This window comes from Marinobacter sediminum (genome assembly GCF_016820575.1).
GTDB classification, from domain to species: Bacteria; Pseudomonadota; Gammaproteobacteria; order Pseudomonadales; family Oleiphilaceae; genus Marinobacter; species Marinobacter sediminum.
This window is the reverse complement of record NZ_JAEMQH010000003.1, coordinates 113958-341055: the sequence shown is the minus strand read 5'-3', so window position 1 is coordinate 341055 and position 227098 is coordinate 113958. Positions and strand designations below refer to the sequence as shown.

The following is a 227098-nucleotide window of genomic DNA, read 5'->3' as shown; positions in this document are numbered from 1 at the left end:
TCGCCGTTTGGCCGTCGCAACAGCTGGCGCCTGAACTCCGAATACGCCCAGCCACTGCAACTGCAGGTCGGTGAAGAGATCCACGATCTCAAGATTCTGGAACGGGACGATCGCTATCAGGTGTATGTGGGCGACAGCGTCTACAACCTGACCGCACGCCTGGACGACGACTTCCTCCAGGCGGTGGTAAACGGCCACCGGATCAGCATCCACGGCAACCTGCACAACGACCAGCTGGTGCTGTTCTACGAGGGCGATACCTTCCAGTGCAATGTCTACCGGGAAACCTACGGCTTTGAAGACATGGCCGGCGAAGGCAGCCTGGAAGCGCCGATGAACGGTGCCATTGTGGCGGTGCAGGCCAAGGTGGGCGACAAGGTAACTGCTGGCCAGACTCTGGTGATCATGGAAGCCATGAAAATGGAACATGCCATCAAGGCTCCGGCCGATGGTGTGGTGAGCGAGATTTTCTTTGCCGAAGGCGACCAGGTTGCCGAAGGCGCTGAACTGATCGCCATTGATGTGGTGGAAGAAGGAGCAGAGTAATGGCCTTTCCAACGCAGGTTCGGATGGTGGAAATGAGCCCGCGGGACGGGCTGCAGAACGAACCCGGCCCGGTCATCGCCACTCGCATCAAGACTGGTTTGATTGATCGGTTGGCCGACTGTGGCTTAACCCACATCGAGTCCGCCAGCTTTGTATCGCCCAAATGGGTGCCCCAGATGGGCGACGCTGACAAGGTCATGGCCGGCATCAAGCGCAAACCCGGTGTGCGCTACTCCGTGCTCACCCCCAACCTGCGTGGTTTCGAAAACGCGCTGGCAGCGGGTGTCGACGAAGTCGCCGTGTTCGGTGCCGCCTCCGAGTCGTTCAGTCAGAAGAATATCAACTGCTCCATCGCCGAAAGCCTGGAGCGCTTCCTGCCAGTGATGGAAGCGGCCAAGCAGCACAACATTCCGGTACGCGGTTATGTCTCCACCGTATTGGGTTGTCCGTACGAAGGCGACATCGCCCCCGAGCAGGTGGCCAAGGTTGCCAAAGCGCTGGCCAATATGGGCTGCTACGAGATTTCACTGGGCGACACCATTGGGGTGGGCACCCCCCAGAAAGCGAAACGCATGCTGGAGGCCGTGACCGCTCACGTTCCGGTGGAGAAACTGGCCGCCCACTTCCACGACACCTACGGCCAGGCCCTGGCCAACCTGTATGCGGTGCTGGAAGAAGGCGTGGCGGTGATCGATGCCTCGGTCGCCGGCCTCGGCGGCTGCCCTTACGCCAAGGGCGCCTCTGGCAACGTCGCCACCGAGGACGTGCTGTATCTGCTGCAAGGACTCGGCATTGAGACGGGTGTAGACCTGAACAAACTGGTCACCACCGGCAACTGGATCAGCGGCCAGCTTCGCCGCCACAACGGCTCCAAAGTGGGCCAGGCCCTCGGCGGCCAGTGCTAATACGACAAAGGATGTGACATGAACCAGAACAAGAACGTGGTAGCCCTGGATCTCCCGATCCCTGATGTTGCGGACATGCCTGAGGACACCCAGAAGTACTTCGAGATCTGCCAGGAAAAGCTCGGCATGATTCCGAACGTGCTGACCGCCTACAGCCAGAACCTCAAGCAGCTTGAAGGCTTCACCCGCCTGTACAACGAGCTGATGCTGGGCGAAGGCGAGCTCAGCAAGCTGGAACGGGAAATGATCGCGGTGGTGGTCTCGTCCGAGAACAAGTGCTTCTACTGCCTGGTGGCCCACGGGGCGGCCGTGCGCGTGCTCAGTGGCGATCCGATGCTGGGAGAGCACCTGGTGATGAACTATCGCAGTGCTCGCCTGGATAACCGCCAGCGGGCCATGCTGGATTTCGCCTCGCACCTGACCCGCTCCCCGGCAACGGTCACTGAAGAGCACACTCAGGCCCTGCGTGATGCCGGTTTCAGCGACCGCGCGATCTGGGACATCAGCAATCTGATCGGCTTCTACAACATGTCCAATCGCGTCGCCATTGCCAGCGATATGCAACCCAACACTGAATATCACAGCCAGAGTCGCTAGCAGGATCACCGCCCTGCTCGCCCTCGACTACAAAAACAACGGAGGCAGAGACAATGAGCAAGACTCTTCCAAGTTATACCAGTGGCACCTCTGAAACGCCGCTGCTGGGCATGACCATCGGCGAAATGCTGGACCGCACCGCCGAGAAGTACCCCGACACCGAAGCCCTGGTGTGCCTGCACCAGGACATCCGCTGGACCTACAAAGAGTTCGTCGGAAAAGTGAACGAAGCCGCCCGCGCCTTCATGGCCATTGGCGTAAAGCGTGGCGATCGGGTCGGCATCTGGTCCCCCAACCGTTACGAATGGACGGTTACCCAGTTTGCCACTGCCAAAGTCGGTGCCATCCTGGTGAACATCAACCCGGCCTACGGCATGCATGAGCTGGAGTACGCCATGAACCTGGCCGGCATCAGCGTGCTGGTCACCGCCGACCGCTTCAAGGCCTCCGATTACCGCAAGACCCTGTACGACCTGGCGCCCGAACTGAAAACCTGCCAGCCTGGCGAGACCAAGGCCCGTCGCCTGCAGGACCTACGCGCCGTAATCAATCTGGACACCGAAAAGCACGACGGCATGTGGACCTGGAACGAGTTCGTGCAGCTCTCCAGCAAGGTCAGCCAGGAGGAGCTGAACAAGGCTCAGGGTCAGCTGCAGTTCGACGACCCGATCAATATCCAGTTCACCTCCGGCACCACCGGCAACCCCAAGGGCGCTACCCTCACCCACCACAACATCCTGAACAACGGGTACTTTGTGGCCGAGAGCCAGCGCTTTACCGAGAAAGACCGACTGGTGATTCCAGTACCTCTGTACCACTGCTTTGGCATGGTCATGGGCAACCTGGGCTGCATTACCCACGGCTCCACCATGATTTACGCCGATGAAGGCTTCGAACCCAAGTCTGTGCTGAAGGCGGTGCACCAGGAGAAAGCCACGGCCCTCTACGGCGTGCCCACCATGTTCATTGCCGAGCTGGCCGATCCGGAGTTCGAGACCTACGACCTCTCAACCCTGCGCACTGGCATCATGGCGGGCTCCATCTGCCCAGCCGAGGTCATGAAAAAGGTCAACGGCCAGATGAACATGAAAGAGGTTCAGATTGCCTACGGCATGACCGAGACCAGCCCGGTCTCCACCCAGACCAGCTCCCTCGATCCATTCGAGAAGCAGGTCACCACCGTGGGCCGCACTCAGCCCCACCTGGAAACCAAGATTGTCGATCCGGGCACCGGCAACGTGGTGCCACGGGGCGAGATTGGCGAGTTGTGCACCCGGGGCTACAGCGTGATGCTGAAGTACTGGAACAACGACGAGAAAACCCAGGAAGCCATCGATAACGCCGGCTGGATGCACACAGGCGATCTGGCCACCATGGACGAAGACGGCTATATCCAGATCGTGGGCCGGATCAAAGACATGGTTATCCGCGGCGGTGAAAACATCTACCCGAAAGAGATCGAGGAATTCCTGTACACCCACCCATCCATTGAGGAAGTCCAGGTCACCGGCATTCCCGATGAAAAGTACGGTGAGGAACTGATCGCCTGGGTGAAACTGCGCCCGGAAGCTGATCCCGTGGACGCGGACGGCCTGATCGAGTTCTGCAAGGGCCAGATCGCCCACTTCAAGATCCCGAAGAACTACAAGTTCGTGGACGAGTTCCCGATGACGGTCACGGGCAAGATCCAGAAGTTCAAGATGCGGGAAATCTCCATCGAAGAGCTCGGACTGAAGAAGTGATAGCGCCTGCGCCGGTCCAGCACCGGCGCAGGTACTCTGTTGGCGTCGACGCCGCATTACCCTACCCAAAGTAAACCTGACCGTGATCAATGAACAGGTTACAGATACCGGGCTATTATAGAGTTATCAGGCCTGCCACCGCGGGTCGCCTGGATTATGGCACCTGCCATGTCAAAATTACTGTTTTGCCTGATTATGCTTTTCACCAGCACTCTTCTCCCAGCGGACGAGAGCAACAGCCGTGCTCCCCTGCATTTCTGCAACAGCCATTGGCCACCCTACAGTTACGGTGACGAGCGCGCCCAGCCCATTGGTGGCTATGCCATCGATTTCATGCGCGAGATTTCCAGGCGTATCGATCACCCTGTCCGCCTGAGTATTTTGCCCTGGCTACGCTGCCTCGCCATGAACAAGACCGGGGAACTGGACGGCATCATGCTACTCACTGCCAACAAAGATCGACGCCGCTTCCTGCACCTGACTGAGCCACTGCTGCACGACGCCAACCTGCTCTGGTACCTGAAGGACAACCAACACGTAGCCGACCGCACGTCCTTTGAGGAGCTCCAGGGACTGAAAATCGGCATCGTGAAGGGCTTCAACTATGGCGAGGCCTTTGCCGAGGCAACGAACAAACTGGGGCTCAATGTCGAAGCCGTGCCTACTGTCTACAGCAACTTCCTGCGGCTGGAGCGCGGCTGGATTGACGTCTTCCTGGTTAACCGGGTGGTGGCAGATTTCACTTTGTTGAGCCGCTCCGATCTCAAGGCTCGCCTCACCATAAGAAAAGGGCCGTTTGAGCCAGTGGGCTTTCGAGTCGGGCTATCCAAGGCGGGCAAGGCAGCGCCCCTGTTGGAGCAGTTCAATGCTGCCATTGCAGACATGACCCGGGAGGGCACGGTTACCAACATCCTTAAATACCCGCCCCTGGTACAACAGGTTAAGACCCCAGACTAGCTCGTCGGTACTAATGCTGCATCAAAGCCGTTACGTGCCAACCGCTGCGCCTGGTCATCTCTCATCCCCAGCTGTGCTCGCAGCGCTTCGAAGTTCTCTGTCATGTAGCCTCCGAAATAGGCCGGATCATCGGAATTGACCGTGACTTTCAGGCCATCTTCCAATAAATCCAGAATCGGATGCTGTTTCAGGCTGTCGTAGACCTTCAGGCGAATGTTGGACAACGGGCAGACCGTCAGCGGAATCTGATCCCGGCGCAAACGCTCGATGAGTGCCGGGTCTTCCGTTGCCCGTACCCCATGGTCCACCCGCACGACACCGAGTTCGTCGAGCGCTTCCCAAATATAACTGGGCGGCCCTTCCTCACCGGCGTGGGCCACGGGTAGCAGCCCCATGTCACGACCGCGTGCAAACACATGCTTGAACTTGGACGGGGGATGCCCTTGTTCGCTGCTATCGAGACCTATGCCAACAAAGTGCTCCCGAAACGGCAGTGCCGCATCCAGGGTGCCTTGCGCTGCGTCTTCGCTGAGATGGCGCAGGAAACACAGGATCAGGCCGTAACTTAGCCCCCACTCAGCCTTGGCTTCTTTCAGGGCACGGGTGATGCCGCCAATCACCGTCGCCATCTCAACGCCTCTGTCAGTATGGGTCTGGGGATCGAAGAAGGGCTCGACATGGGTCACGTTCTGAGCCCGGCAGCGGTCCAGGTAAGCGCGGGTCAGATCATAAAAATCCTCTTCCCGCAAAAGGACTTGGGCGCCCCGGTAGTAAAGATCGAGAAAGTCCTGAAGATTGTTGAAGTCATACGCAGCCCGCAAACTTTCCACGTTAGCGTAGGGCAGCTCGATCCGGTTGCGCTGCGCCAACCGGAACATCAGTTCCGGCTCCAGACTGCCTTCGAGATGAATGTGCAGCTCTGCCTTTGCAAGCGAGTTCAGGTCGAGGGGCATGTGGGTATCACTCCTTTCATTAGCGACGAGTTCCTTTCTAAGCTAACACAATCTCCTTGGGTCTCTGCACCGCTAACAACCCGTATTGAACGTGGCAGGAATTCATTGACACCGGCTGATCCGATGTGATGTTATCACCGTTAACAATGTTACCACCGTTAACTTAATCACCGGACACCCATGACACGAACCGCTTCCTACCACCACGGTGATCTAAGGCAAGAGGCCCATCAGCTTGCGCTGGATACGATCCGTGACCAGGGCGACACTGCCATCAGCCTACGAGCCTTGGCCAAGCAGCTCGGCGTAAGCGCCCCAGCCTTGTACCGGCATTTTGCTGATCGGGAGAGCCTGCTTGCAGCGCTCGCCGTCTCTGGCTTCGAGGAACTCAGAGAACGACTGTTGGCGGTGGATCAACGGGTGCCCCGCCGGGCGCTGATCGATATTGGCCTGGTCTATGTGGGCTTCGCACAAGATGAGCCCAACCTTTACCGCCTGATGTTCGGTGGTCGAGTCCTACCGAAGGGTGTCCACCCCAAACTTGATGAAGCTGGTCACGGCGCCTTCAAAGTGCTCGAAAACACCATTGCCCGTGCCCAGCAGGTCGGTTACCTGAAACCCATGCCCGTGGCACTGATGACGGCCGCCGCCTGGTCTCTGGTACACGGTCTGGCGCAGCTCAGTATTGACGGACACCTGCCTGGCGCCAAGGCGGAACCACTCATGGCGGAAGGAGTTCTCAGCCTCCTGTTGGATGGTTCCCTGTCAGACTCCGAATCAACCTCACATAAGGAAATAGAGCAATGAGCAGCCCCAAACCCAGTACCATCCGCGTCGGCCGACGTTATCGCGCCAACCGCCTGAACGGCCCCTACGACGCCATTGTCATCGGCTCCGGTATTGGCGGCCTGACCACCGCTGCCTGCATGAGCAAGCTGGGGAAGAAGGTGGTGGTGTTCGAACAGCATTACACCGCCGGCGGTTTCACCCACAGCTACGACCGCAATGGCTACGAATGGGACGTGGGTGTGCACTACATTGGCGACATGGGTGCCGACCACACCCTGAGCAAGCGGCTGTTCGATCACATTACCGATGGTGAACTGAAATGGGCGCCGCTGGATGACCGCTACGACCGCATTTTCCTGGGTGACCGACACGTAGATCTTGTGGCGGGCCCGAAAGCGTTCAAAGCCGAACTCAAGCAGGCCTTCCCCGGCGAAGAAAAAGCCATCGATACCTATTTGAAGTACCTGCGCCAGGTTGCCAAGGCCATGCCGGGCCTGGTGGCTGGCAAGGTACTGCCGGATCTGGCCGCCGGCCCGCTGCGTAAGATCGTCAGCCGCGCCGCGCCGGATTTTCTGAACAAACCTACCCGGGAAGTTTTGGAAAGCCTGACCAGCAATCAGGAACTGATTGCGGTACTGGCCGGCCAATGGGGCGACAACGGCCTGCCACCGGCGGAATCCAGCTTCATCATCCACGCGCTGATTGCCCGGCATTATCTGTACGGCGGTTACTACCCCATCGGTGGTGCTTCCGAGATGGCCAAGACCATCATTCCGGTGGTGCAGCAAAGTGGCGGGGAGGTGTTCACCTACGCCGACGTGAAAGAGATTCTGATCGAGAAAGGTAAGGCCGTGGGCGTGCGCATGGCCGATGGCGAGGAAGTGCGGGCACCGCTGGTGATCAGCAACGCTGGCGTATTCAACACCTTTGGTACCCTGCTGCCGGACTCAGCCCCGGAGAAGGATTTCTACCAGCAGAAACTGCAGACCGTAGAACGCTCCATGGCCAGCAACTGCTTGTACATCGGCCTGCAGGACACCGCCGAGAACCTGGGGCTGCCGAAAACCAACTACTGGATCTACCCCGGCCCCAACTACGAAAAGAACCTTGAAGAGTTCATGGCCGCGCCGGACAAAGCCGACATCCCGCTGACCTACATCTCCTTCCCGTCCGCCAAGGACCCAAGCTTTGCGGATCGCTACCCTGGCCGCGCCACCATCGAAATCGTGGCTCCCGGCCCCTATGAGTGGTACGCCGAGTGGGCGGACAAAACCTGGGGCAAACGGGGTGAGGATTACGAGGCAGAGAAAGAAGCCTACGCCCAGCGCTTGCTGGCCAAGCTGTACGAGAAGTTTCCGCACCTGGAAGGCAAGGTGGATTACTACGAGCTGTCCACGCCGCTCTCCACCGATTACTTCTGCCGTTACAGCAAAGGCGAGATCTATGGCCTGAACCACACCCCGGACCGCTTCGAGCAGGACTGGCTCAAACCCAAGACCCGAATCCCGGGCCTGTACCTGACCGGCCAGGACGTGATGACCTGCGGCGTGGTAGGCGCCATGATCGGTGGCCTGCTGACGACCATTGCCGTCAGTGGCCTGAAAGGTCTGCCCCTGGCCAAGAAGATGTTCGTCGGTTAAGAGGGTGTTGGTCGATTTAAAGGTGCTCTCAGTGCACCCCCACACCTCATAGATTCAGCGCGGCAGACCCGATCCACTGGGGTCGGGACTGCCCCTTTCCCATAAGCACATCCCCTTAATCGGATTCCAATCCCCGCACGCAATCCTCCCGTACAATCCAGTGATTGAGATAACCAACTAACCTTGCAAACGAGGTGTACTATGCGATTGAAGCTCAAACAAGCACTGGCTGCACTGGCGATTACTGCTTTCTCCAGCGGCGTATTCGCAGCAGAGCACGTTGTCGAAATGAAGAACGCAGGCGCTGATGGCGCGATGGTCTTCGAGCCAGGCTTCGTAAAAGCCGAGCCGGGTGACACAGTGAAGTTTGTACTGGTCGGCCAGGCGCACAATTCCGCCACCGTAGCAGTACCGGAAGGCGCCAGCGGCTGGCAGGGTGGTATCAATGAAGAGATCACCGTGACCCTGGACGAGGAAGGCGTGTACGTCTACAAGTGCACCCCGCACGCTGCGCTGAACATGGCAGGTGTCATCCAGGTAGGTGAAGCCACCAACTACGACAGCGCCAAGGCTGCCGTGGCTGAGCTGACCGCCGCTGCGGCCACCAACAAAGATCGTCTCGAGAAGTACTTCGCGAACGTTACTCAGTAATCGCAACGTGAACGAAGCAAGGCCGCACCTCCGGGTGCGGCTTTTTTTTGGATCAGCTATGCTGATGGCGTTATTTGCTCGAGCCTTATCTAGATGTCCTTCAAAGCCACCTTACCTGCTTTTTGCACCGAACGGGACGACCGCCTGCCCTGGCCGCGTCCACTGCCACACCTCCCTCTGGTCGCGGTGGACTTCAATTCAGACGGGCTTCAGGATCAGGACTTCGAACACTGTGGCATTGCGATGCCCTCCAACCTTCATCGTGCAGTCGCCAAGCGCAAAGCCGAATACCTGGCCGGGCGTTTGTGTGCCCGCGAAGCGCTTCGGAAGGCAATCGGGGTTGGCGCTGTGCCGGGTACAGGTGAAGATCGAGCGCCGCAGTGGCCGGTTGGTAGCGTGGGCTCAATTACCCACAGTCATGGCAAGGCGGCGGCCATTGTAGGAGCCGCGCCCCACTACGCCAGTGTGGGCCTGGATATGGAACACGTGATGCCGGATGAGAGGGCCCTGAAGCTGGCCGATCAGATTCTGACCACGGCCGAGCAGGACCGCTTTGCGACCACTTTGACGGATACACCCGGGGAATTTCTTACGCTTGCGTTTTCTCTGAAGGAAACGCTGTTCAAGGCGCTCTATCCGCTAACCCTGAAACGTTTCTACTTTGAACACGCTGAACTGCTTGGGTGGCAGGCCGATGGCACCGCGCGGCTGCGCCTGCTCACCGACCTGTCGGAGCACTGGTGCCGCGACCGGGAGCTGGACGCCCAGTTCGTAAACCGGGACGGCCAGATCCTCAGCCTTATCGCTATCTCAAGAGAGACTTAACCCAGATTCTTTTTGAAGAACTTCTGGAGCTCACCAACGAAGCCGCTGCGGAACGCCAGTACGACCAGAATGAAGATACCACCGAGGATCGGGTCCACCCAGTCGCGCAAGGCGCCCTGAGACAGGTGATACTCAACGTTCACCACGAAGGTGGCACCAACCACGGGACCAAGCAAGGTACCCATGCCGCCAACCAGAGTCATAAGGATGACCTCACCCGACATGTGCCAGTGGGCATCGTTCAGTGACGCCAGCTGGAACACCACCGACTTCATCGACCCGGCCAAACCAGCCAGCGCAGCGGAAATCACGAACGCCAGTACCTTGTAGCGGTTTACGTTGTAACCCAGCGAAACTGCCCGGGGCTCGTTCTGTTTGATGGACTTGAGTACCTGCCCGTACGGGCTGGAGACAATACGCTGAACCAGCAGGTAGCACCCCAGGAACACCGCCAACACGAAGTAATACATGTTGAAGTTGTTGCTGAGATCGATCATTCCCAGCAGGTGGCCACGGGGAATCCCGTGCATGCCGTCCTCACCGCCGGTGAACTCCGACTGGACGAAGAAGAAGAACACCAACTGTGCCAAAGCCAGGGTCACCATGGCGAAATAGATCCCCTGCCGCCGAATCGACAGCAGCGCAAAGGCAAGGCCCAGCAGGGTTGCCACGCCGGTGCCCGCCATAATGCCCAGCTCCGTGCTCAACCAGGATAAGTTGGTGAGCAGGTAACCGGTGGTGTAGCCACCCGTTGCCAGGAACGCGGCATGGCCGAATGACAGCAGGCCGGTGAAGCCGAACAGCAGGTTAAAGGCCACCGCGAACAGCGCGAAACACAGGATCTTCATCAGGAAGACCGGGTACAGCACAAACGGGGCTGCTACCAAAAGCAGGACCAGCACAGCGTTGAGCAGCATCTTCTTGCGGCCATCGGCTTTCTGCTGTTCCAGGATGGCTTGATGAATCGCCGTCGAATCGAATGACTGGCTCATGATTACGCCTCCTTACCAAACAGACCCGCAGGCCGGAACATCAGAACTACCACCATGACCAGGAAGATCACTGCGGACGAGGCAGGCGGGTAGAAGGTTTTGGTGAGGCCCTCCACAACGCCCATCAGGATGCCGGTGATAATCGCACCACCAATGGACCCCATGCCGCCAATCACCACCACGGCGAACACGGTAATGAGAATGTGCGACCCCATCACCGGTGTCACCGAGTAGATGGGCGCCGCCAGCACACCGGCGAACGCCGCCAATGCTACACCAAAGCCATAAGTCAGGCTTATCAGCAGCGGCACGTTGATACCGAAGCCCTGCATCAGCTGGGCATCTTCGGTACCGGCACGCAGGTAGGCACCGAGCTTGGTTTTCTCGATCATGAACCAGGTACCGAAGCACACCACCAGGGCGATGCCGATAACCCAGGCCCGATAGTACGGGAGGAACATAAACCCGAGGTTGATTCCGCCCTTGAACAGATCCGGCATAGAGTAACGCATGCCGGACACGCCATAGATATTGGTCAGTACACCCTGCATCAAGAGGGCAATTCCGAAGGTCAGCAACAGGCTGTAGATGTGGTCCTGGCCGGCAATGCGGCGAAGCAGGAAGTACTCGATCAAAACCCCGACCGCGCCCACCAGCAGCGGTGCCATAAACAGGGCGACCCAGTAGTTGACACCCATTACGTCGAACATAATGACGGTGACCATTGCACCGAGCATGTACATTGCCCCGTGGGCAAAGTTGATGATCTTGAGCAGGCCGAATATGACGGCAAGCCCGAGACTCAACAGTGCGTAGAACGCACCGTTAATGACCCCGATCAGAAGCTGACCAGACAGCACAGCAAGGGGGACACCGAAAATCATGGACATGTTGCTAACTCCAGAAGCTGCGCAGACGGACGCACCAAGGCGACCGCTGCGGATTCCGGGGACGCTCCGGCTCAATTCGCCGGAGGGTCCCCTGGGTTACGCTCTTACTTATTAACCAGAGGGCACTTGCTCTCGGAGAGCGGACGGTAAGCTTCTTCAGCCGGGATGGTGCGCAGGATCTTGTACAGGTCCCACTCGTTCTTGGACTCGGCCGGAGTTTTTACTTCCGCCAGGTACATGTCGTGCACCATGCGGCCGTCTTCACGAATCACACCGTTCTTGGTGAACATGTCGTTGATCGGCGTGTTCATCATCTGCTTGCGAACCGTTTGGGCATCGTCAGAGCCAGTGGCTTCAACGGCCTTCAGGTACTGCATGGTGCTGGAGTAAACACCGGCATGAATCATGGTCGGGCGGGCACCGGTTTCTTCCATGAAGCGGTCAGACCAGGCACGGGTCTCGTCGTTCATGTCCCAGTACCAGCCAGTGGTCAGCTGGATACCCTGGGCGGCTTCAACACCCAGTGCTTTCACGTCGTTCAGGAACAGCAGCAACGCGGCAAGGGTCTGGCCAGACTGGGTCAGGCCGAACTCACTGGCGGTGTTGATGGCGTTGGTGGTGTCGGCACCGGCGTTCGCCAGGGCAACAACGTCTGCACCTGAGGCCTGGGCCTGCAGGATGAACGATGAGAAATCAGGCGTTGGGAACGGGTGACGCAGGGTTCCGATGATTTCACCGCCGTTGGCCTCAACCACACGGGTAACGTCGCCTTCCAGCGCGTGGCCGAAGGCATAGTCGGCGGTCAGGATGAACCAGGTTTTACCACCCTCTTTCACCACGGCACTGGCGGTACCGTTGGCCAGCGGGTAGGTGTCGTACACATAGTGAATGTGGTTCGGGGTGCAGTGCTCGTTGGTGATGCTGGAGGCGGCAGAACCGGAAACGATACCCAGGCGGTCGTTCTCTTCCAGAATGTCACTGACCGCGATGGACACGGAGGAAGCGACCAGGCCAGCAACCAGATCCACGTTTTCGTTCTCAACCCAGCGACGCACGGTGCTGGAGGCAACATCGGCACTGTTACGGTCGTCGGCGCTGACCACTTCAATCTTGGCGCCATTCACTTCACCGCCAAAATCGGCGATGGCCATTTCCATGGCTTTCAGGCCATTCGGGCCGGCCAGGTCACGATAGGTACCAGACATGTCAGCCAGGTAGCCGATCTTTACGGTGTCGTTGGAAATTGCAGCCTGGGCACCAGTGGCCATCATGGCTGAGGCAACGGCTGAGGTCAGAAGCTTTTTCATCATTGTCATTGTTGTATCTCCGCTACTGTGTTGCGTTGTTTCAGGTTTATTTTTGCTTTTTAACGCTCGTTCTTTCCTGTTCCTGGGTCATACCCCCAGATAACCATCCAGCACCGACTGCTTGGCACTCAGTTCATTGGCACTGATTTCTTCCACTATCTGCCCGTGCTCAACGACATAATGCCGGTCAGCCAGGGTCGCTGCGAAGTGGAAATTCTGCTCCACGAGTACAATCGTCAGGCCCTTTTCCTTGAGCTTGGTAAGGACATGGCCGAGTTTCTCAACGATGACCGGAGCCAGACCCTCGGTGATCTCATCCAGCAACAGCATATTGGCGCCGGTGCGCAGGATGCGGGCCAGGGCCAGCATCTGCTGCTCACCACCAGACAGCTTGGTGCCCTGGCTGAAGCGACGCTCGTACAAGTTGGGGAACATGGTGTAGATTTCTTCCAGGCTCATACCTCCACTGCGCACCACGGGCGGCAGGGTGAGGTTTTCCTGGACACTGAGGGCCGAAAAAATGCCCCGATGTTCGGGGCAGTAGCCGACACCTAACCGCGCAATATGGTGCGGGGCGCAAGACATCGTCTCCTCCCCGTTGATCATGATGGAACCAGTGCGGCGGCCCACCATGTTCATGATCGATTTCAAGGTAGTACTGCGGCCCGCGCCGTTTCGGCCGAGCAGCGTAACCAGCTCACCCCGGTTAACCACCAGATCAATGCCGTGGAGGATGTGGGATTCACCGTAAAAAGAGTGCAGACCGGAGACCCGCAACTGTTCGTATTCTTTCTGCTGGGTCTGGCTCATTCTGCCGCCTCCGCTGCACTGGCTTCAGACGATGAGCCACGCTCACCACTGGAATCTGTCCCCATATAGACTTCCCGAACCCGTGGGTCGGCGGAAACCGTGTCGTAGTCGCCCTCGGTGAGCACCGCGCCCTGGGCCAGCACAGTAATCCGGTCACACAGCTTGCTGACCACGCTCAGGTTGTGTTCCACCATCAGTACGGTACGGCCCTTGGCCGCCTTGCGTACCAACTCCACTACCCGGTCAACATCTTCGGCGCCCATACCCTGGGTGGGCTCGTCCAGCAACAACAGCTCCGGCTCCATGGCCAGTGTGGTGGCCAGTTCCAGAGCCCGCTTACGGCCGTAGGCCAGCTCAACGGTCGTGGTGTTGGCGTATTCCGCCAGACCAACCTCTTCCAGCAATTCCATGCAACGCGCATTCAGCCGGTTCAGGCTGGCTCCGGATTTCCAGAAGCTGTAGGAATTGCCTTCAAAGCTCTGCAGAGCCACCCGGATGTTCTCCAGGGCGGTCATGTGCGGGAAAACCGCCGAGATCTGGAACGAACGCACCACGCCCTTGCGGGCAATGGGCGCGGATTTCAGGGCGGTGATGTCGTTGCCGTTAAACAGGATCTGGCCGCGGGTGGGGATTAGAAACTTGGTAAGAAGATTGAAGACGGTGGTCTTGCCGGCGCCATTCGGACCGATAAGGGCATGGATGTGGCCTTTCTGAATCTTCAGATTCACGTCGTCGACCGCAACAAAGCCCTTGAACTCTTTGACAAGGTTGCGGGTCTCCAGAACGTACTGTTCACTCATGAGCCAGTCTACCTTTGTTATTGTTGTACATTTGAACTAGTTGACAGAGTAGATTGACGTATACGTAAACGTCAATAGCTATTTCGGCTTTTCGGAGGTTTTGTACCTAGCAAAAAGTCGCAGACCGCCTCGAGAAGCTGGTCTGGTTTTTCGAGGTGCGGAGAGTGCCCCGTGTCTGGCAAAAAGAGAGGCTGCGCAGACGCACCAATGCCTTCGACGATATCGGTGACCTGCTCAGGCACCCCATACTCATCGCTTTCCCCTTGAATGATCATAGACGGACATTGGATGCCCGCCAGCCAATCAGTGAAATCCAGCGAAGCGTCAAAGCCTTCATCCAGCCACACCGTATGCCAGGCCCGGAACAAATCGTCCGTCCTTGCACCATGGTAACGCTGGAGTTTCTCGCGCAGATCGGTGGTCTGATAGCGATCCATCATCTCGGTGATGCCATCAATCGTTAGCTGGTCCGCGTAAGTGTGTGCCGCCATGGTAATCAGGGCGTGGGCACGCTCGCCCAGCGCACCGGCCGCAATCAGGGCTATGGAGCCGCCGTCGCTGTGGCCGATCAGCACCACCTTGTCCAGGCCCAGCTCACCCAGCAGGCGCGGCAGTATCACCGCCCCTTCCCGCTCCTGATAATCGTAGGGCCGTGGCAATTCCTCATCGGAGGAGCTGCCATAGCCCAGGCGGTTATAAATGACGGCGTCGTAGCCCGTGGCCTTGGCCAGGCGTTCAGGAAACTTGCGCCAGAGGGCGATGCTACCCAAGGACTCGTGCAGGAATACCAGCGTGGGCCGCGGGGACTGGAGCGGCGAACCGGGGTCCGGATGAGTGATGCGACGCACTTCCACATGGATGCCGTCACCCAGAGATACTATAGAGTCTCGGATCTGCATGGCATTACCGTTCAGGCGGGATGGAATACGTCATGGTGGAATGGGCAACCGGCTCTTCTGCACCTTCGGAATAGACGAACACCTCGCCCACCCCCATGGTTCGACCAACTTTCAGCATGGTCGCCCGGGCCCATATTGGTTTATGGGCAGCGGGTTTGCGCAGAAAATTGATATTAAGGTTGGTGGTGACCGCCAGCGGCACCAGGCCGATCTTGCTCAACAGCGCCGCGTACAGGGTCACATCCGCCAACCCCATCATGGCAGGACCGGAGACAGTGCCTCCGGGCCTCAGGTGTTCCTCATCCACGTGCAGCTTCATTTCCGCCCAGCCATCGCCAAGCTTCTGCAAGGTGCCAAAGGCGGCACCCTGCGGAAACTGTTCATCGAGAAACGCCTGCAGTTCCTCAAAGGTAATGATCATGCGCCGTGCTCGTCCTTGGCGCGATTGCGCAGTACGAAACGCTGGATCTTACCGCTGGGGGTCTTCGGCAGCTCGTCCACAAACTCGATCTCACGCGGGAAGGCGTGGGTAGACAACCGGCGACGCACCAGCTCCTGAAGCTCATCTTTCAGGGCCTGATCGTCTGCCGGCGCCTGATCGCTCTTCACGACCACGTACGCCTTGATGATGGAGCCACGCTTCTCGTCGGGCTTGCCCACCACACCGGATTCAGCCACGGCCGCGTGCTCAAGCAAGGTGCTCTCCACATCGGCGGGGCCGACCCGGTAGCCGGCGGTGGTGATGATGTCGTCGTCCCGGCCACTGAAGGAGTAGCAGCCGTTGCCGTTGTTGATCACCATGTCACCGGTGAGGTAGTAGCCTTTCACGAACGGATCTTTCTCGCCCCAGGTGTAACCGTCGAAGTGGAACAGCGGTGATGCCGCCACATCCACGGCCAGCTGGCCAACCTCGCCCTCGCCTACTTCCTCGTTCTTTTCGTTCAACGCCACCACCCGGTGTCCGGGCGATGCAAAGCCCATGGAGCCTTCCTTAACCGGGTGCTCCAGGCCGTGAAAGTTGCAGCAGGTCATACCGGTTTCGGTCTGGCCGTAGTGATCTTTCACCGGGCAGAAATGACGGTTCTTGATCCAGTTCACCACTTCGGGGTTCAGCGGCTCGCCGGCACTGCTGGCCACCCGCAGGCCCAGGTTCTCGCCTTCCGGCAGCACATGGTCATTGGCCTTGAGCAGACGGTAGGCCGTGGGCGCCGCTGCCAGGTTGGTGATCTTGTACTTGCGGATCATGTCGTAGGTGGATTCCGGAGTGAAACCGCCCGGATTAAAATGGGTCGCGTGGCCCATCAGCAGCGGGCCTACTACGGCGTAATAAAGGCCATAAGCCCAGCCTGGGTCAGCCACGTTCCAGAACACGTCGTCGTCGCGCAGATCAATGGCGTACTTCATATACACGTAGAAGGCCAGCAGGGCCTTGGCAGGAACCGCCACACCCTTGGACTTGCCCACGGTACCGGAGGTAAACATCTGCAGGAACGGATCATCACCGGTCACCATCACCGGCTCGAAATCGCTGGACTGAGCCGCCAGGGTTTCCTCGAAATCGGGAAGATCGGCATCAATATCCTTGGCGTTCACACCCACCACCGGCGGGCAACCTTTCACGTCCAGGAGCTTCGGATAGTTCTCAGGGTTGGTCACCACCAGCTTGGTGCTGGCCCGCTCGAAGCGGTATTCGATGGCGCCGGAGCCAAAGGCAGTAAACAGGGGCTGGTAAACGGCACCTGCGCGCAGGGTGCCGGCAATCACAATCAGCAGCTCAGGAGTACGCGGCAGGAGCGCAGCTACCCGGTCACCCTTACCGATACCCTGGGCCTTCAGATAGTTGGCGAAACGGGCAGAGGCTTCTTTCAGCTCGGCAAAAGTCAAAACGCCGTCGCCACCACCTTCTTTCTCGTAGTAAAGCGCCACCTTCTGGGGATCTTTCGCCCACTTATCGACAATCTCGTGGCAAACGTTCAGACCGCTTTTCAGGCGGCCGTCCAGAACCTCCGCTTCCAGTGCGGCAGGATCAAAATTGTTGTAGACGGCAGTGTATTCCGGGAGGCTCATTTTCAACTCCTGTTGTTGTTGTCGTTAAGTCCACGAGTTTCAGGTTTATCACAGGGTTCACTTTACGTAAAGGTAAACTTTAGACCAAAACGACCCAAAATCCAGCCATTTTATGAGCGAGTATTGGAGGGTAAATCAGGGGTAACAAACGCCCGGCCCGGCCATGCCGCCGGGCCTGGCGAATTCAGCACCGGAGCTCAGGACTCCGGATCAATCGGATGGGAATGACGGCCAGAGAGAATGTGATGAAGGCTGGAGCAATCCACCATCGGATCGTCACAGTTAATGACGATATCCGAGTGGGCGATGACATAACCTTTACCGGTAATGTGATTTTTCACCACCTCCAATTCGCCTTCTCGCTCCACACCCGCGAATTGACCAATAAAGCCAGTTTCACGCAGGGACACCGTTTCCAGCCGATCGCCGGGCTGAATACTGCCCTCGTAGTTCATCAAAGCCAGCCGGGCCGACGTTCCGGTACCGGTGGTGCTGCGGCAAATCACGCCCGGGTGCACATAAGTCGCCGACCGGGACCGGTAATAGCCCTCAGCCACATGCTCCACCGGCCCCATGAAGTGCAAGAACGGCAAGGGCCCGACATCACCCAAGGTGTAATGGGAGAAGCCGCGCTCGGCCTTAATCGCCTCAACAATGGCGTGGGCGGTTTCCGCCAGCGCCCGTTCCTCATCCAGAGTGAGATGGAAACCCAGTTGCTGGGCGTCCACCAGCGCATAAAAACCGCCGCTGTAGGCCACGCTGTAGGTCACCGTGCCCAGTGAAGGCACCTCAATGGTGGCGCGATAGGTGTCGATGTAACTGGGCAGCCCCTCACAGGTGATTGATTCCACCACGCCATCGCGAACCGTGGCATCAATCTGCACCAGGCCCGCCGGCGACTCCAGCAGGAACTGCTGGCGCCCTTCCTTTTTCGGCACAATGCCGGCTTCCAGAACCGCCGTGGCGGTGCAGATTGTGTTGGAACCGGAATAGATCGGGTACCCCATCACTTCCATGATGATGTAGCCGGCCGCGGCCCGGGGATCAGTCGGTGGCACCAGCAGGTCCACCGACATCTCCGGAATGCCGTGAGGCTCTTCCAGCAGCAGCCGGCGCAGGCCATCGGCGTCATCCCGCAGATACTCCATCTGGGCCCGCACGGTATCGCCCGGCAGCGGATCGATGCCACCGGTCACAATCCGGCTTACGTCGCCACCGGCGTGGGTATCCATCAGCTGAATCGTTAGTTCCGGTTTCATCAGAGCGTCTCCAGTGACCAGGGTTGGCCGTGCTCATCCCACTGCGAATCGGGCACGATCACGATCTTGCCGAGGTAATTGCTGCCCCGGTTCACAAAGTAGTTTTCCGCATGGCGCAGGTTCGACAGCCGGAAAGCCCCATGCAGCACCGGCTTGAGCTGACCGCTTTGAATCCACGCCATCAGCTGATCGGCCTCGTCGCGGGTGCCGTGGGACACACCGAAAATCTGCACCTGGTACAGGTAAATCCGGGTCCACAGAATTTCGCTGATGTTGCCGCCGCTGGCGCCGGCAATGCTCAGGCGCGGGTAGGAAGTACGGGCGTTCATGTCGAAGATCATGGCATCGATGAACACATCGGTCATTTCACCGCCCACCAGATCCATCACCGCATCAATAGGCTTGCCATCGGTGACGGCCTTTACCCGGTCAACAAAACTGCTCATATCAGAGCGGTCCAGCACCGCCTCAGCGCCCAGCTTCATCAGGGCGTCGGCCTTGTCGGGCTTGCTCAGGGCGTAGGGAATGGCGCCGATGGTCCGGCACAACTGAATCAGCGCCGTACCCACACCACCACTGGCGCCAGTCACCAGCACCCGTTCGCCGGCCTGTATATTAGCGGAGGTGACCATATGATAGGCGGTCTGATAGGAACACATGCCCATGGAGGCCAGTTCGGCGTCGGTCAATTCGGGATTAGGAATATGGTGAAACTGGTCCGAAGGCAACGCCACGTACTCGGCAAAACCACCATCGGCACCGTGACCGAAGTAATCCGGGGTGAGGTTGATGTCCCGACGGTCATTGGCGTAGATGTTGAAGTCCAGCAGGCCGCGCTCGCCGATGCGGCTGTCATCCACACCCTCACCGACGGCAACCACCCGGCCGGCGATGTCTGCGCCCTGGATGCGGGGAAACAACAAGGTGGGCTTGCCCCCCATCTGGAAGGACGTCATCTCCCCTTTCTTGGTGGGGTACAACCCTTCCCGGGCTTTCCGGTCAGTGTTGTTCTTGGCCGTGGCAGTCACCTGAACCAGCACCTCGCCGGGTGCAGGTTTTGGCGTAGCCACCTCCTGATATTCAAGCTTGTCGACGCCGCCGTGTCCGGTAAGCACCATGGCCTTCATCGTAGACGGAATCATGCGCTTAGGATCCTCCCTACTGACTGATTGTTGCTATTCAGATCAGCATAGGTCAGATCCCAGGGAGTGTCAGTGAGTGTTGCGGGTATCCATTATTCGGCTAGCGCGCGATTACCTTGTACACCGGCCGGAGTTTGGGGATCTGCTTCAGCACCACCTGAATCACCGTCATCAGGGGCACCGCCAGCAGCACGCCAACCGGCCCCCACAACCAGCCCCAGAAGAAGATCGACACAAAGATCACAACCGGGTTGATGGCCATGCGAAACCCATGCACCCAGGGCTCGATGAAGAAACCCACCAGCGTGGTCAGCACCAGGTAACCCAGGGGCGCAAACGCCATCATCCAGACCACATCCAGGCTAACGGCCGACACCACCGCCAACAGCGAAATGGTGAGAATCACCCCCAGGTAGGGAATAAAACGGGCCAGCCCGGCAATCAGGCCCCACACGGCCGGATCGGGCAAGCCAATAGCCCAGCACATCAGCCCGGTTGCCACGCCGACGGCGGTGTTACTCAGCGCCAGAACCCCCAGGTACTGAGCGATCTGATGCTGGGAATCCCGAGTGATGCGGAGTGCCGTTTTTTGTTGCACCCTCGGCAGCTGACGCACAAAATTCTTGATAATCCGATCGCCTCCGACCAGCAGAAAGTAGGTCAGTGCCAGCGCCAGCAGAAGGCCTGCCACGCCGTCCCGGGCCTTGCTCATCAACTGGCTGCGCCAGGATTCGGTCTGCAGCACGACCGTGGTTGGCTTAGCCTGGCTGCTGTCGGACAACTCCGACATGGACTTCTCAACCTTCTCCGCCGATTCCGTCACCTTGCTGATCTGGCGTTTGATTTCGCTCTGCCCAACCAGCAACCGGGAAATGCCCTGCGGCGCTTCTTCCGCCCACTTCAGCACTGGTGTTGCCACCGCATAGGTCACTCCCGCGATGCCACCCAGTACCATCACCACCAGCAGTAATGCACTGACCATCCGGGGCACCTTGAAGGCCACGTAGAGTTTCTTGACCACCGGCGACAGCAGCAGGCTGGTCAGAATTGCGAGAACGATGGGCAGCACAATCTGGTGTGCCACATACAGGGTATAGAGAATGCCCAGCGTAAACAGACCGTAGATAGGCGTGGATAGCTCAGATGAGATTAACGGGCGAGGCCCGGCATCCGCCGGGTTGGTGTCAGTGTTATGGTCGTCCACGATGCGCGACAAGTCCCTGTGTTAAAGCGGTTGAAAAGATACACTTTACGCTTCCTGACAACCCTTCGCATCAACTGGACGTTACTGTCGGGTCACGTCAGCACCGTTTGCGGACCTTCGGGTGCCTGCGCGGCGGCGGCCGCCCCTTTCCCGGGTGCCCCGCCTGAGTTCATCCGCACCAGGGGGCCGGAGACTGTTACGCCACTTGGGTCCACCTTCACAAAACTGCCACCGGCCTGCAGGGTGACCTCTGCCCCAACCTCAATAACAATCTTCACGCCCGACTTGTGATGAATTTCGCGGCCCGCCTCAATGAGCTGAGCCCGGCCCTGATAGCCGTGGTAACTGCCGCCAACGATGTGGCTGTAATCACCACCGATACGCTCCCTGCCCTCACCTTCCACTGTATGATGGCTGTCTCCGCCCACCCGCTCGAAGCGGTTATTGGCCACGGTGAGGCAACTGTCGTTCTGGATCACTTCGGTGCGGTTGTGTTCGGTGAGCAGGTCCAGGTCTTTCTGGGCGTGCACGTAGATCTGTTCCTGACCAGCCTCGTCTTCAAAGCGCAGCTCGTTGCTGCCCTCGCCCTTGTGAGTCTGGGTTTTCAGGGTGGTGCGGGTTTTATGCTCAGGTAATGCATACGGTGGTTGGTTGGTCGCGTGGTAGGTGCGCCCGGTGATGATCGGCTGGTCCGGATCGCCATCCAGAAAGGACACAATCACTTCATGGCCGATGCGGGGTAAGGCCATAAAGCCATACTGGCCGCCGGCCCAGCCCTGGCTGACCCGCAGCCAGGCACTGCTGTGTTCATCGTTCTGGCTGTAGCGATCCCACGGGAAGCGCACTTTCACCCGACCGTGTTCGTCGCAGTGAATCTCTTCACCTTCGGGGCCGGTGACCATGGCGATCTGCGGGCCGTCCATGATGGGGCGATGAACACACTGCGGCCGCCAGGTGAGGTTCGCGGGCATGGCGCTGAAACAGTTGTGGTAAGTGGTCGGTTCCGATCCGCCCTCCTCTTCTACTGCCTGGGGTTGCCGGCCCTGATGGATAACGGCCGTGAGTAGCCAGTCCCGATTCAGGTTCGGTTTATCGTGGTCGGTGAGCTCTACCCTAGCCCCCGGTGCGAAGTCCGGGCGATTGCTTTCGCCCTGGGCGGTGCTGGCGTCGTTTCGAAGGGCATCCAGTCTCGCCTGAGTGAACGGCTGGCCACTGGCGTCGGCCTTGAATCGGCCCGGGTAGTCGAAGTGCTGGTAGTCGTCGCGATGATTAGGCGTGCTGGCGCCCTGCTCGTGCATCAGGGCATAGGCGGGATTCTTAAAGGTGTAGTCTTTCAACGCAACGGAAGCAGCCCGAACCCGCTCCTGGTAGCGGAACTTGAACACCGACATCTGCCGGTGACTGCCACCCGCAGAGGCGTTATATCCGACCGGCGCCAGAACCGGTGCATCGCCGTGATGGTCGGAAAAAATCAGCCCGGCCGATGCACTGCCGTCGACCGCGCCATGCTGATAGCGGTAATGCCAGCCTTCCTCCGCCGCCAGCCGTTCCAGAAACGCCAGATCGCTCTCCCGGTGCTGAACGCAATACTCCCGCTCCATCGGCGCCCGCTTCAGCTCGAACACCGAGTCCACAATGCCCCGCTCTTCCAGCAGCGTGCGCACAATGGCATCGGGCCGCTGTTTCTGGAACATCCGGCTGTTATGCATCAACCCCAACCGCCACACCGGCGGCTGGATGACCAGTTCATAGCGAGTCCGGCGGTGGCCGGAGTCGCCGCGGACAAACTCACTGACCACACCGGTGAAGCGACGCAGCGGTTCGCCATCCTGCCAGATCATCAGTTCAACAGGCTGTTCGAGCACGGCTTCAGCACCAATCGACGGATCGATACTGGCCAGTTGCAGGCGGCCATGAAACAACTCGGAAAGGGCTTCGGTCAGCGCGAAGCCAACCACAGAAAAAACGTCTGAGGGGAACTCACCAACACGGGCGGTGAACTGCAATCCATTGGCCTGAGGCATGCCTTCAATCCTTTGAAGCACTAATGATGTGTGTACCGGGCATCACGCAACACCAAATCCTTGCCTACCCTACCCGGTGAAACTGGGCTGAAAATTACCAGCACGGCACCCCTTAATCAACGCGCGAACGCTGAAGTTGGGCACTCGCAAGCATTGCAGACCGGAGTTATACGAACCGGTTCGCAAAAGTCCGCGGAAAAGGCGGGTAACGGCGCTAAGCATTTGATAGGGTTGAAACTAAATTACTAACTCGCGGAGTTATACGCCTCTGCTCACTCGAAACTTCAGCCTGGGGTGGGCGCATAATTCCAAACCTTGGTTGCTCAGGGACTTGCAGGGTATTGATTCAAAGGTCGATATCGCTTCAAGGAGAGCCACTGAAATTGAATTTATACGAACGGGTGCTATACGGCTGCGTTCGTTGAATACGCTGTTAATTGCCAAGGAAAGGTATGACCATCGAATTCAAAGTGAACCCTCCCATCACAACCGACCAGTTCATTGGCCTGCTTGAAAACTCGACGCTTGGAGAGCGCAGACCGATACAGGATCGGTCGTGTATGGAGGGAATGGTAGCAAATTCCAACCTCATCATTAGCGCCTGGGATGGTTCGCTGCTTGTTGGTATTGCCCGCAGCGTCACCGACTTTCACTATGCCTGCTATTTATCCGATCTTGCAGTACATCAGGGTTACCAGAGATCAGGCATAGGTAAGCGGTTGCAGTCCCTGACTCAGTTACAGCTTGGTCCCCATTGCAAGGTGATACTACTCGCAGCTCCAGCTGCCAGTTCCTACTATGGTCAACTGGGATACACGCACAATGCTCGCTGCTGGGTTCTGGATGCGGGGGCGACCATTGGCAATTAACAAGGCCATTAAGGTTGTTCCAGGCCGATGGCCCTCCACCGGACGCCCTTGTCTGGGCACCGCTTATGGCTGGCGTTAGGCAATCGTCACGATGAAATGGATCGCTATTATGTTGCTGGTTACCCCCAGCGTTGTGGTGGCAGAAGCTGGGCCAGACTTTCACCTTTGTTCGGCCTACGTGCAGCAGTCGGCAACAGGAGCACAGACCGAAAATGGGTGGCCGGTCCACGTAAAACTGACGGAAGTTGGAGCCACGAGTTTTGAGAGGTTCACTGAATCAAACATCGGCAGCATGAGCCGTCTTCTTGTCGGTGATCGGGAGTTCTTGAGGGCGACAATATGGGTGTCAATTTCTAGTGGGCACTTACATAGAGCATTCAGTTCCCAAGAGGTTGCCACTGCCTGGCAGCGAACTCTGGCAGGCAAACTGCCGGAAGCTCCGTGCGGGGCGGGAGACTGAGAAATGCCTAACCAGTCATTCCAGTTCGTTCTGCACTTCCCCCCACACCTGCCCAGCGAGGAGCCTTCTCAGGGCGCCGCGAGGATTCCTGCCTTGATGGACTTTCTAACGGAAGCTATTCGAAGTCGAAAGGAGCGGTTGGCAGGGCCTCAACTGTGTTAGTTTGATGGGCTATTCGTGATCGCTGAACACCCGATTAGTACCGCCACTCTGTCATACTTTTGAATAAGGACTCCGCCATCAAATCCATAGCACTTGCGACCCTTATCGTAATCTTACTCTCGGGCATCGTCTTCCAGTACTACATTACCGCCCTGCCCGATCTGGAGCAGCCAATCACCCTCGGCTCAGCGTCCGTCTCGTCAGATGGCGGCTCAATCTCTGCCGCCTTTGTGGACAAGGACGGCTACGAGTTCCATTTTGGTGTTCAGGGTGATGCGGACAGTGATCGGGCATCTTTCACTCTGTTCTACATCAGGAACCCCAAGCTGGTGCCCTACCTCTACTGGCCCTCGACCGGCGGGCCGGATGAAAGAAAGTTTTTACGATTACTGGGAGGCTGGATTCAAAGGAATTTGGCGCCCGAATTACGAGAGAAGCTGGAGCAGAACGACCTTGAGAGTTTCAGTGGCCCGGAAATGGAAGTGGCAGCGGTGTATGAAATCTATGAGATTCTGATGAGCCGACATCGGCTTTGACCGAGGCTTCGGCCGACAGGTTTTCTACTTCCGCTTTTACGTCCGTTAGAACTCGGGGGTTGCCAGCAGGTCAAAAGCCTAACCATGGCTACGCTCAGGTTTTGAATCTATGCTCATGGAACAGGGGATCGTACGTCGACGGCATGGCCAGGAGGGCTTATGGGTGTTACCAACCGTGAATCGGGCACCAATGTTCACGAGATTTCCGATGGCATTTATCGAATCAACACACCGGTGTCGATTCCCGGCAGCGGCTTCTCGTTCAATCAGTACCTGATCCTGGATGAGGAACCCTTGCTGTTCCACACCGGGCCAAGAAAGTTGTTTCCGCTTGTTCGGGAAGCAGTAGCCAGCATCCTGCCGGTTGAGAAGCTCCGGTACATCGGCTTTTCCCATGTGGAAGCAGATGAATGCGGGTCGCTGAACGAGTGGCTTGCGGTGGCACCGCACTCAGTCCCTTTGTGCGGGCGCGTCGCGGCGATGGTGTCCATCGAAGACCTGGCCGATCGCAGCCCGCGCGCCCTCGCCGATGGAGAGCTGATCTCCCTGGGCACGCATGCGGTTCGCTGGTTCGATGCCCCTCACCTGCCCCATGCCTGGGAGTGCGGCTTTCTGACCGAGGAAACCACGCGCACCCTACTCTGCGGGGATTTGTTTACGCAGGGAGGCAGCAAGCTCCCGCCCATCACCGAAGCCGACATTCTGGGGCCCAGCGAAGCCTTCCGGCACAAGATGGATTACTTCTCCCACACCAGGAATGCTGACGCGATGCTTGAACGCCTGGCGGCGACCGATCCGACCACGCTGGCGTGCATGCATGGCAGCGCGTGGCGCGGGGATGGCGGGAAGTTGCTGCGTAGCCTGGCTGAATCCCTGTCCACGTGAATGCGAAAAAATCATGAAACCCGGATTCGCTAACGGAAATAACAGGATATGAAGTTTTCCCCCCACATCGAGTGCGATAAGGAAGAGATCCAGACCCTGTTTACCCAAACCTTCTCCGCCTCAGATGGCGCAGCAGAAGGGGAACAGGTGGGACGTCTGGCGCGGCGACTGATGGACGACACCGAAGCCGAGAAGGTCTTCGGTTTTGTTGCCACCGAACGAGGCAACATCATTGGCTGTATATTCTTCACGCCCTTAACGTTCGATTCACCCATTAACGCGTGCCTGCTGTCACCCGTCGCCGTGTCTACGAAACACCAGAGCCAGGGCATCGGCCAACAGCTCATTCGGTTTGGCATCGAGCAAATGGGCCAGCAAGGCGTGGAACTAATCTTCACCTACGGCGATCCGAACTATTATTCAAAGGTGGGGTTCAAACCTGTCTCCCAGCAGGTAGCGAGAGCGCCGTTTGAATTGTCGTATCCGGAGGGCTGGCTGGGCCTGTCTCTGGCGGGCGCTGCAATGAACCGCCTGCCAGGACGCGCTGGCTGCGTTGAAGCGTTCGACGACCCGGCACTTTGGTGAACCCAGCGATTGGACCTCACCTCACCAACCAATCACGCAAGGTAGAAGTCCCTGCGGTGCCATTGCCTTCCGCGTGTTCACGCCAAGGAGAGCCAACCATGGACTACGTAGAAGGATTTGTCGCGGCCGTACCAACCAATAACAAAGACGCTTACATCCGCCACGCCAGCGAAGCTGCCCGCGTTTTTAAAGAGCATGGAGCCCTTCGTTTGGTTGAGTGCTGGGGCGACGATGTACCCACGGGCGAAAAGACTTCTTTTCCACAAGCCGTGCAGTGCGGTGAGGATGAGACGGTGGTGTTTTCATGGGTGCTGTGGCCCTCACGGGAAGCCCGGAATGCCGGAATGACCAAGATCATGAATGACCCGCGCATGCGGGATAACCCGATGCCGTTCGATGGTGGCCGGTTGATCTACGGCGGGTTTCAGATGATTTTGGACGAATAGTCGGCGCTGGAATTTTCCAGCCATCACCTGCCCCGAAACCCGATTTTCCGGAGGCCTCCATGAAAATGGCCATCTTCAACACCAAGTCCTACGAACGGGACTTCTTCGTGCGCCATAACCAGTCGGGCCAACACGAGCTGGATTTCCTGGAGCCACACCTGGACAGTCAGACGGCGGCTCTGGCCGCCGGCTACCCGGCGGTCTGCGTGTTTGTGAACGATGATCTCTCGGCGCCGGTGCTGAATCAGTTGGCGGCCAACGGCACCCAGTTGATTGCTCTGCGCAGCGCCGGCTTCAACCACGTGGATCTGCCGGAGGCGCAGCGACTCGGACTGACGGTTGTGCGGGTTCCGGCTTATTCTCCCCATGCGGTGGCGGAACACACCGTGGCGCTGATGCTCTCTCTCAACCGCAGGATCCATCGGGCCTACAATCGGGTCCGGGAAGGCAACTTCACCCTGAACGGCCTTATGGGTTTTGACCTGTATGGCCGCACCGCCGGCATCATCGGTACCGGCAGGATCGGCCGAGTGCTGGCGCAGATCCTGATCGGTTTCGGCATGCGGGTGATCGCCCACGACCCGATAGAGAATGACCGCTGCAAAGCACTGGGCCTGCATTACGTGAGTCTGGATGCGCTGTTCGAGCAGGCGGATGTAGTCTCGCTGAATTGCCCCCTCACGCCGGACACCCATCACCTGATCAACCACGCCTCCATTGCGCGCATGAAACCCGGCGTGATGCTGATCAACACCAGCCGGGGTGCCATTGTGGACAGCCGGGCGGTTCTCGACGGATTAAAAACCCGAAAAATCGGGCACTTGGGGTTGGATGTTTACGAAGAGGAAGCGGACCTGTTCTTTGAGGACCTGTCTAACCAGGTCATTCAGGACGATGTGTTCATGCGCCTTCTGACCTTTCCCAATGTGCTGATCACCGCACATCAGGCGTTCTTCACGGAGGATGCACTCAACAACATTGTCTCCATCACACTCAACAACGTCCGCACGTTTGAGCTTACCGGCCGTTGCGACAACGAGGTCAGCTCCGATCTTATGGCCTGACAGCAGCTCGCGTGCCCACACCTCATAGTCAGGCGGAATTCCGGCGCTCTCGTTATCTTGCGTAGAACCTTCGCTGGAACGAGGCTAACCACCTAGACTTGAGAGAGGCGACAGTCGGGCATCTGCCCGGATCAGGAGGTCCCCATGCACACCCACCGGTTTACCCTCGCGCTTCTTATAGGTTCCATGCCCGCTTTCGCCGCAGATCCCGTCACCACGGATGGCGATAAGTACACAGTCCTGCTGGAAAACAGCTGTGTGCGAGTGCTTGAGTACCGCGACCAGCCGGGAGACATCACTCACGAGCACCAGCACCCGGCTTTTGTGCTCTACGCCCTCACACCGTTCGATCGAGTGATCCATTTGCCCGACGGCAAGGTCATCAATCGAAGTTTTAAGGCGGGCGATGTCATCTGGTCACCTGCGCAGACACACACCGGCGCAAACACTGGCAGCAGCCCAAGCCATGCAATCATTGTCGAATCGAAGGCGTCTGGCAGCCGATTATCCGAGTGCAGCGAAGAATAAGGTGACTGGCTGATTCAGGGCCGTGATCACAGGCCTTTCTTATTTGGGGCAGGAAAGAAAACCATGGGCACAATCTTCCGTGCCCATGGAGCCGCTTTGCCAGCGGTTTTACTCGGGCTTGTACAGACGCTGGATGCTGGAGAAGTCCAGCGTGCCGTTGCCCTGCCCGGCGTGGAGTGAGAACAGGTTGCGAGCCAGTGAGCCCATGGGGATGGACGCCTGATTCTTCACTGCATTGTCGAACGCCAAACCCAGGTCCTTGGTCATCAGATTGACCAGGAAGCCGCCCTCGTAATTGCGCGAGGCAGGCGCGTTTTCCATCACACCCGGCCAGGGGTTGTACACGTTCAGTGCCCAGTTACCGCCGGAGCTCTGCTTCATGATTTCCGACAGCACGGCTGGATCCAGGCCGTTCTTCACACCCAGCGCCAGTGCTTCACTGGTACCGGCCATCAGGATCGCCAGCAGCATGTTGTTGCAGATTTTAGCGACCTGACCAGAACCGTGCTCGCCGGCGTGGAAGATGTTCTTGCCCATGGCATCAAGAATCGGCTTGGCCTTGGCGAAGGTATCCTCGGCACCGCCACAGATGAAGGTCAGGGTACCAGCTTTAGCACCGCCAACACCGCCGGAGACCGGCGCATCCAGGAACGGAATGTTGCGGGCCTTGGCTGCTTCCGCCACGCCGCGCGCCGTTTCCGGTGCAATGGTGGAGGAATCGATCACCAGGGTGCCTTCAGGCAGCTTCGCTAATAGACCGTCATCGCCCAGATACACTGCTTCCACGTGCTGACCCGCGGGCAGCATGGTGATCACACATTCCGCACCTTTAGCCGCTTCGTGGGCGGTGTCGGCGGTCTTGGCGCCTTCTGAGACCAGTGTTTGAACCGCTTCTTTGGACAAATCGAACACAGTGACGTCGTGCCCGGCTTTCACCAGGTTGCCGGCCATGGGGCCACCCATGTTACCGAGGCCGATAAAGGTAATCGTTGCCATATCCCTTCTCCTTATTGTTCTAGTCGGTTATGTGGGCCACCGCTGCCGGTGGCCATTTGGCTATGCGTTAAAAAAGTCGTCCATCCAGGCGCTGTCCATCTCCGCCAGCGACGCGTAGCGCCACCGTGGTTGCTGATCCTTATCGATCAACAGTGCCCGGATGCCTTCGGCGAATTCGCCTTTGCTCAGGCACTTCTTCGACAGCACCAGTTCCTTATCAAGAACTTCCTTCAGGCTGTTGTGCTTGCAGCCGTTCAGGTGGCCCCACACCAGAGCCAGGGACGTGGGCGACGCGGACGCCAGGGACTTGGTCGCCTTGGCCAACCAGCTGTCACCGCTGGACAGCTCGCTGAGCTGACTGACCACCGCCTCCAGGGAATCGGCATCGGTTACCCGGTTGATCTCGTCAAATTGACTGCGAATCGGCGATTCCGGCATCGCATCGGAACTTTGCTGCTCAAACTGGCGCAGAACACTGCCAACCACGGCGTGGGGATCTTCGCCCTGCCAGGTCTTTTTGCAAAGCTCAGCAACGACATCGGCTTTCAGCTCGTGCTTGATAAAGCGATCGGCCAGGCCGGTAAAGACAGCGTCGGCGCCGTTCATGCGCGCGCCGGTCAGGCCCAGGAACATCCCGGTTCGGCCAGGCGTGCGGTTCAGGAACCAGCCAGCGGCAACATCGGGGTACAGGCCAATGGTGATTTCCGGCATGGCGAGCTTGGACTTTTCAGTCACCACACGGTGCGAGGCGCCTTCCAGGATGCCCATGCCGCCGCCCATGACGATGCCATGGCCCCAGCACACAATCGGCTTGGGGAAGGTGTGGAGCAGGTAATTCAGTTCGTACTCTTCGGTGAAGAAGGCTTCGCCTTCGCTGGCGCCCTGAGGCTCGGTCATGCTGCGATACAGGGCCACGATGTCGCCACCGGCACAGAATGCCTTGTCGCCTTCCGATTCCAGCCAGACCGCGCCAATGCGCGGATCTTCCGCCCAGCGCTTGAGCTGTGGCGTGAGCAGGCGGATCATTTCCAGCGAGAGCGAATTGAGCGCTTTCGGGGTATTCAGGCGAGCCACGGCGATTAGTGCGTCATCACCGGTGGTCCACTCTTCAAAAATAATGGGTTGGTCACTCATAGCGTTTCCTTCAGCCGCTGCCCGGCAGCGGCTCTCCAGCAATTTGTTAGCGGTTTTTCCAGTCCGGTGTGCGCTTTTCCAGGAAGGCATTCACGCCTTCTTTCTGGTCTTCCGTGGAGAACAGCTCCACGAACAGTTCACGCTCCATGCGCCAGCCGTCGTCGTGGCTGCGGCCATCACGGGCGCTCATCACCAGGGTCTTGCAACGGGCTGTGGAGGACGGGCTTTGCTTGCAGGCCATTTCCGCCAGTTCCAGTGCCTTATCCAGACTGGTGCCGGAGGGAACCACTTCTTCCACCAGGCCAATCTGCAGGGCCTTGTCGGCTTTGACCCGCTCGCCGCACAGAATCATGCGCTTGGCCCAGCCTTCACCCACCAGCCAGGGCAGGTTCTGGGTGCCACCGGCACACGGCAGCAAGCCAACGCCGGCTTCCGGCAGGGCCATCTGGGCGTGTTCCTCGGCAATGCGGATATCACAGGCCATGGCACATTCCAGACCGCCGCCCATGGCGTACCCGTTCACCGCCGCGATAGACACGCCACGGAACTTGCTGAGCTCGGCAAAAGCCTCACCAAAGAGCTGGGCCATCTGGTTAGCGCGGGCCTTGTCGCCGTCGGCGAAGGTTTTCAGGTCGGCACCGGCCGAGAAGAATTTTTCGCCCTGGCCGGTCACCACGAGTGCGAAAATGTTCCGGTCGGCGTTCAGCTCACGGATGGTTTCCTTGAGGGCCGGCAGGGACTCCGCCGTCCAGGTGTTGGCCGGCGGATTATTGATGGTTAGTACCGCAATGTGTCCGCGTTTTTCGAGCTGAATCAGATCGCTCATTGTCTGTCTCCCCTTTCCTTGCGGTGTTCTTGGTTCTTTTGGCTGCGCTTCATTGGATCGCTTCGGCCACGCCGTCTTCGAGCAGGCGACGGGCGACAATCAGACGCATGATTTCATTGGTGCCCTCGAGAATCTGGTGCACCCGCAAATCCCGCAGATAACGCTCAATGGGGTACTCGCGGATGTAGCCATAGCCGCCGTGCAACTGCAGGGCTTCGTTGACTATCTCGAAACAGGCATCGGTGGCGAATCGCTTGGCCATGGCACAGTGCAGCGTGGCTTCGGTGTCGCCGCTATCAAGCTTGAACGCACCTAACCGCACCATCTGGCGGGCCGCTACCAGGTTGGTTGCCATGTCGGCGAGCTTAAACTGCAGAGCCTGGAAGGCCGCCAGCGGTTTACCGAACTGCTCACGCTCGTGCATGTAGTTGCGGGCCCGCAGCAGTGCCGCCTGGGCGCCACCGAGGGAACAGGTGGCGATGTTCAGGCGGCCACCGTCGAGGCCTTTCATGGCAATGGCAAAGCCTTCGCCTTCCTCGCCCACGCGATTGGAGGCCGGGATACGCACGTTTTCCAGGCTGACCATACGAGTCGGCTGACTGCGCCAGCCCATCTTCTCTTCATTCTTGCCGTAGGTGATGCCGCCGGCGTCGGCCGGGATCACAAAGGTGGAAATGCCTTTGGAGCCGCTGTCCGGCGCTCCCGTTCGGGCCATCAACACCAGGATGTCGGTACTGCCGGCACCGGAAATAAACACCTTGCTGCCGGTGATCAGATAATCGTCACCGTCGCGAACCGCCTTGGTGCGCAGGCTGGCCGCATCGGACCCAGCTCCGGGTTCGGTCAGGCAGTAGGACGCCAGCCACTCGCCACTGGCGAGTTTGGGCACCACTTCCTGTTTCAGGTCGTCAGAAGCAAAACTGGCCACCATCCAGGTCGCCATGTTGTGAATCGTGATGAAGGCCGCGGTGGAGGGGCAGGCTGCGGCCAATTCCTCGACAATCACCGAGGTATCAAGCCGAGACAGCCCCATGCCACCCAGGGCTTCCGGTGTGTACAGGCCCATAAAGCCCATTTCACCAGCTTCCTTCATCACATCCACGGGGAAAATATGCTCGTCGTCCCACTTGGCCGCGTGCGGCGCCATGGATTTCTCCGCGAACGCACGTGCCGCTTCCCGGAACGCGAGCTGGTCTTCTGTCAGGTTAAAGTCCATCGAATCACTCCAGATCTAAGTAGGCTGGTCATGATGGGAAAAAAGGGGGCCGGAAACAGGTTCCGGCCCAAGTTACCCCACCTTCAACACACTCAACGCAACTGGATAGAGAAATTCGCTTCAGTGCTGGCCTCGCTGGAGAACCAGCGTGAAGTGACGGTTTTGGTCTCGGTGTAGAAGCGCACAGCCTGCTTACCATAGGCGTGCTGGTCACCGTAGAAGGAGCCCTTCCAACCGGTGAAGGAGAAGAACGGCAGGGGCACCGGGATGGGGATGTTCACACCCACCTGGCCCACATCAATCTCGTGCTGGAAGCGACGGGCACAACCACCGGAAGAGGTGAAGATGGACGTACCGTTACCGTACGGGCTGTTGTTGATCAGCTCGATGGCCTCACCCAGGCTGTCGGTTTCCATGCAAGACAGAACCGGGCCGAAGATTTCTTCGTTGTAGATGTCCATCTCGGTGGTCACACCTGAGAACAGGGTTGGTCCCACCCAGTTGCCGTCTGGCAGGCCATCCACGGTGCAACCGCGGCCGTCCAGCAGCAGGTTAGCGCCCTGGGCTTCACCGGTGGCAATCAGGGACTCAACACGGTCCTTGGCTTTGGCGCTGATGATCGGGCCATAGCTGGCGCCGGAATCGTTCCAGGCACCCGGACGCACCTTGGCCATGGCTTCTTTCAGCTCCGGAATCCACTGCTGGGCTTCGCCCACGAACACGGCAACCGAGATCGCCATGCAGCGCTGACCGGCGGCACCAACGGAGGCACCGACCAGAGCGTTGATAACCTGCTGCTTGTCGGCATCCGGCATGATAACCATGTGGTTCTTGGCACCGGCGAAGCTCTGTACACGCTTCATGTTGCGGGTACCGGTTTCATAGATGTAACGGCCAACAGGCACGGAGCCAACGAAGGACACGGCACGGATAGCCGGATCGGTCAGCAGTACGTCTACCTGCTCTTTGCCACCGTGAACAACCTGCAGAACACCCTTGGGTGCACCAGCCTGTTCAAACAGCTCAGCCAGACGCATCGGGGTCAGCGGGTCCTGCTCGGACGGCTTCAGAATGAAGGTGTTACCGCAGGCGATTGCCATCGGGAACATCCACAGGGGAATCATGGCCGGGAAGTTAAACGGGGTAATACCGGCACAGACGCCCAGTGGCTGGATCCAGGAGTGGGTGTCCACTTCCCGGGCTACGTTTTCAACGGTCTCACCCATCATCAGGGAGGCCACGTTGCCGGCGTGCTCAACCACTTCGATACCGCGCCAAACATCGCCCTTGGCGTCTTCAAAGGTTTTACCGGTCTCTTGCGACAGGATTTCGGCAATTTCGTCGTGGTGCTCTTTCAACAGAGCCTGGTAGCGCATCATGACACGTGCGCGCTCGGATACCGGGGTTTCTTTCCAGGTCTTGAAGACTTCACCGGCGTATTTGATGGCCTGCTCCATTTCCGCGTGGGTAGTACACGGAGCCTTGGCGATCACTTCGTTAGTGGCCGGATCGGTAACTTCAATCCAATCCTTGGTCTGGCTTTGTACAAATTCACCAGCGAGGTACAGAGGTACGTTTTTCATGTTGAAGGCCCTGTTTGTTGTTATGAGGGAAGCAAGCCAAAACCCGCGGGTTTCGACCACGATGTAATGAAGACTAGCATGGTGCTCACGCAAGGGTGATTGACTAAATTTCGCTCTTGATGGACTATCTTTCGATCTCGCATTCGACTTATGGCGACTACGATGCCCCAGACTTCACAGTGGCCGGTACCCCAGGACAGCGTTCGTTACGTGGTACCGGACCCAATTATTCGACTGCTTTCCAGTCACCCGCTCACCCAGGACCTGTACCCCCTGGCGTTTGGCCACTACCGGCGCGCGGTTGGGCACCACATGCATCGGGAACACCACAGCGACTATCTTTTGATCTACTGCACCGAAGGCAAGGCGTTCCTGAACGTGCTGGGCGAACCCTACACCGTGGGCCCGGGGGATTTGCTGTTACTGCCAGCCGGCGCCCACCACCGTTACACTTCGGACCCGGACAACCCATGGACAATCCATTGGGTGCACTACACCGGGCCTCTGGCTGAGGAATTCCGTCATTACATGGGGTTTGGCAACACCCGCATCCGACACCTGGGCCGACAGCCCCGGCTGCTGGTGGATTTCAACGGGCTGCTGTCGGTGCGCCAGACCGGTTTCCGCGCCCGGGGCCTGATCCACGCCGCCAACCGCCTGCGGCAGCTCATGGCAGCGGTACCCCTGAGCGCCGATGAAACCAGCCATGAACAACAGGCAGAGCTGGATACCATCCACAACTACATGCGCGAGCATCTGGACGAACGGATCTCGCTGGATCAGCTGGCCGATCTGGCAGGGCTGTCACCGGCGCACTTTGCCACCCGCTATCGGGAACAGACCGGCAGCTCGCCGATCCAGCATTTCCTGCACCTGAAAGTGGAGCGCGCGTGCCAGATGCTGGATACCAGTGACCTCAGCTTCGCCGACATCAGCCGGCGCCTGGGCTACGACGATGCCTACTATTTCTCCCGGCTGTTCAAGAAGGTGATGGGCCAATCGCCCCGGGATTACCGGCACACGGCGAGGCACTGAGCGCCTGGCGCTGAGTACTGCGATTCGGGCCAACGTCACATCTGGCCATTTCGGCGACTTTTGTTCCAAAAATTAAACGGATACCCTTGAGTCAAAGAACGTCTAACAAAACATCACGAACAAAAAGAGTGAATCCATGGCCTCGTATACCATCGAAATCAACGAAACCTTTGATGTGCCTCGCAGCCGGGTGTTCGCCCTGTTTGCCGACCACAAGCGCTTTGGCCAGTTGCTGGGCGCGCCGGTCAAGCGCATTAAGGACAGCGATCAGGCAGATCCCAACGGCATCGGCTCGGTCCGAAAGATCGGTATCGGTCCCATTGGCCTGAAAGAAACCATCCTGAGTTTCGAGCCGGATTCGCTGATTGAGTACACCATCAGTAGCCTGAGCCCAATCAAGAATCACTTCGGCCGAATCCGCTTCGACGACACGCCAGAAGGCCATACCCAGGTAAGCTACACCATCCGTTTCGAGGACATCGTGCCGTACACCGGCAAGGTGGTAAGCAGCGCCCTTGAACAAGGCATTCGCCGGGGCATTAAACGGGTGCCCGAACTGGCTTAAATCGATTGGGAAATAATGCGAAAGGAACGGCCCCGGACGGCTGTTCCTTAGTCGTTAAGGGGAGTTTTCAATAACCTCCATCAACCTCCCCACGGTGTCCTGAACGCTTCTTGTACTGCCGTTTCTCGTCCATCGAGCCCTCTTCCTGGCCTGCAGCCGTCGGGGGCATGTTTTCCAGATCCTCAATGCTTCGGCGACTCCCCTGCTCTAGCCTCGTATCACGATCCATTCCGGTGCGGCTATGGCGCCGCATCATGGTGTCGTCTGAGTGCATGCCAGGTTGGCCGTCCATCATCATTTGCTGACGTTCCTTTTGCTGCTCCCACTGGTCGGCGGTTGCCGAGGTGTAAGGCAGCAACACTGCCAGAGCCAAAGATCCAATAAGCAGTTTTTTCATCGAGTTACCCTCCCTTTTTAGGCCGACGATCCCCGGCCCCGGGAACTACTCTGTGAGGACCACTGTTAACTTCGCACGTCCCCACTACAGAGACACTCTGAACGCGCCTTTGTTACCGAGCGAAAGATTAAACCTCCATCTCCTTACAGCAATTTCATCTACGGCTTACACGGCACTGGACTATTCTTTCAAGATCGGCGTCGGAAAATCCGCAGTGCGCCGTCTCTCAAGCTGTTCCTTATGCCAGGGATATTGGCATCCATAAGGAGCTTTCTATTATGACTAAAATAAAGCTGTATGCTGCGTCCCTCGCGGTCGCCTGTTCTTTGCCGCTTGCCGGCGTTTGGGCCAGCGATAGCGGAATGGAAAAGGACAAAGTCGCCGACGCTCAAACCGAAGCCGGAGCGATGGACCAAGATGGCCAACCCATTGCCGGTTACAAGCTGATGACGCCAGAAGAGAGGCAGGAGTTCAAGGACCGTATGCAGGGTCTGGATTCTGCCGAACAGCGTCAGGCTTACCGATCATTGCATCGCGACCGGATGACCCAGCGCGCAAAAGCCCAGGGTATGGATCTGGAAGACATCGAAGATTTGCCAGCCACAGCCGCTGGTCAGGAATCGCCGGCGTCGGACGATATGGAGTCCGATAAGAGTAGAGAAGATCCACTGTCGGAGGGGGAAGGCGAAGTTCAATAACCCGCCGCAGTTCATCGTTAAGAGAAGGTTGGGCCGTTGGCTTCTATGGTCGGCGGCCCGCCTGCTGCTAAGCGCTCCGGCAAGCGGATCGAACTCCTTGCCAAATAAGCCTGTTCCCTACCGGATTTGTTCAGTAAAATCCCGCCCTTTCACAAGAAACGAGAGGCAGCGCAGATGGGCAGAGCCTACCAGAACCGCAAAGAATCCATGGCCAAAACGGCCGCGGCAAAAACCAAGGTCTACAGCAAGTACGGTCGTGAGATTTACATGGCTGCTAAATCTGGCGGCACAGATCCTGACGGCAACCTGTCCCTGCGAGGACTGATTGACCGCGCCAAAAAAGACCAGGTTCCGTCTCACGTCATCGAGAAGGCCATCGATAAAGCCAAGGGCGGTGCCGGCGAAGATTATTCCGCGGCTCGGTACGAAGGCTATGGCCCCGGCAACTGCATGGTGATTGTGGACTGCCTGACCGACAACCCGAACCGCACCTTCGGTGATGTTCGCCTGGCCTTTACCAAGACCAAGTGCAAGATCGGCACCCCCGGCACCGTGTCACACATGTTTGATCACTGTGCCATTTTCGCCTTCAAGGGCGAGGATGAAGAGGCGGTACTGGAAGCCCTGATGGAAGCCGACGTCGACGTGACCGACATCGAGAACGAAGATGGCCTGATCACGGTATTCACCCCGAACACCGAGTACGCCAAGGCCCGTCAAGCGCTGACCGATGCGTTCGAAGGTATCGACTTTGACGCCGACGAAATCCAGTTCCTGCCAAAAACCACCACACCGGTCGAAGGCGACGACATTCCGCTGTTCGAGAAGTTCTATGACATGCTGAACGACTTGGACGACGTGCAGAACATCTTCCACAACGCCGAACTGCCGGAACAGGCCGAGTAAGCCACCGGCCCAACAGGAAGCCCAACATGAGCGAACCACGCCCACAGAGCCAGCCGGCCCGGGTTGTCATCCTCAAAACCGGAACCACCTACCCCAGCATTCGGGAGGTGCATGGCGATTTCGAGGACTGGTTCGTTCGTGGCCTGTCGCCGGACCTGGCGCTCACGGTCATCAATGTCGAACAGGGCGAGCTGCCCGGTGCTCCCGAGCAGTGGGATGGCATTGTGGTCACCGGCTCGCCGGCCATGGTCAGCGATCGCGCTGAATGGAGCGAGAGCACGGCACGCTGGTTAGCCGATGCAGTTGAACAGCAGATTCCGGTCTTCGGGGTGTGTTACGGGCATCAGCTCCTGGCCCATGCCCTGGGTGGCGAGGTTGGCTACCATCCCGAAGGTCGGGAAACCGGCACCCGCACCATTGAGCTGACCCCGGAGGCCACCGCTGACCCACTGTTCGCACCCCTTCCGAGCTCATTCAAGGCCCAGCTGACTCATAAGCAGTCAGTTCTCAGCCTGCCCGCAGGCGCAGTTCTGCTGGGCCGAAGCGACTTCGAGCCACATCAGGCGTTTCGAGTTGGCGAGTGTGCCTGGGGCGTACAATTCCACCCGGAATTCTCTGACACAGTCATGAAAGGCTACCTGAATGTCCAAGCCCCGGAGCTGATTGCCGAGAACCTGGACCCACACGCGTTGTTGGCGGCCGCCGAGCCTGCACCGGTGGCCTCAAGCCTGCTGCAGCGTTTCTCGAACCTGGTCATGAACCGCCAGCGCTGAGCCCTGGTCCTGGTCTTGGGCGCGGGTCTCAGTCCAGGATGTAAGCGGTTTTCTCCAGGGAATTTTCTTCTTCGTCGACAAACCGGAATTCGTTCCAGCCCACCCGAACCATATCGTTGCTGTTCAGGCGCTGACGGCTCTCCAGGCGGATGTCGTTCACGAAGGTACCATTGGTGCTGTCACTGTCGGTGATGTAGTAATCGATGGTGTTATCCAGGTAGGCGTTGGGCACCGCCTCGATCACCGCATGCTGACCACTCACCGAGATCTCATCAATCTGGATATCATTCTCGGCACGACGTCCGATCCGGGTTTCCGGTTGGTCCAGCTCAAACGTGTTTACCACCACGTTATCCACCAGCTGTGAAATGGTTGCCATCTCAGGTTCCTCTGCTTAGTTCAGGGTCAACAACACTACGGACACGTTGTCCGATGCCAGGTTGTCCAGGGCTGTCTCAATCAATGCTTCAACCGCAGACTCGCCACTGTCAGCCTGCTGCAAGATGTTTTCCCATTCCGGCTGTGACACCGAATTGGTTAATCCGTCGGAACACAGCATCAGGCTGTCGCCGGGCTCAAGCGTCTGCCGGGCGTAGCTGATTTTCAGCGGCTCCATAGCACCAACGGCCCGGGTGAGTACGTTCTTGAAGGGTACGTTCGGCACATCGGCCTCGGTAATGCTGCCGTCGTCGAGCATGTTCTGAACCACGGTGTCATCCCGGGTCAGGCAGGTGCCCTTCCCTTTTCGAATCAGGTAGCACCGGGAATCACCCACGTGGGCGATGTGGGCTTTGGCGCCATCCAGCCACGCCGCCACCAGGGTGGTTCCCATCTTGTCGAGCTGGCTGTCTTCGGCCCGGCGATCTTGAATGCGCTGGTTAGCGAGCGCGAACGCTGCCATCAGGTTGTCGTGGGCACTCATTTCCTGCTGATCCAGATCCCCCGAAAACAATCGCGGTGTGAGCGATTCCATGACCGCTTCAGCGGCCAGCCGACTGGCAATTTCACCACCCTGGTAGCCACCCATGCCGTCAGCCACCAATAACAGGGCCGCGCAGGCGTCCTCGCGAACCTGCCACACCGCCACGTCCTGATTGTGTTCCCGCACGGCTCCGGTGTGACTGCGCCCTGCAACCGTTATGCTCATTACGACACCTCCCTGGCTTCTCTGACTGCCAGACGGCGTACCGCCTCGGCCATGGTGGCGGCGGACGCAAAACGCTTATCCGGCTCGCGCTGAATCGCCTTGTTGATAAGCCGCACCACGCCATTGGGAATGTCGACATTGAATTCGCGCACACTGCGCGGACGCTTGTTGAGGATCTGATAAGTCAGGTTGGCCAGGGTATCACCCTGGTAGGGCGTTGCCCCGCTCACCAGTTTGTAGAGCGTGACCCCAAGGCTGTAGATATCCGAGGCACCGGTCACTTTCTGCCCTTTAAGCTGCTCCGGGGACATGTACAACGGGCTGCCCATGACACTGCCAGTTTTGGTACGGGAATCGTCAGAGATCTTGGCAATCCCGAAATCGGTGATCTTGATAGCCCCATCGTTAGGGTTGTAGATAATATTGCCCGGCTTGATATCCCGGTGGACCACTTTCTGGCTGTGGGCATAGGCCAGCGCATCGGCCACCCGGGCAATGATTTCCAGCACCGTCGGCAAGGGCAACAGCCGGCCCTGCTTGCCAAATTCGCTGAGCGGGCGGCCCTGGGCATAATCCATGGCAATGTAGGCAAGGTCAGCCTCTTCGCCGACGTCGTACACGGTCACGATGGAGGGATGATCAAGCCGGCCGGCAGCCTCGGCCTCTCGGAAAAAGCGTTCTTTCAGTTCCGGCAGATGGCCGTCGTCGAAAGCCTGGTAGCTCAGGGTCTTGATGGCTACGGTGCGGGCAATTTTCGGGTCCTTGCCCAAGAACACGACGCCCATGGCGCCCCGCCCCAGCTCCCGCTCAATTTCGTAGCGGCCCAAGGTTGGGCGGCTCAGAGACTGTTCTGGCATCAGCAGAGTGCGGGTATTGTCGAAGCCGCTGGTCTGAATCGAGGTAGACTCGTTCGACAGTTTTTCCAATGCCGACAGGCGCTCGCCAGCATCCCGAAAATTCTTCCGGTGCTCCAGAATATGACCGTAACTGGCGACGGCTTTCTCGTACTGACGTTTGCGTTCCTGCTGGATCGCAATGTCGTATCGCAGCTCCAGCGCACCATCGCAGACCGGACAATCCTGCAGCGCGTTGACCGCTTCGTCTGTGTGGCCCTGTTGCAGCAACAGCCGGGACAGCCGTATCCGGGCCTCCTGCACGTTCGCCTTCAGCGACAATATGTCACGATTGGGCTGGAGCCAGAACAGCATCACGACAAAACCCGCCACCAACAGGGTGATCACTTCGCCCAGGGGTAGCCACTCATTCCGATAGAAAATCAGCGCGGCCTGCGCAACCACCAGGCAACCACCCAGCAGCAGCGTGACCGGCACGGCGACCGCCACGCCCATTCTGGGAATGGCAAACACCAGGTAAAACGAAGACACCACCAGGCCGATTCCAATGGCCAGCTCGGACCACAGAGGCTCAGAGAGCGCGCGTGCCGCCAAGATGTCTGACACCGCACCGGGCGGGATGGGCACCGGCCCATTGCCGGTGTCGGGAGCACCCATCAGGCCCAGGAAAACCCGATCGGCCCAGCTGAGAAATTCCAGCTGCCCGCCCGCCAGGGCAAGCACTACCGCCGCCATAACCAGCAACAACCTCAGGCTAAACAGGTGCGAGCACAGAGAAAATAGAGCGTTCACGAGTCACTTATCTGTAAATGGTTGATCTGGCTAGTTTAGAAACAGTCGAGGCCGGGTGATAGCGCCAAAGAAGTGTTTTTTGTAAGGGTTTGTTCGCTTGCGAGGCGGCTCTAATTTTACGAAATGGTTCAGTCAATTTACTTTTTTCGCAGCCAGCAGATCCGGTTGATGACCAAACCGTATGTTGAACAACAACCTATGTCTGGTCTATCGTCATATCACACCAATCAGAAACAGGAGCCAAAGATGTCCGGTATTAGAAAGCACCTGAGGTACGTTTCGTTTTTCATGGCCTTGATGCTGAGCCTCGGTTCAGTTTGGTCCTCCACAGCCACCGCCGCCATGGTCGGCACTGGAGAAATGATTACCGGACAGGAAGTCCAGCTCGATCGCCAGCAGCTGATGGATATGCTGGACAAACAGGAGGTGAAGGATAAGCTGGCCGATATGGGCGTTAGTGAAGATCAGGTTCGGGACCGCATCCAGAACCTCACGCCGCAGGAACTGGCGGACTTTGAGCAGCAACTGGCAGAAGCGCCTGCCGGCCAGGGTGTCGTTGGCATCATCGTGCTGTTCCTGCTGGTGTTCATCGTTACGGACATGCTCTGCGCAACCAATATCTTCCCGTTCGTTAACTGCATACGGTAAGTGTCCTTTCCCTTCACATCCAAGCCAGCCGGCGGCCTGATCAGTCTTTTTCTGATCCTGCTGCTGGCCGGCTGCAGCACAACCCCCAAGTGGCCTGCCACTGCCGACAGCAACGTGTCGCTGCAAACGCGCACGGTGCTGGACACGGTGCCTTTCTACCCTCAGGAGCTTTATCAGTGCGGCCCCGCCGCCCTGGCAATGATGCTCAACAGTCAGGGTTTGAACACCAACCCGGAGATACTGCGTGAGCTGGTGTACATACCCGGCCGGGAAGGTTCTCTGCAGGTGGAGATGGTGGCCGCGGCACGGTCCCACAACATGTTGGTCTATACCCTGGATGGCAAGCTCGAGAGCCTGCTGCGTGAGGTGGAGGCCGGCAACCCGGTGCTGGTCATGCAGAACCTGTTCTACAACTGGTGGCCGCAGTGGCACTTTGCGGTGGTAATGGGGTTTGATCCGGAAAAGCAGACCATCATCCTGCACACAGGCACCCGCGAGCGTCACGAATCCAGCGTGGAAGTGTTCGCCAATACCTGGGCCAGGTCCGATCACTGGGCCGCGGTGATCCTGCCGCCAGACCAGATCCCGGCGACGGCGACGGCACTGAAGTACCTGAGCGCCGCCAACGATCTGGAAACCACCGGGCGCACCAATGCCGCCATGACCGCCTACCGCACCGCTGAACGCCGCTGGCAGGATCAGCCCGCGACCATTCTGGGCCAGGGCAACATCGCCTACACCCGCCAGCATGTGCAACAGGCCCGCGAACACTTTGACCGCCTGGTCACAAAGTTTCCGAATGAAGCGGTGGGCTGGAACAATCTTGCCCACACATTGGGGGAGCTGGGCTGCCATGAGCAGGCCACCAAAGCGCAACAATGCGCCGCTGCGCTGGCACCCGAACGGTTCGATTCGTACGTAGAGCTTGGCCCTGTCACCGGGCCAGCGCACCACTGTTCCGTGCCGGCATGCCCCACCCTGCCTCACAACAAGGATTGAGGACCTAGCGAGGCTTTCGGAACAAAGCCACATCCTTTCTCGGCACCACCAACTCCCACCCAAGCTGATCAGCGATGACCGCCAGCGTGTGCTCCCGGTAGAACACCACATGGGTGGGGTCGCGCCGGTAATGCCAGTTGGCAAAGCGGGCGTCGTCGGTCTGGAAGCAGGTCATAACACCCAGCCAGCCACCGGGCTTTAGCAGGCCATTTATCTGACGGAAAACCTGCGCCGGCTGATGCAGATGCTCTACCACCTCCGTGCAGGTCAGGAAATCGTACTGACGCTCCAGCGCCTCGGCCGCGTTATGAAAGAAAGGATCGTACAGACTCATTGCCATGCCCGCTTCGGTGAGCATTCCGGCCAGCGCAGGCCCCGGCCCGCAACCGAAATCCAGACCGGCCATTCCCGGCTCCAGACGTTCCAGCAGCGGTTCGGTCAGTTTGCTCAGGAATTTCCGATAGCCCGGATCCTCGGCCTCATTTTCGTGGAAATCGTAGATCGCCCGTTCCTCAGAGGCTGACAACCGACAGGCTGGCGCCAGCACAGTAGCCTCGCAGACCTGACAACGCAGGTATTGCTGGGCCTTGACCACCTGGAAGTCTTCCAGCAGGCCCCGCTCGCACACCGGGCATTCCGTCATGGTGCGGCAACACCCTCATCGGCTAGGCCGGCCGCCGCCTTCATAGCCTGATCCAGCTCGGCGTCCGTCAGTGCCTCTGGGCTGATGGCTTCCAGCCGGGATAGCTCGCGGGCATCGCTGTCTGACACCGACAACGAACCGTCAACCATGTTCAGGGTCCGCCAGCCCTCAATGCAATGAACCACGGCCTTGAACCGTTCGAAGCGGCTGTCCATCGCCAGTGCCATGAGCGATTGCTCGTCGAACCGGATCTCGGGATGAACGCGCCAGCCCAGACTGACATAGCCCTGCCCCTCGTTTCTGGCCAGCTGCCACGGCTGCTCCGTAATATCCGGCGCAGGCGCCACCGTCTTTGCATGATGGTGATCGTGGGCATGGGGTGTGCTGACGGCAGACAGGCTGGTTTCGCCATCCAACCACTCCGGGCGGAGCCGGCCATGCTGGGTCTTGAAGATAGCCTTCTTGGCCGGGGCCAGCTCAGCGGCCCAGCGATCAAAGCCTTCGATTTGATCCGGCGAGGCCACATCCGTTTTATTGGCCACCAGAATATCCGCAGCCGCCACCTGGTCACGGAACTGAACATTCTCCAGCACCCGGGCGTCTTCCAGCTTACGCGGATCCACCAGGGTGATGACCGGGCCCAGCGCTAACACGTCGGCGTAATGCTCGGCCGTCAGGGTTTCCAGGATTTTCGCCGGGTGACCAAGCCCGGTGGGCTCGATAATCAGGCGATCCGGCTTGGCCTTTTGGATCAACATATTCAGACCAATCTGCATAGGCAGACCGGCGACACAGCACATGCAGCCACCGGGCACTTCACGGATGAAGGCGCCCTCGGTCTGCAGCATGGCACCGTCTATGCCGACTTCACCAAACTCGTTCACGAGCACGGCCCAGACTTCACCCTCTGGTTTGGTTTTCAGCAAATCCAGTATGGCGGTGGTCTTGCCAACACCGAGGAAACCGAGAATCAGGTTGGTAGGAATCGGTTGTTTCATGGAAGGGTTTCTAACCTCATTGGTTCTTTTGGTGCACCAGACGATCCAGCCGCAGCCGCTCGCGATCATCAAACAGTCGGCGGCTACCCCATGATACCGCCATCAGGGTGCCGAACCCGGTGCCGACAGTGATCGTGAGCATCACCAGGATCTGGTATTTCACCGCAACGGCGGGTGGGCTGCCAGCGAGGATCTGGCCCGTCATCATGCCGGGCAGGCTGACAATGCCTGCTGCGGCCATGGCGTTGATGGAGGGCATCATACCGCTGCGCATGGCGTGTCGGCGAATATCTTCCAGAGCCTGGTTCCAGGGCTCCCCGAGCATCAGCCGGTTTTCGATGATGGAGCGCTGGCTCCAGACCGATTCATTGAGCCGATCGAGGCTCAGGGCAACGCCGGTCATGGTGTTGCCCAGCATCATGCCCAGCAGCGGGATGGCGTACTGTGGCGCGTACCAGGGCTGTGGCCCGATCACCACCACCAGGGCTAGCACCGTTACGGTGAACGAGGACACAAACATGGCACCGGTGCCAATACCGAACGCCCAAACGCCGCGCAGGCGTCGCTGCTGTCGCGCCATCACTTCGCGGCCGGCTACCAGCAGCATGACCAGCGCCAGCAAGGCAATCCAATAAAATTCCGAAGAGGCAAACAGGGCTTCCAGCACCAGCCCGATAAGCGCCAGCTGGATAACGGTCCGGCTGGCAGCGACCAGCAGGCTGCGGCCAATACCCAACCGGGTCGCCAGGCTTACGCCGGCCAATGCCAGAACCAGCAGGGCCGTCAGCGCCAGTTTCCACCAGGCGAGATCAATGACTTCCATGCACGGGCTCCAGTGTGTTGCCCTGGATGCGGTAATGCCGACTAGCGACCCGCTCGATCTGGCCGATGTCGTGGCCGATCCAGATCACGATCAGATCCCGGGTTCGGATTTCCTCCAGCAGCCAGTTTTCGACCTGACGGGTCATGTCCTCATCCAGATTTGCCGTTGGCTCATCCAGCAGCAGAACCCGTGGCTGACGTGCCAGCGCGCGCACAAGGGCGAGCCGCTGACGCTCGCCCGATGATAACCGGCTGACGGTCCAGTCCATTGTCTCCGGGGGCAATCCTAATGCACTGGGCAGCTTACGCTGCTCGGGCTCAAAGTGGGCGCCCACGTCTTCGTGCCACCACTGGCTGTCGGAGGGGACCATCATCACCTGTCGGCGCCAGCGATGGCCGGGTACCGATCCCTGCTGCATCGCGTCCAGCACCACAGTGCCCTGATGAGGGTCGAGATCGGCGACGGCCCGCAATAAACGACTCTTGCCGGAACCGGATGGTCCGGAGACACAGACAATCTCGCCGCCGTGGAGGGACAGGTTCACGCCTTCCAGCGCACCTACCGCAATGTTGTCGAGTGTTAATGTTGTCACTGCTATCCCGTCAGAGCCCGCTTGATGGCAGTTCGGTAATAAGGTTGGCCTGCTTGTAACGCTCCAAGGCTTTGGAGAACTCAATAACAAAAGCCTCCGACACATCCAAACTGAACGCCAGATAAACAGGGCCACTGCTTATTGGAACATCAGACACAACGATATCCTCGCTCATGCCCAGCCTCTTCGCTTCAGCCATCACCACATAGTGATTCGACAACATGGCATCAATGCGCCCGAGCATGAGCATTTGCAGCCCGGAATCAATACCAGGCATGGCGACTCGCTCAAAATTTTTGGCATCTTGAATAGCGCCGTAATAGCTGTAGCCGGGCGAAATGCCGACCTGCAACCCGGTCAGTGACTCCGGGCCGGTGTATACCACGTAACGGTTTTTTCGGGACACCACCACAGTCTCACTGAGCAGAAGAGCTTCTTTGGGATAGCGGAGCTGGGCGGCCCGCTCTTCAGTGAAGCCGATACCCACGATGCCGTCCCGCTCACCGGTAAGCACCATACGCAGAGCCCGCTTCCAGGGAACGAACTCCAGTGTCACCTCATAGCCCAGACTGGTCAGCACATCCCGGGAGATTTCCCATAGGATGCCCTTCGGGCCAGCATCGGTGTTGTCGATGAGCGACGGCCACTCTTCCGTGACCAGGCGCAGACGTTCAGCGGACGCAAAAGACGTCGCTGTCAGCGCGATCAACAGCAGAATGAAGAGCGGCAGACGCCGAAGGCTAGCGGAGAAAAGTACAAAAATACGTTCGACAAACACGGACTGTGCTCACCCGCCGGTTGGTATAGTTCGGAGCCCAAATCATCGCAGACCCAGGCAAGAACTGCCAGCACGGAGGCTGTCAGCCCGCTATCCCCCTGTTATTATGGGCGCACTCATTCACCAAACGGACCCCTGATGACCAACACCGCCTCCACCCGTCTGAATAAATACATCAGCGAAAGCGGACTCTGCTCGCGTCGGGAGGCCGACCGTTACATTGAACAGGGCAACGTGTTCATCAACGGCAAACGGGCCACCGTGGGCGATCAGGTATCGCCAACCGATACGGTGAAGGTGAACGGCCAGGTGATTGAACCCCGGGCTGAAGAAGATCTGGTGTTTATCGCGGTGAACAAACCTGTGGGCGTGGTGAGCACCACCGACGACGCCGAACGACACAACATCCAGCGCTTTGTCGGCCACAGCGCACGCATCTTCCCCATTGGGCGGCTGGACAAGGATTCCCAGGGCCTGATCTTCATGACCAGCAACGGCGACCTGGTGAACAAAATCCTGCGTGCCGGCAACAACCATGAAAAGGAATATCTGGTTACCGTCGACCGCCCGATCAACCGGGAGTTTGTGGAGGGCATGGCCAATGGCGTGCCGATTCTCGGAACGGTTACCAAGAAATGTAAGGTGCAGCAGGAATCCCGTTTCGTCTTCCGCATTACTCTGGTGCAGGGGCTGAACCGGCAGATTCGCAGGATGTGTGAACACTTCGGTTACGAGGTCACCAAGCTGGAGCGCGTGCGCATCATGAACGTCAGCCTGGGCGGCCTGCCCGTGGGCCAGTGGCGCGACCTCACCGACAAGGAACTGGCGGTGCTGTTCGATGCCATCAAGAATTCCTCGTCCGAAGCACCGGCCGGTGCCCGGAAACAGACCCGAAGCCAGCCTGGCAAACATGCTGGCAAGAACAAGCCCGCCGGTTCGGCGCCCGGCAAACGCCCGGGTGGCAAGCCTCGCAAACCTGGCGCAGGCCCCAAGACCTCCGGCAAACCGCCCGGAAAACCATCAGGGAAACCCGGTGGCAAACCGACCGGCAAGCCGCCTGGCAAGCCTTCGGGCAAACCAGCTGGCCGTCCCGGAGCTTCAGCCCCCGGGCGGAACAAACCGAAAAAACAGCGCCAGCGCAGCACCAAACGCTAGCCGCACCGGCCCGAGCTATTCACCCCGCCAGTTCACACTGTAGAGATCGTGCCGGCGATCCTGCAGATTCTTCACCGTGCCGCTGTTGCGCGCAGTGAGCAGCACTTCCGGCCTCAGATCGGCGAACGCCACGGTTTCCACATTCGGCTCGGTATCGGCGGCAATGCCGTCCCGGGCAAATGGGAAATCACAGGGTGTAAGAATACAGCTCTGGCCATACTGTATTTCCATATTTGGCACATTGGGCAGGTTGCCAACGTTGCCCGACAGCACCACATAGACCTGGTTTTCCACCGCCCGCGCCTGGCAGCAATACCGGACCCGCAGATAGCTTTGGCGCTCGTCCGTGCAGAAGGGTACGAACACAATCTGGACGCCTTGATCCACCAGGTGACGGGTCAGCTCCGGGAACTCTGCGTCGTAACAGATGAGCACGCCAATGGGGCCGCAGTCGGTCTCGATGGCGCTCACCCGATTGCCACCTCGCACATTCCACCAATAGGCCTCGTTCGGGGTCGGGTGAATCTTGGGCTGGGTAAAGACCTGGCCATCCCGCAGGCACACGAACGCGGTGTTATGCACGGTGCCGTCTTCTTCCCGCACAGGCGTGGAGCCGGCAATGATGTTTATGTTGTATCTGAGCGCCAGATCCCGCATCAGGTCGCGGAACCGGCCAGCATAGTGAGTCACCGCTGCAAACGCGTCGGCCGCGCTGCCCTCCCTCCGCTCTATCGAGAGCAACTGTAGCGTGAACAGCTCCGGAAACACCACGAAGTCGCCTTTGTAAGTGGACACTACATCGACAAAATAGCGGACGATGTCGCTGAATTCATCGAACGACGCCACCGGGCGCTGCTGATACTGCACGGTACCCACGCGCACCGTGTCCGGCATGCGCTTGCCATAACGCTTGGCTTTTGCTTCTGGTCCCGCCTGGGGCACTTTGGGGTTGCGCCAGATCAGATGAACGCCGTAGCCCATAGAATCGTGATCGGTATCCAGATAATTAGGAATGACACCGTGGACCTCGAAGCCGTTATGGAGCTGGAACGAGAGCACGGGATCCGACTGCTCCTTGGACTTCACGGCCTCAATATAGGCTTGCACCGATTCGTACTTTTTCAGCCGCTTGCGCAAGGTCGGCAGGCGCCCGGCAAACACCACGCCCTGCAAGCCAAGCCGCTGGCAAAGCTGCTTGCGCTCGTTGTAAAGGCGCTCACCGATCCGGTAGCCGCGACATTCCGGGTCCACGCACACTTCCATCCCGTAGAGCCAGTCGCCCTCCGGATCGTGGCGGGAGGCGTAGCCATTGCCGGTGATGGAGGTCCAGTCGTGGGGTGCCAGGGCAATGTCACCGGCAATCCGGAAGGTGGCGCAATAGCCCACCACCGTGTCCCCAAGCATGGCCACGAACTGACCATCGGGGAAGGTATTGATCTGGCCGGTCAGTGGCCCCCTGGAGTAGCCGTACATGTCAGTGCCTGCGTAGACACGGCGGCTCAAGGCGATAATGCCCGAAAGGTCAGACAGAGACGCATTGCGCACGAACAGGCGCTGATTGGGATCCGAAAACGGAGGACACATAAACACCTCGAAGAAGGCGCAGAAGTACCTTCATCTTTGGTGAGGCCAGTCAGTTTCGTCAAGGAGATTCGGTGAGGGGGAAACGTTCGACTACAGTGTAATCCGAGCCCCTGGCGCCCTGGGTGCTTCGCAGCAGGACAAAGTCCCGCACGGGAACGGCGCCAAAATCGTCCTGACCATGCTCGGCCAGCAGCGACTGCACCGAACCTGGCTTTTTTTTGAAGCGTGCCAAGGTGATGTGCGGCCTGAACGGTCGCTTTTCGAACGAGAACCCGAGATGAGCCAGGCACTGTTTAAGCGTTGCCTGCAAGGCTATCAGGGGTGCCTCGGGAGTCACTCCCGCCCAGAGGTTTCGAGGTGTTTCCGGTTGGCCAAAACAACCCAATCCGCGCACGTCCAGATCAAACCTCGGCAACGACAGATCCCGCAGAGCCAGACTGATGTCTGGCACCGTCTCTAGCGACACATTGCCAAGGAATAGCAGCGTCAGGTGCAGCTGCGAATCGCTCTGCCAGCGGGCACCGACCACCGGCGCCTTGATGCGCAGTAGCGCCTGCCGCACCGGCTCTGACATCTCCAGGGCAAAAAACAGACGCTGCATGCGCGCTAATCCTCGTAGATCATTTTGCGAACCATGCCGCCGTCGGCCACAACGTTCTGCCCCGTAATGAAGCCGGCTTTGGGCGAGATCAGGTAGTCCACGAGTGCTGCAATATCGTTGGGCATACCCACACGACCGGCCGGGTGCTGGCTATGGTCATCCTGAGTCAGCGGTGGTACGCCCTCGGAGCTGCCCTGGTGTGCGCGGGTGTCGATCCAGCCCGGGCTGACACAATTCACCCGGATTTCCGGGCCAAGGCTGATAGCCAGCGCGTGGGTCAGCGCGACAATGCCGCCTTTAGTGGCGGCGTAGGCTTCGGTGTCCGGTTCGGATTGCTGGGCGCGGGTCGAGGCCATGTTGACGATGGCACCGCGGCTCTTTCTGAGATGGGGTACGGCGTGTTTGGTGACCAGAAAGGGGCCGGTCAGGTTTACATCGAGGCGGCGCTGCCAGTCTTCCAGGCTCAGGTTTTCGATGGGCCCAGTCTCCGGGTTGGCAATCCCGGCATTGTTGATGACGGCGTCCAGCCGACCACCCCACTCTAGGGTTGCTTGCAGCAGGCGTTCAACATCAGATTCTTCGGCAACATCGGCCGGGACAAACTTCAGTTGGCCGGGAGCGTCTTTCGCCAGTTGCTCGCCAACCTGGGTGTCGGTGTCGCAAAACACCACACGCCAACCGTGCTGGGCCAGGTATTGGACAATGCCGCGACCTATGCCTTTAGCGCCACCGGTTACCAGCGCAACTTGCTCAGATTCGTTCATGTGGCCTCCTGAAACGCGGACTGCCGGGGTTTCCCGGCAGCCACAGACACTCATTCAATTTAGTCGACGCGCTTGAGCGTAACGTCGATGTTGCCACGGGTAGCGTTGGAGTACGGGCACACTTTATGAGCTTCATCAATCAGCTGCTTGGCCTGGGCGTCGTCCATGCCCGGCAGGCTGATGCGCAGTTCGACTTCAATGCCAAAACCGCCGGGAATCTGGCCGATGCCTACAACACCCTCGATGGAGGCATCGTCCGGCATTGCCAACTTGTCGCGGCCCGCCACAAACTTCATGGCACCGATAAAGCAGGCCGAATACCCAGCGGCGAACAGCTGCTCCGGGTTGGTGCCCTTGCCGCCAGCTCCGCCCAATTCCTTCGGGGTGGTCAGCTCTACGTCCAGCACGCCGTCGGAGGAGATGGCGCGGCCATCACGGCCACCAGTGGCTTCTGCCGAGGCGCGATACACTACTTCTTCAATGGACATAACACTCTCCTTGCTCTTCGTTGATGGTAATGGTTATTTCTCAGCCGGAGTCGGCCGCACCAGAATTTCGTTCACATCCACATGGGCCGGCTGCGAGACCGCGTACATCACCGCGTTGGCCACATCTTCAGGCTTCAGGGCATGTTCCGGTTGCTCGTCGAAGAATGGCGTATCAACCATGCCGGGCTCAATCAGCGTAACCCGAATCCCCGAGCCTCGAAGTTCCTCGCGCACACCGTAGCCGATGGCGGACACCGCCCACTTGGTGGCGCTGTACATGGATCCGGGAATGGTCACCCTGCCAGCCGCCGAACCGGTCAGCAACAGCTGGCCCTTACTTTCCCGGAGCGCTGGCAGGCAATGCTGCACCGTGAGGCCCACACCGTAGATATTGGTCAGGATCATATCTTTCCAGACTTCGGGATCGGCCTTGCTGAAGCCTCCAGGCTCACCACCGCGACCGGCATTGGCAAACACCGCATCGATCTGGCCGAACGTCGCCAGCGCCGCATCCACCATGGCTTTCTGATCGTCGCTACTCTGGACATCGCACTGGACCGTCAGCACCTGATCGGCGCCGCCCAAGTCCTTGCCCAATTCCTCAGCCAGTGAACTGAGCTTCGCTTCAGACCGCGCCGCCAGCACCAGCCGATAACCCTGCTTGGCAGCGGCCCGTGCCGTGGCGGCACCAATACCCGAGGACGCGCCTGTAATGAGCATAACTGGCTGATGGGCCATAAACTTTTCTCCTTTTGATGAACGTGTTGAAGAGACTACGGCCGCATGGGCGCGACCGATCAGTGCTGCAGCAAAGACAGGGCGGGATCAGTAGGCGTTGATCAGAAAAACCGCAACGACGGCGAGCGCCAGCAGAAACCAGCGGGCGTAGAAATCCGGTTTGTCGTCACCGTCATCGGACGCCACGGCGGCGTGCCCGCCCGATTCGTATTCCCGCACCAGCTCCCGGGCGCGATACAGGTCATCGTCATCGACATGAACATTGCTGAAGCCAGCAGCGCCGATTTCACCCATGGCTCCCTGCAGGTAATGTCCGCCCACATGAGCCTCAATACCGTTAGCATTGAGGTATCCCGCAACAATATGGGCTTCGGTGATGTCTCTGGCCCGGTAAGCTATTTGCATCGCCCTGCTCCTTCTGTGATCTTTGAGGGCAGCACCCGCCCTGAACAGCGGGTATTATTTGAAGGATAGTTCGCCCCCGCGCACGGGGCCAATCTGAGACGGACCGCCCATGCTCTGGTTTTTCCTGGCCATCATAGTTCTCTTCATCATCACGACCCTGATTCTGTTCAGGGTTGAAGACCTGTCGCACCTCGACTTGCACGATCACCCGATTCGGGAGGGCTCTCCAAGCGATGCCCACCATGAGGTCCTTGGCAGGATCCGTGAACTTGGACAAAGTTCCCGGGGACTTAGAGGCAAGGCCCGCCTGGCCGCCTTGCGCAAACATATGGATGGGCTCAGTGAAGGGCTGGACCTCAAGGCCGAATTCCGGGCTAATGAGGAACCTAGGGGCGAATGGGTAATGGCATCCGGCGCCGATCCCCGTCGCCGGATCCTGTACATTCATGGCGGCGCGTGGGCAGCGGGTAGCCCGAAAAGCCACCGGGGCATAACCGACCGATTGTCTCACCTGGCCAACGCAGCCGTGTTCGCGGTGGATTATCGGCTGATGCCAGAAAACCGCTACATGGATGGCGTGCGCGATTGCCGGAAAGCCTACACCTGGCTGCTAGAACATGGACCGGACGGCCCCGAAGACGCCTCATTCATGGTGGTGGCCGGGGATTCCGCCGGCGGCAGTCATACCCTCGGTTTGCTGGCCTGGATTCGCGACAACGGACTGCCCCAGGCCGATGCGGCCGTGGCGCTGTCGCCGTCCACCGACCTGACCCTTACCGCGCCCAGCAATCGTGACAACATTGGCACCGACCCACTGCTGGGGCCGGCCTTTGGTGGCCTGTCACGGATTCCGCTGCCCGTGATCTGGTGGGCTACCCTGGCGGCATTCCGGGTGTCTCCAGCCAGCGCGGTAGCGTCTCCGGTACGGGGGGATCTGCGCAACCTGCCGCCGACACTGATTCACGCCAGCGACAGCGAAATGCTACTGGACAATGCCCGGCGCTACACCGCCAAGGCCCAGGCCGAAGGCTCACCGGTGGAACTGCATACCTGGCCCGGCATGGTCCACGTCTGGCACATCTTTATATCCTTGCTGCCAGAAGCGGACGAAGCCTTCGAGGACATCGCGGAATTTTTACAGAAGGTAGAGGCCGGTCGAACCGCCGCCCAAACCACTCAGACGGCTCAAACCTGAACTTTGCCGCGCAAAGACTTGGTTTTGCCTTTCTGGGTTTTGCGGTCGACCCGTTTGCGCTGCGCTGAACGGGAAGGCTTGGTAGGACGACGCGCCTTGACCGGTTTCACCGCCTCGAGGATCAGGTCTTTTAGCCTTTTCAGGGCGTCTTCCTTGTTGAGCTCGAGAGTTCGGAAGGACTGTGCTTTGATAATGAGGATACCGTCCTTGCTGATGCGCTGGTCATTCAGCGACATCAGCCGTTCCTTGTAGAACGGCGGCAGGCTGGAGTGCAGAATATCAAACCTCAGGTGAACGGCAGACGCGACTTTATTCACGTTCTGACCGCCGGCCCCCTGGGCACGGATCTGGGTGATATCGATCTCCCAGTCAGCAATTTCAACAGCATTAGACAGTTTCAGCATGGGCCAAGGATAACAAATCCCGAACCATAAGGCCCCGCCCGTAAATCGGCCTCGAACAGGGTAATTCCCATATGTGCGGACGATTCACCTACTACACACCACCCAACATTCTTGCGCAACGGTACTTCCCAGCGGGGCTGGAGGTGTATGGCCAGTTCGAGCCCAGCTACAACATTACCCCAGGGGTCGGCATTCCCATGATCCGCTCAAGCCTCAATGGTACACAGATGCTAGCCCACTCTCACTGGGGCTTCCGCCCGGCCTGGGCCGGCGAAAAAGCCCCCGTACCGATCAATGCCCGAGCGGAGACTGTGGCCACATCCAGTTTCTTTCGAGAGGCCTTCGAACATCGTCGCTGCCTGATCCCTGCCAACGGCTGGTACGAGTGGGTGCCCACCATTGACGGCAAGGAACCCCACTACATGACAGCCATCGACCCGGAACAAACTCCTGTGCTGTTTTTCGCGGGCATCTGGACACCGATGGAAGGCGATGAAACCACAGCCTGCGCCATCATTACTGAACCGGCTAGTGAATCACTTAAGCATATTCACGATAGGCAACCGGTAGTGCTTGATCCCGTCTGCCTTCAGGACTGGCTAGATCCGTCGCTACGCAGCCCGGCTGACATTCGGAGCGTCACCAAGCGATTGCCAATGGTACAGCTCGAAGAATACCGGGTGGCGGCCACGGTCAATTCGCCGCGAAACAACACCCCCGACCTCATCCGCAGAGTGTAAGGTGATCATTTTTCAGTATCCCCCTTCCCCTCGTATGCTAAATTGAATCCTCTGCTCTGAAGTTGTCGGTGTTGCCAAGGCAGGGAGCGCGCTTACGATTGGCTAGGTCTCCACCGGGATTGTTATGACCAATGCACCTGACCCACTTCATAACCGGCTGCTCGCAGCTTTACCGGACAGCGCCAAGAAACGTATTTTTCCCCATCTCACGCTGGAGAAACTGTCCCTTGGCAAGGTTATCTATGAGTCCGGGCGCCCAGTCGATTACGTGTACTTCCCCACCGACTGCATCGTATCGCTGCTCTATGTGATGCTGAGCGGCGCCTCCGCAGAGATCTCCGTGGTCGGCAATGACGGCATCGTTGGGGTGATGGTATTTATGGGTGGGGAAACCACCCCGAGCCGCGCTGTCGTGCAGAGCGAGGGGTTTTGCTATCTGATGCCGGCCGCCCAGCTCAAGGAAGAGTTCAATGCCCATGCGGAGGTGCGCATCTTGATGTTGCGGTACACCCAGGCCCTGATTACCCAGATGTCGCAAACCGCCGTATGCAACCGGCACCATACGATCGATCAGCAACTGTGCCGCTGGCTATTGTTGTCGATGGACCGGCTGCCCGGAAATGAGCTCTGTATGACCCAGGAATTGATTGCCAACATGCTTGGTGTCCGACGCGAGGGGGTCACCGAAGCCGCTGGCAAACTGCAGAGGCTGGGCGTGATCAACTACCATCGCGGCCACATCACCGTTGTTGATCGCCCCAATCTGGAGCAACTCTGTTGCGAATGTTATGGCGTAGTGAAACGCGAGACCGACCGCCTGGAATCGGTTAATTTCTAATCATAACTCGGATCAGGAGCGAATCGTCGATTCCGGTGAGAGCGGCAGGAAAAGCCTTTTATTATAAGCCTTGCACTCATACATCGCCGTATCCGCGCAATGCAATAACGCATCTACCGTATCGCCATCCTCCGGATAAATGCTAACCCCGGTACTGATCCGCAGATGAATATTCTCGCCCTTCACGTCCATGGGTTTAACCGCAGCTTCTCGCAGCTTATCCGCCACCTCAAAAGCATCACCTGCTTCCGCGATTTCACTCAACAAAACAACGAACTCATCGCCACCGTAGCGACAGAGCGTGTCCGCTGCTCGCAAACACCCCAGCAGCTTAACGGCGAGTGCCGCAAGAATAATGTCGCCGCATTCGTGGCCCAGCGCATCGTTGATGTCCTTAAAATTGTCCACATCGATGAACAGAATCGCCATTTGAGTTCGGTGCCTGCGCGCCAGCGCCAGCGACTGCTCAAAGTGTTCAGCAAACGCATGTCGATTGACCAGACCAGTCAGAGGATCATGCTGCGCCAAATGAGCCATTTTTGCAGTCGTCTCACGAGAGAGCCGGGCATCGTGAAACACGATCACCGCCCCGATAACAGCCCCACTCCGGTCATGAATGGGCGCCGCGGAATCTTCAATGGCCAGCTCCTCCCCGTCACGGGATATCAGCAAGGAATTAATTTCCAGGGCCACCGTGCTGTCCGATTCGATGGCTCTTTGCGCAGGGTCCACAACGGGTTTTCGGGTTACCGCATCGACCACCTGAAAAACGTCGGATAGTGGTTGGCCAATGGCCTCCTGCCGCCCCAAACCGGTGAGCGTTTCTGCCACCACATTCATGTAGGTGACTCGACCATCAATACCGGTACTCAGTACGGCATCACCAATCGAATCCAGGGTCACCTGGGCACGCTGCTGGTCTGCATAAAACCTATCTTCGGCAGCTTTTCGGACGGCTTCCTCTGCCTTGAACACACTGATGTCCTCAACGGAATGCACATAGCCCTGCCATTCATGGCCTTCACCCAGCGCTGCAACATTTCGTCTGATCCAGACCGAATCGCTGTTGACACCCTGAATTCGCGACTCACACAAATACGGCTGATGCGCCTGCAAAGCCGCCTCCCAGTGCTCAAGCACAGATTGGCGATCGTCGGGGTGAACCTGCGCACTCCAATGGGAACCAAGTAACGCTTCACCAGCCCAGCCTGATAGCTTCTGATAGGCCGCATTGCTGTACAGACATTTTCCGTCCAGATCGGTCACCAGAATCCCCATGGGCAAAGCGTCATTCACCGAGAAATCTGTCCGGTAACTTCCTTTGCGGAGCCAAGCCGTAGCCAGCGAGAAAAAATCGCGATAACCCAACATAGCGTTTACCTTTCTTGCCAGTGCACCCTGTCCACCCTCGCCAAGGGACCCCGTCTCTTTGGCAGACTAAGACAATCGATTGAGACAATCTGTACGCTAACGCACAGTGGGCGGGTTCGACGCTTGCCCTGCTATCCCTGTTTCACTACCTGGAGTACTATAAAGGAACTAAGGGATAACGATTGTCGGCGGAGGCCACATGCCACACCCCCAGGGTCATCACAAAGCCAAAATTCACGCCCGGTTGCGCCTCAGTGCCGAAACACTTCTCAAAGAAAATGCCCCCCCGTTGCACGGCGGTGGCGCACTTGGCATTGAGGCTCTGACAACGCTTTACCAAAAAGCGACAGACCCGGAAACCGCCGCTGATGCCCTCAAACTTCTCCACGAACTACAGACTCACCAGGTAGAGCTCGATATTCTTTACGACCAACTCATGGCGAACGAATATGAAGCCCGTGAAGAACTGGCTTATTATCGAATGCTGTTCGACTCAGCGCCCGTCGCGTATTTAATTGTTGCCAACGATGGCGAAATCATTGAGGGCAACCAGGCCGTCGGTGACTTATTTGCTCAGCCAGTGTCTGCCCTTACTGGCAAACTCGTACAGAACTTTTTAACAACCAGAAGCAGCAATCTTTTGATGAATCTGATTCACGGCCTACGGCAAGCAGAAACCAGCGAGAGCTGTCAGGCAGAATTGAAGAGCACCGGAAAGGACAGTTACCCGCTTGTGATCAAAGCCCGGCTTTCGGCTTCCGGAGACAGCGTCCAGCTGGTGTTGGTGCAAGATACACCATTTGAACGCCTGTAATGCGCATTGTAGGAATCGGGGCCTCCGCCGGAGGCCTGATCGCTCTGGAAGAGTTCTTTCGTAATACCCCTTCAGATTCTGGCGCCGCCTTCGTAGTTGTCCAGCACCTGAACCCCACCCAAAAAGCCTTGCTACCCGAACTCCTGCAGCGCAGCACGGATATGCCGGTCCAGGAAGCGCAACAGCGCATGATTATCCAGCCGGACTGCGTTTACGTAATTCCGCCAAACCGGGAGCTCCGAGTCGCAGATGGTGTTTTACAACTGTCCGAACCGACCAAACCCAGAGGGCTACGACTGCCGATCAACGTCTTGTTTTCGTCGCTGGCCAGCGCATACAACGACCAAGCCATTGCGGTTGTTCTCTCCGGCATGGGAACCGATGGCACTCTGGGCCTGCAGGCGATCAAAACCACGGGCGGACTGACCGCAGCGCAGGAGCCGGAAAGCGCTCAGTTCGACGCCATGCCAAAGAGTGCCATCGCAGCAGGGTGCGTCGATATTGTCACCTCGGCTAAAGCATTGCCCAGCCGCATACTGGATTATATCCATCGTATTGTTACGCCACAGACCGGGCGCGGGGGAGATTTGACCAAATCGATGAAATCGATCGAACCCATCATCCGCCTGCTCCAACAGGGCACACGGCATGACTTTTCACTCTATAAGCCCAGCACACTCCACCGTCGTATTGACCGCCGAATGGCCATTCACGGTCTTACGGAGCTGGCCGAGTACACCCACTATCTGGAGCAGAACAGCCAGGAAGTTCAGTTTTTGTTCAGAGAGCTGTTGATTGGTGTTACCCAGTTTTTCCGGGACACGAATGTGTGGACGTACCTGGCAGAGCATGCTGTACCAGACCTCCTAAAGCGCACCCCCGACGGCACCCAATTGCGCGCCTGGGTAGTAGGCTGCTCGACCGGGGAAGAGGCGTATTCTCTGGCCATGGTGTTTGCCGAGGCCACGCAGCACCTAAAACCCGGCCGGGATATCAGCCTGCAGATTTTTGCCTCAGACCTGAGCCCGGAAGCGATTGAGACGGCGCGGCGTGGCTGCTACCCGCTGACCATCGCTGGAGGCGTGTCCAAACGACGCCTGAGTCGTTTTTTCACCAAGCACAACAACCATTACCAGGTGACACAAGCAGTCCGGAACATGGTGTTGTTTGCCCAGCACAACGTCACCCTGGATCCTCCCTTCACCAAGCTGGACCTGATTGCATGCAGAAATTTGCTGATCTACTTCGACCCGATGCTTCAGCGCCGGCTGTTGCCGCTATTCCATTACAGCCTTCGCCCCAAGGGGCTCATGGTTCTGGGAAGTTCGGAAACTGTCGGCAGAATGAATCACCTGTTCACGACACTGAAAGCCAATCTGCGTATCTATCAGAAACAGGAACACGAAACCGCGAGCGGCTCGGGTATCCTGTTAGAGTCCTTTCCACCACTATCCACTCTTTCTAAGGAGGAGCCAGTGCCCGCCCCACATGTTCCACCTCAGGTAACCGACAATTTGCAGTCGGCGGCTGACCACCTTCTTCTGCAGGTGTATTCCCCAGCCGCCGTCGTCCTCAACAGCGACGCTGACATCCTCTACATCAGCGGCCGTACCGGTAAGTACCTGGAACCGGCTGCAGGCAAGGCTAACTGGAACATCCATGCGATGGCCCGGGAAGGCCTACGAGTTCCTCTGTTTGCCGCACTCAAGCAGGCTAGCGCTCAGCAGGAGCCGGTAGAACTGGCTGATCTTGAGGTGCAAACGGAAGCCGGCGTGCAGCATGTTGACGTAACCGTGCAGGCGTTTCAGGAGCCAGTCGCATTGAAAGACATGATTATGGTGGTTTTTCGCGACCGGCCAGCAGGCGATCAACTCCGTCATAAAGACAAGCGCCCATCAGCCAAGGTCAGTCGCGACGACGACACCCGTCAATATCAGTTGGAAATCAACCGGTTGACCGAAGAGGCTCGACTTTCACGAGAGGGGCTGCAGGCGACTAACGAGGAGTTGCAGTCGACGAATGAAGAGCTGCAGTCGGCAAATGAGGAATTAACAACCTCGAAAGAAGAAATGCAGTCGATGAACGAAGAACTGCAAACCATCAATGCCGAATTACAAACCAAGCTGGATGATCTGGCGTTGGCTCAGAGCGATATGCAAAATGTTCTCAACAGCATCGAAATTGCGGTTCTGTTTCTTGACCAACAGCTCAATGTTCGCCGCTACACAGCTCGTGCATCACGTATCTTCAGCCTACGCGACAGCGATATAGGCCGCCCACTCAGCGACCTGACCACCAGCCTCGACTATCCTCACCTCCAGGACGATGCCCGGGAAACCCTTTCAACGCTGAACGTCTCGGAGAAGCAGATCACAGCAGCGGATGACCATTGGTTTTCTGTGAGGATCATTCCCTATCGACGGCTGGACAATGTCATTGATGGCGTCGTCATAACCCTGGTTGATATCACTGAAACCAAAAAACTGGAATCCTCCCTACGATCGGAGACCCTTAAATAACCAAGCGCTCTGCGTACCAGCGCATTAAGAATGAATCGTAACCTGACATCCGCCGCTTTCAGTAATAAGGTTGGGCCAGATTCAATTGCCCGGAGTCAGTGAATGCCCCTCAAGCTCACACAAGCCCTCATTCTGCTGGTAATGGCATTCGTGCTGGGCGGCTGTGCCAGCAACCAGAATCTGCGCACCGAGCCCGCCGATACCCGGCCAATTCAGGTTGAGGCCGGTCCGGCGTCCGACAAGACTGACAAGCTATGGCAGGTCTATGAGCGCTATGTGGGGGTGCCTTACGAGTACGGCGGCACTTCAGCCGAGGGCTTCGATTGCTCCGGTTTTATCACCACGGCTTTTCGGGAAGGGCTGGACAAGCAACTGCCGCGAACAACCTCGCAGATGCTTCGGCATGGCAAGGTGGTTGCCCCCAGCGAGATTCAACCGGGCGATCTGGTGTTTTTCCGGATTGGTGGCAAGGAGCAGCACGCGGGCATCTATATGGGCGGCAATCACTTCATGCACGCCTCGACATCTATCGGCGTGACACTGTCAGAACTCAACGGCTATTACTGGAAAGACCGGTTTACCCAGGCCCGTCGGTTCGACTGAAGCCGACGCGCCCCGGGTTTTGGCACGGCTATTCTCTTCCCTATCGCTTCTTGCGGACGTACAACACCTTGTGAACCCGGGCGACCAGCTCTCCGCTTTCATCCAGAATGTCGATGTCCCATTCGGGGAGGTACTTGTCGCCACCTGCGGTCATGCGTCGGATCTCTTCAACCCGCTCGACGGTGAGCTCAAAATGGGCACGGACGGTGCCCTTGCCGGGCCGGATGAAATCGATACTCGCTGACTTGTCCCACACGATATAGCCCTTGCCGAGCCGGCGCATGAGCAACAGCATGTAGTGGGGATCAACCATGCTGTAAAGCGAACCGCCAAAGTGCGTGCCCACGTAGTTGGTGTTGTACCAGTGCTGACGCAGCTCCACCGTTGCCGCGCTGAAATCCTCTGCAATTTTGGTGACCTTGATGCCGGCACCCAGGTAGGGCGCAAAGGTCGAGAGCATTCCGCGCAAAGCGCTTGCGCTGGCGAACCACTGGCGGATTTTTCTGTTCATAAACGTGCCTCTGCAGAGTGTTCAGGTTTACGTAGCAGGCTATCCTCTACAAGGACATGGACGTATGCAACAGAATTTCTTACGGTGGATTGGTCTTCAGCGTCTTGGGCAGCCGGTAGTTACAGTCCGCCGAAGGCCAGCTGCAGGGCAATGCCTGCCATCATCAAGCCGATAAAGCCGTCAATGATTCGCCAGGCCAACGGTCGCGACAGCACCGGCGCCATCGCAGAGCCGCCCCAGGCGATCAGACCAAACCACATCACGGACGCGCTGCTGGCGCCGGCGACAAAGGTGGTGGCGTTTTCCTGCTGAGCGCCAATGGCGGGAATCAGCAACAGGGTATCGAGGTACACCTGAGGGTTCAGCAGAGTGACGGCCAGGGTAGTAAACAACACCCCTTTCAGGCTGCGCCGCTTGATCTCACCGGCCTCCAGGGCGACCCGACCCCGGCTTGCCCGGTAGAACGCCTGAACCGCCAGCCAGCCAAGGAAAGCAACGCCCAACCAGCGCAGAACCTGCAGGGCTTCCGGCATCGCCATCAGCGCGGCGCTGACACCAAACATACCGAGGGTAAACAGGCTGATGTCGGCCAGCATGCATAACCCGGCCGACCACCAATGGTGCTCACGGCGGATCGCCTGGCCCAGAATGTAGGCATTCTGGGCACCAATCGCCACAATGATGCCACCGCAAACCACCAGACCTGTCAGATAACTCTCCAGCACAGCTTATCTCCAGAAGGGCAAACTCGTTTATTGATGGCGCAAGGATAGCCATTCGTCGCTATACTTGAAATTCATACTGATAATGCTGCATAAGTTTTTCTAATGATCGACTACAAACTGCTGGAAGCACTGGCTACGGTGATGGAATGTGGCGGCTTCGAAAAAGCCGGAACGGCCCTGGGACTGAGTCAGTCGGCTGTATCCCAGCGCATCCGAACCCTGGAGATCCGCCTGGGCCAGCCGGTACTGGTGCGCAGCCCGACACTGAAGGCCACGCCGGCCGGCCAGAGGCTATTGAACCACGTCCAGCAAGTGCAACTACTGGAGCGAGACCTTGCCCGCTCGATCCCCGCCATCTCCGAGCCCTCTGCCCGGCTGAGAATCGCGCTCAATGCCGATACCCTGGCCACCTGGTGGGCCAGTGCCATCGGCAAGTTCTGCAGCGAAGAAAGCCTGCTGCTGGACATGGTCATTGAGGACCAGGACATCGGACTGCGCCGCATGCGTGAGGGCGACGTGGCTGCTTGCCTGTGCAGCAGCCCGCAGCCGGTCGCCGGTGCCCGCAGCGTTCCGCTGGGAAGCATGACCTATCTGCCGCTGGCCACACCGGAGTATTTTCGCCGGCACTTCAGTGAGGGCATTAACGAGCAGAGCCTTGAGACCGCCCCGGCCATTGTTTTTGGCCCCAACGATCAACTCCAACACCGGTTCCTGGCCGAGTGTGGTTTTCATGGCAGCGTTCCACACCATCTGTGCCCCTCCTCGGAAGGGTTTGTAAAACTGGCACTGGCGGGCATGGGCTACGGCATGATTCCGGAAATGCAGGCGCGGGAAGAGCTCAATGCCGGGAAATTGGTTAGTATTGCTCCCGGTAAGTCCTTGCAGGTACAGCTATACTGGCACTTTTGGCGCCATGGCGGCGGTATCATGGATCGACTGACCCAATCGCTGACATCCGCCAACACGTTTACCCAATAGAGGAGTTGTGGGAATGGCTACACTGATCGCCGGCCTGGTTCTGTTTCTCGGCATTCACTCGCTGTCCATCGTTAACGAACCGCTGCGCAATCGCTTGCAGACGTCCCTCGGTGAAGGGCCTTTCAAAGGTCTCTACGCGGTGATTGCGCTGATCGGCCTGGTGCTGATCGTTGTCGGCTACGGCGCCGCCCGACTGGAACCGACAGTACTGTACACACCGCCCGGAGGGCTGCGGCATCTGGCCCTACTGCTCCTGATTCCGGTTTTCCCGCTGCTGTTTGCTGCGTACCTGCCGGGCCGCATCAAAACCACGCTCAAGCATCCGATGCTGGTGGCGGTGAAGCTCTGGGCGCTGGCGCACCTGCTGGCTAACGGCATGCTGCACGATGTGCTTCTGTTCGGCACCTTCCTGGCCTGGGCGGTGGTGGATCGCATCTCCCTGAAGCGGCGTCCCCAGCGCGCAACGCCTACCCTGCCCGCAGGTAAAGCCAACGACATCATTGCGGTCGGTGCCGGATTGGCGGTTTACGTGGTTACTGTGGTTTGGGCCCACCAGTGGCTGATCGGTGTGTCCCCTGTGTCGATGGGTTGAGGTTACGGGCGTGATTCAACGGGTCGCAGTCTACGGCACGCTGAAACGAGGCGGCAGCAACAGCGAATTGCTCAAGGACGCTATTGTTCTCGGAGAGGACTGGCTGACCGGACTGACACTGTACGACCTCGGACCTTACCCCGGCGCACTTGCTGAGCCTTCGACAGGTGTGATGGTCGAAGTGTTCGAGGTTAACGATTACACCCTGCAACAGCTCGACCGGCTTGAAGACTTCTTCCCCCAGGCGCCCGAGGAGAGCCTGTACCTGCGTCGGGAAATGTCCACCCAGTTTGGATTGGCGTGGGTCTATATTTACAACAGGCCGGTGGCGAACCACCGGCGCATCGCTTCAGGCAACTGGTAGCGCCTGTCTCACCTCTACCCCGGAAAACAAGGACTCCGCTTTGGATCTGACAACGCCCGCATTGCTATTTCCAGCCATTTCGCTCTTGTTGCTGGCCTACACCAACCGCTTTATGGTGCTCGCCCAGCTGATTCGGCAATTGAAACAGATGGATTCCGAGGAGGACCACTCTCTCATTGCCCGACAAATCGGCATGCTGCGGAAACGCATCACTTTGACCAAGCGCATGCAGGCCTTTGGGGTGCTGAGTTTTTTCTTGTGCACCGTGTCCATGTTTCTGCTGTTTCTGGGCGCCGAGCTCCAGGGCGTTGTGGCCTTTGGCATCAGCCTGGTGCTGTTGTCCTTGTCGCTACTTTACTCGCTCTACGAGATACAGATATCCACCAACGCCATTAACGTTGAACTGGCCAATTTTGAAGCGCGCAAGGGCGCTTCAACGCAAGAAAACAATTAATGATGGGGGCGGGGTTTGACGCCAAACCAATGTGGGAACCGAAGCAGGCAGAACAGCGCAATCACGTCGTAGATTGCGTGCCAGATCATCACCAGCGCCAGGCTGTCTGATAGGGCGTAGGCGACGCCCAGCAGCAGCCCAAGCCCGGTCGCGACCAGGAAATAGGTAAATGAGACATAGTGCACCAGGCCAAAAAGCACCGAAGCCACGGCGATAGCCACGACACCTCCCAGGCTCTGTGTCAGCCAGCCCTGCACTGCCCCCCGGAACAGCAGCTCTTCCCCTACGCCAGCGACAATCGATAGCGCAACCAGGACTGGCCAGCCAAAACTGGCCGCAAAGTCATGAAGATTGCGCATTTGGCGCTCAAGGTTGTCCGGAAAAAAACCGGGCACGCGGGTCAGCAGGATCAGTAATCCATAGGAGCCAAACGCACCGAGACAGCCCCAGCCCAAGCTCTGCGCCCAAGACAGGCCGCTGTTCTGCACCGGAATGTCGAACAGCACAATGGCTATCAAGCCCAGCACGCCGATACCGCCCTGAAACAACAGAGCGGTCCGGGCAGACATTTTGGAACCGGAACCTTTAGCCATTCAGGACTCGAACAAGCCCTTAACCGGAAGCAGGTTATCGTATTCCGGCGCCTGCTTCTGGGCCTTGGCCTGGAAGGTTTTCATCATATCGCCCGGGCGGAACATCCCCGCCTGCCAGGTTGCCATGTAACGAAGGCTGTCCTCCACAGAGTGGTCACGGCTGTAGTTGAGCATCTCTTTGCAGCCGGTAACCGCCAGCGGCGAGTTGGCGGCAATCTGGCCGGCGATCGCCATGACCGCATCCAGCATGGCGTCCTGGTTCTCGTAGGTGGCATTCACAAAACCGAGGCTCTGCGCTTCCTGAGCCGAAAACTTACGACCGGTGTAAGCCAGCTCACGCACCACACCCTCGGGCATCAGCTTCGGCAGGCGCTGCAAGGTACCGACATCGGCCGTCATGCCCAGCTCGGTTTCCTTGATGGTGAAATACGCGTCCTCGGTGCAGTAACGACTGTCGGCGGCACAGACCAGGTCCAGGGCTCCGCCAATGCAGCCACCGTGGATGGCCGCCAACACGGGCAGCCTGATCTTCTCCAGCGATGTCAGGGTGTCCTGCAACTGCAGCACGACCCTACGCAGGTTCTCTGCCATACGGCCGGGGTCACCGCTCATCGGGACCGCCTTCGGGTCACTGAACACGCCCAGATCCATACCGGCGGAGAAGTGTTTGCCAGTGCTGGAAATCACGATGACCCGCGCGTCGGAATTCGCCTCGATGTCCTGCATGCACTTCGGCAGTTCCAGCCAGAATGCCTTGTTCATGGAGTTCAGTGCCTCCGGGCGACTGAACTGAACATGAGCAATATGATCCTTTACTTCAACGTTGAAACTTTCATAAGTGGCGAGGTCAGACAAAAGAGGACTCCTTCATTGAAATTGTTTTAGACGCCTGGGCGTACCCACCAGACTCACGGCTTATCATAATTACCCAGCTAACCATGAGCCGACAACCCAGCACCGAAATTTTCTGAAACGTTCAGTGGGATTGCCTCTGATCAGGCACTTGCCGTTTCAACCCGGCAGGACCATGCTGAAGCTACAGTGAACGAGGCAGAGCTTATGACACAGCGTTTTCAGGCCCGAACCGGGGAAGTTGGCGGCATACCGGTTGCCCGGAATCTTCCCACTCGCGGGCGCCGTCAAATAGGCGCCTGGTGTTTCCTGGACCACATCGGCCCGGTCACGTTTGATGAGAGCGAAAAGGGTTTACGGGTTGGCCCCCACCCCCACATCGGCTTGCAGACCTTTACCTGGATGATTGAAGGCGAGCTGCTGCACCGGGACAGCCTGGGCAACAGCCAGCCCATCCGCCCGGGTGAAGTTAATTTGATGACCGCCGGTCACGGCATCAGCCACACGGAAGAATCCGTATTCGGCGAGCGCTCGCTGCACGCGGCGCAATTGTGGATTGCGCTCCCGGAAGCAGATCGCGACACCACGCCACGTTTTGATCATTACCCCGCCCTGCCCCGCTGGCAGAACCAGGGCGCGACCTGGACCCTGCTGACCGGGCAGTACGAATCCCGAACCGCCGACACGCTTCAGTACTCCCCCATCATAGCCCTGGACATTGACTGTGAGCTGCCCCAGAGCGTCAGCCTGACCCTGGAGCCCGGTTTCGAATACGGCATTCTGCCCTTGACCGGAACCTGCGACATCGAGGGTGAGCGCTTTGCAGCCGATGAACTGGCCTACCTCGGCGCCAACCTCAGCACCCTGATCATCGACTGCACGGCGGGCACGCGCTTGCTGTTGATCGGCGGTGAGCCGTTAGGGAGGGACGTAGTCATGTGGTGGAATTACGTGGGTTACCACCAGCAGGAAATCGTTCAGGCCGAGCAGGATTGGGAAGCCCGCAGCTCCCGCTTCGGCGAGATTCCCCAGTGGCAGGGCGAACGCCTGGAAGGACCACGTTCACCGTGGCGGCGGTGACAACTCCCCGGGCAGCTCAGGATCCAGCATCCGCGCCCGAATCCTGGGCAGGTATTCGGGGTAGTGTTCCTGCATGAAGGTAATCAGTCCCTCACGCACAGCACAGCGCAAGTCCCAGGTTTGACTGGAGTCCGGGGCACTCATAAGAAACCGGATCTGGATAGTTGTGTCGTCGGAATCTGTCACCTGAACGGTTTCAGTCTTGCCATCCCACTGGGGTGCTTGCCGCAACAGGCGGGCAAACTCCTCCCGCAACGGAAACAATGGCATGGTGTAATCGACCCGAAGGAACACGGTGCCCAGCAGATCGGTGGTGTTTCTTGACCAGTTCTGGAACGGGTTTTCGATGAACCACTGCAACGGCACGATCAACCGTCGCAGATCCCAGACCCTCAACACCACATAGGTTGCAGTCACTTCCTCAACCCAGCACCACTCGCCCTGAACGTTCAGAACGTCATCAATCCGGAAGGGTTGGGTCAGCGCAATCTGCATCCCCGCCAACAGGTTGCCCAGCACCGGGCGGGCAGCAAACCCCAAAATAATGCCGCCGACACCGGCTGACGCCAGCAGACTGCCGCCTACGTGCCGCACCGACTCAAAGGTCATCAGGGCGGCACCCAACCCGAGAATCACGATCAGGATATTCAGGCCCCGAACCAGGAATCGGGTTTGGGTCTCTACCTTCCGGGCCCGCTTCCATTCATTTTCGAGGACCGGGTTGAGGGTAACGATCACCTCGCCAATCGCCGAGGTGCTGCGCACCAGGGCCCAGGTGACCGACAGGATCAAAAGCAGAGTTGCGAGGTGCTGAAGCTCGGGCAGGAAACGCAGGTCCGAGGGTGCCGCTTCAAGGACACCATTGAGGACCAACAGACAGACCACGAAACCCAGGGCCCGGGCCGAAGCATCAAGAAAGAGCCGGGGAACCGCTTTGCGCCGGGTGAGCCGATGGACCACCCCAAGCGCAAGGCGAAAACCAATGTAAGCCAGCAGCACGGAGATCACAGCGGACAGCGCAGGATATAACCAGGCACTCACTCCTGCTTCGACGGAATCCCACATTACTCAGTCCCCTGCTTTGTGTTCCAGTCTCTCAAGATAGCAGGCATTTTCAGCCAGACCTCCTTGGTGGAAGCACAACCCACTCAGGCTCCTCAAACTCCCCCAGCGGCGTGATTTCCACGAACGGTGCAACGCTGCGGATAATCTCGGCTACGCTGGGGTTATGTTTCGACTCCATGGCATCTCTGGCTTCTTTGCTGTCCCAGCGAGCGATCGCGATCAGAGTGTTGGGATCGCCGATCTTGCGATGCAGCTCAGTGCCTCGGGCACCGGACGCCTGCTGAATGATTTCGCTGGCTCGTACCCAGGCATCGGCATATTCCTCCGCCGTGTGCCCTTCTTTAATACGGACCTCGAAAATAAACTTCATGGCATTCTCCAGAATTTTCGTCATCGGCATTTATGCTTTGCATTCTGCGACTATGCCATTAATCTGAAAACAAGTTCACACGCACATATTCCGATGTATCGCTGCTCAGGAAGGCGGTAATGACCTCAGCCCGAAGGAACAAAAGCACGAAGCTCCTGCAGGATGCCCTCTTAGTTTGCCCGGCACTTAATCCCTGTGGCTGTGTTGTCTCCCGCATTGAGGTGCAGGATGACAGGGCCCTACTCTCGCTCAGCCAGCTGACTTCCCCCGCAGTGACCAGCCGTTTCGCCTCGGGCGAGCCTGGCAAGGTGGATCTGCACATCCTCGGAGGCGGCAACGGCCAGGACTCCAGACTGCATTTAAGGGGCACACTCCGCGCCAGCGAGGGCGAAACGCTTGTTCTGACTGCTAAACCCTCTGCCGACGTGCTTGCCAAACTTGGCGCGGCGCAAGAGGCCCCCGGCCGGCGAGCCGTGCTTGCAGACAAAGCCGCAATGGATGGTCTGAAGCGTCTTTATCAGCAACACGCCATACGGCTGCTGGAGCGGCTGCTACCGGACTTCCTCGATACCGCCGGAAGAATGATCGAACAAGAACTCGAGAATGCCGCGGAAATGCGGGAAATAACCCGGCTGAAGGACATGCGGTTCATTTTTGCCAGTCGCCAGCCTCAAATCTGCCAGGATTTCGAGGTCAGGTTCACCGCCAACAACACGAAAATAACCGACAACCGAGTTGAGCAGGAACACGGAGCGGAACTGCATGTTCTTCAACAGCAGGTATTTGAGGACTGGCTGGATCTGCAGACTGTTGCCGCACGATTGGCCGGCGAACAATCCGACATTCTGTTTGCCCTGCACCAGTTACTGAATCAGGTCTTCCGTAAGGACATCACCGATTCCAACAATCCCCTGTCTCCCGGCGCGCTATGCACGTGCCTACAATACGCAACCGATCGTCTGGGCATCGCCAACGAACACCGCCACACCATCTATTCCGCATTCGAATCGTCGCTGCGGGAGGTGTGGGCGCCGGCCATGAAAGCGCTTATTGATGACTGCGCCCGCGCCGGACTGAACACCATCGGCTTTGCCCAACTGCCGCCAAACTGGTCGGCCCGGGGAGCCACCAGCCCGGAGGCCAAACTGACGGCGGCTACGGCCGAAGACGAAATCGAAACCGAGATCGATACCGACGACCACTTTGCCTCTTCCCAACCCGGTCATCACGAGGCCCACACCCCGGACCAGTCGCTGTTTCGCCTGATGGGACTTGCACACGGAGGCGATGCCGATCTGGTCGGCTGGCAGCAATCGAGCCCTCAGTTCTGCGCCGACCTGAAACCAAGACGGTCTGACTTGCTTGAGAAACTGCAAACCTCACAACCAGAACTTAGCGAGGCCCTGCGCGAACTGGCAGAGGCCGATCCGGATTTTGGCAGCTCGGTTGATGAACCGACGCTGGCAAAAGCCAGCCTTGTGGATCAACTTTTCGCGCCACTGCAAACCCAGCAGCGAATTTCAGGCGGTTTGAGAGACAAGCTGGAGCAATTGAAACTCCCGGTCTTCGAGGCATTGCTCGATACCCCCGAGTTCCTCAACGACCAGGACCATCCCGCGCGAGAAATCGTGAACGACCTCATGCGCTTGTGTCTGGCCGAGCGCGCGTCCACCAAGAACCTGGAGTCCACGGTTTCCGGGATCATCGAAGACCTCATCCACGCTGACAACCTGGATTCCGAACAGCTCCAGCTTCTCAACGGCAAGCTCAAAACTCTGGTCGAGCGTCAGGACCAGTCCTTCGTCAGGAATTCCGAGCGCCTCGCCAAGACACTGGAAGGGAAGGAACGACTCAAGAAGACCAGAAAACTGGTACAGCAAGAACTTAATACCATTGTCGGCGGCCAGGAAATTCCCACGGTACTCCTGACACTTCTTGCCGCCGGCTGGGAACAGCTGATGGTACTCGCACTCCTGCGGGAGGGCCCGGACAGCCATTACTACGGTGAACTGCTTGAAGTGGTCAAGCTGCTGAAAAGCTGGCTTACACCAAGCACATCAGATGCAGCAAATGACGAGTTGGCTTTTGAGCGGGAACTGGAGAGCGGCAATGTTCTGAGGTTCATTGATCGTGAGCTTCGCACCGTTGGCGACATCGCACGTTTCCGCTCCCTGATGACTGAACTCACCGGACAACTGCAGCAACAACACGACGTCACCACCGTTTACCTGGAAGTTTATGGCGAGAAGCCAAAACCCGAGCCGGAGCCGTCTGAAGCCGAGACTGACCGCTGGGCCACCCGGGCTCGTGAGCTGACCGTGGGCGACTGGGTCGAGATCACGCTGGAGACCGGCGAAACGCGCAAGCTGCGCCTGGTCTGGGGCGGTGAGGAGGTGCTGCGCTTTGTGTTCCTCTCGCCCACGGGCATGAGCGAAATCAGCTTCAATTTCCGGGAGTTTGTGCAAAAGCTGCGCATGGGAACCGCAGCACTGGTGGAGGAAGGCGATATCCCCTTTGTCGACCAGAGCTTGTTCAACATGGTTCAGGACGTTTATCGCCGGCTCAATTTTGAGGCAACGCACGACGCCCTGACCAAATGCATGCATCGCCATGACTTCGAAAAACTGGTATCCGCGGTGCTGGCCCGGGGCGCGATCGCAGATGGCACCGGGTCGCTGGTGGTTCTCGACATCGACGAGTTCAGCGTCATTAACTCCACCTACGGCGCCAAGGCCGGCGACAAACTGCTTGAGGCCACCGGGGCACTCATCCAGAAACACTGCGCATCGCATCACCCGGAACCTCATGCTGGCCGAATCAGCGGCAACGAATTTGCCGTTCTGATTGATGGCACGGCCATTGAGGAGAGCCTGGATTTTGCCGAGCACCTGCGCCAGGCGTTCGAGGATCAGGAGTTTACTCACGACGACACGTCCTATCGGGCAACCCTGAGCGTCAGCGTGTGCCCTATTACCGATGCTGCGGAGTCGGCTGGCGATCTGCTGAACTCCGCCAGTCTGTCACTGAAATCAGTGAAACGGTTGGGGGGCAACCGAGTGGAACTGGTAAAGAATTCCAGTCCGCTGGCCAAACCGGAGACGCCGCAATGGGTATCCGAAATCGATCGCAGCATCAGCGACGGCAGCTTGTTCATTCGTGCCCAGCCGATTGTGCCGTTGATCGATACCGACACGGGTGGCAAATCCTACGAGCTTCTCCTCGGGCTGACAGATGCAGCCGGCAACCAGATCTCACCGCAGGCTTATATCGAGGCGGCGGAGAAATTCCGACGCAGCACCCGGGTGGATCTGTGGGTGGTGCAGGAAGTACTCGCTTGGATGAACAGCAACCCGGACATCCTGGAGGGAATTGATACGCTCAACGTTAACCTGTCTGGCGCGTCGCTCAGTGACGACCGGTTCATGCTGGACCTGGAATCGTTACTGCGAGCCAATCGAAACCTGACACCGAAAATCTGTTTTGAAGTGACGGAGACCTCTGCTGTCGCCAACCTGCACTACGCCGCCGATTTCATGCGTGAACTGAAGCGCCTGGACTGTCGGTTTGCATTGGATGATTTTGGCACCGGCCTGTCGTCCTACGCCTACCTGCAGAAACTGCCGGTTGATTACGTAAAGATCGACGGAATTTTCGTGAAGGACATGGCCACCAACCTCACCAACTACGCCATGGTGCGGTCGATCAACGAGCTTTGCCATTTTCTCGACCTGAAAACCATCGCCGAATACGTGGAAAACATGGAAATCATGGAAACCCTGCGGGAGATACAGGTGGATTACGCCCAGGGCTTTGGCATCGCCAAACCCTGCCGGCTGGACAGCCTGACCGCAGAGATTCGTACATCCACGGGTTTGTGCTTATGAAAAAGTCCTTTGCATTTTAATGCTGGTGAGGTACTGTGGATGCCGTTGGAAAGATTTAGCAAAGCATTTCATCAATAAGACGCATTGTAGCTGTAACAAGTCGTACGTCCTGTTTTTGATCCCGCAAGTTTTTTGTTTCCCGCACAATGCTGATCGGATATCACAACGATAGTCTGACGGCGCATTTAAAAGATCAATTTCAGGAAAGTTAAATATGTCTACAGTTACCGGCAACGTTAAGTTCTTCAACGAAGCGAAAGGTTTTGGTTTCATCACTCGTGAAGGCGGCCCGGACGTATTCGTTCACTACAGCGCTATTCAAGGCGGTGGTTTCAAGACTCTGGCCGAAGGCCAAGAAGTTGAGTTCACCGTGACTCAGGGCCAGAAAGGTCCTCAGGCGGAGAACGTTGTTGCTCTTTAATCCTTAACGGATTAAGCAATAACCGCGAAAAAAGGCAGCTTCGGCTGCCTTTTTTTATGCCTTTTTTTGCAGATCCCCAAGCCCGTGCCATGCTTAGAGTAAGCTCGTGACATGAATGATTGCACGATACGCAACTCAGGGAGGGGTCATGTACAGCAAAATTCTGGTGCCCGTTGATCTGGCACATACCGAGAAGCTGTCGAAAGCGTTGAGCACGGCCGTCGATATTGCCAAGCACTACAATGCCGCCGTCTGCTACGTCACCGTAACCAACACTACCCCCGGTGCCGCGGCGCACAATCCCAAGGAACTCGCCGAGAAACTCCAGGTTTTTGCCGAAGAACAGGGCAAATCCCATGGCCTGCGCACCAGCAGTGAAGTGCTGGCGACACCCGATACCGCAGTTGAGCTCGATCACAAACTCCTTGATGCCATCAAGGACACCGGCGCCGACCTGATCGTGATGGCCTCACACCCCCCTGGCATGGGAGACCGCCTGCATATTCTCCACTCCAATGCCGGCAACATCGTGAAGCACAGCGATATTTCAGTGTTTGTGGTGCGCTGACTCAAGTAAGCTATGCTTCAGACCAGTCATTCCCCCTGCCTTCTCTTGCCCCTGCCCCAGGGCCAAGCGTGTGGTCGGCCTGCATACTGTTAATCAGAAAGGCGTTATGAAAGTACCGAAGAGATTACAGCCCCTTGTCGACGATGGCATGGTGGACGAAGTGATGTACCAGTTAATGAGCGGCAAGGAAGCACAGGTGTACGTGGTGCGCTGTGACGACCAGTTGCGGTGCGCCAAGGTATTCAAGGAAGCCCAGAAGCGCAGTTTCAAACAGGCGGTGGAATACCAGGAAGGCCGCAAAGTTCGTAACAGCCGTCGCGCCCGGGCCATGAATAAGAAAACCCGTTATGGCCAGAAAGAGCAAGAAGACGCCTGGCTTAACGCCGAAGTGGACGCGCTCTACCGCCTTGCATCTGCCGGGGTGCGGGTTCCGCAACCATTTGGGTTCGTGGATGGCGTGTTACTGATGGAAATGATTGCCGATGAAGACGGTCAAGCCGCGCCGCGGCTGGACGATGTCACCCTGACGCCAGAGGTAGCCCGGGACTATCACGGGCAGGTGATTGCGGAGATTGTCCGCATGCTCGCCGCCGGCCTGATCCACGGCGACCTGTCCGAGTTCAATGTGCTGGTGGATACCGATGGCCCGGTCATCATTGACCTGCCCCAGGCCGTCAATGCCGCAGGCAACAACAATGCCGAACGCATGCTGGAGCGGGATGTCGATAACATGCGCCGGTATTTTGGCCGCTATGCACCCGACCTCCTCCTGACCGATTACGCCAAGGAAATCTGGGCCCTTTACGAGAGCGGCGACCTGCACCCGGACAGCAAACTGACCGGCTGCTTCGAACACGACACACACAGTGCCGATGTCGACGAGTTGATGGCCGTGATCGATGCGGCAAAGCTGGAAGAGCAGGAACGACTGGAACGCCTGCAGATGGAAGACGAGGACAACTGACCGGCCTTACCAGGCCAGCCAGATAACGTGCTTCGCCCCTTTGCCGGGGCGATGTGCCCGCACCGTAATCGGTTCAACCGACAACCCTGCCCGCTTAAGACGCTCCGTAAACGCCGGATCCTGCCCCGCAGACCAATACGCCAGAACGCCATCCGGCCTCAATGCTGCTTGGGCGGCGGCAATTCCTGCCGTGGTGTAGAGCCAGTCGTTTTCCTTGCGGGTGAGACCTTCGGGGCCGTTATCGATATCCAGAAGAATGGCGTCGTAACTGGCTGGCGACTCTTTAATCAACTGCACGACGTCGCCAATATGAACCTTGGCCCTGGGGTCTTTCAGCGGGTAACCGGCCGCCCCACCAAGAGGCCCCAGGTTCCAATCTTTCACTTCGGGCACCAACTCGGCTACGGTCACCTCCGCAGTCTCACCCAGGGATTGCAGCGCCGCCGCCAGTGTATACCCCATGCCCAACCCGCCAATCAGCACCCGCGGTGCCGGGTGGTCAGCAATGCGTTCGCACGGCAACGTTGCCAGCGCATCCTCGGAACCATGTAGACGGCTGTTCATCAACTCGCCGGTGCTGCCCGCAATCTTGATGGAAAACTCATCGTTACGCTGCAGCAGGCGCAGCTGGGTTCCCTTACCGGGAATGGTTGCTGTGCCTAGCAGCTCAAAACGGGCCATAAAAACCTCAGTGGCGGTTGGGTTGGGAAAAAGTGTCGCGACACTTTACCACGGCAGTGCTTCGCCGTTGCTGTGCCAGAACGATCCCGTGTTCTCCAGAGTCAGTCCTTCGATACGCGCCGCCAGGCCCTTGGCCGATTGCTCAGGCGAAATCAGCCCGCCAAAGTTCACCATCCGGGTCTGCACATAGCCAGGGTGAAGTTGAGCAACGGCGATTCCCTTGGGCTTCAGATCTACAGCCAGTGATTTGCCAAAGGCATTGAGCGCGGCCTTTGAGGCCCGGTAGCCATAGCGCCCACCGGAATCGTTATCGGCGATCGACCCCATACGACTGGTGATGTTGGCAATCTTGCCGCCGGACGGAATCTGCGACAACAGGGCCTCGGTCACGCGCAGCGGTGCGTAGGCGTTGATCTCCATCTGGATGCGAATCGAGTCGAAATCGATGCTGCCGAGCTTTTCATCCTGCAGCAGGCCGGCGTTGTTGATCAGCAGATCAATGCGTTCGCCAGCCAGGGCATCGGTGAGTTGGTCCACACCGGCATCTTTAGTTACATCAATGCCCTCGATTACGCGCGCAGCCACATCGGTCAACTCAGCCGACGCCTCGCGGCACACACCGATCACATCACAACCTTCACCGGCATAATGCCGGGCCAGTTCAAGGCCAATGCCGCGATTGGCGCCGGTAATCACAACGGTTCGTTTCTCAGACATAGCAACCTCCTGAGGTTTGTATAAGGTAAGATGGCGCAACGCCCACCCGGACTGGAATCATACGGAATGTCAGCCCTGTTTGTATTTGCGCTGTTTGCAGTAACGTTCATTTCACTGTCCGTTTTTTACCTGTTCCTCTACCGTGGCTGGCGCCGGCAGCGGGAGCTGGAGCAGCCCTTCCCCGCTCCCTGGCGCGCGCTGCTGCAGGCCAACGTACCCCTTTACCGGCGTCTGGCGGCGGCGCAACAACAGCGCCTCGAACAACATGTTCAGCTGTTTCTGGCTGAAAAGGAATTTTACGGCTGCGACGGATTTGAGGTGGACGACAAGGTTCGGGTCACTATTGCCGGGCATGCCTGCCTGCTGATACTCGCCCGTTCATTCAGTGACTACGATGAGGTGCGCAGCATTCTGGTCTACCCGGACGTGTACCGGGTGCAGGCTACGGAAAGCGACGGTATGGTGGTGAGTGAAGACGAACAGATCCGGGCTGGTGAAGCATCTTCCCGGGGCCAGGTCGTGCTGGCGTGGTCAGAATGCGAGGACGATGCCCGGCACCCGGACGAGCCCCACAACGTTGTTTTGCACGAGTTTGCGCATCAGCTCGACTACCTTGACGGAACTGCCGATGGAGCACCACCGCTCAGTGGCCAGCAGGCAGAGCAATGGCTCTACACCATGACCGAAGCCTATGAGCACCTGCGCCGCTCCCTCCGGCATCACCACCAGAGCTGGCTTGACCCGTACGGCGCGACCCAGCCCGCGGAGTTTTTTGCGGTGCTGACCGAGGCCTTTTTCCAACAGCCCACACACCTCAAGAACACACAGCCGGCAGTGTATGCCGTGCTCTGCGATTTCTACCGGATGGACCCGATGATTGAGTTTCGGTCGGAACCAGACTAGCGGGGTCGGATAATGAACCAGCTGAGTAAGACCAGACCACCGAACACACTGTAACTGAGGATGAACACCCATTCTGGCGCACTGAAATACAAAATGGCGTGAAGCCAGTGTTGGATGAACGAACCCTCATAACTGGCATCCCCGGCCCGGCTGCGAAGCGCCATCTCCCAGGTGGTTAACGGACAAATGACGCCGAGCCAGGACTGGACAACAACGATACCAATGGCAATCAAGTGGGTGGTCCGAAACCAGACATTACGCACCCAGGACCAATTCAGGAAGTGGCCCAGATAAATCGCCAGTAGACCAAGCACCACGTAGGCGACGAAGGCCACATGCAAGACCAGCAACGAGTCCGCGAGAACAACGTACACTGCTCCTGGAAACATATTGATTTACCCTTCCCAGCTCCCAGTGGTTTGCCATTAGAACCAACAAAGCCTTCTCGAAAATCTTCTACACGCTAGTCCCTCACTCCGTGTGATGACCGGAATGATCCATCTCGCCTTTCATCGAACCACCATCGAGGGGCTCTACCATCAGCTGGACATCCAGCGCGGCGGCTCCATCGAACTCCAGGGTCAGCGGAACACTCTCACCCTCCTGAAGTGGCCCATTCAGTTTTTCCAGCATCAAATGATAACCGTGCGGCTTCAACTCTACGGTTTCGCCAGCGGGAATGGTCAGACCATTTTTGAGCGGCTGCATTTTCATCATGCCATCATGCATCATCGATTCGTGGATCGAGACGCTTGCCGCACGCGGAGTGTGCGCACCGATCAATGTGATATCGGCATCGCTGGTGTTCCTAATGACCAGGTATCCCACCCCCATTGGTGTACCCGGCGGCGTCGGACGGCTCCACGGATGATCAATGTGCACCGCCTCAGTGACGAATTCATGAGCTGTGGCCCAAGTGGGTGTCAGAGTGATCAGCGCAGCAGCAAGCAGGGCTTTTACTTTCATTATTCGGCGAATCCTTGTCCAAAGGTTGATTGGGTATAGAGCTTAACGAAGGCATCCAACGGCACAAGTATTTTCTATGCGGTTCATTGCAGGGGGAATTTCGAAACTTCAGCTTACGGAGGCCGCAACCTGCTCCCGAACCCGCTCAATTGGCACGGGCCGGCTGAAGTAGAAGCCCTGGAAACGCCGGCAGCCCATGGCTATCAGCGCATCGGCCTGGGATTTATGCTCCACGCCTTCAGCCACCAGCTCCATACCATGATTGCTTGCAATGGCGACAATGCTCTCCACCATATTCCGGGACTTCTGATCCGCGCTGACATGATCGATAAAGGATTTATCGATCTTCAGCTCGTCGATGGGCAAGGTACGCAACAAGCTCAGGGACGAATAGCCGGTACCAAAGTCGTCCATCGACAGCCGAATGCCGGCAGTACGGAGCTGGTCCAGCACCGGCAGGATTTTGGTGTGCCCAGACATGAACAGGGTTTCGGTAATTTCCAGGGTCAACTGGCTGGGTGCCACCTGATGGTAATTCAGCTTGTCGAGGACCGATTCAGCAAAGCCTGGCTGCATGATCTGCAGCACCGAGATGTTGACCGAAAGCTCAAGCGGCGCTTCTTCGGAACGAGGGAGCAAACTGAAATCAGCCAGGCTGTGGTCGAGCACATAATCACCCAGCTGGACCATGAGGCCGGAGGCCTCGGCCACCGACACAAATTCGTTGGGTGGCACGTAACCCAGTTCCTTGTCGTACCAACGGGCCAGAGCTTCCATACCGATCACCTGTCCGTTGGCATCCACCTGGGTTTGGTAGGCCATGGTAATCAGGTTTGGTTCCAGCGCCCCCCGGAGTCGCTGTTCGATGTGCACCCGGCGCAGATAGCCGGTTTCGATATCATTGCGGAACAGACACACATCGTTTCGATTGCGTTTGGCCTTATGCAGGGCGAGGTGGGCGCTGCGCACAATGCTGCTGAACGAGTGTCCATTCTCGGGAAAAATGGCAGCGCCAATGCTGGCGCCCAGCTGAAGTTCAAGCGAACCGTTTTGAATGCAGTAGCTGGTATCAGTCAGTAGTCGCCAGCAATAATTGGACACCTGCTCCGGCTCGCACAGAGGACTAACAACGGCAAATTCATCGCCACCCAGGCTCGCCACAACGGCCTCCTCGCCGGCGTTCTTCCTTAAGCAGCGCGACCATTCCGCCAACACCCGGTCACCATAGTCCTGTCCAAAACGGTCGTTGATGCCGCGGAAATTATCAATATCCACCAGCGCCATACTGAACGGTTGATGACTGTTAATACGAGTGTGAATCTGGTCGATCAATCCGGCCCGGTTGAGCAGACCTGTCAGGTCATCGTGCCGGGACTTATGAAACAGTTCCTCCAGGCGCTTCCTCTCGATTTTATCGATGCGGCTGAAAAGCAAATAGAGCAGCGCCGAGACAACAAAAAACAGCCCCAGGTAGATTGCCAGCTCTGCAAAGAAGTCCCGGAGAATGCCCGCCATATCCGATTCGGAAATAATCCACAGCTCGAACCGGGAATCGTAAACTGCGGCCCCCATGTAGTTGCCACTGTCCCGTTCCGAATAAAAGACTACGGCGTCATCATCAGCTTTGATGGACTCGATGGTTCGACCGGTTTGCTCTTCCAGCCGCGCCGCTTCCTCGCGTACCTGCTCGTCTGTGCGACGAACCATCGCATAGTCCTCCGGGCCGACACCTTCGCGGTCGAGGTACTGGAGGTAACCGTCGCGTTCGCGGAACAACATCAAACTGTCGGCGACACGACTGTGGTGATCCTTTCGAAAGATCCCCCGGTCGCTCTCAATTTCGAGACCGGCGGTCATCACCAGTAAAACCTTACCACTGTCGTCCCTCAAGGCTTTGCGAACCGGAATAATCCACTTCCCGAGAGGCTCGAAATAGTAGGTTCGCCCCAGGATCAGCTTGTCTTCCTTCAGTGCCAGGTTAAAACTGGGGGCCGTTATTTCCGAGCCCTTAAGGTTGGGTAACTGCTCTAAACTGACGTTGGAGCTCAACGCGAAGAATTGTCCGTCGGGTCGCACCAGCCCGATGCCCCCAATAGAGGGGTTGGAGGCCAGAATGCTGTCGAGCAGTGGCAGGGCCTGTGGGGGGTCGGGGAACTCCCCGCGGCGCAGCAGCTCGCGGCCAACAACGTCCAGCACCAATTCCTGAGTACTGAGAATGCTGTAGACGGATTGGGCGAAGAACTCGGCGCGGGACTGGTGATGACGCTCATACCGATCAACGGTGTCATTCCAGGATGACGACACCAGGGCTGCAAGCAATACTAGGCCCCCGGCATACACCAGCCAGAATAGCGTCCAGATATTTCGCTTGCGTGTCGTCAAACGTCCCCCCGGGCATGCCCATGTAAGTGCACGGACAACATGCCAAGCCCATTATAGGCCGAGTCCACCTCCATCGAATTTACGATTAATTAATCGGTCAGTCGTTACAGCGCCAAGCCAAATCGCACGCGCCTAGGATAATTACGCTGTGCGAAACCAGGACTACTGATTAAAAATTAGTCGACTCAGAAGGAATGATCAACGCCGCGCGCCCGAAACAACGGTCAGCCTAATCGTCCCAACGCGCGGACTGCTGTCCCTGCCGAAGCAGCCAATAAGTACCCCCAGAGCCAGGGTGGTAGCGGCTACCCCAATCAGGTACGTTCACGAATTACGGCCCCGGCGACACCCGGGCCAGAATCTCCGGTGCATCCGACAACGGCAGCGCAATGATCACGCCCTCATTCGAGGCCGGATAAACTCCAGTCAATGCCGTGGTATTCACCTGGTGGGACACCAGAATAATCGGCGCGCCCTCGCCCATTTTGTTCACGCCCGCGATAAGCTCCCGGGTTTGCCGTAGACCTTCACTGCGATTCTGGAAAAACGAGTTCAAAGGCGGCCAATCAGTCACGTCTCCAACATTCATCTCCGTCGCCGTGTCCATGCAGCGACACCACTGGCTGGAATACACCCGGGCCTCATCTATGCCATGTTCGGCGAGAAAGGGTTTCCAGGAACGTGCTTGCGCCCGCCCTTCTTCATTCAGGTTGCGCTGAGTGCTACAGTCACCCAGTTCGAAGCGAGCTGGGTCGCCCATCCCCGGTGCAAGGGCATGGCGCATCATCAAGACCGCCCGCCCTTCCCGAAGCGCTGCCCACGCCGCGGCATGCCCATTGGCATCGGCCGCCAGCACTGGTAGCGAAATCACCAAAGCGAATAACGCTGAAAAAAAAATTCTTAAAGCCATGACATCGCTCCACAATTTAGCCGTAGTACAAATTTTATTCAGTGGGGAGCTAACTGCGACGTCAGATCGAGGTATTGCGAGAGGTTTTCCAAAAATGTCGTAGGCCATGGATGGCCGGAGACAAGCGCACATGGATGTGCTCGTAGCGGTTTTTGGAAAACCTCTCGCAATACCTCAGCCGCCGAAGTTAACGCCCACAGCAAACAATACGCTCCTGTCGACTACCAAGCCCACACCAACACCCGTTAAACTCCCCAAAAGACACCAAACCAACGAAGGACCAAACCATGCCAATCTGGGTCGACGCCGACGCCTGCCCTGTCCCCATTCGGGAAATCCTCTGCCGGGCCGCCACCCGCTGGCAGATCCAGACCACCTTCATTGCCAACCACGCCATCAACCTGCCACCGAGCCCCTACATCCAACGCAAGCAGGTAGCCCACGGCTTCGACGTGGCCGACAACGAAATCATGGACCAGATGACCCAGGGCGACCTGGTGATCACTCAGGATATCCCGCTGGCGGCAGAGGCCATCGAAAAAGGCGCAGACGTGTTCAACCCGAGAGGCCAGGCCTTTACCAAAGAGAATATTCGCCAGCGCCTCGCCATGCGCAACTTCATGGAAGAAATGCGCAACGCCGGCCAGGTTACCGGTGGCCCGGCTCCCTTCAGCCAGACCGATCGCAAAGAATTTGCTGACAAACTGGACCGCTGGCTGCAGCGGAATCGCCAGGGTTAACGATGCTCTGATCGAGAGCATAAGCATTTGTTGATAATGATTCTCTTTAATTTTTAGGAGTTACCCGCTACCCTTCCCGTTTTCCAATTGCCCATGGAGTGAAGACATGTCCGGCCGTTCCAGCGCCTCTGGCCCCTCGACCAGCAGTTTTTCTGCCCTTGCCCGCCTGCTGAGATACGCCCGGGGCTACCGGCGCCAAATCATCACGGCCAGCATCTGCTCCATGATCAACAAGCTGTTCGACATTGCTCCCGAGATCCTGATCGGCGTCGCCATCGATGTGGTGGTCAACCAGGAAGAGAGCTTTGTCGCGGGCCTCGGCTTCGAAACCGCTCAGGAGCAGATTACTATCCTGGCGGTGCTGACCTTCTTCATCTGGGCCGGTGAATCCCTGTTCGAGTACCTGTACCAGATCCTGTGGCGCAATCTGGCCCAGCGCCTCCAATCCGACCTCAGGCAGGACGCTTACGAGCATGCCCAGCGCCTGGACATGAGCTTCTTTGAGGCTCGCAGCTCCGGCCAGCTGGTGGCTACGATGAACGACGACGTCAACCAGCTGGAACGCTTCCTGGACGGCGGTGCCAATGCCATGATCCAGGTGCTGGTGACCGTGGTGGCGGTCGGTGCGGTGTTCTTCGTTCTCTCCCCATTGATTGCCCTGCTGGCTTTCACCCCCATCCCGCTAATCATCTGGGGCGCCTTCTACTTCCAGCGCAAGGCCGGACCGCTGTACGCCGACGTGCGGGAAAAAGTTGGCGATCTTTCCAGCCGGCTGGCCAACAATCTCGGCGGCATCGCCACGATAAAGAGCTTCACCGCAGAGCAGCGTGAAGCCGAACGCCTGAAGGCCAGCAGCGAAGCCTATGTGGAAGCCAATCGCCGGGCCATTCGCATCAGCTCGGCTTTCATTCCGGTGATCCGCATGGCGATTCTGGCCGGGTTCCTCGCCACCTTTACCGTGGGCGGCATGATGGCGCTGGAGGGCTCGCTCAATGTCGGCGCCTACGGCGTGCTGGTGTTCCTGACCCAGCGCCTGCTCTGGCCGCTAACCGGCCTTGCCGAAGTCATCGATCTGTTCGAGCGGGCCATGGCCAGTACCCGTCGCATTCTGGACCTGCTGGCCGAACCGGTAAACGTGCACGACCAGGCTGGCCAGCCTTTGGCCGAACCGGTTAAAGGCCATGTTCACTTCGAGCAAGTAAGCTTTCACTATCCTTCTAGTGGCGCGGGTATAAGGGACATCGATCTGACCGTGCCTGCTGGCAACACCCTCGCCCTGGTCGGCGCTACTGGGTCTGGCAAATCCACCCTGATCAAACTGCTGCTGCGGTTTTACGACCCCAGCCACGGTCGCATCCTGATCGACGATCAGCCGATCCAGAGTGTCAGCCTGAAATCCCTGCGCAGCGCTATTGGCCTGGTGAGCCAGGACGTCTATCTGTTCGAGGGCAGCATTCGGGATAACCTGGCCTACGGTAAACCCGACGCCACCGAGGCCGATATCATCGACGCCGCAAAAACGGCGGAGGCCTGGTCCTTCATTGAAGCCCTGCCCGATGGCCTGGACACGGCGGTTGGTGAGCGTGGCATACGGTTGTCCGGCGGCCAGCGCCAGCGACTGTCCCTGGCCCGTGCCCTACTGAAGGACCCGCCAATTCTGGTGCTGGATGAAGCCACCAGTGCGGTGGACAACGAGACCGAAGCGGCCATTCAGCGCTCCCTCAAGCGCATTGGCCACAACCGGACAGTGATCATGATTGCCCATCGCCTGTCGACTATTGTCGATGCTGACACCATCGCCGTGGTTGAAGCGGGCAAGGTGGTGGAAGCCGGCACCCATGATGAACTGCTTGAACAGCGGGGCGCCTACCACGCTCAGTGGCAAGTGCAGACCGGGCAAGCGGCCCCGACCGTGCCTGCCTGAGAGAGCCCCGGCCTGAGACTGCGCTTGGCCCGGATCAGCCAGGCGCAGTCAATAACCTTATTGATAGTGATTCGCGTTTAGATTATGCTGCAGAGCTTCTGATTGCCGGGAGTTCGCATGTCTGCGTTTTTCGAAGTATCCAGCCTCGGTGTTCGCATCGGCGACACCACCATCGTTAATGACATCAACCTCGACTTCCGGGAGGGCGAAGTAACCGCCCTGCTCGGCCACAATGGCTCCGGCAAATCCACCCTGCTCAAGGTGCTGGCCCGGCAACTTTCGCCAGCCAAGGGCGACGTTCGCCTTGTGGGCAACCGCAACCACCGCACCGATGCCCGTGAATTCGCCCGTACCGTGGGTTACCTGCCCCAGCATCCGCCCGGCACCGACGGCCTGACCGTCAGCGAGCTGGTGGCGCTGGGTCGCTATCCCTGGCGCGGGCCTCTGGGCCGCTACACACCCGACGACTACGCGTGCATTGACCAGGCCATTGCCGACACCGGTTTGACCCCGTTCCGTCATCGCTCGGTGGACACCCTATCCGGTGGCGAACGCCAACGGGCCTGGATTGCCATGCTGCTGGCCCAACAAACCCAGTGCCTATTACTGGATGAGCCGATTTCGGCTTTGGATGTAAAACATCAGGTGGAGACCCTGCGCCTTGTGCATCGCCTGGCCGAGGAACGGGATCTGACCGTGGTCGTGGTTCTGCACGATGTCGACCTGGCAGCCCGGTTCTGTGATCGCCTGGTCGCACTTCGCGGCGGCCGACTGATTGCCGATGGCACCCCGCAGGAGATCATGAACAGCGGCACCCTGGAATCCATTTACGGTGTGCCAATGGGAGTTATGGAGCGCGCCCCGGGCCAGTGGGTGTCCTATGTCCACTAGCTCGCCTTTCACAACCCCCCGTTTCACCAACCTCCTGGCACGGATAGCGGCCGGCCTTTGCCTGTTGCTGTTGTCAGCGATGGCAGCAGCTCAAACCTGGCAACACGAACAGGGCCGCGTGAGTCTGGATAAACCGCCGCAACGGATTGTCGCCCTGAACTGGGCCGCCACCGAAGCGCTGCTGCTGTTAGGAGTCACCCCAGTGGGAGTAGCGGACAAATCCGGCTACGCCACCTGGGTCCGTGAACCGATGCTGCCGGACCACGTGCCCAACATTGGTACCCGTGTAGCCCCCAGTCTTGAAGCCATTGCCGAACTGGAGCCAGACCTGATCGTCACCAGTTCGGAAATGGCACCGGCGGCGGTTCTGCTGCACCAGATCGCGCCTACTTACGTCAGCAGCGTCTACAAAAAAGGCGCCCGGCCATTCGCCAAGGCCCGGCAGATGCTGATCACCTTGGCAGAGATGCTCGATCGGGCAGATCGGGCCCGGGAGATTCTGGCCGATATCGACACTACCCTGGCCAACCAACGCCGTCGCCTGGAAGCGTACGGCGTCCATAAACGTTCCGTTGCCCTGGTCAGTTTCCTGGATGACCGACACGTTCGCATCTTTGCGCCCAACGGTCTGTACCAGACCACCCTCGACGGACTTGGACTGGACAATGTCTGGCCCCACGAGGGCAACTACTGGGGTTTCTCGACGGTCGGCCTGGAAGCCATTGCGCCCTACCCGAACGGCCGGATTGTGGTGATAGAACCAACCCGCCCGGGGCTGTCTGACAAGCTCGCCCAGAGTCCGTTCTGGACCTACCTGCCCGCCGTGCAGCGCAACCAGGTTTATCAGATTGAACCAGTGTGGCCCTTTGGCGCTGTGTTTCCGGTCAAGCGATTGGCCATTCAGCTGACGGACGCGCTGATCCAGGGAGGTGCGGATAATGTACGCTGAGTCTCAAGTTGCCAGCGCTGCGCCACGGCTGCCGGGCAAGCTGCCGCTGACTGCCACGCTGCTCTTGCTGGGCGCACTGGCGGCCAGCGCTGCGCCCTGGTTCCTGGAGCGGGACCCAGTCTCAGTCGTATCCGCGTTCTGGTCTTACGACGGCGGTGATTACACCTCGGTACTGGCCCACTTCAGCTGGGCTCCCCGGGTTTCCATCGCCCTGCTCATTGGCTGCGGCCTTGGCCTGGCCGGCGCCGTAACCCAGCAGGTTCTGGGCAACCCCCTGGCCTCGCCGACCACTCTGGGCGTGGAAGCCGGCGGTCAGTTTGGCGTTACCCTTGCCACCCTGTTCGCGCCGGCCTTGCTGGCGTTTAGCCAGGACCTGGTTGCGGTTGCCGGCGGCCTGCTGGCGATCGGCATGGTTATCGCACTGACCTGGCGACTGGGATTCTCGCCGGTGACCGTCATTCTTGCCGGTCTGGTGATCACGTTTTTCATGGGCGCCCTGAACATGGCGTTCATGCTGATCAAGGGCGAATGGCTGGGCAATCTGTTCATTTGGGGCGCCGGCTCCCTGGTCCAGAACAGCTGGCAGCCGTTCATGGATCTTTGGCCGCGGGTTTTGATTCTGGGCGCCGCCCTGGTGTTGCTGATGCGTCCCTTGCAACTGCTGCAAATCGGGCAGGCTTCCGCCAGCTCCCTCGGGGCCCGGGTTGGCCTGCTACGAATGCTGGCGCTGTTCCTGGTGGTGTTGATGAGCGCCACCGTGGTCAGCCGGGTGGGGGTTGTCGCCTTCGTCGGACTGGCGGCACCGGTTCTGGCCCGCCTGCTAGGCGCTAGAACCCTGCAGGAACGTCTGATCTGGAGCATGCTGCTCGGTGGCGGGCTACTGCTGTTGGCGGACACTTTGGCGCACTGGGCGTCTTCCTGGGGTGATGGCTCTCTGGTGCCCACCGGCACTACAACGGCCCTGATCGGCGGCCCCATTATTCTGCTGGCACTGCAGGGCTTCAAGAACACTCACCACATGCCCGGGCAGGAATCCAACCCCGGTGCTTTCCTGCCGAAACGACGCTCGGTTCTGGTCACTGGCGCCGTTTTACTGTGCCTGCTGCTGGCCACCTTTTTCGTCTCCATGGGCTGGTCACCGGGCTTGCAGGAATGGAGCTGGACACCCATCGCCGACTGGGGCGAGGCCTGGGTCTGGCGTGGCCCACGGCTGCTCGCCGCCATTCTCGCAGGCGTCTGCCTGGGCCTGGCGGGCAGCCTGATCCAACGCATGACCGGCAACGTGATGGCCAGTCCGGAATTGCTCGGCATCAGCGGCGGTGCTGCCCTGGTCATGGTGCTGATTGTGCTCACCGGCACCGAGATCGGCCGCGCCGGCCAGCTTGGTGCGGCCACCTTGGGCGCCGCCGGCGCCCTTGGCCTGCTGATCCTGCTGGCCAGGCGCCATCGCTTTGCCGGCAACCAGCTGTTGCTGGGCGGCCTGGCGCTGTATGTCTTCATGGATTCCGGGCTGCGCCTGGTGATGGCGTCCGGCGGTACCGTTGCCGCCAAGCTGCTGAACTGGATGTACGGGGCCACCTGGCTGATTTCGGAAACCGAGGCTTTGAGTCTTCTTGGCTTGACTCTGGTGATTTGCCTGACTCTGTTTGTAGCGATCCGACCGCTGACGCTACTGGCGCTGGGCGACACCTCGGCCTCGTCGCTGGGGCTGCCGGTCACCCGGGCCCGCCTGGGGCTGCTCATTCTTGCGGCCATTCTGACCGCTGCGGCCACGGTGGTCATTGGCCCGCTCAGTTTCGTCGGTCTGATTGCACCCCACCTTGCACGGGTACTCGGGCAACAGACTGTGGGCCGGCAGATGATTGGCTCCGCCCTGGCCGGGGGCTTGCTATTGGCGCTGGCAGATTATTTGTCCCGGATCGTGATCTTCCCGTCGCAGTTGCCGGCAGGCCTTCTGGCCGCGCTGGTCGGCGGCATTTACTTCCTGTGGGGACTGAGCCGTCATGGCCGTGCCTGAGTGCCATCGCACAGACTGGCGTGACCGCTATCGCCAGTTGCTGGCCAGCTCAGACCTCAACGCCGATACGGTGTTGAGCCAGGCTCTGGCCCTGACGGATTCTTCAAAGCAGGCTCAGTCGCCATCAGCCCCCGGACAAACGCTTCCTTTGTCTCTGGCCCAGTGCCTGGCTCAGCCGGAACGCCTGCGACACCAACTCAGAATGGATCATCCGGAAACTTCTGACGCCCGCCTGATGCGGGCGCATGTGTCTGTCGTGCAACAGGATCTGGCGCTGTCGGTGATTGCACCGCTGACGCTGAGACTGTTTCGGGACGGCAAGGCTCCGCTGCCGAATGAGCACGAGGTATTTCTGGGGCCAGCCACCGGAGCCATGGCCAGTTCGCGCTGGCTTCATAGGCCGACCGGGCCATCGCTCGGTGTCGCAGACTTCGTGAATAAACTGGCTGGCCAGGTTAACGCCTGGTACCCGGTATTTCGGCAGGCTTTCGGTGTCAGCCCCGGCGCTTTCTGGAGCAGTATCGGGCTTGGTCTGGGCGCGCCGTTTTCGGCGGTGTGGAATCAAGCTGAAGCGCAGTCGGTGTGCGCATTGGCTCAGGCATGGCTGGACAACTTTGACTGCGACAGCAGCCGGTTTGTGGGCTGGATTCCGGCGACGCTCAATGGACAGACCCGCGCCATTCCCCAGCGCAAGGGCTGCTGCCTGAAGTATCTGTTGCCGGAGGGTGGTTACTGCGGTACCTGTGGCGTGCATCGCAAAGCGCGCCTGGCAGAGCTCAACCGCCCAGCCCAGCACCCATCAACAGGCCAGTGGCAGCCAGGACAATAAACAGCCCTGCGCCTGCGGCGATTTTCAATCCTTCGATCATTTCCTGCTCCGGTGTCATCGCTTTTACTCCCTGCATCCAGTGCTTGGAGGAGACTACCGGAGTGAACTATGTCCACTCCGGTTCCTGGCCCCTTCTGTTTCAAACCCATCCTGAGCTCTAGAACACCCGGGAGACGGTCACGCTGGCATTGGCCGGCTCGCCATAGAAGCCCTGGGCGGCATCGCCAAACTTTTTCAGGCTTTCGATGTACTTTTCATCGGTCACGTTGTTCACATTCAGTGTCGCGCTCCAATGGCGGGCGAAGTCGTAACTGGCCATCAGATCAACCACCGCATAGCTTTCCTGCTTGGTTTCGTAGGAAATCGCGGTGCTGGCATCCGGACGATAGATCTGGTCCTGAGTAATCTCTGACTGCCAGCGAATTGCACTGCCCAGCTTCAGGCCTTCAACACCGGGCACTTGCCAGGTTCCGCGCAGTTGCGCCAGGTGCTCCGGCACGAAGGACTTTTCCGGGTTTCCGTCTGCATCCTCAATGTCGACATAGGTGTAGCCGGCAAACAGTTGAATGCGGTCCGTCACATCACCGACAAACTCCAGCTCGACACCCTGGCTCTCAAGTCCGTCCTGGCCCTGATAGTAGGGATCCTGAGTCCCCGGGTAAGTACCAGCCGCTTCCGCGACATTCTCCTGCCTGGTCTGGAACAGTGCCACGGTAGTGTTCACACGGTCGTCCGCAAATTCGCTCTTCAGGCCAATCTCGTAGTTAACGCCATCAATAGGATCAAGACGGTCCCGGTTGATGTCCTCCTCGGTCTGCGGCGTGAAGATTTCCGTGTAACTGGCATAAACCGAGTGGTTATCAGTAAGGTCGTAAATCAGACCCGCGTAGGGTGTCTCCACCGCATCGTAGCTGGTGGACTTGCTGCTGCCGTAGCTATCACCGTCGCTGTCGAGCCAGGTAAGGCGCAGGCCGGTGATGGCGGTCAGCCGGTCGGTCAGCGACCAGCGCGCAGCGGCGTAGGTCGCTACTTCTTTGTCGGTCCAGTCGGAACCGCCAACGCCGTTATCAAAGGTGGGTCTGGGGTAATTGCCCTGCCACTCCTCGAGCGGCGGCAACGGGTCACCAATACCCTGGCCATAGCGGGATTCGTCTACGGTTTCCGAGCGTGACCAGGTGGCGCCCAACACCAGTTCGTGGGTGCGGTTGGCCAGCTCGAACGGGCCGGTGGCGTAGGCATCCACGACCCACTGCTCCACGTCCAAATCGTATTGGCTGGGATAGGCGGCCAGCCCTTCGCCCGTGTCGGGATCTGGCGTACCGTATTGATAGAACAGCTCGGACTCACTTTCGCTCTTCAGCCTGAGCACCGAGCCCTGGGCGCGCCAGCCATCGCCCAACTGCTGCTGGAGTTCTACAAAGCTGTTGTGCAGGGTGTTGTCCCAGTACGACCAGTCTGAGGACGTGCTGGTGGAGCGAGCGTAATCGGTGGCGGTGCCATCGGTATTGAACAACGGCAAGGCACCCCACATCGGGCTGTCGGTATCGGAGGTCTGGATGGAATGCCCCAGCGTCAGCAGGGTGGTATCGGTAAGGTCTGCCTCAATCACCCCGTAGAACATCTGCTTCTCGTTGCTGTAACGGTCGAGGTAAGAATCCTTGTCTTCGTAACCCGCCACGACCCGGCCCCGCACCGCGCCGGATTCCGATACCGCACCGGACACATCACCAACAATACGTTTCTTGTCCCAGGACCCACCGGTAACAGCAATCGAGCCCTGAGTGTCCGCTGTCGGGCGCTTGCGGATGAAGTTAACCGTTGCAGAGGGGTTGCCAGATCCCGTCATCAGGCCATTGGCGCCACGCACCACTTCCACCCGGTCAAAGAATGCGGTGTCCAGCTCGCCCTGCACGTTGTCGTAGACTGCCGGCAGGCCGACGCCGTCGTACTGAAAGTTGTTGATGTCGAAACCACGGGCGGTGTAATAGGTGCGGTCCGTTTCCGCCGATTCCACAGTGACGCCGGTGGTGCCTTCCAGGACATCGTTGATGTCGTTCTGTGCAAAATCGTCCATCTGCTCGCGGGTAACCACGGTCACCGCTTGCGGGGTTTCCCGATGGGCCAGGCCCATTTTCATCGTGGTGGTTGTGGTTTCAGCCACGTAGCTGCGGGTTTGCTCAGAACTTGCGGCTTCTCGCGTCGCGGACACTTCAAGCGGCTGCAGAGCCACCGGCTGCTGGCCCTGCGCCACCGTCAGACCTGGCATAGAAGCCGCCATGATCGCAGTGAACAGCGCCTTGCGGCGAAAGCCGGTTTCGGACATTCGGGACATCGTTTTCTCCGTTTTTTGAGTCACTCAGGCTTAATTTGCACATCTTAATGCGAATCATTCTGATTTAAAATAATTAATTTGAGATGCACGGATTTATAACCCTGAAAACGGATGCGAGAACGGCAGTGGCGTGTGACAAGTGCTATCCTCAGAGCTCCGCGGCACCGCATTTTGATGCCCCAACCTCAACGTCCAACGGAGGTCCCGATGCCCTCAATAAAATCTCTGGCAGCGGCCTGCTGCGTCTACCTTGCGGCCCTGCCCTGTGCCTTTGGCCAGACCTTTTCATCGAGTGATGTAAGCTTCCGACTGGACACCGTTGCCACCGGTCTGGAGCACCCCTGGAGCCTGGCTTTTCTTCCCGACGGCTCACTGCTGGTGACCGAGCGTGCCGGCAGGCTTCGGATGATCCGCAATGGCAAACTGGTTCCGGAGCCAATTACCGGCGTACCTGATCTGGTGGTGTCTGGCCAGGGTGGCCTTCTGGACGTGTTGCTTCATCCCGAGTTTGCCAATAACCGCACGCTGTTCCTGAGTTACTCGCACCGCGATCGTGACGGCATGACGACCCGGGTTGCCCGGGCAACGCTGGAAGAAAAGCGTTTGTACAACGTTGAGGTGATCTTCGAGGCCACGCCCCGGTCTGGGAAGAACCGCCACTTCGCAGGGCGCATGGCGTTCGATGAAAGCGGAAATCTCTACATTGCGGTCGGGGATCGGGGGGAAATGGATCGCGCCCAGGATACATCGGACGACGCCGGTGGCGTGCACCGGATCACCATTGATGGCGAACCCGCGCCGGACAACCCCGAGCTCGACAACCCTCGCATCAACGACTCGTTTTTCACCTGGGGCAACCGCAACATTCAGGGCATGACGGTACACCCGGACACCGGAGCCGTATGGACCCACGAGCATGGCCCGAGGGGCGGCGACGAGATCAACATTCTGAGTGCCGGCACAAACTATGGCTGGCCAGAGATCACCTACGGTATCGACTATTCCGGGCTGCCTATCACCATGGATACGCAAAAGGAGGGTATGGCCCAGCCCCTGCACTACTGGGACCCATCCATTGCGCCCTCAGGTATGGCGTTTTACACCGGCTCGCAGATCCCGGAGTGGCGCGGCGACTTGTTTGTTGGCGCACTGAAGATGCGGAAACTGGTACGGCTGAGAATAAAAGAGGGCGAAGTCGTTGAAGAGCAGGATTTGCTAACAGACCTGGGCGCGCGCATCCGGGATGTTCGGATGGGACCGGAAGGCGCGCTTTGGCTACTCACCGATGCGCCCGAAGGCAAAGTTTACCGTCTGGTTCCCGCTCAGTGAGGATCGTTCGTGCGCTCTGTTTTCTCGAACTGGGGCAAATCGTCAGTTATGTCGAACCAGTCTGACTTGGAACCGACGTAAATGTGTCGGGACGGACCTTTTTCCAGCGGTTCGTTGATGACGCCAATCCGCAGGCGCAGGATTCCAGGGATTGCATCAAGGCGGCTGTACAGGTGACTGCCACAGCGATTGCAGAAAGCCCGGTATTTGCCAGGGCGGGATTCAAATTCGGTGACCCGCTCTTCACCGGTCAGGTACTGGAAGTGGACTTTCCGGACCGGTGAACTGGCCGAAAAAGCGCTGCCGTGGGCCCGTCGACACTGACTGCAGTGACACAAAGAAATCGGTCCGAGCGGGCCGTCGTATTCAAAGGTAATGTCGCCGCACAGGCATTGGCCGGTAAACATGGGAATCTCTCTCGGTTCAGCGGGTCGAATCAATTCAGCGCCGATGATACCCGGCGGCCACTTGAAGAACCAGCGCGCCGGCACCATCTTAAGATCACACAGAACGAACAGGAGGAACGTATGTCATTCAGCACACTTCCGAACATCGGCATGGGAACTTTCCGGCTGAAAGGCAATGATGCGCGAGATGCCGTTAAAAGTGCCCTGTCTCTGGGTTATCGACACATCGATACCGCCCAGATGTACGAGAACGAGGCGGAAGTTGGCGATGGCATTACCTCCAGTGGCATTCCCCGTCGTGAAATCTTTCTGACCACCAAGATCTGGCACGACCAGCTTCGCGCCAGCGACCTGATCAACAGTCTGCATGACAGCCTGGCTCGCCTGAAGACTGACCACGTCGATCTGACGCTGATCCACTGGCCTTCTCCGGATGACGAAGTCCCCATGGCGGAGTATCTCAATGCCCTGCGGGACGCTCAGCGAGAAGGCCTGACCACGCACATTGGCATTTCAAACTTCACCTGCGCCCAAATGGATGAAGCTGTTGAGATTCTGGGAGAAGGCGCGCTCTTGACCAACCAAGTGGAGGTGCACCCGTTCCTCGCCAACCGCAAGGTGGTTGAACATGCCCAGAAACTCGGCATTACCGTGACCGGTTACATGCCGCTGGCCGTCGGTAAGGTAATAGAGGATGAAACGCTCCAGCGCATCGGCCAGGCACACAACGCAACGCCGGCTCAGATTGCCATCGCCTGGGTTGCGTCCAGAGGCATAGTGCCGATTCCGTCATCCACTCGCCCCGCGCACCAGAAAGCCAACCTCGATGCGTTGAACATCACGCTGAGCGAGGAAGAGATTCGCGCTATCGACGAACTGGATCGCGGTGAACGGATTGCCGATCCCGGCTTCGCGCCGAACTGGGACTGAGCCAGAAGCACAGGGCGAAAACAATGAGCGTGGCCGCCGGTAGCAGCAGGAGCCAAACCATCTGTAACGCCCAATAGGTGGCCGCGCTGAACAGCACCCAAAACAGCGGGATTGGCAGCAACGACCAGAGCAACACCCTGGGCATCATCGCCAATACCAGCGAACTGGCGGCAAGGGTGACGTCCGGCGTTAGCCCAAACACCGCCAGTGCCGCCAGCTCTCCGGACTGCAACACCGGCACCCAGGGCAGCACCACCACGCTGGTCAGCCAGAGCCCTGAAAACGCCCCGGCTCGGCCCTTCGGAATCGCCTTCAGGCGACAGAAGGTGCCCAGACCTGCCATTAATAATCCTTGAGCCACGAAAGCCCAGCCAAACCAGACCGCCGGCCAGTTTATTTCGCCAAAATAGCGGACCAGGAAGCCGGCCCCACTGCCAATCCAGGCCGCGGCAACCAACCACACTGCCAAGCGACGCAATGCGGGCGCTGGCCGGCACATCCACCAGGGCACCACCAACGCCAGCGGCACGATGAGCAGTTGCCAGGGCCAGATATCCTGATTAAGCCGGATGAACAGGCGAGGAAATACCTGCGGCCCGAACATCAGAAAATCCTGCAAGGAATAGCTCAGCCAGTCGACATCCGTCACAGCGATCTCACAAATGTCGCCATCCGCTGCCGGAGCGATTCGCTGGGCAGCTCCCCGTACATCGCTGCCATATTCTGCTGCATGTGAGCCACCTGCGAGGTAGCCGGAATGGCACACGTGACCGCCGGGTGGGAAATCACGAACTTCAGGAAAAACTCTGCCCAGCTGCTGATCCCAGCCTCCGCCGACCAGGGTGGCAAAGTCTCCGACTGCACCCGCCGAAACAACGCGCTCCCCTGGAACGGCCGGTTCACCATCACGGCAATCCCCCGCTCACGGGCCAGCCCCAGTAGCTTCGATTCCGCCTCCCGATCCAAGACGTTGTAGGTTAGCTGCACGAAATCCAGTGGTTCAGTAGCCATAATCCGAGCGAGTTCATCGTGACGCCGGCCATGGGAGGTAGTGATTCCAAGGTAACGGAATTCGCCACGGGCCTTCATTTCCTTGAGGGTTTCAAGATGCCCCCGCCAACCCAACAGGTTGTGTACCTGTAACAGGTCAAAACGGGCTACCCCCCATCTATTACGGGACGATTCAGCCTGCGCCCGGGTAGCCGATTCATCAGCCGTCCAGATCTTTGTTGCGGCAAAAACCTGATCATGCGCCTGTAGCGCGTTCAACGCCTTACCCAGATTATCAGCTGACGTCCCGTACATGGGCGAACAGTCGACCACGCTGCCACCGCGATCCAGGAACGTTTTTAGTACCTCTGTTCGGCTCTCAATGAGATCGGCGTCGCTGCCAACGTTGAAGGTAATCCAGGTGCCCATGCCTATAGCGGGCACGGATTCGCTGGTTGAAGGGATGGTGCGTGAGATCGGAGAAGCGGCAGTGCCGTCCGCCAGATCCGCAAACAAACCCGGGGATTTCAGTGCGACCGCGGAGATACCCGCGCCAATCAGGAGCTGCCTTCGTGTTAGACGCACCGCCATATCTGGCCCTCCTCCCGCGCCCTTGCGCACAGTACCCACCTGTTGGACGGGCGTCAGGCCCCGTAGTGGGTCTCCAGATACTTCAGAATCCGTGCTGACTCGAACAATCCTTCATTCGTATTCGGATCTTCCAGATAGGGAACCTGTACCCGCCTGTGTTGCTGGAAGAAGACGTCCCGTTTGCCGCCTGGAATCGGTGTATAGGGCCCCGGCTTCAGGCGCTGCGCTGCTGGCCCGATTTCGGTCCAGTGCTCCTTGCCCAGGTTATGCAACGTGTAAGGGATCTCGAGCTCGCACAGCCGCTCCCTAACCAGACGCGAAAAAGGGCTGCCCTCAAAACTCCACAGGTGCAACGGTTGCGCTGGCTGGCTACTGGCCCTGGCTCTGAAACCCCGCAAGGCACTGACAGCCGATGCCACTGAACCCACCGCCGGCTGCCAGGGCTTGCCCCGGTAAAACTTCGGGACTGAACGCCCTGCGTATTCCCGGAATAGATAGGCCACGATGTCGTTAGATTCATACATCACGGTGTCGGTGTTTTTGTCCACCAACAGCGGGAATTGCTGCTTGCCTCCGATTTCGGCGGCCTCAGCCCGGAAACGCTGGCCACCCTTCGGGCACGGACGGATCTCCACGTCCAGATGCAGCGCCGTGAAGGCCTCGCGGACACGCCGACAAAACGGGCAGGCCTCCATGTCGTACAGAACGATAGGCAGCTCGGGCTGTACGCACTTCTGGACAACCATGCAGCCCCGCCAGGCTGACAGAGACGAGGTTGTCACGGATCCAAGCACGTTGACGTTATGGGCGAGTATGTTGGGCATAGCTTAAAACCTTCAGTTAGTGTTTCTATTAAATATCATGCCATCGGCCGGTTTTCCATTGGCCCGCCAGCGCTTATCGCAGTCAGCAAGTTCATGATTCAAAAGGCCACTTACAGGAAGTCACAAAAAATCAATACAAACAATGACTCTACTGCCATTTTTTAACGTCATGTATAGGTTTTCTGCATAGTACGCGCAGCAAAGATGGGCTATTGTTGAGGAATAAGAATCCAACCATCTTCATCAGGGTAATCCGGGTATGCCGCGCGCTCACAAGGCAAGAGACAAGAGCTCGTTTTTCAAACGTTCGGTCATCGCCGCAGGTTCTGCGCTTGCATTGGCCGCCAGCCCTGCCCTGTTGGCCCTCGACAAGGACGATGGCGGTTTTTCGTCGGCCCGAGTCTGGAGCAACCAGGTTCGTGACTACGCTGCCAAGTCCCTGGACGCCGAGAACGCCCTGAGTGTTGCCGCTATTCCCCTCAACGGACCGGGCATCGAGCAGTACATCAATGCCGACGAGCTGATGAGCCCTGGCTCCATTATGAAGCTGGTCACCACCTACGCCGCCCTGGAAATCCTCGGCCCCAGCCACCATTGGGATACCGATTTTCTGACTGACGGCGATATGGTCGGCGATACCCTTAACGGCAACCTGTACGTGCGCTTTGGTGGTGACCCCAAGCTCACCATCGAACGCCTGTGGAGCACCCTGCGGGAGCTGCGCAGCATGGGGATTACCACCGTTAAAGGCGATCTGATTCTGGACGGCAGCTATTTCAGAATTGACGGCGGTTTCCCCCAATTCGAAGACAATGGCGACAACCCTTACGCGCCATTTCTGGTGGAACCGTCACCCTACCTGACCAACCTGAACTTGCTGCATTTCCAGGTGCGTGCCGACGAACGCGGCACTCAGGCCTGGAGTGTGCCGGAACTGACCGATGTAGTGATCGATAACCGCGTCACTGCAATCGCAGAAGGTGCCTGCCCCAGCCGCCGAAGCTTCGAGTGGGACCCCATCTTCCACGATGACAACAAGGTGACCGTTCGAGTGACCGGTTCCCTGCCCCAGGGCTGTCGAACTACCCGTTACCTGTCGTTGATGCCCCATGACCAATACAGCGCCGCCCTGATCCGGTCGATGCTTGCGGAAACCGGCGTTGCAGTCATGGGCGCTAACGGCACCGGCGAAACTCCTGAAGAAGCTCGCCTGATCATGAAGACCACCTCTCCTGATCTGGTCGCCATGGTGCGCGACATCAACAAATGGAGCAGCAACGTGATGGCGCGCCAGATGTTGCTGAATATCGGGGCCGAGAACCGGCTGGACGATGAGGATGATGACCGGGTTGCCGGCATTCGGGTGATTTACGACTGGCTCGAGAAGAAAGGCATCAACACCGCTGGCATGGTGATCGATAACGGCGCTGGCCTCACTCGCCATGGCCGCATTACCGCGCGTCAGGGTGCTCAACTGCTGCAACACGCCTGGAACAGCCCGTTTTCCGCCGACCTGATGGCCTCCATGCCCATCATCGCGATGGATGGCACCATGGCGCGCCGGTTGCGAAACACCGGCATGGACGGCAGTGGCCGGATCAAGACCGGTTACCTGGAAGATGTTCGCTCCATAGCGGGCTTCACCCGGGATGAACACAACACCACCTGGGCGGTAGTTGGCATGGTTAACAATGACCCTGCCTGGAACGGCCAGGCGGTTCTGGACCGGGTTCTGTACTCGCTGCACTACCGGCCACCGACTGGCACTGCCTTCTCGCGGGCCGACTCCGGTTCCAGTAAGCCGGAAACCTCAATTCAATAAAAAAGCCCCGGTCAAACCGGGGCTTTTCGTTTATGGCGGGATCGCCCCGCTTGTCAGCACCAGGGTGTTACGAAATCATCCAGTAGCGTGACTGTAGCAACACTGGCCATGCTCTCTTCCAGCCTCGGCATCAGGCGACAGATGGGCAACACGGAGCCTGACGGACGTCGAAGAACTCCGACTGCCATCCCGGCCAGCACCAGAGGCGAAATGCTGCTGTCGCCGACTTTGCCCACGGCAATCACGTCGTAGTGGGTATCAAACCGGAGGGAGGCATCAGTTTCTATGACTGTGGTGGTGAAGTCGATGGCAATGGTGGAAGACCCCGCCCTTGGAGTCAGTTCCGCGGCCTGTTTGTAGTCAGCGCCGGACAAAACCGTGGTGTTGTTGACGCGCACATTTACTGCAGGTGCGTCCGATGATGCGTGAACTATCCGGACGCTGGCGTCCTTTGAACTATCGCCGTCAAAACAGCCGGAAAAGAGCACAGAGCCGGCCGTTGCTAGAAGTAAGGTAAATTTGGTGTTCATTGCCACTGTGCCTCGATTGCTGAGGTAGTTACCCGAAAAGGTTGTTCGCATCTGCAGTGGTTGAAAACCTGAACTATGAATCACTGCGATTCACGGACACCCAAACAAAACGGTTTAACAGTTTTTAACAATTGAACAGATAGGCAGTGGTGGAACCTCAGGGCTCAAAGCGCCGGAGGGTGAACTCGGTTAATTTTGCCGCCAGCGGCGCAATGAAGGTTACCAGAGGAAACGCCACCGCCCAGGCGACCAGCCATGCCGCAGTCCAGCGAGCGGGATACCCGGAATCAATACCGGTGTTGAGCCAGGTGATAACACCAGACATCAGAAACGACATAATGCCGGACATATAGATACCGAAAACCAGCTGTCGGACCCGCGCAGGCTTGAACTTGCTCATACTATCTCCCGTTGGGCCCCAACCTGGTCTGGAGCCGCATCTGAATTACACTAAATACCGTACACTGACAGGATAGGAACAGCGCATGCTAGTAAGCCTGCGAACTTTTTGCGAGCACTCGTTTCAAGCAGCCCGCTCCGCTGGCCACAGGGTGAATTATGAACAGGCATTCCGCCGCACCGACTAAAACCCTCGTCTGGAGCACATTGCTGCTCGTCGCAATTGTCGCTTTGTCCGGCTGCAGCTCAACGCGTATGGCCTACCGCTACGCGGACTGGGGCGTTGTCTGGTGGGTCGAGGATTACGTCACCCTGACTGATGCCCAGAAAACACAATTGTACGACGACCTGGACGACCTCCGGGGTTGGCACTGCGCCACCGAACTGCCCAAATATCAGGTGTGGCTGGACACACTGGAAACCGATGTCCGCCAGCAAAACATCACACCTGAGGTTCTCTCAGAACATCAGGATGAGCTCCTGGGCTTCTTCCCGCCATTACTCTCCAGGGCCACGCCGATCGCGAGCAGGCTGCTTGCCAGCTTGAATGATGCCCAGGTGCGCGAGCTGACCGACAACATGGCAGAACGTCAGCGCGAACTGGAGCAAGAGTATCTAGGAGAGGATCCCACCGCCACCGCGGCAGCCCGCGCTGAACGCACCTCGGAAAGACTGGAACGCTGGCTGGGCGATTTGAACGACAACCAGCAAGCCATCGTTACCCGCTGGTCAGAGCAACGCGATCGCCAGACCGAAATCTGGCTGCAAGGCCGTCGCAACTGGCAGCTAGCCTTCCTTGATGCGCTGGAACGGCGCCAGGAACCGGGATTTGAACAGGAGGTTGCACGCCTGCTGAACGAGTCAACATCGATACGGGGAGAGGAATACGAGACCATGATGGAGCGCAGCAGAGTCGCCCTGAACACCCTGATCCATGATGTGGTAGCAGCAGGCGACACGGTCCAGCTGGCCCATCTGGAAAACCGGACCGCTGAACTCAACCGCGATTTCGAGGCTCTGACCTGCTCGCCCGGGCCCGAAATCGCTGAGAGCTAACCGTTTAGATGGTCAGGTAACCACCGTCAGCGTTGATGCAGGCGCCCGTGGTGTAGCTTGATGCGCCAGACACCAGATACAGCACCGTGCCAGCCATTTCGTCAGGATCGGCCACCCGCTTCATGGGAATGTGAGCCATGGCCTGCTTCTTGATGGCTTCGTTGGTGGTCAGGGCACTGGCAAACTTGGTGTCGGTCAGGCCTGGCAGCAGTGCGTTCACCCGGATGTTCTGCTGGCCCAGCTCCATGGCGAACGACTTGGTCATGGAGATAACCGCCGCCTTGGTGACCGAGTAGATGCCCTGGTAATGACCGGGGTTCACCCCGTTCACTGACGCCACATTCACAATCGCGCCACCACCGGCTTTCTTCATCATTTGTGCGCCTCGGGCACACATGAAGAAATAACCCCGGATGTTCACATCCACGGTTTTATTGAACGCACCCAGATCCGTATCTTCAATCGGCCCGAAGTAAGGGTTGGCGGCCGCGTTGTTGACCAGAATGTCCAGCTTGCCGTGGGTTTTCTCGATGTGCGCCCAGATACCCTCAATCTGATCCATCTCACCAATGTGGCAGGCATGTGCTTCGGCGCTGCCACCGGCTTCGCGGATGCTGCCCGCTACGGCTTCACAACCATCAATCTTGCGACTGCTGACAATCACATGGGCGCCATAGTTGGCCAGGGTGCGGGCAATGCTTTCACCAATGCCCCGGCTGGCACCGGTAATCAGCGCCACCTTGCCGGTCAGATCAAACAGGTCTTTGCTGCTCATTCGTTTACCTCAATTGTTATCGGAACGTCACCAGGGCGGGATCCTCCGCTTCCAGGTGACTGTAGTTGTTAAACACAGACAGGCTGCGACGGGGGCCGGAATAAAGCACACGGGTAACGCTGGTGTTGGCAATCACCTCGTTCAGCCCCAGTGCACGGGCATCATCCAACCCAAGGAGCTCCTGGCAGATCACCGAGATAGGACCACCGGAGGTGGCCACCAGAACGTCACTGCCATCGGCATACTCGACCATCTCCTCGAACGCCTGCAGCACCCTGGCCTTAAACCCGGGCCAGGTTTCCGAATAATCGCTATCGTGCTGCCCCGAGGCCCAGCGCCGAACCGCCTGAACAAAGGCTTCCTGGAAGGCCTTGGCAGGTTTCGGAAACGCCCTGAGGTCACGGGTCATGATCTCGCGATCTTCCCACTCTGGCCGATAGCGGTTAACCACCTCGTTGTGGTCGAACTCGTTAAAGCCCGGGGTTACCTGCATATCAGGCAGCTGACTGCCAAAGCCGGTGGTGATGGCTTCGACCGTCTCCCGGTGGCGCTCAAGATTGCCGCCGAAGACCGCACCCAGGGTCAACCGATTGGCCAGCCAGCGCCCCAGTACCCGGCCCTGCTCCCACCCGGTGGGCGAGAGCTGATCGTAGTTGGCCTTGCCAAAACTGGCCTGGCCATGGCGCACCAGATAGACCGTCGCCATTACAGGGAACTCTCTGAAATCAGACGCTGACAACGCTTCTCCAGGTAATTGGCCGCGTGGCCAAAGGCGGCAAAGCGCTTGTCCTTGGTCTGGCCGTGGTAGAAGCGGTAGTAAATCTGCTGGACGATAACCGCCAGCCGGAACAGCCCGTAGATCTCATAGAAATCGAAGTTATCGACCCGGAAACCGGACTTCTCCATGTAGTACTCCACCACTTCCTTGCGGCTCAGCATGCCCGGACGATGAGTAGGCTGGCGCCGCAGCATCTGGAACGGGCCTTCGTCGTCAGCTTCAATCCAGTACGCCAGACTGTTGCCCAGGTCCATGAGCGGATCGCCGATGGTCGCCATTTCCCAATCGAGAACGCCCACCACCTCAAACGGGTTGTCTGGGTTAAGCACTACGTTGTCGAACCGGTAGTCGTTGTGAATCACCACCTGGGCAATGTCGTCCGGCATCTTGTCGTTGAGCCATGCCATGACTTCTTCAAAATCGCCGACATCCTCAGTGCGCGCCTTGCGGAACCGATCACTCCAGCCGCCGATCTGGCGCTGCACGTAGCCGGCGCCCTTGCCTAGCTTGTCCAGGCCAGCTGCCTGGGCATCCACCCGGTGCAGGTCCACCAGCTTGTCGATCACATTCACGCACAGCTTGCGGGTGTCCGCTTCGCTCAGGTCAAAACCTTCCGGGAAATCCTGACGCAGAATGATGCCCTTCAAGCGCTCCATCACGTAAAAATCACAACCGAGGACATCGTGGTCGTCACAAATGGCAATGATGTTGGGCACATAAGGATAAACTGGCTTCAATGCCTGCATTACCTTGGCTTCGCGCAGCATGTCGTGTGCGGACTTGGCGATCTTGCCGAAGGGCGGCCGGCGCAGCACGAACGAGCGCTCGCCATAATCCACCTGGTAGGTCAGGTTGGAGGCACCGCCCGGGTACTGCCGGATTTCAGGTTCACCGCTGAGATCGGGAATTGCCTGCTTCATGAAGCGATCAACGACCGCCACATCCAGCTCTTCACCTTCGCGGACATCCTTTGCCTGATCAATCTGGGTCATTCAGGACTCTCCTCTCGTCTTTCCAATCGTTCAGGCTTTGGCCTTACCGCCCATCTTGTTCATCCAGCGCTTGCTTTCCTGATGCATCAACCAGTCAAACGCCTTGGGCGCATGCCGTTTAACCATCCACATGCGGCGCTCTTTGGCGTGGGGCAGCACCCAGAAGCTCTTGTCTTGTACCGACCGCATGATGTCTTCAGCGACATCTTCAGCAGTAATGCTGGAGCGCTTCATCAGCTTGTTCACGTTCTGCTGAATACCCGGCAGGTCGGAACGCATGCTGCTGGCCAGATTGGTCTGGAAAAACGCCGGGCAGACACAGCTAACGTGGATACCGTCATCCCGCAGCTCCTGGCTTAGGGTTTCGGACAGAGCGATAACACCCGCCTTGGAGACATTGTAGCTATCCATCAGCGGTGCCAGCATTAGACCAGCCATGGAGGCGATATTCACAAACGCACCTGAACCCTGCTTCTTGAACTGCGGCGTAAAGGCCTTGCAGCCACGAACCACGCCCAGCACGTTGATATCCAGAATCCATTCCCAGTCCGCCATGGTGGTGTCTTCAATCGACCCGGCGGAAGCCACCCCGGCATTGTTAACCACTACATCGACACCGCCCCACTTGGCAGTCAGGTCGTCACAAATCTTCTCAAGATCCGTCAGGCGGCGAACATCGCACTCCACGAAGTAACCTTCGCCACCGGCGTTGTTAATCTCCTGCTCAACAGCGGCACCCTGCTCCGGATTAATATCACCGATGCAAACCTTGGCACCCTCTTTGGCATAGCGCAGTGCAATCGCACGACCAAGCCCACTAGCACCGCCTGTAATAAAGATTCTTTGAGTCATAGTTTATCCGTCACGTGTTATTTAAAACGAAGCCAACTCCAAAACATGAAGGAGCTGGCGGGTGGCTATTTCTGAAACTGTGCGGAGCCATGGATGGCGGAGCTCAAGCGTCACATGGACGTGCTTGAGCGGGTTTCAGAAATAGCCACCCGCCAGTTCCACCCCTCAGGCTCAGGAATTTCTGTTCTTATATTTGGCCAACTCAAGACGAGCCACCATAGCCCGATGCACCTCATCGGGCCCATCCGCCAACCTCAGAACCCGAGCATAGGCAAACAACTGAGTCAGCGGGAAGTCGTCATCGCTGACACCTGCGCCACCGTGAATCTGAATAGCCTGATCAACAATGGTCTGCAGCATCGCCGGAATGACCGCCTTGATCATCGAAACCTCCTGCAGCGCACCAGCAATGCCCTTGGTATCCAGCGCCCAGGCGCATTTCAGAGTCAGCAGGCGCGCCTGCTCAATAGACATGCGGGCATTGGCGATGATGTCCGGGTTACCGCCCAGCTTGGCAATCGGCCGGCCAAACGCCTCACGGCTGGTGGCACGTTTGATCAGCAACTCCAGCGTACGCTCCGCAGCACCGATGGCACGCATGCAGTGGTGCACCCGGCCTGGCCCCAAACGCCCTTGGGCAATCTCAAAACCGCGACCCGGCCCGGCAATAAAGGCACTCTTGGGCAGGCGGACATTGTCGAAAACCACCTCGCCATGGCCATAAGGTTCATCATACTCGCCAAAAACCGGAAGCATACGCTCAATGCGAACGCCCGGCGTATCCAGCGGCACCAGAACCATCGAATGACGACGATGCTTTTGGGCATCCGGATCGGTCATGCCCATGAAGATGGCGACCTTGCAGTCCGGGTGACCGATACCCGTGCTCCACCACTTACGGCCGTTTAGCACCACCTCATCACCCTCAACCACGGCGGTGGCTTCCATATTGGTGGCATCGGAAGAGGCCACGCCCGGCTCGGTCATGCAGAATGCCGACCGGATCTCGCCGCTCATCAGGCGCGGCAGCCATTCGGCTTTCTGTTCCTCGGAACCGTAGTGGATCAGCACCTCCATGTTGCCGGTATCCGGCGCATTGCAGTTAAAGATCTCCGGGGCGATGAAACTGCGGCCAGTTTCCTCGGCAATCAGGGCATAATCGGAATTGAGCAGGCCACAGCCGTGTTTCTCATCCGGGAAGAACATGTTCCACAGACCCTGGGCCTTGGCCTTCTCCTTCAGCTCCTTGATGATCGGGAGAACCACCCAGCGGTTGTCCTGGGACGCCAGTTCCTTGTGATACTGCGCCTCAATCGGAAAAATCTCGTCGACCATAAACGCCTTTACGCGTTTGAGATAATCCTGGCCCCGTTCGGAAATATTGAAATCCATCGCCCTATCCTCGCTAAAATCCTGACGGCTGGTGCATTGAATTGATCACAATGGAGCCAGTCTAGGACCCGCCAAACTATTACGCGACTGAATTATTCTTATCCTTTATCATTACCCATGCTTATTCACTGACACGGATTTCAACATGGCTCTGAATCGCCTCGACCTGAACCTGCTGCACGTCTTCGACACCATCTATCGCGAAGGCAGCCTCACCCGCGCTGCCCGGGCCCTGCACCTGACTCAGCCTGCGGTCAGCCACTCCCTGTCGCGGCTTCGAGACCATTTTGATGACCCCCTGTTCACCCGGCAGGGTAACCAGATGGTGCCCACGCCACTGGCCCGCCGGTTCCTGGAGTCCATGCGGCCCGGCCTTAATCAGATACAGGGTGCGGTAAACCAGTTTCACGCCTTTGACCCGGCCAGCCAACGCAAAACCTACTCACTGGGGCTGCGGGATATTCTCGAGTCCACCTTCCTGCCGCAGTTGATGAAACGACTGGTGCCCTACCCCGAGCTGGAGATTGTCAGTCAGCGGATTCCCCGACGGGATATGGAAACCCAGCTGGCAGCCGGAAAACTGGACTTTGCGGTGGATGTACTACTGCCGGTCAGCAACCAGACATCGCACCAGCTGTTGCGGCGGGACCGGTTGGTGTTGATTGCCCGCAACGACCACCCTCTGACCAAGGGCAAGTTGACGATGGAAGAATATCTGAAGGCAAAGCACGTTCTGGTGTCGTCGAGGACGGAAGGGCCTGGTATCGAGGATTTTGAGCTTTCACGCCTGGGGGTGCAGCGGGATATCCGATTGCGCTGCCAGCACTATTTCGCGGCCTGCCGGGTAGTTGAGGAAACCGACCTGCTCCTGACCATGCCCGAAACCTACGCCCGGATCATCGCCGAGCGGGCCAGCCTGACCCTGATGGATCCGCCGGCGGAGTTGCCGTCCATTGATGTGCACCTGTACTGGCACCGGGCCTATGAAAAAGAACCGGCACTGATCTGGTTCCGGGAGCAGCTGAGAGAAATCGCTTAAGATGCGGCTCAGTAGGCGCCCACGGCCATCAAGAAGCCAAAGAAGCCGGCTCCGGTGATTGCCATGGCGGCCAGGACAATACCAAAACCCCACCAGATGGCAGCCCCGTCAGAGATATTTACGTCGTGCCCGCGAAGGGTCCGGTAAAACGCCCAAGGCCCCAGCACGAAGGCGCCGACCACGGCAAAAATCAGCCCGACACTGATACCGGCAAAGGTCCAGGTAGCCAACGCCGTGGCGCGGTCCGACACCTGATCGGTCACCCCATGACGTTCAAGGAATTTCTTGCAGAAAAACCAGAGCAGTGCGAAAAGTGCGACGACGAATATGAGCCCGCCGATGAAAGTAATGATGCGGTAGAGCAAAAGAAGACCCTTTTAGTTTGGCCCGCCTCAGGCCGGAAAATCCGGTTGCGGCAGACATTCGAATCCCGGTTTGGCGAACAGAAAACCCTGATACAGGTGGATACCCTGGGACCGCAGCCAGAAATATTCCTGTTTGGTTTCCACGCCCTCGGCCACGATGCGCCCGCCCAGCTGCTTCATCATGGCAATAATACCAGACACCACCGCCTGCTTATTCGGCTGGTCGTGAATGTTCCGAACCAGGCCCATATCCAGTTTGAGAATATCAGGCGGGCTTGCCATCATAATATTGTACCGCGAATAGCCTGCACCGAAATCATCGATGGCGGTGGCAAAGCCCATTTCCTTATAAGCCTCAATGATCGACACCAGGTGATCAACCGATGCCAGGTGCTCGTTTTCGGTGAGCTCGAAAATGATTTTTCGGGTGTCGAAGTTGTAGGTTTTCGCGGCAGCAAGCGTGGTTCGGATACAGTGCTCAGGCTGGTACACGGCATTAGGCATGAAATTAATGCTCAACCGCGTTTCCATCCCGAGCCGGGATGCCAGTTTCACTGCTTTCACCCGACACACTTGGTCGAAGGTATAACGATTCCGCTCACTCACCCTTTCCAGGACGCTCAATGCCCCTTCACCCTCCGTCCCCCGAACGAGCGCTTCGTAAGCATAGACGGACTGATTCACAACATCGACAATAGGTTGAAAGGCAAATGAGAAGGAAAAGTCCAAACCTTCGCCACACTCACATTGACCACAGTGGCTCTCATCAAAAAGTACAGCGGACTGTTTCACTTATCCTCCTCAGTTGTAGGGTCAGGATTCTTCTTTAAAAGTGTATTGATTTCAGGGCACTAAAGACCCCATCACACTGCAGATAAAAGTTTTGCCTGCCGATTTGAGGCCGGCGCTGGCGGCTCCCCCCTATCCGACTAAACTGGGGGACAAAATCTTGTACGCGCAAAAACCAGAAAAGGAGTACTCCGAATGGCAGAAACAACTCGCATCGCAGTCACCCCCGGTGACGGCATTGGGCCGGAAGTGGTGGGTGAAGCCGTCCGTTGCCTGGAAACCCTGCGCGCAAAACACGGCCTGGCGGTGGAGTGGACCCGATTCCCCTGGCCTTCCCATGCCTGGCACGAGGAACACGGCGAATCCATGCCTGAAGACGCCCTCGCGCAACTCCAGGCTTACGATGCAATTCTCCTGGGCGCCCTGGGTGATCCGGGCCCAATCGACGATGCCGAGCGCTATCTGCTCTCGGACAGCGTCTCACTGGCCCCCCTGCTGGAGATGCGCAAAGGTTTTGATCAATGGGTGTGCGAGCGCCCTGCCCGCCTGCTGCCGGGCGCACGACAATATCTGGCCGATGAGCGGGCCAAAGACATCGACATGCTGGTAATCCGGGAGAACTCCGAAGGCGAGTACGTCAGCCAAGGCGGACGCCTGCGCAAAGGAACGGCGGACGAAGTGGCCACCCAGATGGAGGTTTTTACCCGTAAAGCCACCGACCGGATCATCCGCTATGGTTTCGAGCAGGCAAGGAAGCGGGCCGCTGAACGACTTAAACAGGGGCGTACACGCAGTTTCCGCACGCTCAATGGGCGAACCTGCGAAAGTCAGGTGTGTCTGGTGACCAAGCGCAATGCGCTTAGGCATTGGGGTGACATGTACACTGAGGCGTTCGAGGCAATCAGCGAAGAGTACCCGGATGTGGCAACCCACCATGAACTGGTGGATGCCGCCTGCATGAAGTTTGTGCAAAGCCCTTGGGCTTTTGATGTGGTGGTTGCCAGCAACCTTCAGGGCGATATCCTGACCGACCTCGCCGCGGTATTGTCCGGGGGAATGGGGGTTGCACCCTCGTGTAACCTGAACCCGACCGATCCGGACATGCCTTCCATGTTCGAACCCACTCACGGCAGCGCGCCGGACATCGCGGGTCAGGGACTTGCGGACCCAACGGCCATGCTATTCACCACGGCGCGCATGCTGGAATGGCTGGGCCGGAAAGACCCTAACCTGGCTGCGGCAGGCCAGGAACTGTTCGAGGCGGTGGCTGCTGATTTGGCCGAGAACGCTGGCAGCCAACGTGGCACCCATGAGATTGGTGCCGCCATCTGCAAACGGCTGACAAACTAAACCCGATTACGGCGGCGCACCTGCACAGCGCCGCCGTTGTTGCCAGCCGCCCCTTTTTCTACTGATCTGCCATCACGAATTCCAGTCGGCCCGGGGCCACCCGCACATCCACTGGCATGGCGCCAAACATACGCTGGGCAAAGTTGGTTTCATCCAGGCGGTAAACCGGCATGGTTTCCAGCATCTGGGCCACAGCCCGCATCACATGTTCGGTTATCGGTTTCAGGTCACCCCGGAAAAATGGGGAATCGATACTGCTATCCAGTAACTGCAGCCGCCGGATGAAGATGGCCTTCTCTGTGCTGTCGTAGACCGGTGCGCCTTCCACCTTGAGCGCAATATCCACTGGCAACCGGGCCAGCATCGCATTAACCGCCACCTGCCCTTTGACGTCGATCACCGCCACATCCCGGCCATCCGGCCCCAGAGTAATATTGGCATCGCTCAAACTGAGACTCAGTGGCGAACCACTTTTGAGTTGCTGTCGATCAAAATCGCTCACAACATCCTGAAGGTGCCGTTCGAGCTCGCCCTCGGAAATCGAATAGGGCGACAGACTGGCGCAGCCGCCAGTCAATGCCAACGTCAGTAAAACCAGGGCCCAAAGACCAGACTTAGAAACAGTGCGCATGTTGGGATTGCCTCCGTGAGTTTGGCTTCTATCCTGAGGCACGGCGCCAAGCAGGAGCAAGGCAGCAAGATTAAGGATCGGTCAGAATTGCCCGGCGCAGCTACTCGTTCTCTGCGCGGGCATCAACATGGGGGGTGAGATCGTCGTCAAACGTCACGTGGATGACGATGGGCCGACAACAGACCTGGCAGTCTTCCACATACTCCTGCTCAAGCACTGACGGGTCAACGCTTACATCCAGCGTCTCCCAGCAGTAAGGGCATTGTATGAGGACAGACTCCAGGGCTGACATTATGGCTCCTCAGAATTGTTGCTTCGCCATCCAGGGAATGACGCGATCAAAGGCTTCCTCCAGCTTCTCACAGGTTGTCGAGAAACTGATCCGCACCGCGTTGGTAGATGCCTCACCGAACGCATCGCCCGGCACCATACAGACACCGGTTTCCTTCAACATACGAAGCGCGAGGTCGGAGCCATCCACATGGGGTGGCAAGCCCGGGAACGCGAAGAAGGCACCGCCAGGCTTGTAGCCGGTCATGTAAGGCGTCTGGTCAATCAGCTCCACCACCTTGTCACGGCGCTCCTTATAGATGCTAACCATGTCCTGCACGCACTGTTGATCGCCGGTAAGCGCCGCCACACCAGCAAACTGGGACGGCGTGTTGGCCACCGACGTGGTGAACATGTGGTACCGGCGCAGGGATTTGATCGCCGCCTGACTCGCGATCACCCAGCCAACCCGCAACCCAGCCATGCTGTAGGTCTTGGAAAAACTGCTGATACACATGATGTTGTCCAGGTCCATGGAGCAGTTCAGGACGCTGGCGAAATCGTCATCGTCGAAGATCAGGTGGTCATAGACTTCGTCGGCGTAGACCTGGATTCCCCGGTACGCGCACTCCTCCAGTATGGTCTCCACCGTGCTGCGCGGATACACCGCACCGGTCGGGTTATTGGGGTTGTTCAGAATCAACGCGAAGGTGCGCGGACCCATGGCGCGGATGACTTCGTCCGGATCGAGCTGGTGATCGTTCTCAGCATGGGTTGGTACAAACTTGACCTCACCACCGTTCATCCGAATCAGGGGTGCGTAAAGCAGGAACGATGGATCCGTCACGATGAACTGACGGCCCGGCGCCGATGTGGCCGAGATCGCCAGGTACATGGCCTCGGTGGCACCACTGGTGATCAGAATGTTGTCGCGGGTCAACTTGCGGTTGTAGCGCTTGCCGTAGTAATCCCTGAGCGCAACCAGCAGCTCTGGCAGGCCGGCATCCATGGTGTAGCCGGTTTGCCCAGCATTCAGCGCCTCAATGTAGGCGTCAATAATATGCTTGGGTGTCGGCAAATCAGGCTGACCGATCGAAAGATGAATAACATCCTTCATCGACGCCGCCATGTTTACCATGCGGCGGATGCCCGGCACAGGAATCGCCTGCATGGCAGGATTCCAGCTGGCCTTGTTCTTCCGGTACTTCACTTTACGTGGTCTGGACTGGCCAGTCTCGTAGTTGGCAGAGTCTGCCATAAAACACCTCCTGCGAGCGGGGCAAAAATAACCTACCCCTGCAGGTTAGCCAGTAAGAACAGGCCATACAAGACAAAAAAGCAGAAAGATACTGTCGGTAAAATCACCTTGCCCATACTCACACAAACCCGCTTTTACCAACCACAAGTTGACCGCACCGCACGGGGATACCAGACTGTCGTGAGACCCGGCGTGAGGGTCGCCATTAAGCTCACAACGCGGAGGTTCAATGACACAGCCAATCACACCCGTGGTAACCGTTCTTACTGCACCCGGCGAGCCGGAGCCACCGGGCATGGACGCACTCAGGGCGCGGGCGGAGGTGCGATTCGCCTGCGACGAGCAGACGCTGAGAGACACCTTGCCGGGCACCGACGTCATGATGGTCACCGACTTCCGCACCGAGGCCCTTGAAGCGGCTTGGGAGTCCGCGGACAAGCTCCAGTGGATTCATGCCACCAGTGCCGGGGTTGACGCACTGATGTTTCCAGCTCTGATTCACAGCGACGTGGTGGTCACCAATGCCCGGGGCATTTTCGACCGCACCATTGCCGAGTACGTGCTCTGCACCATCCTGATGTTCGCCAAGGATTTTCCGGGCTCCATCCGCTTGCAAATGAAGCATCAGTGGAAGCACCGGGATACCGAGCGCGCCGAAGGCAAACAGGTGCTGGTGGTGGGTGCCGGCTCCATCGGTCGTCAGATCGGCCGCCTGGTGAGTGCCGCCGGACTGAATGCCCACGGAATTGCCCGCACACCCCGCCACGACGACCCGGATTTTGTTGCCGTGCACGGCAACGACGAACTGTTCGAACAGCTAGGGCACGCAGACTACGTGGTAATTGCCGCACCGCTAACGCCGCAGACCGAGGGCCTGTTCGATGAGAAGGCGTTCAAGGCCATGAAATCATCGGCCAGACTGATCAACATTGGCCGCGGCCCCATCGTCAAAACCAACGATCTGATTGCCGCGCTGCGGGATGGCGAAATTGCCGGGGCAGGCCTGGACGTATTTGAAGAAGAGCCCCTGCCGGAAAATCACCCTCTGTGGGACATGGAGAACGTCACCATGACCGCCCACATGGCCGGTGACTTTATCGGCTGGAAGCGGGCGCTCACCGATCAATTTCTGGAGAACTTCGACCACTGGCACGCCAGCGGCGAGCTGTTCAACCTCGTCAATAAAGAGCTGGGATACGCCGGCAGCAAATAACCTGCCGGCGCGGGTGCCGTCAGCCTCGATTGCTGGCGGCGTACTGTTGCTGCAAAGGCAGCAGATCCACCACCCGCTCCGGCCGGTTCGGATCCACCAGTTCAGTGGACGACTTGTAGACCCGGGGCGTGGTGTACAACAGCTTCAGTGCTGTGCTGTGGGGCATCGCCACGTAACGCTCACCATGGTGTTGTTCCAACCATGCCCGAACCCGGGGCGCCTTGTTAGAGGCCATCTTCGGGAAGAAATGATGCTCCACATGGTGACTGAAACGGAAGTGCAGCCGGTCAAGAATCGGATGGCTACGCAGGCTCATGGAGTTGTCCAACGGGTTATTGGTGGCGGTCTGAGGCCGCAGGAAGTGGTTGGTCAGGATATACCCCTGCCCCAGAACGTTCGCCACCATGAACGGAATCAGCACGGTGAACACCGCCAGCGGGCCCGACAGCACCGCCAACCCCGCCCAGGCCACCACACAGACCACCGATTGCCGGATCGCCCGGGCCCGATCAAAGCCCTTGAACTGTTTACGCTTGCGGGCCTGGAACCACAGCACCAGCTGGGCGTGAAAGGTGAATGAATAAGTCAGGAACAAATAGCTGTACCAGGTGCCAGACCCCGGAGCGAGCTTGGTGAATTTCTTTTGCTTGGGATCGGCACGGTATCGGCGCAGGGTGCCAAAGCTGTCCGGATCGGTATCACCGGCGTTGGTGTTGCCATGGTGAATCACGTTATGCCACTTGCGCCAGAACTCCGGCGGTACCACAAATGGCCCGAACCCGAGCCAGCCCAGAAAGTTCTGCCAGCGCCGGCTCATCCCCAAAGCACCGTGCAACACCTCATGGGCCAGCAAGGCCTGGCACCCGATGCTGTGACCAACCACCAGCCCCAGCATCAGATTGGCATACCAGGGCAACCCCGCCAGCAGAATCGTCGCGATCCCACCCCAGATCATCAACTGCAGCGGCACGAACCAAATCACCCGCCAGGTTTGTGGCTTGAAGGTATCGGCCGGCAGGTCCTTCTTCATTCGGTCTCTGAGCTCACGTTCATCAGGCCTTCCATACACGGCTTGGCCCAGCGCATCAGGCTTCACGGCTGCGTTCATTTGTCACCTTTACTCTTTCAAGAAATCAGACCGGCGCACTCTAAATCATTTTGAGAGTACATGTGTGCGCCGAATTTACAGAAGGAACGTAATGCCATCAATACCATTTCGATTAATTCTTTGTGAAACGTATAAAAATGCGTACACGCGTACCACTTCAAAAAAGGGCAAAGAAGAGACCAAAAGTCAAAATGATGGGAAACAAATTCAAGGCATAAAAAAACGGGAGCCCAAGGGCTCCCGTTTCACATTCACGCTGATTAGCGGCGCTATCAACTGCCAGACAGGGACTGATCCGAAGGATCGATCTCCATCTGCTGGATCGCAATGACCGCTTGAGTCCGGTTACGAACCCCCAGCTTCCGGAATACGGCGGTGATGTGAGCCTTGATGGTGGCCTCGGACACATCCAGATCGTAGGCGATCTGCTTGTTCAGAAGCCCTTCGGCCAACATGCCCAACACCCGGAATTGCTGAGGTGTCAGCGACGCCAACTTCTCGGAAAAATCCGTGGCGTCTGAGTGCATGCGCTCAATCTTGTCCGCTACTCCATCCGGCAGCCAGACATCCCCTTCCAGAACGTCCTGAATGGCTTCGGTGATGGTGGGCAGGGGCGCAGATTTGGGAATGAAGCCGGACGCACCGTAGTCGATCGAGCGGCGCATGACCTGCATTTCCTCCGAACCCGACACAACCACCACCGGCAATCCTGGGTACTGTCCACGCATGAACACCAGTCCGGAGAAGCCATGGGCGCCCGGCATGTTCAGATCCAGCAAAACCAGATCCGCATCCGGATGCGACTCTACCGCCGCCTGCAGAGCCTTGATGCTATCGACTTCAACCGTCTGAGCATCGGGCACCGCCTGACTGACCGCCTGCTTCAATGCTGCGCGAAACAACGGGTGATCATCAGCGACGATAATTGTTTGTGCCATTCAACAGATTCCTTAACAGGGTTGCGGTCTTGGATGCGACCTTATTTAAATTCACGACTGCTGATCAGCTCATCAACCACACCCGGGTCTGCCAGGGTGGACGTATCGCCAAGCTGATCGTGCTCATTGGCAGCGATTTTACGCAAAATCCGCCGCATAATCTTGCCCGAACGAGTCTTGGGCAGTCCAGGTGCCCATTGAATCACATCCGGCGACGCGATCGGACCAATCTCCTTGCGCACCCACTGCACCAGTTCTTTCTTCAGCTCATCGGATGGCTCTTCGCCCTGCACCAGAGTGACATAGACATAGATGCCCTGCCCCTTGATGTCGTGAGGGAAACCAACCACGGCGGCCTCGGCAACCTTGCTATGGGCGACCAGCGCACTTTCGACTTCCGCCGTACCCAAGCGATGACCGGACACGTTCAGGACGTCGTCGACACGGCCGGTAATCCAGTAATACCCGTCTTCATCACGGCGCGCGCCATCACCGGTGAAATACCGACCCTTGTACGTGCTGAAGTAAGTCTGCTTGAAGCGCTCATGATCACCGTAAATGGTGCGCATCTGCCCCGGCCAGCTGTCCATGATCACCAGGTTGCCCTCGGTAGCGCCTTCCAGGACGTTGCCATCGTTATCGACCAGGGCCGGCTGAACACCGAAGAACGGTACGGTCGCCGAACCCGGCTTGAGATCGGTAGCGCCCGGCAATGGCGAAATCAGGATGCCACCGGTTTCGGTCTGCCACCAGGTATCCACAATCGGGCATTTGCTGTTGCCAATGACCCGGTGATACCACTCCCACGCCTCCGGATTGATCGGCTCACCGACCGAACCCAGCAGCTTCAGGCTGTCGCGCTTGGTACCGTCCATGCACGACTCACCTTCGGCCATCAGGGCCCGGATGGCGGTGGGCGCCGTGTACAGGATATTGACCTGGTGCTTATCGACCACCTGTCCCATACGGGAGCTGTTCGGGTAGTTGGGCACACCTTCGAACAGCACGGTGATGGCACCATTGGCCAGTGGGCCGTACAAAATGTAGCTATGACCGGTCACCCAGCCAAAGTCGGCGGTGCACCAATAAACGTCGCCTTCGTGATAGTCGAAGACGTACTCGTGCGTCATCGACGCATACACCATGTAGCCGCCGGTAGTGTGCAACACACCCTTAGGCGCGCCGGTGGAGCCCGAGGTATACAGCATGAACAGCGGGTCTTCCGCATTCATGGGTTCGGGCGGGCAATCTGCCGAGGCAGACTGCATGAGATCTTCGTACTTCACATCGCGGCTGTCGTCCCAGGGCACTTCGGAATTACCGGTGCGGGTAACCACCACCACTTTTTCCACCGCATCAGTGCCGTCGATCTTCAGGGCCGCGTTGACGTTTTTCTTCAGCGGAATCTTGCGGCCGCCACGAACACCTTCATCGGCCGTGACCACGAACCGGGATTTGCCGTTAACAATGCGGGCACCCAGGGCCTCGGGCGAGAAGCCGCCAAAAACTACGGAGTGAATCGCGCCGATGCGAGCGCAAGCCAGCATGGCGACCGCGGTTTCAACGATCATCGGCATATAGATGGTGACAACATCGCCCTTCTTTACACCCAACCCCTTGAGTACATTCGCAAACTTGCTGGTTTCCTCGTGCAGCTCACGGTAGGTCACGTGGCGAGAATCCGCCGGGTCGTCACCCTCAAAGATAATGGCGGTCTGGTCACCCTTTTTCTCAAGGTGACGATCAAGACAGTTGGCGGAGGCGTTCAGTTCGCCATCCTCAAACCACTTGATGGACAGGTTGTCGAAATCGTAGGTGGTGTTCTTGACCTTGGTGTAGGGCTTGATCCACTCAAGTCGCTTGCCGTGCTCTGACCAGAACGCATCGGGATTCTCGATCGATTCACGATACATCGCGTTGTACTGATCCCGATTAACCAGAGCCCGCTGGGCTACTTCCGGCGCTACTGGAAAGACGTGTTTCTCAGTCATGGTGCTCCCCTTTTTCAGAGTCTTTTGTCATTGTCGAAATGGAAAAAAGAGCGGTGCGGCCAGCTCGGGCCTAAAGTACGACGAATGTCTGTAGTACAACACGGGTTCGACTGAACAATTAATTAGACTAACGTCCTAACGTGCCTGAACTTTTGAAGCAGATGCCTATTAACTGTCGCGAGCCATGACAGACACGCAGCGAACTGCGCCGCTGGACGAGAAACACCTTTAAGAATAGACAGAACGAGACTGTTCGCAACCTCGGCTGACGCCGACGAACAATGAGGATAGGTGCGGGAGAAATACGTGGGCCGACCCAGCCGGGCCGGCCCACGATTGGTTTGGTATTACGCCGCTTTCTTGCGGGTTTTAGCAGAGCGTAGACTGTACAGCTTGCGCTCTTTCAACGCGTAGCGGTTCAGGCCGGCTAGATGAATCTTGCGCAGGTAGACACTCCAGTCGATCTGACGGGCATCAACCGGGAACAACACGCGATCCAGTCCGCCCATCCTGGACGACAGGGCCAACAGACCATCGTTCTGGAAGACGTAATCCGGCGCCGTGTAGAAGCCAAAAATTGTGGCCAGCGAGCGCGTGGTATCCAGATTCCTTAGCGCCTTCAACTCCCGATTGTGGCCCAGCAACTTGAGCATCCGACTGGTGAAACTCAGCGGAATACGTACACCACCAACCACGGTATCAAACAGTTTCCGATTCACGGCAACGAACGGCTTGCTGGGCCGACGGTAAAACAGCTGGTCATAATCGGAGTAATTTGCCTTGGCCTCGACCATCAGATGATCAATGAATTCACCGAGCGAAATCGGGTTGCTGCTACCGCTGCAACATTGGTAAATGCGTTGATCAGCCGGCTCTGACAGGGCCTCGGCCAGTGACAGAATTATGCTATTGGCCACCAGATCCACTGGAATGACATCAATTACACCGGAGCGTTTGCCGGGGAACAGGGTCACCTTCTCCCGCGCGTAAGCGAGGATAATGGCATCGGCCACTTTCACCCCTTCAATCCAGCCAGGCGCGGGCTCTTCCAGGGCGCTTTCGATAATGGAGGGGCGGACAATGGTCAGGGACCGACCAGCCAGCGCTTTCATCAGCAGCTGTTCGCCCAACCATTTGGTGAATGTATAGGTGTCGCTCCAGCCGTAGCGGTTGGCCTCCCGGATACCAAGATCCACCAGCTTTTTTTCCAGGGCCTTACCAGAGTAACGCGAGCGTACGTCGGCGATCTTGTCGTCCAGCAGACGCACCAGTTCGTCAATCTCGTAGTAGCCATCGACACTGCGCGGCACGGCCTCGCCCGCCGGCTTGACCACCTCTTCAGACACCTGCCCGGAGTTCATGCCATTAACGTAGCAGGTCGAGACCTGAAGAACTGCCAGCCGACTGTTCTGACGAGCCAGCTCGGCAATGTTATCGAGACAGCGGGTGTTGATCGCCAGGGCCTTATCCAGCTCCTCCCGGAAGTTAACGCTGGCGGCGGAGTTGATCACGGCATCAATGCCCTTGGCCAGGGCCTGGAATTGTTTAGCGGGCAGCCCGAACATCGGCTCCGTCACTTCCCCGGTTACGCAGTGCACGCGCTCTTCCACAAAGGCCTCGAAAGCCTCGTTGTCGTCGGAGCGCAATCGCTCAAACACCGACGAAGTCGCAATTTCGTCGAGGAATCGTGCCCTCGCTTCGGGGTGTCGCTTGTTTCCCCGGACCAGCAGATGAATGCCGCCGATATCCGGAACCGTCCGAATCAGTTTTTCGAGTACAACCTTGCCCAGGAACCCGGTTGTGCCGGTAATCAGGACATGCTTCCCGCGGAGCTGTTCAAGAACTTTGGACGACGACTCTCCGGTATTCAATTGCGATGTTGCCATTAGAAGAACTCCTTCTCTATTACCTATATCTACAGCCGCTCTAACAGCCTGTCGGCGGGAAATCTGTTGATGAAATGCGCAGGAAATATCCACTGCATATTGCGGGCCACGATCGTCTACGGTGATTGATTTTTACACAACCAGGATTACAGTGCGGTGACACACTGCAAAGTTACTCCACAAAAAGTGCGAATAAAATTACAAATAAAATAGGGAAGGTATCTCGCTGATTTCAGTGCTGGTTGCGACCGCTTGCCGCCAAAGAACGCAGTAACTCATCGAGGGAAATTTCGGCTGGCTGTTCCCGCAGCGCGCGCACCAGACGCTCCTGTTCACCGAAACTGACCCGGTCATAAACCGGATCCGTCTGCTCGTTTTTTTCCGGCGCGGGAAGCACCTGAGGTGCGGCTGGCACGATCTGGTCGGCCAGATGTCGGAGATGGGTGGCCAGGTGCTTCCTATGTTCTTCGCTCAGCTTCTCCCATTCGAGTGAGCCGAGCCCCGTCTGAATAATTTCGATGGTGTCACTGTCCGGGGCGCTCCCCAGCAGTGCAAAAAGGCGGGTAAATGCTTCATAACGAAGCAGGGCGTTATCGGGCGTTTGAACCAGTACAGACTCCAGTTCACTCACTGCCTGCAGGCAACGTTCCTTCGGACTGGCCGGAGCAGCCGATCCCGCGGATGCCTGCCGGGCTTCCGACTGCTGGCGCGAAACCCGATGCCAATAGGCGGCTATGCCGGCCTTTCTTGGCGTCAGCTGGGCCAAACGAACATTGAGCATGTCAGCCAGGGTATGGAACTGGCGGCAGGATGGATCGGCTACCGGCAGCAAGGCCACCGGCTTCTGATTCAGCACCGATTGCCTGAGAGTTTCGTCCCGCCAGATGCCACCCATATAGTGAAGAGACAAGCCGAGGTGACGTTGGGCCGCACTATCTAACCGCTGGAATACGGAGCGGGCCTGGCTGGCGCCCTGGGCCATATTCACTAACACGCTGGGCACCCGCTTGTAGCCACGACGCCGGATAACCTTGATCAGCGAGAAAGCATCGGTCAAGGACGCGGGATCCGGGGTAACGACAATACAAGCAAGCTCAGCGGACGCGATCATGTGCAAACTGGGCGCCTGCAGGCCGGCCGCAGTATCCGTGATGACGTAATCGTACTGGCTTTCAAGCTGGGACAAGGCCCGCAGAATCCGCAAGCTGTCAGTCGGCCCCATGTCCATGCATTCCTGGACACCTGAGGCCCCCGGCACGATATGCAGGCCATAATCCGTTTCCAGCAATGTGTCCTGCAACCGACACTCACCGGCAATCACGTTCGCCAGGGTTTGCTTGGGGTACATCCCCACCATGATGCTGACGTTGGCCAGGTCTGTATCGCCGTCCAGCAGGAGAACGCGTTTATCCTGGCGCGCCAGGGTCAACGCCAGATTGAGCGCAACTGACGTTTTACCCACGCCACCTTTGCCGCCAGTAATCGCGATTGTTCTGTGTTGGTTCGGCATCTGCTTCGCTGGCCCTTTTTTTGCTGGCTCTTTTACAGGCATGACCAGAAATTTGCTCGCCTACATGTTAGCATTCGCGCGCTGAAACCTGTAAAAAGTCTACACACATCACGCAACAGAAAACATTTTGTTCAAAAAAGCAACAATGAGTATTTAATAACGACGGATAATTGTCTAAGCTCCAAAACCAAAACAAGAACGAAGAATACCGTCGACAACCTATTGAATAACCAAAAACTAATTATGAATGGGGCGGATAGGCTTCATGGATTTAGCTCCTGATCTTCAGTTACCGAGTATTCCGGAGGTTACCCTTCGAGCGCTCGAAGCCTGCCAGCGAGAAGAAAGCTACCGCACTATCAGCGAAATTGTATCTGTCGACACTGCACTGGTTGCGCGGGTCCTGGCCTTGGTCAATTCCGCTCTTTACCGACCCGAAGCCCCCATCAAGTCTGTCGAGCAGGCCCTACTCCGACTCGGCATCCGCCGCTTCCATACCCTGCTACTGACTACCGCGCTGCGCCAGCTGCTGTTCGAACTGGGCGGAGACGAGTGGCAGCAGCTCCGCGACTTCTGGCGACACTCGCTGACCACAGCACTGACGGCTCGGGCGCTGGCCACCCTGACCCGATACCAGGAGCCGGACGAAGCCTTCATGCTCGGCATGCTGCATAATATCGGCGAACTGATCGCACTGAAAACGCCGGCCCCGGAAGCGCAGGAATACTACGTCAGTCACCAACCCGAGGTAGCCGCTGAATTAGTGACCACCTGGGGACTGGGCGCCATGGCCGCCGATGCCATGCGCTACCAGCAGGCACTTCCAAACGAACTCCGGGATGCCAGCCACCTGGTCAAACTGATCAGCCTTGCCACACGCCTTGCCCTTTCTGATGCCGCCGGCATTGCTGCGGCAACAACGGTTTTTGGCCTGAACGAAGAACTCACCCGGGAAATCAACCGCCGGATCGCCAACGAAGTATCCAGCATGGCGGCCTCCATGGGCATCCCTCTGGATGACGACTATGACGGCGACAGTGCCACCCGGAAACTGAAGCAGACCATTCTACAGCAGGCCATTGCCAGCCAGGCTCTGGGGCTGGCCGATCTGCAGGGCCCAAGGCACCAGGTGCTGTCGGAAACGGTGAACAGCCTGACGCTTATCACCGGGCTTCCAGCTCTCTGCTTCGGCCACACCGAGGACAGCCTGGTGCTGCTGTCGGGCACCGCCGGTGACACCCCGCAGTTTGCCCTGTCTGCGCAATCCGGCGGCAGCGTCCTTACCGAAGCTTTCACGACGGGCCAGCCGGTCAGTCTGGGCACTCGCACTCCCACCGTACTGGATCGACAGCTGCTTTCGCTGCTGCGCACGCCTTCTCTACTCGCTGTGCCGGTAGTTACGGGTAATGAATGCCCCGGAGTGTTTGCGTTGGGTACCGATAACGCAAATCTTCAGCCCACCACCGAGCTGGCACTGCTGTTCACCCGGCAACTTTCAGCGAGCCTGGCTGAGCAAGCACCCGAACCCCAGGACCCCACCCAGCCAGACGAGATTCAACAAGAGCTGGCGCGACAGCACCTGCGCTCGCAGATTCACGAAGTCAGCAACCCGCTGACCATCATCCGGCAATACATCTACCAGCTTCGAAACCGACTTGACGACACCGAGGTTCAGCAGGAGCTCGACATCATTCGTGACGAACTGGATCGCGCTGGCGACCTGTTGCTGAACATGAGCCGCAACGACAATGCACCAGAGGACACCGGCAGCATCGAGCTCAATGCCGAGCTCAAGGATTTGTCACGCATTCTTGAAGACAGTCTGTTTTCCGACGGGCGCAGCTCGCTCAACGTGCTACTTTGTGACCATCCAACCACGTTGGCCTCTGACGCTGCGCCGCTTCGCCAGATTGTCATAAACCTGGTTCGTAATGCGGCCGAAAGCCTGCCCGAACAGGGGGGCGAGGTGCTAATACGCACTGCTGCTCCGGTCTGGCAGAACAATCGCGCCTGGGTGGAACTGGAGATTACCGACACCGGCGAAGGAATACCGGACCAGGTTCGGAACTCCCTGTTTTCACCGGTAGCAACAACGAAAGGGAACGGCCACAGTGGATTGGGCCTGAGTATTGTAAAGCAGCTGACTGATGACATGGAGGGCATCATAGCTTGTCGCACGGGGCACGAAGGCACCACCTTCAGGATATTGCTACCGGCGGCCAGCGATATAAAAAACCAGACCGACTGACGTAGAGATAACGGACACAGACCGATGGCACCTGAAGTCACTGCACAGCATTTCAGTAACGGGTTGGCAGCCCGCATTCTGGTGGTGGATGACGAACCGCGCCTGCTTGATACCCTCGCAAAGCTGCTGCGATCTCGCGGCTACGAGGTCACTGAGGCCCACGGTGGCAAAAGGGCCTGTGCTCTTATTGATGCCCAAAGGTTTGATCTGGCACTGCTCGATTTGCGGATGCCCGAGGTGGACGGATTCGATGTCATGGTTCACCTGACCAATGTGCAGCCGGAATGTGGCGCCATTGTGGTCAGTGGTGAAAGCTCATTCAGCGCAGTCAGTCGCGCACTCCGGCGTGGTGCGCTGGACTACATCCGAAAGCCCTTTGATCCCGATGAACTGCTGGCTACGGTTGCCAGTGTCGCCAGTAAGCAAAGCCTGCTCAAGGCGCACGAGCATGTCCAGCTGCGACTGGAAAAATCCGAAGCCCTGCACCGATACATCGTCAACAGCTCACCCGACATCGTGTTCATGCTTGATGATAACGGCCGCTTCTGCTTTGTGAACAGCAAGGTTGAGAGCCTGCTGGGCTATCAGCCCGGGGAGCTGTGTGACCGGCACTTCCGGCATATTCTGGATGACCGGGATATTGCCCGGGGCATGTACGCCCTGAACGGCCCCAACATCTCTGCCGACAATCCCAGGACCCTTGAAGTTCGGCTGAAGACCCGGGGCAGCCGACGCGCGACCCGACACTTCGAAATCACCGCGTTCCCGATCGACCCACAAACCTGGCCGCACTCAGATGCCACCCGCGGCGGCGGAAGCGGCAAATCGGCGCGTTACTACGGCACCGCGCGGGATGTCACCGAGCGTAAGGAAGCCGAGGCCTTCATCAATTTCCAGGCCTACCACGACCTGCTGACCCGCCTGCCCAACCGGGCCCTGTTCAAGGACCGGCTGGAGCTGGCAATAACCCAGGCCCGACGCAGCGGCCAGAAGTTGGCCGTCATGTTCCTCGATCTTGATCGCTTCAAGGTTGTGAACGATACCCTCGGCCACGCCATGGGCGACCGTCTGCTCCAGGCTGTGACCCATCGGCTGGAAGACTGTTTGCGCAAGGGCGACACCCTGTCACGTTTTGGCGGCGACGAATTTACCCTGCTGCTGCCTTCGATCCGCACCCATGAGGATGCCCGGCTTATTGCCAAGAAACTGATCAAAGCCCTGCGGGCACCGTTTCAGCTTGGCGAGCACGAAGTGTTCGTGGGCGTGAGTATCGGCATTGCGATTTTCCCGGACGCGGGCGAAAGCATGGATCAACTGATCCAGAATTCTGACATCGCCATGTACCACGTAAAAGCCAAAGGCAAAGACGGCTACCGCTTCTTCTCGGAGTCCATGAGCATCGATTCCGCGAATCGCCTCAACCTGGAGCGGGACCTGCGACTGGCCCTGGAACGAGACGAATTGCGGGTGTTCTATCAGCCCCAGGTCTGTTCAACCACCAACCGGATTGTTGGCCTGGAGGCGCTGGTGCGTTGGCAGCACCCCGAGCGGGGACTGCTCTACCCCCGGGATTTTCTCCCGCTGGCCGAGGAAACCCGACTGATTGGCCAACTCAGCGAGCGGGTGCTCGATCAGGCCTGCCAGGACGTAGGAGCCTGGATTCGCTCCGGCTATCCGGATCTGCGCCTGGCCGTGAACCTCTCGCCGGTGCAGGTTGAACACCCCAAGTTTGTCGAGACGCTGATGGAGCGGGTGCAGGCCCACCAGTTCCCGGCCGGGAATCTGGAGATTGAGATCACCGAAAACGTGATCATGCACGACCTTGAACAGATCAGTCAGAAATTACGGGAACTGGCTGCCCTTGGTGTCCGGATCGCCATTGACGACTTCGGCACCGGTTATTCTTCCCTGAATTACCTGCATCGACTCCCCATCCACACCCTCAAGGTGGATCAATCCTTTGTTAAGGCCATTCGCAGTGGCGACGACGGCGCCTGCATCGTCAACGCCATCGTGGCCATGGCGCACGGACTGAAACTGGAAATCGTAGCCGAGGGTGTGGAAACCGACGAACAGCTGTCATACCTGCGCAGCCTGGGCTGTCATCAGGTTCAGGGCTTCTTCTACGGCCCTGCACGGCCTGCCGTGCATATTTCCCGAACCCTGGGGCAGCCCACGATCAAAGCCGCCACCACTCAGCCCGCCTTCTGATTGTCCGACACTCCTAGCTGAAACCATGAAGCGGTTTGCAGAGTGTTGCATTGCGTTATCTTTTGTATCCAGAAATGCGCAGTGCTGCACATAAATCCGCCAACCTGTTCCCTAAGCTCCTTATGACAGGCGTTGATCACCGAACTCCCGACAGGCTGTCAGGCCAATAACGACAACAACGGTGACAACATTTTAAGGAACAAGAACAGGCGGCAGTCATCATGCGCGACAAGTACAAGTACATTGGTCCGGTCTACGATTTCCTGAGCAACCTTTACAGCGGAAAGAACATTCACCGGTGCAAAACCGCGATGCTGGATGTCGAAACCGTTAAACCGGGCGATCGCATCCTGTTCGCCGGCGTCGGTCATGGCCGCGACGCCATCCGAGCTGCCGAGCTGGGCGCCGACGTCACCGTCGTCGATCTGTCGGAAACCATGCTGCGAAAGTTTGCTGAAGCCCAGCAGAAGGAAGCTCCTCAGCTTGCCATTCGCCGCATTCACAGCGACATCATGAAGGTGGATGAGTTTGAGCAGTATGACCTGGTCGTCGCCAACTTCTTCCTGAACGTATTCGACGAGACCATGATGGTGCGTGTGCTTGAGCACCTGATTCGGCTCGGCAAAGCCGATGCCGGCGTGGTGGTCGGCGATTTCTGTTACCCCACCGGCAATCTGGTGGCCCGCCTGTTCAAGAAACTCTATTGGTACATGGCGGTCTTCATCTTCTGGCTGTTTGCCAACAACGCCTTCCACAAGATCTACAACTACCCCGAGCACATGCAGCGCCTGGGCCTTCAGGTCACCGAGAAGAAGCACTTCAAGCTTCTGAACATGAACTGCTACTGGTCCATTCTCGGGCGCAAACAGGCCTGATTGATCCGGTCTTCCATCATCTCAACTCACGGGGAGCAATGACATGTCGGATCAGATCCTGGCACTGGACGGACTGCGTGAACTGGCGGACAACACGTTCACCTTCACCGAGCGGGTGGGTTACCTGCAAAAGCACGGGGTTCACTCCCAATCCTTCTCCACCCTGCAGCCCGGCATGCAATACTTCGACGTGCCCGGCGTCGGCTACATCGCCTACATGCGCAAATGGGGTGGCACCTTTGTGCTGTCTGACCCGGTCTGTGCCCCGGAGCACTTTGCCGTCATTCTTGAGCACTTTCACAAACGCTTCCCGAACGCCAGCTATATCCAGGTGTCCAAGCCGGTGGTCGATGTTCTGCACCTTCGGTTTGGGCTGTACGGCACCCAGTTTGGCAGCGAATCCCGTATCGATCTTGCGACCTGGTCCCTGTCCGGCAAGAAGAAACAGATCCTGCGTACCGCCCTGAACCAGGCCAAAAAAAACAACATCACGGTGAAAGAGCGATTCAGCGACGATCACACCCGGGAAATCTCCGAGGCCTGGATTCGCACCCGCAAGTGCAAGAGCAATGAAATCCGGTTTCTGATCCGGCCCATGGAGATGGCGTATCGGGAGAACGAGCGTCACTTCTATGCCTACCAGGACGGCAAGGCGGTGGGATTCATCTACTTTGATCCGATTTACCAGAACAACGAAATCATCAGTTACGTGCCCAATATTTCCCGCGCCAACGCCGATTTCCGCCAGGGCATTTTCTACACCTTGATGGCGCATGCCATGGAAGTGTTCAAAGCTGAGGGCGTTCCTTTTCTGGATCTGGGGCTGATCCCCTTGTCACTCGATGCGGCCACCGAGCATCAGGAAAGTCGACTGCTGAAACGCCTCCTGCATCTGGTCTATGACAAAGGTACGTTTCTGTACAACTTCAAGGGGCTGGAATTCACCAAATCACGGTTCCGGGGTGAGAGCTTTAAGACCTACTGCTGTCACCGGCGCGCGATTCCGGCCCTGGAATTCCTGGCGATGTTCAAACTGACGCGTTTGATCTGACCCGCTCGTTGCACTCGGGCCAGTTATCGAGCACCGTCTGAGGACTCAGGTTCAGGCCGTTCATGAAGTTGGCCAGACCGGTCGGAGCAGGCCCGGAAAAGAGCGCCGCACGCACTGGCGAGCCACTGAAAGCCCCCGCATTGGCCGCGCTGCCGTGCTTGCCATTTTCTGCCAACAGGTGGCTGACACGGCGGGCAATGGCCTCACCCGAATCAACCCAGAACCGAACCTCAGGCAGAACCTCCCTAAGGGCGCTCAGCAGCAAGGGATAGTGAGTACACCCCAGCACCACGGTATCCACTCCAGCCTCGCGGAAGCCGGCCACCGCCGACGCCAACGCGGCTCGCGACACCTCGACACCGCTGACCGACTCCTCCACCCAGCGAACCAACTCGGGATGGCCAATACGCTCCACCTGACAGTGGCTGGCGAATTCTGACACCAGCTGATCCAGATACGGCCGTCGAACAGTTGCCGGCGTAGCCAGCACTCCGATACGGCGGTTTTCGGTTTTGGCGGCCGCCGGCTTAATGGCGGGCACTACACCGACCACTGGCGTTGCGGTCATGGCCCGGAGATGAGGCAGAACAACGGTACTGGCAGTGTTACAGGCAACCACAATGACGTCCGTGGAGTACTGCTCGATCGCCTTGCCTATCAGCCGGCAACAGCGCTCGACGACCACGGATTCAGGCTGGTCGCCGTAGGGAAATCCGGCGTTGTCAGCCAGATAAAGCAGTTCCGTGCCCGGAAGATGCTGGCGCACACAGGCGGCGACACTGAGGCCACCAACCCCGGAATCAAAAACCAGGACGCGGGCTTTGGAAACCGTAGTCAAAGAGCTATGCCTCCCCGGGTAATCTCGCTTTCCATGGCGCGGATCAAGCGCCCAGCAATGGTGGTTTGCGGCGGCACCGGCGGGGTATCTCCGGGCAGAAACCAGTCGGCATGCGCCAACTCATCTTCCTGCAGTATCAGTTCGCCGCCGGCATAGTCGGCGAAGAATCCCACCATCAGCTGGTGCGGAAACGGCCAGGGCTGAGACGACTGATAGCGGACATTAGCCACATCCAGGCCGGTTTCTTCCTTGACCTCGCGGGCAACCGCGCCTTCCAGACTTTCGCCTGGCTCGACGAAGCCCGCAATCAGACTGTAGAAATGGTGCCGCGCACGTGCGTTCTTGGCCAGTAGCAACCTGTCGTCCCGCCTGATCACCACAATCACGCAGGGGGCCAGTCTCGGGTACCAGGGAATGCCACAGGGCTCACACCACTTGGCGCGCTCACGGGGATGAAAGCCGGTTTCCAAGCCGCACCGGCCGCAAAAGCGATGGTCACGCCACCACTGCCAAACCTGAAACCCGGTACTCAACAGCTCTGCCGGTGCTTGCTCCATCGTCAGCAGGGCGTCCCGAAGGCTCACTGACTCCAGTCCTGCCTCGCCCGCGCCTTCGAGCTCGGTCACGTATACCGGCACGCCGTCCAGGGTTCCTACCGAAACCGCTACGCTGGCCCGGCCTCCGAGCCTGGCGTCATCCACGGCCAGCAACCAGCCCTGCTCAGGCTTGAGGATGTCTGATCCTGAAATGGCCAGAATCCGGTCTCCAGGACGCGGCGCATTCGTGGTCCAACCCGGGGACCAGTCTGAATTTGAGCTCGCCATTGTCTGTTTTCACCTGCCTGAGGAATGGACCAAGCTGAAATGTACCACACTGGGCAACAAGGCAAGTAAGATCAACGGCTTTCCGCACCGAACGCAACCAAGTAAACTTGGCGACTGTCTGATTCACCGGAGCAACACTTTATGCGACTTTACCAGGGCATTCGCAGCCTGATCCTGACCATTTTCCGCAAGATACTCTTTCTGTGGGTCAGGACCGACGTTAGCGGCAACACCCTGGAAGCTCTGGGGATCGACCCCGACAAGCCGGTTTGCTACGTGCTGCAATACAGCTCGCTGTCGAGCCGACTGGTGTTGGAACAGGAAGTGATCCGCGCCGGCCTGCCCGGGGCCACCGAGGCCCTGCCGGTCAAGAATGGCCCTTCCCACTCGTTCTTCTTCCTGTACAGGCGCACCGGAGGGCTGTTTCGTCGGCGCCAGACACCGGTACCGACCAATGAATTCGAAGCCCTGATTCACTATGGCGTGGAACACACCGAGCAGGATGTTCAGATTGTGCCGGTATCCATGTTCTGGGGTCGCTCACCGGACAAGGAAAAATCACTGGTGAAGCTGCTGCTGTCCGACACCTGGTCGGTGGCGGGCCGGCTCCAGAAGCTACTGATCATCATGGTCCATGGCCGCAACACCTACGTGCAGTTCAACCAGCCACTGTCCCTGAAACTGGTGGTCGACGAATACCGCCACTCGGAGGAACGGGCCAAACGCAAACTCGCACGCATCCTGCGCACTCACTTCCGGCGGGTGCGCCAGGCCGTGCTCGGGCCCGACCTGTCACACCGGCGCACACTGGTTGGCGGGCTGGTACGGACCCAGGCGGTCAAGGAAGCCATCCGGGAAACCGCGGCACGAGACGAAATCCCGCCGGAAAAAGTGCGCGCCAGGGCCTGGAAGTACGCCGATGAAATCGCTGCCAGCATGTCCGTTGTCACCATCCGTATCCTGGAAGTGGTACTGGCCTGGCTCTGGAACCGGATTTACAACGGCATTGCCGTCAACAACATCAAGGTGGTGAAGGAAGTCGCCCAGGAGAACGCTGTGGTCTACGTGCCCTGCCACCGCTCCCACATCGATTACCTGCTGCTCTCCTACGTGCTCTACAAGAACGGCCTGATGCCGCCGCACATCGCCGCCGGCATCAATCTGAACATGCCCCTTGTTGGCCCTATTCTGCGTCGTGGTGGCGCCTTCTTCATGCGTCGCAGCTTCAAGGACAACCCGCTCTACGCCACCGTGTTCAACGAATACATGCACGTGATGTTCTCCCGCGGCTACTCCGTGGAGTACTTCGTGGAAGGCGGCCGCAGCCGCACCGGTCGCATGTTGCAGCCACGCCCGGGCATGCTGTCGATGACTGTCCGGAGCTTCCTGCGTGATCACCGCAAACCAATCGTGTTTGTTCCGGTCTATATCGGCTACGAAAAAGTAATGGAAGGACGGTCCTACCTGGGTGAGCTGCGGGGCAAGAAAAAGCAGAAAGAAAGCGTGTTTGCACTGGCCAAGACCGTGCGCAAACTCAGCAACTCCTTCGGCCGTGTCGCGGTGAACTTTGGCGAGGCCATTCCCTTGGCCGATGTACTGGATAACGTTCACGAAAGCTGGCGTGACGAAGCCTACGACGCCGAGTATCGTCCACCCTGGCTGAACCAGGCGGTCGATGAGCTGGCGCTGCAGGTGGCCTCCAACATCAACGCCTCGGTGGCCGTGAACCCGATCGGCATTACCGCGACCGTGCTGCTGGGCACCGATCGCCTCGCCATGGATGAGCACCAGCTGATCCGCCTGATGGACCAGTACGCCGGACTGCTCAAGGCCTATCCGTACGCAGAAACAGTGACCCTACCGGAAGGCAGCGGTAAGGACTGGGTCGCCTACTGTGAGAACATGGGGCTGGTGGCACGGCAACCGCAGAAACTGGGTGACATCATTGCCCTTGAGGGCAGCAACGCCATCCTCATGACCTACTACCGCAACAATATCCAGCACTTGTTTGCACTGCCATCGCTGATCGCCAGCCTGTTTGAGAACAAGGACACCCTGCGCCGGGAGCGCGTGGTGTTCCTGGCAAGCGTAGCCTACCCCTATCTGCAGTCGGAGCTGTTCCTGAAGTATCAGGCAGACGAAGCCGAGCAGGTTATCAACGACTGGATCAATGTGCTGATTGAGCAGGGTCTGCTGGAAGAACTGGATGACGACCGCATTGGCCGCCCCGAGGAAGGCACGGAAGCGATGCTGCGGCTGCGGGTACTGTCACGCTTCATCATTCAAACGCTCGAGCGCTATCACATCGCTCTTGGCATCCTGCGCAAATACGGCTCGGGCAAACTCAGCGCCGCCGAGCTCGAAGAACAGAGCACTTTGCTGGCCGAACGCATGTCGATTCTGTTTGGCCTGAATGCGCCGGAATTCTTCGACAAGAGTCTGTTCCGCAACTTCATTGCCAATCTGCAGAAGAATGGTGTGATCACCACCGAGGAGAACGGGCTGATTTGCTATGGTGAGGGGCTGGATGAAGTGGCGGAAGATGCTCGCCTGGTGTTGAGCGTCGAAAAGCGCCAGGCCATACAGCAAGTCACTATGCTGGGCGCTTAAAGCGCCCTTTTAAAGATAAAGCCTAAGGCGCCCTAGCGGTCAGGCAGTGCCTTGATGGAGTAGACATCATAGCGACTGCTTTTGCCCTCCACCCGGGTTGTTGGCTCGGGCCCGGCAATGGCCGGGGCCTTGCGCGGGCGCTTGACCACAACGCGGTAGCGCGCGCTCTCCAGAGCCGCCGTCAGTAGCGCCTCGGAATCGTCGTCATCGCCAACCACTCGCTGGAACAGCTGCATTTCTTTCTTCACCAGGGCCGATTTGTCCCGGTGCGGGAACATCGGATCCAGGTAAACAACATCGGCGCACTCCGGGCCTGCAGACGCTAACCAGGCGATGCTGCTGCCCTCGCGCAGATGCATGCGCTCGACGATAGGCGCGCAATCGACATTCAGCGACGCCCGCGCCAGCCCATCCGCCAGCAAGGCATGAATCACCGGATTGCGCTCAAACAGGGTCACTGTGCAGCCCAAACCGGCCAGCACAAACGCATCCTGTCCCAGGCCTGCAGTCGCATCGAGCACGTGCAGATGGGCGCGGGTTTTATGCAGACCCACTGCTTTCGCCACCAACTGCCCGGCTCCACCCCCGTGTTCACGGCGATAACCCATCTTGCCGGTGACAAACTCGGCTCGCACCGGCCCAGGCGCACCCTTGCCGGTCAACTGCAGGCCGAGCCCCTGATCATCCAGGAACAGCAGCAGGGTGTAGCCGCGCACGTCCTTTGGCCGCACCACCCCAAGATTCGGGATCGCCAACGCCTCGCTCAGGGCAACCGCCTGCTCGGCATCACCCAGTGGGCTGCGCCCTACGGCAAGGTGCTCGGAAGTCTCAGAGGGGGCGGTTTTGTGCGAGCGGGAGTCAGTCATCAGACCAGAATATCAATGCCGGCCAGGGGAAGATCGTCACCCGATTCCTGCCCTGCGGCTGCGACCACAGCGAAGGTGGACAGCGCCTGAGCGGTTGGCAATGGCATGTCGTCGGCCCGGAAACGTTCCAGCCGGGTATCTTCGGCGGCTCGGCGAGCCTCAATGCGACGTTCCAGGCTCTCGCCCGGCGCACGTTCAATCAAGGTACCGGTGCGGGCATCGGCCAGGTCCCGGCGGGCGCTTTCCGGCGCTTTTTCCGGGGAGGCTGCCGGCGCACGGGCGACATCACTACGTTCCCGAATCGGGCTGTTATTGCCTGACTGGGGGGTAAAGCTGTTGCCTGAATTTATACTGCCGATCATGACCCGGTACCGCTGGCCTAATAACGAAAAAGATAAGAGAAAGTATGGAAGAATCGGCCCTGGAAGAAAAGCGTTTGCTCAGTTATTAACCGGCGTGTCGACCGAGCGCGCCCGATTACTCTCGTCCGGGAAGTTTTTTCCAGGCAACCTCGTTACGGATGTACGCAGGCTGGGCCTGCTCCGCCGGGACCGCCTGACCATTGCGGAACCCGAGTTCGGCCAGTTTTGCGACCCAGGCTGCACGCGGAATCAGCGTATCATCAGCCGCCACAACCCGGTCAGCCACCTCAGCTGGCATGTCTTGCTGGAAAGCCCAGCCACGACCAGCACCGGACCATACTGTCGCGTCGCCCTCAAGCGACACCAGCGAAGGCGCGCAGACTCGCTCCACACCCCGCAGCACCGGCAGTCCGTCGCAGCAAACAAAACAGCCCCAGTACAGCTCGCCCATGCGGGCGTCGAAAGCGACGGCAACACCGCCCTGCTCGCTGACGCCCATGGTTTCAATAGCGCCAACGGCAACGGTGGCCAGGGACGACACTGGCACGACCGGCACGCCCAGCCCCCACGCCAACCCCTGGGCCACGCCCGTGGCAATTCGGATACCAGTGAATGATCCCGGACCACAGGCAAAGGCCACCGTGTCGAGTTCTGACGGCGCCACGTTTGCCTCTGCCAACAACTCTCTCACCATGGGCATCAAGAGCTTGGTATGGCCCCGGGGGGCTATTTCAAAACGTTCGGATATCTTGCCATCAACAAGAAGGGCTGCCGAGCAGCCCTCCGATGATGTATCCAGTGCCAGCAGTTTCACGGACGACACGAAGCCTCAGGTCAGGATAACGAGGATTTATTGAAGCTTGGACAGAATCTGGTCACGGATGCTATCGAGACTGCCAACACCGGCTACGCGCACATACTTGGGTGCAGCGGCCGGGTTTTCGGCGGCCCAGTCCTGATAGTAACCCACCAGTGGTGCGGTCTGATCGTGGTAGATCTTCAGACGCTTGCGTACGGTTTCTTCTTTGTCGTCTTCACGCTGAACCAGCAGCTCGCCGGTTTCATCGTCTTTGCCTTCCGCCTTGGGCGGATCGAATTTAACGTGATAGATCCGGCCACTGCCTTCGTGAACACGGCGACCAGACAGACGGCTGACAATTTCTTCGTCATCGACGGAAATCTCAACCACGTAATCAATGACAATGCCCTGGTCTTTCAGAGCCTCGGCCTGTGGAATAGTGCGCGGGAAGCCGTCGAGCAGGAAGCCGTTCTTGCAGTCCGGCTGCTGAATACGCTCCTCGATCAATGCGATGATGATGTCATCAGACACCAGACCACCAGTCGCCATGACTTCCTTAACCTGCAATCCCAGCTCGGATTCGGCTTTGACCGCCGCTCGCAGCATGTCACCAGTAGAGATCTGGGGGATGTCGAAGCGTTCGGTAATAAACTGTGCCTGCGTCCCCTTGCCGGCGCCTGGCGCCCCTAACATGATGATTCGCATAACGTTGTGCTCCCGTATAAGTCATTATCGTTGGAAAAGTTGCGGCAAAGACCCTCGCCTTTGCGACAACCTCTCGGCACCGAGCGGCAATTAGCCAGGCTCGGAGCCAGCGCATTATACGAAGTCCGTCTCTATAGAGAAAGTCGACCTCCGTATCATGCACGGAAAAGGGGCATAAGGTATCTGAACCCGAGCCTTGCTCAGGATGACAGGGAGTTGGCCAGTGCGTCCAGATCTGGAGCCACACGATCGATCTCAGCTTCCAGATCAGCGACGGTATCGGGCGCCAGCCCCAGGCCTTCCAGCAGAACGGGAACATCGTCTGGATTGAACTCGTCACCGATGCCCCGCGGCTTCAGCAGCGCATTCGATAGCTGCACCATCAGTACGTAGGTTTCGTGATCGCCGTGATAGCCCGGATGCTGATGCATGGCGGCGGTCTTGACCACGGCATCCGGCAATTGCCAGAGCTTGTGCAGAATGCCACCAATAGCACCATGACCCACGGCAAGGATCTGCTCCTCTCGGGCGTGGCCAAACACCTGCTGCTCCAGGGAATGCATGCTGGCCTCGGGATTATCCGCGTGCAGGACATTGAGCTCTTCAAATTCGGCTGGAAACAGGTGGCCGATCAACAGCAGACCGAAGTTGTGCAGCAGGCCGCACAGATACGCCAGAGCCTTATCGGCGCGACAATGCACCGCGAGACTCTGGCAAACGAACGCACTATAGAGGGCGTGGCGCCAGAAGTTATCCATCCCCAGTGGCCCCTTGCGGGGGACATCGAAGGCCCGCACCGAAGCGATCCCCATGGCAATGTGAGCAACACGGTCGAAGCCCAGAACCCGGGTTACCGCCTCCTGCACGGAGTGAATCTGGCCGGGATAATTGAACAGCGCAGAACGGGCATAGCGCATGATTTGTGCAGTCAGGCTGGGGTCGAGTTCAATCAGCTCCGCCAGCTCCTTGGCCGTGGCCTCGCTGTGCGCCGTCAGCCGCAAGATCCGCAATGCCAGAGCGGGCATCGGTGGCAGCCGATACAGTCGCTGGAGCTTATCCGCCACTTCATCCAGGCTGAGTGCAGCACGGTCGCCGTTGCCCTGGCCCCGAATTACCAGGTGACCAGTCCGGGCGCCGGCCAGAGCCAGCCGGAAATCACACCCTTCCATCTTGACCACACCCTGGTTGGTGCCGCCGGTGAGCAAGACCGTTTCGGCGTGGGCGACGTCGTCGTCGATGAGAACCGGCAGGTCGTAGGCCGTCCCGATGGGCGGCACGAATCCCGGATCACAGTCACCGAACAGGCGCATGGTCTGGCGCGCCGTCAGAGGCTGCAATCGGCGGCCGGTCAGTTGGAACACCGCGTCCAGATCCAGAGCGCTGTCTAAACCATGCGCCACCAGCAAGGCGCCGCCGACATCAATCAGGACGGTTGCCTGAACAAAATCCGAGCGAGACTGGCCCGAAGCAATCACGGCTGACTCAAGATCGGCCGCCTGCGGCGTCGGCAGCTCCGAGTACGGAATGCCCTTGCGGGCCAGAAAACGTTGCAGTCGCGCAGCGAGAGCCACAGCTTACTCCTGTTACCTTGATCAGCGGCTATCAGGCCACCGTTCTTATTGTGTCGGGTTTAACCGGTGTTGCGCATGCCTGCTGCGATGCCTGCCATGGTTACTTTCAAGGCCCGCTCGACCAGATCCTGAACATCGCCCTTGCCCTCGCTGTCACGATTGCGGCGCAGCAGTTCGGCCTGGAGATAATGCAACGGATCGGTGTAAGGATTGCGCACGCGCATGGAGTGGGCGAACACCGGCTCGCCCTCAAGCAGGTCTGACTGCTCCTTGAGCTCCAGAAGACGCTGGATGCACCGCTGCAACCTTTCCCGGAGGTCGGTTCCCAGCGCTTGCAGCTTATCGTTGTCAAGCAGGGTCTGCTCGTAGTAGCTGGCTATGCGCAGATCCGATTTGGCCAGCACCATCTCAAGCATGTCGACGTAGGTTCGGAAAAACGGCCACCCCTTCATCATTTCACGTAGCTGCGGTAACCGGTTGTCCTGGGCCGCCGCTTCCAGCGCCACATCGCTACCCAGCCAGCTTGGCAGCATCAGCCGCATTTGCGTCCAGGCAAAGATCCAGGGAATCGCACGCAGGCTCTCAACGCCGCCGGTGGCCTTGCGGCGGGCCGGCCGGCTGCCCAGGGCGAGCTTGCCCAGGGCCTGCTCCGGCGTAACCTGCCGGAAGTAAGGGACAAAGTCCGGATTCTCCCGCACCACGTCCCGATAGGACTTCAGCGAACGTTCAGTCAGCCAATCCATGGTGGCACGCCATTCCGGTTCTGGCTCGGGCGGCGGCGCCAGGGTGGCCTCGATCACCGCAGTGGTGTAGAGCGTCAGACTCTGCACCGCCAGGTCCGGCAGGCCAAACTTGAAGCGGATCATTTCGCCCTGTTCGGTAATCCGGAAGCTGCCATTAACCGAACCCGGTGGCTGCGACAGGATGGCCCGATTGGCTGGCCCGCCGCCACGACCCACGGTGCCGCCCCGGCCGTGGAACAAGGTCAGGTGCACATCGTACTGTTTGGCAATCCGAGTCAGTTGTTCCTGGGCCTGATACTGCGCCCACGCCGCCATTAGCTGACCGGCATCTTTCGACGAATCCGAATAGCCGATCATCACTTCCTGGCGACCCTGGCAGTAGTCCCGATACCAGTCGACCTCGTACAGGGCCGCCATGCTGTCCGGCGCGCCTTTCAGGTCATCCAGGGTTTCAAACAGGGGCACTACCCGCATCGGGAACTTCATGCCGGATTCCCGCAGCAGCAGGATCACGCTGAGTACATCCGATGGTTTTGAGGCCATGGAGATAACATAGGAACCCAGTGCCTGCGGCGTCTGTTGCGCCACCACCTCGCACGTGGCCAGAACCTCGCGCACCGACTCGGAAGGCTCCCAGTTGCGCGGCACCAGCGGCCGGCGCCCGCGAAGCTCTTTGACCAGAAACTCCTGACGCTCCGCTTCCGACCACGACAGGTAATCCCCCAGCCCCAGGTAATCCACCATCTCCGCCACTGCCTCAGCATGGCGCGAGGCTTCCTGGCGAATGTCCAGGCGAATCAGCGGCAACCCGAAGGTGTGGGCGCGGCGAATGGTATCCAGCAACGGGCCATTGGCAATGCTTTCCATCCCACATTCAACCAGTGACCGGTAGCACAGCTCCAGAGGTCCGGTGAAATCCTCGTTCTCGAATAGGATGTCGGTGGCGTCGGCCGTGGTGCCATTAACCCCAGCCTCGGCCCAATCACGGGTTTTCACCAACCGCTCACGCAGTTCCGCCAGAACCTGGCGATAGGGCTCACGAGAGTCCCCCACCCGTTGCCGAAGTTCGTCACTGGCCTGCCACATGGACAGCTCTGCCCGTAGCGCCTGAATGTCGCGCAAGTACAGGTCCGCTGCCATCCAACGGCCAAGCAGGAAAACCTTGCGAGTAACCTGATGGGTTACGTTAGGGTTGCCGTCCCGGTCGCCGCCCATCCAGGAGGCAATACGAATCGGCGATGCGTCCAGGGGTAATCCGCGCCCGGTCGATTCGGTAAGAGACGCATCGAGACTGCTCAGAAAACGAGGCAGCGCCTGCCAAAGGCTGTTCTCAATGACCGCAAAGCCCCATTTGGCCTCGTCCACCGCCGTCGGCCGTTCGTGTCGTATCTCATCGGTATGCCAGGCCTCAGTGATCAACCGGGTCAACCGATCAATAACTTCCTCACGCTCCGCTGGCATCAGATCATCGTGATCGAGCCGGGCCAGACACTCCGACATCTCGTCGTACTTCATGATCAAGGTGCGACGCGCTACTTCGGTCGGGTGGGCAGTCAGTACAAATTCGATACGCAGGTTGGACACCCGCTCATGCAGCTCTTCCGACGACACACCACCGGCTTTCAAACGGTCAAACACCTGGCCCAGGGATTCCACCATCAGGTCGGACTGGTGCCCCTTCTTGCGGCGAATGCCGTGATATTGCTCCGCCAGATTGGCAAGATTGAGAAACTGGTTAAAGGCCCGGGTTACTGGCAACAACTCATCGTCGCTCAGCTTTCTCAACAGGTTGACCAGGCGCTGCCCGGAACCACTTTCCTGGCGCCGGTCGGCCTTGGCCGCAGCGCGGATCTCCTCGATCAGTTCGTAACAATCCTGGCCTGGGTGGCGCTGGATACTCTGACCCAACAATTCGCCCAGCATGCGTACATTTTCTCGAAGATCGGGGTGAAGCTCAGTCACATTGACGTCCTTTTAATTGACGGAGGCAAAGTAAACTTACGATACTAAGGAATAGTCGAAAAAGTCTATTGGCGATTGGAGCCTATAGCCGTAAGGAGTACTGATGAAAGTTACCGATTTACCCAAGCACTGGGAAAACCAGAAAGCGCCCGTGGACCGGACCCACGATTACAATCTGAGACTGCCTCTGGAGGATGCGGCAAGGATTGCGGCGCTGGCGGAACTGTACCCGGACCGGACCGAAACCGACATTCTCAATGACATGATCGGTGCCGCGCTGGACGACCTGGTGCGGAAAACGCCCCTTAAAGATCGGCTTGAGAACAAAGACAAGTAAGGAATGCGAGGGGTACTGAAACGGAGTGGCAGGCGCCACTCCGTGCAAAGATAGTCGATCGGGCCAGATCGAATTCAGGTCGTTAGGCGACCGATTCCAACTGACGGGCCTTGAGGCGCTGGATGTGCTTCTGGCTCAGACTCACGAACTTCGGGGTTAAGCCCTGATCCTCATAGATCTCGAAACCGTCCTCGTCGTAGGCCACCACCTTGGTGCCCTCAACATAAGGGAAGCTGGTTTCCATCTCGTCCAGCGCGGCCGAAATCAGATCCCGCATCAGATCCTGCGGTGATTTCATGGGATAGAGCGCGGCCAGTTTCTCCAGACGCTTATGATGCTGGTCAGACAATGCCATAAAGTAGGCATCGCGAGTCAGACGACCGCGAGCGTGCTTGTCCCAGTAGTTGACCAGATCCTTAATTTTCATGGTGCCCTCACTCCTGCATCTTATTGATGGCGCACGGCGCACAACATCAGTGCAGCCACATCTCGAAGTGTAGACGAAGCCAGCGCCTCTGGAACCTGCTAATTGGTAACGGATTGTACTTACCGAAAACCAACAATCAGTGCCCGGAACTGCCCTTCTCTACCCCCTTGACCGTCTGGTAGACGGCTTCCAGCGCGTCCAGACTCTCCTCGTCCATATCCCGACCCTCGCGGGTGAGAATCCGTTCAATGGCCCGGAATCGGCTATCAAACTTATGGTTGGTTCGCTTCAGAGCCTGCTCAGGATTCACCTTCATGAAACGTGCCAGATTGACACAGACAAACAGCAGATCACCTAACTCGTCTTCCACCGCATCATGGTCCCCTGTTCCGGTCTGGGCGGCGTGCCAGGCTTCTTTCAGTTCATCGAGCTCCTCGTGCAGCTTGTCGAACACCGGCTCGATCTCTGACCAGTCGAATCCATGCCTGGCGGCCCTTTTCTGCAGCTTCTCGGCCCGGGCCATGGCCGGAAGGGTGCGGGCGATGCCATCCAGGCGACTCAGCGGCTCATCAGAGGGCGGCACCATAGCCCGCTCCTCGGCCTTGATCCGCTCCCAGCTCTCTTTGATCCAGGCTTCATCGGGACGGTTATTCGGATCAATTTTGCTGTCCAGAGTGCCCGCCGGAAAGACATGGGGATGACGACGAACCAGTTTACGCACCAGATTGTCGACGATGGCGTCGAAATCAAAGTGGCCATCTTCCTTGCCCATCTGGGCATAGAAAATTACCTGAAACAGCAGATCGCCCAGTTCGTCCTTGAGATGGGGATAGTCTTCCTGCTCAATGGCATCGGCCACCTCGTAGGCTTCCTCAAGGGTGTGCGGCACGATGCTCTTATAACTCTGCCGGGTATCCCACGGGCAGCCGATCTCCGGATCCCGCAGCCGTGCAATCAACGTTTTCAGGTCGTCTATGGTGTAGCTCATCCGCGTTTGCGCCTCACGTCAATGATGTTGGGCAGGTTACGAATCTGCGCCAGCAACCGGGCCAACTGCTCAAGGCTGGAGATCTCCAGCGTCACCGTCATGGTGGCGGTGTTCTCGTCCTTATTGGTCAGGGTGTTCAGTGCCAGCACATCGCTCTTGGAGGTGGACAGCACCTGGGTGATGTCCCGCAACAGGCCCGAACGATCGTAGGCCTGGATTTCCACGTCTACCGGGTAGACGGCCGCGGGCTGGCCACCCCAATTAACCTCGATGATCCGGTTGGGCTCAAACTCGCGCAGGTTCAGGAACGTCAGGCAATCCTGCCGGTGCACGGTGACCCCGCGACCCACAGTGATGTAGCCGCCAATGGGATCACCGGGTAGCGGCTTGCAGCACTTGGCGACCTGGGTCTTGAGCTTGCCAACACCCTGGATCTGAATATCGGTGGCGGTGTCGTAAGGGGCCTGACGCTGGCTGCTGAGCTTCAGATCCAGCTGCTCGGATTTTGGCTCGAGCATTTGTTGCGCCACATTGGCCACGTGGGTAGGGCGCAGATCGCCGGCACCGATGGCGGCAAACATGTCCTCCGAGCCGTGATAGTTCACCTTTTCGGCGAGCTCGTTCAGGTTCACGTCATAAAGCGACAGTCGCTTGAACTCATCGTCCAGGATGGCGCGGCCATCGACAATGTTGCGGCCACGGTCCTGCTCCTTGAACCAGTGCGTCACCTTGGCCCGGGCACGGGAGGTCTGCACGTAGCCCAGGCTCGGGTTCAGCCAGTCCCGGCTCGGGGCCGCGTTGTTGGAGGTCAGGATGAAAATCTGGTCGCCGGTTTTCAGCGGATAGGTCAGCGGCACGATGCGATTGTTGACCCGCGCGCCGCGACAGGCGTGGCCGATTTCCGTATGCACGCGGTAGGCAAAGTCCACCGGAGTTGCACCTTGCGGCAGGTCGACCACATGACCTTCCGGGGTAAAGACATAGACCCGGTCCGACGCTACGTCGGACTTCAGGTGGTCGGCCAGACCGGACAGATCCCCCAGATCTTCCTGCCACTCCAGCACCTGCCGGAGCCAGTTGATCTTGGCATCGTAACCGGTCGATTTGTTGCTCTTGTCCGTGCCTTTGTACAACCAGTGGGCACAGACACCCAGCTCCGCCTCCTCGTGCATCTTGTGAGTACGGATCTGCACTTCCATCACCTTGCCTTCGGGCCCGATCACGGCAGTATGCAGGGACTGGTAGCCGTTTTCCTTGGGGTTGGCGATGTAGTCGTCGAATTCGTTTGGAATGTGGCGCCAGATACCATGCACGATGCCCAAAGCGCCGTAACAATCCCGGACTTCCGGCACCAGGATGCGAACGGCACGGACGTCGTAAACCTGGGAAAAATCGATACCCTTGCGCCGCATTTTCCGCCAGATACTGTAGATGTGCTTGGCGCGACCGGACAGGTCAGCCGTGATCCCCGAGGCTTCCAGTTCCGCCTGCAGGGTTTCGATGACCCGTTTGATGTAGCCGTCCCGGTCGAGGCGCTTTTCGTCTAAAAGCTTGGCGATTTTTTTGTAGGCCGTTTCGTGCAGGTAGCGGAACGACAGGTCTTCCAGCTCCCACTTGATGTGACCAATGCCGAGCCGGTGCGCCAGCGGCGCGTAGATATCAAACACCTCACGCGCGACCCGCATGCGCTTTTCTTCCGAGACGTTCTTGACCGCCCGGATGGCACAGGTCCGCTCCGCCAGCTTGATCAGCGCGACCCGGACATCATCAATCATGGTGACCAGCATCTTGCGGACGTTGTCCAGCTGGCCCTCACTCTGGCCCAGGACATTGCCCTTGAGCGGATGATGGATTGAAGAGATCGCCGCCATCTGCTGAACGCCGTTGATCAGACCGGCAATCTCGTCGCCGAACTCCTTGCGGATGTCTTCCAGGGCGACCCGTTCCTCCCGAACGGCCCGATACAGTATCGCCGCCACCAGGCTGGCCTGATCCAGGTGCAGCTCCGCCAGCACCTGGGCCATTTCGATACCGATGCGAAAGCTGCTGGAGCCCGGTGCCCACAGGCGGTCCTCGCGGAACGCCTCCAGATCGATTTCCGCAGCCTTCTCACAGGCACGGCGAAACTGGTCGACATCGTCCAACTGGGTCTGGGCAGCGATGTGCTGGACACAACGCTCGATGTCCACCTCACCATCGCCAGTAACGGCATAATCTTCGCGAACTTTTACCATATCGGTTTTACTATTCTCGGTCGTTCCTGCCGCCACCCGCGTGGCGGCGCCAATCCTTTAGCCGGAATCCCGCTCAAACAGGGCGATGGATTCGACATGAGTGGTGTGAGGAAACATATCCATCACGCCAGCACGCACCAGCCGATAACCATTGCGCACCATGACACCAGCATCCCGTGCCAGTGTTGCAGGGTTACAAGAAACATAGACGATTTTACTGGCCCCGAACGCCGTCAGGTACTTGCAGATTTCCTCCGCACCCGAGCGAGGGGGGTCAATCAGGATCTTGTCAAAGCCCTCTTTTGCCCAGCTCTGGCCGGTGAAATCACCATGCAGATCGGCACCGTGGAAAGCCACATTGTCGAGGCCGTTCAGTTCCGCGTTTTCGCGGCCACGAACCACCATGGCGTCGTCACCTTCCACGCCGACGACCTGGCCACCCTTGCGCGCCAGCGGCAGGGTGAAGTTGCCGAGTCCGCAGAACAGATCGAGTACCCGCTCGCCCGGCTGTACGTCGAGCCAGTCGACAGCGCGGTGGACCATGGTGCGATTGATGCCAGCGTTGACCTGGGTGAAATCCATCGGATGGAATTTCATGGTCAATTCAAACTCATCCAGCCGGTACCCGAGCCGCTCATCATGCCGCCCGGCGGACTCCGGCCAGATCCGGTGTACCGTGTCCGGCCCCTTGGGCTGCAGATAAATATGCAAATCGTGGGCCTGACCGAACTCGACCAGGCTGGCCCGATCACTGTCACTCAGGTCATCCATGTTGCGGAATACCATGACGGCCTCGTCATCGCCGCACGCCACCTCGACCTGGGGAATGCGATTGTAGGCATCAAGGCCGTGGAGCAGTTCACGCAGGGGCAGAATACGCTCACCGATGCGAGGGTCCAGCACAACACATTTGTCGATGTCGGTCAGGAAACTGTTGCGTTTTTCGCGAAAGCCGACCAGCACCGATTCCCGCGCCGGTACGTAGCGCACGCCCAGTCGCGCCTTGCGGCGATATCCCAGGCTGCTTTCCGAACGCATCGGCGCCACCCACTCTTCCGGCTCAATGCCCCCAAAATGGGCAAAGTGTTCGCGCAGGGTGTCTTCCTTGAACTTGATCTGGGCATCGGCACTCATGTGCTGAAGACTGCAGCCGCCACACAGGTCGGCAAATTCGCACGGCGGTGTCTGGCGCTCCGGCACGCTTTCGAGCACTTCCAGGCTCCGCAGCTCGTCGAATTTGCTGCGGGTACTGATCATCTTTGCCATGACGGTTTCACCCGGCAGGGCACCGTCTACGAACTGGGTCTTGCCGTCCTGGCGGGCAATACCCCGGCCGTCATGACTCAGTTTTTCAATTTCACAGCGCACCGGCTCTTTAGGAAGAGCCTTACGGCGTCGTCTACTCATACTGACTACTCTTGATGAAAGGTCCTAGTCTTGGGACTGTTCAGGCGCCGGGAAAGACGCCAGTGGAGAGGTATCGGTCGCCACGGTCACAAATGATGGCCACGATAACGGCGTTTTCAACCTGCTCAGACAGTCTCAGGGCGGCAGCAATGGATCCGCCGGAGGATACGCCACAGAAGATACCTTCCTGCGATGCCAAGGCGCGCATGGTGCTTTCCGCCTCTTCCTGGCCGATATCCAGCACCTGATCCACCCGGGCGGCGTCATAGATCTTCGGCAGGTAGGCCTCCGGCCAGCGCCGGATGCCGGGGATGGAGGCTCCTTCCTTCGGCTGTAGGCCAATAATCCGGATGTCGGGATTACGCTCTTTCAGGTAGCGGGATACGCCCATAATGGTGCCAGTAGTTCCCATGGAGCTGACAAAATGGGTAACCCGCCCTTCGGTCTGCGCCCAGATTTCAGGCCCGGTGGTGCGATAGTGGGCCAGCGGATTATCCAGGTTGCTGAACTGATCCAGCACCTTGCCCTTGCCCTCGGACTCCATCTGCAGGGCAAGATCGCGGGCCGTTTCCATGCCCTCTTCCCGGCTCACCGTGACAATCTCGGCGCCGTAAGCGCGCATTGATGCCCGACGCTCTTCACTCATGTTGGCGGGCATGATCAGCACCATGCGATACCCCTTGATTGCTGCTGCCATGGCCAGAGCAATCCCGGTATTTCCGCTGGTAGCCTCGATCAAGGTGTCCCCGGGGTGAATCTCGCCGCGCCGCTCGGCCTCCTGGATCATGCTGATAGCCGGCCGATCCTTGACCGATCCGGCGGGGTTGTTGCCTTCCAGCTTTGCCAGGATGACGTTGGAGGTCTCGCCCGGAAGTCGCTGCAGGCGAACCAGAGGGGTATGCCCGACATAATCTTCAATGGTGGGGAAATTCATATCATTGCCCTGTGGTACACTTTTGCGATCGCATGATACGCGTTATGGCCCCTGTCTCCCAATAAAGCTTCTCGCTATATCCATGACCGGCAGCTATAACCGAATCAACTTTCCCGAGGCGCTGGGACTGATACCTCAGTCAATCGCCTACGGATCATCTATTCTGACAAGGACGTGACCCCGTAATGACACCTCGGGGCCCAGGCAATAAATCAGGAACCGGGTATGCGGCGCTGGGGCATTCGCAAAAAAGTATTGGTGGTGACCCTCATCCCCACCCTGCTGACCACTTTGATGCTGGGCATGTTCTTCACCTACAGCTGGGTGAACAACATCGAAAGCTTGCTGCGTGATCGGGGCGAATCGCTGTCCCGACAATTGGCGGCAGCCTCCGAATACGGCCTGTTCACGGCCAATCGGAGTCTGCTTAGCAACTTGTCCAATGCCCTGCTGGAAGAGCAGGATGTCCGCTCCATTACCTTCTTCGACAGCGACGGCGCCCGCCTGTTGCACACCGGGCCAGGCAGCTCCGAATCCATCACCAGTGAAAACCTGGCGCCCAACAACGCGACCCGTATTGCCCGGGAAGACAACACCCGGTTCGTGACCCCTGTATCACTGCAGGAACTGATGATCGAAACCATGCTCGACCCGGACGTACGGGAGTCGAGCGCGCAGCCACGGCCACCGCTGGGCTGGGTTGCGGTGGAAATGTCCCACGTGCGCACCGAAAAGGAAACCTACAAGGCACTGCTGATCTCACTGCTGCTGGTCCTCGCCGGCGTGGTGCTCAGTCTGGTTGTCGCGCTGCGCCTGAGCCGGGCCTTTACCGACCCAGTGTTCGAGCTGAACGAGGCGGTCGCCAAACTCAAGGAAGGCAAACTCGACACCCGAGTGTTCACCCAGGCCGGCCCGGAATTCGAGCAACTGGAATCGGGCCTTAATGCCATGGCGGAGGAGCTGAGCAAGGCCCAGGCGGAAATGCAGCAAAACATCGACCAGGCCACCGAGGATTTGAGGGAAACCCTGGAGACTATCGAGATCCAGAACATCGAACTGGATTTCGCCCGCAAGGAGGCGCTGGAGGCCAGCCGCATCAAGTCGGAATTCCTGGCCAACATGTCCCATGAAATCCGTACACCGCTGAACGGCATCATCGGCTTTACCGAGCTGCTGCTGAAGAGCCCCCTGCCCCGCCAGCAAAGGGACCACCTCAGCACCATCCGCAAGTCCTCGGAAATCCTGCTGACCATCATCAACGACATCCTGGACTTCTCGAAGATCGAAGCCGGCAAGCTGATTCTGGACCGGGTGCCGTTCCAGCTGAGAGACATTGTCGAAGAAGTCATGGTGATGCTGGCACCGGCAGCACACGCCAAGAATCTGGATCTGGTGCCGCTGGTCTATAACGACGTCCCGGACAACGTCATGGGCGACCCGTTGCGGGTCAAGCAGGTGATTACCAACCTGGTCAACAATGCCATCAAGTTCACCCAGACCGGCGAGGTGGTGCTGCGCGCCAGTCTTGAGGAAGACTCTGAGGACAGCAATCGGGTGACCCTGCGCCTGAGCATTTCCGACTCTGGTGTTGGCCTGTCCCGGGCCCAGCAACAATCGCTGTTCAATGCCTTCAGCCAGGCGGACGCGTCCACCGCCCGCCAATACGGTGGCACCGGCCTGGGTCTGGCGATTTCCAAGCGGCTGGTGGAAGAGATGGGGGGCAAAATTGGCCTGGACAGCGAACTCGGCAAAGGCTCCACGTTCTGGTTCACGCTCACCTCGGAACTGTCCACCAGCGCCGAAAGCGTTGCGCCCCGTGATGGTCTTCAAGGCGAACGGGTTATCTACCTGGAGCAACAAAGCACAACCGGACTGGCGGTGGAGCACCTGCTCCGGGAATGGGGCATAACAGTCGACCGGGTCGCCTCCCCCGGCGCTCTGCAGGAACAGATTGAAGAGGCCCAGAAAAACCAGGCCGGCTATGCCCTGGCAATTATCGGTATCACCCGGCACCTGCTCAATTCCAGCCAGTACTGTTCCCTGTTCCGGACCCTGGAGATTGAACGGGACTGTCGCACTCTGCTGCTGACACCCACCCTGGAAACCCACGACACCCCTCTGTCCGGGCTCGCCAGCGGGCACCTGACCAAGCCGATCTGCCGGGGCGCGCTCTACGACGAGCTGCTGCTACTGGTACACGGCATCAGCTCCAGTGGCCACCTGGCGCTCGATTTCGATCGCCGCACCACCAGCCTGGCCGCTACCAACGTCCCCCGAGTGTTGGCGGTGGATGACAACGACGCCAACCTGAAGCTGGTAATGACCCTGCTGAAGGACTGCCAGATCGACGCTGAAGGCGCCTCCAGCGGCTTTGAGGCACTGAGCAAGGCGCGCAAGAAACCGTTCGACCTGGTGCTCATGGACCTGCAAATGCCGGGTATGGATGGGGTGGAAACCACGGCTCGCCTGCGGGATCTGGACCAGGCCCCGCACCGCACCCCGATCATTGCACTGACCGCCCACGCCCTGGCCGACGAGCAGGACCGGCTGTTCCAGCAGGGCTTTGACGGCTATATGTCCAAGCCCATCAGCAGCAGCCAGCTCACCAGTATTATCCTTGAATACACCGGTTTTGAGAGCATCTCAGCCAGCCACAGCGAGCAGATTCGGGTCCCTGAGGTACGTGACACCCGGCGGGCCATGCGGCCATCAACCCGTAAGATGGAGCAGGACTGCGTCAGCATTCGCGAAAGCATTCAATTGGCGGCGGGCAAGACCGATCTGGCCGAAGAATTGTTCAGCATGCTGCTGGAACAGGTACACAATGATCAGAGCCAGGTAGCGGAGTTCTGGCGCCGGGGCGATCTGGATGGGCTGCTGGAATGCGTGCACAAGCTGCACGGCGCTACCCGATACTGCGGTGTGCCCGAACTGCGGGCGGCCGCTAACCGCTTGGAAACCGCGCTCAAGTGCGCCGCTCCGGATATCGAGCACCACAAGGAACAATTACTGGCGGCGATGGAGCGGCTACAGAACTGGAGCGAACAGACCGATTGGCAGCGGTTGTTTCGGGCCCAGCCCCAGCCGACCGAAACCAGCTGAGACCGGGCAAGGTTCAGGAAGGCTCAGGCCCGGCCGCGGGCCTGATCAAGAATCGCCTTCATGTCCCGCACTGCATCCTTGAGCCCGGTGAATACGGCGCGGGCGATAATCGCATGACCGATATTAAGCTCATTGATACCGGGTATCGCAGCAACCCGCTCGGTGTTGTGGTAATGCAGGCCGTGGCCGGCGTTGACGATTAGCCCCTTTTTACGGGCATAGGCAACCGCCGAGGCAATCGTCTGGAACGCAGCCTCGGCCTCTTCAGGGGTCTTGGCTTCGGCGTATTCACCGGTGTGCAGCTCGATGACCGGTGCGCCACAGCGCACGGCGGCGTCAATCTGGGCAGTCGCCGGATCGATAAACAGCGACACTTCCGAACCCAGCTGAGCCAGACGATCGCAGGCCTTAGCCACTCTCGCCTCCTGGCCCTCAACGTCCAGACCGCCTTCGGTAGTCAGTTCCTCTCGCTTCTCCGGCACCAGGCACACGCATTCCGGCCGGACCTGTTCGGCGAAGGCCAGCATCGCGTCGGTCACTGCCATCTCGAGGTTCATCTTGGTCTGCAGGGTTTCCCGCAACAGCAGGACATCACGATCCTGAATGTGACGACGATCCTCCCGCGGATGAATGGTAATTCCATCCGCGCCCGCCTCTTCCGCCATCAGGGCGGCCTGAACCGGATCAGGATAACGGGTACCCCGGGCCTGGCGCAGGGTTGCGACGTGGTCAATATTGACGCCGAGTAACACTCTAGGATTCATGCCGTTCTCTCCGAAGGTGACTGAATAAATTTCGACTGTGGAGCGGACGCCCCTGCAAAAGGTAATCGGTTAAGGCCCGCATGACGCGCTTGGCCACGCGCCGGCAGGGGTCAGCGTCCAGGTCGCCGGCCGCCAACGCCTGCAAGACCTCCCCAGGTAGTTTCTGGACACGGGCGCCAGGGCCTGGCTGCGCGACAATGCCCTGTTCCGGATCATAGCAATACTGCTGACCCGCCTCGACGGATTGCCCGGTATCGGTGGCAAGGTCCCAGGAAAAATCAAAACCCAGCTCTGCGGCAAAAGCCCGCTCAAAGCGCCTCAGCACCGGTTCGATGTCGTTCGTTTCGGCCAACTCGGCAATGGCGTCGATGTAGGCTGCGAACAGGGTGGGATGCGGATCTGCCGCCGGCAGGATACGCTGCAGGAGTTCGTTCAGGTAGAGACCACTATACAAAGACGCCGTGCGGTGCAGCGAGGGGCCAATGCGGGTATCGACATGGGTCAGGGTTTTCAGGTCGCCGCGTCCGGCCCAGTCCAGCATCAGCGGCTGGAAGGGCTGTAATTGGGCCTTCAGCGGACTCTTGGCACTGTTGGCGCCCCGGGCAATGACGGTCAAGCGCCCGCGATTCAGGGTGAACACATCCACCATGAGACTGGTCTCCCGCCAGGGTCGGCGGTGAATCACGTAGGCGGGCTCTTGGTGCTCCGGCCCGGTCATAGGTGCCTCAGAGGTCGTTCATACCGAGGCTTTTCAGGGCCCGATCGCTGTCAGCCCAGCCCCGTTTCACCTTGACCCAGAGCCGCAGCATGATCTTGCTATCAAACAACCGCTCCATATCGGCCCGGGCTTCCTGACCAATACGGCGCATGCGCTCACCCTTGTCGCCGATCATGATCTTCTTCTGCCCTTCACGCTCCACCAGAACCAGTGCGGAAATGTGCAGGGTCTTGCCTTCCCGCTTGAACTCCTCAATTTCAACAGCCACGGAGTACGGCAGTTCGGCGCCCAGTTGCCGGGTGATCTTCTCCCGCACGATCTCAGATGCCAGGAAGCGCTCACTGCGATCGGTAATCTGGTCATCCGGATAGAAATGGATACTTTCCGGCAGGAAACGGCCCACGGCCTCCTCCAGTGGTTCCAGATTGTTTTCCTTGAGCGCAGACAGGGGAATAATTTCGGCGAAATCCCGCTTTTTCGACAGCATGTCGAGGTGCGGCAACAGGGTTTCCCGCTTCTCGATCTTATCGACCTTGTTGACCGCCAGGATCACCGGGCACTTGAGCTTTGACAGTTTCTCCAGAACCAGCTCGTCCGCCGTGGTCCAGGACAGCTGATCGACCACGAACACCACGACATCAACGTCGATCAGTGCCGAGGTGGCCGCCTTGTTCATGTAGCGGTTCAGGGCACGGGGTTCTTCCTCGTGCATGCCTGGGGTATCCACATAAATCGCCTGAACCGGCCCCATGGACTTGATGCCCAGAACCTGGTGCCGGGTGGTTTGTGGCTTCCGAGAGGTGATGCTCAGCTTCTGGCCAAGGATATGGTTCAGCAATGTGGATTTACCCACATTGGGACGACCGACAATAGCCACGAACCCGCAGCGACTGTCCGGGTTTTCCGGGCGGGTAATATCATTCATTACTGATTCTCCACGCCCAGTTCTTTCAGGGCGTTTCGGGCTGCCTGCTGCTCGGCGACGCGGCGACTGTTGCCGGTCCCGCTGGTCTTTCGATCCAGTGACGGCAGCGCGCAGGTTACATGGAAGGTCTGGTTGTGGGCTTCACCATCAACCGAAATGACGTCGTACTGTGGCAACGGAAACTGGCGAGACTGAAGGTATTCCTGCAGACGGGTCTTGGGGTCCTTCTGGGTGTCCTGCAGGTCCAGATTCTTGAGCCGTTGCTCGAACCACTGCAGCACCTTCTCGCGGCAGGTGTGGAAATCACTGTCGAGATAGATGGCACCAATGATTGACTCGACCGCGTCGGCCAGGATTGACTCGCGCCGAAACCCGCCACTCTTGAGCTCCCCGGACCCCAGACGCAGATAGCTGCCCAGCTCGAACTCGCGACCGATTTCAGCCAGGGTCACGCCTTTGACCATGCGCGCCCGCAACCGGCTCAACTGCCCTTCCCGAGCCTTTTCGAAGTGCAGGAACAGATACTCGGCGATCACCATATTAACAATGGAGTCGCCCAGAAATTCCAGGCGCTCGTTGTTCTGGTTGCCAAAGCTGCGGTGGGTAAGCGCCAGTAGCAGCCGCTCTGGCGATTCAAACTGATAGCCAATGCGGCGTTGTAACTGATCCAGATCCGGTTGCGAACTCACTTGCCCTTCATCTCGTATTCATGCTTGAAGTGTACGATGGTATCGACGTTACTGAACAGATCGTTACGGACCTCGTAATCCACCAGGATCAGAACCCTGTCCCCATCTTTCTCGACGGTGATGTTCTTGGCATCAAAGCCGCGAACGTTGTTCACGCTCAGGCGCTTGTTGATCAGAGTGCGCACCTGAGCCGGCCCCATGGTCGACAGACCAGGGGTGCCATCGAGGCCTTCCAGCGCCTCCTGGATGGTGATGTCATCCAGATAGATCGGGCCGAGTTTGATGGCCAGGGTTAACAGGCCACCAAAGAACAGCACCATCACCATCATCGTTAACGCCGAGGCACCAGTTTGCCGGGTCATGGCGGAGAGATTATTTTTCTTCATTATGACTGCACTCCAGAATTGTCGGAATTACTCAATACCGCCCACACGATCAAAGGATGGCAGACTGGTAAGCGATTTCCAGTGCATCCAGATGCCAAAGGCCTTGCCTACAACCAGTTCATCGGGAACCATGCCCCAGTACCGGCTATCGTTGCTGTTGTCGCGGTTGTCGCCCATGACGAAATAGTGATCCTCGGGCACCACCCATTCGCCCTCGCCACTGGCGCCGGGCCGGCCCATGGTCAGGAAAATATCGTGCTCCACATCACCAAGATTCTCGCGGCGTAACTCGACCGGCGGAAGACGGGCGATAAACTTGCTCTCAACCTGCTCACCGTTGATGAACAGCTGTTTGTTGCGGTAGCGAATAGTATCGCCCGGCATACCGACCACACGCTTGATGTAGTTGGTGGCGCCATCCTTGGGGTAACGGAACACCATGACATCACCGCGTTTGGGGTCGCCGAGCTCCAGTACCTCGGTACCCGCTACTGGCAGCCGAAGCCCATAGGCGAATTTGTTGACCAGGATAAAGTCACCCACCTCAAGAGTCGGCAACATGGAGCCAGACGGAATCTGAAACGGCTCCACCAGGAAAGAACGCAGCACCAGCACAATTGCCAGAACCGGGAAAAACGACCGGCTAAGATCGACCAGATAAGGCTCTTTCGGCTCGTCAGCCTCGTCGACAGTGCCGACCTGGGCATCCGGGGAGGCCGCCTGGCCATTGGCCCGAGCCGCTTCCAGCCTGCGCTCGCGCAAAAACAGTTTGTCCGCCAGCCAGATCAGACCTGTCGCGAAGGTCAGAACTACCAGAACCAGGGGAAAATCGATGTCCATCCAGGCGCCTTCTATTTATCCACTTGCAATACGGCCAGAAACGCTTCCTGAGGCACCTCGACATTACCCAGCTGCTTCATTCGTTTCTTACCCTCTTTCTGCTTCTGAAGCAGCTTCTTCTTGCGGCTGACGTCGCCGCCATAACACTTGGCCGTCACGTTCTTACGCAGGGCCTTCACGGTCACCCGCGCCACCACCTGAGTGCCAATGGCAGCCTGGATAGCAATATCGAACATCTGCCTGGGGATCAGCTCTTTCATCTTGTCGATCAGCTGACGCCCCTTGTAGTGCGCCTGTTCCTTGTGAACGATCAGCGCCAGTGCGTCAACCCGCTCACCATTGATCAACACGTCCAGACGAACCAGGTTGGCTGGCTGGAAGCGAATAAAATGATAGTCCAGGGACGCAAAGCCACGACTCGCAGACTTGATACGGTCGAAGAAGTCCAACACCACTTCCGCCATAGGCAGCTCGTAGGTCAGCTGCACCTGGGTGGACATGAAGTGCATGTTTTTCTGTACACCACGCTTTTCTTCACAGAGCGCAATCACGTTGCCAAGATGCTCCTGGGGCACCAGGATGCTGGCCTCGACGATGGGTTCACGCATTTCCTCGATGGAGCCAACATCCGGAAGCCTGGACGGGTTGTCCACCGAGAGCGTCTCACCCTGCTTGGTCACCACCTCGTAAATTACCGTGGGCGCCGTGGTGATCAGGTCGATGTCGTATTCCCGCTCAAGCCGCTCCTGGATGATCTCCATGTGCAGCATGCCAAGGAAGCCACACCGGAAGCCAAAGCCAAGGGCATCGGAGCTCTCTGGTTCGAAGAACAGCGAGGCATCGTTCAGCGTCAGCTTTTCCAGAGCATCCCGAAAATCGTTGTAGTCATCGGCACTGACCGGGAACAGGCCCGCATAAACCTGCGGCTTGACCTTCTTGAAGCCCGGCAGCATTGGTGTCTGCTCGGAAAATTTCTGATGCACGATGGTGTCACCGACCGGCGCACCGTGGATATCCTTGATACCCGCAACGACAAAGCCCACATCGCCGGACTCCAGGACATCAGTGTCTTTCGGCTTGGGATTGAAAATGCCCACCTTTTCGGCGTTCCAGGATTTTCCGGTGGACTTGATGACGATCTTGTCCCCTTTGCGCAGGGTGCCTTCGGTGACCCGTACCAGTGACACCACACCCAGGTAGTTGTCGAACCAGGAATCGATGATCAGCGCCTGCAATGGCGCGCCCCGGTCACCCTTCGGCGGCGGGACACGCTTGATCAGGTCTTCCAGTACGTCTTCGACGCCGATACCACTCTTGGCACTGCAGCGGACCGCTTCGGACGCCTCGATACCAATGATGTCCTCAATTTCAGCCGCCACCCGTTCGGGCTCGGCTTGGGGCAGGTCCATCTTGTTCAGAACCGGCACCACTTCGAGTCCCTGCTCGATGGCGGTATAACAGTTAGCTACCGACTGGGCCTCAACACCCTGACCGGCGTCGACCACCAGCAGGGCACCTTCACAGGCGTACAGGGAACGGGAGACCTCGTAGGAGAAATCGACGTGCCCGGGGGTATCGATGAAGTTCAGTTTGTATTCGTGACCGTCCTTCGCCGTGTAGTTGAGCGTGACGCTTTGGGCCTTGATGGTAATCCCGCGCTCCCGCTCCAGATCCATGGAATCCAGGACCTGCTCGGCCATCTCGCGGTCGGTCAGGCCACCGCAGATCTGGATAAAGCGGTCCGCGAGGGTGGATTTACCATGGTCAATGTGGGCAATGATGGAGAAGTTACGGATTCGGCTCAGTTCAGTCACAGACAATAAATACTCGTATAGACGAAGGATTGAGCCCGGAAGGGCCGGAGCCGGGATCCGGGAACGCCGTGATTTTACCGGTTACCGGCCGTCATTGCCATGATCAGGACATCAGCGGCTTCTCATACTGGCGAATCAGGAAGCCAATCAGAGCATCTTCGTCCAACGGGTAACTGAACAGGTTACCCTGACACTGGGCACAGCCTGCAGACTTGAGGAAGGCGAGTTGCTGCGGCGTTTCCACCCCTTCGGCCACGACCGTCAGGTGCAGCTTGCGCGCCAGGGCGATGACCGCCGAGGCCACATCGGTGGCGCTGACGTTGTAGGGAATGTCCCGAATAAAGCGATGATCAATCTTGACCACATCCAGCGGCAACTGCTGCAGCGACACCAGGGAACAGGAGCCAGTGCCAAAATCGTCCAGAATCAGGCACACCCCCAGGTCGTGCAGGGCTGTTAACCGCTCGCGCAGGATTCTGGGATCTTCATTGAGCAACTCGGCCGGCATCTCCAGTTCCAGCCGCTCCGGCGACACCCCTGTCTCGGTAATTACCTGCCGGATCATGTCCAGGAACCCGGCATCGGTGAGCTGCCGCACTGACAGGTTAATCGCCATCTTCAGGGACTCGAAACCGGCCCGCTCCAGAGCCTGTACCTGAATACAGGCCTGACGCAGCGCCAGCTCACCGAGCTGGAGAATCAAACCGGTTTCCTCGGCCAGACCAATAAACTGCTGCGCCGAGACCAGCCCCTTCTCCGGGTGATGCCAGCGCAAAAACGCCTCAACGCCAATCACCCGCTCACTGATCAAATCGAGTTTCGGCTGGTAATGCAAAACAAAACGATCGCCGTCCAGCGCTGCCGTCAACTCTTCCTGCTGTAGCAAACGGCGAGCCGCCTGGATATTCATGGCCGGCGTGAAGAACTGGTAGGTATTGCGACCCATTTCCTTGGCACGGTACATGGCCAGGTCCGCGTATTTCATCAATGTCCCGGGATCCTCACTGTCCTGCGGAATCATGGTGATACCGATACTGACGGTGATACCGACTTCATGCTCACTAAGCCGGACACGCTGGCACAGCCGGTGCAAAATCGTTTCCGCCACCTTACCGGCAGCCTCCGATTCACCCACCCGGGACAGCAAAACAACAAACTCATCACCACCCAACCGGGCTACCGAATCCTCCTCGCGGACACAGCCTTCCAACCACTCGGCAACCTGGCGCAGCAACTCATCGCCGGCATCGTGCCCGAGGGTGTCGTTGATCCGCTTAAAACCGTCCAGATCCAGGAACATCAGCGCGGCCGGCTCACCACTGCGCCGGCAACGACGCACAGCATGATTAAGCCGATCACGGAATAACTGCCGGTTCGGCAGTCCCGTCAACGGATCGTAAAACGCCAACCGGTGCAGCTCTGTCTGGGCCGCCTTCAGCTGCGTCAGGTCGCGCAGGCTGAGCACCACGCCATTCACGCCGGGCACCGAGAGCATTGCGGTATAGGTGCAATCCATATCGCGCCAACGGCCTTCCGAGTCACGGACGCGGGCCCTAATCACTGGTTGCTGCACTCCGGGAGCCCCGATGGCGTCCTCGAAGCCTTGCTGCAACTTCGGCCAGTCGTCGACATACACCAGGGTTTCAAGGTTAAGCGACGCAATCTCGCCTGGATCGAAGCCCAGAATTTCGTCGCTGGAGGGACTGGCATAGGAGGCCTGGCCAGCACGGTCCAGCACCAGGGTCACGCTGGCCGCGCCTTCGGTAATGGCCCGATAGCGCCCGGCACTGATCTGTGCCATCAGACGCGACCGGATCAGGGCCAACACAAACAAAAACAACAGAACACTGATGACAATGCCGCTACCCAACACAATGGGTGGCCGCGGGTCCGCGGCCAGGAAATCAAAGGCGGGCGTGGACCGGGTCTGGAGCAGCCATTCCCGGCCGCCAGCATTCAGCGTCTGGCTCATCTGGAAACTGAAGTCGTTATCCAGGGACCCCAGATTCGAGCCGTACATCAGGTTGTCACGGCTGACCGCTCCGTTATCGTAGATACGGACATCCAGAAAAGGTGAAATCAGCCCGACGATGCCATCAATCAGGTTATTCATCCGGAACGCACTGAAGACAAATCCCGCCAGCATCATCTGCCGTTCGTTGCGGAGCTCCGGCACCGCCCCACCCTGATACACCGGGTAGTACATCAGAAAGCTGGCCTGATCTTCGGCCACTTCTTCCTGAATCAGCACCACCTTGGCGGTCACCGTTGGCTTGGCTTCGTCCCGCGCCAGCTCCATGGCCCTGCGATGCACTGGATCGCTGAAGGCATCGTAGCCCAGTGCCCGGTGGTTGCGGTCAGTGCCGGGCTCCAGATATACCATTGGGTAATAGTAGGGACCGGTGCCGAGAGGACTGACCAGGTAATTGTAGACACCCTCTTTTCGCACCGAAGAGATATGGTCGGCCATCTGCCGGACCCCGATGCGCTTGACGTAACCGATCCCCTGGATACCCGGGTAATAGCGATCAATGTCGACCTTGTCGACGTAAACGCGCCACTCGTCTCGGGAGACATCGCCTGCAACGGAGAACAGACCAGCGCTGCCCGCCAGCACTTGCTCGTAGTTCAGCAAACGTTCTTCAATCGCGGTCTTAAGCTGGAGGGTCTGAGTGCGGAAACGGGCCTGGGTGCGCTCATCGACCAAGTGGATCGACACCTGCCAAAGCAGAACAGTAACGCCAAGCACGACAAAAAAAATCAGCCAGGCAATCCACGCGTTACGAAATTGCAGGAGCTGTCGTAGAGGAAGATCCTTTGTGTTCGTCATCTGTTCTGGTCCGATCCATGGCCATGATTTTATTGGAGTTGCGCCAGTATAACAAAAGCCCCCGAGCGTGTCGTTTTGGACAACAGCCGGGGGCTTTGAGTTCACCGCTCAGTCGGCGGTAACAGCGCTAATGGGCGGGAGGCTCAGGGCTTCATAACCAGATAAACCGCCCTGCCTTGACGAATTACTCGCACCGATACCGCCCGGTCCTTCGGGAGTGCCTCAATCACCTCACGGAACTCCTCGACCGAGGTTACCTTTTCCCGATTGATCTCGGTGATCACGTCGCGCGGCCGAATACCAGCCTCGAAGGCGGGCCCGCGGGCGATATCAGACACCAACACACCGCCATCGACGCCGAGAGAGTCGGCCAGTTCAGCCGGGATGGGCTCAACGAGCATGCCCAGCGGAGCCGACGACGAATCCCCTGAGCTATCCGACGGTGCAGCTTTCTTCTCGCCGCCCTGCTCCGGAAGCTTGCCAATTTCGACGTCCAGCTCGATCTCTTCACCACCGCGAAGCACCGTGAGCTGAGCGGTTTCTCCGATCGGCGTTCTGCCCACCATCGGCGGGAGATCAGACGACAACTGCACGTCCTCGCCATCATACGCCAACACGATATCACCCGACTGCAGCCCCGCCTCCTGTGCCGGCGAGCCCTCCATCACTTCCGCCACCAGCGCACCCCGGGGTCGCTTCAGACCGAAAGATTCAGCCAGGTCACGATTGACCTCCTGGATCAGCACGCCAAGCCAGCCCCGTGCCACAGTGCCGTTGTCGCGGATCTGCCGGAATACGTTCATGGCATCGTCGATGGGGATAGCAAACGAGACGCCCATGAAACCACCGGAGCGGGTGTAAATCTGGGAGTTGATACCAATCACTTCACCATCCAGGTCAAACAGCGGACCGCCAGAATTACCCGGGTTAATGGCGACATCGGTCTGAATGAACGGAACATAGTTCTCGGTCGGCAGCGACCGGCCGAGAGCACTGACAATGCCAGCGGTTACGGTGTAGTCGAACCCGAAGGGCGATCCGATCGCGAATACCCACTCGCCCACCTTGAGATCGCGGGAGCGGCCAATTTGTACCACTGGCAGGTCATCACCGTCTTCGATCTTCAGTACGGCCATGTCCGAACGGGGATCGGTTCCCACCAGAGTCGCCGGCAGTTCGCGGCGATCATTTAGGCGCACGATGATTTCATCAGCCCCTTCCACCACGTGGTTGTTGGTAAGGACATAGCCATCCCGGGACACAATGAAACCGGAGCCCATGGAGCGGCGAGGCTGAGACTTGCCCGGGCCGCCACCAAAGGGTGACTGGGGACCCCGGAAGAAATCCTGGAAGAACTCGGGAAGTTGTTCGAACTGCTCCTGATCAAATGGAGTGCCATCAAAGCCCTTGAAGCCCTTGAATCCCTGCGAGCCACTCTTGGGCGTGCTGGTGGTGGCAATATTAACCACTGCACTGGAGTTTTCTTCCACCAGCTCGGTGAAATCGGGTAAGCCTGCGGCCGCAACACCCTGACTCCAGAAAACCGAAACCATGACGGACAGCATCAGCAGAGCACCGAACCCTCTCCACACCCGGTTGGCAGGTGTAGGTTGAGCGACCCCTGTCAGTATTGTCGGCATGTTGTTCTCCCTTAGGTTCATGTCATCACACTAATGTTTTAAGACCGATGTAGCGTTTTTCAACTTAAAAAACGGTAGGGTTTGAGTACAGATCAGGCCCACTGCTCGGTGCCGATGCGGTTTACCCTCAGCAGCCTCGGCTGATAACGGTCACCCCGGCCAGCCTGGAGCCGTCGGCCGATCCAGAAACCGGAGGCGAGTCCCGCCACCGCTCCCGCAATAGCGCCAGCATCCACGCCACCGGACAACGTGTGGCCAGCGATGCTCGCCAGCACCATCAGCAGCAGCGGAACCGCATAGACCACCAACGAAGCGGTCAGTAGGGCCTGCTCATCAATGCCAAGCGTCACCTCGTCACCAACCTGGGCGCTCACCGAGTTGTACACCAGCACCTGATTAGCGCGTCCGCCGGAGGCCGATGCCAGCACCCGCTGGCCACAACCACTGCGGGCCGAGCAGCTTTCACAGGCACTCTGTCGAATCGTCTGGACCCAGGCCTGCTCACCTTTGAGCGCAATAACAGTTCCGGTTTCAGTAATCATGAATCATCCGAGTGGAGCGCCAGGGCATCATCAACGCGCACCGATTCCGCCACCTTACGCGCGGTTTTTGGCGGCACTTCTCCCACCACGGTCACAAGGAACCGGCCATTGCCGGCATCAAGTTCCCGCATGTATACGGTGGTGGCACCAATACGGGAGGCACCAACCGGCATTCTGACCGCGCCCTCCGGCTCAACGAACACCGAGAATGCTGCCAGACCGTCGGAAAACGCAATGGCTCGCCCAGGACCGGAGCGCGGCGCCGCAGCCGGCACAAACCCGGGCGGCTGCCACCCCAGATCCCAGCCTTTCATGACCGAGCTCCGAACCGGCTCTGGCGATGGCTCCTGTTCGAGATTGTGGGTCACTTCCCGACCCTTGGTCTGGATCTCAAATTCGCTGTCGGCCAGGTCATCGGTAATCTCCAGACTGGTAAACTGGAAATGCTCCAAGACCTTGCCATGGGGCTCGCCCACGTGACTCTTGACCAACAGGCCACTGGCTTTCTCGAGCCAGAGGCGATGATTGTAACGATGTGGATCTTTGGCGGTTAACGCGATGATCACCGAGTCATAGCCGGCCACACGATCTTCGCCAACCAGCTCGGCCTTATACCAGCGGCTTACCGGCACAAGTTCGTTGGCGTAGGCCTCGGCAAATGGGCCTGACGGAATCACCTGATCCAGCCGCACCTCGCCTTGCCGAGGCAACACGCACACCACGTTCATGCCCTTGCGGACAATCTCACCATCGCCGCCGTCCTGCAAAACCAGGCGCTCGTGCACCATGCCATTCCTGAACCGGTGCGCGATACGCATGGAATGCACCCGGTCGCCGCGGGCGTAAACGAACACGCCCCGATAAGAGGTCATATTCAGCGCCGGTCCCAGGCGCTCCAGCCATTGGCTGGCCTGGCTCGGCTCGCTCGCTGCCAGTGGACTGGCGGCCAACAGTACCAGTGCAGCTGCGGTCATCAGATTACGCCAGCTTTGATGCAGGAGGCCGCCCGCCCGGTTAAGCGCATTGAACTCTGCAACCAACATCAGTAACCGCTGCCTGTGGCACTGACCATGCGGGCATAGCCCACCGATCCGCGACCGGCACCCACGCTGTTGTGCTGGGCATGCTCCAGTAAGTACCGACTCACGTGTTCCCACTGTTCCTGATCCAGCCCCTGCAACGCCACTTCATCCACCGGTTGCACCTCGGTGAACTTGTTGGGTTCCGCGCTTGCCACCGGCGCACCCTGGCTGGTATCCGCCGACTCCCAACCGGCCCCCGCACCGAAACCTATAAGCAGCGCCATGGTCACCATGGCAACCGCTGGCCACTGCCAGCGTGCTACCGATCTGGACGCTGCCGGATCCTTTTCGCTAATGCGCCGGGGCCGGCCATCGAGGACCTCCCGGACAGCACCACTGACATCGATGCCCTCCGCGGGTGAGTGATTCTTGTGCATCAACCCCCGAACTTGCTGCCAACGCTGCCACTGATCGCAAACCTCGTCCTGCCGACCATGAGACAGCAGTCGACGAACCGACAGCTCGTCGGCTTCATCGTCCATCATGGCGGAAAGTGTTTCTCTGAGACGATCATCCATCGGATGCACCCTCAACTACGTCACTGAATGATTGAGCAAAGGCCCGAGATACCGATCAACGGAATCTCGGGCCCGAAAAATACGCGAACGCACGGTACCGATCGGACAGTCGAGAATACGGGCAATGTCCTCGTAACTCAGCCCGTCATACTCCCGAAGCAAAAACGCCGAGCGCAGTTCTTCTGGCAGCTGGGATATCGCCTCGGTTAGTGCTGTCTGAAGTTCTTCCCGCTGCAACAGTCGCTCAGGCGAAGCAACGTCCCGAAGCCGACCGCCGTCATCGAAATTTTCGGCCTCGGCCACGTCTGCGCTACCCTGCGGCCTGCGCCCGCGCGACTCGAGATAATTCTTGGCGGTATTGACTGCTATCCGGTACAGCCAGGTATAAAACGCACTGTCACCACGAAAACGGTCGATGGCCCGGAAGGCTTTGACAAAGGCCTCCTGAGTCAGATCCATGACTTCCTGACTGTCGTAGACATAGCGACTTATGATCGACGCCACCCGGGACTGATATTTCACCACCAATAAATCGAACGCCGCACGATCACCATTCTTCACCTTGCGTACAAGCTGAAGGTCGGTCTGACTGTCGCTTCGTTCACCCTGTCGTGGGTCTTGGTCAGGAGTCATGGACGGCTTGCCGGGCTTCCCTGTTTTCTCGGCCAAAAATTCGGCTTTTGCGAGATTTCGTTGATTCATTCTTGCTGTCCGGCGTCCATTTGCAGAAGAGGGCGCACCACCCGGCAGGCGGCTGACCCATTCAGGCCAAATAGACAGCACGTGCAAAGTTTAGTTCAATAGGCGTCCACATTATGGCCCGCGATCACAACCCAATGCCACAGTCCTACGAATTCGATGTCCTTGTTATCGGCAGTGGTGCAGCCGGCCTGACGGTTGCACTCAACTTGCCCGAACACTTGCGGGTCTGCGTTATAAGCAAGGCCGACATTTCCAGCGGTGCGACGCTATGGGCCCAGGGCGGTATTGCCGCGGTGCTCGATGACGACGATTCCACCGAAGATCATATTCAGGACACTCTGGCCGCAGGTGCCGGGCTATGCCACGAGGATGCAGTCCGGTTTACCGTCGAGCACGGCCGTGAAAGCATCGACTGGCTGATTAATTCCGGTGTCGCCTTCACAAAGGATGACAACGCCCACTACCACCTGACCCGGGAAGGCGGCCACAGTCACCGGCGCATCATCCACGCTGCCGATGCAACCGGCCATGCCGTCTCTACCACGCTGACCGAACAGGCGCTGGCACGGCCCAATATCGAGCTGATGTCCAGCCGGGTCGCCGTCGACCTGATCACCAACCGGAAACTGTCCTTACCGGGTAACCGCTGCGTAGGCGCGTATATCCTGAACCTGGAAGATAACCACGTTGAGCTGTTCCGGGCCCGGTTTACGGTAATTGCCACCGGCGGTGCCTCCAAGGCCTATCGCTACACCACCAATCCGGATGGTGCATCCGGGGATGGCATTGCCATGGCCTGGCGTGCTGGCTGTCGGGTTGCCAATATGGAGTTCAACCAGTTCCACCCGACCTGTCTGTACCACCCCCATGCCAAGTCGTTCCTGATTACGGAGGCGGTCCGGGGTGAAGGCGGCCTGCTGAAGTTGCCGGACGGCGGTCGTTTCATGGACCGCTTCGACGAGCGCGCGGAGCTGGCGCCTCGTGATATTGTGGCCCGCGCCATCGACCACGAAATGAAGCGGCTGGGTGCTGACCATCTGTACCTGGATATCAGCCACAAGCCGGCCGACTTCATCAAGCACCACTTCCCGACCATCTATGAGAAATGCCTTGGTTTTGGCATCGACATTACACGCGAACCCCTACCAGTGGTGCCGGCCGCCCATTACACTTGTGGCGGCATCATCACCGATGAGCGTGCTCGCTCTGACATCAACGGTCTGTACGTGGTTGGCGAGGCGGGCTTTACCGGTTTGCACGGAGCCAACCGGATGGCCAGCAATTCCCTGCTTGAATGTCTGGTCTATGGACGCTCGGCGGCGGCGGACATTGCCCGCCGGGAAGCAGACATCCCGCCTCCGCCCGACGCCCCGGATTGGGATGAAAGCCAGGTTCGCGACTCCGATGAGGACGTCGTGATCTCCCACAACTGGGATGAACTACGCCACTTCATGTGGGACTACGTCGGAATCGTTCGCACCACCAAACGGCTGCAGCGCGCCAAGCACCGGGTCGATCTGCTGTCCCGGGAAATCGGCGAGTTCTACAGCAATTACCGGGTATCCAATGACCTGCTGGAATTGCGAAATCTGGTGACCGTGTCTGACCTGATCATCTGCTCCGCCCTGCAGCGCAAGGAGAGCCGGGGGCTGCACTACACCCTGGACTTCCCCGGACTGACCAGTGAAGCGAAGGACACCGTGCTGGTTCCAACCACTTACCGTACGCTATCCCCCTGACCGGGGTGTGTTTTAGCAAACAACCCATTCAACTCTACGGAATCCGCTATGCCCGAAAACACTGTTTCCTCCGACAACGTCGATTTCAACCGTATGTGGTGGCACAGCCGCCGCGGCATGCTGGAATTGGACAACCTCCTCATTCCGTTTATCGAGGAGGTCTACCGCACCCTTTCCGACGAGGACAAGGCCCGTTATAAGAAGCTGCTTAGCTGCGAGGACAATGACATGTTCGAGTGGTTCATGCAGCGTAGCCGGCCAGAAGACCCGGATCTGCAGCGCATGGTCGACATGATTGTGAACCGTGTCCAGCCGGATTGAGCTGTCACTTCAGCCATCGCTAGCCGCCGGCCTCGTTGCCTCGGCACCCTGGCTGGCGATGGCCGGCTTTATCCTGATAGCAGGTACCGCCAACAAAGGCCCGCTACTGCTGGGCCTCATTCCCACCCTGGCCGGCGCACTCTTTCAATTCCGAAGCACCGGGTTGCTGAGCACAAAACGCGCTGTGACCGCCCTGCAGGTTTTGGATGGGCAACTCTACGCCCAGTTGGGCCACTCCGACACCGTCGCCATGAAAATAGGCAGCTCCAGTCAGCTCGGCGCTCACCTGGCACTCTTGAAACTGCGACCTGTCGGCACCAGATTGTTTCCGTATTCCGCCATTCTTCTGACCGGCAACCGCTTTGTTCGTGGTAACGTTCCGGAAGATGAATTTCGTCGCCTGCGGGTATGGCTCAGACTGGGCCGGTCCCAGCCAAACCCCGTGTAACACCCCGAGTTGGAGTACTCCATGACTGACGCGAAAGCCCCGGTCACCGCAGACAGTGGTTCTGCCCAATTGACCGCCGATTTTCCTTTGCCCGAGACCGGCTGGTCGAGCGTGAGCAACCGGCTGCTAGTGCGCATCAGCGGACCAGGCACCGACAAGTTCCTGCAAGGTCAATTCAGCCAACACCTGGATGAAGTCGTCACCGGGTACTCGCCCCGCGCGGCCGCCGCTACGCCCAAGGGCCGGGCCTACTGCCTGACGCGCATGATTCGTGACGGCGACGACGTGCTGATTGACCTGCAGCACGACTTGGCTGACGCCATCCTGACCCAGCTGCGCAAATACCTGATGCTGTTCCGGGGCACCTCGGCAGAGACAGTCAAAGAAGGCCGTGTCGTGGGCCTGTTCGGCACCTTGGTGGCAAGTTCCCTGGCTGGCGACGGGCTCAGCAAGCTGAACCAGCCTGGCGATACAGTGGCCGTTGACGCTGGGTTCCTGATTCGCGTCGAACCAACTGCCGATGGCCTCGATCGGTTCGAACTCTGGCACACGGGGCCCGGTCAGACGGCACTCAATGACGCCGATGAACATCCCGAAGCTGACTGGCAAGCGTCGGAGATTGCCGCCGGAATTGCCAGTCTGACAGAACAAACCCGAGAAGCCTTTGTTCCGCAGATGCTGAACTGGCAACACGTCGGTGGTGTGCACTTCAAGAAAGGCTGCTACACCGGCCAGGAAGTCATCGCGCGGATGCATTTTCTCGGTCAGCTGAAGAAAAGCCTGTTCCGCTGCCGACTTGCCTGTGCGGAAACGCCGCAGCCCGGCGCATCCGTGCAGGCCGACGGCCGGTCGGTTGGCACCGTAGTCAATGCCGTGGCACTGGCCAACGGGACCAGCGAGTTACTCGCGGTGCTTCGACACGATGCCGCAGACAAGCCGCTGACGGTAGAGGGTTACCCCGACGTCGCGCTGGATCTGCTGCCGCTGCCCTACCCCGTACCCGAGCGGGAAAAAAGTCCTCAGACAGATACATAAGTTGACAGGAAAATATCGGCTGATTTGCTATAAAGTAACTCACCTATTTGATTTTCCTGGGCGCTGGCATTTTCTGGCCGCCGGACCCCATTCCTGACAAGCGGATTGCTACTGACCATGTCGAATATCGTCGAAACCATTAAGACCGAACTGATTGATGCCATTGAAAATGACAAACTGCTGCTGCCCACGCTGCCGGAAGTTGCCCTGCAGGTTCGGGAGATCGCGGAGAATGAGGATTCGGGCATTGCCGATCTGGTCAAAGTCATCAGTAATGACACCGCCTTGTCTGCCCGTATCATTCGGGTCTGCAACAGCCCGCTGTTCCGGGGTAGCCGGGCCATTGAGAACCTGAACATGGCGGTCAGCCGGTTGGGTATGGCCTACACCAGCAACCTGGCGATGGGCCTGGCCATGGAACAGATGTTCCAGGCCACCTCAGACATGATCGACAAGCGTCTGCGCGCAACTTGGCAGACCAGCACCGAAGTGGCTGGCGTCTGTCACGTGCTGGCTCAGCACTACACCCGGCTCAAACCCGACCAGGCGACACTGGCGGGGCTGGTGCACCTGATTGGCGTACTGCCAATTCTGCGCTACGTGGAAGACCAGGACATCCAGATCAGCAGCATCATGCTCGACAACGTCATTGAGGAACTGCACCCGCGTCTGGGCGCGACCATCCTCAAGCGGTGGGATTTCCCGCCCGAGCTGCAGAATGTGCCCCTGGAATACGCCAGCTTCCAGCGCCAGGTCCCGGCTACCGACTACGCCGATCTGGTTATGGTGGCCAATTTGCAACTGGTGGCAGGCAGCGAGCATCCATGGACGGAAATGGACTGGAATGACATCCCCGCATTTGAGCGCATGGGCCTTGATCCGAACATCGACATGAGCGAGGAAGAAGACCTGAACGCCCAGATGGAAGCCGCGATGGCGCTTCTACAGTAACTGCTGGACTTGGCGATCAGGGCTGATCGCTAGAACTGATAGTCAGCGATCAACTCGGCTTTGGAGGGCAGCGTCCAATCGATGGATGGCTGCCCTTTTTGCTGCAGCCATTGATTAGCGCGGGAAAAGTGGCGGCAGCCGAAAAAGCCGCGATAAGCACTCAACGGCGAAGGATGCGGCCCCTCCAGCACCAGGTGTCGATCACGATCAATGTGTCGGCCTTTCTTGCGGGCGTAACCGCCCCAAAGCAAAAACACCACCCCTTCACGCTCACGATTGACGGTCTCGATCACCTTGTCGGTAAACGCCTCCCAGCCCTTGCCCTGATGGGCGCCAGCCTGGCCCTGCGCCACGGTTAACACACTGTTCAGCAACAGCACGCCGCGATCGGCCCACGGCTGCAAACAACCGTGATCAGGTGTTTCGATACCGAGATCGCTCCGAACTTCCTTGAAGATGTTGACCAGAGACGGTGGCGTCGCCACCTCGGGCCGGACCGAAAAGCACAGCCCGTGAGCCTGCCCGGGGCCATGATAGGGGTCTTGCCCGAGTATCACCACGGAGACATTGGCAAGAGGGGTGCTGTTGAGGGCATTGAAGCAGTGATCGCGGGCCGGGAACAGGGCCGTGCCGGCCTGCTCCTCTGCCGCCAGAAACTCCGCCAGCGCCTTCATATAGGGCTGGCGGAATTCATTGCCGAGATGGTCGGACCAGCCCCGGTCAGGCCTGAGCTGATGCGCCAGAACCTCAACGGGGTGCATGGTTCAACCCTCGTCGTTGCGGCTTTCCGCCTTGTGCTCCGGACGCATGGCCGGGAACAGGATGACGTCACGAATTGACTGGCTGTTGGTCAGCAGCATCGCCAGACGGTCGATACCAATACCCTCACCGGCGGTCGGCGGCAGGCCGTATTCCAACGCCATGACGTAGTCTTCGTCGTAGAACATAGCCTCGTCGTCACCGGCATCCTTCTCGGCAACCTGCTCCTGAAAACGCTCAGCCTGATCTTCGGCATCGTTCAACTCGGAGAAGCCGTTGGCGATTTCGCGACCGCCGACGAAGAATTCGAACCGTTCGGTAACAAACGGGTTGCTGTCCTTGCAACGAGCCAGCGGCGACACTTCTTTCGGGTACTCGGTGATGAAGGTCGGCTGAATCAGACGATGCTCGGCAGTGGCTTCAAAGATCTCGATCTGAACCTTGCCCAGGCCCCAGCCTTCTTTCAGGTGAATACCAAGGTCCCTGGCCACCTGCCTGGCTGAGTTCTCGTCCGCCAACTGCTCGGCCTTCACATCCGGGTTGTAGCGCAGAATGGCTTCAACGACGGTCAGGCGCTCGAACGACTTGCCGAAGTCATACTCCACCGACTCCTCAGTACCATCGGACAGAGTCCGGGTATTGACCACCGTGGTTGTATCCAGGACTTTCTGGGCGATGGTGCGGATCATGTCCTCGGTGAGGTCCATCAGGTCGTTGTAGTCGGCGTACGCCTGGTAGAACTCCACCATGGTGAATTCCGGGTTGTGACGGGTCGAAAGCCCCTCGTTCCGGAAGTTACGGTTGATCTCGAAGACCCGCTCAAAGCCACCGACAACCAGACGCTTGAGGAACAGCTCCGGCGCGATGCGCAAGTACATGTCGATACCCAGGGCGTTGTGATGAGTCACGAACGGACGGGCGGTAGCGCCACCTGGAATCACCTGCAGCATCGGGGTTTCCACTTCCATGAAATCACGGTCGGTGAAGTACTGGCGCATGGCACTGATGATTTTCGAGCGGGCGTGGAACACCCGGCGGCTGTCTTCATTGACCATCAGGTCCACGTACCGGTGGCGATAACGGGCCTCGGTATCGGTCAGACCCTTGTGCTTCTCCGGCAGCGGACGCAGGGACTTGGTCAGCAGCACGTATTCGTCCATGGTGACGTAGAGGTCGCCCCGGCCGGATTTCGCCAAGGTGCCACGAACACCGATGATATCGCCCAGATCCCAGTGCTTGGTGTCCTTCTGCACATCTTTCGACGCGTAGATCTGGATACGACCAGATGCGTCCTGAACCACCTTGAACGCCTTACGATCCAGCATCATGCGGCCAGCGATGGCCACCTTGATCCCCATAGACTCCAGCTCTTCCTTGGTTTTCTCACCGTAGGTCGCCTGCAGCTCGGCCGCGGTGGCATCACGACGAAAATCGTTGGGGAAGGGATTGCCCTGCTCGCGAAGCTCCGACAGCTTGGCGCGACGCTCGGTAATCAGCTTGTTGTCCTCAGGCTGTGCATTCTGGGTGTGATCAGTCATGTTGGCTCACTAAAATCGGGAATGTCCGGGTTCTTTGGGCGCTGCCAATAATTACAGCGCCATCTTCAGGCTGGCTTCGATAAATTTATCGATATCACCATCCAGTACCGTCTGGGTATTGCTGGTCTCAACCTTGGTCCGCAGATCCTTGATGCGGCTGTCATCCAGCACATAAGAACGGATCTGGCTGCCCCAGCCGATGTCGGCCTTGGCGTCCTCGGCCTTTTGTTTCTCCGCGTTGCGCTCCTGCATCTCGCGCTCAAACAGCTTCGCCTTCAGCTGTTTCATGGCCTGGTCTTTGTTCTGATGCTGGCTTCGGCCAGCCTGACAGGCCACCACGATACCGGTCGGATTGTGGGTCAGACGGACCGCAGATTCGGTCCGGTTAACGTGCTGACCACCAGCACCGGATGCCCGGTAAACATCCACGCGCAGATCCGACGGGTTGATCTCAATCTCAAAACTGTCGTCCACTTCTGGCGACACAAACACCGACGAGAACGAGGTGTGACGACGGTTACCGGAATCAAACGGCGACTTGCGAACCAGGCGATGAACACCGGTCTCGGTGCGCAGCCAGCCATAGGCGTAGTCGCCCTGGATGTGGATGGTGGCACTCTTGATACCGGCCACATCCCCTTCCTGAAGCTCGACAATCTCGGCCTTGAAGCCGCGACGCTCAGCCCAGCGCAGATACATGCGCAGCAGCATGTTGCCCCAGTCCTGGGCCTCGGTGCCGCCGGAGCCGGCCTGGATGTCCAGGTAGGCGTTGTTGGAATCCATTTCCCCGGAAAACATCCGGCGGAATTCCAGCTTTTCCAGCTCCTTGTCGAGCGATCCCAGATCGGCTTCGATCTCGGCAACCGTATCGGCATCCTCTTCCTCGGCGGCCAGATCAAGCAGACTCTCGGCGTCGCCCAGACCACTGGTGAGGTTGTCGATGGTTTTCACGATCAGCTCAAGATCGGAGCGCTCTTTACCGAGTGCCTGGGCCCGCTCTGGGTCGTCCCAAACGGTGGGCAGTTCCAGTTCGCGCTCTACTTCGACCAGTCGTTCATTGCGCTGATCGTAGTCAAAGATACCCCCTGAGCGCTTCAGTGCGCTCACGAAGGTCTTTAATCTTCGTCACAATGGGATTAATTTCCATGAAACCCTTACTCGCTCTAGAAAATGATGAGTAAAAACAGAGGCGGGATTCTACCGGATTTCCGGCAGTAAATCAGCCTGCGGGTTTCCGCAGAGGCTGGCTTGGGAGTCTGGCTCGGAATCTTTTACCCGAGTTCAGTCGGCCGGGGGCCGGGGTGTCTTTTCTGTCGGCAAAAAGATGTCTGAGCGCAGCGAGTTGTTTTTCCCAGAAGAAAAGACACCCCGGCTCGCGGCCAGCCACCTAAAGAATCAGATCACCCAAGCGGCTCGAGATAGTCCACCAACAACTGGAGATTCGTGCGCCCGCGAAAAGTGTTGGCATCCGGCTTATACACCACCCGCGCCCCGGTGCGAGTGTAGTCCGGCACTTCGGGTCCGGTATTGAAGGCGATGCCATCGATGATACCGCCACCCTCAAATGGCTGCAGCACCAGTTTAAGGTGATTCTCACCAACCACGCGCTGACTGACCACCCGGAACTCACCATCGAAAATCGGCTCCGGGAAATGCTGGCCCCAGGGCCCGGCGCGCTTTAGCAGGACTGCCGTTTCCAGGCGCAGCTCATCGAGCGCCAGCGGGCCATCGGTGGTGATCGCCGCTTCCAAGTCCGCAGCCACGAGAGTGTCGCGTACGACCTTGTCGAAGGCTTCGGAAAAGGCGTCCAGATCACTTTGGGCCAGGGTCATGCCTGCGGCCATGGCATGACCGCCGTATTTCTTCAGCATGCCTGGATGGCGAGCATCCACGGCAGCGAGCACATCGCGGATGTGCAAGCCAGGAATGGAACGGGCCGATCCCTTGATGTCTTCGCCGTTATCGTCGCTGGCAAAGGCGATGGTCGGCCGATTGGTTTGCTCCCGAATACGAGCCGCAAGAATACCAATCACGCCCTGGTGCCATTCCGGATCGAACAGCGCCAGCCCCCAGGGCAGACCTTCCAAATCCAGCGACATCGAAGCCAGCAAATCCTGGGCCTGGGCTTTCATGTCCTTTTCGATGGTGCGGCGTTCCCGGTTAAAGGTGTCCAGCTCACGAGCCAGCCGGCGAGCCTCATCGGGACTGTCGGCGAGCAGGCAGGCAATGCCGATACTCATGTCATCCAGACGACCGGCGGCGTTCAATCGCGGGCCAACCACAAAACCAAGATCGGTGGAACTGATCGCTGTGTGATCCCTTCCAGCAACCTCCAGCAGCGCCAGAATTCCGGGCCGGGCCTCGCCCTGACGGATGCGGCGCAAGCCCTGTTCAACAAAAATCCGGTTGTTATGGTCAAGGGGCACCACATCCGCGACGGTGCCCAGTGCGACCAGGTCGAGCAGCGCCCCGAGGTTGGGTTCCGGTTGCGGCAGCAGCGACTGTTCACGCAGGTGCTTACGCAGCGCGGTGAGGACATAGAACATGACCCCAACACCGGCCGCATTCTTGCTCAGAAACGGACAGCCAGGCTGGTTCGGGTTCACGATGGCATCAGCTTCCGGCAGGGTGTCTCCCGCCAGGTGATGATCGGTGACGATCACCTTCATGCCCATATCGCGGGCAGCCTTCACCCCTTCGATGGCCGAAATACCGTTGTCCACGGTCACCAGTAGGTCTGGCAATTCGCCCTCATCCCGCAGCCGTTCGATGATGCCCGGGGTCAGACCATAGCCATCGGCGAACCGACTGGGCACCCGGAAATCGACGCTCTGCAGCCCCAGCATCGACAGTCCCAGCATGGCGACAGCCGTACTGGTGGCACCATCGGCGTCGAAATCGCCCAGCACCAGAACACGCTGCTGCTGCCCGATGGCCTCGGCTAACAACTCGACGGCACGGTCGATGCCGCGCAACTCCATCGGTGAAGCCAGGGATTTCAGGGTGTAACTCAGCTGCTCATCGGAGGTGATACCCCGGGCAGCGTAGAGACGGCGAAGCAAGGGCGGCAGGTTTTGCCCCCAGGCCGGCGTGGTGTCCGGCTGGGGGCGACGCAGGATCTTTTTTGGTGTCATACCAAGTCAGGCGTTCTTCCAGTGCTTGGTAATAAATTCCTGCACACCGGCGATGTTGTTGTCGAGCACCGTGTAACGCTCTTCGCGCTCAAACAAATCCGCCATGTGCGCGGGAAGCTGCGGTTTCACCGACACTCCGGATTCGGCAATGGCATCCGGGAATTTCGCCGGATGGGCCGTACCCAGGGTGATCATGGGCACAGAGCTGTCGCGCCGGCAGTTACGAGCCGCCCGCACACCGATGGCAGTGTGGGGATCGAGCAGGTACTCGTTTTGCTCCTGGATTTCGCGAATGGTATCGCAGGTCGCTTTATCGTCCACGGCATCGCTGTCGAACAACTTGCGGGCATGCTTCCAGCGGTAGTCCTCGATGCTGACCGGTCCCTTGGCAGCATTCTCCAGCAGCGTTTTCACTGCCTGGCCATCACGGCCATGGAGATCGAACAGAAGGCGCTCAAAGTTACTGGACACCATGATGTCCATGCTCGGCGACAAAGTATGTTCCAGCTGATGCTGCTCGTACTTGTTGCCACTCATGAAGCGGTGCAGGATGTCGTTGCGGTTGGTGGCGATCACCAGCTGGGAGATCGGCAGCCCCATCTTCTTGGCCAGATAGCCGGCGAAGATGTCGCCGAAGTTCCCGGTGGGCACGGAAAACGCCATGCTGCGATCCGGACCACCCAAAGCCAGGGACGCCTGGAAGTAATAAACAATCTGGGCCATGATCCGGGCCCAGTTGATGGAGTTCACCGCGGCCAATTGGGTCTTGCCACCCAGGAAGCTCTGATTGCCAAAGCTTTCCTTCACCATGCGCTGACAGTCATCGAAATTGCCACGCACGGCGATGTTGTGGATGTTGTCACCGGTCACTGTGGTCATCTGGCGACGCTGAACTTCCGACACCCGCTCGTGGGGATGCAGGATGAAAATGTCCACGTGCTCGCAGCGACGACAGCCTTCAATAGCCGCAGAACCGGTGTCACCCGAGGTCGCCCCCATGATGACCACGTGCTGCTTACGCTTCTCAAGTACGTAATCAAGCAAACGACCCAGCAACTGCAGGGCGAAATCCTTGAACGCCAGAGTCGGCCCCCGGAACAGTTCCATCACCCACTCGTTGGAGTCCAGCTGGACCAGCGGCGCTACCGCCTGGTGGCTGAACACCGAGTAGGTTTCATCGAGCATCTTGCGGAAATCGTCGGCCGGAATGGCATCGTCGACAAACGGATGCATCACATTGAACGCAAGCTCACTGTACGACAGCCCGCGCCAGCTCCGGATTTCTTCCAGGCTGAAATGGGGCAAGGATTCCGGAACGTACAGCCCGCCATCGGTGGCGAGACCGGTGAGTAGAACGTCTTCAAAACCCAGTGCGGGGGCTTCACCCCGCGTACTGATATATCTCACGTGCGAGCTACCTGTCAGTTAAAGTTTTCAGCGCGGATGCGAACCACATGACCGTCGGTGTCGGTCAGGGCTTCCAGCTCTTCAATGGCGCGATTGATCTGCCGCTCCTGAACGGTATGAGTCAGGATGATGACCGGAATGCGGCCATCCTGCAGTTCAGATTCCTTCTGCATGATGGACTCGATGTTGATGCCATGCTCGCTGAGGATCGAGGCAATTTTGGCCAACACGCCCGGACGGTCCAGGGCAGTAATGCGCAAATAGTACGCGGACTGGATGTCTTCCATGGACAGCACATCCAGCTCCTCGAGAGCCTCGGGCTCGAAGCCAAGGTAAGGCACCCGCTGCTGACTGCCACTGGCGACAGCCCGTGCCACGTCAACGATGTCGGCGATAACCGCAGAAGCGGTTGCTTCGTCACCGGCACCCGGGCCGTAGTACATGGTCTGGCCGACGGCATCACCATCCACCAGCACGGCGTTCAGCACACCATCAACCTGGGCGATCAGGTGACTCTGGGGCACCAGAGTCGGATGCACCCGCAGCTCGATACCATCGTCGCGGCGACGGGCAATGCCCAGGTGCTTGATGCGATAGCCGAGGAGTTCGGCGTGGGAAATGTCGTAGGGCGTAATCTGGGAGATGCCCTCGGTGAAACCTTTTTCAAATTGCAGTGGCACACCAAAACCGGCCGAGGCCAGGATCGTCAGCTTGTGGGCGGCATCAATGCCCTCCACGTCAAAGGTCGGATCGGCTTCGGCGTAACCCAAGTCCTGGGCTTCTTTCAGCACTTCGGCAAACTCACGGCCGGCGCGCATCTCGGTCAGTATGTAGTTGCCAGTACCGTTGATGATACCGGCGATCCAGTCGATGCGGTTGGCCGCCATACCCTCGCGGATCGCTTTCATGACCGGAATGCCACCGGCGACGCCGGCCTCATAGGCTACAACCACGCCCGCTTTCTGGGCCGCCTCGAAAATTTCGTTGCCGTGCACAGCGATCAGGGCCTTGTTGGCGGTGACTACATGCTTGCCGTTATTGATGGCAGTCATCACCAGCTCTTTGGCAGTATCATAACCACCGATGAGCTCAACCACGATGTCCACGCCGGGATCATTTACGACGTCAAAGATATCGGTCGAAAAAGGCACATCGCCCAGATCCATGTCGGTCCGGGGACGACGACTGGCAATCCGGGCAATACGGATGTTGCACCCTGCTCTGCCGGCAATGAGCCTGGCATTCCGGGTCAAGACATTGAATGTACCGCCGCCAACGGTACCCAGTCCGCAGATTCCGACACTGACGTCTTTCAAACTCTCACCTCTGATCCCGAACGGGTGCTGATGAATTGCAAATTTGGGGGGATAGTATACCGATTCAGGTGCCCGTGAATAAGCCCTGAACCGGAACCGTATCAAATCCGTGAAGGGCCCCGCATCGAAACGGAGCCATGACAGATGTTCGGACAGGCGTTAGAGCAGGCCCAGGCCCTGAGCGAGGTTGTCTGCAGGCACGTAACCGCGAACCATGTTGCCGTCTTCCAGCACGATGGCCGGGGTTCCAGTCACGCCAACACGACCGCCCAGCTGGAATTGCTTCAGCACCGGATTCTCACAGCTGGCTGAGGCGACCGAACGACCACCCTTGGCAGCATCCATGGCAGCTTGCTGATCTTCGGCGCACCAGACCGACACGTACTTTTTAAAGGAAGGGGTGTCCGGACCGGACCTTGGGAAGGCGTAGTAATTGACGGTAATACCATAGGCGTTGAGCTGAGGTACTTCGTCGTGCAGCTTCCGGCAGTAGGGGCAATCGATGTCGGTGAAGACATGAATTTCCGCCTTTTGCTCGCCTTTGGCCGGGAACCGGATCACGCCGTCGTCACCAAAATCAGCCATGGTCTGTGCACGCTCACTGGCCCGCGCCTCTTCGGTCACATTGGCAATGCCGTCACTGGTAATCTTCAGCAGATCCCCGGTCAGCAGATACTGGCCATCTGCGGTGGTGTAGATCGTATCGCCGTTGTTGCTCTGGACCTCGTACAGACCAGGCGCCTCGGACTCCTTAACGGACAACACCTTCAGGCCTGGCACGGCAGCGGTCAGGCGGTTGGCAATTCCATCCTCGACCTCACCCGCCGTGCTTGGCGCGACCGCCAAAACACCGGCTACCAGGGCCGCACCCATAACCACATTTTTCACATAATTTCTGGCAGACATACCTACATCCAGTTAGATGACATTGGGCCCCGGGCGCACCGGACAGGCCATGGAAACACGATACTGCGACACAGCGCGACCGCAAAAGTTCAACGCCAACACCTTAACCAAAAAACACCGGCTCAGCCACGGGGGTGATGCGACTGGTGCAACGACTGCAGACGTTGGCGGGCAACGTGAGTGTAAATCTGCGTGGTGGAGAGGTCGGAATGCCCGAGCAACATCTGCACCACGCGCAGATCCGCCCCATGATTCAGCAGGTGGGTTGCGAAGGCATGCCGCAGGGTATGAGGGGAAAGATGCTTGCGAATGCCAACCCGGCTTGCGTAGTGCTTAATGCGATACCAGAAGGTTTGCCGGGTCATCGCCTCTGGCCGGTTACCGGGGAACAGCGCGTCGCAGGAACGTCCTTTTAGCAGCTCCCCGCGCGCCTCTTTCATATAGCGAAGCAACCAATCGACCGCTTCCTCGCCCAGCGGCACCAGACGCTCTTTGCCGCCCTTACCGCTTATCCGGACTACTCCCTGACGCAGGTTGACCTGATCCACCCGCAACTGGGTCAGCTCAGACACCCGCAAGCCACAACCATACAATATTTCCAGCATGGCCCGATCCCTCAGCTCAATGGGCACCTCGGGATCCGGCTCGGAAAGCAATGCCTCGACTTCCTCTTCGGTCAATGAATCCGGCAACCGGCGCGGCAGCTTTGGACTGTCGATGCGAAGAGTCGGATCTTCCGCTATCACGCCTTCGCGCAACAGAAAGCGATAAAAGCGCCGCAAGCCAGACAATCGCCGGGCGGCGGTGGAGGTCTTTACACCCTCAGCCAGTCCCCTGGACATCCACGCCAGCAGATCGGTTCGGCGCACGGCCGTGAGCAAAGGCCGACCGGGCTGATCCTGCAACCAGTCTGCCAGGCGAACAAGATCACTGCGGTATGCTTGCCGCGTTTTCTCGCCCAACCCGTCCTCCAGCCAGATGGCATCGGTAAAACGGGCAATAATGGCCTCATCTTCGAGTCTCAATACTCAAACCCCATGCGGTCACTCTGACAGCAGCATGCCTGGCCAGACAAACAGACACAAAAAAGGCAGCCAATGGCTGCCTTTTTTACAAGCGCTCTGCTCAGCGAATGGCTGATCAGCCCAGCTTTTCCTTGATACGAGCTGCCTTACCAGACAGGTCGCGCAGGTAGTAAAGCTTGGCCTGACGCACGTCACCACGACGCTTCACACTGATACCGTCGATCAGCTTGGAGAAGGTCTGGAAAGTACGCTCAACACCAACACCGTAAGAAATCTTACGCACGGTGAAGGAGGAGTTCATGCCACGGTTACGCTTGCCGATGACAACACCCTCGAACGCCTGCAGACGCTCACGGTTACCCTCGGTTACGCGAACCTGTACGACCACGGTGTCGCCCGGCGCAAAGGCAGGGATTTCCTTGGTCATCTGTTCTGCTTCAAGTTGACTGATGATGTTGTTCTTGCCGCTCATCGTAATGCTCCTGATACCCAATCTTTTAATGCCCTGATGATTCAGAGGCACCCGGTTCGTTCAAAATCTCTTCCAGTAGCTGACGCTCTTCATCCGTAAACACCCGCTGCTCCAGCAGGTCGGGGCGTCGCTCCAGGGTTCGCCTCAGCGACTGTTTCAGTCGCCAACGCCGGATCTGATCATGGTGACCGCCCAATAAAACATCCGGCACCGCCTGACCTTCGTAAACTTCGGGCCGAGTGTAGTGCGGACAATCCAGCAAACCGTCAGCAAAGGAATCCTGCTCTGCCGACTGCGCATGACCCAGCGCTCCGGGGATGAGGCGTGTAACCGCATCAATGACAGCCATGGCCGCCAGTTCGCCACCGGACAGTACAAAATCACCCAGTGACACTTCCCGATCGACTTCCGTCGCAATCAGGCGCTCATCCACACCCTCGTATCGGCCTGCCACCAGAATCAGTCGTTCTTCCGCCGCAAGTGACTCAACAACGGACTGATTCAGCGTTTCACCTTGGGGTGACAAATACACCACACAGGCCTTGCCAGGTGCCGACTCCCGTGCCGCACTGATAGCATCGCGGAGAGGCTGAATTTTCATCAGCATCCCCGGCCCACCACCGTATGGCCGGTCGTCCACGGTGCGGTGACGGTCGCGGGTGTAGTCACGGGGATTCCAGCTTTGGAAGGTCAGAAGACCATCCCGAACTGCTCTGCCCGTGATCCCTACGTCAGTTACCGCACTGAACATCTCCGGGAATAAACTGACCGCGCCAATCCACACCCGTCAGAACTCCGGATCCCAGTCTACGACCATTCGGCCAGCTGTCAGATCCACACCCCTGACCACTTGCTCAGGCAGGTAAGGAATCAGACGCTCGCGCTGATCGATGGAGCTTGCCGAAGCTTGCACCACGAGGACGTCGTTGGAACCCGTTTCAATCAGGTGGTGCACTGTTCCCAGGCACTCACCGTCGACCGTAGATACCTCAAGACCTTCAAGCTGAAACCAGTAAAACTCGCCTTTCGGGAGCTCTGGCAGCTCGTGGGTGCCGACTTTGACCTCTGCACCGCAGTACTTGAGAGCAACATCTCGATCATCAATGCCTTTAAGCCTGACGACGATTCCCTGCCCTTGGCGGCGACCTTCCTCAAGCTTGGCCGGAATACGCCTACCGTCCAGCTCTAAAGTCCAGTCGCGGTAGTTCAGGATTCCGTCCTTGGGGTCAGTGTAGGAGTAAACTTTTAGCCACCCCTTGACCCCAAATACCGAGGTAATCCGGCCGATCACAGTTTCCTGCGAAGTCTGTGTCATGCCATAAACCCCGGCCTTAATTCGTACTTACTCAGCGCCTTTCAGCAGCTGGGCAACGCGCTCGCTTGGCTGGGCGCCTTGGCCCATCCAGAACTCAACGCGCTCACGATCTACACGCAGACGCTCTTCCTGACCGCGGGCGATCGGGTTGAAGAAGCCAACTCGCTCAATGAAACGACCGTCGCGAGATTTGCGGCTGTCGGTAACTGTCAGATGATAGAACGGGCGCTTCTTAGAGCCACCACGAGCCAAACGGATGCTTACCATTTAACCAATATCCTGTTCTGTTGTACGAAACTTGTACGATTCACGCCAACTAAAACGCAGTTGGCGCGAAGACCCATACTCGAAAGGGGCGCTATTCTATGCTAATTAAGCGCCAATGAAAACAGGGAAACACATTGATTCCCCGTTTTCGGTGTAAGGCTTTTTACATACGGCCAAACGGAGGCATTCCACCTCCACCGCCGCCGGGCGGCATCATACCACCAAGTCCGCGCATCATATTCGCCATACCACCCTTTTTGCCAAATTTTTTCATCATCTTCTGCATTTGCTTGTGCTGCTTGAGCAGACGATTGATGTCCTGGATCTGGGTGCCAGAGCCGGATGCGATTCGACGTTTACGCGAATTATTAATGGTATCGGGGTAGCGGCGCTCTTTCGGAGTCATGGAGCAGATGATGGCCTCCATCTGCCCCATGGACTTGTCATTGACCTGCTGCTGCGCCATCTGAGCCATTTGCCCCATGCCCGGCAACTTATCCATCAGACCACCGATGCCACCCATGCTCTTCATCTGCTGAAGCTGGTCCCGGAAGTCCTCAAGATCGAAACTCTTACCCTTTTTGATCTTCTTGGTAAGCTTCTGAGCCTTCTTCTGATCCAGTTTGCGCTCTGCTTCCTCTATAAGGGAGAGCACATCGCCCATACCCAGAATCCGGGAAGCAACCCGATCCGGATGAAAAGGCTCGAGGGCGTCGGATTTCTCCCCCACACCCAGGAACTTGATCGGCTTGCCAGTAATGTGACGAACGGACAGGGCCGCACCGCCGCGGGCGTCGCCGTCGGTCTTGGTCAGCACAACACCGGTCAATGGCAGCGCGTCGTTGAACGCCTTCGCGGTATTGGCGGCATCCTGGCCGGTCATGGCGTCAACGACAAACAGGGTCTCAACCGGATTCACCGCTTTATGCAGTCGGCCGATCTCACCCATCATCTGTTCGTCTACGTGCAGACGACCGGCGGTATCGAGGATGACAACATCAATGTGCTTTTTGCGGGCCGCGTCGATCGCACCCTCTGCAATATCCACCGGGTCCTGCTCGGCAGTACTGGGGAAAAACTCCACACCCACTTCGCCAGCCAGGGTTTCCAGCTGCCGGATAGCCGCAGGGCGGTAGACGTCGGCACTGACCACCAGCACCGACTTTTTCTGGCGCTCTTTAAGGAAGCGCGAAAGCTTGGCAACCGTGGTGGTTTTACCCGCACCCTGCAAACCAGCCATCATGATGATCGCCGGCGGCTGCACGGCCAGGTTCAGGGACTCGTTGCCCTCACCCATGACGCGCTCCAGCTCCTGCTGGACCACCTTCACGAACACCTGGCCAGGCGTCAGGCTGCGCTGAACTTCCTGGCCAATGGCCCGCTTGCGGACACCTTCGACGAAATCCTTGACGACCGGCAGGGCGACATCCGCTTCCAGCAGCGCCATCCGAACTTCACGCAGCGTATCCTTGATGTTGTCGTCGGTTAGCCGCGCCTGACCGGAAATCTTGCGCAGGCTACCGGAAAGTCGGTCTTGGAGGTTCTCAAACATGTTGCTCTTCCGTACCCCGGATAAATTGAGTGCATGGAGTGCAGGTGCCGGCTCGGCGCCTTGATTCCAGTTGCATAATCGCGACATTATAACCAGACTATCGCCCTGAAACGACCAGCCCGGTCAAATCGGTGAAACGAACCACCGATCTCCTGTAATAACAGTGGTATATAAGGAAGTTATGGGAACGCTGATTCTCGCGGTCACCGCTCTTTTCCTGTACAGCGTCGGCACCGCGCTGCAGGCTTTGCATTTCAGGGGACGCATTACCAGCAATCTCGCCATCACCACCCTGATCGGGGTGCTCGCATTGATCAGCCACGGTTTGCTCATAGCCCAAAGCATCCATCACGACGGCGGCTTCGACTTTGGCTTCTTTAAAAGCTCAGTGCTGATTTCCTGGCTGATCGTACTTATGCTGTTGGGCCTGAACCTTAGAAAACCGGTTCAGAACCTGTTCCTGATCGTTTACCCGCTGGCTATTCTAACCATCATCCTGGCCCTGGTGACGCACACTCCATCGAGACTGGTCTCGGATGACAGCTACGGCATGTTGTCACACATCGCACTTTCGGTCACAGCCTACAGCCTGTTTACCCTTGCTGCCATCCAGGCAACCCTGCTCTACTCCCAGAATCGCCAACTGAAACGCAACTACAACAGTCTGCTGGTGCGCAATCTGCCGCCGCTGCAGACCATGGAGTCGCTGCTGTTTGAGATGGTCTGGGCAGGCGTGGTCATGCTGATCCTGGCCATCGCGACCGGCGCCCTGTTTGTGCAAGACCTGTTTGCCCAGGACCTGGCGCACAAAACCGTATTCTCCATGCTCTCCCTACTGGTTTTCGTCGCCCTTCTAATTGGGCGCTACACCCGGGGCTGGCGCGGCCTGACTGCGAGCCGCTGGACGCTGGCAGGCTGCGCACTGCTAATGCTGGCGTTTTACGGCAGCAAATTTGTCCTGGAACTGCTGTTCCAGAAAGGTGCCTGAGCACGGACCCCATAACTTGACACCGACCTTGGCCACACCCTATTTTCCCCACTTGTCGGTAACAAAAGGACACACCCCTTGAACGAAACATCGCTGACCGCGCTGTTTATCCTCCTCGTCGGCCTGATCATGTTGTCCGGTTTCTTCTCGAGCTCGGAAACCGGCATGATGTCCCTGAATCGATATCGCCTCAAACACCTGGCCAAAACCGGCCACCGGGGCGCGCGCCGGGCCGAGAAGCTGCTTCAGCGAACCGACCAGCTGATCGGGGTTATCCTGATCGGCAACAACTTCGTGAACATCTTTGCCTCATCGATCGCCACTGTCATTGCCATCAAGATCTGGGGCGACGCCGGCATCGCAATCGCAACTATCCTGCTGACCGTGGTGATTTTGATTTTCGCCGAAGTCACGCCGAAGACCCTGGCAGCGCTGTTTCCCGAAAAAATCGCATTTCCGGCCAGCTACATCCTTGGTCCGCTGCTGAAAATCCTTTACCCCATCGTCTGGGCGGTGAATCTGCTCACCGGCGGAATCCTGAAGCTCCTGGGCATCTCGCCGGAGGACGCTGCCACCGACCATCTCAGCCGGGAAGAACTGCGCACCCTCGTAAACGAAGCCGGCGCCTTGATTCCAGCCAAGCACAAAGACATGCTGGTCAGCATCCTGGATCTGGAAAAGGTCACGGTGAACGACATCATGGTGCCGCGCAACGAAGTGGTGGGTATCGACCTGGAAGACGACACCGACACGATCCTGCGTCAGCTCCGAAGCAGTCAGCACACCCGCCTGCCGGTGTTCTCGGGTGACATTAACGAGATCAAGGGCATACTGCACCTGCGCAGTGTCTCCAAGCTGCTGCTGCACGAGGAAGTCAACAAGGCCATGATCATGCAGCTGTGTCAGGAGCCCTACTTTGTGCCCGAAAGCACGCCATTGAACACCCAGCTGATCAATTTCCAGAAAGGCAAGCGCCGGTTCGGCGTAGTCGTTGACGAATACGGAGACGTGCTCGGCGTGGCCACCCTGGAGGACATACTGGAAGAGATCGTGGGCGAGTTCACCACCGACTACGCCGCCACCAGCCCCGACATCATCCCCCAGGACGACGGCACCTTTATTATCGATGGCACCGCTGCCGTGCGCACCATCAACAAGACATTGGGCTGGAAACTGCCAATCGACGGCCCGAAAACCCTGAACGGGCTGATCACCGAGACTTTGGAGAATATTCCTGACACCAACGTGTGTTTGAAAGTCGAAGGGCACTGCGTTGAAGTGCTCCAGATCAAAGACAACGTGGTCAAGGCCGCCATCGTCCACCCGCGCAAACGCCGTAAACGCTCAGTGACGAAGTAATCGCCGAACTCCCTATAGATCCCTGGGTTATGAAGAACCAGACTTTAGAAAGATCAAATATTAACCACTTTCTTGACCCTTATCGATTAGCCACCAACACTTAGGTTGGTGACAGATAAGTAATCTTAAGGAGCATGCCTCTGGACCCATCGCCAAGCGTTGGGTGGCTGCCCCATCCCAGAGCCCCTCAACCCGATGCTCCCCAGGCTCTCACTGGCGGTGCGGAGAACTGGGCCAGTAATACCGAATACAGCGCCTGACACATGCACCGTTTTTTGACGTCGGTCGCAGGTCTGGCTTTAGTCATGTTAACTTTGCTGAAAATGCGGTAAATTTGACCAATAATTAAAAATCAGGACTTTTGCTCGGTCATGTATCCGGTTGAGGCGTAAAAGGAGTCTGCCATGAACAAGCAGTCCGGCATACATTACCTTCGCGAGCACAGGGAAGCGGGCAACAACAAACCGGTCCCCGCGGAGGTTACCCGCATCCGTGACACGGTGGTCGCCGGGCTGGGCGACCTGATGCAGGGCGCATTCGATGCCGTCGACGATTCACTGTTCGAGCTCGCCAACAATGCGCGCAGCAACAACGAACAGAATCGCTACTTTGAGGCCATGCGCGAGATCCGAATCAAGCGCAAAGGCGTTGAGCGCCATTTCCAGAGCGCCGTCGCCCACTTCTTTTCGAAGCCTCCGCACACCGGCAACAGTCAGGAAGAGATCCTGAGCAAACAGGCCAGCTCCGAGAGCCTGTCACTGGTCGGCGATGAGGACCTGGAAGAACAGGTCGCCCTGAATGCCATGATCACGAAGGCCAAGGCCCATTTCCAGGGCCCGCTGCTGCAATTGCAGACCCGATTCGGCCAGGTCTACCCCGAAGCGACCGAAGAATCCCCCGTCAACCCAATGGCTCCCGAGCATCTCTGCAGCGCCTTCACCGAAGCCATTGAAGCCCTGGAAATCCAGATCCGTGAGCGTCTCATCCTGCTCAAGCAGTTTGATCGCTACGTGGTATCCAACCTGGGCATGCTGCTGGACGAGGCCAACCGGATTCTGATTCAGGCCGGCGTGATCCCAAATTTCCGCTACCACGGCAAGGCGGGCAAGCAACACACCGCCGAATCCGCCAAAGATGCACCGCCTACGGCGCCGGAGGCAACGGAGCAAACCAGCGCCGAGGCCGCAAGCAACAGTGCGGTATTCGAACAAATTCGTCAGATGCTGGCCCTGCAGCGGGCCAATGCCGGCATGCCGCCTCGCGCCTCCGATCCGGGCATCCGCCTGGTTGGCGATTCGGAGCTGGCAGATCTGCTGAACGCCCTACCCCTGCCGGATACCCGTCCGATCAGCGGCAACCTCAGCGATGGCGAGCCAATCACCATCGATCTCCGCTACGTGGTCCAGCAGATTCTATCCCAGGCCGATGCCGGCGATGGCCGGAAGCCAGCCCTGGACGAGTTCGATGAAGACCTCATCAACCTGGTGTCCATGCTGTTCGAGTTCATCCTGGACGATTACAACCTGTCTGCGCCAGTACAGGTGCTGATCAGCCGATTGCAGATCCCCATTCTGAAAGTGGTGATCCGGGACAAGACCTTTTTCAGCCAGGCCAACCACCCGGCTCGGCGCCTGCTCAACTCCATGGCCCGCGCAGGCATTGGCTGGAGCTCCAGCGATGAAAAAGCGAAAGACAAGCTGTACAACCAGATCCACAACATTGTTCAGCGGATTCTCAACGAATTCACCGGAGACGTGACCCTGTTCGAAACCCTGAACCAAGAATTTGACCAGTTTCTCGAGAAAGAGAACCGGAAGTCCTCCCTCGTCGAGCAGCGAACCCGGGAATCCGAACGTGGCCGCATCAAGTCTCAGCGGGCGCAGGAGACTGTCGACAACCTACTGAAGCAGAAAGTCTCCCGTTACAAACTGCCCGAAACCATCCACGATATCCTGATGAACGGCTGGAGCCGCGTAATGTTCCTTGCCTACCTGCGGGACGACGTAGAGCATCGCTGGAACGAATCTGTGCGTGTCGTCGACGACCTGATCTGGTGCCTGCACCCGCACCAGGAAGACGACGAACGGGATCAGTGGGTACGGGTGGTTCCCAGCCTTCTCAAGACGCTTCGCGCCGGACTGGAAGAGGTCTCCTACAACTCATCGAAACTGGATGTAATGATCGGCCACCTCAAGCACGAGCTGGCCGAAGCCTTCCGGACCAACGCGGCTATCGAAGCACGACAGGACTCCCCAACCGAGCCCGAGCAAGACATTGCCACGCTGCACCAGACCGCGGTGGAGCGCCAGCAGGAGCTGGAAGACGCAGCGATTTCGGAATACGTGGCCCAGATCGACACCATCGAGGTTGGCAACTGGGTGGAATTCCGCCTGGTGAATGGTGCCAGCTTCCGCTGCAAGCTGTCGGCGATCATCGAAGAGGCGGACTGCTTCGTGTTCGTTAACCGCATGGGCCTGAAGGTCATCGAAAAGAACCGGATTGAGCTGGCGCACGAAATGCGCCGGGGCCGCCTGACCCTGCTTGAACAGGGCGCCCTGATCGACCGGGCCCTGGACGCGGTAGTCGGCAGCCTGCGGAGTAAGACAGCCTGAGTCTGATGCAGCAAACAGAAGGGCCCAAGTACAGCCTGCCGGCCGGCTATCGCATAGCTCTGGCGATGTCGGCGGCCTTTCTGGCCCACACGCTGCTACTCTCTGGGTTTCCGTCACCGTTTCAGGAGCCCGACGATGCTCGCCATCGCGTCAGCGTTGAGTTGGTTGCCCCCGGCACAGTAACCCGCCCGGAACGTTCCGCCGCGACGGGACCGGCCAGTAGCCGAAACCCCAGATTTGAAGCCCCCCCGCTCCAGACCCAGACCCAGACCCAGACCCAGACCCAGACCCAGACCAGAGGATCACGGATTGAACCCGTTATCCCTACCTCCAGTGTCTCCACCATCAGTAGCAGCGCCAACCCCTCGGCCACCAATGCGCCCAATACACCGGTGGCCATGACTACTGCATCCTCGTCAGCATCGGCCGCCAGCACCCCCGCCCGAGCCGGCGAGCAAGCCCCCCTGGCGGAGCCACAACCGGTCGCAACTGCCACCCGGATTACCGAATCGCCGGACGAGCAGGATCCCTACCTCATCAAATTGGCAGTCCACCTTGGTCACGAGTTGGAGAAATTGCGAGTGCCAGCGATCGCCCAACTGTCGGAACGGGTGGCGATGGAGATTGAACTCCAGCTGCTGGCCAATGGAGCCCTGACACGGGCGAGAGTACTGAAATCGACGGGTCTTACACGAATTGACAATGCGGCCTACCGCGCATCATTGGCCGCCAGCCCCTATCCGGAGCCTCCGGTCGGCGGCCAGAGCCGGTTCGAGATTGAACTGGTGTTCTCCCCGAACCGGTTCTGAAGCGCTCAAATCAGGCTTCGGCCTGCTTGGCAGCGTCCTTGACCATCTTGGCCAGTTCACCGCTCTCGGACATTTCGAGGACGATGTCGCAGCCGCCTACCAATTCACCGTTGATGTACAGCTGGGGATAGGTTGGCCAGCTGGAGTAGACCTTCAGGGCTTCGCGGAGTTCCTGGTTGTCCAGGATATTTACAAATGCGAAGCGCTCGCCACAGGCCATCAGAGCTTGAACCGTCTTGGCGGAAAATCCGCACTGGGGAGCCTGGGGGCTGCCTTTCATGTACAGGATGACCGGGTTATCGCCGAGTTGGCTCTTGATGGTTTCGTTAATGTCCATGAACATTCACCTCTGATCGGAAACGGAATTGCCAATGGGCAACGGACTTGGCGTCTATTGTACACGTCCAGCGGAGACCGCACCAAACACGGCAGCGTGCTGGCCGCCTCAGCCGGGCGCCATAGCGTTGTCATCCCTGCTACGAAGGGCTAGACTTGTTGGCCCATTTTTCAGGCAGCGTATTCGCCAACTCCGGTGATGCCGGGCTTCGTTGACATAAGGGCCAATGCATGGCGGCACGACACTTTCTGACACTGAATGACATGACCACCACTGAGCTTGAAAGTCTGGTGGATCATGCCTCCAAACTCCGGAATGAGTGGCATCAAGGCAAGGTAAGGGACACTCTCAAGAATCGCGTCCTGGCGATGATCTTCGAGAAATCCTCGACCCGGACCCGGGTGTCGTTCGAAGCCGGGATGGCGCAGCTGGGCGGCTCGGCAATGTTCCTGTCACCGCGCGACACCCAATTGGGGCGCGGAGAACCGATTGAAGACTCCGCCATTGTCATCTCCAGCATGGTCGATGCGGTGATGATCCGTACCTTTGCCCATGACACGGTCGAACGCTTCGCTGCCGCTTCCCGGGCACCGGTCATCAACGCCCTGACTGATGATTTCCACCCGTGCCAGCTGCTTGCCGACATGCAAACCTACCGGGAACACCGTGGCAGCATTCGAGGTGCCACCGTGGCCTGGATTGGTGACGGCAACAACATGTGCCACTCCTACGTCAATGCGGCGGCGCAGTTCGATTTCCATCTTAATGTTGCCTGCCCGGAAGGCTACGAGCCTGATGCCGAGCTGCTGAAAGCCCATGGCGACCGGGTAACTGTATTCCGGGATCCGGCTGAAGCGGCGCGCAAGGCCAATCTTTTGGTCACCGATGTCTGGGCGTCCATGGGCCAGGAAGAAGAGCAGAAGGTCCGCGAGCAAGCCTTCCGCAGCTATCAAATCAGCCCCGCGCTGATGCAGGTGGCCGACAAGGACGCCCTGTTCATGCATTGCCTGCCGGCCCACCGTGGCGAGGAAATTTCGGCTGACATGATGGAACACCCCAGTTCAGTGGTTTGGCACGAGGCCGAGAACCGGCTGCACGCGCAAAAAGCGTTGCTGGAGTTCCTCATCCTCAATCAGCTGGACTAATCCCATGCATACTCCCACCCATTCCCCGGACGGCTGGTTGCTCGAGGTGAACAACCTGTCCTGCGGTTACGGGGGCGACTCCGTGGTCCGAGACGTCAGCTTTGCACTCAGCCATGGCGACATCGGCTGCTTGCTAGGGCCCAGCGGCTGCGGCAAGAGCACCATCTTGCGGGCCCTGGCCGGCTTTCTGCCCCTAAACAGCGGCGAGATCAGCCTGCTCTCCCAGGCCATCAGCCTGCCCGGCCGGACGCTGGCGCCGGAGAAACGCCGGGTGGGTATGGTGTTCCAGGACTACGCCCTGTTCCCGCACCTGACCATTGCCGACAACGTCGGCTTCGGCCTGCGCAACATGTCCAAGGCCGAAAAGCATCAGAAAGTGGCGGAACTGCTCGAGGTGGTACACCTGCAGGACCTGGCCAACAACTACCCGCACGAATTGTCGGGTGGCCAGCAACAGCGCGTCGCCCTGGCCCGCGCCCTGGCCCCGGAACCAACTCTGATCCTGCTGGACGAGCCCTTCTCCAACCTGGACGCAGACCTGCGTCGCCGGTTAAGCCTCGACGTGCGGGACATACTGAAGACTCTCGGCATCAGCGCCATCCTGGTCACCCACGACCAGCAGGAAGCCTTTGCCATGTGCGATCAGGTTGCGGTGCTTCGCGACGGTCAAATTCAGCAATGGGACGTTCCCTACAACCTGTACCACGAACCCTCGAACCGCTTCGTTGCCGGCTTCGTTGGCCAGGGCGGTTTCGTCCCCGGGAAGACCCTGGGGCCGGATACCATCGAATCCGAGCTGGGCGTGATCCACGGCAACCGGGCCTACAACTGGTCAGCCGGAACCCTGGTGGATGTTCTCATCCGCCCCGACGACATCGTCTACGATGCCGACTCCGAGCTTCGCCCCAAAGTGATTGAAAAAACCTTTGCCGGCACTTCAACGCTCTACCGTTTCCGATGTTCCGAGGACACCGAGTTCGAGGCGCTGTTTCGAAGCCACCTTGACTTTCACCTGGGCGAGCACGTGCCGGTGCGCGTCGAAGCCGATCACCTGATTGCGTTTGAGCGCAACGCCTGACCGCAATCAGTCGTTGCAGACACGCTCAACAGCATCGATCCAGCCAGCGTACAGGGACTCCCGCAGGGAGGGCCCCATGCGCGGCTCGAATCGGTACTCGCATTCCCAGAGTTTGGCAATTTCCTCAAGACTGGAGTAGACCCCCGTTTGCAGGCCTGCCAGATAGGCCGCCCCCAGAGCCGTTGTCTCGGTGATTTTTGGGCGGTCCACGGTGACATCGAGGATATCGGCGAGGAACTGCATCACCCAGTCGTTGACCACCATGCCGCCATCCACCCGCAGGGTTTTCAGGTGGGCGCCGTCGTTCTGGATGGCCCGAATCAAGTCCTTGGTCTGGTAACACACGGACTGAAGACCGGCCGTCACAATTTCGGCTATTCCCGTATCCCGGGTCAGCCCCATGATCGCGCCTCGGGCATGCGGATCCCAGTGCGGTGCGCCCAGACCGGTGAACGCGGGCACCAGGTACACCGGATTCTCAACACCGACTGACTCCGCATGCGCCGTAGATTCACTGGCGTGTTTGATCAGCTTCAGGCCATCCCTCAGCCACTGCATGGCAGCGCCGGCCACAAAGATGCTGCCCTCCATGGCATAGCAGGGCTTGCCATTAAGGCGGTAGGCCATGGTGGTTAGCAGCCGGTTTTCCGAGCGCAGCGCCTTATCGCCAGTGTTCAGCATCAGGAAACAGCCGGTGCCGTAAGTGCTCTTCGCCATCCCCGGCTCAAAACACGCCTGCCCAATCAAGGCCGCGTGCTGGTCACCGGCAACGCCGGCAATGGCAACCGGCGCCCCCAGCCATTCCGCCTGGGCGGTGCCATAATCTGCGGCGCTATCCAGCACCTCGGGCAGTAACGCCCGGGGCACCCGGAACAGCTCCAGCAGCTTGTCGTCCCAGTTCTGTTCGTGAATGTTGAACAACGCAGTACGCGAAGCATTGGTCGCATCCGTGCAGTGGGACTCGCCACCGGTCAAATTCCATAGCAACCAGCTGTCTATGGTGCCGAAGGCCAGCTCACCGGTCTCGGCCCGTGCCCGCGCGCCCTCGACGTTATCGAGAATCCAAGCGATCTTCGTGGCCGAAAAATAGGGATCGATCAGCAGACCGGTGCTCTCCACCACCGCATCCTCATGGCCATCAGTCTTGAGCTTTGTGCACACCGATGCGGTGCGTCGATCCTGCCAGACAATAGCGTGGTAGATGGGCTTGCCAGTGCTGCGCTCCCAGATCACCGTGGTTTCGCGCTGGTTAGTGATGCCAATGCCCGAGAGATCTGCAGCCGACACATTTGACCTTTCCAGGGCACTGCGACACACCGCCAGCGTACTTTCCCAAATCTCAAGCGCGTCGTGCTCAACCCAGCCGTCCTGGGGGAAATACTGGTGAAACTCCTGTTGGTCAGAAGCAACACTGGCACCGGTGTCATCAAACACGATGGCGCGGGAGCTGGTAGTGCCCTGATCGATGGCAAGCAGGTAGCGAGTCATAAAGATCTCCGTTTGTTTTTTCCGGATTCTAACAGCAGTGGAAAAGCAAGGAGACCGAATGGGGCAAAAAAGGAGGGCGAAATAAAAAAAGGGCCGGAAAACCGGCCCTCAAATGACGAATGAAACAAGGAAAGTTCGTAAGAACTACAACCTCAAAAGCCATCCCTTACGCTCTTAGTATTAGCTAAGCTGTCCGGTTCGTCCGTAGCGGTTGTGTAGCGACTTTGTTACATCTGGTTAGACTCTGAGCAGTGGGTCACACAATCGGGTCGATCGGTTTCTTGCGCGGCCATACCAGGCTGAAGCGCGCCCCACCCAGCTCGTTACTGCGGCCCACAAAAGCCTGCCCGCCATGCCAGTACAGGATGCGCCGGACAATGGACAAGCCCAGGCCATATCCGCCAGAAGTACGGGTTCGGCTGTCATCAAGCCGCGCAAAAGCGGTAAACACTTTTTCCCAATCGTCCTCGGGAACCCCGGAGCCGTCATCTTCAACGTCAATCCGGCAGTTGTCCTCGTCGATCTGGCAGCGCACCAGTACCCGGCCAGCAGCATATCGACCGGCGTTACCAACGAGATTCTGAATGGCCCGGTGAATGTAACGCGGCTCGACATCGGACAGGGCCCACTGCTCTGAGCCCGGATCAATATCGGCCTCAATTTTCAGGGCCGGTCGAATCAGCTGCTGTTCCGACACCACTTGCCGAACCAGGTCGGTGACTGATGCTTCCTGCAACGAGAACACCGGCCCGCCCTGCTCCAGCCGGGCGTAGGTCAGAATTTCATCAATCAGCTCATCCAGTTCCTGAATATCGCCATCGATGCCATCGAGCTGCTTCTGCAGCCGCCCTGCATCCTGGCAGTCCTCAATCATCTGTACGCCGAACCGGATGCGGGCGACCGGCGTGCGCAGCTCATGGGAGACCGCGTGAATCATTTCACGCTGCACATTGACCAGACGCTGAATGTGCTCCGCCATGCCATTAAAGGAGCCACCAAGGCGGGCAACCAGGGTTCCAGAACCGGTTTCCACCCGAGCGCCCATCTCGCCCCGGGCAATGCGAATAGCCACCGACTCAACCTTCCGCAGGTTGCTGTCGACGGCACGCACGCCAAGGAAAACCGCGACCGCGAGCACTCCGCCGACCACCGCTACCAGCAGCAGAATCACCGGCCAGGCCCAGGGCGTGAACGGAGGCGGCATGGCAACCCTGAACAGCTCGCCATCATCGAGCTGAAACAGCACATGCCCCCTACCGATCGGACCCTGCTGGTAAAACACCAGGCCATCGCTGGCCACCTGTTCAAGCACCTCATCGGATGGCAGCAGGCCGACATCGTTCACCGGCCCCACCTCGACATTGAGCGCCTCGGCAAGCTGGGTGGCCATGTTGACCCGCTCGTCCGGGCCGGTCGCCCGCAGATGCCAGCGAACGATCAGGGAGACGGCTTCGGCCACTTCCTGGTAGGGATCGTCAAACTTCATCTGCAACACCCGGCCGTCAGGACCGGCAGCAAGCACACGGTAACCAGCAGGACTGGCCAGGGAGACAATCTGATCGTAGCTGAGGCGCTCCAGCGTTACCGGAGACAGCGCCAGCTCGTCGGGGGAAGTTACTTCAAAGTCGTAGAGGGCACCGAGCCAGTGATAGCGTTCAGCTGCATCGGGGTCGGACTGGAGCCAGCGCATCAGTGGCTCGGGGAAACGCTCGTGCCAAAATTGCGATCTGACCGAATTGACGCCCACGAAGAGAGCGACACAGACAACCAGAACCAGCATCACCAGACCGGCAAAGCGAGCATAAAGCTTGAGAAAGAACATCAGGGGCATGTCATGAACCCTGGTACGGAACGCCGATGCCTTTCATAGAGGTCGCACCGGCTCCAGAGACTGAATCGTCAGGCTTCCTTTACGAACAGGTAGCCTTTACTGCGGACGGTCTTGATTCGACGGGGATGGATGGGGTCGTCGCCAATCTTTGGCCGGATACGGGAGACCCGAACATCAATGGAGCGATCCTGACCGTCGTATTCGATGCCACGCAAGGCGGTAAAGATTTCCTCGCGGCTCAGCACCCGTCCGGCGTTGCTCGCCAACAACCAGAGCAGATCGAATTCCGCACTGGTCAGGTCGATACTGGCATCGCTCAGCCAAGCTTCGCGCATGGACCGATCCACCACAAGATCGTTGAACTGCAAACGAACCGGCTCTTCGCCATTGGCTTCATCACTTGCCGCCTGTCCGGCTTCCGTCACCCGGCGCAACATGGCGCGTATACGGGCCAAAAGCACCCGCGGCTTAGCCGGTTTGCCGATGTAATCGTCCGCACCCATTTCCAGGCCAAGGACCTGATCCAGATCATCGGTGCGGGCTGTCAGCATGATGATGGGGCCGGAATAGAACGGGCGCACACGACGGCAGATCGACAAACCATCCTCGCCCGGCAACATCAGATCCAATACCACCAGATCCGGCTGCTCGTTACGGATGCGCTCTACTGCCGCACCACCGTGGGTTTCGAGCGAGACTTGCAGACCGTTACTCTCCAGATACTCACGGGTCAGCTCGGCCAGTCGCTCGTCGTCCTCAACAATGAGAATTCGCCAACTTTCGTTTGTCTGTTCCACGCCATCCATCTCTGATTGTGTTTTTCCGATTGTGAGTCGTACCGTTTGCCCGACAATACAGACAACCTCCGGTAACAGCAATTATACATGCTATTCAGAAATATACATGGAACCAGGACTCTGTTACAGCCCGTGACAAAGCGCCTCGCCTGCATCCGCTAATCGCGATCTGTCATACAGACGTCATTCCCGGGTCATGGGTGTGTCACACCGGCTTCCTAGGCTTGTCGGGAAATGGACATAAAAGAGACCATGCCATGACTGCACAGCCCGCGAAAACACGTCGACGCGCCCGTCGCCTGACCAGCGCCATCACCCGCTGCCCCGATTTGATTGAAGTCGCGCAGCGTCTGCGCTACCAGGTATTTTCGGACGAATACGGCAGCGACCTGGGTGCCGAGGTGCCCGGACTGGATCGCGACTCCGTCGACGCCGTCTGCGACCATCTGATCGTCACGGACGGTGACAGTGGTGAGCTCGTCGCTACTACCCGCATCCTGCACCAGGCCGACGCCGAACTGGTCGGCGGCTTCTATTCCACCGGCGAATTTGATCTGTCGGCGCTGAACCAGTTGCCGGGCACCGTCGCCGAACTGGGTCGCACCTGCGTGCACCCGGACTACCGCAATGGCGCGACCATAGGCTTGCTTTGGTCTGCCGTGGCCGACTACCTGACGGCCCGCAACGTTGACCATGTGATCGGTTGTGCCAGCATCAGCATGGCCGATGGCGGCCTGAAAGCCTGGCGGATCGCCCGTCAACTGCAACACGAATACCTGGCAGACGACGAGTATCGGGTGTTTCCGCGCCGAAAACTGCCGCACCTGACCCATGGCGTTGATGACGCCCGGCCGGTCATGATTCCACCGCTGATCAAGGCCTACATGAGACTTGGCGCCAAGGTCTGCGGCGAGCCCTGCTGGGATCCGGAGTTCCGGTGCGCCGATTTGCTGGTCTTACTGGAAGTGAACAATCTGGCCGCTCGCTACAGTCGCCACTTCCTGGGCAAGGCCTCTTAACGGAGCTTGCAGACTGCCAGTGAGACGGAAAAAACAGGAGACCTTCCATGGCATGGCTCAGACTCACCTTTCGGCTGACCGCCTTTTGCCTATTCCTGGCCGCGACCATGCTGCTGGCATCCAGCCTCCTGGCGTTCGACCTGCTGACCCGCCGGCAAATTGATCGAACGCCCTGGGCGCGTCGATGCTTCCAGTGTTCGTGCAGGTGTCTCGGGTTTGAAATTCGGGTTCACGGCGCTCCGCCCGAACGCAACGTCCTGTACGTGAGCAACCACATCAGCTGGTCCGATATCCCGATTCTGGGCAGTTTGACCCCGATCCTGTTCCTGTCCAAAGCGGAAGTAAGCGACTGGCCGATCATTGGCTGGCTGGCGCAACAGGCCGGCACCCTGTTTATCAAACGCGGGGGTGGGCGGGCCAGACGGGTACGGGCTTCGATTACGCGAAAACTGCAGGCGGGGGAGTCGGTACTGGTGTTTCCGGAAGGCACCACCGGTTTCGGCTTAACAGTGCTTCCCTTTCACGGTCTGCTGCTCGGCGCCGCCACCGACTGTGAGGCGCCGATTCAGCCAGTGACCATCAGCTATCGCCGCGCGGGACGCCCGGACCATTTGACTCCGTTCGTGGGCGACGACGCCTTCCACAGCCACCTGGTGACGCTGCTGAAACAGCCGCCGACTCAGGTCGATGTTGTGTTCCACCCGGCGATTCGGGTCAAGCCCGAGCTGACCTCATCGCAATTGGCGCTCCAGCTCCAAAACACTGTCCAGGCCGGCCTGGCCCATATTCAGGCCGGAGCTCTGGATCGCGCCGGGAACAACACCATTAGAACAGCGGGCGGCCCTGGGCCATCTCATCCTCGGTAGCTTCCCGGCGGCCCACGATCTCGAGATCGAAGTACAGGGTGAAACCAGCCAGCGGATGGTTGGCATCAACCTTGACCAGGTTGCCGTCAATAGAGACGACTTGAACGATCTGCGCCTCATCACCGGTATTGGTCTGAAACTTCATGCCGATCTGGAGATCCTCCACCCCCTCAAACAGCGAACGGGGCACCTTGCGGATCAGCTCCGGGTTATGCTCACCGTAGGCCATCGCCGGCGGCACCGTGACTTCCAGGCAATCACCGACGTTGCGATCCTTCACCGCTTTCTGAATACCCTCGATGATGTCCGGGCTGCCATAAATAAAGTGCAGCGGCTCGCTGCCTTCTGAAGTATCGACAAGCTCGCCGATCTTGTTTTTCAGCACGTAGTGAACGGTGAAAACGTCAGGTTTGGTTTGTGAGACATCCATCAGGCTTCTGGGTTTCCTGTGTCGGTTGGTGTGTCATTCAGTTGCAGACCGTAAATCACCAGGCGCTGATCCAGCTTTGCCCGCAGCCCCGATGGCTGCGCCAGCCCCATGCGTTCGAGCAATGACGCAAAGCGGTTGTCGTGATCCCGGGCTCTGACAGCCTGCAGAAGTGTCCACAGTTTACCACGACGGGTTGCCGTTGCGGCTTTCAGGGTCTTAAGGGCTTTCCCTAACGTCAGTTCCTCGTCAGTAAAGTCCCGGCCGAACGGGAACGCCGGAAACACATCCGCATCGCCCCCGGCCGCAATGGCTGCCCGAACAGCTTCCGGCGTGTTGTCACACCAGTCCGCCGGCAGGCGGAAGTCTGCGGCCACCTTACCGGCCTTTTGCGCCTGCTTCAGCAAGCCGGGCTGGAAACGGGAATCGGCAATGCGGATCAGACGCAGATAAACCTGCTCGTCGGACTGGCCCCGCAGATCGGCGATACCGTACTCGGTAATAACAATGTCCCGCAGATGCCGGGGAATGGTGCAGTGGGCGTAATTGAAGACAATGTTGGAGACGGCCTTTCCACCGGACTGGCGAGTTGCCCGCAGGGTAACGATGGACCGGGCTCCAGGCAGCTCGTGGGCCATGGCGACAAAGTTGTACTGGCCGCCCACGCCGCTGACCACGCGCCCATCCGCCAGCCCGTCCGAAACCGCGGCACCGCCCAGGGTATACATCATGGTGGAATTGACGAACCGGCTGTGGAGCCGTTGCGCCACCTTCAAGCGCTGGTTGCCAAAGCGATGATCGTACAGGTGATTGATGAAGTTCACGCTGGTCATGCAGATCTGGTCCCGGCGCTCGTCACTCAGGTCCCGCAACGCCCGGTAAAAACTCTCGGGGCCCACGTAGAAGCCGCCGTGCATCGTAACACCACCCTTCAGCCGCGATCCGAGCACCAGCGATTCAATGGCCTCCCGGGCCTGGGGGTCGTCCAGGTTTCCATCGACCGACTGGGAGCCTATAAGCAAACGGCCGCCCCGGAATTCCACGGTGTCCCGAAGGATACCCAACCGAACCAGCCAGGCCACATCACGGGCCCGCATGGGCGAATCAATCAGCTGTTCGCGACGGAGCACATCCAGGGACGCCATTGTCACCTGCTCACTCAGCTCACCCCGATTGATCAGGGCCTGCAAATCGGCATGGTCGAAGACCTCACGCTTGAGAATGCCGGCCTGCATCAGGTACAGGAAACCATCCACCATCATCTCGCTACAGCCATACAGCCCCTGATCGAACGGGCCGGTGCCACCATCGGTCGCGGCCACGGGAAAACGCTCGACAATTCTCAGGTGATCGTACATCGCACGCCAATGCTCGTTGTCCTGGTGCCGAAGGATGGCACTGTGCACCAGGGCTGCCCCCAGGGAACCGATGCCCACCTGCAGGGTGCCGCCGTCTTTCAGCAGGGCGCTGGCGTAAAAACCAATCAGGTGGTCTTCCGGGCTGATGGCCATCTCCGGCGCCGAGAACAACGGGTAATCGGTGGAGGGCTGCTCAAACACCACATCAAACGCAGACTCTTCCACGGCGCCATGGCGATCCATCCAGGGCAGGTTTCGATTCATTTCCGCCACCAGCGCCACCGGCATGCCCTGCGCTTCCCGGGCTCGCAGCTCCGGGATCAGGTCGAGGGTCAGATCCGGATTACAGCTCAGGCTGACCAGGCCCTCGCAATCTGCGAGTTCACCCGGAGCGACCATCTGGGCCACCACATTGACACCCTGCGCCATCAGATCCCGAACCGCGTGGGTGTAATTGCTGCAGACGTAATGCCGCTGTTGCGATTTATTGTTGAGGTAGTTGCCGGCTTTAAAGAAAAACTCGGAGACCTGCACGTTATCGGGCAGGCGATTGCCGGAGACGTCCCTGGCGTAAGCCAGTTCCGGAATCCGACCGTAGAGCCGGTCGGTAAAGGGGGTCAGGAATCGTTTTTCCAGTGACGAGCCACCCCTGGGCGCCAAAAGCGACAGGGCGGTAACGATGTGCAGCTGGATTTCAGGATCAACCTTGGCGCGCTGGTACAGGGCGTTAACGAATCGGATGGGCTTGCCAAGCCCCAGGGGCAGGCCGAGCGTGATGGTCTTGCCCACCCGGTCAATCACTGCATCAACACAAGCCTCTACATCGTCTGAACGTCGACCAGTATCCGTTGCCATTACCAAGCTCCTTATGGATCAATCCGGCTGTTGTTACGGGCGATGATCACACGACACCCGAACGCTGGCAATGCGCCAGATCAGGTTTGCGGCAGAGAGATTAGTAATGCGAGGAAGAGAAGAACAAATGGGACCCGAAGAGGATCAGAAATTCCATTTCAGGTTCAGGCAGGCACCTTCATTCAGCAGCGCGATGCCATGGTCAGGCTGGGCCGGCTCGGACGCGTAGCGCTTGCCGCCCTGGTCAGAGCGGGTCAGGGTCAACGTCAACAGTCGGGAGCCAATCTCACTGACAGCCTCGACCGGGCCATCGTCAAAATCACCGGACATACGTTCCTGGAGCTCATAAACGTCCTCCACGGTGACGGTTTCGCCAAACTCGTCGAACACGCGCTCAGCAGCCTCAGCGCGGACAACGAAGGCGACAAGATTAAGGGCTAGTAATGCGACAAAGATACGAATAATCATGACACTTCAACGACCTGGAAACTGGAAGGATTGTAAAGACACCTAAGTCTAAAGTCTAATGATTAAACGCCGGAAAGATGTGAAATTGCACACAAATACGCCACTGTTTTGTCAGCGAACAGCCCCGTTTTCGTCAAAAAATAATCCAGGATATTTCAACGTGTAACAAACAGCACCGGCCCCGGCATTTAACGGGACCGGGCCGCCGATTATGGGCAGGGATAGGTGAACTCCGTGTGCAACGCCTCGATGGCGTCGAGCACTTGCTGATCAAGGGTGATGGATGCAGAACCAATGTTTTCCCGCAGCTGCGCCATGGTGGTAGCGCCCACGATGTTGCTGGTGACAAAACTGCGACTGTTGACGAAGGCCAACGCCAGCTCCACCGGTGACAGCCCATGCTCCTGGGCCAGCTCCACATAGGCCCGGGTTGCGGCCATACCGCGGCTGTTGCTGTAACGCTTGAACCGCTCAAACAGGGTGAGCCGGCCCTTCTCCGGCCAGCTCTCGCCGAGGTACTTGCCGGAAAGCATGCCAAACGCCAGCGGCGAGTACGCCAGCAGACCGGCCTGTTCGCGATGGGCGATTTCTGCCATACCCACTTCAAACGACCGGTTCAGCAGGTTGTAGGGATTCTGGATACTGACCGCGCGCGGCCAGCCCTTTTCCCGGCCCAGACGCAGATACTCCATGGTGCCCCAGGGGGTTTCGTTGGATAACCCAATCTGCCGAATCTTGCCCTCCCGGACTAACTCATCAAGGGCTTCCAGGGTTTCTTCAATGGGGGTCGAGCTCTCCTCCGGGTTGGGCTGGTAACCCAACTGACCGAAGAAATTGGTACTCCGATCCGGCCAATGGACCTGGTAAAGATCGATGTAATCGGTTTGCAGGCGCTTCAGGCTCGCCTCGCAAGCTTCCCGGATGTGTGCGCGGGTCAAACGGGGGCCATTGCGGAGGTAAGTCAGGCCATTGCCCGGTCCTGCCACCTTGGAGGCAATCACCAGGTCATCACGGCGACCACGACGGGCCAGCCAGTTCCCCAGGTACTGCTCGGTCAGTCCCTGGGTTTCAGCCCGGGGCGGCACCGGGTACATCTCGGCCGCATCGATGAAGTTCACACCAGCCCCGGTGGCATAATCCAGCTGCTCAAAGGCTTCCGACTCGGTGTTTTGCTCCCCCCAGGTCATGGTACCCAGGCAGATCAGGCTGACATCAATGTCAGTATTTCCCAGCTTTCGCGTTTGCATAGTGTCTCCGCATCGGATGGTGGAACGGGTAAAGGGATTGTCATGGGACTGTCGCAGAACTGTCACGCCCGGTTTCCATAGTAGGGACATGTCCGAGGAACCACAGGAATCATCGTGACCGAGACCCTTCAGGCCGCACGGCGCCAACAGCACATTACCATTGTATCTGAGACCTTTCCGCCGGAAATCAATGGCGTGGCGAACACGCTCAGGCACCTGTGTCAGGGCCTGATACAGCGAGGCCACCGGGTTACCGTGATCCGTCCCCGTCAGCGCCAAGAACGCAAGGGCCTGGTCGCCGAAGCGGGTCAGGCACTGTTCAGTCGGGAGCACCTGGTCACGGGCCTGCCGCTGCCCGGCTACGCCGACCTGCGGTTTGGCTTGGCTCGAAGTGGAACGCTTCGCAAACTCTGGCAGCAGGACCGGCCCGATGCCATCTACGTGGCCACCCAAGGCCCCTTGGGCGTAGCGGCGGTGTCGGCGGCCCAAAGCCTGGGCTTGGCAGTCAGTTCCGGCTTTCACACCAACTTTCACAGTTACAGCCGCTATTACGGCGTTGGTGTGCTCGAGCGCCTTCTATGCGCCTATGGCCGCTGGTTTCACAATCGCACGTCGATCACCTTGGTGCCGACCCGAAAAATGGCACAGACCACCGCTGCCATGGGCATCAGGCCCACCGGGCTCTGGAGCCGTGGCGTAGACTGCACCCGGTTTGCCCCCCATAAACGGGATCAGCAGCTGCGCGCGCAATGGGGCCTGAAGGCCGATGAGCGTGCGGTAATCTACGTTGGCCGACTGGCTCCGGAAAAGAATTTACGCATGGCAGTGGCCTGCTTTGAGCGACTCCGCAACCTGCACCCTCGGGCCCGGTTCATGCTGGTGGGTGACGGCCCGATGCGCCGGCAACTTGCCGAGCAACACCCAGATTACATTTTTTGCGGCACCCGGCGCGGTGAAGACCTTGCCCGCCACTATGCTTCCGGCGACCTGTTCCTGTTCCCCAGCAAAACCGACACCTTTGGCAACGTGGTTCTTGAAGCCATGGCCAGCGGACTTGCGGTGGTTGCCTTTGATGACGGCGCCGCCTGCGAACACCTGCGGCACGAGGAGAACGGCATGAAAGCCGATCTGCAGGAAGACGAGGACTTTGTCGATGGCGCCCTGCGATTGGCCGATCAGCCGACGCTACTGAATCGCATTCGGGCCCAGGCCCGACTGGACGCCCTCGAGCTGGATTGGAACTCGCAAATTGAACAGTTCGAACAGTTGGTTTTCACGCAAACAGCCAGGACCCGATACCATGCCATCAACAACCAAAGCATCTCGCTTCTTTGAACTGGCGGACCAGAGGGAATACGCATTCTGCCAGGCCATCAACCGTATTGCCGGCGTACCCTCAGTGCTCGGCTATTTCCGACTGGTCAGCCGCCTGGGCGATGGCTGGTTCTGGTACGCACTGATCCTGATCATCCCCTTTCTGGAGCCAGCCCAAGGTCCGGCGCTGGCCCTGCTTATGGCCCTGACCGGCCTGACTTGCACCCTGACCTACAAGCTATTAAAACGACGCCTGATTCGGGAGCGGCCGTTCATTTCCTTTCCTTCCATCCACTGTGGCACGCCGCCCCTGGACCGATACAGCTTCCCATCCGGGCACACCCTGCACGCCGCCTGCTTCCAGACTATGTTGTTCATGGCCAGCCCTGCCCTGGCTCTGGCCATTCTGCCCTTCACTCTCAGTGTCGCGGCCTCAAGGGTGATTCTGGGATTGCACTACCCGACCGACGTAGTCGCCGGCGCCGCAATTGGCGGGTTACTGGGGTATCTGTCGACGCACTACCTGCTGGCGGACTTCCTGCAGCTGTTCCCGGGCTAAGCTCAGTCAAACAGCCGCAGTTGAGTGACGGGCGCATCGTCGTTGCGGAATCGCACGCCCAGCCCCAGCAGGCGCACGGGACGATCTTGCTCGCCCGCCAGTTCTTTGAACAACGGTAGATAATCCTCGAATTCCGGTTCCTGCACATGCTCGCGGACCCGTTCGAGGGTATGGGTGGAAAAGTCGCTGTAGCGGATTTTGATGAACAGCTTGTGGATCGGTTTGCGCCCGCCCTTGCGGGTCAGCCGCAGATTCAGATCGGCGACCAGCGAAGCCATCACAGTCTCGCAGGCGGCTCGGTCAGGCAGATCCTGAGAAAAAGTGCGCTCGACACTGATTGATTTGGCAATGCGCGACACCACCACCGGCCGGTCATCACGGCCGTGTGCCATCTCGTGCAGACGATAACCCTGCTTGCCAAACCGGTCCATCAGCACTTCCGGGCCAATGTTCTGGAGATCGCCGCAAGTCTCGACACCCAGGGCGTTGAGCTTGGCCGCCGTCACCTGCCCTACGCCAAACAACTTCTGTACAGGCAATGTGCGGACAAAGCCGCCGACGTCCTCCGGCCGGATCACGAACAGGCCATCGGGTTTTTCCCAGTCGCTGGCGATCTTGGCGAGGAATTTGTTGGGAGCGACACCGGCTGACACGGTAATGCCGACCTCGCGGCGAATGCGCTCGCGCAGGTAACGGGCCATCAATGTGGCGCTGCCTTTGTGATCGGTGACTTCGGAGACATCGAGGAAGGCTTCGTCCAGTGACAGCGGCTCCACCAGATCGGTCATTTCCCGCAGAATGGCCATAACCTGCTGGGAAGCCGCCCGGTAACGGCCCATGTCCGTTGGTACAGTCACCAGGCCCGGACACAGCCGCCTGGCTTCACTGCCCGGCATGGCAGAGCGCACACCGAAGGCGCGGGCCTTGTAGTTGCAAGTGGTCACCACCCCCCGGCCGCCCTCGCCGCCCACGGCCAGCGGCACTTCCCGCAGGGTTGGATCATCACGCATCTCCACCGCGGCGAAAAAACAGTCACAATCGACATGAATGATCTTGCGCTGATGCATGGTGCCTGGAACTCGCGTCAACATTCTGTACATTTATACAGCCTTGTATCTTACGGTACTATGCTGAGAATGTCAGGAAATCCAATGATCACGAGTCAACCCCTTCGCGAGGCCCTATGAGCAACCCTATCCCCGAATCCAATCGCACCGAAATCGAAGCTGCCGCCTTTCGTCGCCTGGTTAAGCACCTGCGCGAACACACGGAAGTACAGAACATCGATTTGATGAATCTGGCAGGCTTCTGCCGCAACTGCCTGTCGAAATGGTATCGCGCCGAAGCCGAGCAGCAAGGCTTCGAGATTTCAGATCCGCAGGCCCGTGAAGAAATCTACGGCATGCCCTATGACGAGTGGAAAACCCGCTACCAGACCGGTGCCAAGCAGGACCACAAATAATGAATGTAAACGAGGCGGTACGTATCCATCTGGCCTCACTGGCCGCCGGCCACGCGGAATTCGACGATACCCTGGCGCTGATCGAGCGCCATTTCGAATACCAACCGACCGGTTTTCACAACGGCCCGCTGTACAACGCTGCCGGCGAGAATGCCGGCTCGTGTCGGGTCTTCGCCCTGGGCCAGTACTGCAACCTGGCCGAGGCCGACACACTTGCACTGTTTGCCCAGCACTACCGTCAGGTTCTGGATGAGCCGGCCGGCACCAGCCATGGCAATATCCGCCAGTTCATCAGCACCGGCTGGTCCGGCATCCGTTTTGAAGACAGCCCGCTGCGGCCGCGCCCGTCGCCCAACACCATGGAAGAGACCCCTTCATGACCGATACCGCTAACCCCGGCGTTAAACAGGTTTTCCAGTTGAAAAGTGCCAGTGTGTCCATGACCGCACTGGAGCTACACTACTTCGACAATGACGATTTTGAGGCCACGCTTCGGGACAAGATCAGCCAGGCACCGGGGTTCTTCAAGGACATTCCGATCATTGTCAGCCTGGAAAAGTACGAAGGCCTGGACAGCGAACTGGATTTCTTCAAGATCATCGGCGCCTGCCGGCGCCACCAGATCCATGTGGTCGGCGTACGCGGCGGCAATGACGACCAGCGACGACTGGCTCGTGGAGCGGCTTTGGCGCTGCTGCCCGGCAACAGCCACCGGGACCGGACCCATGCTCCGGACTCCGCAGCGGAGACTCCGGAAGCCGGCGGTGCTAAGGCTCCAGAAGCCCCCGCAGCCAACGCTGGCGAACCAGCACCCGCGCGAGTGATCAATCAGCCAGTGCGATCCGGCCAGCAAATCTACGCGCCCGAGGGTGATCTGGTCATTCTGGCACCGGTGCAGGCCGGCGCGGAAGTACTGGCCGCCGGCAACATTCATGTGTACGGTCCGCTGCGTGGCCGGGCACTGGCGGGCATTCACGGGGCTGAGTCGGCCCGAATTTTCTGTCAATCTCTTGAGGCGGAGCTTGTGTCCATCGCCGGACACTATAAAATCTCCGAAGATCTTCAGGACAACGGCTGGAAAAAAGCTGTACAGATCCAGCTCAGGGACGACCTGCTGGTGGTGACGCCACTGGACAAGGCCTGATATCGAGACGGACTGCGAAAACTTGACCGGATAATTCCGCAGACACGACGAATCCACCGCGAAACAGGAATTTTACCTTGGCTAGAATCATTGTCGTTACTTCAGGAAAGGGCGGCGTTGGTAAAACCACAACCAGCGCATCGATCAGCACCGGACTTGCCAAACGCGGCCACAAAACCGTCGTTATCGACTTCGACGTGGGCCTGCGCAACCTGGACCTGATCATGAATTGCGAACGACGGGTCGTATATGACTTCGTCAACGTGATCCAGGGCGAGGCGTCCCTGAACCAGGCACTTATTCGCGACAAACGGGTGGATACCCTGTACATCCTGCCCGCGTCCCAGACCCGCGAGAAGGAAGCCCTGACCAAAGAGGGCGTGGAAAAAGTCATCAACGAACTGTCAGAAACCTTTGACTACATCGTGTGCGATTCTCCGGCCGGCATTGAACACGGTGCCCTGATGGCGCTTTATTACGCCGACGAAGCGGTGGTGGTGACCAACCCAGAGGTGTCATCGGTTCGCGATTCCGACCGAATCCTGGGCATTTTGCAAAGCAAATCCCGCCGTGCAGAGATGGGCCAGGATCCGGTCAAAGAACATCTGCTGCTTACCCGTTACAACCCAGATCGGGTCGAAAAAGGCGAAATGCTGTCCGTGGGTGATGTTGAGGAAATCCTGGCGATTCCACTGCTGGGTGTGATTCCGGAAAGCCAGGTGGTCCTGAATGCCTCCAACCAGGGTCTCCCGGTCATTTTGGAAGCTGAGAGCGATGCCGGCCAGGCCTACGACGATGCTGTCGGGCGGCTTTTGGGTGAAGACCGCGAACACCGGTTCATGACCGCCCAGAAGAAAGGGTTTTTCTCACGGATGTTCAAGGGAGGCTGAGGGATGAGTTTCCTCGATTACTTTAAAGGAAAGAAAACGAGCACCGCCAGCGTCGCCAAGGAGCGATTGCAAATCATTGTCGCCCACGAACGCGGACAGCGAGACCAACCGGACTACCTGCCCAAGTTGCAGCAGGAGCTGCTTGAGGTCATTCGCAAGTACGTGCAGATCAGCGATGACATGGTGCAGGTGGAAGTAGACCGCAACGAAAGCTGCTCGGTGCTGGAACTGAACGTCACCCTGCCTGAGCGGTAACCGAAGCACCACGCCCGCCGGATTACCAGCGGGCGTAATGGTCTTCCATCAATCCCCGTAGCCCGTCTACGGGGATTTTGTTTCCGGCGTCGTCTCTGACGAACCCTCTGAAAGTGCCGATAAACTGCCGGAAGTTGGACGCCAGCACCAGCGCATTCAGCTTTTCCCGACGCACGCCAGACGGAACAAACTGCAACGCCACTCGTCCGTCGTCAGTGCTTACATACCAGTCGGCCCCTGGCTGGTAACGATCAAACACAAACCGGGCCGTTCCGACCCGAATGCAGCGCCCATCCAGCCAGATGGCGTTTTCAGTCATGCCTGTCTCATTGACCCCAGCCGCCAGATTGAGCCCCAGCGAGCGACCGTCGGCCAGTGTTCCCGCCATACAAGCCCAGTTCCATGCTGTCTCCCGGCGCATGAAGCCGCAGCTCCAATCGACCGTCGCCCGGGTATGGGTATCACACCGCCAGATACGATGATCCCAGCGAATCTCGCCCTCCACCGGCAGGCCGGCGGATTTACGGGTGAAGACCCAGCCATCGTAACCCGCCGGGCACACCAGCCGGAGCGGGTCGTTATCGTCTTTGATCTCCAGATCAATCCGGATACCGCCGGGCGCCGAGACGCTGATATTACGCCCACCCGCAGCGGCACTCACCCGGAGCGAGACATCGCCCTTGGTGAAGCTGGCGACGCCGTGCTCTGGCAGGGGCTCAATCCGGGTGCCGCGGGCAAAGGGCTGGAGAAAGGACCGTTCATACTTGGTGCCGGTTTCAAAGTCGTACAGGTAGAAAAAACCGTTGGCCACCAACTTGAGATCCACCAGGGCCATACCGAAAACCCAACCGGGCGCCATGGCACTGACAAATTGGAACTGGTTAAACCGCCAGCGTCGGGCCAGGCGAGAGCGAGGGCGGTCCATGACCGAGCGCAGGTCATAGTCGAGATAATTGATCTCCTCCACCGGGTGATCAATCACCCCGGGAGTGAGCCTTCCCTTTCCATCGATGAGCTTGCGTAACGTCATAATCGCGTCAGTTCGGGCCATTTGACGGGACCGACGGCCCAGGGAGTTACCTGGTTCACAATCCCTTGTTTTAGTGGCCTTATCGGATATCGCCTCATGCTAGACTCCGGCCACCATCGTCAAGGAAGTTTACCCCATGAGAAAGACCGGAGCCCACCGTTTTACGGGCTACGCCTCAGCCATCTCCGGCGGGCTCTTCGCCTTACTGGTGACCGCGCTCGCTGCGGCCGGCGTCCAGACCGAGTTACCGGCGGAGAACGACGATGGCTGGAGCCTGCGCAAGGAAGCCGACAACATCCGGGTATATACCATCGACCACCAGGATTCCAGTTTCAAGGCGTTCAAGGCCGTGGCCACTCTGGACGCACCCATCGAAACCGTGATGGCCGTCATGATGAACCCCAAATCCTGCGTCGAATGGGTCTACAACTGCACCGAATCCTATGCCTTCGGCACCGGCAGCTTCCACGACCGCTACGCCTATTCCGTCAACGATATGCCTTGGCCGGTCACCGACCGGGATTACGTGCTGCACATCCGAACCCGGGGCAACCGCAACAGCGGTGAGATCGTCATGGATCTGAACGCTACCCCGAACCAGCGGGCAGAATTCGATAACCGGGTTCGCGTGGACCGCTCCGACACCCTGTACCGTTTTATCCCGGAAGGAGATAAAACCCGGATGATCTGGCTGCAACACACCGATCCCAATGGCGCCCTGCCCGGCTGGCTGGTCAATTCGCTGTTGGTGGACATTCCCGTGCGCTCGCTCAAGGCCCTGGAACAGGTGGCGGGCAAAGATCGTTACCAGGATTTTGAGCTGGTCTATGATGACCAGGATCGGCTGGTGGATGTGCGCCCAACCGAGCATTGAGGGATGACGCACACCCACTGACAGGCTAAGCTTGACCAAAATGAACACATTGAAGGCAGGCCCCGTTTAATGACCGTTCTCGCATTCGAGATCATGACCCCGACCATCAAGGCAGTTCCCCAATCCTGGACCATGGACCGACTGGCCCGGTTCCTGACCGACAACGAAATCACCGGCAGCCCGGTCACTGACGAAGACGGCGACATCGTCGGTATCGCTACCCTCAAGGACATCACCGAATTCCGCTGGAACGCACACCGCTCTGGTGCCGGTGCGAGCCTGACGTCCGAAGAGCAGGAAGAAGCCCGCCGCCTGCGCATGGTGATTTTTGAGGAAATGGGCAAAGTTCCGGTCGAAGTCCGGGATATTATGACCCCGAGCGTTTTATCGGTTGACGAGCAGACGCCCGTGCGCGACATTGCGGATATAATGATGCGTGAACACCTGCATCGAATCTTTGTCACCAGGGATTCAAAAATTACCGGTATCATAACGACTTACGACATGCTGAAGCTGATTTCGGACACCGCACTCACGCAACGGTGTACCGGTAACGACTGAGCCACCAGAGAGGTAGCGCCACCTATGCCCAGAGCACCAGAAGCTCGCAAAAAGATGTACGTCCTCGACACCAACGTTCTCATTCACGATCCCAACGCCCTCCTCAACTTTGAAGAACACGATGTCATCATTCCGATGACCGTCCTCGAAGAACTCGACAGTCTGAAATCCGGCAAGCAAGCGGTCGCTGCAGACTGCCGTCAGGCCATCCGAAACATCGATAAACTGCTGGGCGATGCCACTCCGAAAGAGATCGAGAAAGGTGTCCCGATTGTGCGTGGCAAAAAAGCCGAGCCGCTGGGCAAGCTCCTGATTCTGATGAGTACACAGCATGTGAATTCTCACTCGTTGCCCGAGCACCTGAACGACAACAAGATCATCAATACCCTGGCGGCGCTGCAGAACGAGCACCGGGCGCGGGACATCATCCTGGTCAGCAAAGACATCAACATGCGCCTGAAAGCCCGCGGCTTTGGCGTTGAAGCCCAGGATTACCACAACGACCAGCTGCTGGACGACATCGACCTGCTGCCCAAGGGCTACCGGGAGTTCCCGAACTCGTTCTGGGACACCATTGAGAAGGTGGAAACCATTCAGCGCGAAGGCATTACCGAGCACATCCTCAGGCGCGAGGGTGAGCTGGCACGACTGAACATCAACGAGTTTGTGATTGACCAGCAGGGCTTTGTCGGCAAGGTCTCCGACCTGTCCGAGACCCAGGTGGTGATTCGGGACCTACACCAGCACGACCTGATGAACGAAGAAGTCTGGGGCCTGGTGCCACGAGATATTTACCAGGCGCTGGCGCTCAACTTGCTGCTGGACCCGGACGTGCATCTGGTCAACCTGACCGGTTCTGCAGGCTCGGGCAAAACCATCCTGGCCCTGGCTGCCTGTATCGAAATGACGGTGGCCAGCAAGCTGTACAAACGCATCATCGCCACCCGCTCAACCCAGGGGCTGGACGAAGACATCGGCTTCCTGCCCGGCACCGAAGCCGAGAAGATGGAGCCCTGGCTGGGCGCCATTGTGGACAACCTCGAGGCGCTGCACGAAGACGATGAAAACATGACCGCCAGCGTGGATTACATCCTCAGCAAGGTGCCCCTGCACTTCAAGTCGATGAACTACATTCGCGGTCGCAGTTTTCAGCACAGCCTGATCATCATTGATGAATCCCAGAACCTGACACCGCACCAGATCAAGACCATCATCACCCGTGCCGGTAACGGCTCCAAAGTGATCTGCCTGGGCAACCTGGCACAGATTGATACGCCGTACCTGAGCGCCCTGAGTTCGGGGCTGACCTACATGACCGAACGCTTCAAAAGCTTCCGTCACGGCGCCCACATCCACCTTCAGGGTGTGCCACGCTCGGTTCTGGCGGAGTTCGCCGAGGCCAATCTTTGATCAGGCTACTGTGAAGTTGGGTTAAGCCAGAGAGACCAGCAAGACACAAAAAACCGGGGCCTCAGCCCCGGTTTTTTATTCCCCTGCCGATTACACCCGGTAGCGGCTGACCTGATCGGACATATCCGATGCCAGGGCCTTGAGTCGCTGGGTTGCGGCCCCGGCCCGACGGGTACCATCGGCCGTCTGTTCGGTGATCGCCACGATCTCGTGAACATTCTGGTTGATGGTCTCGGATACACTGGTCTGTTCTTCCGCTGCGCTCGCAATCTGGCTGTTCATGTCATTGATGGTGCTGACTGCCTGATTGATCCGCTGCAGGGCATCGTTGACCTGACGGGTCTCTACCACCGTAGCCTCACTGCGCTCGCTGATCGAGCCGATCAAGCTGACGGCATTGCTGGCGCCAGTCTGCAGGCGTTCGATGGTTTCCTGGATTTCCTGGGTGCTCTGCTGAGTCCGGCTTGCGAGGGTGCGGACTTCATCGGCCACCACCGCGAAACCACGGCCGGCCTCTCCGGCACGCGCGGCCTCAATTGCGGCGTTGAGGGCCAACAGGTTGGTCTGATCGGCAATCTCACGGATCACTTCCAGTACGTTATCAATCTTGCGTGAGTCCGACCCCAGCTTTTCGATAACCTTAACGCCCTCCTCGACCTGATCAGACAAACCACCAATGACACCGATGGTTTGGTGTACCAGGCCCTGGGCATCACAGACCTGGGCGTTGGCGTGGTCCGCCGCCTCGGAGGCCTCACTGGCGTTGTTGGCCACTTCCTGGGCCGCCGCAGTCATCTCATTCATTGCCGTCGCGACCTGGTCACTCTCGGACTTCTGGCGCTCAACACCGCCCTCGGCTTCCGCCATAACCTGGTTCAGCTCTTCGGACGCCTCGTTCAGGGTGCGCGTAGACGACAGCACCTGCTCCACCAGACCATGGACCTGATCGGCGAAACTGTTGAAGGCGGTTGCCAGCTGGCTCAGCTCGTCCTTACCATCAATCTCCAGACGTCGGGTCAGGTCGCCATCGCCACTGGCGATGTCATTCATGGCGGATACCGCCGACTTCAGTGGCCGGATGATGCTGCGCACCACGATCAAAGCCAGCAATACAATCAGCGCCAGCGCCACGAGTGAGGTGGTGATGGAACCAAACACGGCGTCGTTCAGGGATTCACCAACCTTGGCATCCATGGCGGCAATCTGGCCTTCCAGACCGTCCACCCAGAACCCGGTGCCAATCATGATGCCCCACTTCGGCAGCATTTCGGCGTAACCGAGTTTCGGTGCAACCTGGCCGGTATCGCTGTTTTTCCAGCCGTAGGATACGTAACCACCGCCACTGCGGGCGGCCTTGACCAGCTCGCGGATCAGGTAGGTGCCGTTGGGATCCTTAAACCCCCACAGGTTCTTGCCTTCCAACGCAGGTTTAACACCGTGCATAACGTTCACACCGTTGGTGTCGTAGGCGAAGATATAGCCGGCACTGCCGGAATCGTTGAACCGCAGCTGGCGCAGGATGTCGTAGGCCTGAGCACGGACTTCGGGATCGTCAGCCGAGCCCGGCTGATCGTACAGATGCGCAATCGAGGTGCGCGCCAGTTCCAGATAGTTTTTCAGTTCTTCGCGTTTACTGGCTTCCATGTCGGTAGAGAAACCGGCCACAGCTTCATCGCCGATTTCCCGGGCCTGGTTCAGGTTGTAACTGGTAAGGAAAGCAGTCAGCACGATGACGGGTACCAATGCCAACAACAGCACCCGGGTCTGGATGGTCAGATTTTTCATTACAGGGGCTTCTTTTAACTCGATGCGCTGAATGGCCGGTGAATCCGGACACATGAAAGTGACGCAATGTTACCGAACTATGACCCCATAAATCATTGGACATAATGCGTAATTTGGAAACAGTCCGTAACCGGAACGGACTGCCACCGGTGACTTGTTCAGTCCTTGAACTGGGCCTTGTCCAATCCGTGCTTTTTCATCTTGTCGTACAGGGTTTTTCGGGCGATGCCCAGCTGCACCATGGTGTCTTTGATGCTGCCATGGCAGGCATTGAGGGCACTGACGATGGCCGAGCGCTCAAAGCCGTCCATCATCTCGGTGAGGGTCTGGCGGCCGGCAACATCGTCGGAGCCATTGCCGGCATTACCGTCAAGCGCCGCCGGCCCCAGCAGCACATAGCGTTCGGCCAGGTTGCGCAGTTCCCGCACGTTACCGGGCCAGGAATGCTGCATGAGCCGGGCGGCCTGAGTCGCGTCCAGGGGAATACTCTCGCGATCGTAACGGGCGGCGGCAATCAGCACGAAGTGATGAAACAGCAGTGGGATGTCCTCCTTGCGTTCCCGCAGTGACGGAATATCCACCTTCACCACATTCAGCCGGTAGTAAAGGTCCGAACGAAACTCACCGGCATCGCTCAGCTCCTTCAGATCGGCCTTGGTGGCGGCAATGATGCGTACATCCACATCGATGACCTGATTGCTGCCCAGGCGCTCAACTTTTTGCTCCTCCAGAACCCGCAGTAACTTGACCTGCAGGGGCATGGGCATGCTTTCCAGCTCATCAAGGAACAGCGTGCCCCGGTGCGCGTGTTCGATTTTACCGATCCGACGCTTGTCGGCCCCGGTGAACGCACCCGCTTCATGACCAAAAAGCTCACTCTCAATCAGGTTTTCCGGCACTGCACCGCAATTAATGGCGACAAAGTTGTGGGCGCTGCGCTGACTGTTTTCATGAATATAGCGAGCCAGTGCGTCTTTACCGGAACCGGTTTCACCGTGCAGCAAGACACTGGCGGAAATATCCAGAACCGGATCGATGGTGGACATCACCCGCTGCATGGTCGCCGACTCGCCCAGCAGCCGAGGCCCCGGGCGTGCCAAATGCTTTAACTGGGCCTTCAGGCGCCGGTTTTCCAGGGCCAGGTGCCGCTTCTCAAGGGCGTGCCGCAAAAGCTCGATCAATTCCTCATGGTCGAACGGCTTTTCGATGAAATCGTAAGCCCCCTGCTGCATCGCGGAGACTGCGGTACTGATGTCGCCCTGGCCGGTCAGGATAACCACCGGAATGGCGTCATCCAGGTCACGGACTCGGTCCAGCATGGCCAGGCCATCCATGCCCGGCATGTTGTAATCGCACAGCACCACGCCTTCATACTCGGCGGTGATGGTTTCCAGTGCCGAAGCGGCGTCCTCAAAGCAGGCGACCGCCAGCTCCTCCAGCGCGAACGTCTGGCTGATGGCCTTCCGGATGTGTGGATCATCGTCCACAAAGATTACCGAAGGTTCTGTCATTCCATGGTCTCCCGTTTTTTCAGGGTCAACACAAACTCCGCGCCAGGGCCATCGGTCCGGTTGTGCCCGGTCAACCGACCACCCAGGGCATCAACAATCTGGCGCGAGATGGACAAACCGAGCCCAAGCCCCTGCTTGACCGATTTGGTGGTGAAGAAGGGTTCAAAGATCTGCTCGCTGTTACCGGGCAAACCGGAACCGTTATCGCGCACCACACATTGCCAATGCTCGCCCTGATCCTTGATATCGATGCTGATCCGGGGTTGCTCCCGGTCTTCAACCGCCTGCACCGCGTTGGCCAGGAGGTTAACCATCACTTGTTCGATGCGGATCAGGTCGCCGTGGCACAAAACCACCTGCTCCGGCCGATGCCAATGGATGTCTACACCGCCACTGCTGGTCTGGGCCTTGATGATCTTGAGTGCAGCATCAATGGGCTGGCACAGATCCACCACCGACGGCGGGCCTTCGGACTTGCGGGCAAACACCTTGAACTGCCGGGTCAGCTCGGACATCTTGTCACACAGAGTGACGATCTCTCGCAGGTTGGCATCCACCATCTCGGTGGCGCCCTTGTCCAGAAATTTGCGACTGTTGCGGGCGTAGGTCTGAATGGCGGTCAACGGCTGGTTCATTTCATGGTTCAAGCCCGCCGACATCTGCCCTAGAACCGCCAGCTTGGCCGCCTGAATCAGCTCTTGCTGGGTTTCCCGGAGCTCGGTCTGGGTGCGTTCCCGCTCCTGGATTTCCTCCAGCAGCTTTTCGTTGGAGCGCTCCAGATCCACCGTACGCTCGGCCACGCTGCGCTCCAGTTGCTCGCCCCGCAGCGCCAGTTCCGCCTCCCGACGGTAGCGTTCGCGCAGATACAGCCAGGTCAGCAGCCCCCCGAAGAACACCGCCAGACCGCCACCCACGAAGGCCAGCCGCATCCAGACTACGAACTGAGTACTGACCATCACCTGCAGGGTCCAATCCAGTCGAGGTAGCGCCGTGCGGACACTGAGGTAGTCCCCCTTTTGCCCATCCCCGAGGATCCTGATTTTGCTGGATTGTTCGGACAGCCCCCACGGCCGTCCCAACTGTTGAAACTGGATCGGCGCCAGGTCACGGTTGGGGTAACGTTGGCGGGCAGCGGCCCCCAGCTCGGCATCCGAATCGGGCTGGAAATCCCGGTAAAGCCAGCGTGACTTACTGGCCAGAAAGCTGATTCCCGACGGATCGAGCACCACCATCTCGGCCTCAGTCAAAGACGCCGGCCGGTGCCACTGGGATTCCAGCTCGTGCACCAGGACCTTCACCGCAATCACACCCAGAACCTTGCCTTCCGGTCCCCGGATAGGATGGGAGAAATACAGGCCGCGCACCCCAGACATCAGCCCAAGGGCAAAATAGACCGCGGAATCACCGGTGGCCACGGCCTCGGAGAAGTACGGACGAAAGGAAAAGTTGCGACCGACAAAACTGTCGTTCTGCTGGTAGTTGTTGGCGGCGATGGTCAGGCCGGAGGTGTCCATCAGGTAGACATCGGAACTGCCGACAATGGTCGCCATTCGCTGCATTTCCTCGTTGGCCAGCAGAATCAGCTCCGGGTTGTCGGGTTGGCGCAGTGCCTCTTCCAGCAGCGGGTGCTCGGCCATCAGTTCGGGGATCGGCAGGTAGCGGTTTAGCTCATTGGCCACCAGCTGGCGATAGCGAAAGGATTCCTCCAGGCTTTCCTGTTCCACCTGTCGATAGCCAACCCAGCCCCCCAGTACCCAGGACAGCACCAGGGTGAGGCCAAGCACAACAACGATACCAACCCGGTAGGACATAGACCCCGAATCCCGAAAAAACCGCTAGCCTAACGCCCGGCGGCAAGCCGGGCAACTGCATGTGAGTGCAGCAGCCCGGCCCCCAGCCAGCCAAACCCTAGGCCGTAGCAAGCCCGTGTTTACGCTCGCGCTGGATCAGGAAGGAAATAACCGCCAAGCCGATTCCGCCAAGATCGGTCCACAAACCACCCTCGATCATCATCAGTGCGGCACCGATGAGCAGAATCCGGGTGAGCCAGGATGCCGAGATATTGGCAAACCAACCCAGGACACCACCCGACAGCATGTACACACCAAAAGTTGCGGTGATCAGCGCGCGGGCAATCTCGAACCAGCCGGCGTCCATCAACAAAGCACTGTTATAGAAGAACATGAACGGCACAATGAAGGCGGCAATACCAATCCTGAACGAAGCGACTGACGTTTCCATAGCATTGGCACCGGAAATACCCGCCGCCGCATAGGAGGCCAAAGCCACCGGCGGGGTAATCGCCGACACCACGGCAAAGTAGAACACGAAGAAGTGCGCGGTCAGCGGCTCAATGCCCAACTGCACCAGACCCGGAGCCACCACCGAAGCGGCCACCGCGTAGGCGGCCGTGGTCGGCATGCCCATGCCCAGCAGAATGGAAATGAACATCGCAAAAACCAGGGCCAGCAACTGACTGGCCTCGGCCACATCCAACAACAGAACTGAGAAACGCGCACCGACGCCAGTCAGCGAGATCACTCCGACAATGACGCCTGCGGCGGCACACACCACGATAATCTGAATGGCCATGTACGAGGCAATTTCAAGCGCGTGCAGAATCGATCGGATACCCATCTTATTGGGAGACAGCCAGCTCACAACCGCAGCAGACACCGTGGCCAGAGTACCAGCCCGAATCACCGAGTAGCCGATGAACAGAGCCACTATCAGGATCACAATAGGAATGAACAGGTAAGCCTGCTTGGCCAGTCTCTTCAGGTTTGGCAGCTCGTCTTCGCGCATTCCGCGCATGCCGGTCTTCGCAGCTTCAAAATCGACCATGAAATAAACAGACGCGAAGTACAGAATCGCCGGAATGATCGCCGCAATGGCGATTTCCGAATAGGGAATACCGGTGATCTCGGCCATGATGAACGCGCCGGCGCCCATGATCGGCGGCATGATCTGGCCACCGGTGGAAGCCGCAGCTTCAACCGCGCCTGCAGATTGCTTGCTGTAGCCGACCTTTTTCATCAGCGGAATGGTCAGCGAGCCGGTCGACACCACGTTACCGGCACTGGTGCCGTTAATCATGCCCATCAAACCGGAGGCAAAAATAGACACCTTGGCGGGACCACCCCGGGAACGGCCGGCGGCCGCGAAGGCAAAGTTGACGAAGTAGTCACCCACCTTGGAGGCCTGCAAGAAGGCCGCGAAGACGATGAACAGAATAATGTAAGTGGAAGACACCGCGGTGGTCGGCCCAAGAATACCGGCATCGGTATAGACCTGACTGAAGAAGCGCTGAACCGACAAGCCTGGGTAACCCAGGAAACCTGGCAGGTAGGGGCCCGCAAAAACGTAAACCAGAAAAACAATCGCGATAACCACCAGAGCCATACCGGCCAACCGGCGCGTCAGCTCCATGATCAGGGCTGTGCCTGCCACGGCCGCGAAAGAAATACCAATGGGCGCAAAAGAGGTGCCCGTGGACATCCGCATATTCGTGTTATAGGCCATCAGGAAGTAGCCGGCCACCGCAACGGAGCAAATTGCCAGGGTCAGGTCCGGCACGCTGAAACGGGACCGTTGGCGCTGATGGAACCAGCTCATGACAATACCGGCGGCGGTCGCAGCCAGCAGCGGCCAGCCAAAATGCCAGGTCTCCAGTTCAACCGGAATCCGCATGGCGCCGCCTTGAACCTGCTGGTAAAACGCGAAAGTCTGATACAGCGCATAGAGCGCCGGTAGCATGGCGACCGCACCGACCCAGGTGGTCCAACGGTGCCGGGCCTCGCCCTCTTCAGCAGAAACAAAACGAGCACCCGCAAACAGGATAAAGCCCAGCACCAGGGCTCCAGCCACATGGATGATCCGGTACGACCAGGTTTCCAGCGGCGCAATATTCAGGGTGTAAAGATGAAACGACGAATAGGCAATGGCGAGTAACGCCACAAACTTGAGCATGCCGCCCTCAAACATCCGACGATTACCTTCAATGGGTTCTTCGTCGACGTTGTGCGCGAGCATATGGTCATCATCGGGCAGGGCCACAGACGACTCTTGGTGTTGGGAGTTGGTGGACATGGGGCGACCTAAGGACAGTTAAACAAAGGTAGCCGGAAGGGAACCCGGCTAGGCATCGGGGGCGATGACCGGCCCCCGACGTACATCCGGCGATTACTTGATCATGCTAGCTTCGATCGTGTAACCGTTTTCGTTAAACCAACGAGCCGCGCCTGGATGCCAGGGCAGGACATTGTTTTTGCTATAGTTTTCTGCAACAGAATTGCGGGCTGCCTTGTGGATGGAGACCATCTTGTCGTTGTTCTCCATGGTCAGCTTGGTAATTTCATACACCATGCTTTCCGGCATGTCGCAGTTCACCATGGCGAAGTTCCACATGGATACCACACGCGACGGCTTGTCCAGGGACTGGTAAGTGCCGGCCGGAATAACGAACTCGGCTACCGGATAGTTATCAGTAATAGTCTTGGCTTCGGCATCAGTCATCTCAATGATGTTCACATCGGCCTGGACTTCCAACTGGCTCACGGCGGGAATCGGAATCCCTGCGGCGAAGGCAACCACGTCGATCAGGCCGTCCTGAAGCTGACCACCCAAGTCAGACCAGCTACCGTTACGGCGCTCAAAGTCGACGCCCAAGGTTTCCATCATGCGCGGAAAGTAGGTGTCTGATGTGGAGCCGGCCGGGCCGAAACCGATGGTGGCGCCTGCCGGAATGTCGGCGATGGTGGTGATGCCGGAGCTGGACAGGGCTGTCACCGAGAACGGCGTCTCATACATGGGGAACATGGCGCAAACGTTGTCCATCTTCATACCCGGAGCAAGCGGGCTGTTGCCATCCATCGATTCCCGGGCCGGGCCCATGGTGGTAAGACCAAACTGCAGATCACCGGTGTGAACCAGTGCCATGTTCTGCATCGGACCACCGGTGATTTCAGCACCACCAGACACGCCCAGGTTTTCGGCCACGAAGTTGGCCCAGCCGGAACCGTAAGCGAAGTAAGTGCCGCCCTGGCTCGCAGTGCCTACCGTAAAGTTGTCAGGCCAGCCTTCACGATCCTGTGCGCTGGCAGGGCTTGCAACAACGAGAGTGGAGGCGAAAGCTGCCGCCATAATGGCTTGGGTTTTCATAGAGGATGCTCCCCGTTTCATTTTGTTTGTTGGGTGCTTGTACGAGCCATCAGAAACACCAACGGCTCAACAATTGTCAGCAAGGAGCAGACCAACTCAAAAAAACACTTTAAAACCAATATCCTAATAAAAAAATCGGGCTTTCCCTGCTTACAAATGGGTGAATTTCCACCCATGATTTTCAGGCAATGGGTGGAAGCCCACACTCAGTGTAGAACGGTTTAGCGTTTTCAGAAGGTTAGATCGCCGGGCTGGGGATTTACCATCGTCCCTGAAGGGTTGCGACCAGGCGACGGCCACCGGCGTGGTCCCGATGTTCGCACAGATAGATGCCTTGCCAGGTGCCCATGGCCAGCCTGCCATGGTTAACCGGCAGGGTCAGGGAGGGGCCGATGAGGATACTTTTGATGTGGGCCGGCATGTCATCCGCCCCTTCCATCACATGCTGATAGTGGGGCGCATTCTCGGGAACCATGACGTTGAAATGCCGCTCCAGATCGCCGCGGACGTCCGGATCGGCATTTTCATTAACCGCCAGCGATGCCGAGGTGTGCTGGATAAACAGATGCAGCAGCCCAACCTCGCAGTTGCTCAGATTGGGCGCCCGGGCCAGAACTTCATTGGTTACCAGGTGGAACCCTCTCGGCAGAGGCTCCAGGTCAATAAATGTCTGGTCCCAGATCATCACTAGCCTCCCGTCATTTCTGGTTTTCGTCCCACGGGTGCACCGGCACCACGTCATCGGCCAGATCGGACTCATAGCTGCTGCGGAAATGCTTCATGGCAGCCTCGGCCTCACCCAGCTCATCGAAGCGTGCGATGTGGTAAATCGCCTCGCCCTCGTTCACCAGCGGCAGGTTGTTCACACAGATAACGATGCCGGAACAGGGTGACAGCACCGCATTTTCAGACTCGCCAAACGGGTCGGCCACCATCGCCAGCTTCTGGCCTTTGCGGACCCGTTGCCCCAACCTCGCCACCGGGCGCATGATGCCGTCGATATCCGTGCGCACCCACTGGGAGTTGGCGGCGGTTTCCGAAGGCGTTTTCGGCGCACCGGGGCCTTTCTTGGCCGGAATCATTTCCAGCTCCCGCATCACACGAATCACGCCTTTCACGCCGCTGGAGATAACCACCTCATCGAACCTCAGGGCTTCACCGCCCTCAAAGGTGATGACCGGAATGTCCTGGGAATCGGCGTAGGCCCGCAGGCTGCCCTCCCGAAGGCCGGCGTTGATGATGATCGGTGCACCAAAAGCCTCGGCCATGCGGGTAGTTTCCGGGTTCTTCAGCTCGGCCCGAATCTGGGGCAGATTGAAGCGATGAATCGCACCGGTGTGCAGGTCGATGATGTGAGACACGTTTTCCATGATCTGGGTGCGCAGCAGGTAAGCGATTCGCCCCCCCAGGGAGCCCGATTCGGTGCCCGGAAAACACCGGTTCAGATCCCGGCGGTCCGGCAGGTAGCGGGTGCGCTGCACGAAGCCAAAGATGTTCACGATCGGAACCGCCACCAGGGTGCCCCGCAGATGGCGCAGGGCAGAATTCTTCAACACGCGGCGAACAATCTCTACACCGTTGATTTCATCGCCGTGAATTGCCCCGCACACCATCAGCACCGGGCCGGCACGACGGCCGTGCACCACCTCTACCGGGATATGCAGTGGCGTATGGGTGTACAGCTTGGCGACCGGTACTTCCACGGTGCGCCGGGTGCCGGCCTTTATTTCGTAATCGGCAATAACGAAGGGAGCGCGTGCTGCCATTTCAGCCACCCCCGCCCTTGGTTCGGGTTTTCCAGGGCTTCTGGTTCTTTTCGGTCCAGTTGATGATCATGCCAGCAATGTTTTTACCGGTGGCATTCTCAATCCCCTCCAGGCCCGGCGACGAATTCACTTCCATCACCAGCGGCCCTCGGCTCGACCGCAGCAGGTCAACGCCGGCCACGTTCAGGCCCATGGCCTTGGCAGCGGCAATTGCTGTGCGTCTTTCCTGGGGCGTAATACGCACCAGTGAAGCACTGCCACCGCGGTGCAGGTTGGACCGGAACTCACCTTCCGCGCCCTGACGCTTCATGGCGGCAATCACCTTGTCACCGATGACAAAGCAACGGATATCGGCGCCGCCGGCCTCCTTGATGAATTCCTGAACCAGGATGTCGGCTTTCAGCCCCATGAAGGCTTCTATCACGCTTTCCGCCGCCTTACGGGTTTCTGCCAGCACTACACCGATGCCCTGGGTGCCTTGCAGAAGCTTGATGACCACCGGCGCACCACCCACCATTTTTAGCAGCTCGGGGACGTTATCCGGCTTGTTCGCGAAGCCGGTCACCGGCATGCCCACGCCTTTTCGGGCCAGCAACTGCAAGGAACGCAGTTTGTCCCGGGAACGGGTGATGGCCACCGACTCGTTCAGGGGAAACACCCCCATCATTTCAAACTGACGCAATACCGCCGTGCCGTAAAAAGTAACCGAGGCACCAATACGGGGAATGACCACGTCATACTCTTCCAGCACTTCCTCGTGGTAATGGATCTGGGGCTTGGCCGAGGTTATGTTCATGGAGCAATGCAGGCAATCAATCACCTGCACGTCGTGACCCCGATTGATGCCCTCCTCCACCAGACGGCGGGTGGAATACAGATTCTTGTTGCGCGATAACACCGCAATTCTCATTTCTCGGTCCTTAGCGCCGGCTCGCCGGCCAAATAAGAGGCTTCAGGGTAAATCATCGTGCGCCCCGCCATTGCGGTGCGCCCTAGTAGCATCCGGAATCGCATGGAATCCCGGTTGGTCAACGTCATTTCAATCGGCCAGCTCTGATCTCCTACCACCAGTGTGGTTTCGATCACCAGCCGCAATTCTCTGTGGCCACCGGAATCGGACACGTCACGTTCATCCAGCACCTTGGCATCGCACTCCACCACCTGGTGCAGGTTGTTCTGGACCGGGTGGACCCAGAAACGAACCCGCCGTTCACCATTGGCGGTATAAGGTTCAGTGCGAAAGGTATGCAGGCACGAAGTACGGGCTCCGGTATCCACCTTCGCCTTGATCCGGCCAATATCCAGATCCGGCAGTGCGATCCATTCCCGCCAGCCCAAGGCAACCTTATTGTCGTTGGGCTTCGGTGGGATTGACTTGATCTTCTCAACGGTCTTGGTCGACATCCAGCGGTTCCTTGTTAGCAGTGGTCTCCGGCCCCAGCAACTGCACCCGGAACGGCTCAGAATGACTGCCGGCGTAGATACTGGTGTGGGGGAATGGAATCTCGATACCCTCCCGGTCCAGTGTCTGTTTGATTGCCACCATCATACTGCTGCGGCCATCCAGCACTTTGTCCTTGGGCACCCAGAAGGAAAACTGCAAATCCACCGACGACGGACCAAACGCAGTTACCAGTACAAAGGGTTTGGGTTCTTCCAGGCAAACGGGGTTCTTTTCGGCCAGTTTCAGCAACAAGGCCTCAACTCGCTCTACATCCTCAGCGTAGGCAATACCCACAGTCAGGTCGAGTCGGCGAATGGGGAACCGCGACCGGTTAACCACGCGAGTCTTGATCAGCGTTTCGTTAGGGATGCGCACGTACAGGTTGTCCGGCGTCCGCAGTTTCACGCTCAGCATGTCGATGCCAACGACTTCGCCAATCGTAGCGTCAGCCTCAATGACATCGCCAATTTCAAAGGGTTTCTCTACCAGCAGAAACAACCCACTGATCATATTGGAGGCGGAGGTCTGGGAGGCGAAACCAATGGCCACCGTCAGTATCCCGGCCGCACCCAGCACGACATCGAGCGAGAACCCGGCCTCCCGGAGAGCGGCAACGGCGAACAGCAGCACGATGACGTAAAACACCAGCCGGCGCACCATGACGGTGTGATGCCGGGTGCTCCGCTGTTCCATAAACCGGGCCGCACTGCGACCGGCCACAGAGCCCAGCACCACGCCCAGCACTACCAGAAACAGCGAACTGGCCCATGCCTCCCAGGCAATATCGGTGAACACCGACATCACGCCGGTCTGAATTTGTTCTAGCAAAACGATGACTCCCTCAAACGGGGTTAACCAAACATGCGATCAAACGCGCGGACAAGACGGCCACGGGCAATGGGTTCGCGGGCAGGCCCTACCTGCCGGCACTGACCAGCCGCCGCCAGCAATGACTGGTCCACGTTCAGACTGGCCGAATTCATTTCGGTTTCACACACAACCTTCACCCCGGGTGTCCAGAGCTGACCACGTTCGTTCAGGTGCAGGGATAGCAGCGGCGTCGGCAGACTGAAACGCTCGAGCAGCAACGGCTCTGTCCGCTGGTTGATGATGGTCACCGGCGTGACCGCACGCCACGGCCGCTTGGGCACCGCTTCCAACACCAGCCGGGCAAAACTGGAGGACGAATAGCACAACTCCCCCTCCATCGTGTTGCGTCCCACCCACGTGAGTGAGGGCATCCCCAGGGGCACCTCGGTCAGCAGCGTTTTACTCTCACCGACGCAGACCTTCATCCAGACCACCGTGCCGACATAGATGACGCAACGGCCACCCGCGGGGATGGTCAGTGGCTGAAAAGGACGGATCACCGTAGGCAGAGATGCGACACCGGGAATGAAGGTAACCACATTGGAATCGCCGGGCCGGATGAACCGCTGAAGATCCACATCCGATGACGGCAAGGTGTGCCCAATGCTCTGGGTCCAGGTGACGGGATCCGTCTCCGGCGCCAGAGTCTGGGACCGTACCTGCCATTCCTGATCCAAAAGGGTCACCCAAAGACGCACTTGCCCCAGCTGGTGATACTGGGTTTGTCCGGAAGCCAGGGTGTAAGGTTGAGCCCACACACCGTCTTGCAGGCCTTCGGTTTGGAATTCCATTTGTGCCACGGGGCTCCTTAGGGTCTCACTGGCAGATTTCACTAACTATAATCCAATCATGGCAGCTCAGCGAATATCCAAGTCTGTGATTTTATTGAAACCTTGGCATGTATTTACCCTTATGCTTAAGGCAAGACCGATGCACTCCCAACAGAGCAACGCGCGACAGGACTTCTCATGACACAGCTGGTCTGGTTTCGAAACGACCTCCGCACCGCCGACAACCCGGCGCTCACCGCCGCCTGCAAAACCAACAACGACGTACACGCCTGCTTCATCCTCACTCCGGAACAATGGCAGGAGCACGACTGGTCGCCGGCCCGAGTGCACTTTGTTATTGCCCACGCCAATGCGCTGGCCGAGGAGCTGGCTAAGTTGGGCATTCCGATGACCTTCGTGACCGCCAAGCGATTCAGCGACAGCATCGACTCCCTGGCGCAGCTTTGTCGCGATAAAGGCATTAGCCAAGTGCACTTCAACGAGGAATACGGGGTCAACGAGCGGCGCCGTGATAAGCAGTTGAAACAGAAATTGGACGCTGAAGACGTGGGAGTCTGCAAGTACCGAGACCAGACCGTCGCCCCGGTGGGTGAGATCCTGACCCAGCAGGAAGAGCCCTACTCGGTGTTCACGCCCTTTTCCCGCAGCTGGAAAAAATGGATCGATGTCGCCCAACCGACGGTGCTGCCGATTCCCGAACCCCAGGGCAAGCCGGTGAAGGCGGCGCGTGTGGACGAGATACCCAAAGCCTTTCGCGACGCCCCGCCAGCTCTGGTGGAAACCGGTGAAGATGCCGCCCATAACCAGCTGGAGAGCTTCCTCAGTGAGCGCGCGGGAGCGTACAAGGAAGACCGGGACTTCCCATCACTGGACGGCACCAGCCAATTATCTCCGTACCTGGCCAACGGCGTGCTGTCTGGCCGGCAGTGTTTGCTGGCTGCACGTCAGGCCCAGGGCATGGGCGGTAACCAGGAAGGCCTGACTACCTGGATCAGTGAAATTGCCTGGCGTGATTTCTACATCAACATTCTTTACCACTACCCACGCGTCAGCATGCATCGCGCGTTCAAAACCGAGACCGAGGCGCTGACGTGGAACGAGCCAGGGGAGCAGTTCGAGGCCTGGAAAGAAGGCCTGACCGGCATCCCGATCGTCGACGCCGCCATGCGCCAGCTGAACGAAACCGGCTGGATGCACAATCGCTTGCGCATGGTGACCGCCATGTTCCTGACCAAAAACCTGTTCATCGACTGGCGCCTGGGCGAGGCCTACTTCATGTCTAAACTGGTGGACGGCTTCCTGGCCTCCAACAACGGTGGCTGGCAATGGAGCGCATCCACCGGCACCGATTCCGCGCCCTATTTCCGGGTGTTTAATCCGGTCACTCAGAGCGAGCGCTTTGACCCGAAAGGCTATTTCATCCGCCAGTGGGTGCCGGAACTGGCCAAGCTCGACAACAAGCGAATCCACGATCCCGGCAGCAAAGGCGGGGTTATTCCGAAAGGGTATCCGCGGCCTATCGTGGACCTGAAGGAAAGTCGGAAAAAGGCGATTGCCAAGTTTCAGGCGTTGAAGGACTGAGGCGAGACTGGGTGGGGCAACAGACTAGAAGGCTCTGCCAAAACACGCTGTGAATACATCCATGTACGCTCGGCTCCGCCATCCATGGCTCCGCACGGTTTTGGCAGAGCCTTCTAGTCCGTTGCTATCGGATCAGGAAGTTCCGCATACAGGGCATTGAGGATCCCGCGCCAGCTTCATTTCACGCCAGTCCATGTGCCAGGCGTCGAGGATCAGCAACCGGCCAATCAGGGGCGTGCCGACACCTGAAATCACCTTGAGGGCTTCCATGGCCTGGGCCGACCCGATCATGCCGACCAGAGGTGCGATCACACCGGCTTCTGAACAGGTCAGTTCCTCATTGCCCTGCTCGGGATAGAGGCAGTGGTAACAGGGGCTCTGGGCATTCCGGGAATCATAAACCGAAAGCTGGCCCTCGCCCCGGATCGCAGCACCGGAGACCAGTGGCACCTTGGCGGCCACGCAGGCCCGATTTACCGCGAACCGCGTCTGGAAATTGTCACAGCAATCCACCACCAGACTCGCTTCCTCCACCTGCCGGGCCAGTGCATCACCGTCCAGGCGCTGATTCAGGGCGGTGACTGAAATCAACGGATTGATGCGCTGCACCCGGCTGGCCAGGGCTTCGGCCTTGGACTGCCCAAGCTCGGACTGCTCAAAGCCAATCTGGCGCTGGAGATTCGCCAGCTCAATGTCGTCGTCATCCACCAGGGTTAACTGGCCCACGCCCGCCGCACCGAGATACAACGCCACCGGGCAACCCAGGCCGCCCGCGCCTATGACCAGCACCCGCGCCGATTTCAGCGCAGCCTGCCCAGCCACGTCGAAGCTGGGCATCAGAATCTGTCGACTGTAACGCAGCAGCTCGTCATCACTGAGCATGTCGCTCTCCTGTTTGCTGATTCGATGGTGCCGAACTACCGGCCCAACGCCCGAGCGTCATCCGGTCACGGTCACCGTAATCTTTCTGGCTTTCAACCGTGACAAACCCACGCGTCTCCAACAACGAGCGAACCGCACCGGCCTGATCGAAGCCGTGCTCCATAAGCAGCCAGCCACCGGGCTCAAGCCAGTCTGGAGCCTGCGCCACAATCTGTCGGATATCGTCGAGGCCGTCCTCACCGGAGACCAGTGCGGACGACGGTTCAAACCGAACATCACCCTCCCTAAGGTGATGGTCGGTATTGGCAATATAGGGCGGATTGGACACGATCAGATCAAATTTTCCCGGAGTAAGGCCGGAAAACCAGGAACTTTGCAGCACCTCAACCGACAGCCCAAGCTCCCGGGCGTTACTGCGGGCCAGCGCCACGGCTTCATCCACGCAATCGCACGCGGTCACCTGCCAATCTCGCTGTTCATTGGCCAATGCCAGGGCAATGGCACCCGTGCCGGTGCCCAGATCCAGAACCCGGGCCGCCGCAGGCAGCGGTAGCGACAACGCGGCTTCCACCAGGCACTCGGTGTCGGGACGGGGAATTAAGGTAGAGGGGCTGACCAATAAAGGAAGAGACCAGAATTCCTGGTGCCCCAAAAGATAAGCCACAGGTTTTCCGTCAGCGCGTTCAGACACCAGGGAATCGAATTCTGCCGCCTGGTCGGCGGTAACCTCGCGCTCTGGCCAGGCCCGGAAACTGGTCCGGCTCAGGCCAGTAACGTGATTGAGCAGCAACTCCGCATCCAGGCGGGGGCTGTCACCGCCAATCTGCTCAGCGGCCTGGCGCAACAAGTTCTCACAGCTCAGCGGGGTGTTACTGGTCATCAGCCAGTGACGCCAGCAACTCTGCTTGGTGCTCCTGCTGCAAGGGCACCAGTACCGCATCCAGATCACCGGACACCACTTCGTCCAGCTTATACAACGTCAGGTTGATGCGGTGATCGGTCACCCGGCCCTGGGGGAAGTTGTAGGTGCGAATCCGCTCGGAGCGGTCGCCACTGCCGACCAGGCTCTTGCGGGTCTCGGCCATGGATTTCTGCTGCCGTTCCAACTCCGCGTTTTGCAGCCGGGACGCCAGGAAACTAAGAGCCTTCGCCCGGTTCTTGTGCTGCGACCGTTCTTCCTGACACTCCACCACAATCCCGGTGGGCAGGTGGGTAATGCGGATCGCGGAATCGGTTTTGTTAACGTGCTGACCACCGGCACCGGAGGCGCGAAAGGTATCAACCCGAAGGTCCGACTTGTTGATTTCCACCGCCTCGGCCTCATCTGCCTCCGGCATAACCGCCACGGTGCAGGCAGAGGTGTGGATGCGGCCCTGGGATTCGGTTTCCGGTACCCGCTGAACCCGGTGCGCACCGGATTCAAACTTCAAGGCGCCGTACACGCCGTCGCCGGCAACCCGGGCAATAACTTCCTTATAGCCGCCGTGCTCGCCCTCGCTCTCGCTGACAACTTCTACCTGCCAGCGACGGCGCTCAGCATAACGGCCGTACATCCGGAACAGATCGCCGGCAAAAATAGCGGCTTCGTCGCCGCCAGTGCCGGCCCGGATTTCCAGGAACACACTTTTGCCGTCATTGGGGTCTTTCGGCAGCATCAGCCGCTGCAGCTCGTCGTCCAGCTCTTCGTTTTTCCGCCGGGCAAGCGCCAGTTCATCGGCCGCCATTTCGCGCATATCGGCATCGCTGTCTTCGGCCAGTTCTTTGGCCGCTTCGATGTCGTTCAGGGATTCACGCCAGGCTTCGAAGCAATGGACAATCGGCTCTATCTCGGCAAATTCACGGGACAGGTCCCGGAACTGGCTTTGATTAGAGATAACGGATGCGTCGCTGAGCAACGCGCTGACCTCCTCGAAGCGGTCAGAGAGCTGTTCGAGGCGAGATTGGATCGATGGTTTCATATTTTTTCCGGGGTGGTCGGCTCGTCTGCTTCCAGAACATCCAGCTGGTGCAATTCACGCAGCCATTTGGTCACCTCGGGACGTCCTTCGGTAGTGGCCTTGCGGACCTGTACCGACGGTTCATGCAGAAGTTTGTTGGTCAGACCACGAGCCAGACTGCGCAGCACCGTTTCCGGATCGCCTCCGTTACGGAGAGTACGCAGGGCTTTTTCGGTTTCCACATCGCGCAGGACTTCGGCGCGTTGGCGGAATTGCTTGAGCGTTGACACGGCATCGAGCGCGCGGAGCTGATTGAGAAAATCCTGAACCCCGGAGTCGACCAGGTTTTCAGCTTCACGGGCCGCGCCCTCGCGGGACCGGATATTTTCTTCAATAACCTGGCGCAGGTCATCGACGGTATACAGATAGACATCGTCCAGCGAGGCCACTTCCGGTTCGATATCCCGGGGTACAGCAATGTCCACCATAAAATAGGGCCTGTGCTTGCGCTTCTTTAACGCCCGCTCAACCGCGCCTTTACCCAGAATGGGCAACGGGCTTGCGGTTGAGGAGATGACGATATCGACGTCCGTCAGGTATTCCGGGATTTCCGACAGCAGAATGCCCTTGCCGCCATGCCGGCCGGCCAGGGTCTGGGCCCGCTCGAGAGTCCGGTTCGCCACCAGAAAGTCCTGCACGCCGGCGTCGGCCAGGTGCCGGGCCACCAACTCAATGGTCTTGCCAGCACCGATCAACAATGCCCTGTTGCGGGACATGTCGGCGAAAATATGGTGCGCCATGCTGACGGCAGCGTAGGCCACCGACACCGGGTTTTCACCGATCGCAGTCTGGGTGCGTACCCGCTTGGCTACCGAGAACGCCTGCTCAAACATTCGAGACAGAAAGGCGCCACTGGCGTTGTTTTCCCGCGCCAGCGCATAGGCATCTTTCAACTGCCCGAGGATCTGGGGTTCGCCCAGCACCATGGAATCCAGACCGGCAGCAACCCGCATCACGTGCCTGACTGCTTCGGCATCCCGATAGACATACAGCGACTGCTCCAGCTCGGAGCTATCCAATTCGTGAAAGCCCGCCAGCCAGCGCAGCACCGACGGCGCGCAGTCATCGTCTCCCGCCAGGTAGAGCTCCGTGCGATTACAGGTAGAGAGGATGGCCGCCTCGGTGGCACCGGACGCCGCCCGCAACTCGGCAAAGGCGTCCGCCATGTGCTCCGGTGTGAACGCCACGCGCTCGCGCAGCTCTACCGGAGCTGTACGATGATTGATTCCGAGCGTTACCAGTGCCATGTCTTGGTTGTACAACCTTATGCCATCAGGGGTTAATGACAGACATTTTAACGACCAGCGCCCTCCGCTGCCACCTTAATGCCTGAACGCTGCGGCAAGTGCGGACAGGTTGGGCAAGATCAGACGCTTATGCCATTATAGGGAACCGGCCACGGCCGCGAGCCGATCCAGCTCAAACCAACGGCGGGTTGGCGTCAATCTCTGATGAGTTGTCGACAGAATCACGGGAAGTTGCATGCACAAATCCGCACCCTTACTGGTCACCTGCCTGCTGGGCCTCTCCCTCGCCGGCTGCGCCAGCCTGAATGGCTCCAGGGAAGAAACCGGCACCCAAGCCCCAGCGGCCCCCGAAGCCAAACCGGCCAGCGAGGCCAGCATTGAGTATGCCGACTTCGAGCCGGATGTTCTCTACCTTCTCCTTACCGGGGAGATTGCTGCACAACGCGGTCGCTACGATGTCACCCTGGTGAACTACCTGAAAGCGGCCAAGAAGTCCCGGGACAAAGGCGTTATCGAGCGCGCCATGCGCATTGCCCAATCCCTCAATGGCGACAACGCGCAGAAGCAGCTCGCTGACTTGTGGCTGGAGGTCGACCCCGACAACCTGCAGGCTCTGCGTGTATCTGCCATTCAGGCGATCAAGCGCAACGAACTGAATGCTGCACTGGTCCATATGGAAAAGATCATGAACCAGGGCGGCGATGCTGATTTCGACAGCCTGGCTGCCATGGCCGGCAATCTGCCCCCGGAACAGCAACAAGAACTCCTGCAGCTATATAAGGAACTGGCGGAGCGCTACCCGAATTCTCCCGAGCTCGAATACAGCATTGCACTGCTGTTAAAAGTAACCGGCGATCCCGGTGAGGCCCTGAACCGACTGACCCCGCTTCTGGAGGAGCACCCCAACTTCCAGCCAGCGATCATCCTCAGAGGCGACCTGCTCTATCAGGAAAATGCCCGGAAGCAGGCACTCGATTATCTAATGACCAACACCCGGCGCTTCCCGGCCAACCGCCGCATGGGCACACTTTACGGCCGCATGCTGCTTGGTGAGGGTGAATTGCAGGCCGCCCAGGACGAGTTCAAGCGCCTGGTGCAGCAATACCCGAACACCCCTGGCCTTCGCCTGTCCCACGCCCTGGTTGCCATGGAAAACGGCCAGACCGATTTGGCCAAGCAGGAACTGAATCGCCTCATCCAGCAGGGCCACCACACCAACGAATCCAACTATTACCTGGGGCGCATGGCAGACGAGGCCAGCAATACCGGGCAGGCCATCAGCCATTACCAGAGCGTCACCCAGGGCAACTACTATTTCCCGGCACTGGCGCGCACCAGCGAATTGCTAGCCGAAGAGAACCGGCTGGACGATGCCGTTGCCAACATCCGCAACCTGAAAGACACCAATCCTCAGCAAGCCGAGAACTTCTGGCTAATGGAAGTAAATCTGCTGCTGGATCAGGACCAGCATCAGGCCGCCCTTGAAACTGCCACCGAGGCCCTGAACGAATTCCCCGGCAATATTCAGATTCGCTACGCCCGCGCCATGATGCTGGACACAATGGATCAACCCGGACGTGCCGAGGAAGACCTCAAGCGCATCATCGAAGAGGACCCGGGTAACGCGGTCGCCCTCAATGCCCTGGGGTATATCCTGACCATCCGGACCGATCGGCTGAAAGAAGCCCGCAATTACATTGAACGAGCCCTGGCCCTGGACCCGGAGAACCCCGCCATTCTCGACAGCATGGGCTGGGTTCTGTTCCAGGAAGGACAACTGCAACCGGCCCTCGACTACCTGGCACGGGCCTGGTCCGCATTCCCCGATCCGGAAGTCGCTGCCCACTATGGCGAGGCGCTCTGGGTTAGCGGTGCTGAGGATCAGGCCCGCATTGTCTGGAAGGAAGGCCTGGAACAGGATGCCGACCACAGCGTTCTGCGCGAAACCATTGACCGCCTGACCGACAACGGTGATCTGTAATGCCCCGAACGTGCCGCTTCTGGCTGCTACTGCCACTGATCGCCCTGCTTGGCGCCTGCACCACCATTGACCTGACACCCCTGCCCGAGGGCATGACAGATCAGCCACCCGCTGATTGGGCCAAGCGCAGCCAGCAACTGGCCCGCTTCGACCACTGGCAACTGATGGGTAAGCTGGCGGTGCGCCAACCCTCCGACAGTGGCACCGCGCTGATCAACCACTGGATCCAGCAGGGCGAAGCCTACGACCTGGCCCTGTCGTCGTCGTTCCTGGGCATGGGCAGCACTACTCTTAAAGGTGTACCGGGGTTTATTGAACTGACCCTGCCCGGGGGCGAC

The 227098-nt window shown here is 58.6% G+C and carries 219 protein-coding genes (2 of these 219 only partly in view); 86 read left to right on the top strand and 133 right to left on the bottom strand.

Annotation, left to right across the window (positions count from 1 at the left end; translation table 11 throughout):
- The 5 genes from FGO67_RS15115 to FGO67_RS15095 form a co-directional block, all read left to right on the top strand.
- A protein-coding gene (locus FGO67_RS15115) for an acetyl/propionyl/methylcrotonyl-CoA carboxylase subunit alpha (protein ID WP_203301512.1) crosses the window boundary here: on the top strand, window positions 1–546 show its 3' portion. 1449 nt of this gene lie to the left of the window's left edge; the window shows 546 of its 1995 coding nt (coding positions 1450–1995); its start codon lies beyond the left edge, outside the window; its stop codon occupies window positions 544–546.
- Window positions 546–1451, top strand: a complete 906-nt coding sequence (locus tag FGO67_RS15110; RefSeq protein ID WP_203301511.1) for a hydroxymethylglutaryl-CoA lyase — start codon at window positions 546–548, stop codon at window positions 1449–1451. The genes FGO67_RS15115 and FGO67_RS15110 overlap by 1 nt, the downstream gene beginning before the upstream one ends.
- An 18-nt stretch (window positions 1452–1469) precedes the next feature.
- The gene (locus tag FGO67_RS15105; protein ID WP_203301510.1) at window positions 1470–2048 is read left to right on the top strand and encodes a peroxidase-related enzyme; all 579 of its coding nucleotides are present in this window, start codon (window positions 1470–1472) and stop codon (window positions 2046–2048) included.
- Between the two features lie 53 nt (window positions 2049–2101).
- Window positions 2102–3790 (top strand): AMP-binding protein, encoded by a 1689-nt coding sequence (locus FGO67_RS15100; protein ID WP_203301509.1) that lies wholly within the window; start codon window positions 2102–2104, stop codon window positions 3788–3790.
- A gap of 168 nt (window positions 3791–3958) precedes the next feature.
- Entirely contained in the window at window positions 3959–4747 is a 789-nt protein-coding gene (locus FGO67_RS15095; protein ID WP_203301508.1) for a substrate-binding periplasmic protein, read from the top strand.
- Here the strand turns inward: FGO67_RS15095 and FGO67_RS15090 are convergent.
- Entirely contained in the window at window positions 4744–5700 is a 957-nt protein-coding gene (locus FGO67_RS15090; protein ID WP_203301507.1) for an adenosine deaminase, read from the bottom strand. The two genes, FGO67_RS15095 and FGO67_RS15090, sit on opposite strands and share 4 nt — an antisense overlap.
- A 180-nt stretch (window positions 5701–5880) precedes the next feature.
- Between FGO67_RS15090 and FGO67_RS15085 the strand changes: the two genes are divergently transcribed.
- The 4 genes from FGO67_RS15085 to FGO67_RS15070 all read left to right on the top strand — a co-directional run bounded on the left by FGO67_RS15085 (window position 5881) and on the right by FGO67_RS15070 (window position 9605).
- The gene (locus FGO67_RS15085) at window positions 5881–6507 is read left to right on the top strand and encodes a TetR/AcrR family transcriptional regulator (RefSeq protein ID WP_203301506.1); all 627 of its coding nucleotides are present in this window, start codon (window positions 5881–5883) and stop codon (window positions 6505–6507) included.
- Complete coding sequence (locus FGO67_RS15080) at window positions 6504–8129, top strand: phytoene desaturase family protein (protein ID WP_203301505.1); 1626 nt, start codon at window positions 6504–6506, stop codon at window positions 8127–8129. Before FGO67_RS15085 ends, FGO67_RS15080 begins: the two co-directional genes overlap by 4 nt.
- Window positions 8130–8330: 201 nt before the next feature.
- Window positions 8331–8780, top strand: coding sequence for a pseudoazurin (locus tag FGO67_RS15075; protein ID WP_203301504.1), 450 nt, complete (start codon window positions 8331–8333; stop codon window positions 8778–8780).
- Between the two features lie 93 nt (window positions 8781–8873).
- Window positions 8874–9605 (top strand): 4'-phosphopantetheinyl transferase family protein, encoded by a 732-nt coding sequence (locus tag FGO67_RS15070; RefSeq protein WP_203301503.1) that lies wholly within the window; start codon window positions 8874–8876, stop codon window positions 9603–9605.
- Here FGO67_RS15070 and FGO67_RS15065 read toward each other — a convergent pair.
- From FGO67_RS15065 to FGO67_RS15010, 12 genes are all read right to left on the bottom strand, one after another.
- Entirely contained in the window at window positions 9602–10597 is a 996-nt protein-coding gene (locus FGO67_RS15065; protein WP_203301502.1) for a branched-chain amino acid ABC transporter permease, read from the bottom strand. The two genes, FGO67_RS15070 and FGO67_RS15065, sit on opposite strands and share 4 nt — an antisense overlap.
- A gap of 2 nt (window positions 10598–10599) precedes the next feature.
- A complete protein-coding gene (locus FGO67_RS15060) occupies window positions 10600–11487 on the bottom strand; it encodes a branched-chain amino acid ABC transporter permease (RefSeq protein WP_203301501.1) in 888 nt (295 codons plus the stop codon).
- Between the two features lie 104 nt (window positions 11488–11591).
- Window positions 11592–12803, bottom strand: coding sequence for an ABC transporter substrate-binding protein (locus FGO67_RS15055; RefSeq protein ID WP_203301500.1), 1212 nt, complete (start codon window positions 12801–12803; stop codon window positions 11592–11594).
- Window positions 12804–12881: 78 nt separating this feature from the next.
- Window positions 12882–13604, bottom strand: a complete 723-nt coding sequence (locus FGO67_RS15050; RefSeq protein ID WP_203301499.1) for an ABC transporter ATP-binding protein — start codon at window positions 13602–13604, stop codon at window positions 12882–12884.
- Window positions 13601–14404, bottom strand: a complete 804-nt coding sequence (locus tag FGO67_RS15045; RefSeq protein ID WP_203301498.1) for an ABC transporter ATP-binding protein — start codon at window positions 14402–14404, stop codon at window positions 13601–13603. Before FGO67_RS15045 ends, FGO67_RS15050 begins: the two co-directional genes overlap by 4 nt.
- A gap of 71 nt (window positions 14405–14475) precedes the next feature.
- Entirely contained in the window at window positions 14476–15303 is an 828-nt protein-coding gene (locus tag FGO67_RS15040) for an alpha/beta fold hydrolase (protein ID WP_203301497.1), read from the bottom strand.
- A gap of 4 nt (window positions 15304–15307) precedes the next feature.
- Complete coding sequence (locus tag FGO67_RS15035; RefSeq protein WP_203301496.1) at window positions 15308–15724, bottom strand: PaaI family thioesterase; 417 nt, start codon at window positions 15722–15724, stop codon at window positions 15308–15310.
- Complete coding sequence (locus tag FGO67_RS15030) at window positions 15721–17370, bottom strand: AMP-binding protein (protein WP_203301495.1); 1650 nt, start codon at window positions 17368–17370, stop codon at window positions 15721–15723. The genes FGO67_RS15035 and FGO67_RS15030 overlap by 4 nt, the downstream gene beginning before the upstream one ends.
- A gap of 197 nt (window positions 17371–17567) precedes the next feature.
- Window positions 17568–18629, bottom strand: a complete 1062-nt coding sequence (locus tag FGO67_RS15025; RefSeq protein ID WP_203301494.1) for a proline racemase family protein — start codon at window positions 18627–18629, stop codon at window positions 17568–17570.
- The gene (locus FGO67_RS15020; RefSeq protein WP_203301493.1) at window positions 18629–19771 is read right to left on the bottom strand and encodes a zinc-binding dehydrogenase; all 1143 of its coding nucleotides are present in this window, start codon (window positions 19769–19771) and stop codon (window positions 18629–18631) included. Before FGO67_RS15020 ends, FGO67_RS15025 begins: the two co-directional genes overlap by 1 nt.
- A gap of 100 nt (window positions 19772–19871) precedes the next feature.
- Window positions 19872–20975: an AI-2E family transporter gene (locus FGO67_RS15015; protein ID WP_203301492.1), complete on the bottom strand. Its 1104-nt coding sequence runs from the start codon at window positions 20973–20975 to the stop codon at window positions 19872–19874.
- A 92-nt stretch (window positions 20976–21067) separates the two neighbouring features.
- A complete protein-coding gene (locus tag FGO67_RS15010; protein ID WP_203301491.1) occupies window positions 21068–22999 on the bottom strand; it encodes a type VI secretion system Vgr family protein in 1932 nt (643 codons plus the stop codon).
- Between the two features lie 452 nt (window positions 23000–23451).
- On the opposite strand from FGO67_RS15010, the gene FGO67_RS15005 reads away from it, so the two are divergent.
- The 7 genes from FGO67_RS15005 to FGO67_RS14975 all read left to right on the top strand — a co-directional run bounded on the left by FGO67_RS15005 (window position 23452) and on the right by FGO67_RS14975 (window position 28534).
- Window positions 23452–23868, top strand: a complete 417-nt coding sequence (locus FGO67_RS15005) for a GNAT family N-acetyltransferase (RefSeq protein ID WP_203301490.1) — start codon at window positions 23452–23454, stop codon at window positions 23866–23868.
- Window positions 23869–24549: 681 nt separating this feature from the next.
- On the top strand, window positions 24550–25026 hold the full coding sequence (locus FGO67_RS15000) for a hypothetical protein (RefSeq protein ID WP_203301489.1): 477 nt from the start codon (window positions 24550–24552) through the stop codon (window positions 25024–25026).
- A gap of 159 nt (window positions 25027–25185) precedes the next feature.
- On the top strand, window positions 25186–25911 hold the full coding sequence (locus tag FGO67_RS14995; protein WP_203301488.1) for an oxygen-binding di-iron domain-containing protein: 726 nt from the start codon (window positions 25186–25188) through the stop codon (window positions 25909–25911).
- Window positions 25912–25959: 48 nt separating this feature from the next.
- On the top strand, window positions 25960–26496 hold the full coding sequence (locus FGO67_RS14990) for a GNAT family N-acetyltransferase (RefSeq protein WP_203301487.1): 537 nt from the start codon (window positions 25960–25962) through the stop codon (window positions 26494–26496).
- Between the two features lie 98 nt (window positions 26497–26594).
- The gene (locus FGO67_RS14985; RefSeq protein ID WP_203301486.1) at window positions 26595–26942 is read left to right on the top strand and encodes a DUF1428 domain-containing protein; all 348 of its coding nucleotides are present in this window, start codon (window positions 26595–26597) and stop codon (window positions 26940–26942) included.
- A 59-nt stretch (window positions 26943–27001) separates the two neighbouring features.
- The gene (locus tag FGO67_RS14980) at window positions 27002–28006 is read left to right on the top strand and encodes a 2-hydroxyacid dehydrogenase (RefSeq protein ID WP_203301485.1); all 1005 of its coding nucleotides are present in this window, start codon (window positions 27002–27004) and stop codon (window positions 28004–28006) included.
- 144 nt (window positions 28007–28150) lie between these two features.
- Window positions 28151–28534, top strand: coding sequence for a cupin domain-containing protein (locus FGO67_RS14975; protein WP_203301484.1), 384 nt, complete (start codon window positions 28151–28153; stop codon window positions 28532–28534).
- Window positions 28535–28642: 108 nt separating this feature from the next.
- On the opposite strand, the gene mmsB is transcribed toward FGO67_RS14975, so the two are convergent.
- From mmsB to FGO67_RS14950, 5 genes are all read right to left on the bottom strand, one after another.
- Window positions 28643–29530, bottom strand: a complete 888-nt coding sequence (gene mmsB, locus FGO67_RS14970) for a 3-hydroxyisobutyrate dehydrogenase (protein ID WP_203301483.1) — start codon at window positions 29528–29530, stop codon at window positions 28643–28645.
- A 60-nt stretch (window positions 29531–29590) separates the two neighbouring features.
- Window positions 29591–30664, bottom strand: a complete 1074-nt coding sequence (locus tag FGO67_RS14965; RefSeq protein ID WP_203301482.1) for an enoyl-CoA hydratase/isomerase family protein — start codon at window positions 30662–30664, stop codon at window positions 29591–29593.
- Between the two features lie 46 nt (window positions 30665–30710).
- On the bottom strand, window positions 30711–31490 hold the full coding sequence (locus tag FGO67_RS14960) for an enoyl-CoA hydratase (RefSeq protein ID WP_138440672.1): 780 nt from the start codon (window positions 31488–31490) through the stop codon (window positions 30711–30713).
- Between the two features lie 49 nt (window positions 31491–31539).
- On the bottom strand, window positions 31540–32706 hold the full coding sequence (locus tag FGO67_RS14955) for an acyl-CoA dehydrogenase family protein (protein WP_203301481.1): 1167 nt from the start codon (window positions 32704–32706) through the stop codon (window positions 31540–31542).
- Window positions 32707–32798: 92 nt separating this feature from the next.
- Window positions 32799–34289 (bottom strand): CoA-acylating methylmalonate-semialdehyde dehydrogenase, encoded by a 1491-nt coding sequence (locus tag FGO67_RS14950; protein WP_203301480.1) that lies wholly within the window; start codon window positions 34287–34289, stop codon window positions 32799–32801.
- A 162-nt stretch (window positions 34290–34451) separates the two neighbouring features.
- Between FGO67_RS14950 and FGO67_RS14945 the strand changes: the two genes are divergently transcribed.
- Both FGO67_RS14945 and FGO67_RS14940 read left to right on the top strand, forming a co-directional pair.
- Window positions 34452–35324 (top strand): AraC family transcriptional regulator, encoded by an 873-nt coding sequence (locus FGO67_RS14945; protein WP_203301479.1) that lies wholly within the window; start codon window positions 34452–34454, stop codon window positions 35322–35324.
- Between the two features lie 136 nt (window positions 35325–35460).
- Complete coding sequence (locus FGO67_RS14940) at window positions 35461–35889, top strand: SRPBCC family protein (protein ID WP_203301478.1); 429 nt, start codon at window positions 35461–35463, stop codon at window positions 35887–35889.
- 67 nt (window positions 35890–35956) lie between these two features.
- On the opposite strand, the gene FGO67_RS14935 is transcribed toward FGO67_RS14940, so the two are convergent.
- Window positions 35957–36286 carry a hypothetical protein gene (locus tag FGO67_RS14935; RefSeq protein ID WP_203301477.1) on the bottom strand — a complete coding sequence of 110 codons (330 nt, stop codon included), beginning with the start codon at window positions 36284–36286 and terminating at the stop codon, window positions 35957–35959.
- A 278-nt stretch (window positions 36287–36564) separates the two neighbouring features.
- Here FGO67_RS14935 and FGO67_RS14930 point away from each other — a divergent pair, with 278 nt between their 5' ends.
- The 3 genes from FGO67_RS14930 to FGO67_RS14920 all read left to right on the top strand — a co-directional run bounded on the left by FGO67_RS14930 (window position 36565) and on the right by FGO67_RS14920 (window position 38663).
- Window positions 36565–36984 (top strand): hypothetical protein, encoded by a 420-nt coding sequence (locus FGO67_RS14930; protein WP_203301476.1) that lies wholly within the window; start codon window positions 36565–36567, stop codon window positions 36982–36984.
- Between the two features lie 174 nt (window positions 36985–37158).
- Window positions 37159–37890 (top strand): YebC/PmpR family DNA-binding transcriptional regulator, encoded by a 732-nt coding sequence (locus FGO67_RS14925; protein ID WP_203301475.1) that lies wholly within the window; start codon window positions 37159–37161, stop codon window positions 37888–37890.
- 26 nt (window positions 37891–37916) lie between these two features.
- Window positions 37917–38663, top strand: a complete 747-nt coding sequence (locus FGO67_RS14920) for a glutamine amidotransferase (RefSeq protein ID WP_203301474.1) — start codon at window positions 37917–37919, stop codon at window positions 38661–38663.
- 28 nt (window positions 38664–38691) lie between these two features.
- On the opposite strand, the gene FGO67_RS14915 is transcribed toward FGO67_RS14920, so the two are convergent.
- Genes FGO67_RS14915 through FGO67_RS14905 form a run of 3 tightly spaced genes read right to left on the bottom strand, consistent with a single transcriptional unit; the run spans window position 38692 to window position 41456 of the window.
- Complete coding sequence (locus FGO67_RS14915; RefSeq protein WP_203301473.1) at window positions 38692–39042, bottom strand: FHA domain-containing protein; 351 nt, start codon at window positions 39040–39042, stop codon at window positions 38692–38694.
- Window positions 39043–39057: 15 nt separating this feature from the next.
- Window positions 39058–39810: a PP2C family protein-serine/threonine phosphatase gene (locus FGO67_RS14910; RefSeq protein WP_203301472.1), complete on the bottom strand. Its 753-nt coding sequence runs from the start codon at window positions 39808–39810 to the stop codon at window positions 39058–39060.
- Window positions 39810–41456 (bottom strand): protein kinase domain-containing protein, encoded by a 1647-nt coding sequence (locus FGO67_RS14905; RefSeq protein WP_203301471.1) that lies wholly within the window; start codon window positions 41454–41456, stop codon window positions 39810–39812. The genes FGO67_RS14910 and FGO67_RS14905 overlap by 1 nt, the downstream gene beginning before the upstream one ends.
- A 288-nt stretch (window positions 41457–41744) precedes the next feature.
- Here FGO67_RS14905 and FGO67_RS14900 point away from each other — a divergent pair, with 288 nt between their 5' ends.
- Window positions 41745–42104, top strand: a complete 360-nt coding sequence (locus FGO67_RS14900; protein WP_338039583.1) for a PA2779 family protein — start codon at window positions 41745–41747, stop codon at window positions 42102–42104.
- Window positions 42105–43103 (top strand): PA2778 family cysteine peptidase, encoded by a 999-nt coding sequence (locus tag FGO67_RS14895; protein ID WP_203301469.1) that lies wholly within the window; start codon window positions 42105–42107, stop codon window positions 43101–43103. It begins immediately after the preceding gene.
- A gap of 4 nt (window positions 43104–43107) precedes the next feature.
- Here the strand turns inward: FGO67_RS14895 and FGO67_RS14890 are convergent, their stop codons facing one another.
- Genes FGO67_RS14890 through FGO67_RS14870 form a run of 5 tightly spaced genes read right to left on the bottom strand, consistent with a single transcriptional unit; the run spans window position 43108 to window position 46937 of the window.
- The gene (locus tag FGO67_RS14890) at window positions 43108–43746 is read right to left on the bottom strand and encodes a class I SAM-dependent methyltransferase (protein WP_203301468.1); all 639 of its coding nucleotides are present in this window, start codon (window positions 43744–43746) and stop codon (window positions 43108–43110) included.
- Window positions 43743–44744 carry a CobW family GTP-binding protein gene (locus FGO67_RS14885; protein WP_203301467.1) on the bottom strand — a complete coding sequence of 334 codons (1002 nt, stop codon included), beginning with the start codon at window positions 44742–44744 and terminating at the stop codon, window positions 43743–43745. Before FGO67_RS14885 ends, FGO67_RS14890 begins: the two co-directional genes overlap by 4 nt.
- A 16-nt stretch (window positions 44745–44760) precedes the next feature.
- Window positions 44761–45567, bottom strand: coding sequence for an ABC transporter permease (locus FGO67_RS14880; protein ID WP_203301466.1), 807 nt, complete (start codon window positions 45565–45567; stop codon window positions 44761–44763).
- Window positions 45554–46159 (bottom strand): ATP-binding cassette domain-containing protein, encoded by a 606-nt coding sequence (locus tag FGO67_RS14875; RefSeq protein ID WP_203301465.1) that lies wholly within the window; start codon window positions 46157–46159, stop codon window positions 45554–45556. The genes FGO67_RS14880 and FGO67_RS14875 overlap by 14 nt, the downstream gene beginning before the upstream one ends.
- Before the next feature lie 10 nt (window positions 46160–46169).
- Window positions 46170–46937: a transporter substrate-binding domain-containing protein gene (locus FGO67_RS14870; protein ID WP_203301464.1), complete on the bottom strand. Its 768-nt coding sequence runs from the start codon at window positions 46935–46937 to the stop codon at window positions 46170–46172.
- Window positions 46938–47075: 138 nt separating this feature from the next.
- Between FGO67_RS14870 and rluF the strand changes: the two genes are divergently transcribed.
- A complete protein-coding gene (gene rluF / locus FGO67_RS14865; protein ID WP_203301463.1) occupies window positions 47076–48092 on the top strand; it encodes a 23S rRNA pseudouridine(2604) synthase RluF in 1017 nt (338 codons plus the stop codon).
- A gap of 15 nt (window positions 48093–48107) precedes the next feature.
- Here the strand turns inward: rluF and FGO67_RS14860 are convergent, their stop codons facing one another.
- The 6 genes from FGO67_RS14860 to FGO67_RS14835 all read right to left on the bottom strand — a co-directional run bounded on the left by FGO67_RS14860 (window position 48108) and on the right by FGO67_RS14835 (window position 52672).
- The gene (locus tag FGO67_RS14860) at window positions 48108–49676 is read right to left on the bottom strand and encodes a bifunctional GNAT family N-acetyltransferase/carbon-nitrogen hydrolase family protein (RefSeq protein ID WP_203301462.1); all 1569 of its coding nucleotides are present in this window, start codon (window positions 49674–49676) and stop codon (window positions 48108–48110) included.
- 58 nt (window positions 49677–49734) lie between these two features.
- The gene (thpR, locus tag FGO67_RS14855) at window positions 49735–50277 is read right to left on the bottom strand and encodes an RNA 2',3'-cyclic phosphodiesterase (RefSeq protein WP_203301461.1); all 543 of its coding nucleotides are present in this window, start codon (window positions 50275–50277) and stop codon (window positions 49735–49737) included.
- A 5-nt stretch (window positions 50278–50282) separates the two neighbouring features.
- Window positions 50283–51041: an SDR family oxidoreductase gene (locus FGO67_RS14850; protein ID WP_203301460.1), complete on the bottom strand. Its 759-nt coding sequence runs from the start codon at window positions 51039–51041 to the stop codon at window positions 50283–50285.
- Between the two features lie 59 nt (window positions 51042–51100).
- The gene (locus FGO67_RS14845) at window positions 51101–51529 is read right to left on the bottom strand and encodes an organic hydroperoxide resistance protein (protein ID WP_203301459.1); all 429 of its coding nucleotides are present in this window, start codon (window positions 51527–51529) and stop codon (window positions 51101–51103) included.
- A gap of 33 nt (window positions 51530–51562) precedes the next feature.
- The gene (locus FGO67_RS14840) at window positions 51563–52267 is read right to left on the bottom strand and encodes an SDR family oxidoreductase (protein ID WP_203301458.1); all 705 of its coding nucleotides are present in this window, start codon (window positions 52265–52267) and stop codon (window positions 51563–51565) included.
- Between the two features lie 87 nt (window positions 52268–52354).
- Window positions 52355–52672, bottom strand: a complete 318-nt coding sequence (locus FGO67_RS14835; RefSeq protein ID WP_203301457.1) for a putative signal transducing protein — start codon at window positions 52670–52672, stop codon at window positions 52355–52357.
- A gap of 109 nt (window positions 52673–52781) precedes the next feature.
- On the opposite strand from FGO67_RS14835, the gene FGO67_RS14830 reads away from it, so the two are divergent.
- Entirely contained in the window at window positions 52782–53867 is a 1086-nt protein-coding gene (locus FGO67_RS14830) for an alpha/beta hydrolase (protein ID WP_203301456.1), read from the top strand.
- Here the strand turns inward: FGO67_RS14830 and arfB are convergent.
- On the bottom strand, window positions 53858–54271 hold the full coding sequence (gene arfB / locus FGO67_RS14825) for an alternative ribosome rescue aminoacyl-tRNA hydrolase ArfB (RefSeq protein ID WP_138440698.1): 414 nt from the start codon (window positions 54269–54271) through the stop codon (window positions 53858–53860). The genes FGO67_RS14830 and arfB overlap by 10 nt on opposite strands.
- 71 nt (window positions 54272–54342) lie before the next feature.
- On the opposite strand from arfB, the gene FGO67_RS14820 reads away from it, so the two are divergent.
- Window positions 54343–55011, top strand: a complete 669-nt coding sequence (locus FGO67_RS14820; protein ID WP_203301455.1) for an SOS response-associated peptidase — start codon at window positions 54343–54345, stop codon at window positions 55009–55011.
- A 124-nt stretch (window positions 55012–55135) separates the two neighbouring features.
- Window positions 55136–55849, top strand: a complete 714-nt coding sequence (locus FGO67_RS14815) for a Crp/Fnr family transcriptional regulator (RefSeq protein WP_203301454.1) — start codon at window positions 55136–55138, stop codon at window positions 55847–55849.
- A gap of 12 nt (window positions 55850–55861) precedes the next feature.
- On the opposite strand, the gene FGO67_RS14810 is transcribed toward FGO67_RS14815, so the two are convergent.
- The gene (locus FGO67_RS14810) at window positions 55862–57127 is read right to left on the bottom strand and encodes a diguanylate cyclase domain-containing protein (protein WP_275297955.1); all 1266 of its coding nucleotides are present in this window, start codon (window positions 57125–57127) and stop codon (window positions 55862–55864) included.
- Window positions 57128–57419: 292 nt separating this feature from the next.
- Between FGO67_RS14810 and FGO67_RS14805 the strand changes: the two genes are divergently transcribed.
- From FGO67_RS14805 to FGO67_RS14795, 3 genes are all read left to right on the top strand, one after another.
- Entirely contained in the window at window positions 57420–58034 is a 615-nt protein-coding gene (locus tag FGO67_RS14805; protein WP_203301452.1) for a PAS domain S-box protein, read from the top strand.
- The gene (locus FGO67_RS14800) at window positions 58034–60553 is read left to right on the top strand and encodes a chemotaxis protein CheB (RefSeq protein WP_203301451.1); all 2520 of its coding nucleotides are present in this window, start codon (window positions 58034–58036) and stop codon (window positions 60551–60553) included. The genes FGO67_RS14805 and FGO67_RS14800 overlap by 1 nt, the downstream gene beginning before the upstream one ends.
- A 102-nt stretch (window positions 60554–60655) precedes the next feature.
- Window positions 60656–61156, top strand: coding sequence for a C40 family peptidase (locus FGO67_RS14795; RefSeq protein WP_203301450.1), 501 nt, complete (start codon window positions 60656–60658; stop codon window positions 61154–61156).
- A gap of 40 nt (window positions 61157–61196) precedes the next feature.
- Here the strand turns inward: FGO67_RS14795 and FGO67_RS14790 are convergent, their stop codons facing one another.
- Window positions 61197–61667, bottom strand: coding sequence for a DUF4442 domain-containing protein (locus FGO67_RS14790; protein ID WP_203301449.1), 471 nt, complete (start codon window positions 61665–61667; stop codon window positions 61197–61199).
- A gap of 119 nt (window positions 61668–61786) precedes the next feature.
- The gene (locus FGO67_RS14785; protein WP_203301448.1) at window positions 61787–62392 is read right to left on the bottom strand and encodes a LysE/ArgO family amino acid transporter; all 606 of its coding nucleotides are present in this window, start codon (window positions 62390–62392) and stop codon (window positions 61787–61789) included.
- A gap of 102 nt (window positions 62393–62494) precedes the next feature.
- Here FGO67_RS14785 and FGO67_RS14780 point away from each other — a divergent pair, with 102 nt between their 5' ends.
- Genes FGO67_RS14780 through FGO67_RS14765 form a run of 4 tightly spaced genes read left to right on the top strand, consistent with a single transcriptional unit; the run spans window position 62495 to window position 64780 of the window.
- Window positions 62495–63370, top strand: a complete 876-nt coding sequence (locus tag FGO67_RS14780; RefSeq protein ID WP_203301447.1) for a LysR family transcriptional regulator ArgP — start codon at window positions 62495–62497, stop codon at window positions 63368–63370.
- Window positions 63371–63383: 13 nt separating this feature from the next.
- Window positions 63384–63962, top strand: a complete 579-nt coding sequence (locus FGO67_RS14775; RefSeq protein ID WP_203301446.1) for an NnrU family protein — start codon at window positions 63384–63386, stop codon at window positions 63960–63962.
- Between the two features lie 10 nt (window positions 63963–63972).
- Window positions 63973–64326: a gamma-glutamylcyclotransferase gene (locus FGO67_RS14770; protein WP_203301445.1), complete on the top strand. Its 354-nt coding sequence runs from the start codon at window positions 63973–63975 to the stop codon at window positions 64324–64326.
- A 40-nt stretch (window positions 64327–64366) separates the two neighbouring features.
- Window positions 64367–64780 carry a DUF2721 domain-containing protein gene (locus FGO67_RS14765; RefSeq protein WP_203301444.1) on the top strand — a complete coding sequence of 138 codons (414 nt, stop codon included), beginning with the start codon at window positions 64367–64369 and terminating at the stop codon, window positions 64778–64780.
- On the opposite strand, the gene FGO67_RS14760 is transcribed toward FGO67_RS14765, so the two are convergent.
- Complete coding sequence (locus FGO67_RS14760; RefSeq protein ID WP_238942471.1) at window positions 64777–65349, bottom strand: CPBP family intramembrane glutamic endopeptidase; 573 nt, start codon at window positions 65347–65349, stop codon at window positions 64777–64779. The two genes, FGO67_RS14765 and FGO67_RS14760, sit on opposite strands and share 4 nt — an antisense overlap.
- Before the next feature lie 24 nt (window positions 65350–65373).
- On the bottom strand, window positions 65374–66228 hold the full coding sequence (locus FGO67_RS14755) for a crotonase/enoyl-CoA hydratase family protein (RefSeq protein ID WP_203301442.1): 855 nt from the start codon (window positions 66226–66228) through the stop codon (window positions 65374–65376).
- A gap of 204 nt (window positions 66229–66432) precedes the next feature.
- On the opposite strand from FGO67_RS14755, the gene FGO67_RS14750 reads away from it, so the two are divergent.
- Window positions 66433–67305, top strand: coding sequence for a pirin family protein (locus FGO67_RS14750; protein WP_203301441.1), 873 nt, complete (start codon window positions 66433–66435; stop codon window positions 67303–67305).
- Here the strand turns inward: FGO67_RS14750 and FGO67_RS14745 are convergent.
- Both FGO67_RS14745 and FGO67_RS14740 read right to left on the bottom strand, forming a co-directional pair.
- Window positions 67288–68370 carry a mechanosensitive ion channel family protein gene (locus FGO67_RS14745; protein ID WP_203301440.1) on the bottom strand — a complete coding sequence of 361 codons (1083 nt, stop codon included), beginning with the start codon at window positions 68368–68370 and terminating at the stop codon, window positions 67288–67290. The two genes, FGO67_RS14750 and FGO67_RS14745, sit on opposite strands and share 18 nt — an antisense overlap.
- Window positions 68371–68419: 49 nt before the next feature.
- The gene (locus FGO67_RS14740) at window positions 68420–68740 is read right to left on the bottom strand and encodes an antibiotic biosynthesis monooxygenase family protein (protein WP_203301439.1); all 321 of its coding nucleotides are present in this window, start codon (window positions 68738–68740) and stop codon (window positions 68420–68422) included.
- A gap of 119 nt (window positions 68741–68859) precedes the next feature.
- Between FGO67_RS14740 and FGO67_RS14735 the strand changes: the two genes are divergently transcribed.
- From FGO67_RS14735 to FGO67_RS14720, 4 genes are all read left to right on the top strand, one after another.
- A complete protein-coding gene (locus FGO67_RS14735) occupies window positions 68860–72624 on the top strand; it encodes a DUF1631 family protein (protein ID WP_203301438.1) in 3765 nt (1254 codons plus the stop codon).
- A gap of 214 nt (window positions 72625–72838) precedes the next feature.
- Window positions 72839–73045 carry a cold-shock protein gene (locus FGO67_RS14730; protein WP_036130097.1) on the top strand — a complete coding sequence of 69 codons (207 nt, stop codon included), beginning with the start codon at window positions 72839–72841 and terminating at the stop codon, window positions 73043–73045.
- Between the two features lie 148 nt (window positions 73046–73193).
- The gene (locus FGO67_RS14725; RefSeq protein ID WP_203301437.1) at window positions 73194–73613 is read left to right on the top strand and encodes a universal stress protein; all 420 of its coding nucleotides are present in this window, start codon (window positions 73194–73196) and stop codon (window positions 73611–73613) included.
- 106 nt (window positions 73614–73719) lie between these two features.
- Window positions 73720–74577 carry a PA4780 family RIO1-like protein kinase gene (locus FGO67_RS14720; protein ID WP_203301436.1) on the top strand — a complete coding sequence of 286 codons (858 nt, stop codon included), beginning with the start codon at window positions 73720–73722 and terminating at the stop codon, window positions 74575–74577.
- 6 nt (window positions 74578–74583) lie between these two features.
- Here the strand turns inward: FGO67_RS14720 and FGO67_RS14715 are convergent, their stop codons facing one another.
- Window positions 74584–75258, bottom strand: coding sequence for a spermidine synthase (locus tag FGO67_RS14715; RefSeq protein ID WP_203301435.1), 675 nt, complete (start codon window positions 75256–75258; stop codon window positions 74584–74586).
- Between the two features lie 45 nt (window positions 75259–75303).
- Window positions 75304–75975: an SDR family oxidoreductase gene (locus tag FGO67_RS14710; RefSeq protein ID WP_203301434.1), complete on the bottom strand. Its 672-nt coding sequence runs from the start codon at window positions 75973–75975 to the stop codon at window positions 75304–75306.
- Window positions 75976–76041: 66 nt separating this feature from the next.
- Here FGO67_RS14710 and FGO67_RS14705 point away from each other — a divergent pair, with 66 nt between their 5' ends.
- On the top strand, window positions 76042–76878 hold the full coding sequence (locus FGO67_RS14705; RefSeq protein ID WP_203301433.1) for a M90 family metallopeptidase: 837 nt from the start codon (window positions 76042–76044) through the stop codon (window positions 76876–76878).
- On the opposite strand, the gene FGO67_RS14700 is transcribed toward FGO67_RS14705, so the two are convergent.
- The 4 genes from FGO67_RS14700 to FGO67_RS14685 all read right to left on the bottom strand — a co-directional run bounded on the left by FGO67_RS14700 (window position 76875) and on the right by FGO67_RS14685 (window position 81136).
- On the bottom strand, window positions 76875–77267 hold the full coding sequence (locus FGO67_RS14700) for a DUF2784 domain-containing protein (RefSeq protein ID WP_203301432.1): 393 nt from the start codon (window positions 77265–77267) through the stop codon (window positions 76875–76877). The two genes, FGO67_RS14705 and FGO67_RS14700, sit on opposite strands and share 4 nt — an antisense overlap.
- An 82-nt stretch (window positions 77268–77349) precedes the next feature.
- On the bottom strand, window positions 77350–77844 hold the full coding sequence (locus tag FGO67_RS14695; RefSeq protein WP_203301431.1) for a copper chaperone PCu(A)C: 495 nt from the start codon (window positions 77842–77844) through the stop codon (window positions 77350–77352).
- 108 nt (window positions 77845–77952) lie between these two features.
- The gene (locus FGO67_RS14690; protein ID WP_203301430.1) at window positions 77953–80226 is read right to left on the bottom strand and encodes a bifunctional diguanylate cyclase/phosphodiesterase; all 2274 of its coding nucleotides are present in this window, start codon (window positions 80224–80226) and stop codon (window positions 77953–77955) included.
- Between the two features lie 331 nt (window positions 80227–80557).
- A complete protein-coding gene (locus FGO67_RS14685) occupies window positions 80558–81136 on the bottom strand; it encodes a histidine phosphatase family protein (protein ID WP_203301429.1) in 579 nt (192 codons plus the stop codon).
- Between the two features lie 287 nt (window positions 81137–81423).
- Here FGO67_RS14685 and FGO67_RS14680 point away from each other — a divergent pair, with 287 nt between their 5' ends.
- The 6 genes from FGO67_RS14680 to FGO67_RS14655 all read left to right on the top strand — a co-directional run bounded on the left by FGO67_RS14680 (window position 81424) and on the right by FGO67_RS14655 (window position 88486).
- The gene (locus tag FGO67_RS14680) at window positions 81424–81876 is read left to right on the top strand and encodes a YaiI/YqxD family protein (protein WP_203301428.1); all 453 of its coding nucleotides are present in this window, start codon (window positions 81424–81426) and stop codon (window positions 81874–81876) included.
- A 106-nt stretch (window positions 81877–81982) separates the two neighbouring features.
- Window positions 81983–83800, top strand: a complete 1818-nt coding sequence (locus FGO67_RS14675) for an ABC transporter ATP-binding protein (RefSeq protein ID WP_203301427.1) — start codon at window positions 81983–81985, stop codon at window positions 83798–83800.
- 117 nt (window positions 83801–83917) lie between these two features.
- Entirely contained in the window at window positions 83918–84691 is a 774-nt protein-coding gene (locus FGO67_RS14670) for an ABC transporter ATP-binding protein (RefSeq protein ID WP_203301426.1), read from the top strand.
- Between the two features lie 79 nt (window positions 84692–84770).
- Complete coding sequence (locus FGO67_RS14665; RefSeq protein ID WP_238942470.1) at window positions 84771–85640, top strand: ABC transporter substrate-binding protein; 870 nt, start codon at window positions 84771–84773, stop codon at window positions 85638–85640.
- The gene (gene fhuB / locus FGO67_RS14660) at window positions 85630–87657 is read left to right on the top strand and encodes a Fe(3+)-hydroxamate ABC transporter permease FhuB (protein WP_203301424.1); all 2028 of its coding nucleotides are present in this window, start codon (window positions 85630–85632) and stop codon (window positions 87655–87657) included. The genes FGO67_RS14665 and fhuB overlap by 11 nt, the downstream gene beginning before the upstream one ends.
- Window positions 87644–88486: a (2Fe-2S)-binding protein gene (locus FGO67_RS14655; RefSeq protein ID WP_203301423.1), complete on the top strand. Its 843-nt coding sequence runs from the start codon at window positions 87644–87646 to the stop codon at window positions 88484–88486. Before fhuB ends, FGO67_RS14655 begins: the two co-directional genes overlap by 14 nt.
- A gap of 157 nt (window positions 88487–88643) precedes the next feature.
- Here the strand turns inward: FGO67_RS14655 and FGO67_RS14650 are convergent, their stop codons facing one another.
- Window positions 88644–90818, bottom strand: a complete 2175-nt coding sequence (locus FGO67_RS14650; protein WP_203301422.1) for a TonB-dependent siderophore receptor — start codon at window positions 90816–90818, stop codon at window positions 88644–88646.
- Window positions 90819–91025: 207 nt separating this feature from the next.
- Between FGO67_RS14650 and FGO67_RS14645 the strand changes: the two genes are divergently transcribed.
- A complete protein-coding gene (locus FGO67_RS14645) occupies window positions 91026–92147 on the top strand; it encodes a PQQ-dependent sugar dehydrogenase (protein WP_203301421.1) in 1122 nt (373 codons plus the stop codon).
- Here FGO67_RS14645 and FGO67_RS14640 read toward each other — a convergent pair.
- Window positions 92141–92554, bottom strand: a complete 414-nt coding sequence (locus FGO67_RS14640; protein ID WP_203301420.1) for a GFA family protein — start codon at window positions 92552–92554, stop codon at window positions 92141–92143. The two genes, FGO67_RS14645 and FGO67_RS14640, sit on opposite strands and share 7 nt — an antisense overlap.
- Before the next feature lie 120 nt (window positions 92555–92674).
- On the opposite strand from FGO67_RS14640, the gene dkgB reads away from it, so the two are divergent.
- On the top strand, window positions 92675–93484 hold the full coding sequence (gene dkgB / locus FGO67_RS14635) for a 2,5-didehydrogluconate reductase DkgB (RefSeq protein ID WP_203301419.1): 810 nt from the start codon (window positions 92675–92677) through the stop codon (window positions 93482–93484).
- Here the strand turns inward: dkgB and FGO67_RS14630 are convergent.
- From FGO67_RS14630 to FGO67_RS14620, 3 genes are read right to left on the bottom strand one after another with little or no spacing between them, the layout of a single operon-like run.
- Window positions 93420–94133 carry a hypothetical protein gene (locus FGO67_RS14630; protein ID WP_203301418.1) on the bottom strand — a complete coding sequence of 238 codons (714 nt, stop codon included), beginning with the start codon at window positions 94131–94133 and terminating at the stop codon, window positions 93420–93422. The two genes, dkgB and FGO67_RS14630, sit on opposite strands and share 65 nt — an antisense overlap.
- Complete coding sequence (locus FGO67_RS14625; RefSeq protein WP_203301417.1) at window positions 94130–95065, bottom strand: aldo/keto reductase; 936 nt, start codon at window positions 95063–95065, stop codon at window positions 94130–94132. The genes FGO67_RS14630 and FGO67_RS14625 overlap by 4 nt, the downstream gene beginning before the upstream one ends.
- Before the next feature lie 53 nt (window positions 95066–95118).
- Window positions 95119–95889, bottom strand: coding sequence for a glutathione S-transferase N-terminal domain-containing protein (locus FGO67_RS14620; protein ID WP_203301416.1), 771 nt, complete (start codon window positions 95887–95889; stop codon window positions 95119–95121).
- Window positions 95890–96148: 259 nt separating this feature from the next.
- Here FGO67_RS14620 and dacB point away from each other — a divergent pair, with 259 nt between their 5' ends.
- A complete protein-coding gene (gene dacB, locus FGO67_RS14615) occupies window positions 96149–97711 on the top strand; it encodes a D-alanyl-D-alanine carboxypeptidase/D-alanyl-D-alanine endopeptidase (protein WP_203301415.1) in 1563 nt (520 codons plus the stop codon).
- A gap of 53 nt (window positions 97712–97764) precedes the next feature.
- Here dacB and FGO67_RS14610 read toward each other — a convergent pair whose 3' ends face one another.
- The gene (locus tag FGO67_RS14610; protein WP_203301414.1) at window positions 97765–98241 is read right to left on the bottom strand and encodes a DUF4397 domain-containing protein; all 477 of its coding nucleotides are present in this window, start codon (window positions 98239–98241) and stop codon (window positions 97765–97767) included.
- A 157-nt stretch (window positions 98242–98398) separates the two neighbouring features.
- Entirely contained in the window at window positions 98399–98641 is a 243-nt protein-coding gene (locus tag FGO67_RS14605) for a DUF2798 domain-containing protein (RefSeq protein WP_203301413.1), read from the bottom strand.
- 158 nt (window positions 98642–98799) lie between these two features.
- On the opposite strand from FGO67_RS14605, the gene FGO67_RS14600 reads away from it, so the two are divergent.
- Complete coding sequence (locus tag FGO67_RS14600) at window positions 98800–99696, top strand: DUF6279 family lipoprotein (protein WP_238942469.1); 897 nt, start codon at window positions 98800–98802, stop codon at window positions 99694–99696.
- Between the two features lie 4 nt (window positions 99697–99700).
- Here FGO67_RS14600 and FGO67_RS14595 read toward each other — a convergent pair whose 3' ends face one another.
- The 5 genes from FGO67_RS14595 to FGO67_RS14575 form a co-directional block, all read right to left on the bottom strand.
- Complete coding sequence (locus FGO67_RS14595) at window positions 99701–100471, bottom strand: SDR family oxidoreductase (RefSeq protein WP_203301412.1); 771 nt, start codon at window positions 100469–100471, stop codon at window positions 99701–99703.
- A 16-nt stretch (window positions 100472–100487) separates the two neighbouring features.
- Window positions 100488–101177: a histidine phosphatase family protein gene (locus FGO67_RS14590; RefSeq protein WP_203301411.1), complete on the bottom strand. Its 690-nt coding sequence runs from the start codon at window positions 101175–101177 to the stop codon at window positions 100488–100490.
- Window positions 101177–102241 (bottom strand): phosphotransferase family protein, encoded by a 1065-nt coding sequence (locus FGO67_RS14585; RefSeq protein ID WP_203301410.1) that lies wholly within the window; start codon window positions 102239–102241, stop codon window positions 101177–101179. Before FGO67_RS14585 ends, FGO67_RS14590 begins: the two co-directional genes overlap by 1 nt.
- 30 nt (window positions 102242–102271) lie before the next feature.
- Complete coding sequence (locus FGO67_RS14580; protein WP_203301409.1) at window positions 102272–103093, bottom strand: SDR family oxidoreductase; 822 nt, start codon at window positions 103091–103093, stop codon at window positions 102272–102274.
- Between the two features lie 171 nt (window positions 103094–103264).
- Window positions 103265–104485, bottom strand: a complete 1221-nt coding sequence (locus tag FGO67_RS14575; protein ID WP_203301408.1) for an acyl-CoA dehydrogenase family protein — start codon at window positions 104483–104485, stop codon at window positions 103265–103267.
- Between the two features lie 145 nt (window positions 104486–104630).
- Between FGO67_RS14575 and FGO67_RS14570 the strand changes: the two genes are divergently transcribed.
- Window positions 104631–105524 (top strand): LysR family transcriptional regulator, encoded by an 894-nt coding sequence (locus FGO67_RS14570; protein ID WP_203301407.1) that lies wholly within the window; start codon window positions 104631–104633, stop codon window positions 105522–105524.
- An 8-nt stretch (window positions 105525–105532) separates the two neighbouring features.
- Here FGO67_RS14570 and FGO67_RS14565 read toward each other — a convergent pair whose 3' ends face one another.
- The gene (locus tag FGO67_RS14565; protein ID WP_203301406.1) at window positions 105533–105889 is read right to left on the bottom strand and encodes a hypothetical protein; all 357 of its coding nucleotides are present in this window, start codon (window positions 105887–105889) and stop codon (window positions 105533–105535) included.
- A gap of 27 nt (window positions 105890–105916) precedes the next feature.
- Window positions 105917–106681, bottom strand: coding sequence for an EAL domain-containing protein (locus tag FGO67_RS14560; RefSeq protein WP_203301405.1), 765 nt, complete (start codon window positions 106679–106681; stop codon window positions 105917–105919).
- A gap of 192 nt (window positions 106682–106873) precedes the next feature.
- Here FGO67_RS14560 and FGO67_RS14555 point away from each other — a divergent pair, with 192 nt between their 5' ends.
- Window positions 106874–108028: an isocitrate/isopropylmalate dehydrogenase family protein gene (locus tag FGO67_RS14555; RefSeq protein WP_203301404.1), complete on the top strand. Its 1155-nt coding sequence runs from the start codon at window positions 106874–106876 to the stop codon at window positions 108026–108028.
- A 58-nt stretch (window positions 108029–108086) separates the two neighbouring features.
- Here FGO67_RS14555 and FGO67_RS14550 read toward each other — a convergent pair whose 3' ends face one another.
- The 3 genes from FGO67_RS14550 to FGO67_RS14540 all read right to left on the bottom strand — a co-directional run bounded on the left by FGO67_RS14550 (window position 108087) and on the right by FGO67_RS14540 (window position 110187).
- Complete coding sequence (locus FGO67_RS14550) at window positions 108087–108659, bottom strand: YceB family lipoprotein (RefSeq protein WP_203301403.1); 573 nt, start codon at window positions 108657–108659, stop codon at window positions 108087–108089.
- A 100-nt stretch (window positions 108660–108759) separates the two neighbouring features.
- Window positions 108760–108951, bottom strand: coding sequence for a CPXCG motif-containing cysteine-rich protein (locus FGO67_RS14545; RefSeq protein ID WP_203301402.1), 192 nt, complete (start codon window positions 108949–108951; stop codon window positions 108760–108762).
- A gap of 9 nt (window positions 108952–108960) precedes the next feature.
- Window positions 108961–110187 carry a pyridoxal phosphate-dependent aminotransferase gene (locus FGO67_RS14540; protein WP_203301401.1) on the bottom strand — a complete coding sequence of 409 codons (1227 nt, stop codon included), beginning with the start codon at window positions 110185–110187 and terminating at the stop codon, window positions 108961–108963.
- 229 nt (window positions 110188–110416) lie between these two features.
- Here FGO67_RS14540 and FGO67_RS14535 point away from each other — a divergent pair, with 229 nt between their 5' ends.
- Complete coding sequence (locus FGO67_RS14535; protein ID WP_203301400.1) at window positions 110417–111400, top strand: D-2-hydroxyacid dehydrogenase; 984 nt, start codon at window positions 110417–110419, stop codon at window positions 111398–111400.
- Between the two features lie 19 nt (window positions 111401–111419).
- Here the strand turns inward: FGO67_RS14535 and FGO67_RS14530 are convergent, their stop codons facing one another.
- The 5 genes from FGO67_RS14530 to FGO67_RS14510 all read right to left on the bottom strand — a co-directional run bounded on the left by FGO67_RS14530 (window position 111420) and on the right by FGO67_RS14510 (window position 118833).
- Window positions 111420–112430: a fatty acid desaturase family protein gene (locus tag FGO67_RS14530; protein ID WP_238942468.1), complete on the bottom strand. Its 1011-nt coding sequence runs from the start codon at window positions 112428–112430 to the stop codon at window positions 111420–111422.
- 350 nt (window positions 112431–112780) lie between these two features.
- Complete coding sequence (locus tag FGO67_RS14525) at window positions 112781–113446, bottom strand: LuxR C-terminal-related transcriptional regulator (RefSeq protein ID WP_203301398.1); 666 nt, start codon at window positions 113444–113446, stop codon at window positions 112781–112783.
- A 41-nt stretch (window positions 113447–113487) separates the two neighbouring features.
- Entirely contained in the window at window positions 113488–115437 is a 1950-nt protein-coding gene (gene acs, locus FGO67_RS14520; RefSeq protein ID WP_203301397.1) for an acetate--CoA ligase, read from the bottom strand.
- A 347-nt stretch (window positions 115438–115784) separates the two neighbouring features.
- Window positions 115785–117323 carry a fatty acyl-CoA reductase gene (locus FGO67_RS14515; protein ID WP_203301396.1) on the bottom strand — a complete coding sequence of 513 codons (1539 nt, stop codon included), beginning with the start codon at window positions 117321–117323 and terminating at the stop codon, window positions 115785–115787.
- A gap of 232 nt (window positions 117324–117555) precedes the next feature.
- Window positions 117556–118833, bottom strand: coding sequence for an AAA family ATPase (locus FGO67_RS14510; RefSeq protein WP_238942467.1), 1278 nt, complete (start codon window positions 118831–118833; stop codon window positions 117556–117558).
- Between the two features lie 265 nt (window positions 118834–119098).
- On the opposite strand from FGO67_RS14510, the gene FGO67_RS14505 reads away from it, so the two are divergent.
- From FGO67_RS14505 to FGO67_RS14490, 4 genes are all read left to right on the top strand, one after another.
- Window positions 119099–121081 carry an HDOD domain-containing protein gene (locus tag FGO67_RS14505; RefSeq protein ID WP_203301394.1) on the top strand — a complete coding sequence of 661 codons (1983 nt, stop codon included), beginning with the start codon at window positions 119099–119101 and terminating at the stop codon, window positions 121079–121081.
- Between the two features lie 24 nt (window positions 121082–121105).
- A complete protein-coding gene (locus FGO67_RS14500) occupies window positions 121106–123292 on the top strand; it encodes a putative bifunctional diguanylate cyclase/phosphodiesterase (RefSeq protein ID WP_203301393.1) in 2187 nt (728 codons plus the stop codon).
- A 221-nt stretch (window positions 123293–123513) separates the two neighbouring features.
- Window positions 123514–124167 carry a class I SAM-dependent methyltransferase gene (locus FGO67_RS14495; RefSeq protein WP_203301392.1) on the top strand — a complete coding sequence of 218 codons (654 nt, stop codon included), beginning with the start codon at window positions 123514–123516 and terminating at the stop codon, window positions 124165–124167.
- 43 nt (window positions 124168–124210) lie between these two features.
- Complete coding sequence (locus FGO67_RS14490) at window positions 124211–125218, top strand: DUF2156 domain-containing protein (protein WP_203301391.1); 1008 nt, start codon at window positions 124211–124213, stop codon at window positions 125216–125218.
- Here the strand turns inward: FGO67_RS14490 and murI are convergent.
- The gene (gene murI / locus FGO67_RS14485; protein WP_203301390.1) at window positions 125196–126056 is read right to left on the bottom strand and encodes a glutamate racemase; all 861 of its coding nucleotides are present in this window, start codon (window positions 126054–126056) and stop codon (window positions 125196–125198) included. The two genes, FGO67_RS14490 and murI, sit on opposite strands and share 23 nt — an antisense overlap.
- On the bottom strand, window positions 126053–126880 hold the full coding sequence (gene nudC / locus FGO67_RS14480) for an NAD(+) diphosphatase (protein WP_203301389.1): 828 nt from the start codon (window positions 126878–126880) through the stop codon (window positions 126053–126055). Before nudC ends, murI begins: the two co-directional genes overlap by 4 nt.
- A 141-nt stretch (window positions 126881–127021) precedes the next feature.
- Between nudC and plsB the strand changes: the two genes are divergently transcribed.
- Complete coding sequence (gene plsB, locus FGO67_RS14475; protein WP_203301388.1) at window positions 127022–129490, top strand: glycerol-3-phosphate 1-O-acyltransferase PlsB; 2469 nt, start codon at window positions 127022–127024, stop codon at window positions 129488–129490.
- Between the two features lie 32 nt (window positions 129491–129522).
- Here the strand turns inward: plsB and FGO67_RS14470 are convergent, their stop codons facing one another.
- The 6 genes from FGO67_RS14470 to ppc all read right to left on the bottom strand — a co-directional run bounded on the left by FGO67_RS14470 (window position 129523) and on the right by ppc (window position 136498).
- Window positions 129523–130356 carry a class I SAM-dependent methyltransferase gene (locus tag FGO67_RS14470; RefSeq protein ID WP_203301387.1) on the bottom strand — a complete coding sequence of 278 codons (834 nt, stop codon included), beginning with the start codon at window positions 130354–130356 and terminating at the stop codon, window positions 129523–129525.
- Window positions 130356–130718 carry a UDP pyrophosphate phosphatase gene (locus FGO67_RS14465; protein ID WP_203301386.1) on the bottom strand — a complete coding sequence of 121 codons (363 nt, stop codon included), beginning with the start codon at window positions 130716–130718 and terminating at the stop codon, window positions 130356–130358. Before FGO67_RS14465 ends, FGO67_RS14470 begins: the two co-directional genes overlap by 1 nt.
- Window positions 130719–130833: 115 nt before the next feature.
- Window positions 130834–131532, bottom strand: coding sequence for a tRNA (adenosine(37)-N6)-threonylcarbamoyltransferase complex dimerization subunit type 1 TsaB (gene tsaB, locus FGO67_RS14460; protein WP_203301582.1), 699 nt, complete (start codon window positions 131530–131532; stop codon window positions 130834–130836).
- Window positions 131533–131568: 36 nt separating this feature from the next.
- Window positions 131569–132222: an adenylate kinase gene (gene adk / locus FGO67_RS14455; RefSeq protein ID WP_041340480.1), complete on the bottom strand. Its 654-nt coding sequence runs from the start codon at window positions 132220–132222 to the stop codon at window positions 131569–131571.
- A gap of 200 nt (window positions 132223–132422) precedes the next feature.
- Complete coding sequence (locus FGO67_RS14450; RefSeq protein WP_203301385.1) at window positions 132423–133793, bottom strand: HDOD domain-containing protein; 1371 nt, start codon at window positions 133791–133793, stop codon at window positions 132423–132425.
- Between the two features lie 59 nt (window positions 133794–133852).
- On the bottom strand, window positions 133853–136498 hold the full coding sequence (gene ppc, locus FGO67_RS14445; RefSeq protein ID WP_203301384.1) for a phosphoenolpyruvate carboxylase: 2646 nt from the start codon (window positions 136496–136498) through the stop codon (window positions 133853–133855).
- Between the two features lie 103 nt (window positions 136499–136601).
- Between ppc and FGO67_RS14440 the strand changes: the two genes are divergently transcribed.
- The gene (locus FGO67_RS14440) at window positions 136602–136835 is read left to right on the top strand and encodes a hypothetical protein (RefSeq protein WP_041340478.1); all 234 of its coding nucleotides are present in this window, start codon (window positions 136602–136604) and stop codon (window positions 136833–136835) included.
- A gap of 82 nt (window positions 136836–136917) precedes the next feature.
- On the opposite strand, the gene FGO67_RS14435 is transcribed toward FGO67_RS14440, so the two are convergent.
- The 5 genes from FGO67_RS14435 to cysM form a co-directional block, all read right to left on the bottom strand.
- A complete protein-coding gene (locus FGO67_RS14435; protein WP_041340477.1) occupies window positions 136918–137262 on the bottom strand; it encodes a hypothetical protein in 345 nt (114 codons plus the stop codon).
- Window positions 137263–137398: 136 nt separating this feature from the next.
- Window positions 137399–138250, bottom strand: a complete 852-nt coding sequence (mazG, locus tag FGO67_RS14430; RefSeq protein WP_203301383.1) for a nucleoside triphosphate pyrophosphohydrolase — start codon at window positions 138248–138250, stop codon at window positions 137399–137401.
- Window positions 138247–140484: a GTP diphosphokinase gene (gene relA, locus FGO67_RS14425; protein ID WP_203301382.1), complete on the bottom strand. Its 2238-nt coding sequence runs from the start codon at window positions 140482–140484 to the stop codon at window positions 138247–138249. The genes mazG and relA overlap by 4 nt, the downstream gene beginning before the upstream one ends.
- Before the next feature lie 57 nt (window positions 140485–140541).
- Window positions 140542–141891, bottom strand: a complete 1350-nt coding sequence (gene rlmD, locus FGO67_RS14420) for a 23S rRNA (uracil(1939)-C(5))-methyltransferase RlmD (protein ID WP_203301381.1) — start codon at window positions 141889–141891, stop codon at window positions 140542–140544.
- Between the two features lie 40 nt (window positions 141892–141931).
- On the bottom strand, window positions 141932–142825 hold the full coding sequence (gene cysM, locus FGO67_RS14415) for a cysteine synthase CysM (protein ID WP_203301380.1): 894 nt from the start codon (window positions 142823–142825) through the stop codon (window positions 141932–141934).
- Window positions 142826–143050: 225 nt separating this feature from the next.
- Between cysM and FGO67_RS14410 the strand changes: the two genes are divergently transcribed.
- Window positions 143051–145927, top strand: coding sequence for an ATP-binding protein (locus FGO67_RS14410; protein WP_203301379.1), 2877 nt, complete (start codon window positions 143051–143053; stop codon window positions 145925–145927).
- Window positions 145928–145950: 23 nt separating this feature from the next.
- Here the strand turns inward: FGO67_RS14410 and pdxJ are convergent, their stop codons facing one another.
- From pdxJ to rpoE, 13 genes are all read right to left on the bottom strand, one after another.
- Window positions 145951–146691 (bottom strand): pyridoxine 5'-phosphate synthase, encoded by a 741-nt coding sequence (gene pdxJ / locus FGO67_RS14405; protein WP_203301378.1) that lies wholly within the window; start codon window positions 146689–146691, stop codon window positions 145951–145953.
- On the bottom strand, window positions 146681–147409 hold the full coding sequence (recO, locus tag FGO67_RS14400) for a DNA repair protein RecO (protein WP_203301377.1): 729 nt from the start codon (window positions 147407–147409) through the stop codon (window positions 146681–146683). Before recO ends, pdxJ begins: the two co-directional genes overlap by 11 nt.
- Window positions 147410–147416: 7 nt before the next feature.
- Window positions 147417–148334: a GTPase Era gene (gene era, locus FGO67_RS14395; protein ID WP_203301376.1), complete on the bottom strand. Its 918-nt coding sequence runs from the start codon at window positions 148332–148334 to the stop codon at window positions 147417–147419.
- Window positions 148334–149023 (bottom strand): ribonuclease III, encoded by a 690-nt coding sequence (gene rnc / locus FGO67_RS14390; RefSeq protein ID WP_203301375.1) that lies wholly within the window; start codon window positions 149021–149023, stop codon window positions 148334–148336. Before rnc ends, era begins: the two co-directional genes overlap by 1 nt.
- Window positions 149020–149409 carry a DUF4845 domain-containing protein gene (locus tag FGO67_RS14385; protein ID WP_203301374.1) on the bottom strand — a complete coding sequence of 130 codons (390 nt, stop codon included), beginning with the start codon at window positions 149407–149409 and terminating at the stop codon, window positions 149020–149022. The genes rnc and FGO67_RS14385 overlap by 4 nt, the downstream gene beginning before the upstream one ends.
- Before the next feature lie 27 nt (window positions 149410–149436).
- The gene (gene lepB, locus FGO67_RS14380; RefSeq protein WP_203301373.1) at window positions 149437–150249 is read right to left on the bottom strand and encodes a signal peptidase I; all 813 of its coding nucleotides are present in this window, start codon (window positions 150247–150249) and stop codon (window positions 149437–149439) included.
- Window positions 150250–150260: 11 nt separating this feature from the next.
- A complete protein-coding gene (gene lepA, locus FGO67_RS14375; protein ID WP_203301581.1) occupies window positions 150261–152063 on the bottom strand; it encodes a translation elongation factor 4 in 1803 nt (600 codons plus the stop codon).
- A 103-nt stretch (window positions 152064–152166) separates the two neighbouring features.
- The gene (locus FGO67_RS14370; RefSeq protein ID WP_203301372.1) at window positions 152167–154893 is read right to left on the bottom strand and encodes a bifunctional diguanylate cyclase/phosphodiesterase; all 2727 of its coding nucleotides are present in this window, start codon (window positions 154891–154893) and stop codon (window positions 152167–152169) included.
- A 143-nt stretch (window positions 154894–155036) separates the two neighbouring features.
- Complete coding sequence (locus FGO67_RS14365) at window positions 155037–156533, bottom strand: DegQ family serine endoprotease (protein ID WP_203301371.1); 1497 nt, start codon at window positions 156531–156533, stop codon at window positions 155037–155039.
- Between the two features lie 92 nt (window positions 156534–156625).
- The gene (locus FGO67_RS14360) at window positions 156626–157075 is read right to left on the bottom strand and encodes a SoxR reducing system RseC family protein (protein WP_203301370.1); all 450 of its coding nucleotides are present in this window, start codon (window positions 157073–157075) and stop codon (window positions 156626–156628) included.
- A complete protein-coding gene (locus FGO67_RS14355) occupies window positions 157072–158049 on the bottom strand; it encodes a MucB/RseB C-terminal domain-containing protein (protein ID WP_203301369.1) in 978 nt (325 codons plus the stop codon). The genes FGO67_RS14360 and FGO67_RS14355 overlap by 4 nt, the downstream gene beginning before the upstream one ends.
- Before the next feature lie 68 nt (window positions 158050–158117).
- Entirely contained in the window at window positions 158118–158675 is a 558-nt protein-coding gene (locus tag FGO67_RS14350) for a sigma-E factor negative regulatory protein (RefSeq protein ID WP_203301368.1), read from the bottom strand.
- A gap of 15 nt (window positions 158676–158690) precedes the next feature.
- Window positions 158691–159377 carry an RNA polymerase sigma factor RpoE gene (gene rpoE / locus FGO67_RS14345; RefSeq protein ID WP_203301367.1) on the bottom strand — a complete coding sequence of 229 codons (687 nt, stop codon included), beginning with the start codon at window positions 159375–159377 and terminating at the stop codon, window positions 158691–158693.
- Window positions 159378–159511: 134 nt separating this feature from the next.
- On the opposite strand from rpoE, the gene nadB reads away from it, so the two are divergent.
- The 5 genes from nadB to FGO67_RS14320 all read left to right on the top strand — a co-directional run bounded on the left by nadB (window position 159512) and on the right by FGO67_RS14320 (window position 163871).
- Window positions 159512–161116 carry an L-aspartate oxidase gene (gene nadB / locus FGO67_RS14340; protein WP_203301580.1) on the top strand — a complete coding sequence of 535 codons (1605 nt, stop codon included), beginning with the start codon at window positions 159512–159514 and terminating at the stop codon, window positions 161114–161116.
- 48 nt (window positions 161117–161164) lie between these two features.
- Window positions 161165–161437 carry an FAD assembly factor SdhE gene (locus tag FGO67_RS14335; RefSeq protein WP_203301366.1) on the top strand — a complete coding sequence of 91 codons (273 nt, stop codon included), beginning with the start codon at window positions 161165–161167 and terminating at the stop codon, window positions 161435–161437.
- On the top strand, window positions 161421–161885 hold the full coding sequence (locus FGO67_RS14330) for a hypothetical protein (RefSeq protein ID WP_203301365.1): 465 nt from the start codon (window positions 161421–161423) through the stop codon (window positions 161883–161885). The genes FGO67_RS14335 and FGO67_RS14330 overlap by 17 nt, the downstream gene beginning before the upstream one ends.
- 21 nt (window positions 161886–161906) lie before the next feature.
- A complete protein-coding gene (gene ygfZ, locus FGO67_RS14325; protein ID WP_203301364.1) occupies window positions 161907–162920 on the top strand; it encodes a CAF17-like 4Fe-4S cluster assembly/insertion protein YgfZ in 1014 nt (337 codons plus the stop codon).
- Window positions 162921–163037: 117 nt separating this feature from the next.
- Window positions 163038–163871, top strand: coding sequence for an HDOD domain-containing protein (locus FGO67_RS14320; protein ID WP_203301363.1), 834 nt, complete (start codon window positions 163038–163040; stop codon window positions 163869–163871).
- Between the two features lie 29 nt (window positions 163872–163900).
- Here FGO67_RS14320 and ung read toward each other — a convergent pair whose 3' ends face one another.
- From ung to ffh, 13 genes are all read right to left on the bottom strand, one after another.
- A complete protein-coding gene (ung, locus tag FGO67_RS14315) occupies window positions 163901–164632 on the bottom strand; it encodes a uracil-DNA glycosylase (protein WP_203301362.1) in 732 nt (243 codons plus the stop codon).
- 3 nt (window positions 164633–164635) lie between these two features.
- A complete protein-coding gene (gene lysS / locus FGO67_RS14310; RefSeq protein WP_203301361.1) occupies window positions 164636–166168 on the bottom strand; it encodes a lysine--tRNA ligase in 1533 nt (510 codons plus the stop codon).
- Window positions 166169–166219: 51 nt separating this feature from the next.
- A protein-coding gene (prfB, locus tag FGO67_RS14305; RefSeq protein ID WP_203301360.1) for a peptide chain release factor 2 occupies window positions 166220–167315 on the bottom strand; the annotation gives its coding sequence in 2 pieces (ribosomal slippage) (window positions 166220–167242 and window positions 167244–167315; 1095 coding nt in all).
- A gap of 253 nt (window positions 167316–167568) precedes the next feature.
- Window positions 167569–169302, bottom strand: coding sequence for a single-stranded-DNA-specific exonuclease RecJ (gene recJ / locus FGO67_RS14300; RefSeq protein WP_203301359.1), 1734 nt, complete (start codon window positions 169300–169302; stop codon window positions 167569–167571).
- A 6-nt stretch (window positions 169303–169308) separates the two neighbouring features.
- Window positions 169309–170709 carry a threonine synthase gene (thrC, locus tag FGO67_RS14295; RefSeq protein ID WP_203301358.1) on the bottom strand — a complete coding sequence of 467 codons (1401 nt, stop codon included), beginning with the start codon at window positions 170707–170709 and terminating at the stop codon, window positions 169309–169311.
- A 14-nt stretch (window positions 170710–170723) separates the two neighbouring features.
- On the bottom strand, window positions 170724–172025 hold the full coding sequence (locus FGO67_RS14290; RefSeq protein WP_203301357.1) for a homoserine dehydrogenase: 1302 nt from the start codon (window positions 172023–172025) through the stop codon (window positions 170724–170726).
- Between the two features lie 159 nt (window positions 172026–172184).
- Window positions 172185–172898: a DsbC family protein gene (locus FGO67_RS14285; protein ID WP_238942486.1), complete on the bottom strand. Its 714-nt coding sequence runs from the start codon at window positions 172896–172898 to the stop codon at window positions 172185–172187.
- Window positions 172899–173053: 155 nt separating this feature from the next.
- Window positions 173054–173956, bottom strand: coding sequence for a site-specific tyrosine recombinase XerD (gene xerD, locus FGO67_RS14280; RefSeq protein WP_203301355.1), 903 nt, complete (start codon window positions 173954–173956; stop codon window positions 173054–173056).
- Between the two features lie 115 nt (window positions 173957–174071).
- The gene (rplS, locus tag FGO67_RS14275; RefSeq protein WP_041340442.1) at window positions 174072–174428 is read right to left on the bottom strand and encodes a 50S ribosomal protein L19; all 357 of its coding nucleotides are present in this window, start codon (window positions 174426–174428) and stop codon (window positions 174072–174074) included.
- A gap of 25 nt (window positions 174429–174453) precedes the next feature.
- The gene (gene trmD, locus FGO67_RS14270; RefSeq protein ID WP_203301354.1) at window positions 174454–175212 is read right to left on the bottom strand and encodes a tRNA (guanosine(37)-N1)-methyltransferase TrmD; all 759 of its coding nucleotides are present in this window, start codon (window positions 175210–175212) and stop codon (window positions 174454–174456) included.
- Window positions 175213–175215: 3 nt separating this feature from the next.
- The gene (rimM, locus tag FGO67_RS14265; protein ID WP_203301353.1) at window positions 175216–175743 is read right to left on the bottom strand and encodes a ribosome maturation factor RimM; all 528 of its coding nucleotides are present in this window, start codon (window positions 175741–175743) and stop codon (window positions 175216–175218) included.
- 27 nt (window positions 175744–175770) lie between these two features.
- Window positions 175771–176010, bottom strand: a complete 240-nt coding sequence (gene rpsP / locus FGO67_RS14260; protein ID WP_203301352.1) for a 30S ribosomal protein S16 — start codon at window positions 176008–176010, stop codon at window positions 175771–175773.
- 163 nt (window positions 176011–176173) lie between these two features.
- Window positions 176174–177562 (bottom strand): signal recognition particle protein, encoded by a 1389-nt coding sequence (gene ffh, locus FGO67_RS14255; RefSeq protein ID WP_203301351.1) that lies wholly within the window; start codon window positions 177560–177562, stop codon window positions 176174–176176.
- Between the two features lie 181 nt (window positions 177563–177743).
- On the opposite strand from ffh, the gene FGO67_RS14250 reads away from it, so the two are divergent.
- From FGO67_RS14250 to FGO67_RS14235, 4 genes are all read left to right on the top strand, one after another.
- Window positions 177744–178550, top strand: coding sequence for a cytochrome C assembly family protein (locus FGO67_RS14250; RefSeq protein WP_203301350.1), 807 nt, complete (start codon window positions 177744–177746; stop codon window positions 178548–178550).
- Window positions 178551–178628: 78 nt separating this feature from the next.
- On the top strand, window positions 178629–179909 hold the full coding sequence (locus FGO67_RS14245) for an HlyC/CorC family transporter (protein ID WP_203301349.1): 1281 nt from the start codon (window positions 178629–178631) through the stop codon (window positions 179907–179909).
- A 404-nt stretch (window positions 179910–180313) separates the two neighbouring features.
- A complete protein-coding gene (locus FGO67_RS14240; RefSeq protein ID WP_203301348.1) occupies window positions 180314–182521 on the top strand; it encodes a DUF1631 domain-containing protein in 2208 nt (735 codons plus the stop codon).
- Window positions 182522–182526: 5 nt separating this feature from the next.
- The gene (locus FGO67_RS14235; protein WP_203301347.1) at window positions 182527–183330 is read left to right on the top strand and encodes a TonB family protein; all 804 of its coding nucleotides are present in this window, start codon (window positions 182527–182529) and stop codon (window positions 183328–183330) included.
- Window positions 183331–183340: 10 nt separating this feature from the next.
- On the opposite strand, the gene grxD is transcribed toward FGO67_RS14235, so the two are convergent.
- Window positions 183341–183667, bottom strand: coding sequence for a Grx4 family monothiol glutaredoxin (gene grxD / locus FGO67_RS14230; protein WP_138440828.1), 327 nt, complete (start codon window positions 183665–183667; stop codon window positions 183341–183343).
- A 230-nt stretch (window positions 183668–183897) separates the two neighbouring features.
- On the opposite strand from grxD, the gene argF reads away from it, so the two are divergent.
- Together argF and FGO67_RS14220 are read left to right on the top strand one after the other, a co-directional pair.
- Window positions 183898–184812 carry an ornithine carbamoyltransferase gene (gene argF / locus FGO67_RS14225; protein WP_203301346.1) on the top strand — a complete coding sequence of 305 codons (915 nt, stop codon included), beginning with the start codon at window positions 183898–183900 and terminating at the stop codon, window positions 184810–184812.
- Window positions 184813–184816: 4 nt separating this feature from the next.
- On the top strand, window positions 184817–185890 hold the full coding sequence (locus FGO67_RS14220; RefSeq protein ID WP_203301345.1) for an ABC transporter ATP-binding protein: 1074 nt from the start codon (window positions 184817–184819) through the stop codon (window positions 185888–185890).
- 6 nt (window positions 185891–185896) lie between these two features.
- Here the strand turns inward: FGO67_RS14220 and glpK are convergent, their stop codons facing one another.
- The 3 genes from glpK to FGO67_RS14205 all read right to left on the bottom strand — a co-directional run bounded on the left by glpK (window position 185897) and on the right by FGO67_RS14205 (window position 190015).
- Entirely contained in the window at window positions 185897–187378 is a 1482-nt protein-coding gene (gene glpK / locus FGO67_RS14215; protein WP_203301344.1) for a glycerol kinase GlpK, read from the bottom strand.
- A gap of 256 nt (window positions 187379–187634) precedes the next feature.
- The gene (locus tag FGO67_RS14210; protein WP_203301343.1) at window positions 187635–189209 is read right to left on the bottom strand and encodes an ATP-binding protein; all 1575 of its coding nucleotides are present in this window, start codon (window positions 189207–189209) and stop codon (window positions 187635–187637) included.
- Window positions 189210–189277: 68 nt separating this feature from the next.
- Window positions 189278–190015, bottom strand: coding sequence for a response regulator (locus FGO67_RS14205; protein ID WP_041340432.1), 738 nt, complete (start codon window positions 190013–190015; stop codon window positions 189278–189280).
- A 248-nt stretch (window positions 190016–190263) separates the two neighbouring features.
- Here FGO67_RS14205 and FGO67_RS14200 point away from each other — a divergent pair, with 248 nt between their 5' ends.
- Window positions 190264–191025 carry a GNAT family N-acetyltransferase gene (locus FGO67_RS14200; protein ID WP_203301342.1) on the top strand — a complete coding sequence of 254 codons (762 nt, stop codon included), beginning with the start codon at window positions 190264–190266 and terminating at the stop codon, window positions 191023–191025.
- 47 nt (window positions 191026–191072) lie between these two features.
- Entirely contained in the window at window positions 191073–191891 is an 819-nt protein-coding gene (locus tag FGO67_RS14195; RefSeq protein ID WP_203301341.1) for a 1-acyl-sn-glycerol-3-phosphate acyltransferase, read from the top strand.
- On the opposite strand, the gene FGO67_RS14190 is transcribed toward FGO67_RS14195, so the two are convergent.
- The 4 genes from FGO67_RS14190 to FGO67_RS14175 all read right to left on the bottom strand — a co-directional run bounded on the left by FGO67_RS14190 (window position 191851) and on the right by FGO67_RS14175 (window position 196246).
- Entirely contained in the window at window positions 191851–192321 is a 471-nt protein-coding gene (locus FGO67_RS14190) for an FKBP-type peptidyl-prolyl cis-trans isomerase (RefSeq protein WP_041340429.1), read from the bottom strand. The two genes, FGO67_RS14195 and FGO67_RS14190, sit on opposite strands and share 41 nt — an antisense overlap.
- Window positions 192321–194531 carry an acetyl-CoA hydrolase/transferase C-terminal domain-containing protein gene (locus tag FGO67_RS14185; RefSeq protein WP_203301340.1) on the bottom strand — a complete coding sequence of 737 codons (2211 nt, stop codon included), beginning with the start codon at window positions 194529–194531 and terminating at the stop codon, window positions 192321–192323. The genes FGO67_RS14190 and FGO67_RS14185 overlap by 1 nt, the downstream gene beginning before the upstream one ends.
- Before the next feature lie 144 nt (window positions 194532–194675).
- On the bottom strand, window positions 194676–194999 hold the full coding sequence (locus FGO67_RS14180) for a hypothetical protein (RefSeq protein WP_203301339.1): 324 nt from the start codon (window positions 194997–194999) through the stop codon (window positions 194676–194678).
- A 209-nt stretch (window positions 195000–195208) separates the two neighbouring features.
- Entirely contained in the window at window positions 195209–196246 is a 1038-nt protein-coding gene (locus FGO67_RS14175; protein WP_203301338.1) for an NADP(H)-dependent aldo-keto reductase, read from the bottom strand.
- Window positions 196247–196360: 114 nt separating this feature from the next.
- Here FGO67_RS14175 and FGO67_RS14170 point away from each other — a divergent pair, with 114 nt between their 5' ends.
- Together FGO67_RS14170 and FGO67_RS14165 are read left to right on the top strand one after the other, a co-directional pair.
- Complete coding sequence (locus FGO67_RS14170; protein WP_203301337.1) at window positions 196361–197581, top strand: glycosyltransferase; 1221 nt, start codon at window positions 196361–196363, stop codon at window positions 197579–197581.
- Window positions 197547–198119 carry a phosphatase PAP2 family protein gene (locus FGO67_RS14165; RefSeq protein ID WP_203301336.1) on the top strand — a complete coding sequence of 191 codons (573 nt, stop codon included), beginning with the start codon at window positions 197547–197549 and terminating at the stop codon, window positions 198117–198119. Before FGO67_RS14170 ends, FGO67_RS14165 begins: the two co-directional genes overlap by 35 nt.
- 2 nt (window positions 198120–198121) lie before the next feature.
- Here FGO67_RS14165 and dinB read toward each other — a convergent pair whose 3' ends face one another.
- Window positions 198122–199186, bottom strand: a complete 1065-nt coding sequence (gene dinB / locus FGO67_RS14160) for a DNA polymerase IV (RefSeq protein ID WP_203301579.1) — start codon at window positions 199184–199186, stop codon at window positions 198122–198124.
- A gap of 116 nt (window positions 199187–199302) precedes the next feature.
- On the opposite strand from dinB, the gene FGO67_RS14155 reads away from it, so the two are divergent.
- The 5 genes from FGO67_RS14155 (at window position 199303) to minE (ending at window position 201870) form a co-directional block, all read left to right on the top strand.
- The gene (locus tag FGO67_RS14155; RefSeq protein WP_041340421.1) at window positions 199303–199581 is read left to right on the top strand and encodes a DUF1244 domain-containing protein; all 279 of its coding nucleotides are present in this window, start codon (window positions 199303–199305) and stop codon (window positions 199579–199581) included.
- A complete protein-coding gene (locus tag FGO67_RS14150) occupies window positions 199581–199961 on the top strand; it encodes a HopJ type III effector protein (RefSeq protein WP_203301335.1) in 381 nt (126 codons plus the stop codon). The genes FGO67_RS14155 and FGO67_RS14150 overlap by 1 nt, the downstream gene beginning before the upstream one ends.
- On the top strand, window positions 199958–200725 hold the full coding sequence (gene minC / locus FGO67_RS14145; RefSeq protein ID WP_203301334.1) for a septum site-determining protein MinC: 768 nt from the start codon (window positions 199958–199960) through the stop codon (window positions 200723–200725). The genes FGO67_RS14150 and minC overlap by 4 nt, the downstream gene beginning before the upstream one ends.
- A gap of 77 nt (window positions 200726–200802) precedes the next feature.
- A complete protein-coding gene (gene minD, locus FGO67_RS14140) occupies window positions 200803–201615 on the top strand; it encodes a septum site-determining protein MinD (protein WP_203301333.1) in 813 nt (270 codons plus the stop codon).
- Window positions 201616–201618: 3 nt separating this feature from the next.
- Complete coding sequence (gene minE, locus FGO67_RS14135) at window positions 201619–201870, top strand: cell division topological specificity factor MinE (protein WP_203301332.1); 252 nt, start codon at window positions 201619–201621, stop codon at window positions 201868–201870.
- A 22-nt stretch (window positions 201871–201892) separates the two neighbouring features.
- On the opposite strand, the gene FGO67_RS14130 is transcribed toward minE, so the two are convergent.
- Window positions 201893–202900 (bottom strand): DUF2804 domain-containing protein, encoded by a 1008-nt coding sequence (locus FGO67_RS14130; RefSeq protein WP_203301331.1) that lies wholly within the window; start codon window positions 202898–202900, stop codon window positions 201893–201895.
- 136 nt (window positions 202901–203036) lie between these two features.
- Between FGO67_RS14130 and FGO67_RS14125 the strand changes: the two genes are divergently transcribed.
- The 3 genes from FGO67_RS14125 (at window position 203037) to FGO67_RS14115 (ending at window position 205745) form a co-directional block, all read left to right on the top strand.
- Window positions 203037–203774, top strand: coding sequence for an START domain-containing protein (locus FGO67_RS14125; RefSeq protein ID WP_203301330.1), 738 nt, complete (start codon window positions 203037–203039; stop codon window positions 203772–203774).
- A gap of 69 nt (window positions 203775–203843) precedes the next feature.
- Complete coding sequence (locus FGO67_RS14120; RefSeq protein ID WP_203301329.1) at window positions 203844–204335, top strand: CBS domain-containing protein; 492 nt, start codon at window positions 203844–203846, stop codon at window positions 204333–204335.
- A 54-nt stretch (window positions 204336–204389) separates the two neighbouring features.
- Window positions 204390–205745, top strand: a complete 1356-nt coding sequence (locus FGO67_RS14115) for a PhoH family protein (protein ID WP_238942484.1) — start codon at window positions 204390–204392, stop codon at window positions 205743–205745.
- A gap of 90 nt (window positions 205746–205835) precedes the next feature.
- On the opposite strand, the gene FGO67_RS14110 is transcribed toward FGO67_RS14115, so the two are convergent.
- The 11 genes from FGO67_RS14110 to FGO67_RS14060 all read right to left on the bottom strand — a co-directional run bounded on the left by FGO67_RS14110 (window position 205836) and on the right by FGO67_RS14060 (window position 219072).
- A complete protein-coding gene (locus FGO67_RS14110) occupies window positions 205836–207530 on the bottom strand; it encodes a methyl-accepting chemotaxis protein (protein WP_203301327.1) in 1695 nt (564 codons plus the stop codon).
- Window positions 207531–207688: 158 nt separating this feature from the next.
- Complete coding sequence (locus tag FGO67_RS14105) at window positions 207689–209041, bottom strand: sigma-54-dependent transcriptional regulator (protein WP_203301326.1); 1353 nt, start codon at window positions 209039–209041, stop codon at window positions 207689–207691.
- Complete coding sequence (locus FGO67_RS14100; RefSeq protein ID WP_203301325.1) at window positions 209038–210852, bottom strand: sensor histidine kinase; 1815 nt, start codon at window positions 210850–210852, stop codon at window positions 209038–209040. The genes FGO67_RS14105 and FGO67_RS14100 overlap by 4 nt, the downstream gene beginning before the upstream one ends.
- Before the next feature lie 97 nt (window positions 210853–210949).
- Window positions 210950–213130 (bottom strand): TRAP transporter permease, encoded by a 2181-nt coding sequence (locus FGO67_RS14095; RefSeq protein WP_203301324.1) that lies wholly within the window; start codon window positions 213128–213130, stop codon window positions 210950–210952.
- 93 nt (window positions 213131–213223) lie between these two features.
- Window positions 213224–214201, bottom strand: a complete 978-nt coding sequence (locus FGO67_RS14090; RefSeq protein ID WP_203301323.1) for a TAXI family TRAP transporter solute-binding subunit — start codon at window positions 214199–214201, stop codon at window positions 213224–213226.
- A gap of 259 nt (window positions 214202–214460) precedes the next feature.
- Entirely contained in the window at window positions 214461–214886 is a 426-nt protein-coding gene (locus FGO67_RS14085) for a secondary thiamine-phosphate synthase enzyme YjbQ (protein WP_203301322.1), read from the bottom strand.
- Window positions 214887–214899: 13 nt separating this feature from the next.
- Window positions 214900–215967 carry a succinylglutamate desuccinylase/aspartoacylase family protein gene (locus FGO67_RS14080; protein WP_203301321.1) on the bottom strand — a complete coding sequence of 356 codons (1068 nt, stop codon included), beginning with the start codon at window positions 215965–215967 and terminating at the stop codon, window positions 214900–214902.
- Between the two features lies 1 nt (window position 215968).
- Window positions 215969–216877 (bottom strand): 30S ribosomal protein S6--L-glutamate ligase, encoded by a 909-nt coding sequence (rimK, locus tag FGO67_RS14075; protein WP_203301320.1) that lies wholly within the window; start codon window positions 216875–216877, stop codon window positions 215969–215971.
- The gene (locus FGO67_RS14070; RefSeq protein WP_203301319.1) at window positions 216874–217371 is read right to left on the bottom strand and encodes an ATP-dependent zinc protease family protein; all 498 of its coding nucleotides are present in this window, start codon (window positions 217369–217371) and stop codon (window positions 216874–216876) included. The genes rimK and FGO67_RS14070 overlap by 4 nt, the downstream gene beginning before the upstream one ends.
- Window positions 217352–218212, bottom strand: coding sequence for a mechanosensitive ion channel family protein (locus FGO67_RS14065; protein WP_203301578.1), 861 nt, complete (start codon window positions 218210–218212; stop codon window positions 217352–217354). Before FGO67_RS14065 ends, FGO67_RS14070 begins: the two co-directional genes overlap by 20 nt.
- A gap of 50 nt (window positions 218213–218262) precedes the next feature.
- The gene (locus tag FGO67_RS14060) at window positions 218263–219072 is read right to left on the bottom strand and encodes a hypothetical protein (RefSeq protein WP_203301318.1); all 810 of its coding nucleotides are present in this window, start codon (window positions 219070–219072) and stop codon (window positions 218263–218265) included.
- Window positions 219073–219249: 177 nt separating this feature from the next.
- Between FGO67_RS14060 and phrB the strand changes: the two genes are divergently transcribed.
- The gene (phrB, locus tag FGO67_RS14055) at window positions 219250–220653 is read left to right on the top strand and encodes a deoxyribodipyrimidine photo-lyase (RefSeq protein WP_203301317.1); all 1404 of its coding nucleotides are present in this window, start codon (window positions 219250–219252) and stop codon (window positions 220651–220653) included.
- Between the two features lie 132 nt (window positions 220654–220785).
- On the opposite strand, the gene FGO67_RS14050 is transcribed toward phrB, so the two are convergent.
- Genes FGO67_RS14050 through hemA form a run of 4 tightly spaced genes read right to left on the bottom strand, consistent with a single transcriptional unit; the run spans window position 220786 to window position 224779 of the window.
- On the bottom strand, window positions 220786–221535 hold the full coding sequence (locus FGO67_RS14050; RefSeq protein WP_203301316.1) for a HesA/MoeB/ThiF family protein: 750 nt from the start codon (window positions 221533–221535) through the stop codon (window positions 220786–220788).
- Window positions 221525–222415, bottom strand: a complete 891-nt coding sequence (gene prmC, locus FGO67_RS14045; RefSeq protein WP_275297953.1) for a peptide chain release factor N(5)-glutamine methyltransferase — start codon at window positions 222413–222415, stop codon at window positions 221525–221527. Before prmC ends, FGO67_RS14050 begins: the two co-directional genes overlap by 11 nt.
- Entirely contained in the window at window positions 222405–223493 is a 1089-nt protein-coding gene (gene prfA / locus FGO67_RS14040; protein ID WP_203301315.1) for a peptide chain release factor 1, read from the bottom strand. Before prfA ends, prmC begins: the two co-directional genes overlap by 11 nt.
- On the bottom strand, window positions 223490–224779 hold the full coding sequence (gene hemA, locus FGO67_RS14035; protein ID WP_203301314.1) for a glutamyl-tRNA reductase: 1290 nt from the start codon (window positions 224777–224779) through the stop codon (window positions 223490–223492). Before hemA ends, prfA begins: the two co-directional genes overlap by 4 nt.
- Before the next feature lie 235 nt (window positions 224780–225014).
- Here hemA and FGO67_RS14030 point away from each other — a divergent pair, with 235 nt between their 5' ends.
- Window positions 225015–226760 carry a tetratricopeptide repeat protein gene (locus FGO67_RS14030; protein WP_203301313.1) on the top strand — a complete coding sequence of 582 codons (1746 nt, stop codon included), beginning with the start codon at window positions 225015–225017 and terminating at the stop codon, window positions 226758–226760.
- Window positions 226760–227098 carry the 5' portion of a lipoprotein insertase outer membrane protein LolB gene (gene lolB, locus FGO67_RS14025; protein ID WP_203301312.1) on the top strand. It continues 303 nt past the right edge of the window, so 339 of the gene's 642 nt are visible here — the first part of the coding sequence; its start codon is at window positions 226760–226762; the stop codon falls past the right edge of the window. Before FGO67_RS14030 ends, lolB begins: the two co-directional genes overlap by 1 nt.

What these genes read in the sequence shown, in the direction of transcription:
- FGO67_RS15110 (WP_203301511.1), top strand. Translation starts at nt 546, where the DNA reads ATGGCCTTTCCAACGCAGGTTCGGATGGTGGAAATGAGCCCGCGGGAC.
- FGO67_RS15105 (WP_203301510.1), top strand. Translation starts at nt 1,470, where the DNA reads ATGAACCAGAACAAGAACGTGGTAGCCCTGGATCTCCCGATCCCTGAT.
- FGO67_RS15100 (WP_203301509.1), top strand. Translation starts at nt 2,102, where the DNA reads ATGAGCAAGACTCTTCCAAGTTATACCAGTGGCACCTCTGAAACGCCG.
- FGO67_RS15095 (WP_203301508.1), top strand. Translation starts at nt 3,959, where the DNA reads ATGTCAAAATTACTGTTTTGCCTGATTATGCTTTTCACCAGCACTCTT.
- FGO67_RS15090 (WP_203301507.1), bottom strand. Translation starts at nt 5,700, where the DNA reads ATGCCCCTCGACCTGAACTCGCTTGCAAAGGCAGAGCTGCACATTCAT.
- FGO67_RS15085 (WP_203301506.1), top strand. Translation starts at nt 5,881, where the DNA reads ATGACACGAACCGCTTCCTACCACCACGGTGATCTAAGGCAAGAGGCC.
- FGO67_RS15080 (WP_203301505.1), top strand. Translation starts at nt 6,504, where the DNA reads ATGAGCAGCCCCAAACCCAGTACCATCCGCGTCGGCCGACGTTATCGC.
- FGO67_RS15075 (WP_203301504.1), top strand. Translation starts at nt 8,331, where the DNA reads ATGCGATTGAAGCTCAAACAAGCACTGGCTGCACTGGCGATTACTGCT.
- FGO67_RS15070 (WP_203301503.1), top strand. Translation starts at nt 8,874, where the DNA reads ATGTCCTTCAAAGCCACCTTACCTGCTTTTTGCACCGAACGGGACGAC.
- FGO67_RS15065 (WP_203301502.1), bottom strand. Translation starts at nt 10,597, where the DNA reads ATGAGCCAGTCATTCGATTCGACGGCGATTCATCAAGCCATCCTGGAA.
- FGO67_RS15060 (WP_203301501.1), bottom strand. Translation starts at nt 11,487, where the DNA reads ATGTCCATGATTTTCGGTGTCCCCCTTGCTGTGCTGTCTGGTCAGCTT.
- FGO67_RS15055 (WP_203301500.1), bottom strand. Translation starts at nt 12,803, where the DNA reads ATGACAATGATGAAAAAGCTTCTGACCTCAGCCGTTGCCTCAGCCATG.
- FGO67_RS15050 (WP_203301499.1), bottom strand. Translation starts at nt 13,604, where the DNA reads ATGAGCCAGACCCAGCAGAAAGAATACGAACAGTTGCGGGTCTCCGGT.
- FGO67_RS15045 (WP_203301498.1), bottom strand. Translation starts at nt 14,404, where the DNA reads ATGAGTGAACAGTACGTTCTGGAGACCCGCAACCTTGTCAAAGAGTTC.
- FGO67_RS15040 (WP_203301497.1), bottom strand. Translation starts at nt 15,303, where the DNA reads ATGCAGATCCGAGACTCTATAGTATCTCTGGGTGACGGCATCCATGTG.
- FGO67_RS15035 (WP_203301496.1), bottom strand. Translation starts at nt 15,724, where the DNA reads ATGATCATTACCTTTGAGGAACTGCAGGCGTTTCTCGATGAACAGTTT.
- FGO67_RS15030 (WP_203301495.1), bottom strand. Translation starts at nt 17,370, where the DNA reads ATGAGCCTCCCGGAATACACTGCCGTCTACAACAATTTTGATCCTGCC.
- FGO67_RS15025 (WP_203301494.1), bottom strand. Translation starts at nt 18,629, where the DNA reads ATGAAACCGGAACTAACGATTCAGCTGATGGATACCCACGCCGGTGGC.
- FGO67_RS15020 (WP_203301493.1), bottom strand. Translation starts at nt 19,771, where the DNA reads ATGATTCCGTCTACGATGAAGGCCATGGTGCTTACCGGACACGGCGGC.
- FGO67_RS15010 (WP_203301491.1), bottom strand. Translation starts at nt 22,999, where the DNA reads ATGCCTCAGGCCAATGGATTGCAGTTCACCGCCCGTGTTGGTGAGTTC.
- FGO67_RS15005 (WP_203301490.1), top strand. Translation starts at nt 23,452, where the DNA reads ATGACCATCGAATTCAAAGTGAACCCTCCCATCACAACCGACCAGTTC.
- FGO67_RS14995 (WP_203301488.1), top strand. Translation starts at nt 25,186, where the DNA reads ATGGGTGTTACCAACCGTGAATCGGGCACCAATGTTCACGAGATTTCC.
- FGO67_RS14990 (WP_203301487.1), top strand. Translation starts at nt 25,960, where the DNA reads ATGAAGTTTTCCCCCCACATCGAGTGCGATAAGGAAGAGATCCAGACC.
- FGO67_RS14985 (WP_203301486.1), top strand. Translation starts at nt 26,595, where the DNA reads ATGGACTACGTAGAAGGATTTGTCGCGGCCGTACCAACCAATAACAAA.
- FGO67_RS14980 (WP_203301485.1), top strand. Translation starts at nt 27,002, where the DNA reads ATGAAAATGGCCATCTTCAACACCAAGTCCTACGAACGGGACTTCTTC.
- FGO67_RS14975 (WP_203301484.1), top strand. Translation starts at nt 28,151, where the DNA reads ATGCACACCCACCGGTTTACCCTCGCGCTTCTTATAGGTTCCATGCCC.
- mmsB (WP_203301483.1), bottom strand. Translation starts at nt 29,530, where the DNA reads ATGGCAACGATTACCTTTATCGGCCTCGGTAACATGGGTGGCCCCATG.
- FGO67_RS14965 (WP_203301482.1), bottom strand. Translation starts at nt 30,664, where the DNA reads ATGAGTGACCAACCCATTATTTTTGAAGAGTGGACCACCGGTGATGAC.
- FGO67_RS14960 (WP_138440672.1), bottom strand. Translation starts at nt 31,490, where the DNA reads ATGAGCGATCTGATTCAGCTCGAAAAACGCGGACACATTGCGGTACTA.
- FGO67_RS14955 (WP_203301481.1), bottom strand. Translation starts at nt 32,706, where the DNA reads ATGGACTTTAACCTGACAGAAGACCAGCTCGCGTTCCGGGAAGCGGCA.
- FGO67_RS14950 (WP_203301480.1), bottom strand. Translation starts at nt 34,289, where the DNA reads ATGAAAAACGTACCTCTGTACCTCGCTGGTGAATTTGTACAAAGCCAG.
- FGO67_RS14945 (WP_203301479.1), top strand. Translation starts at nt 34,452, where the DNA reads ATGCCCCAGACTTCACAGTGGCCGGTACCCCAGGACAGCGTTCGTTAC.
- FGO67_RS14940 (WP_203301478.1), top strand. Translation starts at nt 35,461, where the DNA reads ATGGCCTCGTATACCATCGAAATCAACGAAACCTTTGATGTGCCTCGC.
- FGO67_RS14935 (WP_203301477.1), bottom strand. Translation starts at nt 36,286, where the DNA reads ATGAAAAAACTGCTTATTGGATCTTTGGCTCTGGCAGTGTTGCTGCCT.
- FGO67_RS14930 (WP_203301476.1), top strand. Translation starts at nt 36,565, where the DNA reads ATGACTAAAATAAAGCTGTATGCTGCGTCCCTCGCGGTCGCCTGTTCT.
- FGO67_RS14925 (WP_203301475.1), top strand. Translation starts at nt 37,159, where the DNA reads ATGGGCAGAGCCTACCAGAACCGCAAAGAATCCATGGCCAAAACGGCC.
- FGO67_RS14920 (WP_203301474.1), top strand. Translation starts at nt 37,917, where the DNA reads ATGAGCGAACCACGCCCACAGAGCCAGCCGGCCCGGGTTGTCATCCTC.
- FGO67_RS14915 (WP_203301473.1), bottom strand. Translation starts at nt 39,042, where the DNA reads ATGGCAACCATTTCACAGCTGGTGGATAACGTGGTGGTAAACACGTTT.
- FGO67_RS14910 (WP_203301472.1), bottom strand. Translation starts at nt 39,810, where the DNA reads ATGAGCATAACGGTTGCAGGGCGCAGTCACACCGGAGCCGTGCGGGAA.
- FGO67_RS14900 (WP_338039583.1), top strand. Translation starts at nt 41,745, where the DNA reads ATGGCCTTGATGCTGAGCCTCGGTTCAGTTTGGTCCTCCACAGCCACC.
- FGO67_RS14890 (WP_203301468.1), bottom strand. Translation starts at nt 43,746, where the DNA reads ATGACGGAATGCCCGGTGTGCGAGCGGGGCCTGCTGGAAGACTTCCAG.
- FGO67_RS14885 (WP_203301467.1), bottom strand. Translation starts at nt 44,744, where the DNA reads ATGAAACAACCGATTCCTACCAACCTGATTCTCGGTTTCCTCGGTGTT.
- FGO67_RS14880 (WP_203301466.1), bottom strand. Translation starts at nt 45,567, where the DNA reads ATGGAAGTCATTGATCTCGCCTGGTGGAAACTGGCGCTGACGGCCCTG.
- rluF (WP_203301463.1), top strand. Translation starts at nt 47,076, where the DNA reads ATGACCAACACCGCCTCCACCCGTCTGAATAAATACATCAGCGAAAGC.
- FGO67_RS14860 (WP_203301462.1), bottom strand. Translation starts at nt 49,676, where the DNA reads ATGTGTCCTCCGTTTTCGGATCCCAATCAGCGCCTGTTCGTGCGCAAT.
- thpR (WP_203301461.1), bottom strand. Translation starts at nt 50,277, where the DNA reads ATGCAGCGTCTGTTTTTTGCCCTGGAGATGTCAGAGCCGGTGCGGCAG.
- FGO67_RS14850 (WP_203301460.1), bottom strand. Translation starts at nt 51,041, where the DNA reads ATGAACGAATCTGAGCAAGTTGCGCTGGTAACCGGTGGCGCTAAAGGC.
- FGO67_RS14845 (WP_203301459.1), bottom strand. Translation starts at nt 51,529, where the DNA reads ATGTCCATTGAAGAAGTAGTGTATCGCGCCTCGGCAGAAGCCACTGGT.
- FGO67_RS14840 (WP_203301458.1), bottom strand. Translation starts at nt 52,267, where the DNA reads ATGGCCCATCAGCCAGTTATGCTCATTACAGGCGCGTCCTCGGGTATT.
- FGO67_RS14835 (WP_203301457.1), bottom strand. Translation starts at nt 52,672, where the DNA reads ATGCAAATAGCTTACCGGGCCAGAGACATCACCGAAGCCCATATTGTT.
- FGO67_RS14830 (WP_203301456.1), top strand. Translation starts at nt 52,782, where the DNA reads ATGCTCTGGTTTTTCCTGGCCATCATAGTTCTCTTCATCATCACGACC.
- arfB (WP_138440698.1), bottom strand. Translation starts at nt 54,271, where the DNA reads ATGCTGAAACTGTCTAATGCTGTTGAAATTGCTGACTGGGAGATCGAT.
- FGO67_RS14820 (WP_203301455.1), top strand. Translation starts at nt 54,343, where the DNA reads ATGTGCGGACGATTCACCTACTACACACCACCCAACATTCTTGCGCAA.
- FGO67_RS14815 (WP_203301454.1), top strand. Translation starts at nt 55,136, where the DNA reads ATGACCAATGCACCTGACCCACTTCATAACCGGCTGCTCGCAGCTTTA.
- FGO67_RS14810 (WP_275297955.1), bottom strand. Translation starts at nt 57,127, where the DNA reads ATGGGGATTCTGGTGACCGATCTGGACGGAAAATGTCTGTACAGCAAT.
- FGO67_RS14805 (WP_203301452.1), top strand. Translation starts at nt 57,420, where the DNA reads ATGCCACACCCCCAGGGTCATCACAAAGCCAAAATTCACGCCCGGTTG.
- FGO67_RS14800 (WP_203301451.1), top strand. Translation starts at nt 58,034, where the DNA reads ATGCGCATTGTAGGAATCGGGGCCTCCGCCGGAGGCCTGATCGCTCTG.
- FGO67_RS14795 (WP_203301450.1), top strand. Translation starts at nt 60,656, where the DNA reads ATGCCCCTCAAGCTCACACAAGCCCTCATTCTGCTGGTAATGGCATTC.
- FGO67_RS14790 (WP_203301449.1), bottom strand. Translation starts at nt 61,667, where the DNA reads ATGAACAGAAAAATCCGCCAGTGGTTCGCCAGCGCAAGCGCTTTGCGC.
- FGO67_RS14780 (WP_203301447.1), top strand. Translation starts at nt 62,495, where the DNA reads ATGATCGACTACAAACTGCTGGAAGCACTGGCTACGGTGATGGAATGT.
- FGO67_RS14775 (WP_203301446.1), top strand. Translation starts at nt 63,384, where the DNA reads ATGGCTACACTGATCGCCGGCCTGGTTCTGTTTCTCGGCATTCACTCG.
- FGO67_RS14760 (WP_238942471.1), bottom strand. Translation starts at nt 65,349, where the DNA reads ATGTCTGCCCGGACCGCTCTGTTGTTTCAGGGCGGTATCGGCGTGCTG.
- FGO67_RS14750 (WP_203301441.1), top strand. Translation starts at nt 66,433, where the DNA reads ATGACACAGCGTTTTCAGGCCCGAACCGGGGAAGTTGGCGGCATACCG.
- FGO67_RS14745 (WP_203301440.1), bottom strand. Translation starts at nt 68,370, where the DNA reads ATGTGGGATTCCGTCGAAGCAGGAGTGAGTGCCTGGTTATATCCTGCG.
- FGO67_RS14740 (WP_203301439.1), bottom strand. Translation starts at nt 68,740, where the DNA reads ATGAAGTTTATTTTCGAGGTCCGTATTAAAGAAGGGCACACGGCGGAG.
- FGO67_RS14735 (WP_203301438.1), top strand. Translation starts at nt 68,860, where the DNA reads ATGACCTCAGCCCGAAGGAACAAAAGCACGAAGCTCCTGCAGGATGCC.
- FGO67_RS14730 (WP_036130097.1), top strand. Translation starts at nt 72,839, where the DNA reads ATGTCTACAGTTACCGGCAACGTTAAGTTCTTCAACGAAGCGAAAGGT.
- FGO67_RS14725 (WP_203301437.1), top strand. Translation starts at nt 73,194, where the DNA reads ATGTACAGCAAAATTCTGGTGCCCGTTGATCTGGCACATACCGAGAAG.
- FGO67_RS14720 (WP_203301436.1), top strand. Translation starts at nt 73,720, where the DNA reads ATGAAAGTACCGAAGAGATTACAGCCCCTTGTCGACGATGGCATGGTG.
- FGO67_RS14715 (WP_203301435.1), bottom strand. Translation starts at nt 75,258, where the DNA reads ATGGCCCGTTTTGAGCTGCTAGGCACAGCAACCATTCCCGGTAAGGGA.
- FGO67_RS14710 (WP_203301434.1), bottom strand. Translation starts at nt 75,975, where the DNA reads ATGTCTGAGAAACGAACCGTTGTGATTACCGGCGCCAATCGCGGCATT.
- FGO67_RS14705 (WP_203301433.1), top strand. Translation starts at nt 76,042, where the DNA reads ATGTCAGCCCTGTTTGTATTTGCGCTGTTTGCAGTAACGTTCATTTCA.
- FGO67_RS14700 (WP_203301432.1), bottom strand. Translation starts at nt 77,267, where the DNA reads ATGTTTCCAGGAGCAGTGTACGTTGTTCTCGCGGACTCGTTGCTGGTC.
- FGO67_RS14695 (WP_203301431.1), bottom strand. Translation starts at nt 77,844, where the DNA reads ATGAAAGTAAAAGCCCTGCTTGCTGCTGCGCTGATCACTCTGACACCC.
- FGO67_RS14685 (WP_203301429.1), bottom strand. Translation starts at nt 81,136, where the DNA reads ATGGCTTTAAGAATTTTTTTTTCAGCGTTATTCGCTTTGGTGATTTCG.
- FGO67_RS14680 (WP_203301428.1), top strand. Translation starts at nt 81,424, where the DNA reads ATGCCAATCTGGGTCGACGCCGACGCCTGCCCTGTCCCCATTCGGGAA.
- FGO67_RS14675 (WP_203301427.1), top strand. Translation starts at nt 81,983, where the DNA reads ATGTCCGGCCGTTCCAGCGCCTCTGGCCCCTCGACCAGCAGTTTTTCT.
- FGO67_RS14670 (WP_203301426.1), top strand. Translation starts at nt 83,918, where the DNA reads ATGTCTGCGTTTTTCGAAGTATCCAGCCTCGGTGTTCGCATCGGCGAC.
- FGO67_RS14665 (WP_238942470.1), top strand. Translation starts at nt 84,771, where the DNA reads ATGGCAGCAGCTCAAACCTGGCAACACGAACAGGGCCGCGTGAGTCTG.
- fhuB (WP_203301424.1), top strand. Translation starts at nt 85,630, where the DNA reads ATGTACGCTGAGTCTCAAGTTGCCAGCGCTGCGCCACGGCTGCCGGGC.
- FGO67_RS14655 (WP_203301423.1), top strand. Translation starts at nt 87,644, where the DNA reads ATGGCCGTGCCTGAGTGCCATCGCACAGACTGGCGTGACCGCTATCGC.
- FGO67_RS14650 (WP_203301422.1), bottom strand. Translation starts at nt 90,818, where the DNA reads ATGTCCCGAATGTCCGAAACCGGCTTTCGCCGCAAGGCGCTGTTCACT.
- FGO67_RS14645 (WP_203301421.1), top strand. Translation starts at nt 91,026, where the DNA reads ATGCCCTCAATAAAATCTCTGGCAGCGGCCTGCTGCGTCTACCTTGCG.
- FGO67_RS14640 (WP_203301420.1), bottom strand. Translation starts at nt 92,554, where the DNA reads ATGTTTACCGGCCAATGCCTGTGCGGCGACATTACCTTTGAATACGAC.
- dkgB (WP_203301419.1), top strand. Translation starts at nt 92,675, where the DNA reads ATGTCATTCAGCACACTTCCGAACATCGGCATGGGAACTTTCCGGCTG.
- FGO67_RS14625 (WP_203301417.1), bottom strand. Translation starts at nt 95,065, where the DNA reads ATGGCGGTGCGTCTAACACGAAGGCAGCTCCTGATTGGCGCGGGTATC.
- FGO67_RS14620 (WP_203301416.1), bottom strand. Translation starts at nt 95,889, where the DNA reads ATGCCCAACATACTCGCCCATAACGTCAACGTGCTTGGATCCGTGACA.
- dacB (WP_203301415.1), top strand. Translation starts at nt 96,149, where the DNA reads ATGCCGCGCGCTCACAAGGCAAGAGACAAGAGCTCGTTTTTCAAACGT.
- FGO67_RS14610 (WP_203301414.1), bottom strand. Translation starts at nt 98,241, where the DNA reads ATGAACACCAAATTTACCTTACTTCTAGCAACGGCCGGCTCTGTGCTC.
- FGO67_RS14605 (WP_203301413.1), bottom strand. Translation starts at nt 98,641, where the DNA reads ATGAGCAAGTTCAAGCCTGCGCGGGTCCGACAGCTGGTTTTCGGTATC.
- FGO67_RS14600 (WP_238942469.1), top strand. Translation starts at nt 98,800, where the DNA reads ATGAACAGGCATTCCGCCGCACCGACTAAAACCCTCGTCTGGAGCACA.
- FGO67_RS14595 (WP_203301412.1), bottom strand. Translation starts at nt 100,471, where the DNA reads ATGAGCAGCAAAGACCTGTTTGATCTGACCGGCAAGGTGGCGCTGATT.
- FGO67_RS14590 (WP_203301411.1), bottom strand. Translation starts at nt 101,177, where the DNA reads ATGGCGACGGTCTATCTGGTGCGCCATGGCCAGGCCAGTTTTGGCAAG.
- FGO67_RS14585 (WP_203301410.1), bottom strand. Translation starts at nt 102,241, where the DNA reads ATGACCCAGATTGATCAGGCAAAGGATGTCCGCGAAGGTGAAGAGCTG.
- FGO67_RS14580 (WP_203301409.1), bottom strand. Translation starts at nt 103,093, where the DNA reads ATGACTCAAAGAATCTTTATTACAGGCGGTGCTAGTGGGCTTGGTCGT.
- FGO67_RS14575 (WP_203301408.1), bottom strand. Translation starts at nt 104,485, where the DNA reads ATGGATTTCAATATTTCCGAACGGGGCCAGGATTATCTCAAACGCGTA.
- FGO67_RS14570 (WP_203301407.1), top strand. Translation starts at nt 104,631, where the DNA reads ATGGCTCTGAATCGCCTCGACCTGAACCTGCTGCACGTCTTCGACACC.
- FGO67_RS14555 (WP_203301404.1), top strand. Translation starts at nt 106,874, where the DNA reads ATGGCAGAAACAACTCGCATCGCAGTCACCCCCGGTGACGGCATTGGG.
- FGO67_RS14550 (WP_203301403.1), bottom strand. Translation starts at nt 108,659, where the DNA reads ATGCGCACTGTTTCTAAGTCTGGTCTTTGGGCCCTGGTTTTACTGACG.
- FGO67_RS14545 (WP_203301402.1), bottom strand. Translation starts at nt 108,951, where the DNA reads ATGTCAGCCCTGGAGTCTGTCCTCATACAATGCCCTTACTGCTGGGAG.
- FGO67_RS14540 (WP_203301401.1), bottom strand. Translation starts at nt 110,187, where the DNA reads ATGGCAGACTCTGCCAACTACGAGACTGGCCAGTCCAGACCACGTAAA.
- FGO67_RS14535 (WP_203301400.1), top strand. Translation starts at nt 110,417, where the DNA reads ATGACACAGCCAATCACACCCGTGGTAACCGTTCTTACTGCACCCGGC.
- FGO67_RS14530 (WP_238942468.1), bottom strand. Translation starts at nt 112,430, where the DNA reads ATGAAGAAGGACCTGCCGGCCGATACCTTCAAGCCACAAACCTGGCGG.
- FGO67_RS14525 (WP_203301398.1), bottom strand. Translation starts at nt 113,446, where the DNA reads ATGGCACAAACAATTATCGTCGCTGATGATCACCCGTTGTTTCGCGCA.
- acs (WP_203301397.1), bottom strand. Translation starts at nt 115,437, where the DNA reads ATGACTGAGAAACACGTCTTTCCAGTAGCGCCGGAAGTAGCCCAGCGG.
- FGO67_RS14515 (WP_203301396.1), bottom strand. Translation starts at nt 117,323, where the DNA reads ATGGCAACATCGCAATTGAATACCGGAGAGTCGTCGTCCAAAGTTCTT.
- FGO67_RS14510 (WP_238942467.1), bottom strand. Translation starts at nt 118,833, where the DNA reads ATGCCGAACCAACACAGAACAATCGCGATTACTGGCGGCAAAGGTGGC.
- FGO67_RS14505 (WP_203301394.1), top strand. Translation starts at nt 119,099, where the DNA reads ATGGATTTAGCTCCTGATCTTCAGTTACCGAGTATTCCGGAGGTTACC.
- FGO67_RS14500 (WP_203301393.1), top strand. Translation starts at nt 121,106, where the DNA reads ATGGCACCTGAAGTCACTGCACAGCATTTCAGTAACGGGTTGGCAGCC.
- FGO67_RS14495 (WP_203301392.1), top strand. Translation starts at nt 123,514, where the DNA reads ATGCGCGACAAGTACAAGTACATTGGTCCGGTCTACGATTTCCTGAGC.
- FGO67_RS14490 (WP_203301391.1), top strand. Translation starts at nt 124,211, where the DNA reads ATGTCGGATCAGATCCTGGCACTGGACGGACTGCGTGAACTGGCGGAC.
- nudC (WP_203301389.1), bottom strand. Translation starts at nt 126,880, where the DNA reads ATGGCGAGCTCAAATTCAGACTGGTCCCCGGGTTGGACCACGAATGCG.
- plsB (WP_203301388.1), top strand. Translation starts at nt 127,022, where the DNA reads ATGCGACTTTACCAGGGCATTCGCAGCCTGATCCTGACCATTTTCCGC.
- FGO67_RS14470 (WP_203301387.1), bottom strand. Translation starts at nt 130,356, where the DNA reads ATGACTGACTCCCGCTCGCACAAAACCGCCCCCTCTGAGACTTCCGAG.
- FGO67_RS14465 (WP_203301386.1), bottom strand. Translation starts at nt 130,718, where the DNA reads ATGATCGGCAGTATAAATTCAGGCAACAGCTTTACCCCCCAGTCAGGC.
- adk (WP_041340480.1), bottom strand. Translation starts at nt 132,222, where the DNA reads ATGCGAATCATCATGTTAGGGGCGCCAGGCGCCGGCAAGGGGACGCAG.
- FGO67_RS14440 (WP_041340478.1), top strand. Translation starts at nt 136,602, where the DNA reads ATGAAAGTTACCGATTTACCCAAGCACTGGGAAAACCAGAAAGCGCCC.
- FGO67_RS14435 (WP_041340477.1), bottom strand. Translation starts at nt 137,262, where the DNA reads ATGAAAATTAAGGATCTGGTCAACTACTGGGACAAGCACGCTCGCGGT.
- mazG (WP_203301383.1), bottom strand. Translation starts at nt 138,250, where the DNA reads ATGAGCTACACCATAGACGACCTGAAAACGTTGATTGCACGGCTGCGG.
- relA (WP_203301382.1), bottom strand. Translation starts at nt 140,484, where the DNA reads ATGGTAAAAGTTCGCGAAGATTATGCCGTTACTGGCGATGGTGAGGTG.
- rlmD (WP_203301381.1), bottom strand. Translation starts at nt 141,891, where the DNA reads ATGAGTAGACGACGCCGTAAGGCTCTTCCTAAAGAGCCGGTGCGCTGT.
- cysM (WP_203301380.1), bottom strand. Translation starts at nt 142,825, where the DNA reads ATGAATTTCCCCACCATTGAAGATTATGTCGGGCATACCCCTCTGGTT.
- FGO67_RS14410 (WP_203301379.1), top strand. Translation starts at nt 143,051, where the DNA reads ATGCGGCGCTGGGGCATTCGCAAAAAAGTATTGGTGGTGACCCTCATC.
- pdxJ (WP_203301378.1), bottom strand. Translation starts at nt 146,691, where the DNA reads ATGAATCCTAGAGTGTTACTCGGCGTCAATATTGACCACGTCGCAACC.
- recO (WP_203301377.1), bottom strand. Translation starts at nt 147,409, where the DNA reads ATGACCGGGCCGGAGCACCAAGAGCCCGCCTACGTGATTCACCGCCGA.
- era (WP_203301376.1), bottom strand. Translation starts at nt 148,334, where the DNA reads ATGAATGATATTACCCGCCCGGAAAACCCGGACAGTCGCTGCGGGTTC.
- FGO67_RS14385 (WP_203301374.1), bottom strand. Translation starts at nt 149,409, where the DNA reads ATGAAGAAAAATAATCTCTCCGCCATGACCCGGCAAACTGGTGCCTCG.
- lepB (WP_203301373.1), bottom strand. Translation starts at nt 150,249, where the DNA reads ATGGACATCGATTTTCCCCTGGTTCTGGTAGTTCTGACCTTCGCGACA.
- FGO67_RS14370 (WP_203301372.1), bottom strand. Translation starts at nt 154,893, where the DNA reads ATGACGAACACAAAGGATCTTCCTCTACGACAGCTCCTGCAATTTCGT.
- FGO67_RS14365 (WP_203301371.1), bottom strand. Translation starts at nt 156,533, where the DNA reads ATGCCGACAATACTGACAGGGGTCGCTCAACCTACACCTGCCAACCGG.
- FGO67_RS14360 (WP_203301370.1), bottom strand. Translation starts at nt 157,075, where the DNA reads ATGATTACTGAAACCGGAACTGTTATTGCGCTCAAAGGTGAGCAGGCC.
- FGO67_RS14355 (WP_203301369.1), bottom strand. Translation starts at nt 158,049, where the DNA reads ATGACCGCAGCTGCACTGGTACTGTTGGCCGCCAGTCCACTGGCAGCG.
- FGO67_RS14350 (WP_203301368.1), bottom strand. Translation starts at nt 158,675, where the DNA reads ATGGATGATCGTCTCAGAGAAACACTTTCCGCCATGATGGACGATGAA.
- rpoE (WP_203301367.1), bottom strand. Translation starts at nt 159,377, where the DNA reads ATGAATCAACGAAATCTCGCAAAAGCCGAATTTTTGGCCGAGAAAACA.
- nadB (WP_203301580.1), top strand. Translation starts at nt 159,512, where the DNA reads ATGCCACAGTCCTACGAATTCGATGTCCTTGTTATCGGCAGTGGTGCA.
- FGO67_RS14335 (WP_203301366.1), top strand. Translation starts at nt 161,165, where the DNA reads ATGCCCGAAAACACTGTTTCCTCCGACAACGTCGATTTCAACCGTATG.
- ygfZ (WP_203301364.1), top strand. Translation starts at nt 161,907, where the DNA reads ATGACTGACGCGAAAGCCCCGGTCACCGCAGACAGTGGTTCTGCCCAA.
- FGO67_RS14320 (WP_203301363.1), top strand. Translation starts at nt 163,038, where the DNA reads ATGTCGAATATCGTCGAAACCATTAAGACCGAACTGATTGATGCCATT.
- ung (WP_203301362.1), bottom strand. Translation starts at nt 164,632, where the DNA reads ATGCACCCCGTTGAGGTTCTGGCGCATCAGCTCAGGCCTGACCGGGGC.
- lysS (WP_203301361.1), bottom strand. Translation starts at nt 166,168, where the DNA reads ATGACTGATCACACCCAGAATGCACAGCCTGAGGACAACAAGCTGATT.
- recJ (WP_203301359.1), bottom strand. Translation starts at nt 169,302, where the DNA reads ATGACACCAAAAAAGATCCTGCGTCGCCCCCAGCCGGACACCACGCCG.
- FGO67_RS14285 (WP_238942486.1), bottom strand. Translation starts at nt 172,898, where the DNA reads ATGGGTGCGGCCCTGGTAGCCGGTGTTTTGGCGGTCGCGCCAAGCACG.
- rplS (WP_041340442.1), bottom strand. Translation starts at nt 174,428, where the DNA reads ATGAGCGGCAAGAACAACATCATCAGTCAACTTGAAGCAGAACAGATG.
- rimM (WP_203301353.1), bottom strand. Translation starts at nt 175,743, where the DNA reads ATGACACAGACTTCGCAGGAAACTGTGATCGGCCGGATTACCTCGGTA.
- rpsP (WP_203301352.1), bottom strand. Translation starts at nt 176,010, where the DNA reads ATGGTAAGCATCCGTTTGGCTCGTGGTGGCTCTAAGAAGCGCCCGTTC.
- ffh (WP_203301351.1), bottom strand. Translation starts at nt 177,562, where the DNA reads ATGTTTGAGAACCTCCAAGACCGACTTTCCGGTAGCCTGCGCAAGATT.
- FGO67_RS14250 (WP_203301350.1), top strand. Translation starts at nt 177,744, where the DNA reads ATGGGAACGCTGATTCTCGCGGTCACCGCTCTTTTCCTGTACAGCGTC.
- FGO67_RS14240 (WP_203301348.1), top strand. Translation starts at nt 180,314, where the DNA reads ATGAACAAGCAGTCCGGCATACATTACCTTCGCGAGCACAGGGAAGCG.
- FGO67_RS14235 (WP_203301347.1), top strand. Translation starts at nt 182,527, where the DNA reads ATGCAGCAAACAGAAGGGCCCAAGTACAGCCTGCCGGCCGGCTATCGC.
- grxD (WP_138440828.1), bottom strand. Translation starts at nt 183,667, where the DNA reads ATGGACATTAACGAAACCATCAAGAGCCAACTCGGCGATAACCCGGTC.
- argF (WP_203301346.1), top strand. Translation starts at nt 183,898, where the DNA reads ATGGCGGCACGACACTTTCTGACACTGAATGACATGACCACCACTGAG.
- FGO67_RS14220 (WP_203301345.1), top strand. Translation starts at nt 184,817, where the DNA reads ATGCATACTCCCACCCATTCCCCGGACGGCTGGTTGCTCGAGGTGAAC.
- glpK (WP_203301344.1), bottom strand. Translation starts at nt 187,378, where the DNA reads ATGACTCGCTACCTGCTTGCCATCGATCAGGGCACTACCAGCTCCCGC.
- FGO67_RS14210 (WP_203301343.1), bottom strand. Translation starts at nt 189,209, where the DNA reads ATGCCCCTGATGTTCTTTCTCAAGCTTTATGCTCGCTTTGCCGGTCTG.
- FGO67_RS14205 (WP_041340432.1), bottom strand. Translation starts at nt 190,015, where the DNA reads ATGGATGGCGTGGAACAGACAAACGAAAGTTGGCGAATTCTCATTGTT.
- FGO67_RS14200 (WP_203301342.1), top strand. Translation starts at nt 190,264, where the DNA reads ATGACTGCACAGCCCGCGAAAACACGTCGACGCGCCCGTCGCCTGACC.
- FGO67_RS14195 (WP_203301341.1), top strand. Translation starts at nt 191,073, where the DNA reads ATGGCATGGCTCAGACTCACCTTTCGGCTGACCGCCTTTTGCCTATTC.
- FGO67_RS14190 (WP_041340429.1), bottom strand. Translation starts at nt 192,321, where the DNA reads ATGGATGTCTCACAAACCAAACCTGACGTTTTCACCGTTCACTACGTG.
- FGO67_RS14185 (WP_203301340.1), bottom strand. Translation starts at nt 194,531, where the DNA reads ATGGCAACGGATACTGGTCGACGTTCAGACGATGTAGAGGCTTGTGTT.
- FGO67_RS14180 (WP_203301339.1), bottom strand. Translation starts at nt 194,999, where the DNA reads ATGATTATTCGTATCTTTGTCGCATTACTAGCCCTTAATCTTGTCGCC.
- FGO67_RS14175 (WP_203301338.1), bottom strand. Translation starts at nt 196,246, where the DNA reads ATGCAAACGCGAAAGCTGGGAAATACTGACATTGATGTCAGCCTGATC.
- FGO67_RS14165 (WP_203301336.1), top strand. Translation starts at nt 197,547, where the DNA reads ATGCCATCAACAACCAAAGCATCTCGCTTCTTTGAACTGGCGGACCAG.
- dinB (WP_203301579.1), bottom strand. Translation starts at nt 199,186, where the DNA reads ATGCATCAGCGCAAGATCATTCATGTCGATTGTGACTGTTTTTTCGCC.
- FGO67_RS14155 (WP_041340421.1), top strand. Translation starts at nt 199,303, where the DNA reads ATGAGCAACCCTATCCCCGAATCCAATCGCACCGAAATCGAAGCTGCC.
- FGO67_RS14150 (WP_203301335.1), top strand. Translation starts at nt 199,581, where the DNA reads ATGAATGTAAACGAGGCGGTACGTATCCATCTGGCCTCACTGGCCGCC.
- minC (WP_203301334.1), top strand. Translation starts at nt 199,958, where the DNA reads ATGACCGATACCGCTAACCCCGGCGTTAAACAGGTTTTCCAGTTGAAA.
- minE (WP_203301332.1), top strand. Translation starts at nt 201,619, where the DNA reads ATGAGTTTCCTCGATTACTTTAAAGGAAAGAAAACGAGCACCGCCAGC.
- FGO67_RS14130 (WP_203301331.1), bottom strand. Translation starts at nt 202,900, where the DNA reads ATGACGTTACGCAAGCTCATCGATGGAAAGGGAAGGCTCACTCCCGGG.
- FGO67_RS14125 (WP_203301330.1), top strand. Translation starts at nt 203,037, where the DNA reads ATGAGAAAGACCGGAGCCCACCGTTTTACGGGCTACGCCTCAGCCATC.
- FGO67_RS14120 (WP_203301329.1), top strand. Translation starts at nt 203,844, where the DNA reads ATGACCGTTCTCGCATTCGAGATCATGACCCCGACCATCAAGGCAGTT.
- FGO67_RS14115 (WP_238942484.1), top strand. Translation starts at nt 204,390, where the DNA reads ATGTACGTCCTCGACACCAACGTTCTCATTCACGATCCCAACGCCCTC.
- FGO67_RS14110 (WP_203301327.1), bottom strand. Translation starts at nt 207,530, where the DNA reads ATGAAAAATCTGACCATCCAGACCCGGGTGCTGTTGTTGGCATTGGTA.
- FGO67_RS14105 (WP_203301326.1), bottom strand. Translation starts at nt 209,041, where the DNA reads ATGACAGAACCTTCGGTAATCTTTGTGGACGATGATCCACACATCCGG.
- FGO67_RS14100 (WP_203301325.1), bottom strand. Translation starts at nt 210,852, where the DNA reads ATGTCCTACCGGGTTGGTATCGTTGTTGTGCTTGGCCTCACCCTGGTG.
- FGO67_RS14095 (WP_203301324.1), bottom strand. Translation starts at nt 213,130, where the DNA reads ATGTCCACCAACTCCCAACACCAAGAGTCGTCTGTGGCCCTGCCCGAT.
- FGO67_RS14090 (WP_203301323.1), bottom strand. Translation starts at nt 214,201, where the DNA reads ATGAAAACCCAAGCCATTATGGCGGCAGCTTTCGCCTCCACTCTCGTT.
- FGO67_RS14085 (WP_203301322.1), bottom strand. Translation starts at nt 214,886, where the DNA reads ATGATCTGGGACCAGACATTTATTGACCTGGAGCCTCTGCCGAGAGGG.
- FGO67_RS14080 (WP_203301321.1), bottom strand. Translation starts at nt 215,967, where the DNA reads ATGGCAGCACGCGCTCCCTTCGTTATTGCCGATTACGAAATAAAGGCC.
- rimK (WP_203301320.1), bottom strand. Translation starts at nt 216,877, where the DNA reads ATGAGAATTGCGGTGTTATCGCGCAACAAGAATCTGTATTCCACCCGC.
- FGO67_RS14070 (WP_203301319.1), bottom strand. Translation starts at nt 217,371, where the DNA reads ATGTCGACCAAGACCGTTGAGAAGATCAAGTCAATCCCACCGAAGCCC.
- FGO67_RS14065 (WP_203301578.1), bottom strand. Translation starts at nt 218,212, where the DNA reads ATGTCGGTGTTCACCGATATTGCCTGGGAGGCATGGGCCAGTTCGCTG.
- FGO67_RS14060 (WP_203301318.1), bottom strand. Translation starts at nt 219,072, where the DNA reads ATGGAATTCCAAACCGAAGGCCTGCAAGACGGTGTGTGGGCTCAACCT.
- phrB (WP_203301317.1), top strand. Translation starts at nt 219,250, where the DNA reads ATGACACAGCTGGTCTGGTTTCGAAACGACCTCCGCACCGCCGACAAC.
- FGO67_RS14050 (WP_203301316.1), bottom strand. Translation starts at nt 221,535, where the DNA reads ATGCTCAGTGATGACGAGCTGCTGCGTTACAGTCGACAGATTCTGATG.
- prmC (WP_275297953.1), bottom strand. Translation starts at nt 222,415, where the DNA reads ATGACCAGTAACACCCCGCTGAGCTGTGAGAACTTGTTGCGCCAGGCC.
- prfA (WP_203301315.1), bottom strand. Translation starts at nt 223,493, where the DNA reads ATGAAACCATCGATCCAATCTCGCCTCGAACAGCTCTCTGACCGCTTC.
- hemA (WP_203301314.1), bottom strand. Translation starts at nt 224,779, where the DNA reads ATGGCACTGGTAACGCTCGGAATCAATCATCGTACAGCTCCGGTAGAG.
- FGO67_RS14030 (WP_203301313.1), top strand. Translation starts at nt 225,015, where the DNA reads ATGCACAAATCCGCACCCTTACTGGTCACCTGCCTGCTGGGCCTCTCC.